Origin of the sequence: Paenarthrobacter sp. R1 (assembly GCF_030264015.1) — a bacterium.
Taxonomy (GTDB): domain Bacteria; phylum Actinomycetota; class Actinomycetes; order Actinomycetales; family Micrococcaceae; genus Arthrobacter; species Arthrobacter ureafaciens.
The window spans coordinates 742,593-973,278 of sequence record NZ_CP127115.1 but is presented as its reverse complement, the minus strand read 5'-3'; the positions used below and the strand labels follow the sequence as shown (position 1 = coordinate 973,278).

At 63.3% G+C, this 230,686-nt stretch carries 221 protein-coding genes, 1 tRNA gene, 1 pseudogene and 1 riboswitch (2 of these 224 only partly in view); of the genes and pseudogenes, 160 read left to right on the top strand and 63 right to left on the bottom strand.

What is annotated here, in order from left to right; all coding sequences use genetic code 11:
* The 7 genes from QN084_RS04675 to QN084_RS04645 all read left to right on the top strand — a co-directional run.
* A protein-coding gene (locus QN084_RS04675; RefSeq protein ID WP_021472398.1) for a DNA-directed RNA polymerase subunit beta' crosses the window boundary here: on the top strand, positions 1–3,810 show its 3' portion. It extends 90 nt beyond the left edge of the window; 3,810 of the gene's 3,900 nt are visible here — the last part of the coding sequence; its start codon lies beyond the left edge, outside the window; the stop codon is at positions 3,808–3,810.
* A 417-nt stretch (positions 3,811–4,227) separates the two neighbouring features.
* The gene (gene rpsL, locus QN084_RS04670; RefSeq protein WP_009358312.1) at positions 4,228–4,602 is read left to right on the top strand and encodes a 30S ribosomal protein S12; all 375 of its coding nucleotides are present in this window, start codon (positions 4,228–4,230) and stop codon (positions 4,600–4,602) included.
* 1 nt (position 4,603) lies between these two features.
* Positions 4,604–5,074 (top strand): 30S ribosomal protein S7, encoded by a 471-nt coding sequence (gene rpsG, locus QN084_RS04665; RefSeq protein ID WP_021472399.1) that lies wholly within the window; start codon positions 4,604–4,606, stop codon positions 5,072–5,074.
* A 69-nt stretch (positions 5,075–5,143) separates the two neighbouring features.
* The gene (gene fusA / locus QN084_RS04660) at positions 5,144–7,258 is read left to right on the top strand and encodes an elongation factor G (RefSeq protein ID WP_021472400.1); all 2,115 of its coding nucleotides are present in this window, start codon (positions 5,144–5,146) and stop codon (positions 7,256–7,258) included.
* 233 nt (positions 7,259–7,491) lie between these two features.
* The gene (gene tuf, locus QN084_RS04655; protein ID WP_021472401.1) at positions 7,492–8,682 is read left to right on the top strand and encodes an elongation factor Tu; all 1,191 of its coding nucleotides are present in this window, start codon (positions 7,492–7,494) and stop codon (positions 8,680–8,682) included.
* 105 nt (positions 8,683–8,787) lie between these two features.
* The gene (locus tag QN084_RS04650) at positions 8,788–13,110 is read left to right on the top strand and encodes a hypothetical protein (RefSeq protein WP_139126843.1); all 4,323 of its coding nucleotides are present in this window, start codon (positions 8,788–8,790) and stop codon (positions 13,108–13,110) included.
* A 25-nt stretch (positions 13,111–13,135) separates the two neighbouring features.
* Entirely contained in the window at positions 13,136–13,261 is a 126-nt protein-coding gene (locus QN084_RS04645) for a hypothetical protein (RefSeq protein WP_021472403.1), read from the top strand.
* Between the two features lie 55 nt (positions 13,262–13,316).
* Here the strand turns inward: QN084_RS04645 and QN084_RS04640 are convergent, their stop codons facing one another.
* The gene (locus tag QN084_RS04640) at positions 13,317–14,756 is read right to left on the bottom strand and encodes a GH1 family beta-glucosidase (protein ID WP_021472404.1); all 1,440 of its coding nucleotides are present in this window, start codon (positions 14,754–14,756) and stop codon (positions 13,317–13,319) included.
* A gap of 384 nt (positions 14,757–15,140) precedes the next feature.
* On the opposite strand from QN084_RS04640, the gene rpsJ reads away from it, so the two are divergent.
* The 28 genes from rpsJ (at position 15,141) to map (ending at position 33,679) form a co-directional block, all read left to right on the top strand.
* Positions 15,141–15,449: a 30S ribosomal protein S10 gene (gene rpsJ / locus QN084_RS04635; protein WP_003803825.1), complete on the top strand. Its 309-nt coding sequence runs from the start codon at positions 15,141–15,143 to the stop codon at positions 15,447–15,449.
* Between the two features lie 17 nt (positions 15,450–15,466).
* Positions 15,467–16,117 (top strand): 50S ribosomal protein L3, encoded by a 651-nt coding sequence (rplC, locus tag QN084_RS04630; RefSeq protein ID WP_021472406.1) that lies wholly within the window; start codon positions 15,467–15,469, stop codon positions 16,115–16,117.
* Between the two features lie 4 nt (positions 16,118–16,121).
* Positions 16,122–16,739 carry a 50S ribosomal protein L4 gene (gene rplD, locus QN084_RS04625; RefSeq protein WP_021472407.1) on the top strand — a complete coding sequence of 206 codons (618 nt, stop codon included), beginning with the start codon at positions 16,122–16,124 and terminating at the stop codon, positions 16,737–16,739.
* Positions 16,736–17,041, top strand: a complete 306-nt coding sequence (gene rplW / locus QN084_RS04620; RefSeq protein ID WP_021472408.1) for a 50S ribosomal protein L23 — start codon at positions 16,736–16,738, stop codon at positions 17,039–17,041. Before rplD ends, rplW begins: the two co-directional genes overlap by 4 nt.
* Before the next feature lie 29 nt (positions 17,042–17,070).
* A complete protein-coding gene (gene rplB / locus QN084_RS04615) occupies positions 17,071–17,910 on the top strand; it encodes a 50S ribosomal protein L2 (protein ID WP_021472409.1) in 840 nt (279 codons plus the stop codon).
* Positions 17,911–17,922: 12 nt separating this feature from the next.
* The gene (gene rpsS, locus QN084_RS04610) at positions 17,923–18,204 is read left to right on the top strand and encodes a 30S ribosomal protein S19 (protein WP_003803803.1); all 282 of its coding nucleotides are present in this window, start codon (positions 17,923–17,925) and stop codon (positions 18,202–18,204) included.
* A 38-nt stretch (positions 18,205–18,242) separates the two neighbouring features.
* The gene (gene rplV, locus QN084_RS04605) at positions 18,243–18,608 is read left to right on the top strand and encodes a 50S ribosomal protein L22 (RefSeq protein ID WP_021472410.1); all 366 of its coding nucleotides are present in this window, start codon (positions 18,243–18,245) and stop codon (positions 18,606–18,608) included.
* The gene (gene rpsC, locus QN084_RS04600) at positions 18,609–19,430 is read left to right on the top strand and encodes a 30S ribosomal protein S3 (RefSeq protein WP_021472411.1); all 822 of its coding nucleotides are present in this window, start codon (positions 18,609–18,611) and stop codon (positions 19,428–19,430) included.
* Positions 19,431–19,847 carry a 50S ribosomal protein L16 gene (gene rplP, locus QN084_RS04595; RefSeq protein ID WP_021472412.1) on the top strand — a complete coding sequence of 139 codons (417 nt, stop codon included), beginning with the start codon at positions 19,431–19,433 and terminating at the stop codon, positions 19,845–19,847. It abuts the gene before it with no gap.
* Between the two features lie 2 nt (positions 19,848–19,849).
* Positions 19,850–20,170 carry a 50S ribosomal protein L29 gene (gene rpmC, locus QN084_RS04590; RefSeq protein WP_021472413.1) on the top strand — a complete coding sequence of 107 codons (321 nt, stop codon included), beginning with the start codon at positions 19,850–19,852 and terminating at the stop codon, positions 20,168–20,170.
* On the top strand, positions 20,167–20,466 hold the full coding sequence (gene rpsQ, locus QN084_RS04585; protein WP_021472414.1) for a 30S ribosomal protein S17: 300 nt from the start codon (positions 20,167–20,169) through the stop codon (positions 20,464–20,466). Before rpmC ends, rpsQ begins: the two co-directional genes overlap by 4 nt.
* 353 nt (positions 20,467–20,819) lie before the next feature.
* Positions 20,820–21,188 carry a 50S ribosomal protein L14 gene (gene rplN / locus QN084_RS04580; protein WP_003803789.1) on the top strand — a complete coding sequence of 123 codons (369 nt, stop codon included), beginning with the start codon at positions 20,820–20,822 and terminating at the stop codon, positions 21,186–21,188.
* Between the two features lie 3 nt (positions 21,189–21,191).
* Positions 21,192–21,551, top strand: coding sequence for a 50S ribosomal protein L24 (gene rplX, locus QN084_RS04575; RefSeq protein WP_021472415.1), 360 nt, complete (start codon positions 21,192–21,194; stop codon positions 21,549–21,551).
* A complete protein-coding gene (rplE, locus tag QN084_RS04570; RefSeq protein ID WP_021472416.1) occupies positions 21,551–22,126 on the top strand; it encodes a 50S ribosomal protein L5 in 576 nt (191 codons plus the stop codon). Before rplX ends, rplE begins: the two co-directional genes overlap by 1 nt.
* Positions 22,127–22,204: 78 nt before the next feature.
* Positions 22,205–22,603, top strand: a complete 399-nt coding sequence (rpsH, locus tag QN084_RS04565) for a 30S ribosomal protein S8 (RefSeq protein WP_062097496.1) — start codon at positions 22,205–22,207, stop codon at positions 22,601–22,603.
* An 18-nt stretch (positions 22,604–22,621) separates the two neighbouring features.
* Positions 22,622–23,158, top strand: a complete 537-nt coding sequence (gene rplF, locus QN084_RS04560) for a 50S ribosomal protein L6 (RefSeq protein WP_021472418.1) — start codon at positions 22,622–22,624, stop codon at positions 23,156–23,158.
* Positions 23,159–23,161: 3 nt separating this feature from the next.
* Positions 23,162–23,545: a 50S ribosomal protein L18 gene (rplR, locus tag QN084_RS04555; protein ID WP_021472419.1), complete on the top strand. Its 384-nt coding sequence runs from the start codon at positions 23,162–23,164 to the stop codon at positions 23,543–23,545.
* 29 nt (positions 23,546–23,574) lie between these two features.
* A complete protein-coding gene (rpsE, locus tag QN084_RS04550; protein ID WP_170828566.1) occupies positions 23,575–24,246 on the top strand; it encodes a 30S ribosomal protein S5 in 672 nt (223 codons plus the stop codon).
* 2 nt (positions 24,247–24,248) lie between these two features.
* On the top strand, positions 24,249–24,455 hold the full coding sequence (gene rpmD, locus QN084_RS04545; RefSeq protein WP_003803757.1) for a 50S ribosomal protein L30: 207 nt from the start codon (positions 24,249–24,251) through the stop codon (positions 24,453–24,455).
* On the top strand, positions 24,455–24,925 hold the full coding sequence (gene rplO / locus QN084_RS04540) for a 50S ribosomal protein L15 (RefSeq protein ID WP_021472421.1): 471 nt from the start codon (positions 24,455–24,457) through the stop codon (positions 24,923–24,925). Before rpmD ends, rplO begins: the two co-directional genes overlap by 1 nt.
* Positions 24,926–25,113: 188 nt before the next feature.
* On the top strand, positions 25,114–26,424 hold the full coding sequence (gene secY / locus QN084_RS04535) for a preprotein translocase subunit SecY (protein ID WP_031216558.1): 1,311 nt from the start codon (positions 25,114–25,116) through the stop codon (positions 26,422–26,424).
* A gap of 5 nt (positions 26,425–26,429) precedes the next feature.
* A complete protein-coding gene (locus QN084_RS04530) occupies positions 26,430–26,999 on the top strand; it encodes an adenylate kinase (RefSeq protein WP_021472423.1) in 570 nt (189 codons plus the stop codon).
* Between the two features lie 111 nt (positions 27,000–27,110).
* Positions 27,111–28,166 (top strand): 3-oxoacyl-ACP synthase III family protein, encoded by a 1,056-nt coding sequence (locus QN084_RS04525; protein ID WP_069695781.1) that lies wholly within the window; start codon positions 27,111–27,113, stop codon positions 28,164–28,166.
* Positions 28,163–28,966, top strand: a complete 804-nt coding sequence (locus QN084_RS04520; RefSeq protein WP_069695780.1) for a glycosyltransferase family 2 protein — start codon at positions 28,163–28,165, stop codon at positions 28,964–28,966. The genes QN084_RS04525 and QN084_RS04520 overlap by 4 nt, the downstream gene beginning before the upstream one ends.
* A 2-nt stretch (positions 28,967–28,968) precedes the next feature.
* Entirely contained in the window at positions 28,969–30,150 is a 1,182-nt protein-coding gene (locus tag QN084_RS04515; protein WP_069695779.1) for a cytochrome P450, read from the top strand.
* The gene (locus tag QN084_RS04510; RefSeq protein ID WP_083261946.1) at positions 30,140–31,912 is read left to right on the top strand and encodes a class I adenylate-forming enzyme family protein; all 1,773 of its coding nucleotides are present in this window, start codon (positions 30,140–30,142) and stop codon (positions 31,910–31,912) included. The genes QN084_RS04515 and QN084_RS04510 overlap by 11 nt, the downstream gene beginning before the upstream one ends.
* Complete coding sequence (locus tag QN084_RS04505; protein WP_069695778.1) at positions 31,909–32,820, top strand: NAD-dependent epimerase/dehydratase family protein; 912 nt, start codon at positions 31,909–31,911, stop codon at positions 32,818–32,820. The genes QN084_RS04510 and QN084_RS04505 overlap by 4 nt, the downstream gene beginning before the upstream one ends.
* A gap of 31 nt (positions 32,821–32,851) precedes the next feature.
* On the top strand, positions 32,852–33,679 hold the full coding sequence (gene map, locus QN084_RS04500) for a type I methionyl aminopeptidase (RefSeq protein WP_069695777.1): 828 nt from the start codon (positions 32,852–32,854) through the stop codon (positions 33,677–33,679).
* Positions 33,680–33,781: 102 nt separating this feature from the next.
* Here map and QN084_RS04495 read toward each other — a convergent pair whose 3' ends face one another.
* The 3 genes from QN084_RS04495 to QN084_RS04485 are packed head-to-tail and all read right to left on the bottom strand — an operon-like array spanning position 33,782 to position 37,010.
* Positions 33,782–35,128 carry an ABC transporter substrate-binding protein gene (locus QN084_RS04495; protein WP_069695776.1) on the bottom strand — a complete coding sequence of 449 codons (1,347 nt, stop codon included), beginning with the start codon at positions 35,126–35,128 and terminating at the stop codon, positions 33,782–33,784.
* 53 nt (positions 35,129–35,181) lie between these two features.
* Positions 35,182–36,111, bottom strand: a complete 930-nt coding sequence (locus QN084_RS04490) for a carbohydrate ABC transporter permease (RefSeq protein WP_069695775.1) — start codon at positions 36,109–36,111, stop codon at positions 35,182–35,184.
* On the bottom strand, positions 36,108–37,010 hold the full coding sequence (locus QN084_RS04485; protein WP_021472432.1) for a carbohydrate ABC transporter permease: 903 nt from the start codon (positions 37,008–37,010) through the stop codon (positions 36,108–36,110). Before QN084_RS04485 ends, QN084_RS04490 begins: the two co-directional genes overlap by 4 nt.
* A 224-nt stretch (positions 37,011–37,234) precedes the next feature.
* Between QN084_RS04485 and QN084_RS04480 the strand changes: the two genes are divergently transcribed.
* The 8 genes from QN084_RS04480 (at position 37,235) to QN084_RS04445 (ending at position 42,478) form a co-directional block, all read left to right on the top strand.
* The gene (locus QN084_RS04480; protein WP_285751125.1) at positions 37,235–38,167 is read left to right on the top strand and encodes a P1 family peptidase; all 933 of its coding nucleotides are present in this window, start codon (positions 37,235–37,237) and stop codon (positions 38,165–38,167) included.
* Positions 38,168–38,362: 195 nt separating this feature from the next.
* The gene (gene infA, locus QN084_RS04475) at positions 38,363–38,584 is read left to right on the top strand and encodes a translation initiation factor IF-1 (RefSeq protein ID WP_011775571.1); all 222 of its coding nucleotides are present in this window, start codon (positions 38,363–38,365) and stop codon (positions 38,582–38,584) included.
* 70 nt (positions 38,585–38,654) lie between these two features.
* Entirely contained in the window at positions 38,655–38,768 is a 114-nt protein-coding gene (gene rpmJ / locus QN084_RS04470) for a 50S ribosomal protein L36 (protein ID WP_011775570.1), read from the top strand.
* 193 nt (positions 38,769–38,961) lie between these two features.
* Positions 38,962–39,339, top strand: coding sequence for a 30S ribosomal protein S13 (rpsM, locus tag QN084_RS04465; RefSeq protein WP_021472434.1), 378 nt, complete (start codon positions 38,962–38,964; stop codon positions 39,337–39,339).
* Positions 39,340–39,390: 51 nt separating this feature from the next.
* Positions 39,391–39,792, top strand: coding sequence for a 30S ribosomal protein S11 (gene rpsK / locus QN084_RS04460; RefSeq protein ID WP_021472435.1), 402 nt, complete (start codon positions 39,391–39,393; stop codon positions 39,790–39,792).
* Between the two features lie 137 nt (positions 39,793–39,929).
* Positions 39,930–40,940 carry a DNA-directed RNA polymerase subunit alpha gene (locus QN084_RS04455; protein ID WP_021472436.1) on the top strand — a complete coding sequence of 337 codons (1,011 nt, stop codon included), beginning with the start codon at positions 39,930–39,932 and terminating at the stop codon, positions 40,938–40,940.
* Positions 40,941–41,006: 66 nt separating this feature from the next.
* Positions 41,007–41,567, top strand: a complete 561-nt coding sequence (gene rplQ, locus QN084_RS04450) for a 50S ribosomal protein L17 (RefSeq protein WP_031216566.1) — start codon at positions 41,007–41,009, stop codon at positions 41,565–41,567.
* Between the two features lie 20 nt (positions 41,568–41,587).
* On the top strand, positions 41,588–42,478 hold the full coding sequence (locus tag QN084_RS04445; protein ID WP_069695774.1) for a tRNA pseudouridine synthase A: 891 nt from the start codon (positions 41,588–41,590) through the stop codon (positions 42,476–42,478).
* Between the two features lie 134 nt (positions 42,479–42,612).
* Here QN084_RS04445 and QN084_RS04440 read toward each other — a convergent pair whose 3' ends face one another.
* The 9 genes from QN084_RS04440 to QN084_RS04400 all read right to left on the bottom strand — a co-directional run bounded on the left by QN084_RS04440 (position 42,613) and on the right by QN084_RS04400 (position 50,620).
* Complete coding sequence (locus tag QN084_RS04440; protein ID WP_069695773.1) at positions 42,613–43,491, bottom strand: type II secretion system F family protein; 879 nt, start codon at positions 43,489–43,491, stop codon at positions 42,613–42,615.
* Between the two features lie 9 nt (positions 43,492–43,500).
* Positions 43,501–44,442, bottom strand: a complete 942-nt coding sequence (locus QN084_RS04435) for a type II secretion system F family protein (RefSeq protein WP_083261945.1) — start codon at positions 44,440–44,442, stop codon at positions 43,501–43,503.
* A 2-nt stretch (positions 44,443–44,444) separates the two neighbouring features.
* Complete coding sequence (locus QN084_RS04430; RefSeq protein WP_083261964.1) at positions 44,445–45,785, bottom strand: TadA family conjugal transfer-associated ATPase; 1,341 nt, start codon at positions 45,783–45,785, stop codon at positions 44,445–44,447.
* Positions 45,786–45,892: 107 nt separating this feature from the next.
* Positions 45,893–47,092 (bottom strand): CpaE/TadZ family protein, encoded by a 1,200-nt coding sequence (locus tag QN084_RS04425; protein ID WP_069695771.1) that lies wholly within the window; start codon positions 47,090–47,092, stop codon positions 45,893–45,895.
* On the bottom strand, positions 47,089–47,859 hold the full coding sequence (gene cpaB / locus QN084_RS04420) for a Flp pilus assembly protein CpaB (protein ID WP_069695770.1): 771 nt from the start codon (positions 47,857–47,859) through the stop codon (positions 47,089–47,091). The genes QN084_RS04425 and cpaB overlap by 4 nt, the downstream gene beginning before the upstream one ends.
* Positions 47,860–47,902: 43 nt before the next feature.
* Entirely contained in the window at positions 47,903–48,850 is a 948-nt protein-coding gene (locus tag QN084_RS04415) for a pilus assembly protein TadG-related protein (RefSeq protein WP_264450018.1), read from the bottom strand.
* An 80-nt stretch (positions 48,851–48,930) separates the two neighbouring features.
* The gene (locus tag QN084_RS04410; RefSeq protein ID WP_069695768.1) at positions 48,931–49,338 is read right to left on the bottom strand and encodes a TadE/TadG family type IV pilus assembly protein; all 408 of its coding nucleotides are present in this window, start codon (positions 49,336–49,338) and stop codon (positions 48,931–48,933) included.
* A gap of 104 nt (positions 49,339–49,442) precedes the next feature.
* Positions 49,443–49,637, bottom strand: coding sequence for a Flp family type IVb pilin (locus tag QN084_RS04405; protein ID WP_069695767.1), 195 nt, complete (start codon positions 49,635–49,637; stop codon positions 49,443–49,445).
* Positions 49,638–49,975: 338 nt separating this feature from the next.
* The gene (locus QN084_RS04400) at positions 49,976–50,620 is read right to left on the bottom strand and encodes a prepilin peptidase (RefSeq protein ID WP_062097458.1); all 645 of its coding nucleotides are present in this window, start codon (positions 50,618–50,620) and stop codon (positions 49,976–49,978) included.
* A gap of 283 nt (positions 50,621–50,903) precedes the next feature.
* On the opposite strand from QN084_RS04400, the gene rplM reads away from it, so the two are divergent.
* From rplM to glmM, 3 genes are all read left to right on the top strand, one after another.
* Positions 50,904–51,347: a 50S ribosomal protein L13 gene (gene rplM / locus QN084_RS04395; protein ID WP_021472448.1), complete on the top strand. Its 444-nt coding sequence runs from the start codon at positions 50,904–50,906 to the stop codon at positions 51,345–51,347.
* A 37-nt stretch (positions 51,348–51,384) separates the two neighbouring features.
* Positions 51,385–51,891 (top strand): 30S ribosomal protein S9, encoded by a 507-nt coding sequence (gene rpsI / locus QN084_RS04390; RefSeq protein ID WP_021472449.1) that lies wholly within the window; start codon positions 51,385–51,387, stop codon positions 51,889–51,891.
* Between the two features lie 154 nt (positions 51,892–52,045).
* Positions 52,046–53,410 (top strand): phosphoglucosamine mutase, encoded by a 1,365-nt coding sequence (glmM, locus tag QN084_RS04385; protein WP_069695766.1) that lies wholly within the window; start codon positions 52,046–52,048, stop codon positions 53,408–53,410.
* 84 nt (positions 53,411–53,494) lie between these two features.
* Here glmM and QN084_RS04380 read toward each other — a convergent pair whose 3' ends face one another.
* Together QN084_RS04380 and coaA are read right to left on the bottom strand one after the other, a co-directional pair.
* Positions 53,495–54,355, bottom strand: a complete 861-nt coding sequence (locus tag QN084_RS04380) for a M15 family metallopeptidase (protein WP_062097455.1) — start codon at positions 54,353–54,355, stop codon at positions 53,495–53,497.
* Entirely contained in the window at positions 54,352–55,317 is a 966-nt protein-coding gene (coaA, locus tag QN084_RS04375; protein ID WP_021472452.1) for a type I pantothenate kinase, read from the bottom strand. Before coaA ends, QN084_RS04380 begins: the two co-directional genes overlap by 4 nt.
* 145 nt (positions 55,318–55,462) lie before the next feature.
* Here coaA and glmS point away from each other — a divergent pair, with 145 nt between their 5' ends.
* The 8 genes from glmS to QN084_RS04335 all read left to right on the top strand — a co-directional run bounded on the left by glmS (position 55,463) and on the right by QN084_RS04335 (position 68,299).
* Positions 55,463–57,343, top strand: a complete 1,881-nt coding sequence (gene glmS / locus QN084_RS04370; RefSeq protein WP_062097453.1) for a glutamine--fructose-6-phosphate transaminase (isomerizing) — start codon at positions 55,463–55,465, stop codon at positions 57,341–57,343.
* 4 nt (positions 57,344–57,347) lie between these two features.
* The gene (locus QN084_RS04365; RefSeq protein ID WP_011775548.1) at positions 57,348–57,695 is read left to right on the top strand and encodes a holo-ACP synthase; all 348 of its coding nucleotides are present in this window, start codon (positions 57,348–57,350) and stop codon (positions 57,693–57,695) included.
* 18 nt (positions 57,696–57,713) lie between these two features.
* Positions 57,714–59,285 (top strand): NAD(P)H-hydrate dehydratase, encoded by a 1,572-nt coding sequence (locus QN084_RS04360; RefSeq protein ID WP_170828565.1) that lies wholly within the window; start codon positions 57,714–57,716, stop codon positions 59,283–59,285.
* Between the two features lie 69 nt (positions 59,286–59,354).
* Positions 59,355–61,676, top strand: coding sequence for a glycogen debranching protein GlgX (gene glgX, locus QN084_RS04355; protein WP_021472455.1), 2,322 nt, complete (start codon positions 59,355–59,357; stop codon positions 61,674–61,676).
* A complete protein-coding gene (treY, locus tag QN084_RS04350; protein ID WP_069696869.1) occupies positions 61,673–63,985 on the top strand; it encodes a malto-oligosyltrehalose synthase in 2,313 nt (770 codons plus the stop codon). Before glgX ends, treY begins: the two co-directional genes overlap by 4 nt.
* Positions 63,986–64,081: 96 nt before the next feature.
* Positions 64,082–65,848 carry a malto-oligosyltrehalose trehalohydrolase gene (gene treZ / locus QN084_RS04345; protein WP_069695953.1) on the top strand — a complete coding sequence of 589 codons (1,767 nt, stop codon included), beginning with the start codon at positions 64,082–64,084 and terminating at the stop codon, positions 65,846–65,848.
* Between the two features lie 82 nt (positions 65,849–65,930).
* Positions 65,931–66,968 carry an L-glyceraldehyde 3-phosphate reductase gene (gene mgrA, locus QN084_RS04340; RefSeq protein WP_069695764.1) on the top strand — a complete coding sequence of 346 codons (1,038 nt, stop codon included), beginning with the start codon at positions 65,931–65,933 and terminating at the stop codon, positions 66,966–66,968.
* Positions 66,969–67,213: 245 nt separating this feature from the next.
* The gene (locus QN084_RS04335) at positions 67,214–68,299 is read left to right on the top strand and encodes an inositol-3-phosphate synthase (RefSeq protein ID WP_069695763.1); all 1,086 of its coding nucleotides are present in this window, start codon (positions 67,214–67,216) and stop codon (positions 68,297–68,299) included.
* 217 nt (positions 68,300–68,516) lie between these two features.
* Here QN084_RS04335 and QN084_RS04330 read toward each other — a convergent pair whose 3' ends face one another.
* Positions 68,517–70,205 (bottom strand): formate--tetrahydrofolate ligase, encoded by a 1,689-nt coding sequence (locus QN084_RS04330; protein WP_069695762.1) that lies wholly within the window; start codon positions 70,203–70,205, stop codon positions 68,517–68,519.
* A 78-nt stretch (positions 70,206–70,283) separates the two neighbouring features.
* Positions 70,284–71,540: a D-inositol-3-phosphate glycosyltransferase gene (gene mshA / locus QN084_RS04325; RefSeq protein ID WP_069695761.1), complete on the bottom strand. Its 1,257-nt coding sequence runs from the start codon at positions 71,538–71,540 to the stop codon at positions 70,284–70,286.
* A 92-nt stretch (positions 71,541–71,632) separates the two neighbouring features.
* On the opposite strand from mshA, the gene QN084_RS04320 reads away from it, so the two are divergent.
* Positions 71,633–72,148, top strand: coding sequence for a GNAT family N-acetyltransferase (locus tag QN084_RS04320; protein ID WP_031216576.1), 516 nt, complete (start codon positions 71,633–71,635; stop codon positions 72,146–72,148).
* Here the strand turns inward: QN084_RS04320 and QN084_RS04315 are convergent.
* Positions 72,145–73,542: a family 4 glycosyl hydrolase gene (locus tag QN084_RS04315; RefSeq protein ID WP_062097445.1), complete on the bottom strand. Its 1,398-nt coding sequence runs from the start codon at positions 73,540–73,542 to the stop codon at positions 72,145–72,147. The genes QN084_RS04320 and QN084_RS04315 overlap by 4 nt on opposite strands.
* Before the next feature lie 46 nt (positions 73,543–73,588).
* On the opposite strand from QN084_RS04315, the gene QN084_RS04310 reads away from it, so the two are divergent.
* The 6 genes from QN084_RS04310 (at position 73,589) to tsaD (ending at position 78,912) form a co-directional block, all read left to right on the top strand.
* Positions 73,589–74,683: a carbohydrate kinase family protein gene (locus tag QN084_RS04310; protein ID WP_043426680.1), complete on the top strand. Its 1,095-nt coding sequence runs from the start codon at positions 73,589–73,591 to the stop codon at positions 74,681–74,683.
* A gap of 63 nt (positions 74,684–74,746) precedes the next feature.
* Positions 74,747–76,024, top strand: coding sequence for an alanine racemase (alr, locus tag QN084_RS04305; RefSeq protein WP_069695759.1), 1,278 nt, complete (start codon positions 74,747–74,749; stop codon positions 76,022–76,024).
* On the top strand, positions 76,021–76,608 hold the full coding sequence (gene tsaE / locus QN084_RS04300; protein ID WP_069695758.1) for a tRNA (adenosine(37)-N6)-threonylcarbamoyltransferase complex ATPase subunit type 1 TsaE: 588 nt from the start codon (positions 76,021–76,023) through the stop codon (positions 76,606–76,608). Before alr ends, tsaE begins: the two co-directional genes overlap by 4 nt.
* Positions 76,608–77,279, top strand: coding sequence for a tRNA (adenosine(37)-N6)-threonylcarbamoyltransferase complex dimerization subunit type 1 TsaB (gene tsaB / locus QN084_RS04295; protein WP_021472467.1), 672 nt, complete (start codon positions 76,608–76,610; stop codon positions 77,277–77,279). Before tsaE ends, tsaB begins: the two co-directional genes overlap by 1 nt.
* Positions 77,279–77,782 (top strand): ribosomal protein S18-alanine N-acetyltransferase, encoded by a 504-nt coding sequence (gene rimI / locus QN084_RS04290; RefSeq protein WP_069695757.1) that lies wholly within the window; start codon positions 77,279–77,281, stop codon positions 77,780–77,782. The genes tsaB and rimI overlap by 1 nt, the downstream gene beginning before the upstream one ends.
* Positions 77,779–78,912: a tRNA (adenosine(37)-N6)-threonylcarbamoyltransferase complex transferase subunit TsaD gene (gene tsaD, locus QN084_RS04285; protein WP_021472469.1), complete on the top strand. Its 1,134-nt coding sequence runs from the start codon at positions 77,779–77,781 to the stop codon at positions 78,910–78,912. The genes rimI and tsaD overlap by 4 nt, the downstream gene beginning before the upstream one ends.
* Before the next feature lie 39 nt (positions 78,913–78,951).
* Here the strand turns inward: tsaD and QN084_RS04280 are convergent, their stop codons facing one another.
* Positions 78,952–80,103 carry a glutamate--cysteine ligase gene (locus QN084_RS04280; protein ID WP_031216583.1) on the bottom strand — a complete coding sequence of 384 codons (1,152 nt, stop codon included), beginning with the start codon at positions 80,101–80,103 and terminating at the stop codon, positions 78,952–78,954.
* Positions 80,104–80,264: 161 nt separating this feature from the next.
* On the opposite strand from QN084_RS04280, the gene QN084_RS04275 reads away from it, so the two are divergent.
* From QN084_RS04275 to QN084_RS04265, 3 genes are all read left to right on the top strand, one after another.
* Positions 80,265–81,395, top strand: a complete 1,131-nt coding sequence (locus tag QN084_RS04275; protein WP_021472471.1) for a GTP-binding protein — start codon at positions 80,265–80,267, stop codon at positions 81,393–81,395.
* Between the two features lie 25 nt (positions 81,396–81,420).
* Positions 81,421–81,543, top strand: a complete 123-nt coding sequence (gene ykgO, locus QN084_RS04270) for a type B 50S ribosomal protein L36 (protein WP_021472472.1) — start codon at positions 81,421–81,423, stop codon at positions 81,541–81,543.
* A 79-nt stretch (positions 81,544–81,622) separates the two neighbouring features.
* Entirely contained in the window at positions 81,623–82,441 is an 819-nt protein-coding gene (locus tag QN084_RS04265) for a shikimate 5-dehydrogenase (RefSeq protein ID WP_083261943.1), read from the top strand.
* Positions 82,442–82,483: 42 nt separating this feature from the next.
* On the opposite strand, the gene QN084_RS04260 is transcribed toward QN084_RS04265, so the two are convergent.
* Entirely contained in the window at positions 82,484–83,716 is a 1,233-nt protein-coding gene (locus QN084_RS04260) for a THUMP-like domain-containing protein (protein WP_021472474.1), read from the bottom strand.
* 68 nt (positions 83,717–83,784) lie between these two features.
* Here QN084_RS04260 and QN084_RS04255 point away from each other — a divergent pair, with 68 nt between their 5' ends.
* The 17 genes from QN084_RS04255 (at position 83,785) to QN084_RS04175 (ending at position 108,261) form a co-directional block, all read left to right on the top strand.
* The gene (locus QN084_RS04255) at positions 83,785–84,204 is read left to right on the top strand and encodes a hypothetical protein (RefSeq protein ID WP_021472475.1); all 420 of its coding nucleotides are present in this window, start codon (positions 83,785–83,787) and stop codon (positions 84,202–84,204) included.
* A gap of 198 nt (positions 84,205–84,402) precedes the next feature.
* A complete protein-coding gene (groES, locus tag QN084_RS04250; RefSeq protein ID WP_011775524.1) occupies positions 84,403–84,699 on the top strand; it encodes a co-chaperone GroES in 297 nt (98 codons plus the stop codon).
* Positions 84,700–84,785: 86 nt separating this feature from the next.
* A complete protein-coding gene (groL, locus tag QN084_RS04245; RefSeq protein ID WP_069695756.1) occupies positions 84,786–86,399 on the top strand; it encodes a chaperonin GroEL in 1,614 nt (537 codons plus the stop codon).
* A 443-nt stretch (positions 86,400–86,842) separates the two neighbouring features.
* Entirely contained in the window at positions 86,843–88,906 is a 2,064-nt protein-coding gene (locus tag QN084_RS04240) for an acyltransferase family protein (protein ID WP_069695755.1), read from the top strand.
* Positions 88,903–90,960: an acyltransferase family protein gene (locus QN084_RS04235; protein ID WP_069695754.1), complete on the top strand. Its 2,058-nt coding sequence runs from the start codon at positions 88,903–88,905 to the stop codon at positions 90,958–90,960. The genes QN084_RS04240 and QN084_RS04235 overlap by 4 nt, the downstream gene beginning before the upstream one ends.
* 210 nt (positions 90,961–91,170) lie before the next feature.
* Positions 91,171–92,679 carry an IMP dehydrogenase gene (gene guaB, locus QN084_RS04230; RefSeq protein ID WP_021472479.1) on the top strand — a complete coding sequence of 503 codons (1,509 nt, stop codon included), beginning with the start codon at positions 91,171–91,173 and terminating at the stop codon, positions 92,677–92,679.
* 178 nt (positions 92,680–92,857) lie between these two features.
* A complete protein-coding gene (locus QN084_RS04225; RefSeq protein WP_021472480.1) occupies positions 92,858–94,717 on the top strand; it encodes an ABC transporter ATP-binding protein in 1,860 nt (619 codons plus the stop codon).
* 69 nt (positions 94,718–94,786) lie between these two features.
* Entirely contained in the window at positions 94,787–95,923 is a 1,137-nt protein-coding gene (locus tag QN084_RS04220; protein WP_021472481.1) for a GuaB3 family IMP dehydrogenase-related protein, read from the top strand.
* Positions 95,924–96,135: 212 nt separating this feature from the next.
* Positions 96,136–96,945 carry a hypothetical protein gene (locus QN084_RS04215; RefSeq protein ID WP_241650861.1) on the top strand — a complete coding sequence of 270 codons (810 nt, stop codon included), beginning with the start codon at positions 96,136–96,138 and terminating at the stop codon, positions 96,943–96,945.
* A 48-nt stretch (positions 96,946–96,993) separates the two neighbouring features.
* Complete coding sequence (locus QN084_RS04210) at positions 96,994–97,626, top strand: hypothetical protein (protein WP_062097422.1); 633 nt, start codon at positions 96,994–96,996, stop codon at positions 97,624–97,626.
* Positions 97,623–98,270 carry a hypothetical protein gene (locus QN084_RS04205; protein WP_031216587.1) on the top strand — a complete coding sequence of 216 codons (648 nt, stop codon included), beginning with the start codon at positions 97,623–97,625 and terminating at the stop codon, positions 98,268–98,270. Before QN084_RS04210 ends, QN084_RS04205 begins: the two co-directional genes overlap by 4 nt.
* A 103-nt stretch (positions 98,271–98,373) precedes the next feature.
* Entirely contained in the window at positions 98,374–100,128 is a 1,755-nt protein-coding gene (locus tag QN084_RS04200) for a glycerol-3-phosphate dehydrogenase/oxidase (RefSeq protein ID WP_069695752.1), read from the top strand.
* A gap of 60 nt (positions 100,129–100,188) precedes the next feature.
* A complete protein-coding gene (locus QN084_RS04195; protein WP_021472486.1) occupies positions 100,189–100,677 on the top strand; it encodes a PTS sugar transporter subunit IIA in 489 nt (162 codons plus the stop codon).
* Positions 100,678–100,720: 43 nt separating this feature from the next.
* The gene (locus tag QN084_RS04190) at positions 100,721–101,620 is read left to right on the top strand and encodes an SURF1 family protein (protein ID WP_031216588.1); all 900 of its coding nucleotides are present in this window, start codon (positions 100,721–100,723) and stop codon (positions 101,618–101,620) included.
* Positions 101,617–102,117 carry a DUF3817 domain-containing protein gene (locus QN084_RS04185; RefSeq protein WP_021472488.1) on the top strand — a complete coding sequence of 167 codons (501 nt, stop codon included), beginning with the start codon at positions 101,617–101,619 and terminating at the stop codon, positions 102,115–102,117. The genes QN084_RS04190 and QN084_RS04185 overlap by 4 nt, the downstream gene beginning before the upstream one ends.
* 123 nt (positions 102,118–102,240) lie before the next feature.
* Positions 102,241–103,830 carry a glutamine-hydrolyzing GMP synthase gene (guaA, locus tag QN084_RS04180; protein ID WP_031216589.1) on the top strand — a complete coding sequence of 530 codons (1,590 nt, stop codon included), beginning with the start codon at positions 102,241–102,243 and terminating at the stop codon, positions 103,828–103,830.
* Positions 103,831–103,983: 153 nt separating this feature from the next.
* Complete coding sequence (locus tag QN084_RS04175) at positions 103,984–108,261, top strand: DUF4011 domain-containing protein (protein ID WP_069695751.1); 4,278 nt, start codon at positions 103,984–103,986, stop codon at positions 108,259–108,261.
* Between the two features lie 3 nt (positions 108,262–108,264).
* Here the strand turns inward: QN084_RS04175 and QN084_RS04170 are convergent, their stop codons facing one another.
* The 3 genes from QN084_RS04170 to QN084_RS04160 form a co-directional block, all read right to left on the bottom strand.
* Entirely contained in the window at positions 108,265–109,047 is a 783-nt protein-coding gene (locus tag QN084_RS04170; RefSeq protein ID WP_079941116.1) for an RcpC/CpaB family pilus assembly protein, read from the bottom strand.
* A 66-nt stretch (positions 109,048–109,113) separates the two neighbouring features.
* Complete coding sequence (locus QN084_RS04165) at positions 109,114–109,380, bottom strand: FmdB family zinc ribbon protein (protein ID WP_021472493.1); 267 nt, start codon at positions 109,378–109,380, stop codon at positions 109,114–109,116.
* Positions 109,381–109,533: 153 nt separating this feature from the next.
* Positions 109,534–110,136 carry a 5-formyltetrahydrofolate cyclo-ligase gene (locus QN084_RS04160; RefSeq protein WP_069695750.1) on the bottom strand — a complete coding sequence of 201 codons (603 nt, stop codon included), beginning with the start codon at positions 110,134–110,136 and terminating at the stop codon, positions 109,534–109,536.
* Between the two features lie 134 nt (positions 110,137–110,270).
* Between QN084_RS04160 and galU the strand changes: the two genes are divergently transcribed.
* From galU to QN084_RS04100, 12 genes are all read left to right on the top strand, one after another.
* Positions 110,271–111,176 (top strand): UTP--glucose-1-phosphate uridylyltransferase GalU, encoded by a 906-nt coding sequence (galU, locus tag QN084_RS04155; RefSeq protein ID WP_031216593.1) that lies wholly within the window; start codon positions 110,271–110,273, stop codon positions 111,174–111,176.
* A gap of 5 nt (positions 111,177–111,181) precedes the next feature.
* Positions 111,182–111,808, top strand: a complete 627-nt coding sequence (locus tag QN084_RS04150; RefSeq protein WP_021472497.1) for a GNAT family N-acetyltransferase — start codon at positions 111,182–111,184, stop codon at positions 111,806–111,808.
* 152 nt (positions 111,809–111,960) lie between these two features.
* Positions 111,961–112,830, top strand: coding sequence for a hypothetical protein (locus QN084_RS04145; protein ID WP_069695951.1), 870 nt, complete (start codon positions 111,961–111,963; stop codon positions 112,828–112,830).
* Positions 112,831–112,834: 4 nt separating this feature from the next.
* Positions 112,835–113,635 (top strand): SDR family oxidoreductase, encoded by an 801-nt coding sequence (locus QN084_RS04140; RefSeq protein WP_062097412.1) that lies wholly within the window; start codon positions 112,835–112,837, stop codon positions 113,633–113,635.
* A gap of 38 nt (positions 113,636–113,673) precedes the next feature.
* Positions 113,674–113,746 (top strand) — tRNA-Ala (locus QN084_RS04135).
* A 109-nt stretch (positions 113,747–113,855) separates the two neighbouring features.
* On the top strand, positions 113,856–114,302 hold the full coding sequence (locus tag QN084_RS04130) for a VOC family protein (RefSeq protein WP_021472500.1): 447 nt from the start codon (positions 113,856–113,858) through the stop codon (positions 114,300–114,302).
* Between the two features lie 80 nt (positions 114,303–114,382).
* Positions 114,383–114,922, top strand: coding sequence for a PadR family transcriptional regulator (locus QN084_RS04125; RefSeq protein WP_021472501.1), 540 nt, complete (start codon positions 114,383–114,385; stop codon positions 114,920–114,922).
* 4 nt (positions 114,923–114,926) lie between these two features.
* Complete coding sequence (locus QN084_RS04120; RefSeq protein ID WP_069695749.1) at positions 114,927–116,633, top strand: ABC1 kinase family protein; 1,707 nt, start codon at positions 114,927–114,929, stop codon at positions 116,631–116,633.
* Positions 116,634–116,667: 34 nt separating this feature from the next.
* Positions 116,668–117,198 carry a universal stress protein gene (locus QN084_RS04115; protein WP_031216598.1) on the top strand — a complete coding sequence of 177 codons (531 nt, stop codon included), beginning with the start codon at positions 116,668–116,670 and terminating at the stop codon, positions 117,196–117,198.
* A 38-nt stretch (positions 117,199–117,236) separates the two neighbouring features.
* Positions 117,237–117,647 (top strand): fluoride efflux transporter FluC, encoded by a 411-nt coding sequence (locus tag QN084_RS04110; protein WP_139126856.1) that lies wholly within the window; start codon positions 117,237–117,239, stop codon positions 117,645–117,647.
* Complete coding sequence (crcB, locus tag QN084_RS04105) at positions 117,644–118,015, top strand: fluoride efflux transporter CrcB (protein ID WP_069695747.1); 372 nt, start codon at positions 117,644–117,646, stop codon at positions 118,013–118,015. The genes QN084_RS04110 and crcB overlap by 4 nt, the downstream gene beginning before the upstream one ends.
* A 32-nt stretch (positions 118,016–118,047) precedes the next feature.
* On the top strand, positions 118,048–118,578 hold the full coding sequence (locus tag QN084_RS04100) for a ferritin (RefSeq protein WP_031216600.1): 531 nt from the start codon (positions 118,048–118,050) through the stop codon (positions 118,576–118,578).
* 11 nt (positions 118,579–118,589) lie between these two features.
* Here QN084_RS04100 and corA read toward each other — a convergent pair whose 3' ends face one another.
* Genes corA through QN084_RS04085 form a run of 3 tightly spaced genes read right to left on the bottom strand, consistent with a single transcriptional unit; the run spans position 118,590 to position 120,526 of the window.
* Complete coding sequence (corA, locus tag QN084_RS04095) at positions 118,590–119,585, bottom strand: magnesium/cobalt transporter CorA (RefSeq protein WP_021472507.1); 996 nt, start codon at positions 119,583–119,585, stop codon at positions 118,590–118,592.
* A gap of 10 nt (positions 119,586–119,595) precedes the next feature.
* A complete protein-coding gene (locus tag QN084_RS04090) occupies positions 119,596–120,021 on the bottom strand; it encodes a DUF1761 domain-containing protein (RefSeq protein WP_021472508.1) in 426 nt (141 codons plus the stop codon).
* A gap of 10 nt (positions 120,022–120,031) precedes the next feature.
* Positions 120,032–120,526 carry an Lrp/AsnC family transcriptional regulator gene (locus QN084_RS04085; protein ID WP_052474281.1) on the bottom strand — a complete coding sequence of 165 codons (495 nt, stop codon included), beginning with the start codon at positions 120,524–120,526 and terminating at the stop codon, positions 120,032–120,034.
* 191 nt (positions 120,527–120,717) lie between these two features.
* Here QN084_RS04085 and QN084_RS04080 point away from each other — a divergent pair, with 191 nt between their 5' ends.
* Positions 120,718–121,953: an MFS transporter gene (locus tag QN084_RS04080; RefSeq protein ID WP_021472510.1), complete on the top strand. Its 1,236-nt coding sequence runs from the start codon at positions 120,718–120,720 to the stop codon at positions 121,951–121,953.
* A gap of 41 nt (positions 121,954–121,994) precedes the next feature.
* Here QN084_RS04080 and QN084_RS04075 read toward each other — a convergent pair whose 3' ends face one another.
* Genes QN084_RS04075 through QN084_RS04060 form a run of 4 tightly spaced genes read right to left on the bottom strand, consistent with a single transcriptional unit; the run spans position 121,995 to position 125,504 of the window.
* A complete protein-coding gene (locus QN084_RS04075) occupies positions 121,995–122,501 on the bottom strand; it encodes an Lrp/AsnC family transcriptional regulator (RefSeq protein ID WP_021472511.1) in 507 nt (168 codons plus the stop codon).
* Positions 122,502–122,552: 51 nt separating this feature from the next.
* On the bottom strand, positions 122,553–123,191 hold the full coding sequence (locus tag QN084_RS04070) for a TMEM175 family protein (RefSeq protein WP_069695746.1): 639 nt from the start codon (positions 123,189–123,191) through the stop codon (positions 122,553–122,555).
* Positions 123,192–123,233: 42 nt separating this feature from the next.
* The gene (locus tag QN084_RS04065) at positions 123,234–124,463 is read right to left on the bottom strand and encodes an MFS transporter (protein WP_069695745.1); all 1,230 of its coding nucleotides are present in this window, start codon (positions 124,461–124,463) and stop codon (positions 123,234–123,236) included.
* Positions 124,464–124,472: 9 nt separating this feature from the next.
* Positions 124,473–125,504 carry a nitronate monooxygenase gene (locus QN084_RS04060; protein WP_069695744.1) on the bottom strand — a complete coding sequence of 344 codons (1,032 nt, stop codon included), beginning with the start codon at positions 125,502–125,504 and terminating at the stop codon, positions 124,473–124,475.
* A gap of 40 nt (positions 125,505–125,544) precedes the next feature.
* On the opposite strand from QN084_RS04060, the gene QN084_RS04055 reads away from it, so the two are divergent.
* The gene (locus tag QN084_RS04055) at positions 125,545–126,492 is read left to right on the top strand and encodes an N-acetylglucosamine kinase (RefSeq protein WP_069695743.1); all 948 of its coding nucleotides are present in this window, start codon (positions 125,545–125,547) and stop codon (positions 126,490–126,492) included.
* Between the two features lie 23 nt (positions 126,493–126,515).
* Here QN084_RS04055 and QN084_RS04050 read toward each other — a convergent pair whose 3' ends face one another.
* On the bottom strand, positions 126,516–127,532 hold the full coding sequence (locus QN084_RS04050) for a pirin family protein (RefSeq protein ID WP_069695742.1): 1,017 nt from the start codon (positions 127,530–127,532) through the stop codon (positions 126,516–126,518).
* Positions 127,533–127,579: 47 nt separating this feature from the next.
* Between QN084_RS04050 and QN084_RS04045 the strand changes: the two genes are divergently transcribed.
* The 8 genes from QN084_RS04045 to QN084_RS04010 all read left to right on the top strand — a co-directional run bounded on the left by QN084_RS04045 (position 127,580) and on the right by QN084_RS04010 (position 136,776).
* On the top strand, positions 127,580–129,376 hold the full coding sequence (locus QN084_RS04045) for a glycoside hydrolase family 35 protein (protein ID WP_069695741.1): 1,797 nt from the start codon (positions 127,580–127,582) through the stop codon (positions 129,374–129,376).
* A gap of 281 nt (positions 129,377–129,657) precedes the next feature.
* Entirely contained in the window at positions 129,658–130,848 is a 1,191-nt protein-coding gene (rsgA, locus tag QN084_RS04040; protein ID WP_069695740.1) for a ribosome small subunit-dependent GTPase A, read from the top strand.
* Between the two features lie 161 nt (positions 130,849–131,009).
* Positions 131,010–132,104 (top strand): ABC transporter ATP-binding protein, encoded by a 1,095-nt coding sequence (locus QN084_RS04035; RefSeq protein WP_021472520.1) that lies wholly within the window; start codon positions 131,010–131,012, stop codon positions 132,102–132,104.
* Positions 132,104–132,832: an ABC transporter permease gene (locus tag QN084_RS04030; protein ID WP_069695739.1), complete on the top strand. Its 729-nt coding sequence runs from the start codon at positions 132,104–132,106 to the stop codon at positions 132,830–132,832. The genes QN084_RS04035 and QN084_RS04030 overlap by 1 nt, the downstream gene beginning before the upstream one ends.
* Positions 132,829–133,575, top strand: coding sequence for an ABC transporter permease (locus QN084_RS04025; protein WP_069695738.1), 747 nt, complete (start codon positions 132,829–132,831; stop codon positions 133,573–133,575). The genes QN084_RS04030 and QN084_RS04025 overlap by 4 nt, the downstream gene beginning before the upstream one ends.
* Positions 133,572–134,534 (top strand): ABC transporter substrate-binding protein, encoded by a 963-nt coding sequence (locus QN084_RS04020; protein WP_021472523.1) that lies wholly within the window; start codon positions 133,572–133,574, stop codon positions 134,532–134,534. The genes QN084_RS04025 and QN084_RS04020 overlap by 4 nt, the downstream gene beginning before the upstream one ends.
* A 120-nt stretch (positions 134,535–134,654) precedes the next feature.
* Positions 134,655–135,875, top strand: a complete 1,221-nt coding sequence (locus QN084_RS04015) for a pyridoxal phosphate-dependent aminotransferase (RefSeq protein WP_021472524.1) — start codon at positions 134,655–134,657, stop codon at positions 135,873–135,875.
* 49 nt (positions 135,876–135,924) lie between these two features.
* The gene (locus QN084_RS04010; protein ID WP_069695737.1) at positions 135,925–136,776 is read left to right on the top strand and encodes a polyphosphate kinase 2 family protein; all 852 of its coding nucleotides are present in this window, start codon (positions 135,925–135,927) and stop codon (positions 136,774–136,776) included.
* Positions 136,777–136,786: 10 nt separating this feature from the next.
* On the opposite strand, the gene QN084_RS04005 is transcribed toward QN084_RS04010, so the two are convergent.
* A complete protein-coding gene (locus QN084_RS04005; protein ID WP_021472526.1) occupies positions 136,787–137,020 on the bottom strand; it encodes an exodeoxyribonuclease VII small subunit in 234 nt (77 codons plus the stop codon).
* A 98-nt stretch (positions 137,021–137,118) separates the two neighbouring features.
* Positions 137,119–138,396, bottom strand: coding sequence for an exodeoxyribonuclease VII large subunit (xseA, locus tag QN084_RS04000; protein ID WP_069695736.1), 1,278 nt, complete (start codon positions 138,394–138,396; stop codon positions 137,119–137,121).
* A gap of 160 nt (positions 138,397–138,556) precedes the next feature.
* Here xseA and QN084_RS03995 point away from each other — a divergent pair, with 160 nt between their 5' ends.
* Both QN084_RS03995 and QN084_RS03990 read left to right on the top strand, forming a co-directional pair.
* Positions 138,557–139,432 (top strand): hypothetical protein, encoded by an 876-nt coding sequence (locus QN084_RS03995; RefSeq protein WP_069695735.1) that lies wholly within the window; start codon positions 138,557–138,559, stop codon positions 139,430–139,432.
* Positions 139,433–139,441: 9 nt separating this feature from the next.
* Positions 139,442–140,527 (top strand): 4-hydroxy-3-methylbut-2-enyl diphosphate reductase, encoded by a 1,086-nt coding sequence (locus QN084_RS03990; RefSeq protein WP_062097379.1) that lies wholly within the window; start codon positions 139,442–139,444, stop codon positions 140,525–140,527.
* A gap of 47 nt (positions 140,528–140,574) precedes the next feature.
* On the opposite strand, the gene QN084_RS03985 is transcribed toward QN084_RS03990, so the two are convergent.
* Positions 140,575–141,834 (bottom strand): DNA recombination protein RmuC, encoded by a 1,260-nt coding sequence (locus QN084_RS03985; protein WP_021472530.1) that lies wholly within the window; start codon positions 141,832–141,834, stop codon positions 140,575–140,577.
* A 114-nt stretch (positions 141,835–141,948) separates the two neighbouring features.
* Between QN084_RS03985 and ychF the strand changes: the two genes are divergently transcribed.
* The 4 genes from ychF (at position 141,949) to QN084_RS03965 (ending at position 147,138) form a co-directional block, all read left to right on the top strand.
* On the top strand, positions 141,949–143,058 hold the full coding sequence (ychF, locus tag QN084_RS03980) for a redox-regulated ATPase YchF (RefSeq protein WP_031216602.1): 1,110 nt from the start codon (positions 141,949–141,951) through the stop codon (positions 143,056–143,058).
* 56 nt (positions 143,059–143,114) lie between these two features.
* Positions 143,115–144,410 carry an ATP-dependent nuclease gene (locus QN084_RS03975; RefSeq protein WP_168529449.1) on the top strand — a complete coding sequence of 432 codons (1,296 nt, stop codon included), beginning with the start codon at positions 143,115–143,117 and terminating at the stop codon, positions 144,408–144,410.
* A gap of 497 nt (positions 144,411–144,907) precedes the next feature.
* Positions 144,908–146,770, top strand: a complete 1,863-nt coding sequence (locus QN084_RS03970; RefSeq protein WP_069695733.1) for an HsdM family class I SAM-dependent methyltransferase — start codon at positions 144,908–144,910, stop codon at positions 146,768–146,770.
* Positions 146,767–147,138 (top strand): restriction endonuclease subunit S, encoded by a 372-nt coding sequence (locus tag QN084_RS03965; RefSeq protein WP_175430149.1) that lies wholly within the window; start codon positions 146,767–146,769, stop codon positions 147,136–147,138. Before QN084_RS03970 ends, QN084_RS03965 begins: the two co-directional genes overlap by 4 nt.
* 660 nt (positions 147,139–147,798) lie before the next feature.
* Here the strand turns inward: QN084_RS03965 and QN084_RS03960 are convergent.
* On the bottom strand, positions 147,799–148,002 hold the full coding sequence (locus tag QN084_RS03960; protein WP_139126840.1) for a hypothetical protein: 204 nt from the start codon (positions 148,000–148,002) through the stop codon (positions 147,799–147,801).
* A 25-nt stretch (positions 148,003–148,027) separates the two neighbouring features.
* Between QN084_RS03960 and QN084_RS03955 the strand changes: the two genes are divergently transcribed.
* The 6 genes and pseudogenes from QN084_RS03955 to QN084_RS23985 all read left to right on the top strand — a co-directional run bounded on the left by QN084_RS03955 (position 148,028) and on the right by QN084_RS23985 (position 153,886).
* On the top strand, positions 148,028–148,315 hold the full coding sequence (locus QN084_RS03955; protein ID WP_139126839.1) for a hypothetical protein: 288 nt from the start codon (positions 148,028–148,030) through the stop codon (positions 148,313–148,315).
* A 139-nt stretch (positions 148,316–148,454) separates the two neighbouring features.
* Positions 148,455–149,069, top strand: a complete 615-nt coding sequence (locus QN084_RS03950; RefSeq protein WP_139126838.1) for a hypothetical protein — start codon at positions 148,455–148,457, stop codon at positions 149,067–149,069.
* The gene (locus QN084_RS03945) at positions 149,066–149,740 is read left to right on the top strand and encodes a chymotrypsin family serine protease (protein WP_069695730.1); all 675 of its coding nucleotides are present in this window, start codon (positions 149,066–149,068) and stop codon (positions 149,738–149,740) included. The genes QN084_RS03950 and QN084_RS03945 overlap by 4 nt, the downstream gene beginning before the upstream one ends.
* Before the next feature lie 322 nt (positions 149,741–150,062).
* Complete coding sequence (locus QN084_RS03940; RefSeq protein ID WP_139126837.1) at positions 150,063–151,832, top strand: hypothetical protein; 1,770 nt, start codon at positions 150,063–150,065, stop codon at positions 151,830–151,832.
* Positions 151,833–152,318: 486 nt separating this feature from the next.
* Positions 152,319–153,294, top strand: a pseudogene (locus QN084_RS03935) (IS481 family transposase).
* Between the two features lie 13 nt (positions 153,295–153,307).
* Complete coding sequence (locus QN084_RS23985) at positions 153,308–153,886, top strand: GIY-YIG nuclease family protein (RefSeq protein ID WP_352231315.1); 579 nt, start codon at positions 153,308–153,310, stop codon at positions 153,884–153,886.
* Between the two features lie 40 nt (positions 153,887–153,926).
* On the opposite strand, the gene QN084_RS03930 is transcribed toward QN084_RS23985, so the two are convergent.
* Positions 153,927–154,625: a hypothetical protein gene (locus QN084_RS03930; RefSeq protein WP_069695204.1), complete on the bottom strand. Its 699-nt coding sequence runs from the start codon at positions 154,623–154,625 to the stop codon at positions 153,927–153,929.
* A gap of 385 nt (positions 154,626–155,010) precedes the next feature.
* On the opposite strand from QN084_RS03930, the gene uvrA reads away from it, so the two are divergent.
* The 8 genes from uvrA (at position 155,011) to QN084_RS03890 (ending at position 164,824) form a co-directional block, all read left to right on the top strand.
* Positions 155,011–157,611: an excinuclease ABC subunit UvrA gene (uvrA, locus tag QN084_RS03925; protein ID WP_069695203.1), complete on the top strand. Its 2,601-nt coding sequence runs from the start codon at positions 155,011–155,013 to the stop codon at positions 157,609–157,611.
* A gap of 91 nt (positions 157,612–157,702) precedes the next feature.
* On the top strand, positions 157,703–158,215 hold the full coding sequence (locus QN084_RS03920; RefSeq protein ID WP_021471754.1) for a DUF1877 family protein: 513 nt from the start codon (positions 157,703–157,705) through the stop codon (positions 158,213–158,215).
* Positions 158,216–158,296: 81 nt separating this feature from the next.
* A complete protein-coding gene (locus QN084_RS03915; protein WP_310649508.1) occupies positions 158,297–158,749 on the top strand; it encodes a helix-turn-helix domain-containing protein in 453 nt (150 codons plus the stop codon).
* A complete protein-coding gene (locus QN084_RS03910) occupies positions 158,746–159,081 on the top strand; it encodes a HepT-like ribonuclease domain-containing protein (protein ID WP_069695202.1) in 336 nt (111 codons plus the stop codon). The genes QN084_RS03915 and QN084_RS03910 overlap by 4 nt, the downstream gene beginning before the upstream one ends.
* Before the next feature lie 351 nt (positions 159,082–159,432).
* Entirely contained in the window at positions 159,433–161,115 is a 1,683-nt protein-coding gene (locus QN084_RS03905; RefSeq protein WP_021471757.1) for a peptide ABC transporter substrate-binding protein, read from the top strand.
* 125 nt (positions 161,116–161,240) lie between these two features.
* A complete protein-coding gene (locus tag QN084_RS03900; RefSeq protein ID WP_021471758.1) occupies positions 161,241–162,167 on the top strand; it encodes an ABC transporter permease in 927 nt (308 codons plus the stop codon).
* Positions 162,160–163,104, top strand: coding sequence for an ABC transporter permease (locus QN084_RS03895; protein WP_021471759.1), 945 nt, complete (start codon positions 162,160–162,162; stop codon positions 163,102–163,104). The genes QN084_RS03900 and QN084_RS03895 overlap by 8 nt, the downstream gene beginning before the upstream one ends.
* Positions 163,105–163,114: 10 nt before the next feature.
* Entirely contained in the window at positions 163,115–164,824 is a 1,710-nt protein-coding gene (locus QN084_RS03890) for an ABC transporter ATP-binding protein (RefSeq protein WP_069695201.1), read from the top strand.
* Positions 164,825–164,911: 87 nt separating this feature from the next.
* Here the strand turns inward: QN084_RS03890 and QN084_RS03885 are convergent, their stop codons facing one another.
* Positions 164,912–165,763, bottom strand: a complete 852-nt coding sequence (locus tag QN084_RS03885) for an SGNH/GDSL hydrolase family protein (RefSeq protein WP_083261893.1) — start codon at positions 165,761–165,763, stop codon at positions 164,912–164,914.
* Between the two features lie 284 nt (positions 165,764–166,047).
* Here QN084_RS03885 and typA point away from each other — a divergent pair, with 284 nt between their 5' ends.
* Positions 166,048–167,964, top strand: coding sequence for a translational GTPase TypA (gene typA, locus QN084_RS03880; protein WP_021471763.1), 1,917 nt, complete (start codon positions 166,048–166,050; stop codon positions 167,962–167,964).
* Positions 167,965–167,989: 25 nt separating this feature from the next.
* Positions 167,990–168,403, top strand: coding sequence for a hypothetical protein (locus QN084_RS03875; protein WP_021471764.1), 414 nt, complete (start codon positions 167,990–167,992; stop codon positions 168,401–168,403).
* Between the two features lie 5 nt (positions 168,404–168,408).
* Here the strand turns inward: QN084_RS03875 and QN084_RS03870 are convergent, their stop codons facing one another.
* Positions 168,409–168,648: a putative acetyltransferase gene (locus QN084_RS03870; protein WP_021471765.1), complete on the bottom strand. Its 240-nt coding sequence runs from the start codon at positions 168,646–168,648 to the stop codon at positions 168,409–168,411.
* Positions 168,649–168,782: 134 nt separating this feature from the next.
* On the opposite strand from QN084_RS03870, the gene fdxA reads away from it, so the two are divergent.
* The 3 genes from fdxA (at position 168,783) to QN084_RS03855 (ending at position 171,788) form a co-directional block, all read left to right on the top strand.
* A complete protein-coding gene (gene fdxA, locus QN084_RS03865; RefSeq protein WP_018776555.1) occupies positions 168,783–169,109 on the top strand; it encodes a ferredoxin in 327 nt (108 codons plus the stop codon).
* A 14-nt stretch (positions 169,110–169,123) separates the two neighbouring features.
* Positions 169,124–170,272 carry a succinyldiaminopimelate transaminase gene (gene dapC / locus QN084_RS03860; protein WP_062099268.1) on the top strand — a complete coding sequence of 383 codons (1,149 nt, stop codon included), beginning with the start codon at positions 169,124–169,126 and terminating at the stop codon, positions 170,270–170,272.
* Between the two features lie 232 nt (positions 170,273–170,504).
* Positions 170,505–171,788, top strand: a complete 1,284-nt coding sequence (locus tag QN084_RS03855) for a citrate synthase (protein WP_021471767.1) — start codon at positions 170,505–170,507, stop codon at positions 171,786–171,788.
* 87 nt (positions 171,789–171,875) lie between these two features.
* Here QN084_RS03855 and galE read toward each other — a convergent pair whose 3' ends face one another.
* Positions 171,876–172,913: a UDP-glucose 4-epimerase GalE gene (galE, locus tag QN084_RS03850; RefSeq protein ID WP_021471768.1), complete on the bottom strand. Its 1,038-nt coding sequence runs from the start codon at positions 172,911–172,913 to the stop codon at positions 171,876–171,878.
* Positions 172,914–172,993: 80 nt separating this feature from the next.
* Here galE and QN084_RS03845 point away from each other — a divergent pair, with 80 nt between their 5' ends.
* Together QN084_RS03845 and QN084_RS03840 are read left to right on the top strand one after the other, a co-directional pair.
* Positions 172,994–173,614, top strand: a complete 621-nt coding sequence (locus QN084_RS03845; RefSeq protein ID WP_021471769.1) for a TetR/AcrR family transcriptional regulator — start codon at positions 172,994–172,996, stop codon at positions 173,612–173,614.
* A 92-nt stretch (positions 173,615–173,706) separates the two neighbouring features.
* Positions 173,707–174,318, top strand: a complete 612-nt coding sequence (locus QN084_RS03840; protein ID WP_031216320.1) for a hypothetical protein — start codon at positions 173,707–173,709, stop codon at positions 174,316–174,318.
* Positions 174,319–174,340: 22 nt separating this feature from the next.
* Here the strand turns inward: QN084_RS03840 and QN084_RS03835 are convergent, their stop codons facing one another.
* Together QN084_RS03835 and dapD are read right to left on the bottom strand one after the other, a co-directional pair.
* Positions 174,341–175,156, bottom strand: coding sequence for a transglycosylase SLT domain-containing protein (locus QN084_RS03835; RefSeq protein ID WP_210730901.1), 816 nt, complete (start codon positions 175,154–175,156; stop codon positions 174,341–174,343).
* A gap of 40 nt (positions 175,157–175,196) precedes the next feature.
* Positions 175,197–176,222: a 2,3,4,5-tetrahydropyridine-2,6-dicarboxylate N-succinyltransferase gene (gene dapD, locus QN084_RS03830; RefSeq protein ID WP_069695200.1), complete on the bottom strand. Its 1,026-nt coding sequence runs from the start codon at positions 176,220–176,222 to the stop codon at positions 175,197–175,199.
* Positions 176,223–176,328: 106 nt separating this feature from the next.
* Between dapD and dapE the strand changes: the two genes are divergently transcribed.
* Positions 176,329–177,453, top strand: coding sequence for a succinyl-diaminopimelate desuccinylase (gene dapE, locus QN084_RS03825; RefSeq protein WP_069695199.1), 1,125 nt, complete (start codon positions 176,329–176,331; stop codon positions 177,451–177,453).
* A 66-nt stretch (positions 177,454–177,519) separates the two neighbouring features.
* Here dapE and QN084_RS03820 read toward each other — a convergent pair whose 3' ends face one another.
* From QN084_RS03820 to QN084_RS03805, 4 genes are all read right to left on the bottom strand, one after another.
* The gene (locus QN084_RS03820; protein ID WP_021471774.1) at positions 177,520–178,413 is read right to left on the bottom strand and encodes an amino acid ABC transporter permease; all 894 of its coding nucleotides are present in this window, start codon (positions 178,411–178,413) and stop codon (positions 177,520–177,522) included.
* Entirely contained in the window at positions 178,410–179,060 is a 651-nt protein-coding gene (locus QN084_RS03815; RefSeq protein ID WP_021471775.1) for an amino acid ABC transporter permease, read from the bottom strand. The genes QN084_RS03820 and QN084_RS03815 overlap by 4 nt, the downstream gene beginning before the upstream one ends.
* Before the next feature lie 96 nt (positions 179,061–179,156).
* On the bottom strand, positions 179,157–180,035 hold the full coding sequence (locus tag QN084_RS03810) for a glutamate ABC transporter substrate-binding protein (protein WP_069695198.1): 879 nt from the start codon (positions 180,033–180,035) through the stop codon (positions 179,157–179,159).
* A 76-nt stretch (positions 180,036–180,111) separates the two neighbouring features.
* The gene (locus tag QN084_RS03805) at positions 180,112–180,867 is read right to left on the bottom strand and encodes an amino acid ABC transporter ATP-binding protein (protein WP_031216321.1); all 756 of its coding nucleotides are present in this window, start codon (positions 180,865–180,867) and stop codon (positions 180,112–180,114) included.
* Between the two features lie 163 nt (positions 180,868–181,030).
* Between QN084_RS03805 and QN084_RS03800 the strand changes: the two genes are divergently transcribed.
* From QN084_RS03800 to QN084_RS03785, 4 genes are all read left to right on the top strand, one after another.
* Entirely contained in the window at positions 181,031–181,864 is an 834-nt protein-coding gene (locus tag QN084_RS03800; protein WP_021471778.1) for an LOG family protein, read from the top strand.
* A gap of 26 nt (positions 181,865–181,890) precedes the next feature.
* Entirely contained in the window at positions 181,891–182,223 is a 333-nt protein-coding gene (locus QN084_RS03795) for a DivIVA domain-containing protein (protein ID WP_069695197.1), read from the top strand.
* 95 nt (positions 182,224–182,318) lie between these two features.
* A complete protein-coding gene (locus QN084_RS03790; protein ID WP_069695245.1) occupies positions 182,319–183,497 on the top strand; it encodes a hypothetical protein in 1,179 nt (392 codons plus the stop codon).
* Between the two features lie 182 nt (positions 183,498–183,679).
* Positions 183,680–183,847, top strand: a complete 168-nt coding sequence (locus QN084_RS03785; protein WP_069695244.1) for a DUF3117 domain-containing protein — start codon at positions 183,680–183,682, stop codon at positions 183,845–183,847.
* Between the two features lie 100 nt (positions 183,848–183,947).
* On the opposite strand, the gene QN084_RS03780 is transcribed toward QN084_RS03785, so the two are convergent.
* Entirely contained in the window at positions 183,948–184,580 is a 633-nt protein-coding gene (locus QN084_RS03780) for an O-methyltransferase (protein WP_062097349.1), read from the bottom strand.
* A gap of 245 nt (positions 184,581–184,825) precedes the next feature.
* Here QN084_RS03780 and sigE point away from each other — a divergent pair, with 245 nt between their 5' ends.
* The 3 genes from sigE to QN084_RS03765 are packed head-to-tail and all read left to right on the top strand — an operon-like array spanning position 184,826 to position 186,807.
* On the top strand, positions 184,826–185,449 hold the full coding sequence (gene sigE, locus QN084_RS03775) for an RNA polymerase sigma factor SigE (protein ID WP_031216324.1): 624 nt from the start codon (positions 184,826–184,828) through the stop codon (positions 185,447–185,449).
* A 7-nt stretch (positions 185,450–185,456) separates the two neighbouring features.
* Complete coding sequence (locus QN084_RS03770; RefSeq protein WP_069695196.1) at positions 185,457–186,365, top strand: anti-sigma factor; 909 nt, start codon at positions 185,457–185,459, stop codon at positions 186,363–186,365.
* A 31-nt stretch (positions 186,366–186,396) separates the two neighbouring features.
* A complete protein-coding gene (locus QN084_RS03765) occupies positions 186,397–186,807 on the top strand; it encodes a twin-arginine translocase TatA/TatE family subunit (protein ID WP_062097345.1) in 411 nt (136 codons plus the stop codon).
* A 19-nt stretch (positions 186,808–186,826) separates the two neighbouring features.
* On the opposite strand, the gene QN084_RS03760 is transcribed toward QN084_RS03765, so the two are convergent.
* The 3 genes from QN084_RS03760 to QN084_RS03750 are packed head-to-tail and all read right to left on the bottom strand — an operon-like array spanning position 186,827 to position 189,951.
* Positions 186,827–187,954, bottom strand: coding sequence for an Mrp/NBP35 family ATP-binding protein (locus QN084_RS03760; RefSeq protein WP_069695195.1), 1,128 nt, complete (start codon positions 187,952–187,954; stop codon positions 186,827–186,829).
* 4 nt (positions 187,955–187,958) lie between these two features.
* Positions 187,959–188,687, bottom strand: coding sequence for a DUF1003 domain-containing protein (locus QN084_RS03755; protein ID WP_069695194.1), 729 nt, complete (start codon positions 188,685–188,687; stop codon positions 187,959–187,961).
* Positions 188,668–189,951, bottom strand: a complete 1,284-nt coding sequence (locus QN084_RS03750; protein WP_021471789.1) for a magnesium transporter MgtE N-terminal domain-containing protein — start codon at positions 189,949–189,951, stop codon at positions 188,668–188,670. The genes QN084_RS03755 and QN084_RS03750 overlap by 20 nt, the downstream gene beginning before the upstream one ends.
* A 76-nt stretch (positions 189,952–190,027) precedes the next feature.
* On the opposite strand from QN084_RS03750, the gene QN084_RS03745 reads away from it, so the two are divergent.
* Positions 190,028–190,915 (top strand): YflT domain-containing protein, encoded by an 888-nt coding sequence (locus QN084_RS03745; RefSeq protein WP_242703232.1) that lies wholly within the window; start codon positions 190,028–190,030, stop codon positions 190,913–190,915.
* Positions 190,916–191,010: 95 nt separating this feature from the next.
* On the opposite strand, the gene QN084_RS03740 is transcribed toward QN084_RS03745, so the two are convergent.
* Positions 191,011–192,561 (bottom strand): aminopeptidase P family protein, encoded by a 1,551-nt coding sequence (locus QN084_RS03740; RefSeq protein ID WP_256869797.1) that lies wholly within the window; start codon positions 192,559–192,561, stop codon positions 191,011–191,013.
* Positions 192,562–192,737: 176 nt separating this feature from the next.
* Here QN084_RS03740 and QN084_RS03735 point away from each other — a divergent pair, with 176 nt between their 5' ends.
* Both QN084_RS03735 and QN084_RS03730 read left to right on the top strand, forming a co-directional pair.
* Complete coding sequence (locus tag QN084_RS03735) at positions 192,738–193,583, top strand: PHP domain-containing protein (protein ID WP_069695193.1); 846 nt, start codon at positions 192,738–192,740, stop codon at positions 193,581–193,583.
* Entirely contained in the window at positions 193,583–194,191 is a 609-nt protein-coding gene (locus QN084_RS03730) for a MarC family protein (protein ID WP_021471793.1), read from the top strand. The genes QN084_RS03735 and QN084_RS03730 overlap by 1 nt, the downstream gene beginning before the upstream one ends.
* On the opposite strand, the gene QN084_RS03725 is transcribed toward QN084_RS03730, so the two are convergent.
* The 3 genes from QN084_RS03725 to QN084_RS03715 all read right to left on the bottom strand — a co-directional run bounded on the left by QN084_RS03725 (position 194,129) and on the right by QN084_RS03715 (position 198,553).
* The gene (locus tag QN084_RS03725) at positions 194,129–195,091 is read right to left on the bottom strand and encodes a DNA-methyltransferase (RefSeq protein ID WP_021471794.1); all 963 of its coding nucleotides are present in this window, start codon (positions 195,089–195,091) and stop codon (positions 194,129–194,131) included. The genes QN084_RS03730 and QN084_RS03725 overlap by 63 nt on opposite strands.
* A 10-nt stretch (positions 195,092–195,101) precedes the next feature.
* Positions 195,102–196,781: a DEAD/DEAH box helicase gene (locus QN084_RS03720; RefSeq protein ID WP_069695192.1), complete on the bottom strand. Its 1,680-nt coding sequence runs from the start codon at positions 196,779–196,781 to the stop codon at positions 195,102–195,104.
* Positions 196,782–197,095: 314 nt separating this feature from the next.
* Complete coding sequence (locus QN084_RS03715) at positions 197,096–198,553, bottom strand: RNB domain-containing ribonuclease (RefSeq protein ID WP_069695191.1); 1,458 nt, start codon at positions 198,551–198,553, stop codon at positions 197,096–197,098.
* Positions 198,554–198,594: 41 nt separating this feature from the next.
* On the opposite strand from QN084_RS03715, the gene QN084_RS03710 reads away from it, so the two are divergent.
* Complete coding sequence (locus tag QN084_RS03710) at positions 198,595–199,260, top strand: ferritin-like fold-containing protein (RefSeq protein ID WP_069695190.1); 666 nt, start codon at positions 198,595–198,597, stop codon at positions 199,258–199,260.
* Here the strand turns inward: QN084_RS03710 and thiE are convergent.
* On the bottom strand, positions 199,257–199,919 hold the full coding sequence (gene thiE / locus QN084_RS03705; RefSeq protein ID WP_069695189.1) for a thiamine phosphate synthase: 663 nt from the start codon (positions 199,917–199,919) through the stop codon (positions 199,257–199,259). The two genes, QN084_RS03710 and thiE, sit on opposite strands and share 4 nt — an antisense overlap.
* Positions 199,920–199,946: 27 nt before the next feature.
* Positions 199,947–200,064, top strand: a riboswitch (TPP riboswitch).
* On the opposite strand from thiE, the gene thiO reads away from it, so the two are divergent.
* The 3 genes from thiO to QN084_RS03690 all read left to right on the top strand — a co-directional run bounded on the left by thiO (position 200,057) and on the right by QN084_RS03690 (position 202,349).
* On the top strand, positions 200,057–201,316 hold the full coding sequence (gene thiO / locus QN084_RS03700; protein ID WP_069695188.1) for a glycine oxidase ThiO: 1,260 nt from the start codon (positions 200,057–200,059) through the stop codon (positions 201,314–201,316). It overlaps the preceding riboswitch by 8 nt.
* Positions 201,313–201,549 carry a sulfur carrier protein ThiS gene (thiS, locus tag QN084_RS03695; protein WP_021471800.1) on the top strand — a complete coding sequence of 79 codons (237 nt, stop codon included), beginning with the start codon at positions 201,313–201,315 and terminating at the stop codon, positions 201,547–201,549. The genes thiO and thiS overlap by 4 nt, the downstream gene beginning before the upstream one ends.
* A gap of 2 nt (positions 201,550–201,551) precedes the next feature.
* Positions 201,552–202,349, top strand: coding sequence for a thiazole synthase (locus tag QN084_RS03690; RefSeq protein ID WP_021471801.1), 798 nt, complete (start codon positions 201,552–201,554; stop codon positions 202,347–202,349).
* Between the two features lie 103 nt (positions 202,350–202,452).
* Here QN084_RS03690 and QN084_RS03685 read toward each other — a convergent pair whose 3' ends face one another.
* From QN084_RS03685 to QN084_RS03675, 3 genes are read right to left on the bottom strand one after another with little or no spacing between them, the layout of a single operon-like run.
* The gene (locus QN084_RS03685; protein WP_069695187.1) at positions 202,453–202,755 is read right to left on the bottom strand and encodes a hypothetical protein; all 303 of its coding nucleotides are present in this window, start codon (positions 202,753–202,755) and stop codon (positions 202,453–202,455) included.
* 31 nt (positions 202,756–202,786) lie between these two features.
* A complete protein-coding gene (locus QN084_RS03680) occupies positions 202,787–203,011 on the bottom strand; it encodes a DUF3107 domain-containing protein (RefSeq protein ID WP_021471803.1) in 225 nt (74 codons plus the stop codon).
* 51 nt (positions 203,012–203,062) lie between these two features.
* A complete protein-coding gene (locus QN084_RS03675) occupies positions 203,063–203,794 on the bottom strand; it encodes a TetR/AcrR family transcriptional regulator (protein WP_031216330.1) in 732 nt (243 codons plus the stop codon).
* 6 nt (positions 203,795–203,800) lie between these two features.
* On the opposite strand from QN084_RS03675, the gene moeB reads away from it, so the two are divergent.
* Positions 203,801–205,000, top strand: a complete 1,200-nt coding sequence (moeB, locus tag QN084_RS03670) for a molybdopterin-synthase adenylyltransferase MoeB (RefSeq protein ID WP_062097326.1) — start codon at positions 203,801–203,803, stop codon at positions 204,998–205,000.
* Positions 205,001–205,068: 68 nt separating this feature from the next.
* Here the strand turns inward: moeB and QN084_RS03665 are convergent, their stop codons facing one another.
* On the bottom strand, positions 205,069–206,388 hold the full coding sequence (locus QN084_RS03665) for a glutamyl-tRNA reductase (RefSeq protein WP_062097324.1): 1,320 nt from the start codon (positions 206,386–206,388) through the stop codon (positions 205,069–205,071).
* Between the two features lie 159 nt (positions 206,389–206,547).
* On the opposite strand from QN084_RS03665, the gene hemE reads away from it, so the two are divergent.
* From hemE to QN084_RS03615, 10 genes are all read left to right on the top strand, one after another.
* On the top strand, positions 206,548–207,663 hold the full coding sequence (hemE, locus tag QN084_RS03660; RefSeq protein WP_031216331.1) for a uroporphyrinogen decarboxylase: 1,116 nt from the start codon (positions 206,548–206,550) through the stop codon (positions 207,661–207,663).
* 95 nt (positions 207,664–207,758) lie between these two features.
* Complete coding sequence (gene hemG / locus QN084_RS03655) at positions 207,759–209,132, top strand: protoporphyrinogen oxidase (protein WP_264398839.1); 1,374 nt, start codon at positions 207,759–207,761, stop codon at positions 209,130–209,132.
* Between the two features lie 72 nt (positions 209,133–209,204).
* The gene (gene hemQ / locus QN084_RS03650; RefSeq protein WP_069695185.1) at positions 209,205–209,906 is read left to right on the top strand and encodes a hydrogen peroxide-dependent heme synthase; all 702 of its coding nucleotides are present in this window, start codon (positions 209,205–209,207) and stop codon (positions 209,904–209,906) included.
* Positions 209,903–211,126, top strand: coding sequence for a ferrochelatase (locus tag QN084_RS03645; protein ID WP_021471810.1), 1,224 nt, complete (start codon positions 209,903–209,905; stop codon positions 211,124–211,126). The genes hemQ and QN084_RS03645 overlap by 4 nt, the downstream gene beginning before the upstream one ends.
* The gene (hemC, locus tag QN084_RS03640; RefSeq protein WP_069695184.1) at positions 211,123–212,118 is read left to right on the top strand and encodes a hydroxymethylbilane synthase; all 996 of its coding nucleotides are present in this window, start codon (positions 211,123–211,125) and stop codon (positions 212,116–212,118) included. Before QN084_RS03645 ends, hemC begins: the two co-directional genes overlap by 4 nt.
* Positions 212,105–212,983 carry a uroporphyrinogen-III synthase gene (locus QN084_RS03635; protein WP_069695183.1) on the top strand — a complete coding sequence of 293 codons (879 nt, stop codon included), beginning with the start codon at positions 212,105–212,107 and terminating at the stop codon, positions 212,981–212,983. Before hemC ends, QN084_RS03635 begins: the two co-directional genes overlap by 14 nt.
* Positions 212,980–213,960 carry a porphobilinogen synthase gene (gene hemB / locus QN084_RS03630; protein WP_069695182.1) on the top strand — a complete coding sequence of 327 codons (981 nt, stop codon included), beginning with the start codon at positions 212,980–212,982 and terminating at the stop codon, positions 213,958–213,960. The genes QN084_RS03635 and hemB overlap by 4 nt, the downstream gene beginning before the upstream one ends.
* Positions 213,960–215,039: an LLM class flavin-dependent oxidoreductase gene (locus QN084_RS03625; protein ID WP_062097317.1), complete on the top strand. Its 1,080-nt coding sequence runs from the start codon at positions 213,960–213,962 to the stop codon at positions 215,037–215,039. The genes hemB and QN084_RS03625 overlap by 1 nt, the downstream gene beginning before the upstream one ends.
* A 44-nt stretch (positions 215,040–215,083) precedes the next feature.
* The gene (gene hemL / locus QN084_RS03620; protein WP_021471815.1) at positions 215,084–216,403 is read left to right on the top strand and encodes a glutamate-1-semialdehyde 2,1-aminomutase; all 1,320 of its coding nucleotides are present in this window, start codon (positions 215,084–215,086) and stop codon (positions 216,401–216,403) included.
* A gap of 114 nt (positions 216,404–216,517) precedes the next feature.
* Complete coding sequence (locus QN084_RS03615; protein ID WP_139126772.1) at positions 216,518–217,828, top strand: glycoside hydrolase family 3 N-terminal domain-containing protein; 1,311 nt, start codon at positions 216,518–216,520, stop codon at positions 217,826–217,828.
* Between the two features lie 164 nt (positions 217,829–217,992).
* Here the strand turns inward: QN084_RS03615 and QN084_RS03610 are convergent, their stop codons facing one another.
* The 4 genes from QN084_RS03610 to QN084_RS03595 form a co-directional block, all read right to left on the bottom strand.
* Entirely contained in the window at positions 217,993–218,730 is a 738-nt protein-coding gene (locus QN084_RS03610) for an amino acid ABC transporter ATP-binding protein (RefSeq protein WP_021471818.1), read from the bottom strand.
* Entirely contained in the window at positions 218,727–219,491 is a 765-nt protein-coding gene (locus QN084_RS03605; protein ID WP_021471819.1) for an amino acid ABC transporter permease, read from the bottom strand. Before QN084_RS03605 ends, QN084_RS03610 begins: the two co-directional genes overlap by 4 nt.
* Before the next feature lie 12 nt (positions 219,492–219,503).
* Positions 219,504–220,454 carry an ABC transporter substrate-binding protein gene (locus QN084_RS03600; protein WP_021471820.1) on the bottom strand — a complete coding sequence of 317 codons (951 nt, stop codon included), beginning with the start codon at positions 220,452–220,454 and terminating at the stop codon, positions 219,504–219,506.
* Positions 220,455–220,778: 324 nt separating this feature from the next.
* On the bottom strand, positions 220,779–221,489 hold the full coding sequence (locus tag QN084_RS03595; RefSeq protein WP_021471821.1) for a 3'-5' exonuclease: 711 nt from the start codon (positions 221,487–221,489) through the stop codon (positions 220,779–220,781).
* 64 nt (positions 221,490–221,553) lie between these two features.
* Between QN084_RS03595 and QN084_RS03590 the strand changes: the two genes are divergently transcribed.
* Genes QN084_RS03590 through QN084_RS03580 form a run of 3 tightly spaced genes read left to right on the top strand, consistent with a single transcriptional unit; the run spans position 221,554 to position 228,847 of the window.
* Positions 221,554–221,970, top strand: a complete 417-nt coding sequence (locus QN084_RS03590; protein ID WP_031216334.1) for an MGMT family protein — start codon at positions 221,554–221,556, stop codon at positions 221,968–221,970.
* On the top strand, positions 221,967–225,347 hold the full coding sequence (locus tag QN084_RS03585; RefSeq protein WP_021471823.1) for an ATP-dependent helicase: 3,381 nt from the start codon (positions 221,967–221,969) through the stop codon (positions 225,345–225,347). Before QN084_RS03590 ends, QN084_RS03585 begins: the two co-directional genes overlap by 4 nt.
* A complete protein-coding gene (locus QN084_RS03580; RefSeq protein WP_021471824.1) occupies positions 225,344–228,847 on the top strand; it encodes an ATP-dependent helicase in 3,504 nt (1,167 codons plus the stop codon). The genes QN084_RS03585 and QN084_RS03580 overlap by 4 nt, the downstream gene beginning before the upstream one ends.
* Before the next feature lie 15 nt (positions 228,848–228,862).
* Here QN084_RS03580 and QN084_RS03575 read toward each other — a convergent pair whose 3' ends face one another.
* Positions 228,863–230,107: a macrolide 2'-phosphotransferase gene (locus tag QN084_RS03575; protein ID WP_259362634.1), complete on the bottom strand. Its 1,245-nt coding sequence runs from the start codon at positions 230,105–230,107 to the stop codon at positions 228,863–228,865.
* A 171-nt stretch (positions 230,108–230,278) separates the two neighbouring features.
* Between QN084_RS03575 and nudC the strand changes: the two genes are divergently transcribed.
* Positions 230,279–230,686: the 5' portion of an NAD(+) diphosphatase gene (gene nudC / locus QN084_RS03570; protein WP_031216337.1), read on the top strand. 579 nt of this gene lie beyond the right edge of the window; the window shows 408 of its 987 coding nt (coding positions 1–408); its start codon is at positions 230,279–230,281; the stop codon falls past the right edge of the window.

Below are 230,686 nucleotides of genomic sequence, written 5' to 3'. Positions count from 1 at the left end.
CCGGAAACCATCAACTACCGCACTCTCAAGCCTGAGAAGGACGGTCTTTTCTGCGAGAAGATCTTCGGACCTTCCCGTGACTGGGAATGCTACTGCGGCAAGTACAAGCGCGTCCGCTTCAAGGGCATCATCTGTGAGCGTTGTGGCGTTGAAGTCACCCGCGCCAAGGTGCGCCGTGAGCGCATGGGCCACATCGAGCTCGCCGCTCCCGTCACCCACATCTGGTACTTCAAGGGCGTTCCGTCGCGCCTTGGCTACCTTCTGGACCTGGCTCCGAAGGACCTCGAGAAGGTCATCTACTTCGCTGCCTACATGATCACCAGCGTTGACGAGGAAAACCGCCACGCTGAACTGCCGAACCTCCAGGTCGAGCACGACCTCGAGAAGAAGCAGCTGATCGACAACCGCGACAGCGACATCGCCCAGATCGCCCGCGACCTTGAAGACGAGCTTGCCCGTCTTGAGGGCGAGGGTGCCAAGGGTGCGGACAAGAAGAAGGCCCGCGACTCCGCGGACCGCCAGATGGCGAACGTCCGCAAGCGCGCCGACGCCGACATCGAGCGCCTTGAGCAGGTCTGGGACCGCTTCAAGAACCTCAAGGTCGCCGACCTCGAAGGTGACGAGGGCCTGTACCGCGAACTGCGTGACCGTTACGGCATGTACTTCGAGGGCTCCATGGGTGCCGAAGCCATCAAGAAGCGTCTTGAGACCTTCGACATGCAGGCTGAGGCTGAGTCCTTGCGCGATATCATCCAGAACGGCAAGGGCCAGCGCAAGACCCGCGCCCTGAAGCGCCTCAAGGTTGTCAACGCGTTCCTCACCACGAACAACAGCCCGCTCGGCATGGTTCTCGACGCCGTCCCGGTGATCCCGCCGGAACTGCGCCCGATGGTCCAGCTGGACGGTGGCCGCTTCGCGACCTCCGACCTCAACGACCTCTACCGCCGTGTGATCAACCGAAACAACCGCCTCAAGCGCCTGCTTGACCTCGGTGCTCCGGAGATCATCGTCAACAACGAGAAGCGCATGCTTCAGGAAGCTGTTGACAGCCTCTTCGACAACGGCCGTCGTGGCCGTCCCGTCACTGGCCCGGGCAACCGTCCGCTGAAGTCCCTGAGCGACATGCTCAAGGGCAAGCAGGGCCGTTTCCGCCAGAACCTGCTCGGTAAGCGTGTTGACTACTCCGGCCGTTCGGTCATCGTCGTCGGCCCGCAGCTGAAGCTGCACCAGTGCGGCCTGCCGAAGCAGATGGCCCTGGAGCTCTTCAAGCCGTTCGTGATGAAGCGCCTGGTTGACCTCAACCACGCACAGAACATCAAGTCGGCAAAGCGCATGGTTGAGCGTTACCGTCCGCAGGTCTGGGACGTGCTGGAAGAGATCATCACCGAACACCCGGTGCTGCTCAACCGTGCACCTACCCTGCACCGCCTTGGTATCCAGGCCTTCGAACCGCAGCTTGTTGAAGGTAAGGCAATCCAGCTTCACCCGCTGGTTTGTGGCGCCTTCAACGCTGACTTCGACGGCGACCAGATGGCAGTCCACCTGCCGCTGAGCCCGGAAGCCCAGGCCGAAGCCCGCATCCTGATGCTGTCCTCGAATAACATCCTGAAGCCGTCCGATGGCCGCCCGGTCACCCTGCCTTCGCAGGATATGATTATCGGCCTGTACCACCTGACCACCAAGCGCGTCGGCTCTGCCGGCGAGGGCCGCGTGTTCTCCTCGGTGTCGGAAGCCATCATGGCCTACGATGCCCGTGAACTGCACCTGAACTCCCAGGTGAAGATCCGTCTGGAGAACTTCGTTCCCTACGCAGGTTGGGAAGCTCCGGAAGGTTGGGAGCCCGGTCAGCCGGCTCTCGTTGAAACCTCCCTCGGCCAGGTCATCTTCAACCAGACCCTGCCTGAGGACTACCCCTGGGTTGAGGCTGTTGCGGACAAGGGCGAACTGTCCCGGATCGTCAACGACCTCGCAGAGCGCTACCCGAAGGTTGTTACTGCGGCAACGCTGGACAACCTGAAGGACGCCGGTTTCTACTGGGCTACCCGCTCGGGCGTCACCGTGGCCATCTCCGACATCGAAGTTCCGGACACCAAGCCGGGCATCCTTGCCGGTTACGAGAACATGGCTGCCAAGATCCAGGGCCAGTACGACAAGGGCCTGATCGACGACGACGAGCGTCGCCAGGAACTGATCGAGATCTGGAACAAGGCAACCAACGAGATCGCCCAGGCGATGCGTGACAGCCTGTCCCCGATGAACACCATCAACCGCATGGTGTCCTCCGGTGCACGTGGTAACTGGATGCAGGTCCGCCAGATCGCGGGTATCCGTGGTCTTGTGGCCAACCCGAAGGGTGAAATCATCCCGCGTCCGATCAAGTCCTCCTACCGTGAGGGCCTGTCGGTGCTGGAATACTTCATCGCCACGCACGGTGCCCGTAAGGGTCTGGCCGATACCGCTCTCCGTACCGCCAACTCGGGTTACCTGACCCGTCGTCTGGTGGACGTCTCGCAGGACGTCATCGTCCGCGAAGAGGACTGTGGAACCGAGCGCGGCCTGGTCACGCCGATCGCAGTTCCGGACTCCAACGGCGAGTTGGTCCTGGACGAGAACGTCGAGAACAGCGCCTACGCACGGACGCTGGCTGTCGACGTCGTCGATGCCCAGGGCAACGTCCTGGCACCGGCCGGCACCGACTGCGGCGACGTCGTGATCGGCCAGCTGCTCGCAGCCGGCATCACCGAGGTCAAGGTCCGTTCCGTTCTCACCTGTGAGTCCAAGGTCGGCACTTGTGCCCTGTGCTACGGCCGTTCGCTGGCAACCGGCAAGACCGTGGACATCGGAGAGGCCGTCGGCATCATCGCCGCACAGTCGATTGGTGAGCCCGGTACCCAGCTGACCATGCGTACGTTCCACACCGGTGGTGCTGTATCCGCAGGTGGTGGCGACGACATCACCCAGGGTCTGCCCCGTATCCAGGAACTGTTCGAAGCCCGTACTCCGAAGGGTGTGGCACCGATTGCGGAAGCAGCCGGACGCATCACCATCGAAGAGTCCGAGCGCCAGATGCGCCTGGTGATCACTCCGGACGACGGTTCCGAAGAGATCGCCTACCCGGTACTGCGCCGGTCCCGCCTCCTCATCGAAGACGGCGACCACGTCAGTGTCGGCCAGAAGCTGATCAACGGTCCGGTGGACCCGAAGCAGGTTCTGCGCATCATGGGTCCGCGTGCAGCACAGAAGTTCCTTGTGGACGAAGTGCAGGGCGTTTACCGCAGCCAGGGTATTGGTATCCACGACAAGCACGTCGAGGTTATCGTCCGCCAGATGCTGCGCCGCGTTACGGTCATCGAGTCCGGCGACTCCGACCTCCTGCCGGGTGAACTGGCAGAGCGCACGCGCTTCGAGGAAGAGAACCGCCGCGTCGTGTCCGAGGGCAAGGCACCGGCTTCCGGCCGTCCGGAGCTCATGGGTATCACCAAGGCTTCCTTGGCCACCGAGTCCTGGCTGTCCGCAGCTTCCTTCCAGGAGACCACCCGCGTCCTGACGCAGGCGGCCATGGAAGGCAAGAGCGATCCGCTGCTCGGCCTCAAGGAAAACGTCATCATCGGTAAGCTCATCCCGGCTGGTACGGGTCTGCCGCGCTACACGCAGGTCACTGTGGAGCCGACGGAAGAAGCAAAGGCAAGCCTGTTCACGGGCCCCAGCGCTTTCACCGACTTCTCCTATGACGCCCTGGGTGGGGACGGTGCCCCCGAGTTCCACGCCATCCCGCTGGATGACTACGACCTCGGCAACGACTTCCGCTGATTGCAGCGTTAGTCATTGACTGAACGCCGGGCCCCGCATTCTTCGGAGTGCGGGGCCCGGCGCGTTAACGGCCACTCCGCCGCAGCCCGGGGGAGCGGAGGACGACGGCGGCACCCGGCTGCCGCCGTCGTCCTCCATACACCCGATTAAGGCGGGAGATCAAGCCGTGCTAGACTTTATGTAATTGTTCTGTGTGGCAGTGGATGAAGGCCGCCGCAGCATCATTTTGGTTTTGTTCTCATGGTGTTGGGTGTGGAGTCTGTTTCCGGGTTGCGGGCAACTTGCGCAACGAATGCCGCACTTTTGCACGCCTACCGGAAGTTCCGGCCGGCCGCATGAGCAACGCCAAAGTTCCCACATGTGCACCGGCTGGCGCCTGTGCGTGGGGGCAGAGATCAAACAACGGAGAACACGAAAGTGCCTACGATTAACCAGCTGGTCCGCAAGGGCCGCACGCCGAAGGTCTCCAAGACCAAGGCTCCCGCGCTGAAGGGCAGCCCGATGCGCCGCGGCGTTTGCACCCGCGTCTACACCACCACTCCGAAGAAGCCGAACTCGGCCCTTCGTAAGGTCGCACGTGTGCGCCTCAACGGTGGCGTGGAAGTTACCGCCTACATCCCCGGTGTTGGCCACAACCTGCAGGAGCACTCCATCGTGCTCGTCCGTGGTGGTCGTGTGAAGGACCTCCCGGGTGTCCGCTACAAGATCGTCCGCGGCGCCCTCGACACCCAGGGTGTCAAGAACCGCAAGCAGGCCCGCAGCCGCTACGGCGCAAAGATGGAGAAGAAGTAATATGCCTCGCAAGGGTCCGGCCCCGAAGCGGCCGCTCGTTTCAGATCCCGTCTACGGCTCCCCGTTGGTCACCCAGCTGATCAACAAGGTCCTGATTGACGGCAAGAAGTCCACCGCCGAGCGCATCGTTTACGGTGCACTCGAAGGTGCCCGCGCCAAGACGGGCGGCGACCCCGTCGCAGCCCTGAAGAAGGCCATGGACAACGTCAAGCCTTCCCTGGAAGTGCGTTCCCGCCGTGTTGGTGGCGCCACCTACCAGGTTCCGGTTGAGGTCAAGCCGGGTCGCTCCACCGCCCTCGCACTGCGTTGGCTCGTGGGCTACTCCAAGGCCCGCCGCGAAAAGACGATGACCGAGCGCCTCCAGAACGAAATCCTGGATGCCTCGAACGGTCTCGGTGCCGCTGTCAAGCGTCGCGAAGACACCCACAAGATGGCCGAGTCCAACAAGGCCTTCGCACACTACCGCTGGTAAAACTTCCCGGACGCCGCCGGCTCCACCGAGCCGGCGGCGGACGTGCAGTCCATCCGAAAGGGAGACCCCGTGGCACAGGACGTGCTTACCGACCTTAACAAGGTCCGCAATATCGGCATCATGGCCCACATCGATGCCGGCAAGACCACCACTACCGAGCGCATCCTGTTCTACACGGGTGTGAACCACAAGATCGGCGAAACGCACGACGGCGCTTCGACGACCGACTGGATGGAACAGGAAAAGGAACGCGGCATCACCATCACGTCCGCGGCCGTGACCTGTTTCTGGAACAAGAACCAGATCAACATCATCGACACCCCGGGCCACGTGGACTTCACGGTTGAGGTTGAGCGCTCCCTGCGCGTCCTCGACGGTGCAGTTGCAGTGTTCGACGGCAAGGAAGGCGTGGAGCCGCAGTCCGAGACTGTTTGGCGCCAGGCTGACAAGTACAACGTTCCGCGTATCTGCTTCGTCAACAAGATGGACAAGCTGGGCGCTGACTTCTACTTCACCGTAGACACCATCATCTCCCGCCTCGGTGCCAAGCCGCTGGTCATGCAGCTGCCGATCGGCTCCGAGAACGACTTCGTTGGCGTCGTCGACCTCCTTGAAATGCGCGCACTGGTTTGGCCGGGCGACGCCAAGGGCGACGTGACCATGGGTGCTTCCTACGAGGTCCAGGAAATTCCTGCGGACCTCAAGGAAAAGGCCGAGGAATACCGCGCACAGCTCGTTGAGACTGTTGCCGAGGCTTCCGAGGAACTCATGGAGAAGTACCTCGAAGGTGAAGAACTCACCCTCGAAGAGCTCAAGGCCGGCATCCGCAAGATGACCATCAACTCCGAGCTCTACCCGGTCTTCTGTGGTTCTGCCTTCAAGAACCGCGGTGTCCAGCCGATGCTCGACGCCGTCGTGGACTTCCTGCCGAACCCGCTCGACGTTCCTGCGATGATCGGTCACGATCCCCGTGACGAAGAGAAGGAACTGACCCGTAAGCCTTCCGCTGACGAGCCGTTCTCCGCTCTTGCGTTCAAGATTGCTGCCCACCCGTTCTTCGGCCAGCTCACCTTCATCCGCGTGTACTCCGGTCACGTTGATTCCGGTGCGCAGGTGGTCAACTCCACCAAGGGCAAGAAGGAACGTATCGGCAAGCTCTTCCAGATGCACGCCAACAAGGAAATGCCTGTTGAGGGCGCTACCGCCGGCCACATCTACGCTGCGATCGGCCTGAAGGACACCACCACCGGTGACACCCTCTGCGATCCCGCAAACCAGATCGTCCTCGAGTCCATGAGCTTCCCGGAGCCCGTGATCTCTGTTGCGATCGAGCCGAACACCAAGGGTGACCAGGAGAAGCTCTCCACGGCTATCCAGAAGCTCTCCGCTGAGGACCCGACCTTCCAGGTCTCCCTCAACGAAGAAACCGGCCAGACTGTTATCGCGGGTATGGGTGAACTCCACCTCGACATCCTCGTTGACCGTATGCGCCGCGAATTCAAGGTTGAGGCCAACGTCGGCAAGCCGCAGGTTGCTTACCGCGAAACCATCAAGCGCGCTGTGGAGAAGGTTGACTTCACCCACAAGAAGCAGACTGGTGGTTCGGGTCAGTTCGCAAAGGTCCAGGTCTCCTTCGAGCCCCTGGAAACCACGGACGGTACCTTCTACGAGTTCGAAAACAAGGTCACCGGTGGCCGTATTCCGCGTGAATACATCCCCTCCGTTGACGCTGGTATCCAGGACGCCATGCAGTTCGGTATCCTGGCCGGCTACCCGATGGTGGGCGTCAAGGCGATCCTGCTCGACGGTGCTTACCACGATGTCGACTCCTCTGAAATGGCGTTCAAGATCGCCGGCTCCCAGGTGTTCAAGGAGGGTGCCCGCAAGGCCAACCCTGTCTTGCTCGAACCCCTGATGGCCGTCGAGGTCCGTACCCCTGAGGAATACATGGGTGACGTGATCGGCGACCTCAACTCCCGCCGTGGCATGATCCAGTCCATGGAAGATGCTGCAGGCGTGAAGGTTGTTCGTGCGAACGTTCCGCTGTCCGAAATGTTCGGCTACATCGGCGACCTGCGGTCCAAGACCCAGGGCCGTGCTGTGTACTCGATGACGTTCGACAGCTACGCGGAGGTCCCGAAGGCAGTAGCCGACGAGATCATCCAGAAGACCCGCGGCGAGTAATCACCCGGTAGCGGATGCAATTCCGGTAACCGGGAAGGCATCTCAGCGCGAGTGGCGGGGCCACGGCGAAGGTCGTGGCCCGGCCCCCTGCGCGAACAGACTCCAGGAACTAGTATTGGTTCCTGAATCTGAAATTTCACCAAAACCAAGCCCCCAAGTAGACTTGCTAGAGTTTCTGCCGCGAAAAGCGCGGCCGAGGAGCACGTCACTTGAAATCGTTCTAGGAGGAACCTGTGGCAAAGGCAAAGTTCGAGCGGACTAAGCCGCACGTCAACATCGGCACCATTGGTCACGTTGACCACGGTAAGACGACGCTGACTGCCGCCATTTCCAAGGTGCTGTACGACCAGTACCCGGATCTCAACGAGCAGCGCGACTTCGCGTCCATCGACTCTGCTCCGGAAGAGCGCCAGCGCGGTATTACCATCAACATCTCCCACGTGGAGTACCAGACCGAGAAGCGTCACTACGCACACGTTGACGCCCCGGGTCACGCTGACTACATCAAGAACATGATCACCGGTGCTGCCCAGATGGACGGCGCAATCCTCGTGGTTGCTGCAACCGATGGTCCGATGGCTCAGACCCGTGAGCACGTTCTGCTCGCCCGCCAGGTTGGTGTTCCCTACCTGCTGGTCGCACTGAACAAGTCCGACATGGTCGAGGACGAGGAACTCCTCGACCTCGTTGAAATGGAAGTTCGTGAGCTCCTGAGCTCGCAGGGCTTCGACGGTGACGACGCTCCTGTCGTTCGCGTTTCCGGTCTGAAGGCTCTGGAAGGCGACCCGGTTTGGGTCAAGTCCGTCCAGGACCTGATGGCAGCTGTCGACGAGTCCGTTCCGGACCCCGTACGTGACCGCGACAAGCCGTTCCTGATGCCGATTGAGGACGTCTTCACCATCACCGGCCGTGGCACCGTTGTTACGGGCCGCGCCGAGCGTGGCACCCTCGCCATCAACTCCGAGGTCGAGATCGTTGGCATCCGCCCGATCCAGAAGACCACGGTTACCGGTATCGAGATGTTCCACAAGCAGCTCGACGAAGCATGGGCCGGCGAGAACTGTGGCCTGCTGCTCCGTGGCCTCAAGCGCGACGATGTCGAGCGTGGCCAGGTTGTCGTCAAGCCGGGTTCCATCACCCCGCACACCGACTTCGAGGCAAACGTCTACATCCTTTCCAAGGACGAAGGCGGACGTCACAACCCGTTCTACTCGAACTACCGCCCGCAGTTCTACTTCCGTACGACGGACGTTACCGGCGTTATCACCCTGCCTGAGGGCACGGAAATGGTTATGCCCGGCGACAACACTGAGATGACCGTTGAGCTCATCCAGCCGATCGCTATGGAAGAGGGCCTCGGCTTCGCTATCCGTGAAGGCGGCCGCACCGTTGGTTCGGGACGTGTTACCAAGATCATCAAGTAGTTTCTGCTTGTCGATCGGGCGAGTCTCCGGCTGACGGAGGTTACCCACAGAAGAACCCCATCGCTTCGGCGGTGGGGTTCTTCTTTGTTATGATTTCTCTATCGAATGGATAAACCGGGCGGTCTGCCCGGACTCACCTTTGGAGTTGCCGTGCTGGGGTTCCTGACCGTCGTCGTCTTGCTGTTCCTTGCCGGCCTTAGCGCCGGGGCCTACGCCCTCGGTGTGGCTCGGGGCCGCTGTGTTGCAGGCTCACGGAGCGGTGCGGCGAGGGACGACGATGATGCTTACCGTGCGGCATACCTCGCGGGGCATCTGGCTGGCTGGCAAGACGCCGTAGCCAAGACGGCGCAAGCGAAGCAGGGCGAGGCAGCCCTTCCGCAGACTGTCCAGCCGACAGCGGCTGCTGCGCCATCGGTCGTGACGCAAGCTGCCCCTGTGCGTCCGGCCCCCGAGCGTCCTGCCCCTGAGCGTCCTGCGGCACCGCGCCCGGTTCACGGATCCCCGGTGCAGGGCTACTCGGTCTACGAGCCGCTGCGTCCGGCTGCAGGGTTCGCTCCGCCCCAGGGTGCCGCGCCGCAACGCGTAGTTCTTCCAGCCCCCATACCCAAAGCTCCCGGAGGTCCCGGGCAGATGCAGCCGCCACCGCAAGCTGCGCCGCCCTGGCAGGGTGAGACTCCCCAAGAGGCTGCTCAGCGCAAAGAGAAGCGCGACCGGCAAAACATCAACATCACCCTCTATGTGGCGAGCCTCCTCTTGGTCGCGGCCGGGGCACTTTTTGTGGGTACGAGCCTGCCTGAGTCCCTTCGTTTTGTTGCCATTTGGCTTATCACGGTGCTCTTCTATGCCGCAGGACTCGTGCTTCACCCACGCGTTCCGCGTCTCCGCCCCGCGGCAATGGCCTTCACCGGAACAGGCTTGGCACTGGTCCCTGTTACCGGCCTGGCCATGTACAGCTTCGCTTTGCACAACGGGCCCCTCGCGTGGCTGGTGACGTCTGTCCTCGGCACGATTGCCTACGTCTATGCGGCGATCCGCTTGGATAACAAGGTCCTGGCAGCCCTCTCGCTCAGCTTTGTGGTTTCCACGGCGTGGTCAGGTGTTTCGGTGCTGGGTGGGGCCCTCGTGTGGTACTTCACGGCCCTGATTGGCGTCGCCGTTTTGTTGACCCTGGCAGCCATCTTGCGCCCGCGGTGGATTCCGCCGCTCTACATACGTCCACTGATGGCGCTGCATCCGTTTGTGGTTCCTGCGGTGGGTGTAGCCGCCACGTTGACTCCCAACCTCATGGCCAAGGGGGAGTACTCCCTTGTGATGGCGATGTGCGGCGCCTATTTCGCTGTCATGCTGTGGGTTCCTGACCTGAAGTTCCGAACGTTGTACTTCTACGCCGCCAGGGCAGCGTTCTCCCTCGCCATCATCGCCGTGGTGTGGGATGTCACGGGAGAGGTCAGCCAGGCTTTGCTGGCAGCGGTCCTATGCCTCGGGATTCAGGCTCTCATTCTGGCTTTCGCCGGGCAGCGGATATCTCCAAAGACGTGGTGGACGGACGCTGTCTCATGCCTGGGCCTGCAGCTCGTGGTGGCCCTTGTCCTCGCGATCGTGCTCGCATTCAGTACCTCGGAACTACCCGCGTACACGGCCTTCTACGTCGTCTTGGCAACCTCAATGCCCCTGGGGTGGAAGCTACGCGGGGGAGTGGCTTTTGCCCCGGCAGCCGTCGTTGCCGCCGCCTCGGCCCTGGCCCCCATGCTGGGCGCGTGGCCACTCTTCGCGATGTTCGCTTCCTCGGGCCTGTTTTGGTTCGGCCTGGCGCTGCGAGCCCAGGGTGTGTACCGCAAGACGCTTGTGCTTTCCGGGCGGATTGCCCTTAGCCTCGCAGTTCCCTTCCTCATCACCGCGCTTTACCCGGAACGTCCGGACGCTGCCGCCCTAACAACTCTTGCATTGGTTGTAGTGTGCGCGGCCCAGCAAGTACTTGGCGCTGCGTTCGAGCGCTGGGGGGTTGGTCTGCTGGCCCCGCAAATCAGCGCCTTGGCGTTTGGCGGCGTGGGCATCACCGCTCTGGTGGTCCTTACCGTCCTGGACAAAGCGCCCGGCCATCCGGTCGTGGCGGCAGGAGTGCTCGCGGTCCTGGCGGGCGGTCTTATGGCCGGCATGCTCGCGTTTCCCCCTGTATCTCCGGCGGGCAGGGCGAGCCGGGCGGGCAGCGGGGCGCCGGAGTCATGGCGCCCGAACGGGATGGAGTTCCTGGCACCTGCCGCTGGCATGGTCTCCGCGGTAGTTGGTGCTGCGGTGGTTTCCCGGGGGATCGGGAACTTTGCGCTGCTGGCCCTTGCTATGTACTTCGTTGTCACTGCCTTGCGCCTTCCCGGATCCATGCATCGCCAGTGCTACTGGTGGCTCGCGCGGGCTACCGCCACAGTGCTGGCTGCTTCGGCCTACGTGGATCTCTCCAGTGCGGGCTACGCACTTTCCGTGGGCGGCGAGGAGGCAACGCCCGCAACGGTCATCGTCTGGGTGCTCGGCGCGCAATTGGTGGCGGTATTGGCGGTAGGCCGCAAGGCGATGTCCTTGAGCCTGCTGATGGTTGATGCGGGCGTGTTGTTGGCCTTGATGTCGATCGCCACCGCCGCCCTGAGGTTCCCCGTGGTGCTGCATTCTTCACCGCACGACGGGTGGCAGCCCGGAGCCGCAGCCATCATCACCGCAGCGGGGGCTCTCGTCGCCGCCGTCATGCTGCGCAAGCACCGTGTGGCATGGCTATTGGCTCCTGCCGCCATGCACCTTTTGGTTGTTCGCGGGCACAATGTCCGCGATGTTGAAATCCTGCTGGGGCTCTTTACCGCCTACGCAGGCTTCATGGTTGGGCTGACGCGCGAAGCACGATTGCGCGGAGCCTATCTCCTGGCAGGCCGGGTGCTTTTCACGGCCTTCGCGACGATTGTGGTCGCTGACGCCGCCGAATCCGCAGCAGCTGCTTCATTGGCACTGGCCGGTCTCGTCTTCATCCAGATCGCACTGCATCCCATCGTCCGGCGGCGTTTCGACGGCTCGCCGCTGCTGAAGGAAGCCTTGTGGGCGGGGCTCGTTGTCCAGCTGCTGCTTCCGTGCTGGTACCTTTGGGCCTGGGATTTCGACGGCGGTGGACGCTGGGTGGTTCTGTGCGAACTGACCCTGGCCATCGTTGCAGCAGCACTCGTATGGCGGGACCAGCGCCATGCAGCGGCGTTGTATGCCGGAGTGGTTGCCGTGGCCGGGGTGGTTGTAGGCGCCGGTCCCGCGTTGACCTTTCCCTCGGGTACTTGGCTGCACCAGGCCGTCCTCAGTGAACTCCACGTGCCGGCCGTACTCTTGGGCCTGGCTGCTGGCCTCACTGCGCTAAGGGTCTTCCTCGGCCGCTTGAGTACAAGCCCCGCCCGCCCGCAGCTGAAGTGGTCCTGGTTCGCCAGCGCGTTGTTCTTCGCATCGGTGGCCGGCATCTTCTCGGTCGATGCCAGCCGCATCCTTACGGGTCTGGCCGTCCTGACCGTGGCCCTCGTCTTCTATGCAGGTTCGCATCTGGAGGACCGTCCCCGTTTCTACGCCGCGGCCGCGTCCACAACACTGGTGGGGGCGGTAACGGGCGTCGAGGGTTGGCTGAACGAATCCGGAGCTACTACGGCATTTACCGGCGCGTGGCCTGACCTCTTGCCTTGGCTCGTCGGAGGAGTTGGGACGGGCTTGATCCTCTACGTATGGCGGCTGCTGGGAGGGCCGGCCATCACGGCCGAGCCGTGGAGGCGCTACTCGCTCTCAGCGACAACCGGGGCCGGGCTTCTGGCCACGGCCATCCTTGGGCTGGTGCATGACGAAACCGCCTTCACCGGTGCATTCCTGACGGCGGCGGCCGCTGTCCTCCTGGTGGTGGAAATTCCCGTTGGGAAGCACCTGGCCGCCGAGGTGGGAACCGTGGTGGTTGTTGTGGCCTTCCAGCGGGCGGTGATCTTTGTGGACAGCACCAGGCCGGATTGGTTCTGGGCTGCCCAGTGGTTCGTTGTGGCCGGCGCAGTTTTAGCAGGCCTGCGCTACAACCAGAAGCAGCGCGCGGCCGGGCGGTCGAGGTTGGGGATGGCTTCCGGTGTCCTGTCCCTCAGTTCTTTGGCAACCATCTTCGCTGGGACACCGTCGCAACAGATCTACGTTCTGGCGGTGCACGCGGTCCTCCTCGGGGCCGGGCTGTTGCTGTCCGAGCGGCTATTCGTCGGCTGGGGTGCCGTGGGCGTGGCAGCGAGCGTGATGTGGGCCCTGCGTTCGTATGCTTTTGCGATGCTGGCACTTGTTGCCATAGTGCTGATCGTCCTGGCTGTCTGGCGTCTGAACAGTCGGCCCCAAGAGCCGGGCGTGGTTGGCCCGAAGGGCGGGGAGCACACGCACGACCGAGTCGGATAGTGTTGCTCCCAAAGAGAGGATCACCATGGAATTCCTGATTTTTCTGGTCGTTATCGCAGCCATCGCCGGCTCTGTTGTGTGGGGCCGGAAGTACTTCCGGCACGAAATCGACCGGGCGAAGCGGATCAACCGGGCCAACAAAAACAAATAGCACTCGGGCGGCAAAGCGTTTTACGCTCACGGGCAGAGGTTTTAACCCGCTTGGACTACAGCTGTTGTTCGCGGCGGCGCGCCCGTTCCAAGGACCGCAGCCAGTAGAACGACTCTTTGGGCGTTCGTTCCAAGGTGTCGAAGTCCACGTGAACCAAGCCGAAACGCTGCGAATAACCCGCGGCCCACTCAAAGTTGTCCATCAACGTCCACACGTAGTAGCCGCGGAGGTCGATTCCCTCCGCGTCCCCGCCCGGGCCTGTTGCCGTTAGCGCATGGCCCAGGTGCTCAGCCAGGTACGTAATCCTGTTGGTGTCCTGGAGCGGGCTGGTCACGTGGTCGGGCTCGGGGAAGCTTGCACCGCCTTCCGTGATGTAAATGGGTGGAAGTGCCTCCCCGTACCTCTGCTGCATTTCCTGCAAAAGGGTGGTCAACTGATCCGGCGCCTCGGGCCATCCGAATCCGGTGGTCTCATATTCGTCGTATACCGCAAGATGGAACGGCACGTTCACCATCTCTTGTGCAGCTCCAGTCGGGATTTCGGCAGGACCGGAGCCGGACGCAACCTTGAGCGGGTAGTAGTAGTTGAGGCCGTAGAAGTCCAACGGCTGGCTAATGGTCTTCAAGTCGTCATCCTGCACCGGGCCCAAGGAACGGAACAGTGGCGAAAGGGCCAGCGGCGGCTTCGGGTATTCGCCCAGGAGGATGGCGTCGGCATAGATGCGGTTGAGGATCATGTCGAGGGCATCGGACATGAGCCGATCGGAAAGTTTGTTGCTGGCCGGCCGAACGGGCGAATGCATGTTGGAAATGCCGATCTGTCCGGAAACGCCGGCAGCCCGCAGTGCCTGAACCGCGAGCCCGTGGCCAAGCAACTGGTGATGGGCTGCCGGGAGGCAATCGAACAGAAGCTGGTTGCCGGGGGAGTGGGCGCCCAGTGCGTACCCCTGCAAGGTCACCGAGACAGGCTCATTCACGGTTACCCAAGAATCCACCCGGTCGCCGTACCGCTCGGCAACGATCGCGCTGTACTCGGCAAAGCGATGGGCGGTCTCACGGTTCAGCCAGCCGCCGGCATGTTCCAAGGGAAGCGGCGTGTCCCAGTGGTACACGGTCACCATGGGAGAGATCCCGGCGGCCAGCAGCTTGTCGATCAGCCGGTCGTAGAACTCAAGGCCACGGGGATTGACGGCGCCCTTCCCCTCCGGCTGGATCCTCGGCCACGACAAGGAGAACCGGTAGGAATCGACGCCGAGCTCCTGCATCAGGGCGATGTCTTCGTCTGCACGGTTGTAATGGTCGCAAGCGATCGCGGGAGAGCCGCCGTCGACGATTGTTCCCGGCTTCTCCGCGAAGGCGTCCCATCCTGCAGGGCCCCGGCCATCCGCAGTCAAGCTGCCTTCGATCTGGAAGGCTGCGGTCGCGACGCCCAAGGTGAAACCGGGGCGGAGGCGTGCCGCCAAATCCTCTACGGAACCCGTATCCTGGACAGTCATGCATTTATCATCCATAGCTGCTGCCGCCACTGGCAATGGGCCGCGAGCCCTCGATTAGCCTTTGGTCCATATTTCCGGCATACTGGATGAGTTGTTCAAGCGCTTCTTCGTGTCCCGATTCGGATAATGCCGGATGTCAGGGTCCAAGCTGAAGCCCAAACATAACCCTGAACCCCATGGAATGCGGTCGAGTTTGCGTGAAAATCGCGACACGCCCGACCGCGGGGGTCGGTGCGCCGGCAGGTTGAGGAACCCGGAGTTTCCGGATTCAGCTTGTGCGGCGTGTGGTGGTACAACCTCAAACGCTTCGGCGGCCACATCAACAGGTAAGTAAACAGAGCAGCCCTAACTAGAGCAGCACTAGCTGAAAGAGAGTCAGGCGACATGGCGGGACAAAAAATCCGCATCCGGCTGAAGTCATATGACCACGAGGTCATTGATGTTTCAGCGCGGAAGATCGTTGAGACGGTCACGCGCGCAGGCGCAACGGTAGTCGGCCCGGTGCCGCTGCCGACGGAGAAGAACGTTTACTGCGTTATTCGCTCTCCGCACAAGTACAAGGACAGCCGTGAGCACTTCGAAATGCGTACTCACAAGCGTCTGATCGACATCATCGACCCCACGCCGAAGGCCGTTGACTCGCTTATGCGTCTCGACCTGCCTGCAGACGTGAACATCGAAATCAAGCTCTAGGGAGGTGCTGAGAGACTATGACCGCAACCCGTAACGTGAAGGGCCTGCTGGGCACGAAGCTCGGCATGACCCAGGTCTGGGACGAGAACAACAAGCTCATCCCGGTAACTGTTGTCCAGGCTGACTCCAACGTCATCACCCAGCTGCGCAACGCAGAGGCCGATGGCTACGTCGCCGTACAGATCGGCTACGGCCAGATCGACCCCCGCAAGGTCACCAAGCCGCTGGCTGGTCACTTTGAGAAGGCCGGCGTAACTCCTCGCCGCCACGTCGTCGAACTGCGTACCGCAGACGCCGCATCCTACGAGCTGGGCCAGGAGCTCTCTGTTGAGATCTTCGAAGCCGGCCAGAAGATCGACGTCGTCGGCACCTCCAAGGGTAAGGGCTTTGCCGGTGTTATGAAGCGTCACGGCTTCTCCGGTGTCGGCGCTTCCCACGGTGCCCACAAGAACCACCGTAAGCCTGGCTCCATCGGTGGCGCATCCACCCCGAGCCGCGTCTTCAAGGGTCTGAAAATGGCCGGCCGCATGGGCGCCGTACGTCACACCACCCTGAACCTCACCGTTCACGCTGTTGACGTCGAGAAGTCGCTGCTCCTTATCAAGGGTGCCGTCCCCGGTGCCCGCGGCCAGGTCGTACTCGTACGTTCCGCCGTGAAGGGAGCCTAGTTAAATGACTAGCACTGTCAAGGTAGACCTGCCTGCAGAGATCTTCGACGTCCAGACCAACGTGCCCCTGCTGCACCAGGTCGTCGTCGCACAGCTCGCTGCTGCGCGCCAGGGTACCCACAAGACCAAGACCCGCGCCGAGGTTTCCGGTGCAGGTCGCAAGCCGTTCAAGCAGAAGGGCACCGGTCGCGCCCGTCAGGGTTCCATCCGTGCTCCCCACATGACCGGCGGTGGCATCGTCCACGGTCCGACCCCGCGCGACTACAGCCAGCGCACCCCCAAGAAGATGAAGGCTGCTGCTCTCCGTGGCGCCCTCTCTGACCGCGCCCGCAACGGCCGCATCCACGTTATTGAAGCCCTGGTTGCCGGCACCAAGCCGTCCGCCAAGGAAGCACTGGCGTCGCTGCGTGCAGTCTCCGAGCGCAAGAACCTGCTCGTCGTAATCGAGCGCGCCGAAGACGTTGCTGCACTGTCCGTGCGCAACCTCGCAGATGTTCACGTTCTGTACGCAGACCAGCTGAACACCTACGACGTGCTCATCTCCGACGACGTGGTCTTCACCAAGGCTGCTTTCGACGCGTTCGTCGCTGACAAGGCAAAGAACGAGGAGGCCTCCAAGTGAGCGTAACCACCATCAAGGACCCGCGCGACGTCGTGCTTGCACCCGTCGTTTCGGAAAAGAGCTACGGTCTGATCGACGAAGGCAAGTACACCTTCCTGGTGGACCCCCGCTCGAACAAGACCGAGATCAAGCTGGCCGTGGAGAAGATCTTCTCCGTCAAGGTCGAATCGATCAACACCATCAACCGTGCCGGTAAGCGCAAGCGCACCAAATTCGGCTGGGGACAGCGCAAGAGCACCAAGCGTGCCATTGTCACCCTCAAAGAAGGCACAATCGACATCTTCGGCGGTCCGCTCGCGTAGCGGAGACCACTTTAACGAGGAATTAAATTATGGGAATCCGTAAATACAAGCCGACTACCCCGGGCCGTCGTGGCTCGAGCGTAGCCGACTTTGCTGAAATCACGCGGTCGACTCCGGAAAAGTCGTTGCTGCGTCCGCTGCACAAGACCGGCGGCCGTAACAACACCGGTAAGATCACCACCCGTCACAAGGGTGGCGGACACAAGCGCCAGTACCGTCTGATCGACTTCCGTCGTCACGACAAGGACGGCATCAACGCCCGCGTTGCCGAAATCGAGTACGATCCGAACCGCACGGCTCGCATCGCCCTCCTGCACTATGTTGATGGCACCAAGCGTTACATCATCGCTCCGAACAAGCTGTCCCAGGGTGACTTCGTCGAGGCTGGCCCCGACGCTGACATCAAGCCGGGCAACAACCTGCCGCTGCGCAACATCCCCGTCGGTACCGTGATCCACGCAGTTGAACTGCGTCCGGGTGGCGGCGCCAAGATGGCCCGCTCCGCAGGTGCTTCGGTCCAGCTCGTCGCCAAGGAAGGCCGTTTCGCCCAGCTGCGTCTGCCCTCCGGTGAAATCCGCAACGTTGACGTGCGCTGCCGCGCAACCGTCGGCGAGGTCGGCAACGCCGAGCAGTCGAACATCAACTGGGGCAAGGCCGGCCGTATGCGCTGGAAGGGCGTTCGCCCGACCGTCCGTGGTGTAGCCATGAACCCGGTTGACCACCCGCACGGTGGTGGTGAAGGTAAGACTTCCGGTGGTCGCCACCCGGTCAACCCGAACGGCAAGCCCGAGGGCCGTACCCGCCGCCCGAACAAAGAGAGCGACAAGCTTATTGTTCGTCGCCGCCGTACTGGCAAGAACAAGCGATAGGAGCCTGGACACATGCCACGCAGCCTGAAAAAAGGTCCTTTCGTTGACCAGCACCTCTTTGTGAAGGTCGCACGGGAAAACGAAAAGGGCACCAAGAACGTCATCAAGACCTGGTCCCGTCGTTCGATGATCATCCCCGACATGCTCGGGCACACGATCGCCGTACACGACGGCCGCAAGCACATCCCGGTGTTTGTCACTGAGTCGATGGTCGGGCACAAGCTCGGCGAATTCGCTCCTACGCGGACTTTCCGCGGCCATGTTAAGGACGACCGTAAGGGCAAGCGCCGCTAGGCGCCTGACCTTACGTCTTAGACGAGAGAAGGAAAGCAATGGAAGCCAAGGCAATTGCGCGTCACATCCGCGTAACGCCTATGAAGGCCCGGCGCGTCGTCAACCTTGTTCGTGGCAAGCAAGCGAATGAGGCTCTGGCAATTCTGAAGTTTGCCCCCCAGGCAGCTTCGGAGCCGGTATTCAAGGTACTTCAGTCGGCAATGGCCAACGCCCGCGTTCTCGCGGACCGCGATGGCGTTGCATTCGACGACAGCGACCTCTTCATCAGCGAAGCATTCGTTGATGAGGGCCCGACCATGAAGCGGTTCCAGCCGCGTGCCCAGGGCCGCGCCTACCGCATCAAGAAGCGGACCAGCCACATCACCGTGGTCGTCGCAACCCCGGAGAAAGAGGAGGCTCGCTAAGTGGGACAGAAAGTAAACCCGCACGGGTTCCGACTCGGCATCACCACCGACCACGTTTCGCACTGGTTTGCTGACAGCAACAAGCCGGGACAGCGCTACAAGGACTTCGTCCGCGAGGACATCAAGATCCGTCAGCTCATGTCCACCGGCATGGAGCGCGCCGGCATCGCCAAGGTCGAGATCGAGCGCACCCGTGACCGCGTCCGCGTGGACATCCACACGGCACGTCCGGGCATCGTCATCGGCCGCCGCGGCGCTGAAGCAGACCGCATCCGCGGCGAGCTCGAGAAGCTCACCGGCAAGCAGGTCCAGCTGAACATCCTCGAGGTCAAGAACCCCGAGATCGAAGCACAGCTTGTTGCCCAGGGCATCGCTGAGCAGCTGACTTCCCGCGTGGCATTCCGCCGTGCAATGAAGAAGGCCATGCAGTCCGCACAGCGCGCAGGTGCCAAGGGCATCCGTGTTGCTTGCTCGGGCCGTCTGGGCGGCGCAGAAATGTCCCGCTCGGAGTTCTACCGCGAAGGCCGTGTGCCCCTGCACACCCTCCGCGCGAACATCGACTACGGCTTCTACGAAGCCAAGACCACCTTCGGCCGCATTGGCGTGAAGGTTTGGATCTACAAGGGTGACGTCACCGCCAAGGAACTGGCTCAGCAGGCAGCTGCTGCTCCGTCCCGCGGCCGTGGAGGAGACCGTCCGGGCCGCCCGGGTGGCGACCGCCGTCGTCGTAACGACCGTCCGGCAGCCGAGGCAGCACCTGCTGCCGTTGAAGCACCGGCCGCTGAAGCTGCTGCTCCTGCAGCAGAAGGAGGACAGGCTTAAATGCTTATCCCACGTCGAGTCAAGCACCGTAAGCAGCACCACCCGGGTCGTTCCGGCGCTGCTACGGGCGGCACCAAGGTCACTTTCGGTGAGTACGGCATCCAGGCCCTGAGCCCGGCATACGTCACCAACCGTCAGATCGAGTCCGCTCGTATCGCAATGACCCGCCACATCAAGCGTGGCGGCAAGGTCTGGATCAACATCTACCCGGACCGTCCGCTGACGAAGAAGCCTGCTGAAACCCGTATGGGTTCCGGTAAGGGTTCTCCGGAATGGTGGGTCGCAAACGTCAAGCCGGGCCGGGTTCTGTTCGAACTCTCCGGTGTCAATGAAGAGGTAGCTCGCGAGGCCCTGCGCCTGGCAATCCACAAGCTGCCGTTGAAGGCACGCATTGTGCGTCGCGAAGGTGGTGAATAGAAATGGCAGTAGGGTCGAAGGATCTCGCACCCGCACAGCTGGACGGTTTCGACAACGAGCGTCTCGTTGAAGAACTCCGCAAGTCCAAGGAAGAGCTGTTCAACCTGCGTTTCCAGTCCGCCACCGGCCAGCTGGAGAACCACGGTCGTCTGCGCGCGGTAAAGAAGGACATCGCACGCATCTACACCGTTCTTCGTGAGCGCGAGCTGGGCATTCGTGCCGAGGTTGCCGCACCGGTTGTGGAAGCCAAGGAAGAAAAGAAGTCCAAGAAGGCTGCCAAGGCTGAAACGGCCGAGGTTGAAGCTGGAGAGGATGCCAAGTGAGCGAGAAGGAAAACGTGACGGAAGCAGCAGCCAGCGCTGAGCAGCAGCGCGGTTACCGTAAGACGCGTCGCGGCTACGTAGTCTCCGACAAGATGGAAAAGACCATCGTTGTTGAGGTTGAAGACCGCGTGAAGCACGCTCTTTACGGCAAGGTTATTCGCCGCACCTCGAAGATCAAGGCTCACGACGAGCAGAACACCGCCGGCATCGGCGACCTCGTTCTGATCGCCGAGACCCGCCCGCTGTCCGCTACCAAGCGGTTCCGCCTGGTGGAGATCCTCGAGAAGGCCAAGTAAATCCGACGCCGGACAACGTCCGGTTGGGCTTACTGGAAGGGCCCGCGTTCCGTTTGGAGCGCGGGCCCTTCCGCTGTTCCGGCCAGTTATGGTATGGCTGCTGAACGTGCTAAGATTTTGAGTTTGTATGGCGCCATTTGCGCGTCATCAACCACCTCGTAAACAATCGTGCCGCTGCATACTGCCCCGCGCAGAGTTTTCTGCAAGGGAAGCTGATGCTCGTGGCACGGGCGTTTAGGCCTGTTCTGGCAAAATCCAGGCAGGTCCAGAGACACCCCGATCAACCGTTCCGCAAGGCTCATTCCGTATGCATGTTTTCGGTCTGAGAACCGGCGCGACGCAAGGAGTAAAAATTGATTCAGCAGGAGTCGCGACTGAAGGTCGCCGACAACACGGGTGCTAAGGAAATCCTTACCATTCGCGTTCTCGGTGGATCCGGCCGTCGCTACGCAGGCATCGGCGACGTCATCGTCGCAACCGTCAAGGACGCTATCCCTGGCGGCAACGTAAAGAAGGGTGACGTCGTCAAGGCTGTCATCGTTCGTACCAAGAAGGAACGCCGCCGTGCGGATGGTTCCTACATCAAGTTTGATGAGAACGCAGCTGTGATCCTGAAGAACGACGGTGACCCCCGCGGCACCCGTATCTTCGGCCCGGTTGGTCGTGAACTTCGCGACAAGAAGTTCATGAAGATCGTTTCGCTGGCCCCGGAGGTGCTCTAGTCCATGGCTAAGATCAAGAAGGGTGACCTCGTTCAGGTCATCACCGGCGCGAAGCAGGAACGCGGCGGCGACCGCGGCAAGCAGGGCAAGGTCCTGCGCGTATTCCCTGACACCAACCGCGTGCTGGTAGAAGGAATCAACCGCGTCACCAAGCACACCAAGGTCGGACAGTCGCAGCGCGGCACCAAGACCGGTGGCATCGAGGTTGTTGAAGCCCCGATCCACATTTCAAACGTCGCTCTGGTAGACCCGACCACCAAGAAGCCGACCCGCGTTGGTTTCCGTCTCGACACCGTTGAGAAGGACGGCCGTACCAAGACCGTTCGTATCCGCGTGTCCAAGGCCACCGGGAAGGACATCTAATGAGCGAGACCACTGTCGCAACCAAGATCGTTCCTCGTCTGAAGACGAAGTACGCAGAGACCATCAAGAAGTCCCTGCAGGACGAGTTCAACTACGCGAACGTCAACCAGGTTCCCCGTCTGGTGAAGGTCGTTGTGAACATGGGTGTTGGAGATGCCGCCAAGGACTCCAAGCTGATCGACGGCGCTGTCCGCGACCTCACCCTCATCACCGGCCAGAAGCCGCAGGTAACCAAGGCCCGCAAGTCGATCGCACAGTTCAAGCTGCGCGAAGGCATGCCGATCGGTGCACACGCAACCCTGCGTGGCGACCGCATGTGGGAATTCGTGGACCGTCTGGTATCGCTGGCCCTGCCGCGTATCCGTGACTTCCGCGGCCTCAACGGCAAGCAGTTCGATGGCAACGGCAACTACACCTTCGGTCTGACCGAGCAGGTTATGTTCCACGAAATCGACCAGGACTCCATTGACCGCGTTCGCGGTATGGACATCACGGTCGTCACCACCGCCAAGACCGACGACGAAGGCCGCGCGCTGCTCAAGGCGCTTGGTTTCCCGTTCAAGACTGAAAACTAACTACGTATCAGGTCCGGCCGCGCCGACCCGCAAGGGCAGCGCAGCGGAAACCGTTACGAGGAAGGGCTATAGCCCACAATGACTATGACAGATCCTGTCGCAGACATGCTTACGCGTCTGCGCAATGCAAACTCGGCATACCACGACACCGTGTCCATGCCGTACAGCAAGCTGAAGGCACGCGTTGCCGACATCCTGAAGGCAGAAGGCTTCATCGCTGACTGGAAGGAAGAGGACGCAGAGGTTGGCAAGAAGCTGACCATCAGCCTGAAGTTCGGACCGAACCGCGAGCGTTCGATCGCCGGTGTCCGCCGCATCTCCAAGCCGGGTCTCCGCGTTTACGCGAAGTCCACCAACCTGCCTCACGTGCTGGGTGGCCTGGGTATCGCAATCCTGTCCACCTCTTCCGGCCTCCTGACTGACAAGCAGGCCGGCAAGAAGGGCGTGGGCGGCGAAGTCCTCGCGTACGTCTGGTAACGGGAAAGGAAGAGAATAATGTCACGTATTGGACGTCTCCCCATCACCGTTCCTGCCGGCGTTGAGGTCAAGCTCGATGGCTCCGTCATCAGCGTCAAGGGTGCCAAGGGCGAGCTGAGCCACACTGTTGCCAGCCCGATCGAGGTTTCCCTCGAAGAGAACACTCTCACGGTCACCCGCCCGAACGACGAGCGCAACTCGCGTTCGCTGCACGGCCTGACCCGCACCCTGATCGCCAACATGATCCAGGGCGTTACCGAGGGCTACGAGAAGAAGCTTGAAATCGTTGGTACCGGTTACCGCGTTCAGGCCAAGGGTTCTGACCTGGAGTTCGCTCTCGGCTACAGCCACCCTGTCAACGTCTCGGCACCTGAGGGCATCACCTTCGCTGTGGAGGGCCCCACCAAGCTCTCTGTTTCGGGTATCAACAAGCAGCAGGTGGGCGAGGTTGCTGCCAACATTCGCAAGCTGCGCAAGCCTGACCCCTACAAGGGCAAGGGTGTCCGTTACGCCGGCGAAGTCATCCGCCGCAAGGTCGGAAAGGCTGGTAAGTAAACCATGGCCATCGCAATTAACAAGAAGCGTTCGAACAAGAGCAAGTCTGCTGCACGCAGCCGTCGCCAGCTTCGTATCCGCAAGCGCATCGCCGGTACGGCCGTACGTCCTCGTCTGGTCGTCAACCGTTCGGCACGTCACGTATTCGTTCAGGTTGTCGATGACAGCAAGGGCGTAACCGTGGCTTCGGCTTCCACCCTGGAAGCTGACCTGCGTGCACTCGAAGGCGACAAGACTGCCAAGGCCAAGCGCGTTGGCGAGCTCGTTGCAGAGCGCGCAAAGGCTGCAGGCATCGAAGCTGTTGTCTTCGACCGTGGCGGTAACAAGTACCACGGCCGCATCGCCGCCGTCGCTGACGGTGCTCGCGAAGGTGGGCTGGCACTGTGACCGCTGAAAACAACGAAAAGGACATTCAGGTGACTGAAGCTGTAGCTGCTGAAGCAACTGAGACCGCACCCGCTACCGACGACCGCCGCGGCGGACGTCGTGGTGAGCGCGGCGAGCGTGGCCAGGGCCGCGGCGACCGTGGTGGCCGTGGTGGCCGCGACGGCGGTCGCGACGCTGAGAAGAGCCAGTTCGTAGAGCGTGTTGTAACCATCAACCGCGTTGCCAAGGTCGTCAAGGGTGGTCGTCGCTTCAGCTTCACCGCTCTCGTCGTCGTCGGTGACGGTAACGGCATGGTTGGCGTCGGCTACGGCAAGGCCAAGGAAGTTCCCGCTGCTATCGCCAAGGGCGTTGAAGAGGCCAAGAAGTCCTTCTTCCGCGTTCCCCGCGTTGGCAACACCATCCCGCACCGCGTGCAGGGTGAGGCTGCTGCAGGCGTTGTCCTGCTGCGTCCGGCTTCCGCCGGTACCGGTGTTATCGCCGGTGGTCCGGTCCGTGCGGTACTGGAGTGCGTGGGTATCCACGACATCCTCTCCAAGTCGCTCGGTTCCTCCAACGCGATCAACATCGTTCACGCGACCGTTGACGCCCTGAAGCAGCTCGAAGAGCCCGCTTCCGTGGCTGCCCGCCGTGGCCTGCCGCTGGACGAGGTTGCTCCGGTTGCCCTGGTGCGTGCGCTCCAGAACCAGAAGGCAGGTGTCTAGTCATGGCTAAGAACCTGACTCCTTCCGACGCCAAGTTGGAAATCACCCAGATCAAGGGCGTCATTGGCGCCAAGCAGAACCAGCGCGACACCCTTCGGTCCCTCGGCCTCAAGCGCATCGGACACACCGTTGTCCGTACCGCTGACGCCGTGACCGTTGGCATGCTCAACACGGTTCCGCACCTCGTGAATGTAGAGGAGGCGAAGTAATGGCCGAGAACGAGACCGCTGAAAAGCAGAACGCTCTGAAGGTCCACCACCTGCGTCCTGCCCCCGGTGCCAAGACTTCCAAGACCCGTGTTGGTCGTGGTGAAGGCTCCAAGGGTAAGACTGCCGGTCGCGGTACCAAGGGTACGAAGGCCCGCTACCAGGTCAAGGCTGGCTTTGCCGGCGGCCAGTTGCCGCTGCACATGCGCCTGCCGAAGCTGCGCGGCTTCAAGAACCCGTTCCGGGTTGAGTTCCAGGTTGTCAACCTGGAGAAGCTCAACGAGCTGTTCCCGGAAGGTGGCGCTGTCACCGTTGAGTCCCTGGTTGAGAAGGGTGCCGTTCGTAAGAACCAGCCCGTGAAGGTGCTGGGCACCGGCGACATCACCGTCAAGGTTGACGTCACCGCCCACGCTTTCTCTTCCAGCGCTGCTGACAAGATCGCTGCAGCAGGCGGAAGCACCACGGTTCTCTAAGACCCCGTGGGGCTCTTGCCCGCAGTAAGAAAAAATCCCGGTACGCGGGGCCTGAGGCCCTGTGTACCGGGATTTTTTTGTTGGTTGTGGACTCTCGATTATTCTGACGGCGTCCGTAGCAGCTAGACTCGATTGTTGGGTTTCCTTAACCCCATCTACATCCTTGTACCTTTACCTCAGGAGGACGCTTGCTAAGCGCATTCGGCCGGGCGTTTCGGACGCCCGATTTGCGACGCAAGTTGTTGTTCACGCTGGGAATCATCACAATCTTCCGCTTGGGAGCTTTCATCCCCTCGCCTGGTGTGAACTACCAGAATGTCCAGCAATGCTTAGACACCGGTGACACCTCGCAGGGCATCTACCAGCTGGTGAACCTGTTCAGCGGCGGTGCCTTGCTGCAGGTTTCCATCTTTGCGCTCGGTATTATGCCGTACATTACGGCGAGCATCATCGTTCAGCTGCTTCGGGTGGTCATTCCCCGGTTCCAGCAGTTGTACGAGGAAGGTTCCTCCGGCCAATCGAAACTGACGCAGTACACCCGGTATCTCACCATCGCGCTGGGTCTGCTCAATGCCACCACCCTGGTATCCCTGGCCCGTTCCGGCCAGTTGCTGCCCGGCTGCAACCTGCCGATCATCCCTGATGAGAGCATCATCACCACGATCCTCATCATCATCACGTTGACCGCAGGCACCGGACTCATCATGTGGATGGGCGAGCTCGTGACGGAGAAGGGCGTGGGCAACGGCATGTCGCTGCTCATCTTCACCTCGATCGCTGCAGGCTTCCCGCAGTCGCTGGGTGCCATCTGGACCGCGCAGGGCCCCGGAACCTTCTTCATCGTCCTTGCCATCGGCCTGGTCACGGTGGCGCTGGTGGTGTTCGTCGAACAGTCCCAGAGGCGCGTCCCGGTGCAATACGCCAAGCGCATGATTGGCCGCCGCACTGTCGGCGGGACCAGCACCTACATTCCCATCAAGGTGAACATGGCCGGCGTCGTGCCCGTCATCTTCGCGTCCTCCATGCTGTACCTGCCTGGTCTGATTGCACAGTTCAACCAGCCGCAGGCGGGAGAGCAGATGGCCCCCTGGGTTGAGTGGATCAACAACAACCTCACCAAGGGCGACCACCCCATCTACATGGCTCTCTACTTCGCCATGATCGTTTTTTTCACCTACTTCTACGTGGCCATCACCTTCAACCCTGAAGAAGTGTCGGACAACATGAAGAAGTACGGGGGATTCATTCCGGGCATCCGGGCGGGTAAACCGACCGCGGATTATCTGCAGTACGTGCTTTCCAGGATTACTTTGCCGGGAGCTCTTTACCTGGGCTTCGTGGCACTCATTCCGCTGGTTGCACTCGTCCTGATCAACGCCAACCAGAACTTCCCGTTCGGTGGCACCTCAATCCTGATCATGGTGGGTGTGGGCTTGGAAACCGTGAAGCAGATTGATGCGCAGCTACAACAACGTCACTATGAAGGGCTTTTGCGATGACGAGAATGCTGATCATTGGACCTCCGGGTTCGGGCAAGGGTACGCAGGCTGAACGGATTTCCGCGCGGCTCGGCGTAGTCGCCATCTCCACTGGCGACATTTTCCGTGCCAACGTCAAGGGAGAGACCCCCCTTGGCCTGGAGGCCAAGAAGTACATGGACGCCGGTGACTTCGTACCGGACAGCGTCACCAACAAGATGGTTCGGGACCGTCTGAGCGAGAGCGACGTCGAGAACGGCTTCCTCCTGGACGGCTACCCCCGCACCACGGCACAGGTGGACTACCTGGACAACATCCTCGCCGAGACCCAGCAGGAGCTCGACGTCGTGCTCCAGCTGACTGCCGACGACGAGGAACTGGTCAGCCGCCTCCTCGGCCGTGCCAAGGAGACCGGCCGGTCTGACGACAATGAAGCCGTCATCCGCCACCGCCTCGACCTCTACCACGAGCAGACTGAGGCCGTCGTGGCCAAGTACGCCGAGCGCGGCATCCTGACCCAGGTTGACGGCATTGGTGGAATCGACGAGGTCACTGACCGCGTCCTGACCGCCATTGAAGCTGCCAAGGCTGTCTAGCACTTTCTCCACATAGCCGGTGTTCCGGCTCATGTGCCAAAGGGTGTGTCCCGTACGATGAGTGCGGGACACACCCTTTTTCCTTTTCATGGCCGTCTTTGGGGGAAGCGCATGCACACAGTCATGTCCGGCAGGAGCCGGATTGCGGGTCTGGAAGTCTATGTGCCTCCTGCACGTCTTGACACGAATGCCGTCGAGCAGCGCATTGTCGAGTCGAGCCCGGGCTTCCGGATTCCCAAGGGTTTGATTTCCCGCGTCACAGGCATACGGTCCCGTAGTGTGATGGCCGAGTCGGAGCAGGCATCAGATCTTGCCGTCAACGCAGCAGCCAAGGTCCTGGCCAGTTGCGGGCTCCAGGCCCCGGATGTTGACCTTCTGGTGTTTGCCTCCGCGAGCCAGGACATGGTGGAGCCCGCAACAGCCCATATTGCCGCCGCAAAGCTTGGGCTCAGCTGCCCGGTGATGGACGTCAAGAACGCCTGCAACAGTTTCCTGAACGGACTGGAAGTGGCTGATTCCCTGATTGCCTCCCGCCGTTACGGTCGGGTTCTGGTGGTGACGGGGGAGTCGCCCTCGCGGGCGGTCCGGTGGTCGGTTCCTGATTTCGCGACTTTCGCGTCCAGCTTCCCCGGTTACACCATGAGCGACGGCGGCGCGGCCGTCCTGCTCGAAGCTTCCGAAGGCGCTATTGCTGACAGTGAGGCTTCAAGCCCGGCAGCCGAGGGCATTCTTGGCATGGCCTTCACTGCAAAGAGCATCCACTGGCCGGTCGGGACCTTGGCCGCCGGTGGATCTGCGTTTCCCCGGGACCCCGAAGCCAGCTATTTCACCATGGACGGGGAGAAGCTGAAGGACGCCTTCCTGGACTTGGGCTCCGATGTCCTGGGAGAGACCTTGGAGGCCCTCAAGCTGAACTGGCAAGACTTCGCGGTGGTCTGTGTCCACCAAGTCAGCGCGCCCTACCGGGAGATCTTTGCAGAGCGTGCGGGAGTGCCGCGCGACCTGTTGGTCCCGGCAGTGGAAGAGTTCGGCAACTTGGCCTCCGTTAGTCTTCCGTTGCAGTTGAAGCTCGCCTTGGATGGTGGACGATGTGGTCCGGGAGACCTGGTTGCCCTGGTAGGCCTGGCCGGCGGCGTCAGCCTGGGCATCGCGGTGGTGCGGCTATGAACCGCTCGTCAGCAGGAGCCGGAACAGGGTTGCACAGCGATTCCGCTACCAGGCCGCTGTGCATCGCAGTGCCGATGCTCAACGAAGAGAAGCTTGTCCGCCAGGCCTTGGATTCGCTCGCTGCGCAGGTCTATCAGGACTTCACGGTGGTTGTGGTTGATAACGGATCCACCGACGCCAGCTGCGCCATCGTGGAAGCCTTCGCCGGTGAGCACCCTGTCATGGACATCAGGCTGATCCATGAAACGGAGAAGGGCACAGGCGCAGCTGCCGATACGGGCATGCGGTTCGGAGTCGAACACGGTGCCACATGGTTGGCCCGCACGGACGCGGATTGCCTTGCTGCCAAGGATTGGACGGCCCGGATCATGGCGGCCTTCCACGATGGCTTGGAACTGATTGCCGGGCAGCTGATTCCCCGGCAGGACGAAGGCATCACTGCGCGGGATCGTCGTTTGATGCTGGTGGCCGTCGAGGTTGCGTCTTTCTTCGGAAAGATCAGGCCCGGCAACAAGGGAGAGGGCTATTTGGGCCCCTACCAAATGCTTCCGGGCTGCAACATGGCGATCACCGCGGATATGTATCACCGCTCCGGGGGATTCCCGCGGACCAGGATCGAGGACCTCCACGAGGACAGGGCACTGTCCAACCGCGTCCGGAAGTTGACACGCAATTACGGGCTGCGGAGGGACGTCGTGGTCTACGGGTCCTCCCGGCGGGTCAAAGCGTGGGGCTTGAAGAACACGCTGGCTTGGTACGCGGACCACCGTTACCGTCCCGAGCACGTGGACATTCGGTAGCCATGTCAGTTGCAACCGCTGAACGCTGGGAACGGCGCGTCCACCTCGGAGCGCATCCCTTGCTGTACCCGACCATCCGATCGCTGGGCGCCGTGAAACCGGTGATGAGGATCCCGGGGCTGGGTGTCCTGGTCAGCGAAGCACGGTTGGTGCGCGATGTGCTGTTGGACGGTGAGCGCTTCGTCAAGAACGGGCCCTCTGCCTCCGGAGGTCTTTGGACACCGGTCGTCGGCCCGAAGGCACTGGTCAACATGGACGGTGCAGAGCATCGCGAGCTAAGGCGGAAGCTCGCTGACTTGTTCACTCCGGCCTCGGTGGCGGAAATCGTCCAGCCGGCATCCGTTGCGTTGAAGGCCCGCGTTGAGCATGACCTGGACGGGCCGGGACGGGTGGACCTGGTGGACTGCGTCAAGGAACTGGCGGGCGGCGTCATCTCACGGTTGCTGGGCGTTCCGGAACATACTCCGGGCAGACTGCCGAACAAGGAACTCTTCGATTTAGGGTCCTCCATCTCATCCTTGGTTCGTTTAGGTCGCCCAACCCTGACGCCGGAGCAGGCTGCCAAGGGGAGGGCCGCCGTCGAGGTTCTCGCAGGACCTGCCCGAAGCGCCTACCGCGACGGAGACCCTGCAACCTTCCCGGGTCGGCTCCGCGGGCTGGGCATGAGCGAAGACGAAGCGATGGGCATCATCAGTGCCTTCGTGATGGTGGGAACGGAAACGCTCGTGTCATTCGTGCCCCGGCTGGTGGCGTTGCTTGCCGATACCGGACGCATTGAGGAACTGGTTGCGGACAGGTCGGGGATGGGGGCAGCCGTGAACGAGTCGTTGAGGTTCACGGTGCCGTCGCCCATGATGCTGCGAAACGCCGTTGCCCCCGGGAACATCGGAGGAACGGTTGTGCGCAGCGGGGACCGGATCCTGTTGTCCACCATCCATGCTGCCAAGAGCCTGGGTGGTTTCAACCCGGGGGAACCCATCCCGGCGCAAGCGCGCCAGTTGTGGTTCGGGGCAGGACCACATTTCTGTATCGGCATGCCGCTGGCCATGGCTGAGATCACTGCAACGTTGGAGGTTCTCCTGGACAGATTTGCGCAGAGGCCGTGGGTCATCGCCTCCCGGGTCGTCAGCACGCGTGTGCTGATTCCGGGCTACCGGAAGCTGGAGCTCGCCAATGCCCTCTGAAATCACCGGCGGGCAGGACAGCCCTGACCTCATTGCCGCCGTCTACGCGGCGGCTGAACGTGTCCCGGACAATCCCGCCATCACAGCTCCGGGCAGGACCAGGCGTCGGCCCGGCGGCAAGGTGTCAGTGAGGCCCGGTCCAACCATCACCTACAGGCAGCTGATGGAAGGCATCGAAGCTACGTCGGTGCGCCTGCAGGCCGACGGCTTTGGCAAGGGTGAAAGGATGCTCTTCTCGGTAAGGCCGAGTCCGGCCGCGTTCATCCTCGCGTTGGGTGCCGTCCGGGCCGGTGGGTCGGTGGTGTTCATTGACCCCGGCATCGGTCCTTCGTTGTTCCGGGACAGGGCGGAGCTGGCCGCGCCGGGTTGGGCGGCTGCCGAATCGCTTCTCTACGCAGTGAGTACCAGGAGTCCCCTCCGCCCCCTGGCGCGTCGGCGTGGCCTGCTCCTGCCGGATTACGGCGCGATGGACGTCCGCCACTACTATTCGGGACCTTGGATGCCGGGGGTGCCCCGGGGAGCTACCCCGGTGAAGACGCTGAGACGACCCCTGACTACTGGCACCACCCAGGGACAGCCCGGGCACCATCCCGCCCAGGAAGCGGTGATCATCTTCACCTCCGGAACCACGGGAGCACCGAAGGGTGTTGTCCATACGCGCGGTTCCTTGGCTGCCGGTTTTCAGCAGTTGAGCACCAAGTGCACCTTCAGCGACGGGGACCGTATCCATTCGGAGCAGCTCATGATGGGCCTGCCGGCCCTGATCGCCGGGGCTCACTGGACCATGCCCTCGTACGGCTTTTCGGCGCACATCGACCCCCTTCGGTTGGCCGGCGAACTTGGGCCGGTCGCCGGGAAAAGGTCAACGTACGACGGCGCCACTCACCTTTTCCTGGTGCCGTCGCAGCTGGCGCCCATCCTCGACGGGATTGAGCGTGGGGAGGTCACGCTTCCGAAGACCTTGGGAACTGTGATGTTGGGAGCGGCCCCCGTTCTGGCACCTTTCCTGGAGCGGGCCATGCGGGTCTTGCCCGATGTGGACTTCAAGCTCATTTACGGAATGACCGAGCTTCTGCCCATAGCCATAGCGGACGGCAGGGAGAAGCTTGCCTTCGCCTCGGGAGCTGACGCCGGGCACCTCACCCAGGATGGTCGTGGTGAGGGCGACTTCCTCGGGGAACCGCTGCCCGCCGTCGAAATCCGCCTCGGTGAGGACCACGAACTGTTCGCCCGCGGGCCCAACATGTGCCACGGCTATTTGGGCCAGGACCCAATGATCGAACACGCGACGGGAGACTTGGTGAGGCTCGACTACGGGGCGGGGGCACGGGGCGCGCCCATCAGCTCGGGGGCACGGGGTGCGTCCACCAGCTCCGGGGCGCGGCCACGGCTGGTGATGATCGGACGCAAGAAGGACATGATCATCCGGGGCAAGACCAACATCTACCCCGCTCTGTATGAACCCGTCATCGCCGGCGTGGCGGGTGTCGCTGAAGCGGCGATGGTAGGAGTTCCGGACGGCATCGGTGACGAGTCGGTGTGGCTGGCGGTTGTGCCGCGGGCCGGTCAGTCGGCGGCGGCCCTGAAGGCCCGGCTCGGGCAGGAGCTACCGCGACTCATCGACGAATCGGCACTCCCGGACCGCATCGAAGTCCTGGACAATATGCCGGTCAGCGGGCGGCACCGGAAGCCGGATCGTGAAGCGCTCAGGCAGCAGTTCGGAGCGGTTACAGACGCAGCGGCCCTGGTGGGCCCGGCATGAAGATCGCCGTCACGGGTGCCACGGGTTTCGTCGGAAGAGCGATCGCCCGGGCCGCTGAAGACAAGGGATGGGACGTTGTAAGGTTCGCGCGTCGCCGGGACCCGGGCTACGCATACTGGGACCTCGCGGACCGTCCGCCAGCGCGCCTGCCGGAGGTTGACGCCGTCGTGCATGCTGGTGCCCACGTCGCGGACTGGGGCGACCCCCGGATCTTTCACCGGGTCAATGTCCTGGGGACGCGGGCCCTCAGCGAGGCCTATGCGCGGACGCGCCTGGTCCATATCTCAAGTTCCAGCGTCTACCCGTGGTGCGAGTCCTGCGTGAACCGCGTTGAGGAAGAGGTCGCGTCCAAGCACCTGAACGCCTACGGGCGCAGCAAGGCGCTGGCCGACATCGAAGCACGCAAGCACGGCAACGCCTTGTCCCTCCGGCCACACGGAGTCTACGGCCAAGGCGACCGGACGCTGTTGCCACGGCTCATCGGCAACATCCGGCGCGGACGGCTCCTCAGCGTCGGCGGTCCCACCGTGAGGCATCAACTGACGCATATCGACAACCTGACCACCGCCGCGCTCGCAGCCTGCGGGTCCGAACTCCGCGGTGCCGTAAATGTGGCCGATGCGGAGCCTGTGGAGCTCGGTTCAATACTGCGTGAGGTCCTTGACGTGACGGGCCACCCGCACACGGGCATCCGATATATTCCGGGGGCCGTGGCGATGGCCGTGGCCGGCTTTTCCGAAGCTGCTGCCATGGCAACGGGGACTCCGCCGCGGCTGACCCGCTATGCCGTGAGCCAACTCGGGCGGGAGCGGACCTATTGCTTGGACAGGCTTCGCGAGGGGCTTGGGGTCGAACCAATTTCGACCACGCTCTCGGATGCGCGAAAATGGTTGGAGCACGGGGCCTGATCGGCGCTCGTGGGAACATCCAGAGGAGAACATGGCGTTCGGTCAGCCCCGCATTGAATACAAGTCCAACCAGCAGATGCGCAAGATGCACGAGGCAGGACTGGTCCTCAGCCGCGCCCTTGACGCAGCGGTTGCAGCAGCCAAGGCAGGTGTCACCACCAAGGACCTCGACGACGTCTTTGCTGCCGTCCTGAACGATGCCGGCGCCAAGTCCAACTTCCTCGGATACCACGGCTTCCCGGCAACCATCTGCACCTCGGTCAACGAGGAAGTCGTCCACGGAATCCCCGGCAACAGGGTCCTGGAAGACGGGGACATCATCTCGATCGACGGCGGCTGCATCGTGGACGGATGGCACTCGGACTCGGCCCGCACCGTAATCGTTGGAACCGCTGACCCCGAGGACCAGCGGCTTTCCGATGTCACCGAGGCCGCCATGTGGCACGGCATCGCCGGTCTGGCCAAGGGCAAGTTCGTGGGCGACATCGGCAATGCGATCGATGACTACGTGTCCTCAGTGCCGGGCAAGCCCCTCGGGATCCTTGAGGATTACGTCGGCCACGGGATTGGTTCCGAGATGCACATGGCCCCGGATGTCCTGAACTACCGCACCAGCCACCGTGGCCCTAAGATCCGGCCCGGCCTGTGCCTGGCCATCGAACCGATGCTGGTGCGCGGAGGCATTGAAACGGCGACCCTGGATGACGACTGGACCGTAGTCACCACCGACGGCAAGCGCTCGTGCCAGTGGGAGCACTCCGTTGCCGTCCATGAAAAGGGCATTTGGGTCCTGTCCTCACCGGACGGCGGGGCAGCCAACCTTGCGCCGCTCGGCGTCGTGCCGGTACCCATCCCCTGACCTTCCCTGCTGGTGTCAACCGGCCTGGCGTTGCCATAACAAAGAGTCAAAAGGAAGTGCGGGGCTGCCCATGCAGCCCCGCACTTCCTTTTCCCAAGGGTTTCAGCCCTTCAGCTTGGGCTTGACGTCCTTTGTGTAGATGCCCTCGAGCGTCTTCTTCAACTCGGTCATCGTTGCTTTGACGTCACCCTGCTGGGTGAGGATCTTGGCTGCCGCCTTGGCCATTTCCTGGTCGGCGCCGGGAAGGAACACCCGGGCGTTGTCCTGGACACGGGTAACGGCGAGCTGGTCCATGGCCGTTTTGATCTGCGGCGTGGCGGCCAGGACAGCTGACATGTCGGCGGACAGGCGCGTGGGCATGTAACCCGTTGCCGCCGAGAAGGCGGCCGTGTTTTCCGGCTCCGTCATGAACTTGAGGAACGTCGCGGCGGCGAGCTGCTCCTCTTTGCTGATACCGCTCGGGATGCCCAGCCCGGCGCCACCGGTAGGGCAGACTCCGGTGGTTGCCTCGGGACCGCCCGGCAGGAAGCCGACTCCCACGTTGAACTTCGCTGCTTTCAGGACGCCCAGCAGGGAGCCCGTGGAGGAAATGGTTGCCGAGGTGATGCCGGCGGCGAAGTCGTCCGCGGCCTCCTTGGAGGAAACGCCTGCCCAACCGTCCTTGTAGATCGAGTCCTGGGCCCACTGCAGAGCGGCAACCGACTTGTCTGAATCGCACGTGATCTCCCAGTCCTTGGACCAGTTGCCGCCCCAGCCCCAGAGGTTGTTCTGCAAGGTCCAGCCCGCGTAGCCGGCCAGCGCGGGATAAATGTAGGCGTACTGCGCGCCGGAGGAGGCTTTCAGTTTGGGAGCCCACTCGGCGAATTCCTGCCACGTCGCCGGAGCCCGGTCGGGAAGGCCTGCGGCCTTGAAGTGGTCTTTGTTGTAGTAGAAAAGCGGGGTGGAGCGGCCGTATGGCAGGGCCCACTGCTGGTTGTCGTACTTGTAGTCGTCAACCAGGGACTTCTGGAAGTCGTCGAGCTGGATGTCCAGGTGCTTCACCAGATTGTCGATCGGGATGATGCTGCCGTTGGAGAAGTAGCGGAACCACCACACATCGGAGAGGACAACCAAGCCGGGAAGTCCGGTCTTGGCGGCTTGGGACGTCTGGAACTTCTGCGCAATTTCCTCATAGTTGGCGCCTGCGGTCACCAGGTTCACCTTGATGTCGGGGAACTTTGCCTGGAACTTGCTGATGATGGCCTTTTCTACGTCCTGGGACTTGCCCGGGTGGTTGGTCCAGAAATCGAACGAGGCGGCCGGCTTGACGTTGGTGAAGTCGACGGCAGCAGATTCGACGGCGGTCCCCGGACCCGCGGTGGATGGCCCGCCGCAGGCAGTTAATGCCGCGGCCCCGGCACCCAGGCCTGCGAGGCCAAGGAAATGCCGACGGTCAAGGTTGGTGCGCATGGTGCTTCCTCTCACTTACTTTCTACGATGCGAATTGGTGTGGCTGGAGAATGTCAGCCTGTGACGCTGCCTTGGGTGAGGCCAGCGACGATGTAGCGCTGCAGTGCGGCGAAAACCAGCAGGATGGGGACGATCACCAGAACGGCGCCCGCCATGAGGATTCCCCAGCCGGCGCCGTTTCCTTCGGAGTTTTGGAGCAGGGTGAGGCCTACCGGCAGCGTCATGGTTTCCGGTCGATCGGTGATGATGAGTGGCCAGATGTAGTCATTCCATTCACTGACCACGGTCACCAGGGCAACGGTGGCCACAGAGGGCAGGGATACCGGAACGATGATTTGCCACAGCCGCCGCCAATGCCCGGCGCCGTCGATTTCTGCGGCTTCAAGGATGGACGGCGGAAGGGTCAGGAAGTGCTGGCGGAGAAGGAACGTTCCGAACGCCGTTCCCAGGCCCGGAAGGATGATGCCCCACAGGGTGTTCTTTCCGCCCATGCCTGCGACCAGGATGTAGTTGGGCAGGATGGACACTTGGGCCGGGACCATTAGGGCCACCAGGATCAGCACGAAGATCACGTTCTTGAACGGGAACCGGACGAACACCAGGGCGTAGGCAGTCAGGATGGCAAGGACCACCTTGATGGTGGAGCCGACGGTGGTAACGACCAGGCTGTTGGCGAAGAACTGCGCAAAGGGGACCGTGGTCATTGCCGTGGCGTAGTTCTCCAGGTTCAACGAGTCCGGAAGGATCTTCAGGTCGGTTGTGACGATCTCGCCGGGTTGCTTGAAGGAGCTGAGCACCATCCACAACAGGGGCAGGAACACCACCAACGTGGTGAGGACCAGCGGGACGTAGCCGGCGGCGAGCGTTTGGATTAGGTTCGTCCTGGACAACGGCCGGGGCACGGGCTGCGGCTGGTCGGGCTGCGGATCGTGGCACTGCGGTTCGTTGGAAGGCACGACGACGGCGGGAGACTGGGCGCTCATGAGTAGTGGACCTTTCGCTCAACGAAGCGCAGTTGGAGGACCGTAATGACCAGGAGGACGGCGAAGAGCACCACGGAGATTGCTGCCGAGTAGCCGGCCCGGTTGTAGGCACCGAACGCCTGGAGGTAGGCCTCGTAAATCAAAGTGCTGGTCCCGTTTCCGAGTGGCGTCATGATGCGGATCAGGTCGAAGGCCTGCAGGGAACTGAGCATGGTGGTGATCAGCAGGAAGAACGTGGTGGGGGACAGCAGGGGAACTGAGATGTTGAAGAACCGGCGCACGTTGTTGGCGCCGTCCAGGGCAGCGGCTTCCATGACGTCCCGTGGCAGGGACTGCAGCCCGGCGAGGTAGACCACGGCGCAGTAGCCCAGGTTCTTCCACACGTAGACGATCATGACCATCACCAATGACAACTGCGGATCGTTCATCCACTGCGGGCTCTGTTGCCCCAGGCCGCGGAGGATCCACGCCAGGACGCCATAGCCGGGGTCGAAGATGAAAAGCCATACCAATCCGACGCCGACGCCGGAGAGCACGTACGGTGCGAAGACCACCGACCGGGCAAACGTGGTGCCCCTGACTTTGGAATTCAGCGCCAGAGCGACAAGCAGCCCCAGGACCATGGAGCCACCCACTGTGACGACCGTGAAGACCGCCGTGGTGCCCAGGACCTTCGGCGCGTCCTCGCCGGTGAAAAACGTGACGTAGTTCTGCAGGCCCACCACTGTGGCCGAGGCCGAACCGAGCGTCCAGTCCAGCGTGGAGTAGTAGATGTTGTTGATGAGCGGCCAGTAGGTGAAGGTGGCGATCAGGGCCAGGTTCGGCAATGCCATGGCAAGGAATACGACGAAATCCTTGCGGCTGCGGCCGGACCAGTTGGTTACGAGTCGGGTAGTCATGGATCACTTACGTTGTGAGGCGAATTTTTAGTGCCGGGCCCGGACCGGGGCGGCGGAGACAGCCCTAGCTCACCACAGCGAATAGCCCGCAGTGAGCCAAACGGGGACATTCAAGCGATAGTTGGCTAACTTTTACGGGCCTGTTTACGGATAGTTCCCTCAGTGTTCTTACGTGAGGTCGGGCTACCAGTTGGAGCGCGGCGGTGCGGGTGGAGAATGGAGCCATGGGTCAGATAACCGACGTTCCCGGCATCCGCGTAGGGCAGGTACAAAAGATCGGCGACGGGTGGCTGACCGGCGTGACTGTGGTTCTTCCGCCTCCGGGAACCGTGGGTTCGGTGGACGTGCGTGGTGATGGACCCGGCACGCACGAGACTGACGCCTTGGATCCCACCACACTCGTGCCCACAGTGGATGCCGTAGTCCTCACCGGTGGGAGCGCGTTCGGGCTGGTGTCGGCGCATGGGGCGCAGCGTTGGTGCGAGGAACAAGGGAGGGGATTCTCCGTCCCGGGCACCGTGGTGCCAATCGTTCCCGCCGCGGCGATCTTCGACCTCGGGCGCGGCGGTGACGTCCATGCCCGGCCCGACGCGGACATGGGCTACCAGGCAGCTGCCGCAGCTTTCGCCTCGGGCGACCATGCCGGCGTCGGGCGTGGAAATGTTGGCGCCGGCACCGGAGCCGTAGTTGCCCGCGGACAGTACAAAGGCGGCGTGGGGACGGCGTCGATCACGCTGGATGGGGGAGTCGTGGTTGGTGCCTTGGCGGTGGTCAATGCTTTGGGCGCGCCGGTGGGGGCAGGCCCGGTTGTGCAGGGCCACCAGGGCGGGCTGAACACCACGCTCGTCGTCATTGCGACGAATGCGGTCCTGGACGTCGCCGAGTGCAAGCGGACAGCCAACAGCGGACATGCCGGGCTCGCGCGCGCCGTGGACCCCTCCCACACCCTCGCCGACGGCGACACTGTGTTCGCGCTGGCGACCGGCGCCGTCGGGCTTGACCGCAGTACCGAACAGGCGCGGCAGGTTTCGCTGATCACGCTGCAAAGCGCAGCGGCGGAAGCTGTCCGGCTGGCAGTCCTTGATGGCATCCTTGCGGCCGAAGGCATCACGACGGCGGCCGGCACCTTCCCCGCGTACCGCGCCGCCGGGGAGTGACGCGCCGGAGTTGTTGCGCTACCATGGCGGATTTAACTTTCCCGCCTTTGTGGCGTAAAGTTGTCTGTTGGTTGTCTGTACAGCCACGCCCTTTTTGGTGTGGTGGTTCGAAGAAGACCAAAGCAAACAAAAAACGTCCGCTGGATCGCCGGTGCCTAACCGGAGGACTGCGGCAAACAACAGTTAGCGGAGGATATGGCCAAGAAGGACGGGGTCATTGAGATCGAGGGCGTTGTGACTGAGGCGCTGCCCAACGCGATGTTTCGTGTTGAGCTCACCAACAAGCACGTCGTTCTCGCACACATCTCTGGGAAGATGCGTCAGCACTACATTCGAATCCTCCCCGAGGACCGCGTAGTGGTGGAGCTGAGCCCATACGACCTCACACGTGGTCGTATCGTCTACCGCTACAAGTAAATTGCTGGGCGACTGAGGCTATGCCTGGGCCGCTCCAGCAGATCAACTGCAAAACACGCAAAGGAACGCCATGAAGGTCAAGCCGAGCGTCAAGCAGATCTGCGACAAGTGCAAAGTGATCCGCCGTAACGGCCGGGTCATGGTGATCTGCGAGAACCCGCGCCACAAGCAGCGCCAGGGCTAATTCCCCCAAGGGAATCAGCGCCCGCGAGGGCAAACCTGGGTTGCTACCCACGCAAGTAAATAAAGGCAGCACAAGCTGAGCCGGGACGCTTTACAGAGCCCGGACAGCGTACCCCCGGTCGGAGGCTGGGGCCGCACTGACAGTGCGGGTGTACTGCCTACGACCTCCGGTTTATTCAAGGAGTACCGCCACTATGGCTCGTCTCGCTGGCGTAGACATTCCCCGCGAAAAGCGGTTGGAAATTGCGCTTACTTACATCTACGGCGTGGGCAAGACCCGTGCACACGAAACCCTGGCTGCCACCGGCATCAGCCCTGACGTCCGCGTCAAGGACCTGACCGACGCCGAGCTGGTCCAGCTGCGTGACTACATTGAAGGCAACTACAAGGTTGAGGGTGACCTTCGCCGCGAGGTAGCCGCTGACATCCGCCGCAAGGTTGAGATCGGCAGCTACGAAGGCCTGCGCCACCGCAAGGGCCTGCCCGTACGCGGTCAGCGTACGAAGACCAACGCTCGTACCCGCAAGGGACCGAAGCGCACCGTCGCCGGCAAGAAGAAGGCCGGACGTTAATCCCTCGGGATTGACCTGGTTTTCCCCCGATAACTTTCTGTAGGAGAAATAATGCCCCCGAAGACTCGTGGAGCGGTTCGTAAGCCGCGTCGCAAGGATAAGAAGAATATTGCGCTTGGACAGGCGCACATCAAGAGCACCTTCAACAACACCATCGTGTCCATCACGGACCCGACCGGTGCTGTGATCTCCTGGGCTTCCGCCGGTGAGGTTGGATTCAAGGGCTCCCGTAAGTCCACCCCGTTCGCCGCCCAGATGGCTGCTGAAGCTGCTGCAAAGCGCGCTCAGGAGCACGGTCTGCGCAAGGTTGACGTTTTCGTCAAGGGCCCGGGTTCGGGACGCGAAACCGCAATCCGTTCGCTTCAGGCTGCTGGCCTCGAGGTTGGCTCCATCCAGGACGTCACCCCCAGCGCCCACAACGGTTGCCGCCCGCCGAAGCGCCGCCGCGTCTAATTAGGTTGCACCTGCCTGACGGCCGGGCCTGCTTGTGAATCCACAAGCATGGTCCGGCTGGTCAGGCTGGAAACCGAAGCCGATTTCCACCACCTGTGTTGCGTCATATAGCGGATGCTCGCCGAAAGGAAACCTAAGTGCTCATTGCACAGCGCCCCACCCTGTCCGAAGAAGTTGTAGCCGAGAACCGCTCCCGTTTCATTATTGAACCGCTGGAGCCGGGCTTCGGTTACACCCTCGGAAACTCCCTCCGCCGTACCCTGCTCTCCTCCATCCCCGGTGCTGCTGTAACCAGCATCCGGATCGATGGCGTGCTGCACGAGTTCACCACGGTTCCGGGTGTCAAGGAAGATGTCACCGAGATCATCCTGAACATCAAGAACCTTTCGGTTTCCTCCGAGCACGATGAGCCGGTTGTTGCGTACCTGCGCAAGCAGGGCCCCGGAGTCGTCACCGCCGCGGACATCGCTCCGCCGGCCGGCGTCGAATTCCACAACCCGGATCTGCACATTGCCACTCTGAACTCGAAGGGCAAGTTCGAACTCGAACTGACCATCGAGCGCGGCCGTGGCTACGTTTCGGCAGCTCAGAACAAGTCCGGCGATTCCGAGATCGGCCGTATCCCGGTCGATTCGATCTACTCGCCTGTCTTGAAGGTAACTTTCCGCGTGGAAGCTACCCGTGTTGAGCAGCGCACCGACTTCGACAAGCTCATTGTCGACGTCGAGACCAAGCAGGCTATCGCTCCGCGTGACGCTGTTGCTTCTGCAGGCACCACCCTGGTGGAACTGTTCGGTCTGGCCCGTGAGCTGAACACCGCAGCTGAAGGTATCGAGATTGGCCCGTCGCCGACTGACGCTGCCCTGGCAGCTGACATGGCTCTGCCGATCGAGGATCTGGACCTCACGGTCCGTTCCTACAACTGCCTCAAGCGTGAGGGCATCCACACCGTGGGTGAACTCGTTGCCCGCTCCGAGGCTGACCTGATGGACATCCGTAACTTCGGTGCGAAGTCCATTGACGAGGTCAAGGCAAAGCTCGTCGAACTGGGTCTGTCCCTCAAGGATTCCCCTCCCGGTTTCGATCTCGCAGCCCGCGCCGCAGCCATCGAAGAGGACGACGCCGCGTTCAGCGACGACGAGCTCTAAAAAGCAGATCTTGGTCGACGGGTCCAGTGATGGACCCGGCCGGCTTACACAACAGGAGAAATAACTATGCCTACCCCCACTAAGGGTCCGCGCCTCGGAGGCGGCCCGGCTCACGAGCGCCTGATGCTCGCGAACCTGGCAGCAGCGCTCTTCGAGCACAAGCGCATCACCACCACGGTTACCAAGGCCAAGCGCCTCAAGCCGTACGCAGAGCGTCTGGTCACCTTCGCCAAGCGTGGCGACCTCGCTTCCCGCCGCCGTGTCCTCGGCCTGATCAGCGACAAGGGCATCGTCCACGAGCTGTTCACTGACATCGCCGGCGCTGTTGCCAACCGTGACGGTGGCTACACCCGTATCACCAAGATCGGCAACCGCAAGGGCGACAACGCTCCCATGGCTGTCATCGAACTGGTTCTCGAGCCCGTTTCCCCCAAGCAGGCTGTAGTTGCTGAAGCAACCGCTGCCGCTGCCAAGGCCGCTCCGGCTGCCGAAGCTCCTGCTGAGGAAGAGGTTGTTGAGACCGAAGCTGCTGAGGCCCCCGAGGCTGAAGAGGCTCCGGCCGCTGAAGCTGCCGAGACTGAAGAAGCTCAGACCGAAGAGGCTCCGGCCGATGAGGACAAGAAGTAAATTTCAGTAGACTTGAGTCTATGAACGAACAAAAACCCGCTGCCCCCGTTTCGGAGGGCGGCGGGTTTTTGCGTATCCGGATGGACCTGTCCTACGACGGTGGACCGTTTAGCGGATGGGCGGTCCAGCCCGGGCTGCTGACAGTCCAGGGCGCGCTGGAGGAGGCACTGGCCCTCCTGGTGCGCAGGCCCGTGCGGGTCACGGTGGCCGGGCGCACGGACGCAGGTGTCCACGCCCGCGGACAAGTAGTTCACATCGACTTCACATCCGCCGAGTGGTTGGGTTTGACCCGCGGTCACGACGTCGATCCCGCGGTTTCGCTGCGGCGCCGCCTTCGCGGTGCGTTGAGCCGCGTGCTCGGGGATCTCACAGGTGCGATTGAAGTGCACGACGCCGGTCTGGCGCCTTCCGGCTTCGATGCCCGTTTTTCTGCCTTGTGGCGCCGTTATAGTTACCGGGTTGCTGACGGAACCCAACGTTGGGATCCGGTGCTGAGAGGGATCACGTTGTGGCACAAGGCTCCGCTGGATGTTGACCTCATGAATTCCGGTGCGTCGCTGTTGCTGGGGTTGCAGGACTTTCGCTCCTACTGCAAGCCGCGCGAGGGAGCTACTACCATCCGCGAGCTGCAACAGTTCTCCTTCTCACGGGGTGCGGACGGCGTCATCGTTGCCACGGTGCGGGCCGATGCTTTCTGCCACAACATGGTGCGGTCCCTTGTGGGATCCACGTTGCGCGTGGGGGAGGGACTTGAGCCTCCGGCATGGCTGCACGAACGCCTTTTGGAGCGGGCGCGTGATCCGAAGTCCTTGCTCGCTGCGCCGCACCCGTTGGTTCTCGAAGAAGTCGCCTACCCCTCGGATGACGAGCTGCTTGCGCGGGCTGAGCTGACACGGGCCAGGCGGGAGTAGTTCCTTCGTTGCCGTTTCCTGGGCCTGGGCGTTGGAGGACCCCCTCCCGGCTCTGGGTACCGGAAGGGGGCCATGGTGACCGCCCGTGGTCTGGGATCCGCGGACGGCCGGTCTATGGGAGGTGCCTCACAACCTCACATGAAGACTTGGACGATCTTGAGGACGGCGGGCCCCAGAAGAATGATGAAAAGTACCGGGAAGATGCAGAACAGCAGGGGAAAAAGCACTTTCACTGGCAGCTTCATGGCACGCTCTTCTGCGTTCTGTCGGCGCTTCACGCGTGCCTGCTTTGCTTGGGCACGCAGGACATTCGCGATGCCGATACCGTACTTATCTGCTTGTACGACAGCGAGGACGAAACTGCGGACGTCCGGGACCGTACAGCGCTCAGCCAGCGCGGCGTAGGCTTCGGGGCGCGGACGGCCAACTTGAATGTCTTGGAGTGTCCTCATGAGTTCATGTGCCAGAGGCCCGGCACCTTCGGTCGAGGCCCTTTCAATAGCTCCTTCAAAACCTAGACCTGCTTCTACAGAAATCAGCATCTGGTCCAAGGTGTTAGGGAACTCCAGTTGGATGGCCTCTTGCCTCTTGATCCCGGTGTTGTAAATCAGCAGATCCGGGATGAAATACAAGAACGCAGTGAGGAAGATTGTGAAGCAGATGCTGAGTGGCCCAGGTCCAGCGAAAATGAGGAGCAGGCCAAAAACAGCGCCACACACGGCCAAAACTGGTTTGAGGGCAATCAGTTTTGTCAGCGGCATGGACTTCGGGCGGCCGGCGAGGGCCAGCCATCGGTCCAGCTTGGCCTCGTAACTGCCTGGGGTCAGTTTCCGCGCCACACCGAGCAGCAGCGGTGGCCGCTGGATAGTAACGCCGGCACCTTGGGCAAAACCTGAACCCAGGTTGGTGTGTATGGCGACGATGCCTTTGCGGTCAATGGTGGCAAGGCTCCACATAAAATAGCTGAGCGGTAACACAATGACGGCGATGATCAGCCACGCAATGAATGACATGTCATTCTCCTAGAACTTGATCTTCACGGTGCGGCTCATCCAGAAGCCGCCAAGAACGAACAGGATGGCGCTGGCGACCAGCATCGCAATGCCCCAAACATTGGTCACAAAAATGGCCATGTACTTCGCATTCATGACGGTCAGAAGGAGGCCTACACCCACCGGTAGAGCCATGAGGATGTAGGCTGACATCTTGCCTTCGGCGCTGAGAGCCTTGACGTGCGCTTTGATCTCGCCGCGTTCGCGGATAGTCCCGGCGACTTGCTCAAGGACCTCCGCGAGGTCGCCACCGACCTCGCGGTTGATCTGGATGGCCTGGCCGATCCACCGGAAATCCTCGCTCTTCATACGCGCAGCGCAGTCCTCGATGGCTTGGCGCGGATCCTTGCCAACACGGACCTCATTGACAATCCGACTGAGTTCCTCCGAAGTGGGAGCTTGGGCTTCCTGTGCCGCCGCCTCCAAGGACCGCATGATGCTATGGCCGACCCGAAGGCCGCCGATCAACATCTGGATGGTGTCTGTTAGCTGGGCATCAAATCTTGTCCTGCGCCTGTCAGTCTTTAAGACGAGGACCAGCTTTGCCGCGAAGGGGGTGCAAAGGGCCAGCAGCAAGCCTAGGACCAGGTTGCCCAAGAAGGTGCCGAGAGCCCCCGACAGAACAGTGGCAATGACCACCAGCACGGTGAAGTCGGCGGGAGCCTGCTTCACTCCGGCCTTGTAGAGGACATCCCGGTTGAAGGGTCCACCAGAGCGGCCGATGGCAGTGTCGACGAGCTGCACGGCGGACTGGGACACCCTGCCTACCGCCGACTCGTCCTGCAGTGCCCCATTGCGCCGACGCGAAAGAGGAATTCTTCCATTGCGCGGCTTGAGGACCACCACGACCACCACAAACAGGGCGGCGACGCACATTCCCAGCGCGGCGTAAAACACGATGGGGGAGTCCACGGCTATCGCCTCCCCACGGGAGCGGCGGCGATTCCGAACACGGACGGCGAGACGTGGATGCCAAGTTCAGTAAAGCGGTCCAGGAATCGTGGCCTGATACCAGTTGGCAGAGCCCTGCCCAGGAACCGTCCTTGGGCGTCAAGCCCCGCCGAGTAGTCGAAGAGGAAGGCATCCTGGAGTGTGACCACGTCGCCTTCCATCCCCTGAACCTCGGTGACATGGGTGACCCGGCGTGTGCCGTCCCGCAAGCGCGTCACCTGCACAATCAGGTCTACGGCGGATGACACTTGTTCCCGGATGGCACGGAGGGGGAGGTCCATACCTGCCATGAGGACCAGCGTCTCGAGCCTTGCGATCGCGTCCCGGGGAGAATTGGCGTGGACTGTGGATAGCGAGCCATCATGGCCGGTGTTCATAGCCTGGAGCATGTCCAGGGATTCGCCGCCGCGGACCTCGCCGACGATGATGCGGTCAGGTCGCATACGCAGCGAATTCCGCACCAGGTCCCGGATAGTTACTGCACCCTTGCCTTCGATGTTGGGCGGACGGCTTTCCAAGCGCACCACGTGCTGTTGCTGGAGCTGGAGCTCCACCGCATCCTCGATGGTGACGATCCGGTCCGACTCCGGAATGAAGGAGGACAGGACGTTGAGAAGCGTCGTCTTGCCGGTACCGGTACCGCCGGACACGATAACGTTCAACCTTGCCAGCACGCAGGCACTGAGCAGTTCCGCCATCTCGTGGCTCATGGAGCCCCATTCGATCAGGTTTCTCACTGTAAGCGGCACCTGGCTGAACTTCCTGATGGTCAACGAAGGGCCATTGACTGCAAGGGGTGGGATGATCGCGTTAACACGCGAACCATCTTCCAAGCGGGCGTCCACGAGTGGCGAGGACTCGTCGATTCGTCGTCCCACTTTGGAAACGATTCGCTCGATGACCTTGCGTAGGTGGTCGTCGGAACTGAACTGCAGGTCAGTGAGAGCCAAGTGACCATGGCGTTCAACGTAGATCTGGTCAAACCGGTTAACCATGACTTCAGTTACTGACGGATCTTCCAGAAGCCGCTGGAGTGGCCCGTATCCCATGACCTCGTCCGAAATTTCGCGGATCAATCGCCGGCGTTCTTCCGGTGAAAGCGGTACCTGCTCGTCATCGATGAACGTGGAGAGTTCATCTACGGCGAAGGACCGGAGGTCTTCTTCCGAGGCCGAAGCGTCGCTGATCCGGGTGCCCATCCGTTCGAACAGTGCCGACGCTGCCCTTTGCTTCAACCCGGCCAAGGCGTCCACGACAGGGGCCGCGGGTGCCCCGCCCAGCATAGGCGCCGCAGGAGCCGGCATGACCAGGGCCGGAGCAGTTGGCTGTTCGCCTGCCGAAACGTTGTCGCGTTCGACAGAAGCCTGCACCGCTGCCAGCGGATTATTGTTTGACAACCTCTCTGACAACTTCACGAGACCACCACCCTTCTATGCAGTTTGTTCTGGGGCGCGGCGGCCAAACGTGGATCGAACCGCTCCACCAGTTTTTTGAGACCCTTGAATGCTGCGTCCCGCGTATTTCCTTGCAGGACGGGAACTCCCCGGTTGGTTGAGAAGGGAAGGTTCCGGGAGCGTGGGATAACTGTGTCGATCGGAACGCCGATGGTAGCCTCGACGTCCTGAACAGACAGCCCGCTCTTCCTGTCGGCGAAATTGAGAACCGTATGCCTGCCCTGCGGCAGAAGTTGCAGTTCCTTGAGGACACTGAAGGACTTGCGCAATCCGCGAATGCTGGGCACATCCATGCCGCACACCCACACCCCATCGGTAGCCAACTCCAACGTGGCAAGGCAATGTTCACCGAGCCCCGGAGCAGTGTCGACCACCACGTACTTAAACTCCGTTGCCAACTGGTTGATCAGCCTAGTGACATGTTCTGCGGTGATGTAGTCCGACTCTGAGGGCTTCCGTGGTGCGCATAGGGCGTAGATTCCGGCCGGATGGACGGTGAGGAACGCTTTGAGGACCATGGAGTCCTGCGCAGCGGGACCATGCACGGCTTCCGTGATGGAATGTTCGGGCTCCAGCAACAATCCGGAAGCCACGTCACCGAATTGCAGGTCAAGGTCAACGATGACGACTCCCATCGGCGCCACTGCGCCGAGCCCGACAGCCAGATTGGTAGCTACTGTCGTTTTCCCCACCCCGCCTTTGGGCGACATGACAGCGATGACCCTACCCCGGTCTTGACCGGATTCCGCCGCGGGTTGCATTCCGCGGCGTCTGCTGGCCGCTGCCAGGCAGGCACGCTCCAACAGCACTCGCAGCTCGTTGACCTCGATTTCAGGAGACACGATGTCGCGGATGCCGGCATGCATGGCCCGGAGAACGATATCCGGGTCAGTTACAGAGACAAGCAACAGGCTGATCTCCGGGTACTGGAGGTCAAAGACGGTGGCCAGTTTGAGGGCATCGTCCGGATTGACTCCTGGACCCAGGATCATCACTTCCGGCGGCGCACCTGTCAGCTGCTTGAAGACATCGTCGGTGCTCCCCTGCAAAACCTCGGGGGAGAGGGTTTGCAGGTCACCGTGCAAAGCTCCTGAGATGGCCTGGCGAACCCGCCCTTCGAAGTCACGGACAGCCGTGACGGCTACGAACCGGGTCATTTCAACACGCCTCCCAAGGTGGTGACGGGGGGTTCGCTCGTTGCCGTCTTATCAGTTTGCTTGGACAGGTAGAGTGTTCCGAACTCTGCTCCGAAGACCATCTTGGCCGCATTGGCGTCACTGAGGGCCACGGTGACGTAGGCCGAACCATTGGGCAATGCAACGCTGCCGTCGCTATTGGCGGACTTCTTTTCGGTATCTGGTGCGGCCTGTTGGACGGCAGTCACCAGTACATCGTGGTAGAGCAACTTGGTGTACTGCTTCCAGCTCTTAACATCCGCTGGAAGGTCAACGCCAGCCGGCACCTCCCCGTCGAGTTTGAAAGATGCGAAGACTGTGATCTTGTCGCCCGCTTCCAGGCGTCCGCCCAGGATACGTTCCGGTGCCAGAATGAAGGTTTGCTCCTGCAAACCGTCAGGTACCGGAACCGTGCCGGGAGCCAAATCCTTGGGGCTGACCAGCTTGACACCCAGCAATTGTTCGCCAGGTTGGAGGTCAACGGAGGTGACTTTCCCGTTCTGGTCGCCCAAGGCATTGATGGTGCCCGGAGCGACGGCAGTCTGAGGAAGTGTTTCGGTCTTGACTTTGGAACCTAGGTCCTCGGCCTTGGTACCGGCCGGGATGCGTTCCTTGGCTACGAGAACGGTGACGGGATCGAGCCCTTGCTGCGCCCGCTTGTCGGCTCCCTGAACGTAGGTGACCAACAAGACGGTGCCTATGACTGCTAATAGCAGTGCCGCAATGCCTCCCAGTAGGCGTGCTTTCACTTTTTACTCCTTTGAATTTGTGTTGCGAAATTGAGTAGCGTTGCTACTCCGTGAGATAGACGACAGAGGCACCGTAATTTGTAGTACCGCCTGTCGGCTGCATACCCTCGTCGAGACTTACGAATCGGGTGAAGTACCCCTGAAGCCCACGGCAGTTTCCATTGCAACTGGGAGCAAGAGGGTCCACAACGGCCCCAGAGCCGCTGAACTTATAACCGGTCACCTGGAATGCAGCGAAGCCGATCAGGGTGTATTTCGCATTGCTTCCGTTTCCGGTAGCTGAGTTGAATAGTGGTATCAGAGCAGGCTCGCTCATGATGTTTGCCAGTGCTGCGTTGCAACCTGCTGCATTAGGAAAGTGGTTTCCTGGCTGTCCGTTGACAGTCGCGTTTAGGGAGATTTCCGTGGAACAGCCTGCGTCGGTGACCAGCCATCCGAACCCTCCTGGCTGATAACCGTTTTGGGCTGCGCATCCGGGCACTGTAGGCGTGTTTTCGTCATAGCGCAGAAGAAGGTGTGTGGGTATCGGATCACCCGTGAAATTACCGGTGGAGTTCAGCGATGCCAATTGCGTCGGCGACAGGTACTTCTTGAAGACGCACTCGCTGACAGTCCACGGAAGAGTGCTCGCTTTGGAAGGAGCCCCCCACTGTGCCTCCGCGACGGCGTTCACTGGAGTCGTGTCAAAGCCGAGGATTCGGGCAAAGTAAAGGGAGAAGCTGTCCTGGCCGGCTGTATCCCTAGCGTTCGTAGCTACGCGGACTGTGGAGCTTGCCGGGAAAGTAACGCTTGCCCCCGACGCGTTGTCGTTGGCATTGCTGTTGGCAAACTGGTTGCCCGTGGCTGAACTATCGCCGCAACTGCCGTTGGCGCAGTCTGTGGCGATCGCAAGAGCTGCCGCGTCTGCCCCGTTCTGCAGTTGGGCCTTCTCGGCATACAGCGCGCCAACGTCAACAGCCAGGGCTGCGAAGCCAAGAAGCACCACCATCATTCCGGCCACCAGGATGGCGGCGGCGCCACGTTCGTTGGGTTCATCTGCAGGGCGGCGAAGGCGCCGCGTTAGTAGCCTCTTTAGCCGCCGCATCGCATGACTCCTACGCCTTGCATGTTGAGTGGGAAGATGCCCCGAGCCCCAAAAAAGCCAGCGTCGAGGAACCCGGACATTGAAGGCAGAGAGACGTTGGTTGTCACGGTCACATTGGAGCCGGGAGCACAACCGGCGGCATTATCAGTGACGGTGACCCCCAGCCCGCTGAGCGAGGGAGCTGCCGCCAGAGCTTTGCCGGAGACGTTCAGGCCACCTTCTTGGTAATGGACGGCCGCGTAGCGGGCACCCTCTCGGGCTGCCTCCGTCAGCGACACCTGGACGTTCAGTGCACGCCCAAATTCAATAACGCCTATCAAGATCAGCAGTAGTACAGGCAAGAGGAGTGCCATTTCCACGGCTACTGCGCCGCGCTCGTTCTTTTTCGGTTTCATGACCGTCTCCCAGACCCAGAATGACGAGAAGGTTTGTGCTTTAAAGAAAACGGTTGGCTGCGGCGGCGACGGGTGTCGCCATCGCAGCCAACCGCTCCTTCGACCTAAAGCGCGGCCGCGACGTCGAGGAAGAGCTGGTTGATGGCGGGACCAAGGATCAGGAGGCCGGCGACCACCACAATGGCAATCAGGGAGACCATGAGGCCGTACTCAACCATCGTGGCGCCCTTCTCTTCCTTGGTGAGGCGGGTCTTGACGCCGGCGATGAACGAGGTGACGGAGAGCATAAGAGCAGACATTGGAAAATCCTTCCCAGATAATGATTTGTGAAATGATGGGTTTCAGTTATAGGTCCGCAAATTATGTGAATTTGCTACGTCCTCCGAACTACCCCCGTATTTCCTTTAGCGGTCCGGAATTCGATGTCTCAAGAATTCCCCAGGGGCATGGCAAGGAACAATGCGTAGTCGTACTCGATTTATTGGCGCGCCAATATCCGCTCACACGTAGGGTCCCGGGGGAGTACTCAGTTTTGGCACGGAAACAGCCATGGGACTACTTGGAAAGCTCAGGAGACTTAGGTTTTTCCGGGCGGAACCGGCCGCTGCCCAACGGGAAGAGAAGAGCTAAGGACGTACTACTGGAGCACCAGCACGACGCCCAGGGCAGCTGCAACCATAGCGGGGCCGTGGGCCGTTTCGGCCGGTTTTTCCGCGGATCTCAGCCGTAACATCAGCACCGTGAGCACCCCGCCCACCACGAACCCCAGTAGTCCGCCGAAGAGTACTTGCTTCCAACCCAAGTACCCCAAGTACAGTCCAAGCGGAGCTGCGAGCTTCACATCGCCCATTCCGAGGCTGCGCGGCGAAATAATTCCCAAAATCAGGTAGCCGGCGAACAAAACCAGCCCTCCGAGGAGGGCTCTGAGCAGCTCCGGCCACCCCGGTGAGAGCGCGGAAGAGACCCCCAGGAGTACCAAGCCGCCCCCCAGAAGACTCAGAACAAGGCCGTTCGGCAGTAAATGGAGGGCAAAATCAATTCGGGAAAGCTGCACTCCAAGAAGGGCCAATAAAAGAAAGGCCGGCAGCTCCGGGGAAATACCAAAACGCCACCCCAGCAAGCCGAACAGCAGCGCGGTGACTGCCGCCGTCGTGATCCGTACCCTTAGAGAGGGAAGCCCGCCGAGCCGGGGGAGCGACCGGGCGATGAGCAGCTCACTCAAGGGACTCAACAGCAGGCCGCCCAGGGCGAGCAGGAGCGGCAGGGTAAGTCCGTCGGTCATGAGCCCTCCTTAAAGGCAGCCGGCCCCAAGGCGCGGTCACCCCATTTTGACCCGGACATACCGTTGAAGGTATTGTTTATAGTCGTTGTGCGTGTCCTATCTCGATGACACATGCCCACTTGGGGATCCAGTTGCAGGGTCAGTAACCCGGGTGGCATTTCGAGACTTTGGGATGACTGGTCTATAGAGCCCTCACCTCTGCTCCGGTAACGCATACAGAGTAGGTGCACGTCTTATTGCGTGTCCCAAAACATGAACGCCAGAACAAGAACGAGGCAAAACCGTGCGTACGTACACCCCGAAGCCCGGCGATATCAACCGCCAGTGGCACGTCATTGACGCCACCGATGTTGTCCTTGGTCGTCTTGCCAGCCAGACCGCAACACTGCTGCGCGGAAAGCACAAGCCGACCTTTGCGTCCCACATGGACATGGGCGACTTCGTCATCATCATCAACGCTGAAAAGGTCGCCCTCACCGGCGCCAAGCTGGAGCAGAAGCGCGCATACCGCCACTCCGGTTACCCGGGCGGCCTGACCTCCGTCAACTACGCAGAACTGCTGGAGAAGAACCCGGTTCGCGCTGTTGAGAAGGCCATCAAGGGCATGCTCCCCAAGAACTCCCTTGCAGCCCAGCAGCTGGGCAAGCTCAAGGTCTACGCAGGCCCGGAGCACCCGCACGCTGCACAGCAGCCGAAGACTTTCGAAATCACCCAGGTCGCCCAGTAGTCCTGGCCACCAAACAACTTTTTATTCAAGGAGAACCGTGGCTCAGAACGAAGAACTGACCGCCGAAGCCGTCGAGGCTGAGGAAAACCTCACCAGCTACACCTCTGAAAGCGCACCCGCCGAGGACGCGCCCAAGAAGGAGCGCCCCGCACTGACCGTTGCCGGTGCAGCTGTTGGCCGTCGCAAGGAAGCCGTTGCACGCGTTCGCGTTGTTCCGGGTTCCGGCAAGTGGACCATCAACGGCCGCGAGCTGGCCAACTACTTCCCGAACAAGCTGCACCAGCAGGATGTCAACGAACCGTTCCGCGTTCTTGACCTCGAAGGTGCTTACGACGTCATCGCCCGTATCCACGGCGGTGGCCCCTCCGGCCAGGCTGGCGCACTGCGTCTCGGCATTGCTCGTTCCTTGAACGAGATCGACGTCGAGAACAACCGCCCCACCCTCAAGAAGGCTGGCTTCCTCACTCGTGACGCCCGCGTCATCGAGCGTAAGAAGGCCGGTCTCAAGAAGGCACGTAAGGCTCAGCAGTACTCCAAGCGCTAAATTGCGTTTCGCCCCCTCGCGGGGCACGGAAGCCCGTTTCCACTATTTGGTGGGGCGGGCTTCCGTCGTTTAACGTGCGGAAACCGCGGCGGGCGTGACGCTCCCGTACGCGCCGTGAACGGGTGCCGGGCCGCCGTCGTCTAAACTTGACCCGATGTCTAGATTATTTGGAACAGATGGCGTGCGCGGTCTCGCGAACGGATTGCTTACCGCGGAGCTGGCTATGCAGCTCGCCCAGGCCGCCACCGTCGTACTCGGCCATGACCGCACAACCGACGGTAAGCGGCCGCGCGCCGTCGTCGCCAGGGACCCCCGGGCCAGCGGTGAATTCCTCGCCGCGGCCGTCGAAGCCGGGCTTTCGAGCTCCGGCGTGGACGTCTACGACGCCGGTGTGCTGCCCACTCCCGCCGCCGCTTACTTGGTGGCAGACCTCGACGCCGACTTCGGCGTGATGCTGTCGGCCTCCCACAACCCGGCGCCGGACAACGGCATTAAGTTCTTTGCCCGGGGCGGACAGAAGCTCCCCGACGAGGTGGAAGATGCCATCGAGGCGCAGCTCGGCAAGGAGCCGCAGCGCCCCGTGGGTGGCGACGTTGGCCGCATCCAGCGTTTCTCCGACGCCGAAGACCGCTACATCGTCCATCTCCTCCGCACTCTGCCCAAGCGTTTGGACGGCCTCAAAGTAGTCCTGGACTGCGCGCACGGTGCGGCCAGCGGTTGCTCGCCGCAGGTATTCAAGGACGCAGGTGCCGATGTGGTTGTCATCGGCGCCGAGCCTGACGGCCTCAACATCAACGACGGCGTCGGCTCCACGCACCTTGGCCCGCTCAAGGAAGCGGTGGTTCAGCACGGTGCGGACCTCGGAATCGCCCACGACGGCGACGCCGACCGTTGCCTTGCCGTGGACCACGCCGGTAACGAGGTGGATGGCGACCAGATCATGGCCATCCTGGCGTTGGCCCTGAACAAGGCCGGCAAGCTCAAGGACAACATCCTGGTTGCCACCGTGATGAGCAACCTTGGACTGAAGATCGCCCTTCGCGACGCCGGCATCACCATCCGTGAAACCGCCGTTGGAGACCGCTACGTCCTCGAGGAGATGCGCGACGGCGGCTACAACCTGGGCGGCGAACAGTCCGGCCACGTGATCTTCTCCGACTACGCCACCACGGGCGACGGTGTCCTGACCGGTCTCCAGCTGGCTGCCCAAGTGGCGCTCACCGGACGCAGCCTGCAGGAACTCGCTACCGCGATGACCAAGCTTCCGCAGCTCATGATCAACGTCAAGGGCGTGGACAAGGCCCGCGCCGGAACCGATGAGGGCGTGGCAGCTGCCGTTGCCGCCGCTACTGAGGAACTCGGCGAGACTGGCCGTGTATTGCTCCGTCCTTCCGGCACGGAAGCGCTGGTGCGCGTCATGGTTGAAGCTGCGGACATGGAAACCGCTGAGCGCATCTGCACCGGCCTGGCTGCCGTGGTCAAGGAACGTTTGGCAGTGTCTACCGAGCTGGCTGTCTGAGGCTCTGACTTTACGAAAGCGGCCCGCCCTCGGAAAGGGGAGCGGGCCGCGTTCGTTAAAGCGGGGGCAGCCCGCCGCTGGATCTCACAGGTAGTCCGGCGCGGCCTCCAGGCCAAAGTACTCCTCCAAGGTGGCAATGCCGCCCGTGGCCATGGCCGTGGCTGCCTCCACGCCGATGTACCTCAGGTGCCATGACTCGTAGAAGTAGCCGGTGATCTCGTGGAACATCCACGGATAGCGGACCACGAAGCCGAACTTGTATGCGTTCGCTTTGGCCCATACTGCGGCAGGCTGTTCCGCGAAACATGGCTGGAAGCTGCATGCTCCACCGCCGTCGGAGATGTCGAAGGACCAGCCGGTTTGGTGTTCGGAGAAGCCCGGCCTGGCCGACGCACGGTCCGCAGCTGCCTGGCCGCTGCCGGCGACGTAGCCGTTGTAGGTGGCCACTTGGGTGGAATAGGACCGGTAGCCGGAGGCCAAGGCCATGATGACGCCCTCCGCTGCCGCCGCGCCGAACATCTTTTCTGCGGCAGCCGCTGTCGTAGTGTTCAGCAGGCTCGCTTCGCCGCTGACGGCGAGCCGCACGGCGGGCTGCACCAGATCGGCGGGCACGTAGTTTTGCGGGTTCAGGGGACGGTGCTTGTTGACCACCACCCAGGGGCTGGCGGGGTCGGTGAGTGAGTACTGCGTAGCGGCAGCGCCCGACGGCGACGGACTGGATGCAGCTGACGTTGGAGTGCTGGTGGCCGCTGCCGCAGGAGTCACTTCCGGAGCGGGGGTAGTGGCGGCTGCTGAGGGAGTGCCGGTTGGCGCGTCAGCCGCAGCGGGGGAGGGCGTGGACGTCTCAGGGGTGCAGGCGGAGAGGGCGATGAGACCGGCGCCGGCGGTCAACAGCCCCGTGAATGCCCGCCTGCTGGGCTGCCCTGTGCTTCCCACGGGCGTCATACCTTCCGCAGAAGCATGCGCCGGATGGAGTGGTCCGCATCCTTGGTGAGCACCAGCTGGGCGCGCCCCCGGGTGGGGAGGACGTTCTCTTCGAGGTTGGGTTCGTTGATCCGCTTCCAGATGCCACGGGCGGTTGACTCGGCGTCCTCGTCAGACAGGGTGGCGTAGCGGTGGAAGTAGGACTCCGGCTGGGCGAAGGCCGTGGTGCGGAGCTTGCGGAACCGGTCTACGTACCATTCCTCGATGTAGGAGGTCTTGGCGTCGACGTAGATGGAGAAATCGAAGAAGTCGCTCAGGGCCAGGCCCTGCTTCCCGTCGATGCGGGGGCGTGCGGGCGCCAACACGTTGAGGCCTTCCACAATCAGGACGTCGGGCCGGCGGACCACCACTTCCTTGCCCGGCACGATGTCGTAGGTGACGTGCGAGTACCAAGGCGCCCGCACTTCCTCGGCGCCGCCCTTGACGGCGGACACGAAGCGTAACAGCGCACGCCGGTCATAGGACTCGGGGAACCCTTTCCGCTCGAGCAGATGGCGCCGCTTCAGCTCGGCCAAGGGATAGAGGAATCCATCGGTGGTGATGAGTTCCACATTCGGGGTCCCGGGCCAGCGGCGGAGCATCTCGCGGAGCACACGGGCGATGGTGGACTTGCCCACCGCGACGGATCCGGCCACGCCGATCACGAAGGGCGTGCGCAGTGTTTGTTCGCCAAGGAAGGTAGTGGTGGCTGCGTGCAGCTGGTGCGAGGCCTCCACGTAGAGGTGCAGGAGGCGGGAAAGCGGGAGATACACCTCCCGTACTTCCTTCATATCAAGGGGGTCGCCGAGGCCGCGGAGGCGGAAGATGTCCTCTTCGTTGAGGGGCTGCTCCATCTGGGCCGCAAGCCGGGACCAGGTCTGCCGGTCCAGCTCAACAAAGGGAGAAGCGCCGTCGCCATTTGCTTCGGTGCGTTGCAAAGTCACGCTCTCGATTCTGCCCTCCGCAGGGCTGATCAGGAAATGCGCGACGGGCAGCGATGGCCGGAGTCGTGATCCGTGTCTCACCAGTCAGGCGAGGAGAGGGGATGTCCCACGTCAGTTGTTTGACTGAGCCGGTAGGCTTGACCTCATGTGTGGAATCGTAGGCTATGTTGGCAATTCGTCTCGTAAGGCAGCTGAGCACAGCGCCCTTGACGTCGTTGTGGAGGGGCTGCGTCGTCTTGAGTACCGCGGCTACGACTCCGCTGGCGTCGCAGTAGTGGCTGACGGGACCATCTCGTCCCGGAAAAAGTCCGGAAAGCTGAGCAACCTGGTCAGCGAACTTGAAGCAAACCCGGTCCCGGAATCCCTGACCGGCATTGGCCACACCCGTTGGGCCACCCACGGCGGACCCACCGACCGTAACGCCCACCCCCATCTCTCCGACGGTGGCCGCCTGGCGTTGATCCACAACGGCATCATCGAAAACTTCGCCGAACTCAAGCAGGAACTCCTCGCCAAGGGCGTCACCTTCGAATCCGAAACGGACACCGAAGTTGCTGCCGCCCTGCTGGGCGATATCTTCCGTTCCGCGAATGGCGACGGCGGTGACCTCACCGCTGCGATGCGCCTGGCATGCCAGCGCCTCGAAGGAGCCTTCACGCTTCTGGCCGTTCACGCCGACCAGCCCGACGTCGTCGTTGCTGCCCGCCGTAACTCCCCGCTCGTGGTGGGCCTCGGCGACGGTGAGAACTTCCTCGGTTCGGATGTCTCCGGCTTCATCGACTACACCCGCCGTGCAGTCGAACTCGGCCAGGACCAGATCGTCACCATCACCGCCGACTCCGTGGAGATCACCGACTTCTTCGGCGCTCCGGCCGAGGGCAAGGAATACCACGTTGACTGGGATCCTGCTTCCGCGGAAAAGGGCGGCTTCAACTCCTTCATGGAGAAGGAAATCCACGATCAGCCCGACGCCGTAGGCCAGACCCTGCTGGGCCGTTCGGACCTGAACGGCAAGCTGACCCTGGATGAACTCCGTATCGATCCCGAGCTGCTCAAGCAGGTCAACAAGATCATCGTCCTCGCCTGCGGTACTGCTGCATACGCCGGCCTCGTGGCCAAGTACGCAATCGAGAACTGGTGCCGGATCCCCACCGAGGTTGAGCTCGCCCACGAGTTCCGTTACCGCGATCCGATCGTGGACGCCAACACCCTGGTGGTCTCCATCAGCCAGTCCGGTGAGACCATGGACACCCTCATGGCCGTCCGCTACGCCCGCGAACAGGGCGCCAAGACGATCTCCATCTGCAACACCAACGGATCAACCATCCCGCGTGAATCCGACGCCGTGCTGTACACGCACGCCGGCCCGGAAATCGCCGTGGCTTCCACCAAGGCGTTCCTGGCTCAGATCACCGCCGCCTACCTCCTTGGCCTCTACCTGGCGCAGTTGCGTGGCAACATCTTCAGCGGCCAGATCAAGGATGTCCTGGCGGACCTCGGCAAGATTCCTGCCAAGATCCAGCAGATCCTGGACGGCTCCGGCCCGTTGCGCGAACTTGCCCGCAGCATGAAGGACGAGAAGTCCGTGCTGTTCCTCGGCCGTCACGTCGGCTACCCGGTGGCATTGGAAGGCGCCTTGAAGCTCAAGGAAATCGCCTACATCCACGCCGAAGGCTTTGCCGCCGGTGAACTCAAGCACGGTCCGATCGCCCTGATCGACGACGGCCAGCCCGTCTTCGTCGTGGTGCCGTCCCCGCGTGGCCGCGATTCCCTGCACTCCAAGGTGGTCAGCAACATCCAGGAAGTCCGTGCACGTGGTGCCCGCACCCTGGTTATTGCCGAGGAAGGCGACGAGTCGGTCAAGGACTACGCAGAGCACGTGTTCTACGTACCGGAGACCCCCACGCTGCTCATGCCGCTGCTCACCACGGTTCCGCTGCAGATCTTCGCAGCAGAGCTTGCAGGAGCGAAGGGCTACGACGTCGACCAGCCGCGTAACCTCGCCAAGAGCGTGACCGTAGAATAACCGCATGATTGTTGGCATTGGCGTAGACGTCGTAGACATCGAGCGGTTCGGACGGCAGCTGGAGCGGACACCGGGACTAAGGGACCGTTTGTTCGTGCCCGCGGAGAGGGAACTCAACACGCGTTCCCTGGCTGCCCGGTTTGCCGCGAAGGAAGCGGTGGCAAAGGTCCTGGGCGCTCCTGCAGGTATGAACTGGCAGGACTGCTGGATCGGCCTTGATGAGAACGGCCCCACCGTGCAGGTGAAGGGAACGGTTCTGGCCGTTGCCGAAGCCAAGGGCGTCAAGCGTTGGCACCTGTCCATGAGCCACGACGGCGGCATCGCCACGGCCACGGTCCTGGCCGAGGGCTAGGGCAGGCACAACAGAACAATGATCAGCGCCTTCACCGGACAACAGATCAGGAACGCGGAACAACCGCTCCTGGACTCCGGTGAGGGCGCTGTTCTCATGCAGCGGGCAGCCTATGGCCTGGCGCAGGAAGTTGTCCGCGAAGTCCGGAAAAGGCGCAAGCTCACCGGTGCCAGCGTTACCGTGCTGGCCGGCAAGGGAAACAACGGTGGCGACGGCCTGTTCGCTGCCTCCATGCTGGCGCGCCGGGGAATGCGAACGACGGCGGTACTCGCCGCGGACGCGGCCCATCCGGAAGGGCTGGCTGCGTTTGAAGCTGCGGGTGGCCGGGTGCTCCACCTGGAATCCGGCGACCCCGAAGAGCTGGCCGTCGTGGCTGCCGGAAGCGACGTCGTCATCGATGCCCTGCTCGGGACAGGTGCCCGGGGTGGGCTGCGCGGTGCCGCTGCGGAGTTGGTTGCCTGCCTGCAGGAGCTCGGTCCCGCGTGCGTGGTGGCCTGTGATGTTCCCAGCGGCGTTGACGCCAACTCGGGCGAAGTGCACTGGCCGGTCCTGGAGGCCGATGTCACGGTCACATTCGGTGGTATCAAGGCCGGACTGCTGGCCGATCCCGGCGAAGGCTGTGCGGGCCGCGTGGTGCTGGTGGACATCGGCATCGAGCACCTGTTGGCCGCACCGGAACTGCGCCGGCTGACCGCCAAGGACGCAGCGCTCTTGCTGCCCCGGCCTACCCGCCGCTCCCAGAAGTACTCCAGGGGAGTGCTGGGTGTGGTGGCCGGTTCGGAGCGATACGTGGGGGCGGCCGAATTGTGCGTGCATGCGGCCGCCGTCTCCGGTGTGGGCATGGTCCGTTACCAAGGGCCGGAGGCTGCTGCCCGCCAAGTCCTGGCCCGTACCCCGGAATCGCTGTGGGAAAGCGATGAACCCGGCCGCGTGCAAGCGTGGCTGATCGGACCCGGCGTGGACGGGAATGAGCAACAGGACCGCGCCCGCAAGGCGTTTCGGTCCGCCTTGGACGCCGGGCTGCCGGTGGTGGTCGACGCCGGCGCCCTGAGCCTCCTCCCGGAGCGTTGTCCTGCGAACTGGATTCTTACCCCGCATGCCGGTGAGCTCGCTACCCTGCTTGGCTCCTTGCATGCGGCCGGGGAGGTGGCTGTGACCCGTGAGGACGTCGAGTCCAGGCCGCTCCATTTTGTCCGCCTGGCTGCCCAACAAACCGGGGTCACAGTGCTCCTGAAGGGTGCCTCCACACTGGTGGCGTCGCCGTCGGGCGTTGTTTTCAGCCAGTCCGAGGGGACGCCTTGGATGGCCACCGCGGGAAGCGGGGACGTCCTGGCGGGGGTGCTGGGATCGTTGATGGCCCAGTCCGCTGAGGCACTGACGGACGACGATGGCGCTTACGCAGCCTTGGGGCTGGCAGTGGAGGACCGCTGGGCTGCTGTGGCGGCAGTTGCGGCTACCGTTCATGGCCGTGCCGGCACCGCAGCGTCGCGGGTTTTTGACGGGGGGCCCCTTACTGCCTCGGCGATCATGGGGGCTGTACCCCACGTTCTGGGTTCGCTCAGCGCGGAATGCGACTCGAGAAAACGGTAAGGTTACTGTCTTGTCGTAGGTCATGAGTAGGCTTGCAGCAGTTGTTCGCATCATCCAAGAGGAGAACGCATGGAAGTCTGGCCTGGATCGGCTTATCCGCTCGGCGCCACGTTTGACGGCACGGGCACCAACTTTGCTTTGTTCAGCGAAAGGGCTGAGCGGGTGGAACTATGCCTCTTCGATGACGACGGCGTGGAAGAGCGCGTCGAAGTCACGGAAGTGGACGGCTATGTGTGGCACTGCTACCTTCCGCAGGCACAGCCAGGGCAGAAGTACGGCTACCGGGTGCACGGTCCTTATGATCCCGATGCAGGATTGCGGTTCAACCCGAACAAGCTCCTGCTGGACCCGTATGCCAAGGCAGTCCACCGGCAGATTGACTGGGACCCGGCGTTGTTCTCCTACAACCTTGGAGACCCTGATTCCCGCAATGACGACGATTCCGCTCCCCACATGATGCTGGGCGTGGTCATTAACCCGTTCTTCGACTGGGACGGAGACAAGCTTCCGCGCATCCCGTACCACAAGTCGGTCATCTACGAAGCCCACGTCAAGGGCCTCACCCAGCTGCATCCCGAGGTACCCGAAGAGCAGCGCGGTACCTATGCCGGCGTCGCCCATCCGGCAGTCATTTCCCACCTGCAGAAGCTCGGGATCACAGCCATCGAGCTGATGCCGGTGCACCAGTTCGTGAATGACGGCATCCTGCAGGACAAGGGCCTGAACAACTACTGGGGCTACAACACCATTGGCTTCTTCGCCCCGCACAACAGCTACAGCTCCAAGGGCGATACCGGCCAGCAGGTCCAGGACTTCAAAGCGATGGTCCGTGCCCTGCACACCGCAGGCATTGAGGTCATCCTCGACGTCGTGTACAACCACACGGCCGAAGGCAACCACCTGGGGCCCACGCTGTCCTTCAAGGGCATCGACAACTCGGCCTACTACCGCCTGGTGGAGGACGACCAGAAGTACTACATGGACTACACCGGTACAGGGAACTCCCTGAATGTCCGGCACCCGCACTCGCTCCAGCTGCTCATGGACTCCCTGCGCTACTGGGTCACGGAGATGCACGTCGACGGTTTCCGTTTTGACCTCGCCTCCACGCTTGCCCGCGAGTTCTATGACGTGGACAAGCTCTCCACGTTCTTCGAACTCATTCAGCAGGACCCGGTAGTGTCCCAGGTCAAGCTCATCGCGGAGCCGTGGGACGTTGGCCCGGGTGGCTACCAGGTGGGCAACTTCCCGCCACAGTGGACGGAATGGAACGGCAAGTACCGGGACACCGTCCGCGACTTCTGGCGGGGCGAGCCGTCCACCCTGGGTGAATTTGCCTCGCGCCTCACAGGCTCGGCCGACCTGTACGAGCACTCCGGCCGCCGGCCCTATGCCTCCATCAACTTTGTCACCGCCCATGACGGCTTCACCTTGATGGACCTCGTTTCCTACAACGAGAAGCACAATGACGCCAATGGTGAGGACAACAACGACGGCGAATCCCACAACCGCTCCTGGAACTGTGGCGTCGAAGGACCCACGGATGATCCCACGGTGCTCGGCTTGCGTGCCCGCCAGCAACGGAACTTCATTGCTTCCCTGTTCCTGTCCCAGGGTGTCCCCATGCTCCTGCACGGCGACGAACTTGGCCGCACCCAGCAGGGCAACAACAACGGTTACTGCCAGGACTCCGAGCTCACGTGGATCGACTGGGAAAACGTCGACCAACCGCTGATCGAGTTCACCGCTGCAGTCAGCGCCCTCCGCGCCAAGCACCCGAGCCTCCGGCGGAGCCGCTTCTTTGACGGACGCCCGGCGATCCGTGGCGAGGGCGAACGCCTTCCGGACATCGTGTGGCTGGATAAGGACGGCGGCACCATGGCTCCCGAAGACTGGGACGCCGCCTTGGGCCGGTCCGTGGGAGTCTTCCTGAACGGCGACGGCATCCGCGGCCAGGACAACCAGGGCCGACGGATCACCGACGTCAACTTCCTGCTGTACTTCAACGCGGACGTGGATGAGGTGGGCTTCAGGATCCCGTCCGAAGAATACGCCCCCGCCTGGGACGTCATGATCGACACCGGCGCTGAAGGCGCCGTGGCCGACGTCGTCAAGCCGGAGCAGATCCTCATGGTCGCCGGAAAGTCGCTCGTGGTCCTCCGCGCCCACACCGCGCCCGAGGTCGAGCCGGACCACTCCGTGGCTGCTTCGCTGGCGGCACTGACCCAGACCAGCACGCCTGAGACCGCTTCGATCACGGCGCCGGCGGTGTCGTCCTTGGCTCTGGATTACAAGGATGACGACGCCGGCAGCGAGGCTACCGACGCCGAAGCTACCGAAGCTACCGAAGCTCCGGAGGCGGAAGAGGACGCAGAAGGGGACAAGGCATGAGGACGCCGGTCTCCACGTACAGGCTCCAGATCCGCCCAAGCTTCACGCTTCAGGACGCGGCCAAGCTGACCGGCTACCTGCACAACCTTGGTATCGACTGGGTGTACGTCTCGCCGATCCTCACGGCGGAGGAGGGCTCGGACCACGGTTATGACGTGACCGATCCCTCCACCGTGGATCCCTCACGTGGGGGACCGGAGGGTTTGGCTGCCTTGTCCAAGGCCGCCCGTGAGCAGGGGCTCGGTGTCCTGGCGGACATCGTGCCCAACCACATGGGTGTCGCAACACCGGGACAGAACCCCTGGTGGTGGGACCTGCTCAAGGAAGGCCGTAAGTCCAAGTACGCCGAGGCTTTCGACGTCGACTGGGACTTCGGCGGCGGCAAGATCCGTATCCCGGTGCTGGGCAGCGATGACGATGTTGACCAGCTCAAACTGGCCGACGGTGAACTCCATTATTACGATCACCGCTTCCCGCTCGCCGAGGGCAGCTTCAACGACGGCGATACCCCGCAGGAAGTCCATTCCCGCCAGCACTATGAACTGGTGGGCTGGCGTCGTGCGGATGCCGAACTGAACTACCGTCGCTTCTTCGCCGTCAACTCCCTGGCCGGCGTTCGAGTGGAGGTCCCCTGGGTCTTTGACGAGTCCCATGAGGAAATTGTGCGGTGGTTCCGCGAGGGCCTGGTGGACGGTCTGCGGATCGACCACCCCGACGGCTTGGCGGATCCCGAGGGCTACCTGGTCCGGCTTCGCGAAGCTACCGGTGGGGCCTACTTGCTGATCGAGAAGATCCTGGAACCAGGGGAGAAGCTCCCGGAGACGTTCCAATGCGAGGGAACTACGGGCTACGACGCCTTGGCGGACGTGGACCGCCTGTTCGTGGATCCGGCTGCGGAGGAGTACTTGAACTCCCTGGATGCCCGCCTGCGCGATGAAGCCGAACCCGCGGATTACCACGTGATGATCCACGGCACCAAGAGGCGGATCGCGGACGGCATCCTGCGTTCGGAGATCCTTCGCTTGTCCCGGTTGGTTCCCGAATCCAGCGCCTTGCCCCGCTTGGACGTCGCTGACGCCCTGGCTGAGATCATTTGCTGGTTCCCCATCTACCGCTCCTACCTTCCGTACGGGCGGGAGGTCCTTGAGGAAGCCATCGCCAACGCGGCCTCCCACCGCCCCGAGTTGAGGTCGGTCCTTGAGGGACTCCAGCCCCTTCTGCTGGATACCTCGGGAGAACTGGCGCGCCGCTTCCAGCAGACATCCGGCATGGTGATGGCCAAGGGAGTGGAGGACACTGCGTTCTTCCGCTACACCCGTCTGGGCACCCTGACGGAGGTCGGAGCGGACCCGACGGAGTTCGCCATTGCTCCGGAGGAGTTCCACGAACGCATGGTGCGCCGCCAAGCCGAGCTTCCTTTGTCCATGACCACCCTCAGCACCCACGACACCAAGCGCAGCGAGGATGCAAGGGCCCGAATCACGGTTATCGCGGAATCGGTCCCGGAGTGGGAGCTGTTCCTGGGCACCGTGCAGGAACTGGCTCCCATTCCGGACGGCCCCCTCGCCGCGCTCATCTGGCAGGCCATCGCCGGAGCATGGCCTGCGGACCGCGGAAGGCTGCAGTCCTACGCGCTGAAAGCCGCCCGGGAGGCCGGCAATTCCACTAACTGGACCGATCCGGACCAGGAGTTTGAGCGGCACTTGGCTGCCGCCGTCGACGCCGTCTTTGACGTCCCTGAGGTGGAAGCTGCGCTGGAGAACTTCGTCGCCGAGCTGGAACCGTACGGTACTTCGAACTCGTTGTCGGCCAAGATTGTCCAGCTGACGATGCCGGGTGTGCCGGACGCTTACCAGGGCACGGAATTCCGGGACGGATCACTCACCGACCCGGACAACCGGCGCCCGGTGGACTTCGACGCCCGGATCAGTGCGCTCGCCGAGCTCGACGCAGGCGCCCAACCTGAGTACACGGAGGAAGCCGCAAAGCTGTTGGTGGTCTCCCGGGCGCTGAGGCTGCGCCGGGACCGTCCGGAACTGTTCGGCGGTTACCGTCCGGTGCCTGTCCAAGGTTCGGCTGCTGCCCACGCAGTGGCGTTCGACCGTGGAGACGCGAAGCCCGGCGCCCTCACGGTTGCCACGCGCTTGCCCAAGCGCCTGGCCCGCGACGGTGGTTGGCGGGGCACGTCCATCGACCTGCCTGGCAGCTACAAGGACGAGCTCACCGGCTCTACCTACCAGGCAGGCTCCGTTGAGTTGGGCACACTGCTGGACCAGTACCCCGTGGCGCTGCTGGTACCGGTCGACTGAGTCTGCAACGCTCCGCTGTCCACGCCTGGGCGCTGCTCACGCGTGGACAGCGTGTTTGAACTGAACCAAGTGTTTGAACGAATGACAGGGGGCATGATGCTGGAACACGCAGCCGGGAAAGACCTTTTTGATGTTTGGGCGCCGAACGCAGATTCGGTGAAGCTGCTCGCGGACGGCCGCGAGTACGCCATGGAGCAAAACCACGACGGCGGTGCGCGCGGTTGGTGGCGTGCCCCCGCGGGCGTCCCCACGGCTGACAACACCGCCTACGGTTACCTGGTGGACGGCGAGGGCCCTTTTCCGGACCCGCGCTCCAGGAGGCAGCCGGACGGCGTCCATGGGCTGTCGGCGACCTTTGATGCCTCCGGCCACCAGTGGAAGGACCAGGACTGGAAAGGGCGGAAACTCCAGGGGGCTGTGATCTACGAACTGCACCTTGGGACATTCACGCCCGAAGGGACGCTGGAAGCTGCTGCCGGAAAGTTGGACTACCTGGTGGACCTGGGTGTCGACTTCATCGAGCTGTTGCCCGTCAACGCGTTCAACGGTGTCCATAACTGGGGCTACGACGGCGTCCTCTGGTACGCCGTCCACGAGGCATACGGTGGACCTGCCGCTTACCAGCAGTTCGTAGACGCAGCCCATCAGGCCGGGCTCGGAGTCATCCAGGACGTGGTCTACAACCACCTCGGCCCCAGCGGCAACTACCTGCCCAAGTTCGGGCCGTACCTGAAGTCCGGTGAGGGGAACACCTGGGGTGACTCAGTCAACCTCGACGGTCCCGGCTCGGACGATGTCCGCCGGTACATCCTGGAGAACGCCGCCATGTGGCTGCGTGACTATCACGTGGATGGACTGAGGCTGGACGCCGTTCACGCCCTGAAGGATGAACGGGCCGTGCACATCCTTGAAGAGTTCGGGGCGCTGGGTGACAAGGTCGAATCCGAAACAGGGATTCCCCGGACCATGATCGCTGAATCGGACCTCAACAATCCGCGCCTCATCTATCCGCGCAGCGTCAACGGGTACGGCTTGGAAGGCCAGTGGAGCGACGACTTCCACCACGCCCTCCACGTCAACCTCAGCGGGGAAACCACCGGCTACTATTCGGACTTCGATTCCCTCGCCGTCCTTGCGAAGGTACTGGAACACGGATTCCTGCACGACGGCAGCTACTCCAGCTTCCGGGAACGCCACCATGGGCGGCCCATCCGGCAGGACCTGGCCCACCCTTCAGCCCTGGTGGTCTGCTTGCAGAACCACGACCAAATCGGGAACCGCGCCACGGGGGACCGCCTCACATCGTCCCTCTCCGACGGGAAGCTGGCGATCGGAGCGGTGGTCACCATGACCTCACCCTTCACCCCGATGCTTTTCATGGGCGAAGAGTTTGCCGCATCCACGCCATGGCAGTTCTTCACCTCCCACCCCGAACCGGATCTCGGCAAGGCGACGGCCGAAGGAAGGATCAAGGAATTCGAACGGATGGGTTGGGACCCGGACGTGGTACCCGATCCCCAGGACCCGGAAACCTTCCAACGTTCCAAACTGAAATGGGAGGAAGCCGGCCAGGGCAACCATGCGCGGCTCCTGCAGCTCTACCGGGATTTGGCACGGCTGCGCCGTGAAACTCCGGAACTGACCGACGGAGGTTTTGCCGAGACCACCGTGGAATACGACGACGACGAGCACTGGCTGCAGTTCTCCCGCGGCAAGGTACGCGTCGTCTGCAACTTCGGCAGCGAAGCTCTGGAGACTGCGCTCGAAGGTACCCTGCTCTTGGCAACCGAACCCGAAGCGGTGATCGCCGACGGTTCGTTGACCCTCCCGGGTGAGAGCGCCGCCGTCGTACGCGTCAACTAAGCCGAGTGGCCCAGGCAGGTGACGGCGCCCACATTCCGGACGGCGCCGTCACTGTCCGGCCTCCGGTGGCAGGATGGTACGTATGACTTATTCGGCTGCGGAGAACCGTTACGAAACCATGCCCTACCGCCGCGTTGGACGGAGTGGATTGAAGCTTCCGGCCATCTCGCTGGGCTTGTGGCACAACTTCGGTGACGACACACGTTTTGACGAGCAGCGCGCCATCCTGCGCCGCGCCTTCGACCTGGGCGTTAACCACTTCGACCTCGCCAACAACTACGGACCGCCGGACGGTTCCGCGGAGACCAACTTCGGTCGGCACCTCAAAGAGGACTTCAAACCGTACCGGGACGAACTGGTCATCTCCACCAAGGCCGGTTACTACATGTGGCCCGGGCCCTATGGTGAATGGGGATCCCGGAAGTACCTGATCTCCAGCCTGGACCAATCCCTGCAGCGCATGGGCTTGGAATACGTGGACATCTTCTACAGCCACCGCCCGGACCCGGAGACGCCCCTTGAAGAAACCATGGGCGCCCTGGATTACGCCGTTCGCTCCGGCAAGGCGCTGTACGCAGGCATCTCCTCCTACACGCCGGAGCAGACCCTTGAGGCGGCCCGCATCCTGAAGGAACTTGGCACACCCTTGCTGATTCACCAGCCCAGCTATTCCATGCTGAACCGCTGGACCGAGGACGGCTCGCCGAACCTCTACGAAGCACTGGACCAGGTGGGCGCCGGTTCCATCGCCTTCTCACCCTTGGCGCAAGGCATGCTGACCAACCGCTACCTCAACGGAGTGCCTGCAGATTCCCGGGCGGCGAAGGAGCGCTTCCTTTCCGAGTCGTCGCTGACCGAGGAACGGCTGGACAGGGTGCGGGGCCTGAACGCCATCGCCGAAGGCCGCGATCAGACGCTTGCCCAGATGGCCATTGCCTGGATCCTCCGCGATCAGCCGAAGGGTTCACCGGTGACCTCCGCACTTGTCGGTGCGTCCAGCGTTGCGCAACTCGAGGACACCCTGAGCGCCATCAACAACCTTGGGTTCACTGACGACGAGCTCACCGCAATCGACGAGTTCGCCGTCGAATCGGACATCAACCGCTGGGCGCAAAAGTAACCTGCCGCCCGCTTTGCTCTCTCACATCCCGTCGCGTTTGGCGCGTTGCTCTGCCACATCCCGTCGCGTTTGGGGGACGACGTTCGTCGCTGACATATTGCGAGGGGGGGCTGCCGGGAACAAAAAGGGCTCCTCGGGTGTTGGTTACAATGCAAAGTGGGCGCCGAGCGGCGCCGTGCCTGTAAGCCGCCCTCCGGGCTCAGTCGGATGGTGCTTGGCACCTGAGGTTTCCCCAAAGGAGTTCCGTGTCTTCACATCCGATTCGTGTTGCCATTGTCGGCGTAGGTAACTGCGCCGCATCGCTGGTCCAGGGTGTCCAGTACTACCGCGACGCCGACCCCAAAGCAACGATTCCGGGTCTGATGCACGTTGAGTTCGGTCCGTACCACGTCAACGATGTCCAGTTCGTCGCCGCTTTCGACGTCGACAGCAAGAAGGTCGGGCTGGACCTCGCCGATGCCATCGGTGCGAGCGAAAACAACACCATCAAGATCGCCGATGTCCCGGCTACGGGCGTCGAGGTCCAGCGCGGCCACACGCTCGACGGCCTTGGCCGCTACTACCGCGAAACCATCGTGGAGGCACCCGAAGAAGCTGTCGACGTCGTCGCTGCCCTTCGCGAAGCCAAAGCGGATGTCATGGTCTGCTACCTGCCCGTCGGTTCGGACCAGGCCGCCAAGTTCTACGCCCAGTGCGCCATCGACGCCGGTGTTGCCTTCGTGAACGCCCTGCCCGTCTTCATTGCCGGTACCAAGGAGTGGGCTGACAAGTTCACCGAGGCCGGTATTCCGATTGTTGGCGACGACATCAAGAGCCAGATCGGTGCCACTATCACGCACCGCGTCATGGCCAAGCTGTTCGAAGACCGTGGCGTTACCCTGGACCGCACGTACCAGCTGAACGTCGGCGGCAACATGGACTTCAAGAACATGCTCGAGCGTGACCGCCTTGAATCCAAGAAGATCTCCAAGACGCAGGCCGTCACCTCGAACGTTGAAGCTGAGCTGCATGCGGACGACGTCCACATCGGCCCGTCGGACTACGTCGCGTGGCTTGATGACCGCAAATGGGCTTTTGTCCGCCTTGAGGGCCGCAACTTCGGTGACGCGCCCGTTTCCCTTGAATACAAGCTCGAGGTGTGGGATTCCCCGAACTCCGCAGGCGTCATCATCGACGCCATTCGTGCCGCCAAGATCGGTTTGGACCGCGGCATCGGCGGCCCGCTGCTCTCCGCGTCGAGCTACTTCATGAAGTCCCCGCCGGAGCAGTTCAACGACGACGTCGCACGCGAGAAGGTGGAAGCCTTCATCCGCGGCGACATCGAACGCTAAACAGCAAAACCCCGGTTCTTCTGACGCCCCCGCACTGTGTGCGGGGGCGTCATTTGTTTCCGCGTGTTCGCGTGGGATGTGGAAGAGGACCGCGGGAAAGGCGATGGGATGTGGAAGAGGAACGCGGGAAAGGGCCCGGGATGTGGAAGAGGAACGCGGGAAAGGGGGTGGGATGTGGAAGAGGAACGCCGGAAAGGGGGTGGGATGTGGAAGGGGATCAGAAAAGGCCTGTGGGGTTGCCGTCCTCGTCCACGTTCATCCGAATCGCCGCCGGTTCCTTGGGCAGGCCTGGCATAGTCATGACTGCACCGGTCAGCGCCACGATGAAGCCCGCACCGGTCTTGGGAATGAGCTCCCGCACATGCACCCGGAATCCCTTCGGCGCTCCGAGCTGGGACGCGTCGTCCGTAAACGAGTACTGGGTCTTGGCCATGCAGACGGGCAGGCCGCCCCAGCCGTTCTTCTCGATCTCCGCCAGCCGCCGCAGCGCCGGGACCGAGAATTCGACGCCGTCCGCACCGTAAATTTCCTGCACAATGGTCCGGATCTTGTCCTCGACCGGCATTTCGAGCGGGTACAGGTGGTGGAAGTTCGACGGCGCGTCCACCGCGGCTGCCACCTTCGCCGCCAGTTCGTCCCCGCCGTCGCCTCCGCCGCCCCGGCCCCACACATCGGCGACGGCGGCCTGCACGCCTTCCGCAGCGCACCAGGCCAGGAGCCAGTCAAGCTCCTCGGGAGTGTCGGTGCCGAACTTGTTGATGGCCACCACGGGCGAAATACCAAACTTGGCGACGTTTCCAACGTGCCGTTTCAGGTTGCCGACGCCGGCGGCCACCGCCTCCACGTTCGGCACGCCTAATTCCTCCTTGGGGACACCGCCCTGCATCTTCAGGGCGCGGATGGTGGCCACAATCACGACGGCGGACGGGGCCACGTCCGCGATCCGGGACTTGATATCCATGTACTTCTCCGCACCAAGGTCCGCACCGAACCCAGCTTCCGTCACCACGACGTCTGCCAGTTGCTGGGCGGTACGCGTGGCGATGAGTGAGTTGCAGCCGTGCGCGATGTTGGCGAAGGGACCGCCGTGGACCAGGGCCGGCGTGCCCGCGATTGTTTGGACGAGGTTTGGCTTGATGGCGTCTTTGAGGAGCAGGGTCAGGGCACCTTCAACGCCGAGGTCGGCCACGGTGACGGGCTTGCGCTCATAGGTGTAGCCGAACGTGATCCTGCCCAGCCTGGTACGGAGGTCGTCGAGGTCCGAGGAGAGGCAGAAGACGGCCATGATCTCGGACGCCACGGTGATGTCGAAACCATCCTGCCGGGGTACGCCTTGGGCCGGGCCGCCGAGGCCGATGACGATTTCCCGCAGTGAGCGGTCGTTCATGTCCAGGACGCGTTTGAACGTCATCCGGCGAGGGTCGATGCCCAATTGGTTGCCCTGGTAGATGTGGTTGTCCACGAGCGCCATGAGGGCGTTGTTGGCCGAGGTGATGGCGTGGAAGTCCCCGGTGAAATGGAGGTTGATGTCGTCCATGGGGAGGACCTGGGAGTAACCGCCGCCGGTGGCGCCGCCCTTCATCCCCAGGATGGGTCCAAGGGAGGGTTCCCGGAGCGCAATCATCACCTTGTGCCCGGCACGTGCCAGGGAATCGGCCAGTCCCACGGTGGTGGTGGATTTCCCCTCCCCGGCAGGCGTGGGGGACATGGCGGAAACCAGGACGACTTTGCCCGCGGGCTTGCCGCCCGGCAGGCGCAAGTGGGCGGGATTTATTTTGGCTTTGTACGGGCCGTAAAGCTCCAGGGCGTCAGCGTTGATCCCGGCACGTTCGGCAATTTCCGTAATGGGCTTGATGCCGGCCCGGCGGGCAATCTCAAGATCCGACAAGACTTTGTTTTCAGACATCGTTGTCCTTCGACTGGGTGCTTACGCTGTGCCCGTCAATCTATCAGCACACCCACGCGGACCCTCGGAAGGAGCCACTCAGGCCAGGCTCCCGGTAGCCGGAACCAGCAGCCCGGCCACGGACTCCCGGTAGCTTTCCAATGTGATGGCCGCCGTCCGCTGCCAGCCAAAGGACTCGGCATATGTCGCCGCGGCCCGGCCCATATCTTCACGGGTCCGGACGTCGTCGTAGAGGTCCTCCAAGGCATCTGCCCAGTCGGAAGGGTCATGGCCGTCCACCAGGATCCCCGTGCGGCCATCCGACACAGCCCGTGTCAGCCCGCCGACGTTGGTGGCGATGACCGGAGTACCGCACGCCTGTGCTTCCAAGGCCACCAGGCCGAAGGACTCGCTGAAGGAAGGCATTACCACGACGTCGGCGGACCGGAACCAGCCTGCGAGTTCGGGCGCCACTACGGGCGGCCTGTGGGTGACCACATCGCTGAGCCCGGCTTCTTCGATGATCTTGGTCAGGTCGAAGTCCTTGGCCCCGCTCAACGATCCGAGGATGGTCAGTTCAAGGTTGATGTCCGGGCGGCGCTGACGAAGGAGGCCGGCGGCCTTCACGAACACCTGGGGTCCCTTAAGCCGCTGGATCCGCCCGGCGAACACAAGGTGGAAGGTGTCCGGGCCGACGTCGTGTTCCCTGCGGGCCTTGCGCCGGAAGGAGGGCGTGAAAACCCGCAGATCCACTCCGGGCGGTGCCACGTCGATGCGGTCGATGTCAGCGCCGTAGTGTGCCACCAGCTCCTGCGCCTCAGCCGGGGTGTTGGCAATCAGCCGGGTGGCGCCGTCGACGATCCTCTGCTCACCTTCCTCCCGGCGGCGGGGTTCGCGGCGCTCGCCGGACTCAAGGACGAGGTTTTTGACCTTGGCCATGGTGTGCATGGTGTGGACCAGGGGCAGCCGCCAGCGTTCGGACAACTCAAGGCCCGCAACCCCGGAAACCCAATAGTGCGAATGGATGACGTCGTAACGGCCGTGGGGTTGCTGGTGACGGATGCGGTCGATCTCATCCACCATCTGGTGCAACAGGGCGGGAAGCTCTTCCTTGGGCAGTTTGCGGCGCGGGCCGGCCATCACGTTGTGGACGCAGACTCCCGGCCCGGGATGTTCGACGGCGGGCTGCCCGGCAGTGGTGGCACGGGTGAAGATCTCCACCTCAACGCCCATCTCGGCCAGCGCCATGGCCAGGGCCCGCACATAGACGTTCATGCCACCGGCATCACCTGCGCCCGGCTGTTCCATGGGGGAGGTGTGCAGCGACAGGAACGCGACGCGGCGGATCATTGGCACCGCTCACCTCCTGCCCTGATGAATTGAGGGAATTCCCTGCAGAAAACACTACTCCTGCGGCGATCCTGCCGGAGGCACGCCAAACTGCTAGCCTGTCCGCTGTGAGCCACGACGATTCTTTTGAAATCCGCCCCGCAACCCCTGATGACTGGCCCGGCATTTGGTCGGTCATGGAACCGGTCATCCGTGAGGGCGAAACGTTCACGTGGGACCGGGACACCGATGAAGAAGCAGCCAAAGCCAAGTGGATGAAGGCAGCCCCGGGCCAGACGTTCGTGGCGGTCCGGGAAGACGGTACGGTCCTGGGGACCGGTGAATTCCATCCCAACCAGGCCGGCGGCGGCAGCCATGTGGCTAACGCGGGGTACATGGTGGGCGCCAAGCATTCCGGCCAAGGGGTGGCACGCGCCCTGTGCTCCTACTCCCTGAAGGAAGCGAAGGCCGCCGGTTTCCGCTCCATGCAGTTCAACGCGGTGGTGGAAAGCAACGTCAGGGCTGTGTGGCTCTGGCAGTCCATGGGTTTCCGCATCCTGGCCACCGTCCCCGATGCCTTCGAGCACCCGGAGATCGGCTACGTCGGCCTGCACGTGATGTACCAGGAGCTTTAGCGCCCCCGCCAGAGCCCCGCGAGTTCAGGGAAGCCCGCCTCATACCCGTCAAGGAGGCGGCGGCCCAGCTCCTCGGAACCCACCAAGGGATGCGCGGCGAACGCCTGCACGGCGGCTTCCCGGTCACCCTCCACCACGGCGGTGATCGTGAGCCTTTCCACTTCCTTGATGTGGCGCATCAAGGTGAGGAAAGGCCCTCCGGGACGGTCCTGCGGGAGCGGCAGGGCGCCGTCGGACGTCACCTCGCAGGGAACCTCGACGACGGCGTCCGCAGGCAAACCGGGCACCGCCACCTCGGCCGGGGGAGCCCACGGGACAGCTGCCACGGGCGAGTTGGGAACGTTGAGGATCAACTGGGTGGTCATGGAAGCTGCAGAACCGGGGAAGAGGGCGCGCATGAGAGACAACGCAACGCGTTCGTAGCCGCCCCCGGCCAGGTCCTGCTCGTCCCTTTGCTCGCCCTTGGTCCGTGATTCCGCGAGGTAGCCTTCCTCCCTGGACCGGCGGGCTTCTTCCCACGACGCGTAGGCGTTGGCCGGGCCTGCCAGCGCTGTGTAGAGGGCCTGCTGCTGGTCATGGATCGATGCTCCGCGGGTGCTCGCTTGGCGGCGGATCCCGTCGATGGCCTGCTGGGTGTCGTAATAGTAGTAGAGGTATTCGTTCGGAAGGCAGCCGAGCAATTCCAGGGTGTGCTGCCCGAAGAGCCGGCCTTCCTCAATTGACGCCAACGCTGCGGGGTCGGCAAGGAGGCCGGGGAGCAGGTCCCGTCCTTCCGGTGCCAGGCGGTAAAGCCAACCCAGGTGGTTGAGCCCGTAGTAGCCCACGCCGTCGAGCCTTCCGTCCGGCAACGCATGGCCTGCGGCCGCCGCCGCGCGCTTGACCAATCCACCGGCGGAATCGCAGATTCCGATCACTTTCCGTCCGAGCACCGGCACCAACGCCTCGGTCACCATCCCGGCAGGATTGGTGAAGTTGATCAGCCACGCGTCCGGGCTGTTCAGGCGCATGGCGCGGGCAAGTTCGAGCATCCTCGGGATGGTCCTGAGGGCGTAGGAAATCCCGCCTGCGCCCGTGGTCTCCTGCCCCAGGAGGCCGAGGTCCAGCGGGACACGTTCATCGATGATCCGGCCGGCCGTACCGCCTGGGCGGATGGCGGCGAAAACCACGTCGGTGCCCGTCAATGCAGCGCCAAGGTCTGTGGAAACCACGACGGCGGGCGGCGCGCCGTCCGCAACCGGCATGTCCCGGAGGACGGCTTCAACAGCCGCCAGGCGGGACGGATCGACGTCGTAGAGCACCAACTCGTCCACCACATCCGCGAAAGGACCCAAGCACAAGGCGCGGTAGATGAGGGGAACCCGGAATCCGCCGCCGCCGGCGATCATGAGCCGCATGATTCGAGTCTATGCAGCCCGGAGGGTGCAGCGTAGTGTGCCGTGCATGGATGCAATGCCACAGCGTCGCTTCGATCCCCTTGCCGCTGTAAGGCCCGACGGCGACCACCAGTGCGATCTACTTCTTACCGGGACTGTTTTCCAGGACATAATTTTCACCGGCCTTCCGCATTCCCCGGAACCGGGCACTGAAGTGTGGAGCGAAGGGATGGGCAGTTGTCCCGGGGGAGTGGCCAACCAGGCGATTGCCGCGGCAAGGCTGGGTTTGCGGACCAGCCTCGCGGCCACTTTCGGTGACGACGGCTACGGGGATTACAACTGGCAGATCCTCGAATCCCAGGAACACGTGGACCTTTCGCTCTCACGCAGGATCCCGGGCTGGCACTCTCCGGTGACGGTGTCCATGTGCGTCAACCAGGACAGGTCCATGGTCACCCACGGCCATCCCGCCCCCGTCAATGCCTCGGAGATGATCGGCAAACCGCCCAAGGCGCTCGCGGCCGTCGCGGATCTCGGCGAGGAGCTGGAACCGTGGATGCTCACAGCGAAGGAAAGCGGCACCAAACTTTTCGGGGTTGTCGGCTGGGACCCCAGCGGTGAATGGTCCCACCGCAGGCTGGAGCAACTGGAACACTTCCACGCGTTCCTCCCCAACGCGCCCGAGGCCATGGCCTTCACCGGCAAAGCCGATCCCTGGGCTGCCCTGTATTCCCTGGCGGACCGCGTTCCCGTGGCCGTGGTGACTCTTGGAGCGCAAGGGGCCATGGCGGTGGACTCCGAAACGGGCGAGGAAGAATGGGTGCCTTCCCTGCCGGTGCCGGCGTCCGACCCCACCGGAGCAGGTGATTGCTTCGATGCGGCCTTCATCGTAGGAAGCCTTGCCGGGTGGAAGCTCGGGGACCGCTTGCGGTTCGCCAACCTGTGCGCCTCGCTGGCAGTGCAGCAGGTGGGCGGGTCCCTCGCGGCGCCCGGATGGGGTGACATCGCCGACTGGTGGCAGCGCGCCAACGCACGGAAGGAACGCCAAACGAGCCAATGGCTCAGGCGGTTCGCCTTCCTGGAGCCGATTGTCAAGGACATCCCCGCCGAAGCGCAGCGCCGGGCCCGGGCGACCATTGCGCACCTGTCCGACGCGCAGTAGCGGCGGGCCCGCCAACCCTCCCGCAGTTAACGGCAGTTCACTGGCGCCACTAGAATCTCTAGGGTGACTTACGAAGCAGCTGCAGACATCGGAATCGGGTCGAAACCATCAATCGCCAAAACAGCGGTGCTTGAGCGCTCCGCCGTGATCGACCTCGAAGCCGTGCGGCACAACGTTCGTCAGTTCGCCGGAATCGCTTCCCCGGCCAACGTCATGGCCGTCGTGAAGGCCGATGCTTACGGGCACGGCGCGGTGCAGGTTGCCCGCGCAGCACTGGAAGCAGGCGCCACCTGGCTTGGGGTTGCCCATATTTCCGAGGCGTTGGCCCTGCGGGCAGCCGGCCTCGATGCCCCCATGCTGGCTTGGCTGCACACGCGGGAAAGCAACTTCCAAGCCGCGGTGGCCGCCGGCATCGACGTCGGGGTCTCCGGTTGGGAGCTGGACGCGGTGGTCGCGGCGGCCCGTGAGCAGGAACGTCCCGCCAGGGTCCACCTAAAGATCGATACCGGCCTTGGCCGCAACGGCTGCCCCATAGCCGACTGGGACCAGTTGGTGGGCCAGGCCATGGAGTACCAGGACGAAGGGCTCCTGCGCGTCGTGGGCATCTTCTCGCATCTGGCCGTAGCCGATGAACCGCAGCGGCCGGAGACGGACCAGCAACTGGCCGTCTTCCGGGAAGCAATCGCCATTGCCGAGGACGCCGGCGTGGATACGGAAGTCCGCCACATCGCCAATACTCCGGCCACCCTGTCACGTCCCGATTCACACTTCGACCTGGTCCGCGTCGGGCTGGGTATTTACGGACTCTCACCGTTCCAAGGTGCCACTTCCGCCGAGCTTGGCCTCCGCCCGGCCATGACGGTCCGCACCCTTGTTTCCAACTGCAAGACGGTCCCTGAGGGCCAAGGCGTGTCCTACGGACTGAACTACCACACCGCCGGCCGTACCACGCTGGGCCTCATCCCCCTGGGGTACGCGGACGGTGTTCCGCGGGTGGCCACCGGCGGGCCGATCCGCGTCAACGGCATCACGTACCCGGTGGTGGGCAGGATCGCCATGGACCAGATGGTGATCGACTTCGGGCCGCTGACGCCTGAGCAAGCAGCCGACCTCAAGGGCGCTGAGGCGGTCATGTTCGGTGAAGGCACCGACGACGGTCCCACCGCGGACGATTGGGGCCGCGCCGCAGGCACCATCAACTACGAGATCGTGACCCGCATCAGCCCCCGCGTTCCGCGCACCTACGTCAATGAGTCCGCTGGCGGGCCAGCGGCCGGGGCTGAATCAGCTGCCGGCTCGGTCCGGCCCAGTGAGGCGGCGGCAAAGGCAGCCTCGCTGTGAACCAACCGCAATGGGAACACCGCTTCAACGTCACGACGGCGGAGCAGACACACGCGCTCGCCGCAGCTCTGGGCGGGGTACTGGAAGCAGGAGATCTCCTGGTCCTCACCGGTGAACTGGGTGCGGGCAAGACAACGTTCACCCAGGGCCTCGGCGAGGGGCTGGGTGTCCGGGCGGGCATCATCTCGCCCACTTTCGTCCTGGTGCGCATCCATCCCAATCTTCCGGACGGCCCCCGGCCCGGCGGTCCGGACCTGGTCCACGTGGACGCCTACCGCCTTGAGTCTGCGGCCGAAATCGATGACATTGACCTCGAAAACACCATGGATACGTCCGTGACGGTGGTGGAGTGGGGCCGCGACCGGGTGGAGCATCTTGCCGAAAGCCGGCTGGACGTGGAACTGCACCGGGCCGTAGGCGGCGAATCCACGACGGAAACCGACACTCCCCGGCAGGACGACGTCCTTGACTTCGATACCGAGGAGGACGACGAGCCACGCACCATCGTTTTCCGCGGCTACGGTCCCCGCTGGGCGGAAGTACCGGACGTCCTGGAAACCGCGCTGACAGGGGGAAACAACTGATGCTGATCCTGGCCATAGACACTTCCGCCGTCGCCAGCGCCGCACTCATTTCCGATGAAGCCTTGGAAACCGTGGTGGATTCCTTCGTCACCGAGGATACCCGCAGCCATGCGGAAGTCCTGGCGCCCGGGATCGGGCAGCTCCTGGCACGCGCCGGCATCACGGGTGCGGACATCGATGCCATCGTCACCGGCGTCGGCCCCGGTCCTTTCACGGGCCTGCGCTCCGGCATCGCGACGGCCCGCACACTGTCTTTCGTCTGGAACAAGCCGCTGTACGGGCAGATGAGCCTGGACGCCATCGCCTTGGAGGTGGCCGGATCCACGTCCGCCGTGCCGGAATTCCTGGTGGCCACGGATGCCCGGCGCAAAGAGGTTTACTGGGCGCACTACACCCTGGCTGACGGCCAACTTCCCCACCTGGTGGATGGTCCCCATGTGGGCTTCGCGGCCCAACTGCCGGACCTTCCCGTGTTCGGCGCCGGAGCCGGCTTGTACTCTGAGGTCCTGGACGCCAACGAAGACTTCGCTGCGACGCAGCCGGACGCCGCTTCCTTGGGACAGTTCGCCTTGGCGAAGCTCGCCGCGGGGGAGACCCTGCTGGATTCGACACCCCTTTACCTGCGCGAGTCCGATGCCCAGGTGCCTGGACCCCGGAAGCGGGCCTTGTGATGAAGCTGTCTCCCAACCTCGAACGTGCCGGCATCTCCCTCCGGGACATGACAGACGCCGACGTGCCCGCAGTGGAGGTCCTGGAACGCAGGCTGTTTCCGATCGATGCCTGGCCGCTGCAGATGTTCTTCGATGAGCTGTCCCAGCCCGAAACACGCCGTTATGTGGTGGCAGAGTCCGCGGGTGAAATCATCGCCTACGCGGGTTTGATGTGCATTGAGCCCATCGCGGACATCCAGACGATCGCCGTCGTGCCTGAATGCGAAGGCAAGGGCATCGGCTCAGCGATCCTCACCGAACTCATCGACGAAGCGCGGCGCCGCCAAGCCGCTGATGTATTGCTGGAGGTCCGTGCAGACAACCCGCGCGCGCAACAGCTGTACCGCCGCTTCGGTTTCGAACAGATCCATATCCGCCCGCGCTACTACCGGGATGGCACCGATGCCTTGATCATGCGGCTGCCACTGAATGTTGCCGGGTCCACAGAAGGAGCAGAGGCGTGAGCGCCGTACTTCCCAACGCCGCATCCCCCAAGGAACCACTGGTCCTGGGCATCGAGTCCTCCTGCGACGAGACCGGCGTCGGCATTGTGCGGGGGACGACGCTGCTGACCAATACGGTCTCCTCTTCCATGGACGAACATGTCCGCTTCGGCGGAGTCATTCCGGAAATCGCCTCGCGGGCGCACCTGGACGCCTTCGTCCCGACGCTGCAGGAATCGCTGCAGGAAGCGGGAGTGACCCTGGAGGACATCGACGCGATTGCCGTCACGTCCGGGCCCGGCCTGGCCGGAGCCCTCATGGTGGGCGTCTGCGCGGCCAAGGCGCTCGCAGTAGCCACCGGCAAGCCGCTTTACGCGATCAACCACTTGGTGGCGCATGTGGGCGTCGGCCTTCTGGATGCAAAGCACGACGCCGGTGCTGCCGCAGGCCTGGGTGCCGGGCAACTGCCGGAGAACCTCGGTGCCCTCCTGGTCTCCGGAGGACACACGGAGATCCTCCGGATCCGGAGCATCACCGATGACGTTGAACTCCTGGGTTCCACGATCGATGACGCCGCAGGGGAGGCTTACGACAAGGTTGCCCGCATTCTTGGCCTGGGCTATCCGGGTGGTCCGGCCATCGACAAGCTGGCACGCCAAGGGAACCCGAAAGCCATCCGCTTCCCGCGCGGCCTGACCCAGCCCAAGTACATGGGCACCGCCGAGGAAAAAGGTCCGCACCGCTATGACTGGTCGTTCAGCGGCCTCAAAACGGCTGTGGCGCGCTGCGTGGAGCAGTTCGAAGCCCGCGGTGAAGAGGTTCCAGTGGCGGACATCGCGGCGGCTTTCCAAGAGGCTGTTGTGGACGTTATTACGTCCAAAGCCGTCCTGGCCTGCAAGGAGCATGGCATCACCGACCTCTTGCTGGGAGGCGGCGTCGCCGCCAACTCCCGGCTCCGCGAACTGACCGGACAGCGGTGTGCTTCGGCCGGGATCAAGCTGCACGTCCCGCCGCTGAACCTGTGCACGGACAACGGTGCCATGGTTGCTGCCCTCGGGGCTCAGCTCATCATGGGAGGGATAGCCCCCAGCGGGGTGGCGTTTGCGCCCGATTCCTCCATGCCCGTCACCACGGTGTCGGTCCCGGCCTGAGCCCGAGCTAACCGGTGCCCCGACCTGCCCGGTGCGGGATCAGGCGTCGGGGCCCTTGCGCATCTGTTGGACGAGGTCCATCACCACGGCCTGCAGATCGCCATTGTGTTCGGCGGCCACACGGCGCTGGCGCTGGTAGCTGGCACCCCGCTCAATGATTTTGGCAACGTCGGCGAGTTCCTCCGAGCAGCCCAGCTCGGCGGCAATCGGCTCAAGCCGTGCCAGGGTTTCGGTGAGGTGCTCGGTGACGGGTTTCTCGTTGCCTTCGGCGTCCAGGATGATGATGGCTTCCATGCCGTACCGGGCTGCACGCCACTTGTTCTCCTGCACGTGCCACGGCGGCATGGTGGGAATAGTGCCCCCTGCGTCCAGGATTCCGGAAAACTCGTGGACCAGGCACTGCGTCAGGGCGGCGATGGCGCCGACTTCCTCCAGCGTTGCCAGGCCATCGCAAATGCGCATCTCGATAGTTCCGAGCGCCGCCACAGGCCTGATGTCCCAGCGGATCTCCGAAATGGCGTCGATGACACCAGTGGTGAACATGTCCTGCACATAGGACTCGTAGGCCTCCCAGGACTGGAACTGGAAGGGCAGCCCGGCGGTGGGCAACTGCTGGAACATCAGGGCCCGCTGGGACGCGTACCCTGTTTCTTCGCCGGACCAGTAGGGGCTGGAGGCCGAAAGAGCCTGGAAGTGCGGGAAGTAGTTGACCAGTCCATCTAGAATCGGAAGGACCTTGTCCCGGCGGTCGATGCCGACGTGGACATGGACGCCGTAGATCACCATCTGGCGCCCCCACCACTGGGTACGCTCGATCAACTTGGCGTAGCGCTCCTTGTCCGTCACCGGTTGGAGGAGGGGAGGGCTGAAGGGGTGGCTTCCGGCGCAGAAAACCTCAACGCCCATGGAATCCGTGACCTCGCGGACCGCTGCCAGCGAACGGCTGAGGTCTTCTTTGGCTTCTTTGACCGTGTTGCAGACGCCGGTGACCAGTTCGACTGTGTTGAGGAGCAGTTCCCGCTTGATATGGGGGTGCTCGTCGTCCTCGTTGAGGTCCGGATGATTGGCGGCAACGCCCCTGAGGACGTCGTTCGCGACCGAGACGAGTTCTCCTGTGCGTGCGCTGACGAGCCCCAGCTCCCATTCCACACCCAGCGTCGATTGCCTGGATGGCGCAAACTCTATATGCACGTAGTCCCCTCGTTGTTTTGTCATTTCGGCCGGACGCCGCCCCGCTGCGGGGCCGCCAGCGGTCGGATCAAGTCTAGTGCAGCCCAAGGCGCCGGACGGGCGAAGGGTAATGACTTTCCGCTTCTTGCTATTGAGAACAATTCTCAATTACGCTGGCTTTCATGCACATCACAGTCCTTAGCTCACTAGACACCCATTGCCGCGACTCTGCTGCTGCCCGGCTCGGCCGCACCCACGGCAACTCGGCGGTAGTCCTCCACGACCTCCTGGACGGGTCGCTCGTGCTGCGGAGGGTTTACCGGGGCGGCCAACTCTTTGAGCGGGAAACCACGGTTCTTGAGCACGGCTGCCTCAGCTGCACCGTCCGACTGGATGTGGTTCCGACCGCGGAGCGGCTCGCTTCCTGCGGGTTCGACCAAGTAGTCCTGGGACTCCCGCCGGGAGTCGCTGCAGCCATGGCGGCAGCCGAACTGAAGCAGGCCCTGGATGGTCGCATGGTCATCGACAACGCGGTGCTGGCAGTCGACCCCGCGGAGCTCGAGGACCACATGTGGGACCGGCACACCCTGTATGAATCCGGCTTCACCGCAATGCCCGAAGACGACCGGACCAGCGGTGAGTTCCTCATCGGAGAATTGGGCCACGTGGACTCCGTCATGCTGTTTCCGGGCCTCAGTGCCGGGCTGAGCGGTGAAACGCGGATTGACAGCGCGCATTGGCGGGCCGGCACCGAACTCGTTGGGCAGCTGGCGCCGCATGCTGCCGTCATTGGCTCCGCTGATAAGTTCACGCCGGGATGCTACGACCATGTCGAGGCAATCGCCCGGACCAGGCCCGGCGTGGTTCGCCGTCCACCGGACGATGCCACGGGGACGTTCAGCACCGTCCTCCACGCTCTGTCCAAGCCACTCCATCCGGGCCGTTTTCGTGAAGCCCTGCCGCAGCTGGCCGCCGGCACCCACTGGATGCGGGGCCGCCTTTGGATTGCCTCGGCCGCCAACATCCGGATCACAGTTCAGGGGATAGGCCCTCGCGTTTGGCTGGAAAGCACAGGGCCCTGGTCAGTCGAGGCGGCCGCACAGGCAAAGCCGCACACCGGCGTCGACATGGTCCTTGACGGTCACGCCCACCACGGCGACCGCGGAACCGTGCTGGCCCTAACCGGACGGTCGGAAGACGTGAACGCACAGGAAATCAGGCAGCTGTTGGATGGCTGCCAGCTGACCGAGGCGGAGATGGAGGCCCAACCCGCGGCGTGGGATGACCCGTTTGAGCTCAGCAAAGCCCTCTAGCCCTACAACACAAAGGAGAACATCAATGAAAGTCCGCAACTCGCTCCGTGCCTTGAAGAAGATTCCCGGAGCCCAGATCGTGCGGCGGCGCGGACGCACCTTCGTGATCAACAAGCAGAACCCGCGTATGAAGGCCCGGCAAGGCTAGCCGGGGCCACGGGGCGGGCCGGCGTTCATAAATATGACTTAGTGGTCCGCCCGCCCTGTCCGGGCTGTTTAATGGATGCATGCCCATCCTCAACAAAGACATGTCCCTGTGCATCTCGTTGGCTGCGCGACCCAGCAACATCGGGACCAGGTTCCATAACTATCTCTATGACCAGTTGGGCCTGAACTTCGTTTACAAAGCCTTTGCCCCCGCCGACATCACCATGGCGGTCGCGGGCATCCGCGGACTTCCCATCCGTGGAGCCGCAGTCTCCATGCCCTACAAGGAGCAGGTCATTGACCTGGTGGACGTCATGGACCCCTCAGCGAAGGCCATCGACTCCGTCAACACGATCGTGAACAATGACGGCGTCCTCACCGCCTACAACACCGACTACATTGCCATCGCGCGGCTCCTGAAGGACCACGAGGTGCCGACCAGCCACTCAGTATTGCTCCGGGGCGCGGGCGGGATGGCCAAAGCTGTGGCCGCCGCCCTCCGTGACGCCGGGTTCACCGACGTGACCATCGTGGCGCGCAACGAAACCACGGGCAGGGCGCTCGCAGCGCTGTATGGCTTTACGTGGCAGGACGACGTGAACGAATCCACAGCGGACCTCATTATCAACGTCACGCCGCTGGGCATGGCCGGTGCGGACGAGACTGCCCAGTCCTTCGACGACTCCACCATTGCAGCGGCGAAGATGGTGTTCGACGTCGTCGCCTTACCGTCTGAGACTCCGCTGATCGCTGCGGCGCGCCAGGCCGGCAAGCCCGTCATCACGGGAGCGGAAGTGATTGCCATCCAGGCGGAAGAACAGTTCGTTCTGTACACGGGCGTCCGTCCCACTCCCGAACAGGTCCGCGAAGCGTCGGTGTTTTCGCGGCGCCAAGCCTAAGGTCGGGCCCCGGGGCCCTCCCGCCAGCGCCCCGGGCCTGTGTCAGGCGCTGACCGGCTCCACGACGACGGCCACCCTCTCCTCCCCGATCCGGGTGAGGACCAGGGTGGCTGTCTTGGGTTTTCCGGCTTTCCCGGCAGGTTTGCCAGGCAGGAGTTGCTTGCGGAGCTCTTCCGGCGTGACCGCTGTTCCGCGCTTCTTGATGTCCAGTACGCCGATTCCGTTCGCTTTTACCCAGGCCTTGAGGGCTTTGACGTTGTATGGCATGACGTCCAGCACCCGGTAGGCGCGGGCGAAGGGCGTGTCGCGCAGCTCCGGCGCGCAGATGTAGGCAATGTGCTCGTCCACCAAGTGGCCGTTCAGCATTCCTGCCACATCCGCGACGAGGCCCGCCCGGATCACTGCGCCGTCCGGCTCGTACAGGAATCCCTCCACGGGCCCGACGGCGGCTGCCGGGCCGCCGTCGAAATCCTCACCGCTGGTGATCTCCGCAGCGCCCTGGGGGCCGATCACCAGGGCCGCCCGACGGACACCGGGCCGCGCCACTGCGTTGAACCACAGCGTTACCTCGGTGACGTCGCCACCTACGGACACCCACTGCGCTTCGCAGCCTGCGGGAACTGATTCGTGGGGCATGCCCGGACCCATCTTGACGCCGACGGCGCGTCCCGTGGCGGCAAGGCCTTCCACGAACGACAACGGCGGAGAGAAGGCTTCCGGGTCCCAGATCCGCTTGGTTCCGGAGGTGGACGTGGTGCGCCGTGCCGGATCAAGCCACACCCCGTCCACGCCGTCCAGGTCAACGGAGGTGGCATCGGAATGAAGGACCTTGGCGTGGGGGAACGGCATGAGGTTGATAGTGGCGCACGCGGCTGTGGTCTCGTCCATTTCAACGGCGGTGACGTTGATGTCCATGGAGGCCATTGCCATGGAATCGGCGCCCAATCCACAACCCAGGTCAGCTACGTGCAAAATCCCGGCCTTGGCGAAACGTTCGGCGTGACGTGCCGCAACGTTGAGCCTGGTGGCTTGTTCCAGGCCGGCCTGGGTGAAGAGCATCTGCCGGGCGAACTCTCCGAACTTTGCCTCCGCGCGGGTCCTGAGGCGGGATTGGGTAAGGACCGCGGCGACCAGCTCTGCCGGGTGCCCGGCCTTGCGCAGTTCCTGGTTCACTGCCATGGCGTCGGCCTCTTTGTAGGGCCCTAACGAGGCGAGAAGCTCCCATCCTTCGGTAGTCAGCAACGGCGCGAGGTGGTCCTGGGGAGCGTGGGGCATGCCATCCAGCCTAACGTTTATGACCTGCGGGCCGGGACCGGCCAGATCATCCGGATAGGGTTGTTTTCATGGAAGACACCGCAACCCCGCAGCCCTCCGACACCAACAATCCGGACGACCACAGTTCCGCCCGTTCCGGAGCCGAAGAGCATAGCCCCGGCCGGTCGCTTTCTACTTACGCCCGCCCGGCGTTGATCGCCGGCGTCGTCATCGCCGTCGTCTGCGTGGCGCTGTTGATCGTTATTTTCGCCTTGGATGCCTTCAACGCAGCTGCCTATTCCGTCTCCGGAAAAAACATTGGCGACGCGACGGACGAGGCCCGCGATATCCGCGAACTCCACAGCGGCGCCCGTGCAGGGGGAATCATCGGTTTGGTGATCTCCGGCGTCGTAGCTGTCGGCGCCGGCGTCGTGCTCTACCTGAACCGCGGAACAGCGGGCGGCAACGACGACGATGACTACGATCTCGAGGACCTCCGGGAGCAGTAATCCGGGTTCACCCATGACGAAATGCTGGCACTCACCTTGACCGAGTGCTAACGCCTTACATAGAGTCTTGTTAGCACTCTCCCCGTGAGGGTGCTAACCACTACCGCCAGGTACGCTGCCGGCACCGCGACGACGGTTGCACGCCTCGGCACCCTTGTTCTTAGTCCATGAATCAGCTCATGAAAAGGAGAGATCCGAGTGTCGGTCTCGATTAAGCCTCTTGAGGATCGTATTGTTGTTCGCCCGCTCGAAGCAGAGCAGACCACGGCTTCCGGCCTGGTCATTCCGGACTCCGCACAGGAGAAGCCGCAGGAAGGCGAAGTTGTTGCAATCGGCCCCGGCCGCTTCGATGACAACGGCAACCGCGTGCCGGTTGACGTAGCTGTTGGCGACGTCGTTATCTACTCCAAGTACGGTGGAACCGAAGTCAAGACCGGTGGCAACGAGTACCTCGTTCTGTCCGCCCGCGACGTCCTCGCGATCGTCGTAAAGTAACTTCCTGGAATCCCGCGCTGCAGGCCCGCTTGGAATATCTTCCAGCCGCCTGCGGTGCGGGTTTTCCGTTCTGAAAGGACACAACCATGGCAAAGCAGCTTGCGTTTAACGACGCTGCCCGCCGGTCCCTCGAGGCCGGTATCGACAAGCTCGCCAACACCGTCAAGGTGACGCTTGGTCCCCGCGGCCGCAACGTCGTCCTGGACAAGAAGTGGGGCGCCCCCACGATCACCAACGACGGCGTGACGATCGCCCGCGAAGTTGAGCTGGACGACCCCTACGAGAACCTTGGCGCACAGCTTGCCAAGGAAGTCGCCACCAAGACCAACGATGTTGCCGGTGACGGTACCACCACCGCCACCGTGCTTGCACAGGCCCTGGTCAAGGAAGGCCTGCGCAACGTTGCAGCCGGCGCCGCACCGGGCGAAATCAAGCGCGGCATCGAGGTTTCCGTCGAGGCCGTTGCCGCCCGCCTGCTGGAGAACGCCCGCGAAGTCGAAGGCACCCAGGTTGCCAACGTCGCTGCCATCTCCGCGCAGAGCGAAGAGGTTGGCGAACTGCTGGCGGAGGCCTTCGGCAAGGTGGGCAAGGATGGTGTCATCACCATCGAAGAGTCTTCCACCACCCAGACCGAACTCGTCCTCACCGAAGGCATGCAGTTCGACAAGGGCTACCTTTCCCCGTACTTCGTCACCGACGCAGAACGCCAGGAAGCCGTCCTCGAAGACGCCCTGATCCTGATCAACCAGGGCAAGATCTCCTCGCTGCAGGAATTCCTGCCGCTGCTGGAGAAGGCGCTGCAGGCCTCCAAGCCGCTCTTCATCATCGCCGAGGACATCGAGGGCGAAGCCCTGTCCACGCTGATCGTCAACCGCATCCGCGGCACGCTCAACGTTGTTGCCGTCAAGGCTCCCGGCTTCGGCGACCGCCGCAAGGCCATGCTGCAGGACATCGCCACCCTCACCGGTGCGCAGGTTGTTTCCCCGGACCTGGGCCTGAGCCTGGACACCGTTGGCCTGGAGGTGCTGGGTACGGCCCGCCGTATCACCGTCACCAAGGACCACACCACCATCGTTGACGGCGCCGGAACCGAGCAGGACGTTGCGGACCGCGTTGCCCAGCTCCGTGCTGAGCTCGCCCGCACCGACTCCGACTGGGACCGCGAGAAGCTGCAGGAACGCCTGGCCAAGCTGGCCGGCGGCATCGGCGTCATCAAGGTTGGCGCTGCTACCGAAGTCGAGCTCAAGGAAAAGAAGCACCGCATCGAGGACGCTGTTTCCTCTACGCGTGCCGCCCTTGAAGAAGGCATCGTTTCCGGCGGTGGCTCGGCCCTCATCCACGCCCTCAAGGCCGTGGACGAGGACCCGGCCGTCAAGGCACTCGAAGGCGACGCCGCCGCTGCGGTTGGCATCGTCCGCCGTGCACTGACCCAGCCGCTGCGCTGGATTGCCCAGAACGCAGGCTTTGACGGCTACGTTGTGGTTGCCAAGGTTTCCGAGCTCGAGGCGAACCACGGCTTCAACGCCAAGTCCGGCGAGTACGAGGACCTGACGGCTGCCGGCATCATCGACCCCGTCAAGGTCACCCGCTCTGCCCTCCGCAACGCCGCTTCGATCGCTGCCCTGGTTCTCACCACCGAGACCCTGGTTGCCGAGAAGCCGGCCGAGGAAGAAGACGCACACGCAGGCCACCAGCACTAGGCTGCCTGCCCCAAAGAGCCCCGGTCACGCCCAGTGGCCGGGGCTTTTTGCTGCCTCGCCGCGGCTGCAAACCGTCCCTCTATCACCTCCCGCCCGCTTTCGGGCGTCCCCCTATCACCTCCCGCCCGCTTTCGGGCGTCCCCCTATCACCTCCCGGTCCCGGCCGACGTCATTGGTGCGGAAGCCCGGCAACCGGCTGATTCTTTGCGTGGAATGCGTCACATTGCGGTCGGTAATCTTGACTAAGTATCCTTATTATCGTTTTGCCTCGTCACAGCAGTGTTGGTCCTCCGGGCGCAGCCCCGGCACGGTCCCGATCCTTAGTGCAAGGTGCGCTGATTGGCGTTCCCCGGCGCCTCCGGGCAAGCCACTTGACTGGGTCGCATGCTCCAAACCGCATATGATGGAACCTTTGCAAAATAGCCCCTGAGGAATCGCCTAACGTGTCTGCATCAACGATCCAACAGCCCGCCCGTCCCGACAGGCGGGCTCATGGACCCGTTGCCAAGTCAAAGTTCCGCCCGGAAATACAGGGTCTCCGTTCGCTCGCGGTCCTCATGGTGGTCAGCTACCACATCTGGATCGGCCGCGTCTCCGGCGGTGTGGATGTTTTCCTGCTGATCTCGGCGTTCCTCATGACGCTCCAGTTCACCGGGCGCTACAAGCAGCGCCGTCCCATGGACTTGGTCAGGCACTGGCTGCACCTGTTCCGGCGCCTGCTGCCGGCCGTCGTCGTCGTTCTGCTTGGCACCTTGGCCGCCACCTTTGTGTTCCTGCCGCCCACGCGGTGGGTGGAAGTGGTGAACCAAGGCTGGGCGTCGTTGTTCTATTTTGAGAACTGGCTGCTCCAGACGCTGGCGGTCAATTACTACGCAACAGACCACAGCCTCGCCAGTCCGCTCCAGCACTTCTGGTCGCTGTCCATCCAAGGGCAGGTTTTCATCCTGTGGCCGGCCATTTTCGCCGCTGTGGCAGTGGTGTGCCGGAAGTTCCAGCTCCGTTACCGGGCGTCGTTGGCCTACGTGTTCGCGCTGATCTTCATCGCTTCGCTGACGTACTCCATCATCTTCACCGCGAACAACCAGGCAGTGGCCTACTTCGATACGTTCGCCCGGCTATGGGAATTTGCCTTGGGAACCTTGGTTGCCTTGATCCTGCCTGCCCTGGACTTCTCCAAACCCGTCCGTGTGGTGATGGGTTGGGTGGGGGTCGCCGCCATGCTCAGTTGCGGCATCCTCCTGCAGGTGCAGACGGCATTCCCGGGCTTCGTCGCACTGTGGCCAACCCTTGCCGCCGTTGCCGTCATCGCGGCAGGCCAAACGGGCAGCCGCCTCGGCGTGGACCGCATCCTGAGCTCAAAGTTCCTCGTCCGCCTGGGGGACAATTCCTACGGGCTGTATCTGTGGCATTGGCCCATCCTGGTGATCTACCTGGCGTGGAGCGGCAAGGACCACGCCGGTTGGTTGTCCGGCTCGGCGATCATTGCCCTTGCTTTGGGCCTGGCATTCCTTACCACCAAGTACGTGGAGAAGCCGTTCCGCGAATGGAAGTGGCCGGAGGTGAGGCGGCGCCGCGCTGCCATCTCCATCGCTGTGTGCCTGGCAGTTGCCAGCGCTCCGATGGTGGGCTTCCAGTACAAGCAGTACCTTGACCAAAAAGCCGCTGAAACCCAGGCCTTCAATGACAATCCCGGCGCTCACGCGTTGCTTCCGGATTACGTCGATCTGGTGAGCGACGGAGCCAGGACCCTGCCCACGGCCGAGCAGTTGCCGGAGGATTGGGCCCGCCTGAACGGCACGTGCGAGGGCGCCGACAAACCCGAGGACAAGCTCCTCGCGGAGAACTGCCAGCAAAACGATGTTGGCGATGACGCCGTGAAGAACATTGTGGTGCTGGGGGATTCCCATTCGCAGCAATGGCTTGCGGCGCTTGGCCCCATGGCTGAAGCGCATCGCTGGAAGGTGACGGCACTCCTCCTGGGCGGCTGCCATTTCATGCCGGAAAACCCGGACGCGGAGGACCAGTGCAACGAGTTCAACTCTGCGGCATTCCGCTACGTGGCGTCCCAGACTCCGGACGCGGTGTTCATGGTGGGCACCATGGCGTCCCCGTCGTCCCCGGATGAAAAGCTTGTTTATGGTTTCGACCAGACCGTCACCAACCTCAACGACCTCGGCATCCAGGTGGTGGCCGTCCGCGACAACCCCCGGTACGACTACAACGTGACCGAGTGCGCCCTCGCCAAGGGCGTGGACAGCGCCGAGTGCAAGTCGGACCAGCCCGATGTCCTTGCACCAACCAGTCCGTTCGCCCAAGTACAGGGGACCTTCGGTAACGCCGCGTTCCTGGACATGACCGATTTCCTGTGTGACGGCACCACATGCCCCAGCGTCATCGGCAACGTGTTCGTCTACCTTGACGACAACCACTTGTCCCGGACTTACGTCAAGAGCATGGGCGATATGTTCTCCGAGAGGTGGTTTGCCGCGACTGGATGGGCGCAATGACGGAACAGACAATAAGCACGACGGCGGAGTGCACCTTCCGCCCGGAGGTCCAGGGCCTGCGGGCCCTGGCCGTGTTGATGGTCGCCACGTACCACATCTGGCTCGGCCGGGTGTCGGGCGGGGTGGACGTATTCCTGCTCATCTCGGCATTCCTGCTGACGCTGTCCTTCACCAGGAAACTTGAAGGTGGCAGGCCCCTGCGCCTGCTGCAGCACTGGCTGCACGTGTTCAAGCGCTTGCTGCCCGCCGTCGTCGTTGTGCTGCTGGGAGTCCTCACTGCCACGTGGGCGTTTGTTCCGCAGAGCCGCTGGCCGGACGTTCTGGCGGAGGCCTGGGCCTCTTTGCTGTACCGGCAGAACTGGCAACTGGCTGATTCCGCGGTGGACTACTATGCGCAGAACCATTCAGGCGCCAGCCCCCTCCAGCATTTCTGGTCTTTGTCCATCCAAGGGCAGGTCTTCATCCTGTGGCCGTTGATCTTCGCCGCCGTGGCCCTGCTGCAGCCCTTCCTTGCCAAGGTTTTGCCCGGCAGGAAGGCAGTGGGCCACCGGTCTCTGCTCCTGATGGCGTTCGGGGCCGTCTTCGTGGCGTCGCTGGTGTACTCCATCGACCAGACGGCCAACAACCAAAGCTACGCCTACTTCGACACCCGCACCCGGCTGTGGGAATTCGCGCTGGGATCCTTGCTCGCTCTGGCGTTGCCGTACCTGAAACCGGGTCGCAAGCTCCGCGTGGTCCTCGGCTGGGGCGGCCTGGCTGCCATGCTCTCCTGCGGACTGGTGCTCACGGTTGACCGTTCGTTCCCCGGCTTTGTTGCCCTGTGGCCCACCCTGGCCGCGGCCGCAGTGATCGTGGCAGGGCAAAGCGGAAGCAGGATCGGAGCCGACCGCTTCCTTGCCTCCCGCCCGCTGGTCATGGTGGGGGACAACTCCTACGCCTTGTACCTGTGGCACTGGCCGGTCCTGGTGTTCTTCCTCCTGGTGACGGAAACCGCCACGCCCAACCTGCTGCAAGGACTGGCCATCATGGCCGTTTCCATGATCCTGGCGGTGGCCACCACCCGGTTCGTGGAACGTCCCATGCGCCGCTGGGAGTGGCCCAACGTGCGTTCCTGGCGTGCCGCCGTCGTGATTGCTTCCTGCGGTGCCCTGCTCGCGCTTCCTGTCACCGCCTGGCAGGGTGCCATCTCGGCTGAGGGGGCGGCGATCGCCGACCAGCCCATGGAGCTGACCCCGGGTGCCGCTGCGCTGGCACCGGACAAAGCCGGGCAGCCGACTCCCGAAGCGAAGATCATCCCGGCGCCGGCCGCCATGAAGGATGAGTGGGCGGACATCGACGGCCTCTGCACCGGCGATAACGTCCCGTCGGATCCTCTGCTGGAGGGCTGCCTCCAGAACGATCCGCCGGAAGTCACCACCAAAAAGATCGTGGTCCTGGGTGACTCGCACGCGCAGCAGTACATGGCGGCACTGGGCCCGATCGCCAAAGCGCATGGCTGGGAAGTCGTGACGCTCCTGAAAGGCAATTGCCGGTTCGGCGCGGAATCCACAGAACGGCCGGACGACTGCAATGCGTTCAACAAAGCCAGCGCGGACTACGTCCTGGAACACAAGCCTGATGCCGTGTTCACGGTGGCATCCCTGACCCACGTCACTGAACCGTTTGAAACAGAGGTCCCGGGCTACCTGGAAGGCATCAAGCCCTTTACCGATGCCGGAATCGACGTCGTGGGTGTTCGGGACAATCCGCGCTTCAGCATCAACATGCCGGAGTGTGTCCAGAAGAAGGGGCCGGATTCCCCCGACTGCAACGCGCCATTGGAGCACTCGTTGGCGGCGTCCTCGCCATTGGACGACTACGCGGGCAAGGTGGACGGGCTGTACCTGGTGGACATGAGCGATTTCATTTGCGCGCAGGGTACGTGTCCGGCCGTGGTGGGCAATGTGTACGTCTACAAGGACGACAACCACCTCACCAAAACCTATGTGCAGAGCATGATTCCCATGTTCGAAGAAAGGCTGCTGGCCGCGACGGGTTGGGCTACTTCCCGGTAGCCATGGGTGCCCTCCGCGGTTGAAATGCACGACGGCGGCCTGCCGCCAGTGCCGTTGCTCACACTCAGCTGCCGCGGAATATGGCGATCGCCGCGGAGGTTCTAGTATTTATCCAACACTTCTGCACAGGCCAGTCCCGTAATGACGGGCTGGTCATCAGTTGCAACCCCTACCACTTCCAGTCCCCAAACCCAGGTAAGAGGCGCACTCATGACCCAGCCCGAACACGATCCCTTTGGCTTCGTAGGCCTCACCTACGACGACGTCCTGCTGCTGCCCGGCCACACGAACGTCATCCCGTCCGAGGCCGACACGTCCTCGCGCATCTCCAAGCGCATCACGGTCCAGACGCCCTTGCTCTCGGCAGCCATGGACACCGTGACCGAGTCCCGCATGGCCATCGCCATGGCGCGCCAGGGCGGCCTCGGTGTTGTCCACCGCAACCTGTCCATCGATGACCAGGCAGAGCATGTGGACCGCGTGAAGCGCAGCGAATCCGGCATGATCACCAACCCCGTGACCATCGGCCCCGAGGCAACGCTGCTGGAACTTGATGAGCTGTGCGCCCGTTACCGCGTCTCCGGCCTTCCCGTGGTGGACACCGACGGCCGTCTCCTGGGCATCGTGACCAACCGCGACACCCGCTTCGTTCCCGAATCGGATTTCCCGCTGCGCAGCGTCAGCGACGTCATGACCAAGATGCCGCTGGTCACCGGCCACGTCGGGATCAGCCGCGAGGAAGCTTCGCACAAGCTGGCCACCAACAAGATTGAAAAGCTGCCGCTCGTGGATGACCAGGGCCGGTTGAAGGGCCTCATCACCACCAAGGACTTCACCAAGGCCGAGCAGTACCCGCTGGCCACCAAGGACGATGAGGGCCGCCTGCGTGTCGGTGCGGCCATCGGCTTCTTCGGTGACGGCTGGGAGCGCGCCATGAAGCTCATCGACGCCGGCGTGGATGCGTTGTTCGTGGACACCGCGAACGGCCACTCCCAGGGCGTGCTGGACATGATTGCCCGGCTCAAGTCCGATCCCGTTGCCGCGCACGTTGACATCATTGGCGGCCAGGCAGCCACCCGTGAGGGAGCCCAGGCTCTGATCGACGCCGGTGCCGACGGCATCAAGGTGGGTGTCGGTCCCGGTTCCATCTGCACCACCCGCGTGGTGGCCGGTGTTGGCGTTCCGCAGATCTCTGCCATCTACGAATCCGCGAAGGCCGCGATTCCGGCTGGCGTTCCGCTGATCGCCGACGGCGGCCTCCAGTACTCCGGCGACATCGGCAAGGCGCTGGTTGCCGGCGCCGACACCGTGATGCTCGGTTCCCTGCTGGCCGGTTGTGAAGAGTCTCCTGGCGATCTCATTTTCGTCAACGGCAAGCAGTTCAAAAGCTACCGCGGCATGGGCTCCCTGGGGGCCATGCAGTCCCGCGGCAAGAACACGTCCTACTCCAAGGACCGTTACTTCCAGGCCGACGTTTCCGGTGACGACAAGCTCATCCCGGAAGGCATCGAAGGCCGCGTTGCCTACCGTGGGCCCCTGGCTTCGGTGGCGTACCAGTTGGTCGGCGGCCTGCGCCAGACCATGTTCTACACGGGCGCACCCACCATCCCGGAGCTGAAGGCGCGCGGCAAGTTTGTCCGCATCACCGCTGCAGGCCTGAAGGAATCGCACCCGCACGACATCCAGATGACGGTGGAAGCGCCGAACTACTCCCGCTGATTCCCTGCAGGATTGACGCGATCGAAGACTCCCCGTGGTGTTCCACGGGGAGTCTTTGCGTCCGGGCATGTTCCGCGGGCAACCGCGGTCCCTTCGCGGCTGGTGCCTTGGTGTCAGAGGGGAGGAATAGGCTGGGCGTATGTCAGAAAACCCAGGTGGCCCGGGCCGCGACCGGCCTATGCATCCGGAGTCCGTCCGGGTGACCAAGGCGCCGCCCCGGAAGCTGGCACTCCGGCCGTATGCACGCGCCGTCGGGCAGGTCCTGAAGGTCAGCTTCAAGGCCTCGCCCGCCGCCGTCATCATGAAGGTGGCCGGCTCGCTGATTTCAGCCACGCTGCCGCTGGTGACAACATACTTCGCTGCGTTGACCACAACGGCGCTGGCGGCCGGCTACGCAGGAGACCCCGACGCCGGTCCGCGCGCCATCCTGTACGTCGTCATCACGGCGGCGTTGGGACTGTTCTGGGGCGGCTTCAGCAGCGTTGACCGCTACATCCAGCAGCTCATGAGTTTCCGGGTAGGCGCAATCGTCGGCGACATGATGTATGAGCGCTTCCTTGCCTTGGAATTCTGGCGTTACGACGACAAGGAAACGGTAGACCTCTACGATCGTGCCAAGCGGTTCTCCGACTCCTATGCCCGCGTCCTTGACCGCATTGCCGCGATCTTCACGCAATTGGTTTCCGTTATCCTCGCCGTCGGAGCCTTGTTCCTGGTGAGCTGGTGGATTGCGGTGATCGTCCTGGTGGCGATCGTGCCCAGTGTCTATCTGCAGTTCAAACTTTCGCGTGAACAGATCGCCCACTGGAACACGCAGGTCGACTCCCGGCGGCAGCGCCGCATGATCGAACAGAACCTCCTGAGGCCGCAACACATTGCCGAGATGCGCCTCTACGGGATCGTGGGGTACCTTATGGGCCTCCGGTCGAGGTTGCGAGACGCGGACGAGCGCCGGCGCCTCGATTTCCAGAAGCGCTACATCCCCAAGCAATTGGCGGCCGACGCACTCCAGTACGGCGCCGAGGTGGTCTCGCTCATCTGGGTGGTCGGGCAGATCATTGCCAGGGCGCAGCCCGTGGGCCAGTTCCTCTACGTTCAGCAGATCGTGAGCCGGGCCCTGTCCACGGCCAACAACCTGGTGTCCTCGCTCAGCTCCATCGACGAAGACCTCGCCAACCTCAAGGACTACGAGCTCTTCATGACGCTGCCGGTGCCCACCGGCCACGAACCGCCGCTCCTGAAATCCCCGCAAACCGTGGAAATGAAGGACATCCGCTTCAGCTACACCGGCAGCGATATTGAAGTCATCAAGGGCATCTCGCTCACCATCAAAGCCGGGCAACACATCGCGATCGTGGGGGAGAACGGTGCTGGAAAGTCCACGCTGATCCGGATCCTGGCCGGGCTGTACCGGCCGGACTCAGGCCAGGTACTGCTCGACGGCGTCGACCTCGCCACCGTTGACGTGACCAGTTGGCACCGCCATCTGGCCGTGTTGAGCCAGGAGTTCCTCAAATACGAGTTCGCCACGGCCGCTGACAACATCTACCTGGGGGACGTCCAGCAACCCCGGGACGATCAGCGGATCAGGCGCGCGGCATCTGATGCTGAGGCCATGGACTTCATCAACAAGCTTCCCAACGGCTTGGACAACCACGTCAGCAACTGGATGGAGGATCCGCGCGGACGCAAGGGGAGCGGGCTGTCGGGTGGCCAATGGCAGCGCCTCGCCATGGCACGCAACTTCTACCGCGACGCATCCTTCATGGTGATGGACGAGCCCACCTCGGCCATCGATGCCCTGGCCGAGCACCGCATCTTCTCGCGGCTTTTCGCCGACCGCAGCAGTACCATCATCGCCATCAGCCACCGCCTGGCCACCATCGAGAAGGCTGACGTCGTCTACATGCTCGAGGACGGCCGGATCGCGGAGCAGGGAACGCATAAGGAACTTGTTGCGCTGCGTGGCCGGTACTTCCGGATGTTCGAGTCCCAGCTGTCAGTGGATGAGACCAGTCGGGCGGCTCCAGAGGCTTAGAGCGGTGGAAAACCGCGCGGCGTGCCGGGCGGTGCCTGGTTGCCGGAGGGGTCCAGTAGAGTTGTAGCCGTGACTTATGAGATTGAGATTGGCCGTGGCAAGCGTGGGCGTCGAGCCTACTCCCTGGATGACATCGCGATCGTTCCGAACCGACGGACGCGTGACCCGAAGGACGTCTCGGTCTCCTGGCAGATTGACGCCTACAAGTTCGACATGCCGGTGATTGCCGCTCCCATGGACTCCGTCATGTCCCCTGAAACGGCCATTGCCCTTGGCCGGCTGGGTGGCCTTGGCGTCCTTGACCTTGAAGGCTTGTGGACCCGTTACGAGGACCCGCAAAAGGTCCTCGACGAAATTGCCGGCTTGGCCGACGAAACCAGCAGCCCCGCTGTCACGCGGCGCATGCAGGACCTCTACCAGGCTCCCGTGCAGCCCGAACTCATCAGCTCCAGGCTCGCCGAGATCCGCGCAGCGGGAGTAACGGTTGCTGGTTCACTCACGCCGCAGCGCACCCAGGAGCACTACAAGACCGTGGTGGCTGCCGGCGTCGACATCTTCGTCATCCGCGGCACCACAGTCTCGGCTGAGCATGTCTCCAAGAACCACGAGCCCCTGAACCTCAAGCAGTTCATTTACGAGCTCGACGTTCCCGTGATCGTGGGCGGCGCGGCCGGCTACACCCCGGCGCTGCACCTTATGCGCACGGGCGCTGCCGGCGTCCTGGTCGGTTTTGGCGGCGGTGCGACGACCACCACCCGGCGTGCGCTTGGTATCCACTCGCCCATGGCCTCAGCCATCTCCGATGTTGCTGCCGCCCGGCGGGACTACATGGACGAATCCGGCGGACGGTACGTCCACGTCATCGCCGACGGCGGCATGGGCAGCTCCGGGGACATCGTCAAGGCGATCGCCATGGGCGCCGACGCCGTGATGCTCGGCAGCGCGCTGGCACGTGCCGAAGAGGCCCCCGGCCGCGGCTGGCACTGGGGTCCGGAAGCACACCACCTTGAATCACCGCGTGGGGATCGCGTCAACGTGGGAACCGTCGGTCCGCTGGAGGAAGTCCTGTTCGGACCGGGTCACCACACCAACGGCACGTCCAACCTCATCGGAGCACTCCGCCGGTCCATGGCCACCACGGGCTACTCGGACTTGAAGGAGTTCCAGCGCGTGGATGTTGTGGTTTCGCCCTACGAAGGCAACTGATTTCCTGACGTGAAACGCCCCTGCTGGTCCCGGTCTTTACGGGGACCTGCAGGGGCTTTTTTCGTTGCCCGGGGAAGTTCTCCCCATCGCGTTGTGTTGCCCCCGCACGTAGTCTGGCAGCCGAAGAACTATTGCTGTCATGAATCGGGGGAAGTATGGCGCCGGGAATCTACGGGGCAGACATTACACAACTGAGGTCTCTGTCAAAGGTGATGGGAACATCGGGGAACACGCTGGCCAACCTCGAGCTCAACATCAACGGGATTGTGGCTTCGGCCGCCTGGAAGGGCGCGGACGGCGATCGGTTCCGGGCTGACTGGTCAAGCAAGATGCGGCCCATGCTGCACAAGGCCAGCGAGTCCCTGCGAATCCAGGCAAAGGCCCTCCTGGTCCAGGCGGATGAACAGGAGCAGGCCAGCCAGACAGGCTCCGGAACGTCGCCCGGCCAGGGCCCGACGCCGGCTCAGCCTTCCACGCCCTTCACCCCCGTGGTGGATGCCAACGGCAACACTGTCTACCAGTCCTTGAACTTTGCGGCTTCCGGCAGCGGCTTCATTGCTGATGTCCTCCTGAACAGGATGGCCCAAGGCGGCCTCCTGTCCCGGATGCCGTGGAGCGTCCTCGGTGCACAGTACGGGCAGATGCCGGGCGTGGGCTATGTGAGGGGCACCCAGCTGCTCAATGGCCTGTCCATGGTGGGCCGCGCCGCCGGTGTCCTGAGCGTTGTAGGCGGCGTTGCCCAGTTCGCCGACGGGTACATGCGCGGCGATGGATATGCCATGGCCGATGGTGGCATCACCACGGTCCTGGCCGCCGGCAGCTTCGTGCCCGTGGTGGGTCCCTTCTTTGCCGGGGCAAGCCTGGCCTGGGCGGGAATGGGGTTCCTCGCCAAGGGGCTCGGCTATGGATCCACCTCGGAAATGGTGGTGGACGGGGCCAAAGCCGTGGCCGGCGCAGTAGAGGACGGAGCCCAAGCCATTGCGGACGGAGCCAAGAAGGTGTGGGGCTGGCTCGGTGGTTGACCGGCAGTCCTGGGATAGCGTTGTACAGACGAACAACATGAGGATGGCATGACACAGACAGCAAACGTGGACACACTGCGACTGACCGATCACGAACTCCTGGCGTTGCTTGCCATGAACCCCACGCCCGCCGCGGAAAGATCCCGGGAGCTGTTCCGCCTTGCAGGCGTGAACCACCAGGACGTGCTGGAGCAGGCGGGAATCACCACCCTCCTTGTGCGTGGCCTGGCGGAGGTTGCCGGCGAGGACATCGTTCCCGTGGACAAGGGAGCCATTGTGGCTGCCGTGGTCTCTACCGCAGACGAGTGGCTGGAGATGGCTTTGGTGACGCCCACCAGCGACCATGTGCTGTTCATTGCGGGTTCTGAGCAAGGCGCCGTCCTGCTGAACCTCAGCCGTTACGGGGTTCATGAGATCCAGCCGGTTGATTCGCGCTCAGGGATGCTGTCACTGGGTGTTGCGATCGCCAAGCAATACTTGGTGGACGGCCCTGACGGACTACCCGCAGCCGCGATGATCAAGCACCACCGGGCCGGGGGTGAGCCTTTGGTCGCCAACCTCAAGGCCGGTGAAGACGGCAGTTGGACACTTGCTGAGGGCGACGGCGACAATCCGCCTACCCGTCCGGTGCCCGCAACGGAGGCCCTCGCTTCCTTCGAGGCCGCGCTGACCTTCGCATGAGTCAACAGTTCCACTCTCCAGGGCACCATTCCAGGCAATACCCCCTGGATTACTGGCTGTCCCGTGATGTCGCCCGGGCCACCCCGGAAGGCACGCAGTCGGTATTGCGAAACATGGCCTGGAACCAAGGCCAGTGGCGTGGCCTCGCCGTCGCTTGTGGCGGAAGCGGGGCCGCGCTGCTGGCGGCAGCACTGCTCATCCTGATCCTCGGTGGCCCGGCCGTCGGGATAGTCCTGTTCGCTGTGGCCGGGCTCGGCCTCCTCGGCGGTGCCGTGCTTGCGTTGCAAAAGCTGCGCGGCGTGCCCCGTATCAAAGCCGTGATGCAGTCCAGGGCGCCCGGAAAATTTTCCTCCGGGCTCGGGCTGGCCGCCTTCCTGGCCGTGGTGTTTGGCATCGGGCTGTTCCCGGTTGTGGCCCCGTTGCTTCAAGGAGGACCACTCCAAGTCCTCGCGTTCGTGGCGGCCTACGCGTTGATGCTGGTGGTCGTTGTGAGCCTGTTCGCGGTCCCTGCCTTCTTCTCCGAACACGCACGCGAGCACTTCCGCAGGCGCATCGACGCCGATCTGCAACTGCGCCGATACCTGGAAGAAATGGCCCTCACGTGGCAGGACACCCAGGGCGGCAGGGCATTCGGCCCGCTGTAGGGACCGGCGCGCCCAAGGATCTCCGGGAAACCGGCACTGCCGCGGGCGGCGGCCAACCAGTAGGGTAGTGGACTACCAGCTGTTGCGTTTGAGGAGGAGTCCGATGAGCAATATCGCAGGCGGTTCGCAGGTGAATTCTGCGGGAGCCCTAAGCCCCGAGTCCCGTGCCGCATCCATTGAAGCGTTGAAGGCCACTGCTGAGGCAGGCAAGGAACTGGACATCCTGATTGTCGGCGGAGGCGTCGTGGGCGCCGGCGCCGCGCTTGATGCAGTGACCCGTGGCTTGACGGTGGGCATCGTCGAGGCGCGCGACTGGTCATCGGGCACGTCGTCGCGATCCTCCAAACTCATCCACGGCGGCTTGCGGTACCTTGAGATGCTGGATTTCGCCTTAGTGCAGGAAGCGCTCCAGGAACGCGGGCTCCTGATCCAGACCATTGCACCGCACTTGGTCCGCCCCGTGCCGTTCCTGTACCCGCTGACGCGGCGCTTCGTCGAGCGGCCCTACGTCGGCGCCGGCATCATGCTCTATGACACCCTGGGCCTCACCTCCGGCCACAGCCGTGGCGTGCCGATGCACCGGCACCTCACCAAGCGCGGCACTCTTCGTGCAGCTCCCAGCCTCAAGGACGACGCGTTCGTGGGATCCATCCGCTACTACGACGCGCAGGTGGATGACGCGCGATTGGTGGTCAACGTCGTCCGGACCGCCGCGCACTACGGAGCCCATGCTGCCAACCGGCTACGCGTGGTGGACTTCCTCCGCGAGGGTGAGCGCGTGGTCGGCGCCAAGCTTGAGAACCAGGAGGACGGCGAGGTTTTCGAAGTCCGGGCCAAGCAAGTGGTCAATGCCACGGGCGTCTGGACGGACGAGACCCAGGCCATGGTCACCGATCGCGGCCAGCTCAAGGTCCGGGCATCCAAGGGGATCCACCTGGTGGTTCCCCGCGACCGTTTCCAATCAACCGTGGGTCTCATCCTGCGCACGGAAAAGTCGGTCCTTTTCGTTATCCCCTGGGGTCGCCACTGGATCATCGGCACCACTGACACCGACTGGACGCTGGATAAAGCGCACCCCGCAGCTTCCAGCAAGGACATCGATTACGTCCTGGAGCACGTCAACCGTGTCCTGAAACGCCCGTTGACCCGTGAGGATGTGGAGGGCGTCTATGCCGGGCTCCGGCCGCTCCTCGCAGGGGACAACGACTCGACGGCAAAGTTGTCGCGGGAGCACGTCGTGGCGCATCCGGTTCCAGGGCTCGTGGTGGTTGCCGGCGGTAAGTACACCACGTACCGGGTCATGGCCAAGGACGCCGTGGACGAGGCCACCCGGGCCATGGACGAGCGCGTCCCGCCGAGTTGCACGGATACCATTCCGCTGCTCGGAGCCGAAGGCTTCAAGGCAGCGTGGAACCGGCGCGCACGTTCAGCGGAGGAAGCCGGAGTCCACGTGGCACGGGTGGAGCACCTGCTGAACCGTTACGGCTCCATGACAGCCGAGATACTGGATCTCATTGCGCGGCAACCGGAATTGGCGGAGCCGCTGCCCGGCGCGGACGATTACCTGGCAGCCGAAGTGGTCTACGCAACCACCCACGAAGGCGCCCGGCATGTACACGATGTCCTGACGCGCCGGACCCGGATATCCATCGAAGCCTGGGACCGGGGTGTGTCCGCCGTTCCGGTAGTCGCTAAGCTGATGGGAGAAATCCTCGGCTGGAGCGACACCCAGCGCGAAAGCGAAATCAAGCATTACTTGGCAAGGGTTGAAGCCGAAAGGCTCAGCCAGGAGCAGCCGGACGACGAGTCAGCGGATGCGGCCCGCATGGGAGTCGATGACATCATTCCCCTTCGCTGACATTCGCTTGGCTCCGCCGGGGGACTCCGGCCGGGAGGCCGCATCTGGAGGGAACAGGACTTGGCAGAACCACTTGACCGGTATGACGCGGAACTCACAACGCCGCAGACCGTCATTCTTGAACTCGTTGCCGAGGACAAGAATGACGCTGCGGCACAGTTGGCCGGAAAGCTTTACGAAGCAGGCAGGATTACGGACCTTGACGGGTTCCTGAAGCAGGTTCAGTCGCGTGAACACCAGCTGGCCACCGGCCTTCCCGGCGGGATCGGACTTCCGCATGCGCGCAGCGAGTTCGTGGACCGGATCTCCATCGCCGTTGGCGTCACCAAGTTCGGGCACGCCCTGGACTTCGGTGCCACCGACGGTCCCGCCACCGTCATCCTCCTGATCGCCACCCCTGCAAGTTCCTTCTCCGACCATTTGGAAGTCCTTGCCACGTTGGCGAGGTCACTGTCCAAGGAGTCATTCCGGGAATCCTTGCGCCGGGCCCACGACACCGAAGTCATCGCAGAGCTCATCAACTCCTCCCTGGTGTTCTTCGACCACTGACCCCGTTTCGTTGTTCTACAGCCGGACGAAGTACGGTTAAGGGGTGTTGAAAACTGCGTTGAAACCCCGCTGGATCGCAGGATTGGTCTTTGCGCTCCTGCTCTCCGGGGTTTTTGTGCTGCTCAGCCAGTGGCAGCTCAGCCGTTCAGCACAGCACGAACCGGCCACACCGTCCTCCATCGAGGAAGTCAAACCCCTGGTGGACGTCCTGAAGCCGGGGCAGTTCTTCCCCGGTTCGGTGGAAGACCAGATGGTCACAGCCAGCGGCAGCTATGATCCGGGCAAGCAGGTGCTCGTCGAAGGCAGGCTGTACGACAACCGCAAGGGCTACTGGATCGTTACGGCCTTCGCCGTGGATAACGCTCCCAAGCTCAGCGGAGCAGCGGCCTCACCCCAAACCTGGATACCTGTCGCACGCGGTTGGGTGGCCGAACCCGACCAAGCCGGACCGCCGCCGTCGGGCCCCCTGACGTTGACCGGCCGCCTGCTGGCCTCTGAAGCACCACTGCCCAATGTCGACGCCGGTCCAGGCCGGGCATCGGCGGTTTCCGTCGCGGAGCTCATCAACAAATGGGACGTTTCCAGCTACCCCGGATTCGTCGCAGCCACCGCTGAATCGACGCCTACGGGCCCGGTTCCGGCGAACGAGGCCGTGAAGGCCCTGAACATCCCGGCCCAGCCGCCTGCCACGCAGATCAACTGGTTGAACTTGTTCTACTCGGTTGAGTGGGTGGTGTTCGCAGGCTTCGCCCTGTACATCTGGTGGCGCATGGTCGCCGATGACTACCGTCGGGACCTCGAGGGCGACGAGTTCGACGGTGGCGACTTTGACGACGACTTCGACGACGGCGGCCCTCACCACAGCGGCGAAGCGCACCACAGCGACGAACCGGCCGTCCAGGAATCCCAGCACTCTGAACCAGAACATAAGGTACAGCCATGATTGAACCCAAACCGGCCATCCAGCCCGAACAGTCCGGACCCAAGCCCAAGAAGCGGCGGTTCGGCGGAACCGAAGCGCAGATCCGTTCGGCCCTGAAGTTCTACAAAGTGATGGCTTACCTCACCGGTGCCATGCTTCTCCTGCTGTGCGCAGAGCTGGTGGCCCGCTACGCCTTCGGTGTCTCGCTGTTCGCCGGCGGGACAAACGCCGTGACCGGCCAGCCGTTCGGTTTCGGATTCGCCCAGTCTGAACCGAAGGGCGTCATCGGCGGATTCAACATTTCCACCACGGTGCTGATCGTCCACGGCTGGATGTACGTGGTGTACCTGGTTTCCAACTTCCGGCTGTGGTCGCTCATGCGATGGCCGTTCTCCAAGCTGATCCTGTTGGCGCTGGGCGGCGTGGTCCCGCTCCTGTCCTTCATTGTGGAGAAGAAGTTCCACGCGCAGGTCGAGGCGGAACTTGCGGCCAACCCGAAAGCGTCAAAGCGGTACTGAAAACGTCGTCCGTCCGCCGGGTGGTGTGAGATCGCTTACGGTGGGCCCGTTTTAGGCTCTATTTGACCGTCGGGGGCGTTCCCCGGCGTGCGCCGGGGCGGCCGGGCAAAGTAGTCTTGTTTGGTGACTACTCCCACCGCCCCCCAGACTTCCCAGAAGCCGGTGCTGGTTGTTGACTACGGTGCCCAGTACGCGCAGCTGATTGCCCGCCGCGTCCGCGAAGCAAATGTGTATTCGGAAATTGTTCCGCACACCTTCACCACCGAGCAGCTTCTGGCCAAGAACCCGGCAGCCATCATCCTCTCCGGCGGACCGTCCAGCGTGTACGCGGATGGTGCCCCCAAGGTTGACGCTGACCTCTTCGACGCCGGCGTTCCGGTTTTTGGCATCTGCTACGGCTTCCAGGCCATGGCGAACGCACTGGGCGGAAAGGTAGCCCGCACGGGCCTGCGGGAGTACGGCGCAACCGAAGCGCTGCTGGTGGGCGATGCCCGCTCCATCCTTGACGGCGTTCCCGCCACCCAGAACACCTGGATGAGCCACGGTGACTCCGTCCACGAGGCCCCGGAAGGCTTCGAGGTCCTCGCAACCACTGAGGGCGCCCCCGTTGCAGCGTTTGCCAATGACCAGAAGCGCCTTTACGGCGTGCAGTGGCACCCCGAGGTCAAGCACTCCGTCCTGGGGCAGCACGTCCTGGAGAACTTCCTCTTCAAGGGTGCGGGCCTGACGCCCAACTGGACCACCGGCAACATCCTCGAAGAGCAGGTGGAACGCATCCGCCAGCAGATCGGGGACTCGAAGGTCATTTGCGGCCTTTCCGGCGGCGTCGATTCCGCTGTGGCCGCAGCCTTGGTCCAGCGTGCCGTGGGGGACCAGCTGACCTGTGTCTTCGTTGACCACGGTCTGCTGCGTGAAGGTGAAGCCGAGCAGGTGGAGCGCGACTTCGTTGCAGCCACGGGCGTCAACCTCTACGTTGCCAACGAACAAGAGCGTTTCCTCAACGCACTGGCCGGGGTCAGTGATCCGGAGACCAAGCGCAAGATCATCGGCCGTGAGTTCATCCGGGCCTTCGAAGAAGCGGAACGGGCCATCATTGCCCAGGCCGCGGCCGAGGGTGAGAAGATCAAGTTCCTCGTGCAGGGCACCCTGTACCCGGACGTCGTCGAATCCGGCGGTGGTGAGGGCGCAGCCAACATCAAGAGCCACCACAACGTTGGCGGGCTCCCGGAGGACCTGCAGTTCGAGCTCGTTGAGCCGCTGCGCGCCCTCTTCAAGGACGAGGTACGCGCCGTTGGCGCACAGCTCGGCCTGCCCCAGGAAATCGTTGGCCGCCAGCCGTTCCCCGGCCCCGGCCTGGGGATCCGGATCGTCGGCGAAGTCAACAAGGAACGGCTTGACCTCCTCCGCAAGGCCGACGCCATTGCCCGCGCCGAGCTGACCGCTGCCGGCCTGGACAACGACGTTTGGCAGATGCCGGTGGTGCTGCTCGCAGACGTCCGCAGCGTTGGCGTGCAGGGCGACGGCCGGACCTACGGCCACCCCATTGTCCTGCGCCCGGTGTCCTCCGAGGACGCCATGACGGCAGACTGGTCGCGCTTGCCGTATGACCTTCTGGCACGTATCTCCAACCGCATCACCAACGAGGTGGATGGCGTCAACCGCGTAGTGCTGGACGTGACCAGCAAGCCGCCGGGAACCATCGAGTGGGAATAGCATCGTAAATGGCCGGTCTCCTTTTCGGAGGCCGGCCATTGCGTTATCCAGGGGCCGGCCCGAATGTGGCGGCACCCACGAATTGTGGTCGATTTTTTCCCCGGCCAGTGTCGTGAAGCGGGCTTGCAGGGTATTCCCGCTACCCTCGAAAGTATGCCGGTATGGTCCAAGGCGTCTAAAGCTAGTACAGAAAAGAAGGCAGAAGTTGTGTCAGTAAGTCAAGGCCACGAGGACGGCTCCGAAGAGCTCCGGAAATGGCTGTCCGGACTTAAGCCCGTTACTGGTGCGGACACGATGCTGCGTTTCGTCAAGACGCCCGAAGGCGCCATTGATCTCAGCAACGCCCATCCATCCGGACTGGCGCAGTTGTTGGCGGGGCGCAGAACGCGCCTGTCCACGCTGATCCGGGACAGGCAGCAATACATTGTTGCAGCCCGTGCCGCCCGGAACATCCGCTCAAAGATCTTCGAGCTGGGCAACGACCGCGGCATTGAGGCAGGCTATCTGTCGGCCGGCACTGTGGTGTGGACATCGGCCGTCGGTGGGAAGCCGCAGCGCGTTTCGGCTCCCGTGATGCTGACGTCCATTGCACTCACTGTTCGTCCGGGCGAGGACGACTTCGAACTGCAGTTGACCGAACAGGCCCGCATCAATCCGGCCCTGGTGCGCCATCTCAAGAATGTTCACGGCATCGTCTTCGACGTCAACGCTGTGGCACGCATGGCCTACAACACCGCGCGGCTGGATCCCCAACCGGTCCTCGACCGCCTTGCCACGCTCGTACAGCCCATCCACGGCGCCGAGGTGGAGTTCAACCTCTTGGTCACCACATTGGCCGACCTTTCGGGCAATCTCGATGATCCGTGGATCAACATGAACAACCCCATCGTCGCCGCGCTGGCAGCGGTCGCCAATGGTGCCGATATTGAACCGGAGCCCATCAAGGCCGGGCGTTTCCCCAGCTTGGATGATCGCGATCCCGCCGATGAGCTTCTGCTGTTGGATGCCGATACCGACCAGCAGTACGTCGTGGATGCGGTCCGGGCCGGTGACTCCCTGGTGGTCAGCACGCCTCCCGGCAGCGGCCAAACCCAGACCGCCATCAACGCGATCGGCGCCCTGGTCAGCGAAGGCAAGTCCGTGCTGGTGGTTGGCGAACGTCAATCCAGTGTTGCGGGCCTGTCTGCACATTTGGAGTCCCTCGGTCTGGATTCCATGCTTTTCCGGCCCGGCAACGGCACCACGCCGCAGCAATTGAAGGGCCAGTTGGTCCGTGCAATCATGCGGAACGAGAAAGCCCTGGAGCCGCAGCTCGGCAACCTGCATGCCACGTTGACCGGCCACCGGCATGCCCTGGTGGACCATGTTGCCTCGCTGCACAACGTCCGTGAACGGTGGGGGTGCTCCCCATACCAGGCCATGCAGTCGCTGGCCGAGCTGACGTCCATCCACCCGGCACCGTCCACCACCGTTCGACTCAAGCGCAGCGTGCTGGACAACATTAAGGACCGCGAGGAGCTGGCTGGCCGTTTGCGCCGCGCCGCGGAACTTGGCAGCTTCAGCCGGGCATCGACGTCGAGCCCCTGGTACGGGGCCCGGCTCCTCACCCGCAAGGAAACCGAAGAGGCCCGGCAGCTGGCCCAAGTGGCGGAAGAGAAGCTTCCTGTTCTCCGGGAGCGCATGAAGCAACTGGCGGACCACGCAGAGATCCGCCTGGGCGATACCTTCGCTGAGTGGGGCACGCAGCTGGAACTGCTGATCGCGGTGCGCGAGAGCCTGGACAAGTTCACCCCGGATATTTTCGACCGTCCGGTCCATGACCTGATCTCGGCCACGGCCACCTCGGCCTGGCGGCGGGAACGCAACATCGAGATGCCCTCCATGCAACGTTCCAGGCTGCGCCGTGTGGCCAAGGAATACGTTCGTCCCGGCGTCCACATAGCTGATCTGCACAGCTCGCTGGTCCTCGTTCAGGAGCAGCGTGCGCTGTGGGCTGGCTACGCCACAACGCAGAGGCATCCCGCTGTACCGTCGGGTCTTGCGGATCTGGGCGCGCTTTACCGTGAATTGGAAGGCGAACTGCAGCGTTTGGGGGAGGCGTTGAAGTACACCTCCGATGGCGGCTCCCTGCACAAGACGCCCTATGAAGAGCTGATGGAGCGGTTGGAGCGTTTGGTGGCAGATACCGCCACCTTGGAGACACTGCCCGAACGTACCCTCCTCATCGAACAGATGCGCGAGCACGGCCTGGGTGAGCTCCTGGCAGACCTCGCTGCGCGCGAGGTGCCCGCCGAATCCGTGGCCGCTGAGCTGGATCTGGCCTGGTGGCAGTCCGCTCTGGAAGCCATGATCAGCGGGGACGATTACCTGGCTATGTCCGACGGCGACTCCTTGCGCAAGCTGGAAGCCGAGTTCCGCCTCGCCGACCAGGCGCACATTGCCAGCGGGGCCGCCCGATTGCGGTGGCAGCTCGCGTCCAAGTGGCGCCAGGGGATCGTGGAACATCGTCGCCAAGCCGAACTTCTTCGTGATTTGCTCAAGGACGGCAGGGTTACCTTGCCTGCCCTGAGCGCGCAGGCGCCGGACCTGGTTCCGCGCTTGGTCCCGGTCTGGTCGGTCAGCCCCTACCTTCTCACCGGGGTTCTTCCGGCCGAGCAGAAGTTCGATGCCGTCGTGATCATCGACGCCGAATCGACGTCCCTCCAAGCGGTGCTCCCGGCTATTGCCCGGGCCCGTCAGGTGGTGGCTTTCGGTGACGCGAAGATCGCCAATGCGCGCACGTTCAGTGTGGCCGTGGAACCTCCGGTTGCGGGGGTAGCCAGCCACGAAGCCGTGGACAGCGCCTTCAAGGCACTGGCACGGATTCTGCCAACGTGGCAATTGAACTGGGTCTACCGTGCGGTGGACGAGGACCTGGTCCTGCAGCTGAGCAAGAACTATTACGACGGCGGACTTCGGCGGCTCCCGGACGGCAGCTCCGTAACGGGCCTGGACCGCTCCATTGTGGTGGAGTACATTCCTGACGGCACCGGCCTGCCGGGAGCCGACCATGAGGGTGTTGAATCCGTCGCAGCCGAGGTGAACCGGGTAGTTGACCTGGTCTTCGAACACGCCCGCCTGCGGCCCCGCACCTCGTTGGCTGTTGTGACGGCCAGCCTTCGCCACGCGGCCCGGATCGGTGAGGCCATCAGGTTGCAGTTGCCCAACCACCCGCTGCTTCAGACCTTCTTCGGGGCCGGTCCGGAGTCCTTCCGGGTGGTTGACCTGGAGCGGGCGCAGGGCCTTGTGCGGGATCACGTGATCTTCTCGCTCGGCTATGGCCGCACGCCGCACGGCCGGGCACTGCACTCCTTCGGTCCGTTGTCCACTGAGGGTGGGCGGAACCGCTTCGCGTTGGCCATGACCCGGGCCAGGCGCTCGATGCACGTCCTGAGCTGCTTCCGCCCGGAGGACCTGGACCTGGACCGGCTTTCGCATGGTGCGGTTGATTTCTACGAACTGCTGGACCGCGAGCTTTCGGGTAACAGCAATCTGGGTACACCCGCTTCCCGCGCGGTGGCCAGCGAACAGGCCCTGGGTGAAGATCCGCTGGTTGCCGACCTGGGTGAGAGATTGCGGGCGAGGGGAGCCCGGGTTTGGCATCTCTACGATGGCGTCCTGGATATTGCCGCAGCCGCCGATCCCGTGCACACCATCGGCAGGGAAGGCGCGGAGATTCCTACCCCCGTGGCCATTGAGTCGGATGGTACGGAACGGTACCGCCGGATGAGCGTCCGTGAGCGCAGCAGGCTCCGCCCGCAGTTGCTTGAGCGGATGGGATGGCGCTACATGTCCTTGTGGACCATCGAGGTTTTCACCGATCCCTCCTCCTGTGCCGATCGGATCGGCTCCTACTTGGGGCTCGAAAACCACGTTCCTCAGCCGGCGACTGCGCCCCACCATGGTTTCCTGGACATGGATGTAGAACAATTGGACTTGCGTGATTTCCAGCCCTCCTACGTTCGCTCATCACCGGCAGCTCCGGTGGGCGTTGCGTCAGGGGCAGGAACCGGTGACGGGAAAGAAGCGACCGTGAACCCGGCTGAACCCGGCGCTAAGAGCCAGGATGTGGCCAAAGCCAAGGGCAGCGACGAATCCGGAAGCGGCGAGTCCGGAAGCAAGGGGAGTACCGACGGGATGGCCCAGGCAACGGACGATGATGAAGGCAACGCAGACGCTGCCGGCATGACGGAAAGCACGGAAAAGGAAGAACCGGAAGTGGATAGTGAGGCACCCGAGGACGCCAAGGGAAAGCGTGCTGCGGCTAAGCCCGCTGCTGAAGGCGTCCTGCCGAATAAGGCGGCCGAAGATGATCCGCGCCGATGGGGTGACGAACCCGGCTATGACCATGACCAGTGGCTGAAGGAGCAGAAGCCCCCGCACTGGGGCTGACGCTCATTCTGCAGTGTCCGGTGGGCCGGATTGGGGTCCATGCACCAACATAAAGAAAAGCTTGCCGTGCGTTGAAGCGCCGGCAAGCTTTTCTGCTTGCTGGGGGTCTGCGGCTACCACTACCAACCCGTCCGCTTCGGATGTGCCCGGCCATTGGCCGGGGGCATCGCCTTGGGCTGAGGTCCACAGCACAGGAACGGCCCCTGCCAGCACGTCATGGCGTGGGGAAGATGCGGATGCCTCGCTGGCCGAGAGGATGACCGAGATGAGCTGCCCGGGCGAGAGTAAGCGAATTGATGCCGGGTCGGCCATTCGGAGCGGGACGGCGGCCGACCCCGGCGGTGCACCGGTGAGCAATCCCGGACCCAGGAAGCTGGTCTCGGTGGGGATTTGGCCTTTGGCCAGTGGTGCAGCGAGTTGGCGGCCTTGAAGACGTGCAGGGTCCTCGATGGCTCCGGGGAAGGAAGCGCTTCGGGGTATGCCGGCGGTGATGAAGTCTGCTTCAGAGACGCTGGCGCCGACCGGGAGGTCCCTGGCCGAAACCACTATGCTGACCTGTTGCTCGGGAACTGGAGTAAGTTGCTGGACGGCGATTCCGGTGGCCAGGCAGAGCAGCAGGGCCACTGTCAGGCGCCGATGCCTGGCTCCGAAGGAAGCGGCGGTGGCTGTCCAGTGCTGCCCGTGACCGCTTGGGTCTGTTGTACGGGTGGTGCCCTGATGGCGCCGGGTCCCGAAGGGCGTTTGCCTGGTGCGGAAGCGCGGTGCGGAGGGTGGCTTGAGTGGCATATGGCCACGCTAGCCAAGGGGTCCGGCCGCAGGGGAGCGGCCGGAAGCCCTATGTGGATAAAGCGATCAGCTGGCGGCGGCAGCAGGCGCAGGAGTCGCAGCGGGTGCCGGGGTCGCGGGAGCCGAAGGAGCGGCCGAAACCGTGCTTCCCTTGGAATCGCGGGAATCCGTGCGGTAGAACCCTGAGCCCTTGAAAACGACGCCGACGCTGTTGAACTTCTTGCGAAGCGCACCCTTGCACTCCGGGCACTCCGTCAGGGAACTGTCCGAAAAAGACTGCACTATGTCAAAGGCATGGTTGCAGTCTTTGCAGGCGTATGCGTAAGTGGGCACTGAATTCCTCCTTCAGAACAAAGTTCAGGTCCGGCGGCGGCGAGGGGAGGACTACCTCCCTTAGCAGTCGCAGGGCCTGAGTGCCAATTCTATCATCCCGTGGATTCCGCCGGTCGACCGGTCGTTATCTGTGCGGGATACCACGGCATATAACTACCGGCCGAGCCGGACAATTCCCGAGGGCGTCAGAACTTCCGTAACCGGCTGGTCAAAAGCCTCGGCGGGAATCGCACCGGACGGCAACACGTCGTCGTCGTACGTCACCGCTATGGTGCGCGGCCGCTGCGCCGAATCCTTGAGGCCCTGGAGGAAGCGGTCATAGTATCCGCCGCCCTGGCCGATCCTGTTGCCATCGCCGTCAACGGCAGTCGCGGGCATGAAGATGCCTGCCGCATCCGCTCCTGCCACCGCACTGGTAAGCCTCTCGCCCTCGGGCTCATCGATGGGGGCGTAGGAGGACCTCACGAAGGTGGTTTCCGGCGTCCATTCCACCCAGCTCATCGTGCGCCCGGGCTCGCAGACGGGCAACAGGATCCTGTGCCCCTCTTGATGGAGGGCCTCAATCAATGGCAGGGTGGGCGGCTCGAAGGCCACGCCCAAGTAGACGGTAAAGGTGGCCGGGGACCCGCCTGAGACGTCCTTTGCCCAACTCACCCCGTGCCGTGCCAGCGCCTCTCCGGCCGCGGCAATTTGTTCCGGCGTGCGGTTTCGCCGCTGCAGCCGTCGGGCGCTGCGGATTTCTTCCTTGGATTCCATGTCCGTCCGTTTCGTCGAAGTGGTCCGGCGGGCCGGGCAGCGCTGCCCTTGCCGGACGTGAACGTCAACAGATTGTGCACACCCGCACGGCGGGGGTTTACCTTTTGACGTGATCCTTCCGTTAGATTAGTCCGGTGACTCACCATAACAATGCTGTCCGTAAGGCCGTCATCCCCGCAGCGGGTCTCGGTACCAGGTTCCTTCCTGCCACGAAGGCAATGCCGAAGGAAATGCTGCCCGTAGTTGACAAGCCCGCCATCCAGTATGTGGTCGAAGAAGCAGTCAAGGTCGGCTTGCACGACGTCCTCATGATCACCGGCCGCAGCAAGCGTGCCCTGGAGGATCACTTCGACCGTGTGCCGGCGCTTGAAGCCACGCTTGCGGAGAAGGGGGACACCACCAAGCTGGAGGCGATCCAGTCCGCCACCAACCTCGGGGACATCCACTACGTCCGCCAAGGCGATCCCAACGGTTTGGGCCATGCTGTGCTCCGTGCAAAGCAGCATGTGGGGCACGAGCCCTTTGCCGTGCTCCTCGGTGACGACCTCATCGATCCCAAGGACGACCTCCTGAGCGAAATGATCGCCGTGCAGCAGAAGACCGGCGGCTCTGTAGTTGCCCTGATCGAGGTGGAGCCCTCCAAGATCAGCGCCTACGGTTGTGCCGACGTCGAGGAAAACGACGAAGACGGCTACGTACGCATCAAGCAGCTCGTTGAGAAGCCGTCCCCGGAAGAAGCACCCTCCAACCTGGCCGTCATTGGCCGGTACGTCCTGCACCCGGCAGTGTTCGATGTCCTGGAAAACACCGCTCCCGGTCGCGGCGGCGAGATCCAGTTGACCGACGCCCTTGAGGTCCTGGCCCGTGGAGAAGGCGAAGGATCCGGCGTCTATGGCGTGGTCTTCCGCGGCCGCCGTTATGACACCGGGGACAAGCTGAGCTACCTCAAAGCCTGCATCGAGCTTGCTTGCGAGCGTGAAGACCTCGGTCCCGAGCTTCGCGAGTGGCTGCCGGACTTCACGGCTTCCCTGCCCAAGTAACTGCGGTGTACGGCTCTGCCATCTGGCCGGTAACGCTGGAAAGCGGAGACCTCGTACTTCGGCCAATCCGGTACCGCGACAAGCGGGAGTGGTCCGAGGTCCGCTCGCGGAACAGTGAATGGCTCGCGCCGTGGGAGGCATCCAATCCGGCTCCGGGCGGACGGCTCCCAAGCTACCGCCAGATGGTGGCGTCACTTAATGACCAGGCGAGGCAGGCTACCGCACTGCCTTTCCTGATCACCGAAAGGACTCCCGGTTTCCGCGAGCCGCGCATCGTGGGACAGCTGACCGTCTCCTCGATCGTTTGGGGATCGGCGATGATGGCCACGCTGGGGTACTGGGTGGACAAGGACCGCGCCGGGCGCGGGATTGCCCCAACGGCGGTGGCTATGGCTACGGATCATTGTTTCCGCGCGCTCGGATTGCACCGGATGGAGATCAACATCCGTCCAGAGAACGGGCCCAGCCTGCGCGTGGTGGAAAAGCTCGGATTCCGGGACGAGGGCTACCGGCAGAGGTACTTGCACATCAATGGTGAATGGGCGGACCACCGGTCCTTCGCGCTGACGTCCGAGGAAGTGCCGCAGGGACTTCTGCGAGGTTGGCTGGAACGAAGAACGGGCAGGTCATAGGCCGTTTTTCCCGTTCGCGGCCATCATTTGGGGACTCGCAAGCGACACACCGCAGGCAATGCCGCAGCACCTGACGATTTGCTTCTACGGTTTTGAATGTGGACTTCCCTCTCAGCAGCTCAGTGATACTCGTTGTCACTGTTGCGCTGTGGATGGTGTGGGTGGCGCCCTATGTTCTTCGGAGCAAACGGACGCAGGTCCAAACGGCCACCGTGCCGGGTGAGGTATTCGAGGACAAGCCAGACGAAACGCAGGCAGGGGTGGTCTTTACCGTGGCACCTCAGCAGGAGAAACCGATGGAGACCATGCACAGCAAAGCACAGGCGTCGCCCCAGGAATCCCGTGTGGCTAAGTCGTCTCCCCGGGCTACGCCCAACACGCCGTTTACCATCCGCTACGCAAGGTTGACCCTTGCCCTGGCCGGTTTGATATTGCTGGTCACTGCCGCCGTCTCGGGGGTGTTCACCCTCTTCGGCCAAGGCTCCTTCTGGTTGCCTTTGGTGTCGTTCATCGGTGCCGTCCTGGCCGTGGTCGTCTTGCGGAAGCTGGCCCTGCGTGATCTCCGTGAACGGCGCGCCCGCCGCGCGGCACAGGCCACGCGGATTCCCACGCCGGCCAGGTACCTGCCCAAGGAGCCCATTAGCGAGGCCAAGGAAACTCCCGTTTTTGATGCGGAAGCGGACAAACCGGAAACGCCACGGCTTTCTGCCTTGGAACTCCGGCAAGCGGCACTTGCAGTTGCCGTGGCAGCAGGTGATAAGTCGGCAGAAACGTCCGCCGGGAACGAGGGAACTCCCTGGGAACCGGTTGAGATCCCCAAACCCACGTACGTGGGCGCGGCCAAGGCGAACCGTCCCGCCCCTGAGCCCTTGGACCTGCCTGAGGCCCCCAAGCCGGTGGGCAAGCCTGTGCTCAAGCAGGGTGCCGTCCAGCAGGAGGCTGCAGGGCCGGCCCGTACCGCCGTCAAGGGACAGAGCGCCCTGAGCAACCTCGACGACGTCCTTCAACGCCGGCGCGCCTAGGCCGATGGCGGTTCTTTGCGTTGCGGGCGGAACCGGTCAGGTTGGTCGCGAAGTCGTTCGGCTCGCCTTGGCAGCAGGCCACACCGTCAGGGTGTTGAGCCGCCACGTGCCGTCCCCTGGATCGTCCACGCATCACGACGGCGCCACCTACTTCGCGGGTGACGTCACCACCGGTGTTGGCTTGGATGCCGCAGTGGCGGGTGCCGACGTCGTGATCGACTGCTTGGAGGGGCAATTCGGCAAGGCCCGGAAGCAGTTCGCCGACGGCGGTGCCCGGCTTGCTCAGGCAGCGCGCGATGCCGGGGCGGGCAGGGCCGTGGTGTTGTCGATCATTAATTGCGATCGCAGCACGTATCCCTACTACGTATCCAAAGCTTCAAAGGAGCGGGCCTACGCCGACTCCGGGCTGGAGAGCGTAGTGGTGCGGGCCACCCAGTTCCACAGCCTGGTGGCCATGGTCTTTGGAGCCGGTTCCCGTTTGGGACTGATCCCTGTCTTCAAGGGCGCGAGGTTCCAGACCATCTCCCCGGCGGATGCGGCCAAGGCAGCGCTGGAAGCAGCGGAGGGGCCGGGGCAGGGGGCGGGTCATCACGTGCGGACTGTCGGCGGGCCGGAAGTGCTCAGCATGCAGGAGTTGGCGGTATCTTGGAAGGCAGCCACTGGCTCGCGGGGCAAGCTCATCCACGTACCGCTGCCCGGAGCGATGGGCCGTTACTTGCGGGCGGGCTTGAACCTGGTGCCGGAGCAGAAGTACGGCCGGGAGACGTTCGTGTCGTGGTTGGAAAACGGTCGGAAAACTTTATAGCCTAGGGACACTGGCCGCGCCGCAAGGGCGCAGGTTCGGGGGCTATAGCTCAGTTGGTAGAGCGCTTCGTTCGCATCGAAGAGGTCAGGAGTTCGAATCTCCTTAGCTCCACACATTTTCTCCATCCCGTGGCGATCAAGCCCGGATTCTTCGTCTTATGGCTCCAGCGGTTCTCAGGCTGCCTTAACGAACGCTCCCGGCCTGGGCTAGCCTTGGCCGCATGTCCTTCGTAAAACACTTCGACCACGTCGGCATCACCGTTGCTGACCTCGATGGAGCCATAGCCTTCTTTGAAAGCCTGGGCCTTGGACTTGAGGGCCGCATGCACATGGAGGGTGAATTCGTTGACACCGTGATCGGCATCCCCGGATCCCGCAGCGAGATTGCCACTCTGCGGGCTCCTGACGGCGGAACGGGTGTGGAACTGTCCTCGTTTACCCACCCCGGGCACGAACCCGGTTCGCCCGCGGCCATGTCCAACCATCTGGGGTTGCGAAACGTCGCATTCGAGGTGAACCACCTTGATGCCGCCATTGAACGCGTGGGTTCGGCTGGCTATGGACTCATCGGCGGCGTTGGCCGGTATGAGGACATGTGGCGCATGGCCTACATACGGGGTCCTGAAGGAGTCATCGTGGCGCTGGCGGAAAGAATCGATCAGGGCTGATGAGCCATTGTCCCTCTAATGCCCCGGGTATAGCGTTAGCTATCGTTCAGTATCGTTCGCGATCTTCCGAGGTGGGCATCATGCGTGATTCATTCCCCGCAAGCGGGTTCATGGGAAACAATTTCGACGGCGTATGGCAAGCGGTGGAGGACTTCAAGTCCCGCTTTGAAAAGCGGGCAGGAAGCCGGGCGGGCCGCGGCGAACTGCGGACGGCCATCCTCGCGCTTCTGGCCGAGCGGCCCATGCATGGCTATCAAATCATCCGGGAAATCGAGGAGCGCAGCGGCGGTAACTGGAAGCCCAGCGCGGGCTCCGTGTATCCGACACTGCAGTTGCTGGCTGATGAGGGTTTCGTCAGTGCCGAGGAATCCAACGGCCGCAAGATTTATTCACTGACCGAGGCCGGCCGGGAGGACGTCGACAACGCTGAAACTTCGTCGCTGTGGGGCAGCGGGGCGGAGGGCGGGCCCGGGTTCGGGGCGTTGCCCAAGGCCGGCATGGAATTGGCCCAGGCTGCGGCCCAGGTTGGTCGTTCCGGCACTCCCAAGCAGGTTCAGGAAGCTATTGCCGTCCTGGAAGACGCCAGACGCCGGATCTACACCATCCTCGCCCGGGACTGAGGGGGTGGCATCGGTTAGGGGAAGCCGGTCTGTCCAGTCGCCCGGTTTCGGGAACACGCGTGCCCGGTATCGCCGTATCCTGCGTTTCGCGGCGTGGCACCTCGCTGTTACGTGGTGGTTCGAGCTTGCGTTGCCCCGGCTTGGCTTGCGGAGGATTCCGGAACGCAACCGGGCGCGGAGAATGCAGCAGTTCGCCCGGCGGTTCCATGTGCTGGCTGTGGAACTTGGTGGCCTGATGATCAAGGTGGGGCAGTTTATGTCTTCCAGGCTGGATGTCCTTCCGCCCGAGATCACAAAGGAACTCGAAGGGCTGCAGGACGAGGTGCCGGCTGTTCCGTTCGATGAGATCAAGGCACTGGCGGAGGCTGAGCTGGGGACGCCACTGGAGGCGGTCTTTGCCTCCATTGACGAGGTCCCCCTTGCTGCGGCTTCGCTGGGGCAGGCCCACCGTGCTGAACTTCGTGCCGCCGATCGGGAGGACACCGGGCTGGGCAGCGTCGTCTTCAAGGTCCAGCGGCCCGGTATCGACAAGATCGTGGACGTGGACCTCGCCGCATTGCGGAAGGTGGGTGGCTGGCTAAGCCGGATCCGCCTGGTAGCCAGCCGTGCCGACGTTCCCGCGATCATCAAGGAATTCGCCCAAACCAGCCTTGAGGAAATCGACTACCTGAATGAGGCAGCCAACCTCGAGCATTTTGCCGCGGATTTCGCAGGCGATGGCCGGGTGGCTGTCCCGGGCGTGGTGTGGGAGCGGACGTCGCGCCGGGTACTCACGCTGGAGGATGTCACAGCCATCAAGATCACCGACGCGAACGGGCTCCGTTCCGCCGGAATCGACCCTGCGGAAGTCGCACCCGTATTTGCATCGGTCATGTTCGACCAGCTGTTCACCAACGGCTTCTTTCACGCAGATCCGCATCCGGGCAACATCTTCGTTACCCCTGCCGGCGATACGGCGGCAGAACACCCTTGGAAACTGACCTTCATCGACTTCGGAATGATGGGGCAGGTGCCTCCGAAGACACGCGGCGGCCTGCGGAAGCTGCTGATTGCGGCGGCCGCGAGGGACGGGAAAGGACTGGTGGCCGCCATTAGCGATATTGGTGTACTGGTTCCATCCGCAGATACCCGTGCTCTGGAACGGGCCATGACGCAGCTGTTCGCACGCTTTGGCGGTATGGGGTTTGCCGAGCTGCGTGAGGTGGATCCACGGGAATTCCGCGAGTTTGCCGTGGAGTTTGGAGACGTTGTTCGTTCCTTGCCCTTCCAGCTGCCGGAGAATTTCCTCCTTGTCATCCGCGCCATGTCCCTGACCTCCGGGGTTTGCAGCTCCCTTGATCCGAGGTTCAACCTCTGGGATTCCGTGGAACCCTACGCCGCCGGCTTGCTGCGTGAGGAGCGCGGCAACTTCGCCCGGGACGCGGCCTCGCAGGCGCTTGAGATCGCAACGGTGGCCGTCGGCCTCCCCAAGCGTCTGGATGCCGTCCTCACCCGTCTGAATGAAGGTGCCGTGGAGGTGGCCGATCCGCGGGTGGAGCGGCAGTTGGCGAGGCTTGTCCGTCTTGGCCAACGCGGTGTTGCTGCTCTGGTTTTCAGTGCCCTGCTGCTCGCCGGAGCCCTGGTGCGGGCAGCGGACAGCGGGCTTGGCAACGTCCTGATGATCCTTTCTGTCCTGCCTTTGCTCTTCGTCCTGAAGCCGCCGCGTCCCTGACAGCGGGTCCTGCAAAGCGCCGTAGACTTTCCCTGTGACCGAGACCCCTGCAGCGCGTAACGAGCCAAGGCTTGGGATGTCAGGCCCGGTTGTGGTGGGCGTCGTTCCCGGGCAGAGCGCGCAGGTTCTCGATGCCGCCGCGGACCTTGCTGCTGCGGCGGGCCTTGACCTAAGTTGCGTTTTTGTCGATGTCACGGCCTACCGCGTGGACGGTCCGGCGGGGCGGCGGCTGGCTCCCATAGACCCCGACGGCGTTGATGACACCGCAGGCCTGCTGCCGGAGTCCTTGGAGAAGATTCTTGCTGCTGTGCTCAGGGGCAAGGGTGTCACGTGGTCCATGGAATGGTTGTCCGGCGAACCGGCCCACGCGCTGGCACAACACGCCAAGGCGATCGGTGCCTCCCTGATCGTCGTCGGCGCGAGGGAGCGGAAACCAGGTTCGGCCATCAAGGAGTTCGCAGGTGGGTCCGTCGCGCGGCACCTGGTGCACCTGCAGGATCGGCCGGTCGTGGTGGTGCCCGTGCCCCCGGACAACATGGACCGACTGACGGGACCGGGGGAGTGACCCGGCCGGTCCACCTCAATTGGAGGTTTGTGGGTCTCGTGGCTGCCGGAGGAGTGCTGGGCGCCCTGAGCCGTTACGGGCTGGGGCTGGTCATCCCCTCACCCGACAGGTGGCCGCTGCCTACGCTGATCATCAACATTACGGGGGCTTTGGCACTGGGCGCCCTGTTGGAGGGACTGTCCAGGAGAGGGCCCGACGCCGGTCGTCGCCGTGTCCTGCGCCTCGCCTTGGGCACGGGTTTCCTTGGTGCTTACACCACGTACAGCACCTTGGCGCTGGATACAGTGCATCTGATGACCTCCGCTGACCTGGCCGGAGCTGTGTGGTACGCGGGGGCCACCGTTGTTGGCGGCGCCGCGGCGACTATCGCGGGCATCTGGTTCGCCGCCAGGCAGCATCGCAGGTCCCTGGCCCGTGGACGCCCAGGGGATGGCACGGTGGAGCCATGACGGTGGTTTTCCTTGCGCTCGCCGGCGGCGTGGGCGCGGCGGTGAGGTTCATTGTGGACGGCCTGATCCGGAGCAGGCTGCGCACGGCGCTGCCGTGGGCCACCATCCTGATCAACGTTTCCGGGTCCTTGGTCCTGGGGTTCGTGGGCGGGCTGGTGGTGCGCGGCCACGCTCCGGATTCGCTGCAGCTGGTTCTTGGTACCGGTTTCCTGGGTGGTTACACCACGTTCAGCACGGCCAGCGTTGAGACGATCAGGCTGGTGCAGAGCGGGCGCACGGGGTTGGCCTTGACCAATGCCGTGGGATCTTTGGTGGCGAGCGTAGGGGCGGCCGCTGTGGGCTTATGGATTGCGTTCGCCTTGCCCTGAAAAGTGTGGCGACGCGGTTGTAGGATCAGGCCATGGCTAAGAATAGATTCACTGAGTTGTTGTCCGCCCAGGTCGCCAATGAGTTCGCGGCCTCGCAGCAGTACATCGCCGTGGCCGTGTACTTCGATGGAGAGGACCTGCCGCAATTGGCGCGCCATTTCTACCGCCAGGCTTTGGAAGAACGCAATCACGCCATGATGATGGTCCAGTACATGCTGGACAGGAACCTGCGCGTGGAGATCCCGGGCGTAGCACCGGTGCGCAACAATTTCGCCAATGCTAGGGAACCGATCGAGTTGGCCCTGCAGCAAGAAAAGGAAGTGACCCGGAACATCGAGGAAATGTTCCGGGCGGCCCGTGCAGAGGGTGACGCCCTCGGTGAGCAGTTCATGCTGTGGTTCCTGAAAGAGCAGGTCGAAGAAGTGGCATCGATGACGACGCTGCTGAACATCACCGAGCGTGCCGAGAACCTGTTCGACATTGAGAACTACGTGGCTCGCGAGGCCGTGGGCGACGGCGGGCACGACTCCGGAGCGCCATCAGCGGCAGGCGGTGCCCTCTAGCCGAGGGTACGTCAGAGCCACCCCTTGCGCTTGAAGATCACGTACATCAGCAGCGCCGAGCCAACCATGAACGCCAACGCCATGGGGTAACCGAAATCCCAATGCAGTTCCGGCATGACGTCGAAGTTCATGCCGTAGACGCCGGCCACAAACGACGGGGCGAAGAAGATCGCAGCCCAGGATGAGATCTTCTTGACCTGCTCGTTTTGGGCGGCGCTGGCTTCGTTCTGACGGTTCGCCGTGAGAGTGCCATCCAGCGTGAGGGCGTTCTGCAGGATGTCCCGGAAAGAGTTGGCCCGGGAAATAAGGTGCTGGGCATGGTCTTCGACGTCGCGCAGGGAGCGCTGAAGTTCAATGTCCACGCCGTACTTTTCGAACCCCTTTTCCAGGAGCGTCATCATTTCGGGCAGTGGGTGGATGGCACGCTGGAACTGGATGACTTCACGGGCAAGTTCATAGATGCGGCGCGAGACCTTGGTGTCGCCGCTGAAGAGTTGGTCCTCGATTTCGTCGATGTCGTTCTCGAGGCCGGCGACTACCGGGCCATAGTCATCCACCACCTGGTCCACGAGGGCGTACAGCACTGCTTCCGGCCCGTGCCTGAGGAGGTCGGGCCTGCCCTCCAAGCGTTTGCGGACCTGCGCGACGCCCGCCGTTTCGGCGTGCCGGATGGTCACCACGAAGTTCGGTCCGGTGAAGACGTGCAACTCCCCGAACTCCACGGTTTCGGTGTGGTCCACATACCTCGCAGGACGAAGCACGGTGAAGAGGTTGTGGTCGTACCTCTCCAGTTTGGGGCGCTGGTGCGCGGACACAGCGTCCTCCACGGCCAACTCATGGAGCCCGAATTCCGCGGCGACGCCCGCCATCTCCTCTTGCGTTGGACGGTAGAGCCCAATCCAGGCCATGCCGCCGTGCCGGGCAAGTGTTTCGAAGGTCTGCTCCAGGCTCGCGGGGGTGGCGGTGCGGACACCGTCCACATAGACGGCGTTATCGATGATGGTCACTGGTGGAACGCTACTGGATGGCTCCGATGATGGCACCCGCGATGGCCAGGGCCAGCACGTCATGACCGGAGTCGATCAAGGTCACAGCGGACGGCCGACCGGCAAAACCGTTGTGGATCACGTGGCCGCCTGCCCGGAAGATCAGGCCGATGATGATGCCGAGGAAGGCTCCACCCCAGAAGGTGTTCGCGTCCAAGGCGCTGATGAACACTGCCAGGAGAATGCTCGTGATGGCCGAAGCCAACATCATGGGGAGCCAGATGCCCGCTCCGCCTTCGATGTTCTTCAGGTCGTCTTCGGTCTTGCCGATGGCTTCCATCCACTTGCGTCCCAAAACCGCCGGCATGTACCAGACGAACCCAACCACCATGCTGGAAATGAAGGCCAGAAGCACGGCGAGCCAGTTGATGTCGGAAATGTGTGAAAGCCAGTCCATACCCAAAATCTTAGGTCCCGGAACCGTTCTGTACGTGGTCCTGCCGGCCGCGTGTTGGGGCTGCCATCCGGCTGATCAAGGGTTCAGTGCGGTAGGGGATATGGGTGTGCAGGGCAAGGACAGTCTCCGTGCGGATGACGCCCTTGGTGCGGAGCACGGATCGAAGCGCCGACTGGAGGTTGTGGGTGTCTGTTGCCACTACCCGGCACCAAAGGTCGCCTCGTCCGGAGATCTCGTGAACCTCCAAGACCTGGGGGATGAGGCGCAAGGCTCCGATCACGCCGTCGAGTTCTCGGTGTGTCACTTCGATGGTCACGAAGGCAACCACGTCATAGCCGACCTTCTCGAGGTCCACTTCACGGCCTGCGGCCTGCAGCACGCCGGAACGCAACAGCCTCTTGACCCTGCTCTGCGCCGTGTTCCTGGCGATGCCGAGGGTGTCGCTGAGCTCTGCTATCTGGATGCGGGGGTCCTTGATGAGCTCCAGCAGGATCCGCAGATCCATGGGGTCCAGGCTGTTCAAATGATCACTCCGGCTCACTTGGGTCCTAATACTTTGATGTTTTCGCTCAATCTTCTCACCCAAGCACTTCTTTACGCTCAGTGATGCGACATCCTGTTGCCACCCATGAACACACTTGGCCGCAGGCCCTCCCACAAGGAGGCGGTGGGGCCACGAAGCGATGAAGGCATGTAATGACTGTCTTGAGCGAGCTCCGCATGCGTCCGGCCACAGCCGTCCGCTGGAGCTGGAATGCCGGAACCACGGCACGGCTGGTCCTGTCCGGAGTGGTGATCTTCACCTTGCTGGTGGGCGCCAACCTGGCCACTCCGCTGTATCCGTTGTTGCAGGCACAGATGGGATTGTCTTCCCTCGACGTGACGGTCGCTTTTTCAAGCTACGTGCTGGCGCTGATCCTCGTCCTCATGGTTGCCGGCCACTGGTCGGATCACATCGGACGCCGCGCTGCCCTGGTGCTGGCTGTCCTGGTGGGGCTTCTTGGCGGCATCATCTTCGCCAACGCGGACGGCCTTCCCGCACTCTCGGTGGGCCGCGCGCTCCAAGGCGTGGCGGTTGGGCTGGCAACCGGCGCCAGTTCGGCGGCGCTGCGGGAGTTGTTGCCGCACCGGCCTGATTGGGCGTCCCGGTTCACCCTGCTCTCCTCGGCCGGAGGAGTGGCGGCAGGCCCGTTCATCGGCGGTCTGCTCTCCCTCCTGCCCGACCCCACCCGCACGCCCTATTACATCCACACCGCAGTCCTGCTTGCTGCGCTTTTGCCGCTGTGGCTGCTCAAGGCACGGCCCGCCATTGCACCCGCCCCGGGCAAGCCGGCTTTCAAGGTCCTTGCTCCCAGGCGTCCTGCCGTTTCCCGGGCTGCCCGGGGTGCCTTCTGGATGGCTTCCTCGGTGGGCTTCCTGAGCTTCGCGGTCTTCGGATTTTGCCTTTCCCTGGCGCCCGGCTACTTTGCGGGCATTGTGCAAGCGGACTCGCGGCCGCTCATCGGCTTGCTCGCCGGCCTCACTCTGGGCGTCTCGGCGATGAGCCAGTTGGTGGGCGTCCGGGGAAGGTACCTGGTTCCCGTGGCTCTGGCCCTGTTAGGTGTGTCGGTTGGGCTGCTGGGGGCCGCTGCGGCCTGGTCCAGCCCGGTTCTGTTGGTGCTGGTCAGCATCACGGCGGGAGCCAGCCAGGGCGTTGCGTTCCGGCAGGTGTTCAACGACGTCGCAGGCAAGGTGGAAAGCGCCCGCCACGCGCAGGTCATCAGTACCGTCTACGTCATCACCTATATGGGCAGCGCCGTCCCGGTGATTGGGCTGGGACTCGCCGTCACGGCCGTAGGCCTCCAGGCCGCCGTCGTGGGTTTCACGGTCCTGTGCGGGGTGGCGGCGCTGCTGCTCGCCGCCGTTTCGCTGCGGGTTGCCCGGAAGGGCTAACGACGCCGGTCGCGCACGTGGGCGGCCCGGTCCAGCCGTGCTTACCCGGGGAGCGGACCCCGATTGCCCGGGATGTGCTGGAAAACCATGGTTGTTTCCGTATGGCCCACTACGGGGTCGGTGGCCAGATTGTCCAGAAGCCAGTTGCGGAGATCGTCCGTATTGGCGACGGCGATGTGCAGCAGGTAGTCGACGGAACCCGTGGTGTGGAACGTGGAAATCACTGCCGGCAGCTTGGGCACACGGGCGGTAAAGCGGTCGATCTGATCGCGGTCGTGGGCGCGGAGGCGCACGGCGATGAGTGCTTGGACCGAACGGCCGATTGCGGGCAGGCTCAGCACGGCCTCGAACCCTTCGATGATGCCGCGCTCTGACAAAGCCCGGGTCCGCATCAGCGCCGTGGAAGGGGCTATGCCCACCAGTTCGGCCAGTTGTTTGTTGGAGATGCGGGCGTCCTCCACCAGGGCGGCAAGGATTCGCTCGTCGATAGCGTCCAGCGGCTCCGCGTTACCCGGGCTGGATCGAACATTCTTCGCGGCGCTGCTCACTTGTCCTCCTGAAATTGCCGTTTGTTCATCATAACGGTGAATTCCCTGCAACTAAGCGGTTGCCGCTCTCTCGAGGCGCCTGGTGGAGAGCCGCTGCAGCGGTTCGCTGGCCACCATGAGGATCAACGGCAGATTGCCGAGGCCGGGAGCGATGAGGGCAACGATCAGCGCCAGGAAGAAGAGGCCTGCCACAATGGCCCCGGAACGGATTCCGGCCGCGGACTCCACGCGGTCCATGGTGTGGAGGTCCGGGTGGCGGCGCAAGTGCAGGCGGGCGGTCAGGAGCATGACACTGGTGGCCAGCAAGGTGCCGATGTAGACCAGTGGTTGGGCCCAGTCCGGATGCATCTGTGTTGACAGGGCAGTGGCCACCGGCATCCAGACGATGGTAAACATCCACCCCACGGTCAGCCAGAGCAAACCGGAATCCACGCGGCGCACTACCCGGAAGAGACGGTGGTGGTGAACCCAGAAAACTGCGATCAGAAGGAAGCTCAGAGCGAAGCCCAGCAACGCAAACCGCTCACGGTCGAACCATTCGGCGGTAGTTCCTTCCTCATCGGCGAGGTCGCCCACGCTCTCCATGAGCGGGAGGATCAGCAACGTCAGGGCAATCGCCACAACAGCGTCGGTAAATGCCTGAAGCCGCTCCGGCGAGGACAGTTCCCGGGGCCTGGTGACCTGTGCCATGAGACTGATTGTAGGGGGTTCCGCGCCGAAACCAGCCTGTCATTAGCCCTGGGGAACCGTTCGGTGAACCACCGCGGTGACAACCGCCGTCGTGACGGCCAGGGCGGTCACGGCCAACGCCAAAGCCGTCCAGCCATAGGCCTGGAAGGCGAGCCCGCCCGCCCATCCGATGATGCTCGAGCCCATGTAGTAGGAGAGGTTATACAGCGAAGCAGCCTGTGCCCGGCCTTTCGTGGCGATCGCCCCTGTCCATCCTGACCCAACGCTGTGCGCGGCAAAGAAGCCACCGGTAAAGACCACGAGTCCGGCCAAGGTGGCCACGAGGTTATCGAAAAGAGTCAGGGCAAGCCCGGCGCACATCACGCCGATGCCGGCCAGGAGCACGTTGCGGCGACCAAACCGCGTCGTCAGTCCCGCTCCCCACCGTGACGTCACCGTGCCTGAGAGATAGGCCAGGAAAATGAGGCTGACCAGCGTCGCTGGAAGATTGAACGGTTCGGCATGCAGGCGGAAGCCCAGGTAGTTGTAGACCGCCACAAAACCGCCCATGAGCAGGAAGGCCTGAAGGTAGAGGGCGAAGAGCTTGGGGTTGGTTGCGTGCACGCTCAAGGTGCGCCACGCGCCCCGAAGGCCTTGGACAGGAGCCGGTGTGAAGCGCCGCTGTTTGGGGACCAAGAGCAGGAAGAGGACTGCTGACAACGTGGCCAGCACGGCCACCGCGAGCGCAGCCGCCCGCCACCCCCACAGCTCGCCCACGGGCCCGGCCACCAGCCGTCCGGCCAATCCGCCCAGGGTTGTTCCGGCCACGTAGCTGCCGGCGGCGAGGGCCGTGTGGATTTTGGTGACTTCCTCGTTCAAGTAGGCGATGGCAATTGCGGGAATTCCTCCCAATGCCATGCCCTCCAGCGCCCGCAGGCCCAGAAGGACCGGAACGGTGGGTGCGAGTGGAACCAGCAGTCCAAGGATGGTGGCGGCGCCGATTCCGATTGCCATGGCGCGGACCCGGCCGATGCGGTCGGCGAGGAAAGACCAAGGGAGGACGGTGACGGCCAGGCCCACGGTGGCCAGGGAGATGCTGAGTGCCGCGTCGGCAGCGGAGATGCGGAGGTCAGCGGCCATAAGGGGCAGGACTGCTTGGGTGGAATACAGCTGGGCGAACGTGGCTACACCTGCCATTGCCAGGGCCGCCAGGATCCGGCGGTAGCCACTGGAGCCTTTGGGGTGGCCGTCCCAGGTATCGGTTGCGGCAGTGGTGTCAGGTGCTTTTGTCACCGTTTCAGGTTATGCCCCGCCGAGGAAGTCCTTGACGACGTCGGTTGCTGAGCCGGTCCGGGCGGTCCGCCAACCGGTTCCGGCCCACAGATTGAGGCGGTGCGGGTCGCCGGCGGCCGACGCGGAGGCACGCACGGGTGCTGTCAGGTGGTGGATGGCCGGATACCCAACAGGTGCGTTGGCGTGATCGCGGACGAAGTCGTTCACCAAGGAACGCGCCAGGCGGCCGGTGAACGCACGCGTCATGGCAGTCTCCCTGAATTGCGCATCGCCCAAGGCGTCTTTGTGGGTTTGCCGGGCACCGCTTTCCTCGGTCCGGACCAGGGCGGTGCCAACCTGAACTGCCGAAGCGCCTGCAGCGAGAGCTTCCCTGAGGGCCTCGCCGTCGGTGATGGCGCCTGCGGCTATCAAGGGAAGCTCGACGGCGGATCGCACCTGGGTGAGGAGCGCCGCCGTCGTTCCTGGTGCGGTGGCGCTCCCGGCACCGCGCGGGAGGAAGGCGGTGGTGTGGCCTCCTGCCGAACTGTGCTGGACGGCCAGCGCGTCCGGGCCTTCTTCAGCGGCCGCCCGGGCCTCTTCGACGGTGGTCACGCTGGTGATCACGACGCTCCCTGCCTTCTGCAAGGCTTTGACCACGGAGGTGCCGGGGAGCCCGAAGGCGAAGCTGACGTATTCAACCGGATCTGCCAGAAGAGCGTCGATCTTTTCCTGCCATGCGTCGTCGTCATCCAGGCGCAGCGGGGGCAAGGTCACTGAGTAGCGCTCGGCGTCAGGTTGCAGTTCCGCCCGGTAGGCCTCCAGCTGTGCCAGGACTGCGGGGCCGGGGTGGAGTTGGCCGGGGTCGGGCACAAAGACGTTCATGCCGAAGCGGAGGCCTTCGGACCGGGCGGCGGCAATCTCCGCCACCATGGCCTGGGGACTCTTGTAACCGGCCGCCAGGAAGCCCAGGCCGCCTCCTTCCTGGACAGCGCGGACCAGTGCCGTGGTGGATGTTCCGCCGGCCATGGGTGCCGCGATGAAGGGAGTGTCGAACAAGGGCATGGCGGTTTCTCCTAGGGGCGCTCCAAGCTAGTCTTTCACGGTGAACAATCTTGACTCCGCAAGCCATTCCCCTTCCAACTCCTCCTCTGGCCTGGCCGCCCCGGCCCGCACGGTGATCGGGCTGGACATTGGCGGCACCAAGACACGCGGCGTCAGGTTCCAGGACGGCGTTCCCGTCCGGGATGAGAGTGCAGGGAGCTCCAACGTCCAGAACGTCACCCGGGAACAGGCGAAGGCCAACCTGGCCGAATTGTTCGCGAAGATCGGCGGGGGCGCCGTGGAGGAGGTCTACGCAGGATCCGGCGGGATTGACACTGATGAAGACGCCAAGGCGCTCGCGGATCTCATAGCGCCCCATGTGCCGGGTGCCCGGATCACGGTGGTGCACGATTCGCGGCTCCTGCTGGCAGCCGGTGGAGCGAGTACGGGCGTGGCTGTCATTGCGGGCACCGGTTCGGCTGCCTGGGGCCGGAACCAGGCCGGCGAGGAAGCCCGTGCCGGTGGGTGGGGCTATTTGTTGGGGGACGAGGGCAGCGGTTACTGGTTGGGCAGGGAAGCCGTACGCCACAGCCTGAGGCGCATGAACCAGGGCCTGGAGCCTGACGCGTTGAGCCAGGCGTTGTTGGACTCCTGCGGCGTTGATGATCCGGGAAAGCTGATCGCCCTTTTCCACTCCCCGGACACTGGTCGCCGGTATTGGGCGCAGCAGGCCCGGCTTGTTGTGGAGGCGGCCGCCGCAGGCGATGAAACCAGCCAACGGTTGCTCGTCCAAGCGGGCAACGACCTCGCGGACCTTGCCGCCCAAGCCGTGCGTCAACTGGGCCTGGACGGACCGGTGATCCTCGGCAGCGGCTTGGGGATGAACGTGGTGCCAATCCAGGAGGCGTTCAAGGCCCGTTTGGCTGAACGCGGCATCACGGACGTCCGGATCCTGGATCAAGACCCCGTGTTCGGCGTGCCACGGCTCGTGGCCGAACAGCGCGGCTGACGGTCAGCGCCAGCGGGCGTCGGTCATTCCTGCGGGCCCCTGGTGCGCGGCTTCAGCCTGACTCCCGGCAAGGGCGGAGCGGGAATCCGGCCCGCTTCGGGCCCGGCATCCGGTCCGTGGCCGCGGACCAGCCCGAAGCGCGCGGTGGCGGCAGCGTTGTCGTCGAGCAATCCCTGCGCCTCCCATTCTTCGCGGGCTTTTTCCACTTCGTCGTGGGTTCTGCCCACAAAGTTCCACCACATCAGCAGATCCTCGCCGAAGGGCTCGCCGCCCAGCAGCATGAAGCGGGTGTCCGGTTCGGCCTCCACCCGCAGTTCGTTCCGTCCGGCGCCCAGGTAGGCCAGTGGCCCGGCGGTGACGTTCACGCCGTCGATCACCAGCTGCCCGTCAAGGACCAGGACCGCGTGCTCAAATTCAGGCCGCAGCGGCAATGCCAGCGCGCCCGAGCCCGTGATGTCAGCACCAACAATGGGGCTGAACATGGTGGCAGGGGAGAGCACTCCGCCGAATTCGCCCACCATTACGGTGGCGGTGAAACCCTCGCCGTTGACCACGGGCAAATCCCGGTGCTGCTCAAAGGACGGTTCGCGGTGCCGGTGTGCGTCGGGGAGGGCTACCCACAGCTGCAGTCCTCGGGACATCGGAATTTCTTCCTGCGTTGCAGGAAGGACCGAGAACTCCGAATGCGAGATGCCGTTTCCCGCGGTCATGATGTTCAATTCGCCCGGCTTGACCACCACGTCGCTGCCAACGCTGTCGCGGTGCCGCACTGCTCCCTCCAAGGGCCACGTGACCGTCTGGAGCCCACAGTGGGGGTGGGGGAGGACGCTCATGGCGACGCGGTCCGGCCCGAAGCTGTCAAGGAAGCACCAGGCACCCACCGTGGGCAGTCCCCGTTGCGGCAGCGTGCGGTAGACGTTCATCGCCCGCACGCCGCCGAGCGGCACTTCACGTTCCGGCCACAGCTGCACACACGGGCCCTGTCCTTCGACTGCGGCGGGACATACCTGCTCTGTGGGGGCCGGTTCCAGGTTGGTCATCTCATCACCTGTGCATAAATGTTGGAATTTGAGCTAATCTGTTCAGCGTGAGCAAAGCCCTCCTGAGCTACCACGACGCCGTGCTCTACCGTTCGGGTGAACCGTATCGCATCCTCGCTGGAGCCATCCACTACTTCCGTGTCCATCCCGAGCTGTGGCGGGACCGGCTCCGCCGCCTCAAAGCCATGGGAGCCAACACGGTTGACACCTACGTCGCGTGGAACTTCCATCAGCCAAAGAAGGACCAGGCCCCGGATTTCACGGGCTGGCGGGATTTGGGACGCTTCATCGATACCGCCGCCCGGGAAGGCCTGGACGTCATTGTCCGGCCCGGCCCCTACATTTGCGCCGAATGGGACAACGGCGGCTTCCCGGCGTGGCTGACCGGCATGCCCGGGATCGGGCTGCGGTGCATGGACCCGGACTTCACGGAGGCTGTGGAGGAGTGGTTTGACCATCTGCTACCCATTGTTGCCTCCCGGCAGGCATCGCAGGGAGGGCCTGTGGTTGCGGTGCAGATCGAGAACGAATACGGCAGTTACGGGGACGACCACGACTACCTGCGGTGGAACCGCCAAGCGCTCCAGGCGCGCGGCATCACTGAGCTGCTCTTTACGGCAGACGGAGGCACGGACTACTTCCTCGACGGCGGCTCGATCGAGGGTACGTGGGCCGCGGCTACGTTGGGGAGCCGCGGTGATGAAGCCATCGAAACGTGGAAGCGGCGGCGGCCGGGAGAACCTTTCTTCACGGTGGAATTTTGGGGTGGATGGTTTGACCATTGGGGCGAGCACCATCACCGGCGGGACCCCGAAGAAGCGGCCGCCGAGGCTCGCCGCATCCTCGAGCCTGGTGGTTCCCTCTGCGTTTACATGGCCCACGGAGGAACAAACTTCGGCCTGGGCTCCGGCAGCAACCATGACGGCCGCCTGCTCCAACCCACGGTCACAAGTTACGACTCCGACGCTCCGATCGCCGAGGACGGCAGCCTCACACCGAAGTTCCATGCCTTCCGGCGGGAGTTCCACCGGGCGCAGGGAATCCAGGACCTCCCCGAGCTGCCTGCCGATCTTCTGACCCCGCCTCCGGTTCTCCCCGCCCGCACGCTGACGCTCTCGGAAGGCCAGGACCTGTGGGAGTCGGCCCGCGGTTCCGGCAAACCGGTCACCAGCGTCAGGCCGCTCAGCTTCGAGGAGCTGGGGCTCGACGGCGGCATGGTGCTTTACGAGGCAACGGCGATCCTCCCGGGCCGACCGGGCGCTCCTGCGGAAAGCCGCATCAGGATTTCCGGGCTGAACGATCGCGCGTACCTCCGGGTCGATGGCCGTTACGTGGGGGTCCTGGATGACGTCACGGGCACTGAAGGAATTGCCGTCACCGGAGAGGGTGCCCCGGCCAAACTGGAAATCCTCGTCGAGAACCTGGGCCGCATCAACTACGGTCCTTTGACGGGGCACGGCAAGGGCATCCTGGGCGGCGTCCTGATCAACCAGCGCTATACATTCCATTGGACGCAGACCCCTGTTGCGTTGGCCGATTGGACGCAGGAGAACCTTCAGGGTCTTGCCGAAGCCTCCTTTGAAGTATCCGAGCCGGCGGATACCCATATTGCCCTTCCGCAGTCCACCAAGGGATTCATCTGGCTCAACGGTTTCCTCCTTGGCCGTTTCTGGAACAAAGGCCCGCAAGCAGCGCTGTATGCACCGGCCCCTTTGCTGAGGGCTGGCCTCAACAGCATCAGGGTCCTCGAATTGGAGAAGGCGGGGAACGTCGTCGAACTCCGGGAAAAACCGGACCTGGGGCCGGCCGAGGCAGGTCCCATAGCCGCGGCCGAGCTGGACTGATGCTGAACATCCCGGCTCGACCCAAAGCTGGAAAGCCCGCGCCAATCGGGTCCTGAGGTCTCGTCAGGACCTCCGAAGCTGGCTATCCTGAACCCTGTTGCCAATTGTTTGGACACTGACGGCTGCTAAGAGGCCGGTCCTGATGCCGAGGAGGTGGATTTGATGACTGCCATAGTACTGCGCGCCCCGCTCACAGTCGCGGCGCATCATCACACCACCACCCACGTCCCGGCATCCACCTGCCAGAGCTAGGTCTGCCGGGCCTCACAAGAGGCACTGAATTGCATACTTACGCTTCATCAAGCGACCGCTCCATTACTGAAAACAGCGCGGCTGTAAACAGCGCAGCTCCGCCGGATCATGGCCCCATCGAATACGGTTTCACTCCCGCCACGTCCGGGCATTTCCGGGACAACCCCGTTCCGGAGAAGGGAGGTTGCACGCCCGGCCGGATCGTGAGGCTGGACAGGAACCGAGTCCTTGTCGCATCCAGCGAGGGCCTGCTGCGCCTGCCGTACCCCTCCCACGGGCCTGCCCCTGCCACGGGCGACTGGGTCTGGCTGGGCCGTAACACGGCAGGTGAGCCCGCCGTCGTCGCGATCCTCCCGCGCCTGTCGGCACTCAGCCGCAAACGCGCCTTCGAGTCCTCCTCCGAGGAGCAGGTCCTCGGGGCAAACATCGACATCGTGGCGGTAGTGGTCCCCATGGACCGTCCACTGACCCACAACCGGCTCGAACGAACCCTCGTAGCCGCTTGGGATTCAGGGGCAACGCCGCTGGTGGTCATCACCAAGGCGGACCTTGCCAACATCGCAGACGACGTCGTGGGGGAAGTGCTGCTGCAGGCAGCCGGCGTGGACGTTGTCACCACCTCGGCGGAACAGGGCGACGGCATCGACGAGCTCCTGAGGCACATCCCGGCGGGGGCGACCCTCGTGATGTTGGGACCCTCCGGTGCCGGTAAATCCACGCTCATCAACGCGCTCACGGGGAGCCGGCAGCAGGCCACGGGTGCAGTACGCGCCGGCGACGGCAAGGGCAGGCACACCACGACGTCCCGTGAACTGGTTCCCCTCCCCGGCGGAGCCGTGCTGATGGACACGCCCGGAGTCCGCGGCTTCGGCCTCTTTGATGCTGACGACGGCATGGAAGAGATGTTCGGCGATCTGGAAGAGCTCTTTGAACAATGCAGGTTCTCTGATTGCTCCCACCAGGCAGAGCCTGGCTGTGCTGTGCTGGAGGCCCTGGCCGTCGGTTCCCTGGACCAGCGGAGGTGGGACAGCTACCTGAAACTGCAACGAGAATTGGCCGCACTCAACCGGAAGCACGACGCTGCCGCGCGTCGTGCCTACCAGCGGGAATGGCACCAGAAAGTGGTGTCGGCCGAACGAGGGCAACGCGCCGCCGAAAGGTACCGCCATGATCGGGCTGAGGAGAGGTCGGCCAGGAAGGGAAAGCGCCGGAAGCGGTGACGATTATTGCCGATTCATTACGGAATACGTGGCGCCGCTGACATCGCAAGGCCCGCTGGCTACTCTGGGGGAAGATCGGCTTTACAGCCAAAGTCAGTGTGCTTATGATCATTTGGCTCTACCGTCCGAGGATGTCGACTTACAGATAGGTAAGCCCAGGTATGGCTGAAGCCATGATTGAGTTCCAGAGCGTGACCAAGCGGTACCAGGGGGGACAGCCGGCGGTTGACGATCTGACCATGTCCATCGACAAAGGCGCCATCACAGTCTTCGTCGGTCCCTCGGGCTGCGGCAAGACCACCTCGCTCCGGATGATCAACCGCATGGTGGAGCCCACTTCAGGCTCCATCACGGTGGACGGCAAAGACGTTTCCCAGGTTCCGGCGGCGCAACTCCGCCGCTCCATGGGCTACGTCATGCAGTCAGCAGGCCTGCTTCCCCACCGATCCGTCCTGGACAACATCGCCACGGTTCCCCGGCTCAACGGCGTGCCCAAGGCAGCGGCGCGGAAACGCGCCGCTGAACTGCTCGACGTCGTCGGGCTGGCTTCCAGCCTCGGCAAACGGTACCCGTCACAGTTGTCCGGCGGGCAGCAGCAGCGCGTTGGCGTAGCCCGTGCGCTCGCCGCCGATCCACCGGTCCTCCTCATGGACGAACCTTTCAGCGCCGTGGATCCGGTGGTCCGCGACGAGCTCCAGCAGGAACTGCTGAGACTGCAGCGGGAGTTGGCCAAGACCATCGTGTTCGTCACCCACGACATCGATGAGGCGACCGTCCTGGGGGACAAGGTGGCGGTCTTTGCCGTGGGCGGAAAGCTGGCCCAGTACTCGGCACCTGAAGAGATCCTCCGGGCACCTGCCAACGACTTCGTTGCCTCCTTCGTGGGCAGGGACCGGGGCTTCCGGCACCTCGCCTTCAACGCTGCCGACTCCGTGCAACTGCACCCCGTCACTATGGTGAGTGTCTCCGACGGGCACCACGCCGGCCGCGAATCGGGGGAGTGGGCGCTGGTGGTGGATCAGGATTCCCGGCCTCTGGGTTGGTCATCGCCCCGCGACGGCGCCGGCATCATTCCCGGGGGTTCGCTGTTCCGCAAGGGGGACACGCTGCGCCGGGCTTTGGATGCGGCACTGTCCTCGCCGTCGGGGTTGGGCGTCGCAGTGGACGACGACGGCAGGGTTGCCGGAGTCCTCAAGGCGCCGGAAGTCCTTGCCCTCATCGAGGAAGTCCGCCGCCACCGCGAGGACGCCACCTGATGGAGTGGTTCATCGCGAACAGCGCAATGGTGTTCGGCCTCGCGGGACAGCACCTGGTCCTGGCGGTCGTTCCCATGGTCCTTGGACTGTTGATCTCCATCCCACTGGCCCAATTGGCCTGCCGCAACCGTACGCTGCGGTCCGTGGTGGCCACAGCCACGTCCCTGCTTTACACCATTCCGTCCTTGGCGCTGTTCATCATCCTGCCAACCATCCTCGGCACCCGGATCCTCGATCCCCTCAACGTCGTTGTGGCGTTGACTATCTATGCCGTGGCACTCCTGGTCAGGGCAGCCATGGATGCCTTCGATTCCGTGGACGACGACCTCCGGAACGCGGCCGTCGCCATGGGTTTCAAGCCTTTGGCCCGTTTCTTCCAGGTGGACCTTCCGTTGTCCCTGCCGGTCCTGTTCGCCGGCCTTCGCGTCGTTTCGGTCAGCAACATTTCGCTGGTGAGCGTAGCCGCCCTGCTGGGAGTGGGGAACCTGGGAATCCTGTTCACGGACGGCCTCCAGCGCACCTTCGTGACTGAGGTTGTTGTTGGCATCATCGCCATCCTGGTGCTGGCCTTGGTGATGGACGGAATCCTGGTGGTCCTGGAACGCGTCCTGACGCCGTGGACCCGGGCATCGGGAACGGGCGGCCGCCCGGCCACCCAGGCGTCAGTCACCGAACCAAAGGCAGGGACCGCCGTCGTCAGCCGTCCGGAACCGGGGGCGTCGGCATGAGCAACGTCTTCACCGACACCGTGGCCTGGTTGGCCGATCCACTCCATTGGAGCGGCAGCGGCGGTATCCCCGTCCGCCTGGCCGAGCATCTGCAGTACAGCGGGCTGGTCTTGCTGATTGCAGCTGCCATCTCCATTCCGGTGGGACTCTTCATCGGCCACACCGGACGCGGGCGCGTCGTAGCCGTAGCCGTGGCAGGCGCCTTGCGGGCCTTGCCCACCCTGGGTCTGCTGGTGCTGTTCGCACTGCTGGCCGGCAGCGGACTGATGCCTCCCGTGTGGGCCCTGGTGATCCTCACCGTTCCGCCGTTGCTCGCCGGTACGTACGCAGGCATTTCCAGCGTTGACCGTTCAGTAGTGGACGGGGCGCGTGCCATGGGCATGACCGAACTCCAGATCCTGTTCAAGGTGGAGGTGCCCAACGGGCTGCAGGTGATGTTCGGCGGTATCCGAACAGCTGTGTTGCAGGTGATCGCCACAGTGTCGGTGGTCGCCTACCTGCCCCTGGGCGGCCTTGGCCGCTACTTGTTCGACGGGCTGGTCCTGCAGGACTTCCCGCGCATGCTTGCCGGTTCCTTCCTCATCGCGGCCCTCGCGATCGCCGTGGACCTCATCCTCGCCGCCGTTCAACGCCTGGCCCTGTCACCGGGGCTCACCCTCGATTCACGCGGAAGCCACAAGGCAACCGCCGATTCCACAGCCACAGCTCCCGCAGGGGCTGCCGTTCAAGGAGGTACACCATGAAACACACCAACCCCACGTCCCTTACACGCCGGGGCCTCGGCGGCCTGGCAGCCGGCCTCGGTGTGGCACTTGCGCTGAGCGCATGCGGTGGCGGCACCCCCTTGGATTCGCCCTCCACCTCGGCAGGTACCGGGTCTGCGGACTCCGGGGCTCCGCTGGTGGTAGGCTCGGCCGACTTCCCTGAAAGCCAGGTCATCGGTGAGATCTACGCCGGCGCGCTCAACGCAGCCGGCGTCACAGCCAGCACCAAGCCCAACATCGGCTCGCGGGAGATCTACTTCAAGGCCGTCCAGGACGGCTCGGTGGACATTGTTCCGGACTATTCCGGCAACCTCCTGTCCTACGTGGACACCGAGGCCACCGAAGTTTCGGCCGAAGACGTCTACAAGGCCCTTCCGGGGAAGCTGCCCGAGGGGCTGGCCGTCCTTGAACCGGCGAAGGCCGAGTCCAAGGACGCAATGGTGGTCACCAAGGCTACGGCAGAAAAGTACCAGTTGAAGTCCATCGAGGACCTCGCCAAGGTGTGCAAGGACTTCACCATGGCAGCGCCGGCCACTTTCGAGACACGCGCTTACGGCTTCCCCGGTTTGAAGAAGAACTACAACTGCGAACTGAAGGGCCTGCAGCCCTTCAACGACGGCGGCGGCAACCTGACGCTCCAGGCACTCCTGGAAGACAAGGTGCAGGTGGCCGACATCTACACCACCACCCCGTCCATCGCCGACAACGACCTCGTGGTCCTCGAAGATCCGAAGAACAACTTCAAGGCCCAGCAGGTCCTCCCGCTCTACAACAAGTCCAAGATGACGGACAAGGCGAAGGAAGCGCTCAACAACGTTTCCAAGATCCTCACCACCGAGGACCTGATCAACCTGAACCGCTCCGTCAGTGGCGACCAGAAGCAGAGCGCCAAGGATGCTGCCGCCGCATGGCTGAAGGACAAGGGCATCGTCAAGTAGCACTTGGGTGAAACCGCGTACGACGGCGGTGACGGACCCGCGGGGGTCTGTCACCGCCGTCGGTCTATCTGTGAGTGATGTCTCAACGGAAGCGCATGACCCCTGTGGCATATTTGAGGGATGGCGAATTTCAAGCAGTCCACCAAGCTTCATAATGTCCTCTACGACATCCGTGGACCGATTCTTCAGGCCGCCCAGCAAATGGAGGCGGAGGGTCACAGGATCCTCAAACTGAACATCGGAAACCCGGCACCCTTTGGGTTTGAAGCGCCTGACGCCATCTTGGTGGACATGATCCGCCACCTTCCCAATGCCCAGGGCTACAGTGACTCCCGCGGTATCTTCTCCGCCCGTACGGCGGTGTCGCAGTACTACCAGACGCGCGGCATCCAGAACATCCATGTGGATGATATCTACCTGGGCAACGGGGTCAGCGAACTCATCACCATGTCCCTCATGGCGTTGCTCGAGGACGGCGACGAAGTCCTCATCCCCACCCCGGACTACCCCTTGTGGACGGCGTCCGTCTCTTTGGCAGGCGGCCGTCCCGTCCACTACCTGACCGACGAAGAATCGGGATGGCAGCCGGATCTTGATGACATGGAATCGAAGATCACGCCACGCACCAAGGGCATCGTCGTCATCAATCCCAACAACCCCACGGGAGCGGTCTACCCCGAAGAGACCCTGAAGAAGATTGTCGCCCTGGCCGAAAAGCACGGGCTGGTGATTTTCGCCGACGAGATCTACGAGAAGATCCTGTACGAAGACGCCGTCCACGTGAACCTGGCGGGCCTGACCGGCGATGACGTGCTGTGCCTGACGTTCAGCGGACTGTCCAAGGCGTACCGCGTCTGTGGCTACCGGGCCGGCTGGATGGCTATCTCCGGCCCCAAGAAGGACGCCGCGGACTACCTTGAAGGCATCAACCTCCTGGCGAACATGCGCCTGTGCGCGAACGTTCCGGCCCAGCACGCCATCCAAACGGCGCTCGGTGGCTACCAGAGCATCAACGACCTCATCCTCCCCGGCGGCAGGCTCCTTGAGCAGCGCAACAAAGCCCACGACCTCTTGAACGCCATTCCGGGTGTGAGCACGCAGCAAGCCAGGGGAGCCCTCTACCTGTTCCCCAAGCTGGACCCGGAAGTTTACCACATCAGGGACGACGAGAAGTTTGTCCTGGACCTCTTGAGGGAACAGAAGATCCTTGTCTCGCACGGCAGGGCGTTCAACTGGGTGCGCCCTGACCACTTCCGCATGGTGACGCTGCCCAACGTCAAGGACATCGAGGAAGCAATCGGCCGCATGGCGGACTTCCTGTCGAGGTATCCGGGCAACTAGCCTGAATCCCAGGGCGCCACGGGGGCGTCGTCCGGCAGAAAGGCTAGCCATGGTTGCAGTTGAGTTCGCCAAGAGTCCCGCAGAAACGCTGAAGGTCGATTCGGGGTTTACGCTCGCTAGCGTGGATCCCGAATCGACGCCCGGCTACACAGGCAACAAGGTTGACGGGAAGGCTTTGCTGGGTGCGCAGGACGACAGGCTGGCTGAGCTTCAGGAACAGCTGTTTGCCGAAGGTAAGTTCGGCAGCGACAAACGCCTGCTGTTGATCCTTCAAGCCATGGATACCGCAGGTAAGGGCGGGATCGTCAGCCACGTCGTCGGCGCCATGGATCCCCAAGGCGTCCACCTCACGGCGTTCAAAGCGCCCACGGATGAGGAAAAAGCCCACGATTTCCTGTGGCGGATCGAGAAGCAGGTTCCGGCCGCGGGCATGGTGGGCGTCTTCGACCGCTCCCAGTATGAGGACGTCCTCATCCACCGCGTCCATGCTTGGGCCGACGCCAAGGAGCTGGAGCGGCGGTACGCAGCCATCAACGATTTCGAAGCCAGGCTTACCGAACAAGGCACCACGATCGTCAAGGTCATGCTCAACATCAGTAAGGACGAACAGAAGGAGCGTTTGATCGCCCGGCTCGACGATCCCAGCAAGCACTGGAAGTACAGCCGTGGCGACCTCACCGAGCGGGCCCATTGGGATGACTACATGAAGGCGTACGAGGCTGCCTTTGCGGAAACCTCTACGGACACAGCTCCGTGGCACGTAGTTCCTGCCAACAAGAAGTGGTACGCACGGATCGCTGTCCAGGAGTTGCTGTTGGAGGCACTGCGGGGGATGTCGTTGGATTGGCCCAAGGCAGAATTCGACGTTGCCGCAGAGCGAGCGCTCGTGGCGGAATCCTAAGCTTTGCGGGTTACTCCGGGGCGTTGCCCGGTTCACGGGCAGCCGCCAAGCGCTTCCGTGCTCCTTCGAGCCACTCCTCGCAGCGCTTGGCCAGGGCCTCTCCGCGCTCCCACAACGCCAGGGACTCCTCGAGGCTTGCTCCGCCTGCCTCGAGCCGCCCAACGACGGCCACCAGTTGTTCCCGTGCCTCTTCGTAGCTCAGCCCGTCCAAGGCATCAGGTGTTTGGCTGCTGTTCTCGGTCATTGAAATCCTCTTGTTTAGTGCTGCTGCCAGCGGGTGAGTGGGCGTGCCCGGCGGCTTTTTCGTGTGCCTGATGCGCCCGGCGTTCGGCTATCGTTCGGCTATCGTTCGGCAATTTCGGCATGGCCGGCGGACGTGGCACGGAACCTGCCGTCTGCTACCCGGATCGAGAGGGGCGTGTCCTCGGGTACCTGTTCCGGGCTGGTGACCACGGTGTGCCCTGCCTGATCCTCACCGATGATCTGCACTACGGCATAACCCCGGTCAAGGGTCTTTTGCGGAGACAGTGCACGCACCTGGGCGCGCAGGTGGTGCACCTGGTCAAGGGCACGCACTACCGCCGAGTTCACGGCAGTGTGGGACCTCTGCCTAAGTCGCGCAACCTCGTCGGCGCGGACATCCACCAGCGTATCCGGGGCTGCCAGGACCGGACGCGACCTTAGCGCGTGCAGCCTGTCGGTTTCCCGATCCACCATCCTTCCGATGCTGCGCCTCAGGTGGTCGCGTGCCTGCCGCACGGCCGCGAGTTCCTCTGAAACGTCCGGCACAATCCGCTTTGCCGCGTCGGTTGGCGTCGACGCCCGGAGGTCGGCAACGTCATCAAGGATCGGACGGTCGGCCTCGTGGCCAATGGCGCTTACCACCGGCGTGGTTGCTGCGGCCACGGCCCGGATGAGGTCCTCGTTGCTGAATGGCAGGAGGTCTTCAAGTGCTCCGCCGCCCCTGGCCATGACGATGACATCGACGTGCGGGTCCGCATCCAGTTTCCGGAGCGCCCCGATGATCTGCGATACGGCGGTGTTGCCTTGGACCGCGACTTCGCGGACATCGAACTCCACGGCGGGCCAGCGAAGCGCAGCGTTCCGCAGGACGTCTTTCTTGGCGTCCGAATCCCGGCCTGTGATGAGGCCGATCCGGTGGGGGAGGAGCGGTAGCTTGCGTTTCCGGGATTCAGCGAAGAGGCCCTCGGCAGCCAGCGCCTGGCGTAGCCGTTCGATCCTGGCGAGAAGATCGCCCAGGCCCACCGGCCGGATGTCCTTGACGGACATGTTGAGCCGTCCGGTCTTGACCCAGAAGTCTGCCTTCACCAAGGCCACCACGCGGGAGCCCCGTTCCAAGGGAGTCCGCTGGCGGTCCAGGACTGTGGACCACACGGAGGCGGGCAGGGAGATTTCGTCGTCGATGTCCCGCAAGGTGAGGAAGGCGTTGCCTCCGCGGCGGTTCATTTCAATAACCTGGCCCTCGATCCAGGCTGCAGGTGCGCGCTCAATGTGGGCTTTGAGCTTGCGGGACAACAGTTGGAGCGGCCACGGATTGTCCGGGCTGGTCTCCGCAGCAGTACCGGGCAGGGTCGATTCGGGTCTGGCTTCAGCTGACATCAGTGATCCGTGCGTTGTCCTGCATGTGTTTGTCCTCGCTAGCGCTGCTGTTGCCGTTGCCGGCGCCTTCCAACTCTATCCATAGCCTCAACCCCGGGTCCGACATTTTTCCCCGTATGTGGACAGCCTAGGATGGTGGCACTGCCCCCGAACCTCAAGGATGACTGTGCGTACCTTTGTTTCTGCAGTCGGAGTGATCCTTGCGTTGTTGCTGACAGCAGTGGCTGTACCGGCAGCGTGGGTGGACACCAACGTGGTCAAGGAAGATGGCTTCGTACGGATGGCTGCGGCGCTGGGGAACGATCCCGGCTTCCAGGAACGGCTCGCCGCTGCCGCAGCCGGCACCTTTGAATCGTCTGTCTCGCTTCCGGAACCCGTCCGAAACCTTGCTGCCGGAGCCATCAAGGATGCCGCGTCCGGCATGCAATCCTGGAGCGACTACCCGCAGGCCTGGGAGGAGACCGCGAGGAACAGCCACCGCCTGAACTTCGGCACCATCAAGGCGGAGGAGGCGCAGTCACCAACGGCGCTGCAGTTGGATATTGCTCCGCTGGTGCGGCTGATCCGGGATCACTTTGCCTCCTCCACGGGCATCCGGTTGGACGTGCCCGAACAGAGCGTCGTAACTCTCGGCCAACCCGCGCAGCGGCAGGTCATTGAGCGTGTTTCTGCGTTTGTCCCGCTGTGGTGGATGGCCGCCGTCGGTGCCGTACTTTCCGCCTTGCTTGCCCTCGCCGCAGCGCGGCGACGCGCGGTGGTCCTGATCTTCCTGGGGCTGGGCGGGCTGGCATTGGCTGCAGTGTGGACGACGACGACGGACATCGCCGTCCGTGCTGCGGAAAACCTCTCCAGCGGCAACAGTGTGGCGGAACTCTTCAAGGAGGAGTTTCTCGCCTCGGCCAGATCCGGCTTCGGGGAATGGATTGCGGCGAGCATATGGGCCTCTGGCGGAATGCTGGCGTTGAGTGTCATTGCGTGGCTTCTCACAGGGAGAGGACGGTCACGTTCTGCGGACCGGTCCGGCACTGGCCGGTAACATTGAAGGATGACCAGCACAGCAGTTTCTATTCCGATGCCCACGGTGCCCCGCAGACGTCGATCTCCTGAAGAGGTGCTGGCTGCCGCCCCGGTTACGGGAACCAAGAAAGTCCTGCTGGCAGCTCCCCGCGGTTACTGTGCCGGCGTGGACCGGGCCGTCATCGCGGTGGAGAAAGCGCTGGAGCACTACGGTCCGCCCGTCTATGTACGGAAGCAGATCGTGCACAACGTGCATGTTGTTACCTCCCTCGAAGAAAAGGGCGCCATCTTCGTTGACGAGACGGACGAGGTACCCGAGGGTGCCCTGGTCATTTTCTCGGCGCATGGCGTGTCTCCGGCCGTTGTTCAATCCGCAGAGGACCGCGGCCTGCGGACCATCGATGCCACGTGCCCGCTGGTTACCAAGGTCCACCGTGAAGCAGTTCGCTTCGCGAAGGAGGACTACGACATCCTGCTGATCGGCCACGACGGCCACGAGGAAGTCGAAGGAACCGCCGGCGAAGCCCCGGAACACATCCAGATCATCAACGGCCCGCACGAGGTCGGCAAGGTGACTGTCCGCGACCCCGAAAAGACCATCTGGCTCTCCCAGACAACCTTGAGTGTTGACGAGACCATGGAGACCGTGCGGATGCTCAAAGAGCGGTTCCCCACCCTCCAGGATCCGCCCAGTGACGATATTTGCTACGCCACCACCAACCGCCAGGTAGCCATCAAGAAGATCGCTCCCCAGGCTGACTTGGTGATCGTGGTTGGTTCGGCCAACTCCTCCAACTCCGTCCGCCTCGTCGAGGTAGCCCTTGAATACGGGGCCAAAGCGTCCTACCGGGTGGACTTCGCCAATGAGGTGGACGAAAGCTGGTTCGAAGGCGTGGCCACGGTGGGCGTGACTTCAGGGGCATCCGTTCCCGAGGTCCTGGTCCAGGACGTGCTCCGGCTTTTGGCCGACTATGGCTACGGCGAGGTTCAGGAAGTTGTCACGGCAGAGGAAGACCTCCTTTTCTCGCTGCCCAAGGAACTTCGCGCAACGCTCAAGCAAGCCGGCGACGTCAGCCGTGCCTTGGGCGGACGGGGCAACCGCCCCACGTCCTAACGTTTCGTGATCGTCAACGGCCCGGTTGCTTATGCCCTGTCAGGTCCTCAGGCGGCAGACTCCCTGCTTGCATCTGCGTCGATGCCCCTGTCGCTCGGCTCTACAGCGAGGAGTTCGGGTGCTGCGAGGGAGCGCGGGACCACTTCCACCGAAGCAGGTGAGGTGAGGCCGGCGTCATCCATGGTGTTGAGCTTGCGCGCGGTCGGAAGAACCCGGGCTTCAAGCGTGCCAACCATCGCGTTGTAGCGGTCCACGGACGTCTTCAGTGAGCTGCCCAGCTTGCCGACATTTTCCCCCAAGGTGCCCATGCGCTCGTAAAGCTGCTTGGCCAGCTCGAAGAGCTCGTGCGCGCTGTCCGTGAGGACGTCCTGGCGCCAGGTGAACGCCACCGACTTGAGGACTGCCAAGAGCGTTCCGGGCGATGCCAGGACGACGTTCTTGGAGAGCGCATGCTCCAGGAGCCCGGCGTCCGCTTCCAGAGCCGAGGCGAGGATCGACTCCGCCGGCAGGAAACAGATCACTAACTCGGGGGAGTTGCCCGGGATGTCCCAGTACTTCTTTGCCGCCAAGGCGTCAATGTGGGCCTTGAGGGCCTTCGCATGCTGGGCCAGAAGACTCTTGGAATCCTGACGGGCCTGGTCCGTGACTGATTCTCCCAGGGCACCCTCTCCGTGGATCTGTTCCTGCGCCGCGAGGTACGACCCAAGAGGTACCTTGGCGTCCACCACCAGTTGCTTGCTGCCCGGCAACTGGACCACGAGGTCGGGCCGCAGCGTGTTCTCACTCCGCCCGGAATGGACTTGCTCGTAGAAGTCGACGTGGCGCATCATTCCGGAGGCCTCAACCACGCGGCGGAGCTGGACTTCGCCCCACTGGCCACGGGCACTGTTGGAACGGAGAGCCGAGGCCAGCGCATGCGTCGACCTCAGGAGTTGCTCGTCGGAAAGGCGGGCATCCTGCAACTGCTGGGCGAGTTGGCCGTACTGCTCCACGCGGTCGCGCTCCAGCAGTGAGACCTGCTGCTGGACGGCTGTCAGCTTCTCCGCAACCGGGGCCAGGGCGCGCAGCACGCTGCCGTCCGAGTTCCTGGATTCGCTGAGCTCGCGGTTCTGTGCGAACAGAAGGCGACGTTCGGCGTCGGCGGCTGCGTACTGGGCGGTCACCTCCGAGAGGCGCGCCGAAACGGCGTCGAAATCCGCTTCCAATCCCGCACCCCGGCGACGGAAGACAACGTACGCGATACCAAGTCCCAGTGCTGCTCCGATCAGCAGCATCAACAAGGCCAGAACCAATCCAAATCCATCCATGCAGTAACCCTGTCACAGGGGTACGACAGTTTTAGTGCAGGGCCCTGCCGGGGTGTCCCAACCCGGAGGGAGCTGAATCGGAACGGTGTGCGCTAGCGGGTAGAATCAATGCTCGTGGCTCTTACTATTGGCATCGTCGGACTGCCCAACGTCGGCAAATCAACCCTCTTCAACGCACTGACCCGGAACCAGGTTCTTGCAGCGAACTACCCGTTCGCAACCATCGAACCAAACGTCGGCGTCGTGAACCTGCCGGACCCGCGTCTGCAAAAGCTGGCTGAAATCTTCGGTTCCCAGCGGCAGCTGCCGGCAACCGTGTCCTTCGTCGACATCGCGGGCATCGTCAAGGGCGCCTCCGAGGGCGAAGGCCTGGGCAACCAGTTCCTGGCGAACATCCGCGAAGCCGAGGCCATCGCCCAGGTCATCCGGGTGTTCGACGATCCCGACGTTGTCCACGTTGACGGCAAGGTTGATCCGCGTTCGGATATGGAAACCATCAACACCGAACTGATCCTGGCCGATCTGCAGACGATCGAAAAAGCCATCCCGCGCATCGAAAAAGAAATCAAGATCAAGAAGCGCGAGGCTGCCGAGCTCAACGCCATCAAGGCCGCCCAGGCGGTGCTGGAGCGTGGGGACACCATTTTCTCCTCGATCAAGAGCGACAAGCTGGAGCTGGAGTACCTGAAGGAGCTCAGCCTCCTCACAGCCAAACCGTTCATCTACGTCTTCAACGCAGATGAAGGCATCCTGGGCAGCGCGGAGAAGCAGGTAGAACTACGCGCCATGGTTGCTCCCGCCGACTGCATCTTCCTTGACGCCAAGCTGGAGGCGGACCTCGTTGAACTTGACGAGGAAGAAGCCCGCGAGATGCTGGAAATGAATGGCCAGACCGAGTCCGGCCTTGACCAGCTCGCCCGCGTTGGCTTCCACACTCTTGGCCTGCAGACGTACCTCACCGCAGGACCCAAGGAAACGCGTGCCTGGACCATCCGCCAAGGTGACACCGCCCCGCAGGCTGCCGGCGTCATCCACACCGATTTCCAGCGCGGCTTCATCAAGGCCGAAGTCGTCTCCTTTGACGACCTCGTCGATGCCGGCTCCATGGCCGAGGCCAAGTCCCGCGGCAAGGTCCGGATCGAAGGCAAGGACTATGTCATGTCCGACGGCGACGTGGTGGAGTTCCGTCACGGAATCACCTCTGCCAACCAGGGCAAAAAATGAACCCATCTCCAAGTGCGGATGGGGGCGAGCGTGACCTTGGAGTAGCCGATCTTGAAATGATCCTCGAAGAGATCGAAGCTGCAAACGCTTCTGGCGAACCGTCGAAGCCAACGTCTTCGCGACTTCGAATTGATGCTGTCCGGATTCGAAACTTCAAAAAAATTGAAGACACCCGTATCGAGCTTGGCCCTATCACCTATCTTGTGGGCGGAAACAACTCCGGCAAGAGCAGCGTTCTTCAAGCAATTCACACCGCTGTTAGCTGTGCACAGGCTTCGGTGGAACTCGGCCAGCGAGTAGTGGCTGAAGCGAGTCTTCGCTACTCTCCAGTAGCGGAGTTTTCTCTGCTTGGGCATGGAGCCCCCTACGGAAACCGAAGCCTGGGCCAACGCGGCGTGGTCGACTTCGAAGGAGTTGCCGCTGACAGCTCTGTGGGCTCCGAGTATCGAATTGAGATGTACAAGGCTCGAAACCACAATAACGTGGGCGTCGATCGGTCGGGAACATCGGCCGGGTTCGGTCAGGTCGTCAGCGATCCCAAGAAGCTTTTTAGCGTCTACGTTCCGGGGTTGGCCGGGGTGCCGCATCGCGAGGAAATGAGCGGCTATGCGGCGGTGTTCCGGAAGGCCGCCAGTGGTGACGCCAACTTGGTGTTCCGCAACACCATTCGGCTGCTGGCTGAGCGCTCGTTGCTAGAGGAGCTTCAGCGCCTTCTTGAATCGGTGTTGAAGGCCCCCGTGTCATTTCGAGTAGAGTTTGACCCCGACCGTGACCTCTATGTCGACGTTCGCCTTGCGACCGGGGAGGTGGCTCCGAAGGACCATTTGCCTGTGGATCTCTGGGGCACCGGTATTTTGCAGGTCACGCAAATCTTTGCCTACGTTCTTCTCTTCAAGCCGGCTCTCCTCCTCGTCGACGAGCCTGATAGCCATCTGCATCCATCCCGTCAGAAGGCGCTGGGTGCTGCCCTCGAGCGCGTGGCCAAAGAGTTTGAATGCAAAGTCATAGTCAGCACGCATAGCCGTCACCTGATCACCGGTGCGTCGGATAGCGTGAAGGTCGTGTGGATGAAGGACGGGAAGGTCGAGTCGGATAGCCAGAAGGAACTGACGGCGTTGCTTATGGACCTCGGTGCGCTCGATCAGCTGGACTTATCAAGTCGAGTTATCCTTTGCACTGAAGATGAGGATCCATGGGCGTTGCAACTCGCACTGAAGCAAGCCGGTTGTACGGATAGTGACGTGAAAGTTGCGTCTTTCAACAATGTCTTTGCTGCAGAAGCTTTTCGTGAGATGGCGGAACTGATGGTGGAGACCCCCGGGTCATCATTCATCGAGATCGCGACTTTCTGACCGACTCTGAGCTGGCCGAGTGGTCCAAGGTGTTCACTGACCGGGACATCGAAGTATTCTGTCCAACCCTGTGCGATACGGAGGCTTACCACGCAACTGTGGAGCACATTGCCTCCGTGACAGGGCTCGCGGAGCCGGATGCAGCGACCATCCGCAATGAGGTGATCGGGGCATGGCTTCCTGAACTGCGCAAGAAGCACCGTGATAAGCGCCGGACAGTGAATAGGACTTATCTCGATGGGGGTGCCCCTCGGACCGACGAGATTTGGCCAGATGGCGCTGACCCGAACGAAGAAGTGCTGTACGGAAAGTTGTTGCTTACGCAGACTGAAAAGCGTTTGCGCGAGAAAAGGCACCTTCCGGGCAACGAGTCGTTGTCAAACCACGCAAGTGCTCGACTAGTGGGCGAGTTGCGGGCGCACCTGGATGGGGAACAGTGAGCGGGGGAGTTCCGTCACGGCGTGACTTCCTCCCGGCAGAAAAAGAAGTGAAGCACTGTGGCTAACGAGCGCATAACGGAAGACTTGGTCGAGGCACACCTCCGCGACCTGGGCTACTACGATGACCCAGACGAGACGGTAGTCGAGAAGCAGCAATCGGTCGTTCAGGACATCCGAAAGGGCCTCTCGAGAGCGTCGAAGACCGGCAAGGGCAAGGCCGCCGGCTATCCCGAGTTCATCGTCACTGCCCCCGGCACGCCGGACATGGTGGTGTTGATCGAGTGCAAGGCCGATGTCAAGCAGCACGAATCCGCGAATCGCGATCTGCCGAGGGACTTCGCCGTCGACGGCGTCCTCCACTACGCCAGGTATCTGTCGCCCGCCTACACGGTCATCTCGATCGCTGTGTCCGGCACGCCTCAGGCGAACGAGTGGTCGTTCTTCGTCACGCCGAAGGGTTCGTCTCAGGAACAGGACCTCGTCTCGCGTACCGGTGCGCCGGTCACCGCCATGATCGGCCTGAGCGACCTGATCGCCGGCGCGTCGTTCGACCCGCGTGTCCAGCGCCAGCGCGAGCGCGACCTCATCGCCTTCTCCATGGAGATGCACGAGTTCATGCGCGACGAGGCTGAGCTCGAGGAGAAAGAGAAGCCGCTTGCGGTCGCCGGGACGCTGATCGCGCTCAAGGACCAGATCTTCGCGAAGACATACGACTCGTACCCCGCGAGCGAGCTCCCGGAGTTCTGGATCCAGTCGATCAAGCGGGTCATTCGCGAGGCGAAGCTGCCGGTCGCGAAGCTCGAGAACATGACTCAGCCGTTCACCGGCATCCAAGTGCATCCCGAGCTGCGCAAGCCGACCAAGGGCTACCCCAAGGGCCTGCTGAATGAGATCGTAACGATGCTCGCCGAGAAGGTGATGCCGTTCCTGACGATCTACCACGACTTCGACGTCGTCGGCGCGTTCTACGGCGAGTTCCTGAAGTACACCGGCGGCGACGGCAAGGGCCTCGGCATTGTCCTGACGCCTCGTCACATCACCGAGCTGTTCGGCCTGATCGCCAACGTCAGCAAGGACGACAAGGTCCTCGACATCTGCGCCGGCACTGGCGGCTTCCTGATCTCGTCGATGGTCCAGATGATCAAGACGGCCACGACCGAGGCCGAGGTCACCGACATCAAGCAGAATCGCCTGATCGGCATCGAGCAGAACCCGAGCATGTACGCCCTCGGCGCGTCAAACATGATCCTGCGCGGTGACGGCAAGGCGAACCTGTACCAGGGCTCGTGCTTCGACACCGCGATCACCAAGGGCGCGAAGGCGCATAAGGCCAACATCGGCATGGTCAACCCGCCCTACGCGAAGTCGAAGGAGGACCTGCACGAGCTGCGATTCGTCGAGCAGATGCTCGATAGCCTGGAAAAAGGCGGGACCGGCATCGCGATCGTGCCCGTCTCATGCGCTACAGCGTCGAGCACCCACAAGAAGAACCTGCTGAAGAAGCACACGCTTGAGGCGGTCATGTCGATGCCGCCGGAGGTGTTCTACCCGGTTGGCGTCATCACCTGCATCATGGTGTTCACTGCTGGCGTTCCTCACGGGAAGTCGGACCGGAAGACCTGGTTCGGCTACTGGCGCGACGACACCTTCATCAAGGTCAAGAACCTCGGTCGAGTGGACCGGAACCACACCTGGCCGGACGTGCGCGACCGTTGGATCGAGATGTACCGCAACCGCGAGGTCCACCCCGGCCAGGCTGTGATGCAGAAGGTCGGTTCCGACGCCGAGTGGGTTGCCGAAGCGTACATGGAAACTGACTACTCGCGCCTCGAGCGCTCGCACTTGGAGAAGGTTTTGCTCGACCACGCCCTCTTCGTGCTTCGGGGCGAAGTCGACCCTGGCGAGAGTGACGACGAGTGAAGCGTCTCGAAGAGGTCTTCGATCTTCGGTACGGGCACTCGCTCGAGCTGAACGCGTTGCAGAGGGTCGCGGCCCCTGACGGCGTGAACTTCGCTTCTCGGGCCATGGGCAACAACGGAATCACGGCGCGAGTCCTGACCACGGCGACTCCCGGAGCCCCTGGGGAGATCACCGTGGCGCTTGGGGGCAATGGGGTGCTGTCGTCCTTCGTGCAGCCAGAGCCGTTCGTGTGCGGCCGGGATGTCATGATCCTGACGGCCAAGGACCCGACCATGACCACGGTCGAGAAGCTCTGGTGGTGCAGGTGCATTTGGGAGAACCGCCACAAGTTCTCCTACGGACGCGGTGCCGGCGGCCAATACCGGTAGCGATGGCCAGCTGTGAGCTGATTTCAATTGCTGAGTCGCGGGACAGTTTACGGATCTCAGTAGCCTGGGTCGCCTTGTTGGTCCGCTTGAACGTGTTGTGGGTGGCAAACAAAGTTACGCCACCACCAATGAGGGCGCCGAAGAGTGGCGAGAGCATCTTGAAGATTTCGTCGGCATTCAAACTGGGTTCCTTGTCTGGAGAGGGTCTACGTTCTGCAGACGCAAGGACGCTACCCGGTCATTGGGGTTGCCCGAGCAGCGTCAATCAAGTTTACAGCTCGCCAGTCGCCCAAGGGTCTCCTTGAGGCACGGTTATCCGCAGCCCCCTACGGACGCCTCACAAAACTATCGAGGCGATCCCACGCATGGGTCTAGTTGTTCAGAGCGACCATGCGAAATGCACCGTTCCTGAAGCAGATTTACTGACCTGGAAACAGTAGAGCGCTGATTCGCGTCGAGCAATTCTCGGGAGCTATCAGCGTAAAGTGATGATCATCAGCATCCTTTGAATTTCAGTAAAAGAATCTCATCGAGAAATGCTTGCGTAGTTTTTAGAATGACCTTATGCTCCGAGAACGGTACAAGCCTAACCTTTGGAGGGCTTGAGGAGGCTTGTGGTCCCGCGTTTACCCAATGGACATTAGCTTCCACTCGAATCATTTAGCTTGGGGGATTTATGAGGAAGCTGCGATCGCTCGTGAGCATTGCTGTCGTCGCGCTGGCAGCAATGACTGTGTCGTCGTGCGGTACGGGAGGAACGCCGGCCGCAGGTTCCGAGCCGTCCTTGTCGGCGTCGCCCTCAAGCGAGTGCGCGAAATTTTTGCCCGATGCACCTTGCGGGAAGTTCAAAAGTGCAGCTGGCACGGCTGCTGGCCAACCCATTTCATGGGTGAGCGGCGGGCAAGTGACGGTGGAGTTGGATCGAGTTGGCCAGGAAACCTACCTGACGGCTGTTCTTCCGTGTGGACCCGTGAACACGGCCGTCACTATTGACGGCTCAAACATGACACTCTCCGGGAAGCTCGCAGTCGGCGCATCCGGATGCGTTGACCCTGCAAAAGGTGAACAGCAGACCTGGGCCCTCAACTTCCTTCAGGATGGCGTTCAACTCAACTACACGAACGGTGCGTTGACGTGGACGAGAGGCCAGGATTCCTTGGCTTTCGGCGCGGTCTGAACCGTTCCTGGCTCTGGAATTAGAGCGCACTACGCGGCTCGCGCATAATCTCGCGGCCGGACCCATTCACTTTGTCGTAGAACGATTCATCAAACATGGGCCGATACTGCATCGGCCCACTATCATGACGGGGGATTCATTGAAGAAAGCACTACGTATTGCAGCAGGTACGTTCCTCTTGATGCTCGGTATTGTCAGCCCCGCGGTGGCTGCGTCGGATGCCCCGGTCACACCTCCGGGCGAAGACGCCATCGAGGAATACTCCAAGAACGTCGGAGTCGACTTTTTGGAAAAGCAGAAAAAGCTCTCTGAATTCAAATACTGGATCACGCAGGTCCCTGGGATCTACGACGCTGGTTACGTTGAACAGGTCAACGACGCAGAAAGCCTTTCCGTCAAAGCCTTGTGGAAGGGCCTATCTCCGCTTCGCGAAACCGTCGCCAACGAAGGGCGGAAGCGAGGCATCATGGTGACGTTCTCCGAGCGTCCCTACTCGGTCCCTGAGATCGATGCAGCGGCTGAAGCCCTCATCAAGAATGACAAGGCCTTTGAACCGCTGGGATTCAAGATAGCTTCCATAGGAGGCGTTGGCGATGATGCCGGTGAAATAGCAATCGCGGATACGCCCTCAAGAATGAAAACGGCCTGCTGGCGTCACCTGAGCGGGTTGCTGTGGAGAACCTGGCACGCGACATTACCAAGTTGCCTATCCAAGTCATTGATGGAGTCCAGTCCCGTCCCGCCACTCGCATGAATGACTACAATCCCTTCAACGCAGGTGCCTACATACTCAACAGCAACCAAACAGCTTGCACAACCGGTTTTGCGCTGAAAGCCAGGACGGGACCGGGCGTGTGGACCAATACGGCCCGCCACTGTGAAGGAAGTGGCTGGTGGACTGCCCGCGACAATACCGGATCCTCAGCCGGAATGCAGTGGTGGGATACTCCCGACGGCCAGGCCGCCATGCTGTCCGAGGGCGGAAGCAAATGGATGTTTGACGGCGCGTGGAACAACTCGGCAGGCTATTCCAAACCCGTTGCCGGCTTCCACGATCTCTCATTGGGCGACTGGGTCTGCACAAGCGGCGGAAACTCTGGCGTGCATTGCAATATCAGTGTCTTGTACACGAATTTTCGATGGAATGATGGGTACGGCTACGCCTCTCAAATCGAGGGCTACCAGACAGTGGACGGTCAGCGCGCGGCAATCCAGGGGGATAGCGGTGGGCCCGTACTTGTACCGTACGGCAATGGCAGCGTCGGCGCTGCCGGCATGATCCAGGCCGTCGCCGGCCCCCTCTATAACTACGGCAATTGCGGCAGCGTTAGGGACGGTGGGGCGAACTACTGCAGTCGGTACGTTTGGTTCACGTCAACGCGCACGATTGCCAACAGCGCGGGCATGGACCTGGTGACCTGGTAGTTCACGCTCCGCGCCTCAAGCTGATGGCTACTTTTGTAACTGATGGATGCGGCATGCGAGGTAGAGCTTGATGCAGCGGCGTATTTTCTTTTCTCACAGCGCCATGGGCCCCCGTCGGAACCGAATTGCACAGCAATTGTTTGGTACTTGTGGATTGCTTCGGGTGTTATTGTCACGGAGTCGTCCTCTTCTGTTTCAGCGTGAGGGTAATTTGGGCAGAGGAACCACTGGGTAGTAGCCGGTGGGCAACTAAGCGCGGTGGATCCCAGGCTCTCAAGGAGAAGGTTTCCGTCTGTTCATATTGCCGGGAAGAGGAGAGACAGTGGAATTGACAATTGGTCGACGGGCTTTGATGGCCGGCGGTGGGCTCGCGCTGGCAGCAGGCGCAGCTTTTGCGGGCACTACGCCAGCGGCAGCGGCGACAGCTGTGACGAAGAATGCCAAGCGGGTCTACTACGCGTCGGATTATGGAATCTTCCCCCGGGCGACCATGCCGTTGGTGAACTTGCCTGTAAGTCCCACCGATCCTACGATCCGAAGGTACAGCGCGGGCAAGGAAGGTAAGCCGAACGTCCAGGCGATCGGCGCGCCCGACACCGAGGCAGTTGACCAGTCTGACGAGATCAATGCGTTTCTCCAGCAGATAGCGACTCTGGGTGGGGGTATTGCCATTTTCGAGGGCGATACAAATCAACTTGTGGGCTACGGCGTGAAGAAGCCCATCGTCATGTTGACCGAAGTTGCCATATGGGGATTGGGGTGGAACAAGACGACCTTCATGCTGATCGACGGCGCGAATTGTTCTGTCTTCGTGAATAAGCCGAAAACCAACTATCACGATGTTCGGGACTTGAGAATCAACGGCAATCGTTGGGGCCAGACTTTCCCGGACGCGCTGAAGTTTTCGGGACCAGGAGTCGATCTTTCGAGTGACCGCCACCCGGCAAACCCTGACAACTGGCAGTACAACTCCCACGGCATACTGCTCGTCCCCGACTACACGGCGCCCAATGCAGGCCCTTATGGCGATACGTACTCCAACTTCGAGAACATCTTCGTGGTGAACCCTTATGGCAGTGCGGCCATGACGAACAAGGTCGGCGGCGAGATTCGTTTTCGCAACGCCGTCTCCATGAATGCCGGCGGGAACGGTTTCACCGCAGGTTACGACACCTATCTCAGTGAAGTGACCGTTGCCAATTCCGAGTACGACGGATTTCTGCAGCAGAGCGGTTCGACCCGATTCACCAACACCAAAGCCTTTTGGTGCGGCCAGGTACTTGATCGGTGGCAGGTCGGCGGCGGTGCGGTAAAGATGCGTCGAGCGTCGATTGGTTACAAGATCGTCAATGGCTGCTGCGAATTCTCGTCGGCTGAAGCTCAGAACTGTGGTGGTGAAGGCTTTTGGCTCCAGGACGCAGAGAGTGTCAACGGGCAGCTCTCTTCGATCGCGAACAATATGATCGCGGACACGGCCGCGATCTCCAATCCTGATGGATGGGGCCCGGTTCCCAACAATTATGCAAACGACGCTGCGTGGAATAGTGGTCCTTCTTCACCCAAACCTGCGCCGGGAGACCATCCCGGAGTGAGGTTGAAGGGTAAGTCCAAGTACAACAATCTCTCCATCACATCGCGGACTGCGGGTCCACAGGCCGGAGTGGGCCTGGGGCAGCAGGCGTATGCGCTGGGTATTGACTACTTTGGTGGTGCAAAGGAGAACAACATCTCCGTGACGCACTCCGATGGGTACAATGGGCAGCGCGCCAAAGGGATATTGACACCTGAAACGCCCCATAGTGCAATTCCGCACAACTGGATCCTGGCCAATGGCAAACCGTTGAGCGACGCAGTCCGCAAGGCGCCCCCGACCATCGACGAGATTGATGCCGCGGGCACGTACATCATGATGGGTTCGGGTTACACCTACAACCCTTTCCCGGGCGGAATAGTCAGAATTACATGTGTGGAACTCGACAATCACTTCGCGCTCGAAGCAGTTCGACTCGATGCATCTGGTGCCCCGTTCACGAACATCAAATACAACGACGGGCTTGGTTGGCGGGGTTGGGTCCAGCAAAGCCGGGCGTAGGCATCTCTCGTCAGAATCGTTGTTCATTGACTATAGGTGAGAAGTGCAGTCGTTCATTGGCGCTTTGCGGTGCAGCCGTCTAGGCTCATGAATGATGCCCGGCCTTGTCCCACTTGCGAAGCTATTACGGAACCACACAGCTATGAGCCACGAATGCGGTCCTACGGTGCTGGGGGCGAACAAGGGCAGCTGCCGGCGGAACAGCCTTCGCATGCTAGCCAGTTCGGGCTATACCTCTGCTCGGCCGGGCATGAGTTTCGAGTAGAGATACCAAAGACGTAGGCAGGACCTGCGAAGCACCAGTCTCCTGACGTTAGGCCCGGTGCTCTCGACAACGGCAGATCCAGCGATCCGGTTCCATGACCAAGACGTTCCACTAGGTGTAGTTCCCATGGAGGTTGTGAACAGCGTGGCGTGATGTAAAAGGCGAAAGCCTCCGGTATCGATTTGGGTTACCACACTCATCTCGACGCCAGGAGGCTCTCGTTGTCCTACGTTACCCATGCCAACGCCGATCTGACACCTAAGGCCAGGGCGAAGCTGGCCCGTTTGGTCGTTGAGGAGGGCTGGACGTTGCGCCGGGCCGCGGAACGTTTTCAATGCTCACCAGCGACGGCCAAGAAGTGGGTGGACCGCTACAGGGTCCGTGGTGAGGACGGCATGGCTGACGCGTCCTCCCGCCCGCGGCGGAGCCCGAAACGCACCCCCGTACGCACCGAACGCCGCATTGTGGGGTTGAGGTTCAATCGGCGGTGGGGACCGCACCGGATAGCGGCCCACCTGGGCTTGGCCCGCTCCACCGTCGGCAAGGTCCTGACCCGGTACCGGATGCCCCGGCTGGCCTGCCTGGATCAGGGCACCGGTCTGCCCGTTCGCACACCTGCACCGCAGCGCTACGAGCACGAGAACCCCGGAGACCTGATCCACGTGGACATCAAGAAGCTTGGGCGCATCCCCGACGGCGGCGGACACCGCGCCCTCGGACGCGCCAAGGGGCAGCGGAACCGCCGTGCCGGGACCGGTTATGCCTACCTGCATCATGCCGTCGATGACCACACCCGGCTCGCGTACTCCGAAATCCTCAACGACGAAAAGAAGGACGGCCGCCGCCTTCTGGCTGCGAGCCGCCGCATTCTTCGCCGCCCACGGCATCACCGTCAAAGCGGTGCTCACGGACAACGGGTCCTGCTACCGCTCCCGGACCTTCGCAGCAGCCCTGGGACCGCACCTCAAACACCGGCGCACCCGCCCCTACCGACCCCAAACCAACGGCAAGGTGGAACGCTTCAACCGCACCCTCGCCACCGAATGGGCCTACGCCCGCCCCTACACCTCAGAAACCGAGCGCGCCGCCACCTACCCGGCATGGCTCCACCATTACAATCATCACCGAACCCATACCGGCATCGGAGGCAAAACCCCCATCAGCCGCGTTCACAACCTCAGTGGGAATTACAACTAGGTACCATGGCGCCATGTACGACTTCTCGCCCACCGCGGACCGGATTTTGCATCCCCAGTCAATCCACTGCCCAACGGACATGAATAAGGCGCGTCGGGAGAAGGGCATCTACGGTTGGCTGTTTACACCTGGGAGCCTGCCGGTACCGGACGCGCCATATGCACATACCGACGGTTTTGAGCTCATGTATGTCGGCATTGCCCCAAAAAGGCCCAGCACCAACGGGAAAGAAAGTGCTAGTCGGCTTCGCTCCCGCCTAAGGACTCATTCAAGAGGAGAGGCTTCTCGGTCTACGTTGCGGCTGACCCTCGGCGTCCTACTAGCCGAGGAACTAGGCCTCTCTCTTGGCCTACACAAAGGGCGCTTGAACTGGGGGGAGGATGGCGAAGCCCGATTGACCCGGTGGATCAACACCAACGCTCGACTCACCTGGGTGGAGAACCCGACGCCGTGGGTTTTCGAGGACGAGCTGCTCGCGCACGCGCCATTGGCCCTCAATATCGATGGAAGGACGGACGCGTTCTCACAGGAGTTGAAGGACCGTAGAACCATGGCGCGTAGCACTGCCCGTATTGCCCACGGAAGCGTATGAGTCTTCGATGCCAAACTGGCCCGTGGATTCTGGATCCGAGCTAGTGCTCATTGTAGAAGGCCAGTGTGGCAGCGCTGGCCAACCCGCTCGGGACCCCCTCGTCAGCGAGAATACATCCGGCGGAAAACACAATGGCCATGGTGGCGAGACGATGCGCCTCCAAGTCGCGGTCGATATGAGGAGGCTTGCCCACGCCCATCGTGACATCGCCCTCAGCCGGCGCATAGCGACCCGCCAAGAACGCCGTAGCGTGTGCCCAAGTCGAGTCCTCACGCCACAGGCGGTAAATCACCCCGAGGTTTTGTTCCGTGGCCATGACGGCTTCAGTTAGATTCTTCACCTGTTCTCGCATGGCCTTCTCATTTGAGGCGTCCAGGACGAATTCCTCCATCGCGGCGATGTCGATATCAGAGGTGATGCCCATCGATTGCATATGGGTGTGTGTCGTCTTTTCCGTCGAACGCCCATGGGCCAGCATCGCGTCTGCGGCCTTCTCACGTTCTGATCGAGCTATGCCCGCGAACCAGAGCAACCGCACAGCCAGTTCCCAGAACGCGCGCCGGTTGGGAGCGGTGGCGTGCCCCATCTCCCCTTTCGTAAGCATGGCGATGACCCGGCTCTGTTCGAAGGCTGCACGCATCCAGCCGACCGCAAACTGATTGACACGGGACAGGGGCACTTCACTGAGATCAACCGCGAGAACAGCATCCGCCGAACGAAGGGCGAAGTCGGCGTTCACCAGGTACGCGGGACGCGCATGCTGTGCCCGTCGGCGTTTCTTCGATCTTCTCCCGCGCATGTCATCACTGTATCTGCGGCGCGGCGCACCGCTGACCGGCGTCACTGGGACGACGAGCTGCCACCACTAATGTGAGGTGCTGCGGCAGGCACTCACCCATCGAGAGTGTCTTCTCGCTAAGCTCTTGAACCATAGGCAGGTCGGCCGTTTCCGCTGAGGTGATCGTGAAAACGACAGCCAATATGCGAGAGGTTATTTGACATCGGAACGTGGTGGAGTTCCGCTTCAACGTCTAAGCCCCTGCCTGCTCACTGCCATCGAGGATGCCGACCCGGCTGACCAGCCGGGTCGGCATTGACTCACGGCCACCGATAGAGTCGGATCGATGACTAGTGAACAGTATGCTTCCGATCTGCCTGCGCTGACCTTGTCCACACTGGATCCCGACCACTCCGGAGATGGCTTTGTCCAGGTTCGTGGCGCCCGGGAAAACAACCTGCGCAACGTGGACGTTGACGTGCCTCGCGACGCCATCGTGGCGTTTACCGGCGTGTCAGGCTCAGGGAAGTCGTCGTTGGCCTTCGGTACCATCTATGCCGAAGCCCAGCGCCGGTACTTCGAATCTGTCGCGCCGTACGCACGCCGGCTCATCCAGCAGGGGCACAACCCAAAGGTGGAGCAGATCACGGGCCTGCCGCCCGCCGTCGCGCTTCAGCAGCGCCGCGGTACAGCTACGGCCCGGTCCACGGTTGGCACTGTCACTACGCTGTCCAACTCGCTGCGCATGCTTTTCTCGCGCGCCGGCAGCTACCCGGAAGGTTCCGGTCAGCTGGACTCGGATGCCTTCTCCCCGAACACCGCGGCAGGTGCCTGCCCGGAATGCCATGGCTTGGGCGTCGCGCACACCGTCAGTGAAAACTCCCTTGTCCCTGACCCTTCCCTCAGCATTCGCGAGGGCGCCATTGCCGCCTGGCCCGGCGCATGGCAGGGCAAGAACCTGCGCGATATCCTGGCCCACCTCGGCTACGACATCGAAACCCCGTGGCGGAAGCTACCCAAGAAGGACCGTGACTGGATCCTTTTCACGGAAGAGCAGCCGGTGGTGGAGGTGACGCCGCAACGCGACCGTGTCGCCAAGCCGTACAAGGGCCGGTTCTGGAGCGCCCGGAGCTACGTGCTGCACACTTTGGCAGACTCCAAAAGCTCCGCCATGCGCGACCGCGTGCTGCGCTTCATGCAGACGGGACCGTGCCCGCGCTGTGCCGGCAGCGGGCTCAGGGCGGAAGCCTTGGCTGTTAATTTTGCCGGAAAGACCATCGCCGAGCTGAACGCCTTGTCCATGACCGAGCTGGCGGAGGTAATCCGGCCCACCACGGAACTGACGGCAGCCGGTACCGCTTCCCGCAAGCAGTCTTCAGGCGAAGGCAGTGAGGTGGCTGTCGCCATCACCCGGGACCTGTTGATGCGGATCACTGTGCTGTTGGATTTGGGGCTGGGTTACCTTGCCTTGGGCCGTTCCACGCCCACGCTCTCCCCGGGAGAGATGCAGCGCCTCAGGATTGCCACCCAGCTCCGCTCCGGGTTATTCGGTGTGATCTACGTGCTTGACGAGCCCTCCGCCGGTCTCCACCCCGCCGACGCCGAACCCTTGCTCGCGGTCCTGGACCGACTCAAGTCATCAGGCAATTCCGTGTTCGTGGTGGAGCACAACATGGATCTGGTAAGCCGCGCGGACTGGTTGGTGGATGTGGGTCCGCGCGCCGGTGAAGGAGGAGGCGAGGTGCTCTACAGCGGCCCGGTAGCCGGCCTCGACGAGGTCCCCGAATCCGTGACGAGGCCCTTCTTGTTCCCGAATGGTTCCGATGGAACGGTCGACGGCGGTTCGGTCGCAGATTTTGCCCGCAGCAGAGGTACCCGCCGGGAACCGGTTGGTTGGCTGGAACTCCGGGACATCAGCCGGCATAACCTGCGCAAACTCGACGCCGACTTTCCGCTGGGGGTGCTGACCGCGGTGACCGGCGTGTCCGGCTCAGGCAAGTCGACCCTGGTCAGCCAGGTTCTGGCCGGGATGGTGGGTGCTCAATTGCGTCCGGACGCCGATGCTCTTGGGGAACCGGCGTCGGAGGAGCACGGCACTGAGGCCGGGAACCCCGCCGAAGCGCTGACAGGAAAATGCGTCTCGGGGCTGGGGCAGTTGGACCGGCTTGTAAAGGTGGACCAGAAACCGATCGGCCGTACTCCGCGCTCCAACCTCGCGACGTATACGGGACTCTTCGACGCCGTTCGGAAGGAATTCGCCGCCACGGACGAAGCCCGCGCCCGCGGCTTCGACGCCGGACGGTTTTCCTTCAACGTGGCCGGAGGCCGCTGTGAGACCTGTCAGGGCGAAGGGTTCGTGGCCGTTGAACTGCTGTTCCTGCCCGGAAGCTACGGGCCCTGCCCGGAGTGCCACGGCACGCGGTACAAGCCGGAAACGCTGGAAGTCAGTTACCGCGGCAAAAACATCGCCGAGGTCCTCGCCATGACGGTGGACGCCGCCGCAAAGTTCCTTGCAGACGTGCCTGCCGCCGCGCGCAGCCTCCAGACCCTGCGCGAGGTAGGTTTGGGCTACCTGAGATTGGGCCAGCCCGCCACCGAACTCTCCGGTGGAGAGGCCCAGCGCATCAAGCTCGCTACCGAACTGCAGCGGGCCCAGCGTGGCCACACCCTCTATGTGCTGGATGAGCCCACCACAGGATTGCACCCCTCAGATGTCCAGCTTCTGATGGCGCAGCTGCACCGGCTGGTCGATGCCGGCAACACAGTGATCGTGGTCGAACACGACATGGATGTGGTGGCCGGCGCTGACTGGGTGATCGACCTGGGCCCCGCGGGAGGCGACGCCGGCGGCCGGATCATCGCCACCGGAACGCCGGTTGAGGTGGCGCGCTCCGCTGAGAGCCGGACGGCGCCGTATTTGGCAGCGGCACTGCGGGGCCAACCCTGAAAAGACATACAAGTGAGGCATGGTATCCGCGTTATTCACATACGGCAGCTTGGCCGCCCTGAGAGCCCAAAACTGTCGTGATACTTGCTGAATGGGAATCAGATACTACGCGTACGCATTCGACAGCGAGAACACGGAACAGGTGCTAATGGACCCCTTGGGCTTCGTTTCGAGAGATCCGTTGGCCGACGCTTGGGGTATGGAACCGGGTGCCACCATAGGCTATCCGACCTTCAAGCAATCAACGCCTGAACGGGACATGCTTTACCTGGACAAGGCCTGGCGGCAGTTGCAGTGGCTGACGGGGCCCTCAGCAGAGGGTAGGGACGCCCGACCCGCTTTCCGGATGTTCGAAGGTGAAGTGACTATGCACCACGACGGGTGGGAGTCATGGATCCGAGCCCTGACCCCAGCCGAAATGGTAGCCATTGCAGAAGACCTGGAAACCATCTCGGAGGACACGATGAGGGTGCAGGGCACCACCACTTCCTGCGCCCTTTCGGACTCCGACGCTGAGTATGCCATTCCCTATCTTCGACGGGCCCGGACTTTCGTGCGGGCCCTCGCTGACGAAGGACGAGGCATGGTGTACCTGATCGGGTAAGAACACCGCCCGGGCAATGTTGGTTGCGGGGATTACCGTGGCGCCGGGTCACCGGAGACACTGGGCATATCAAGCGATATTATGAAGGACATGGGCAACGTGGTGCGTGAGCTTCGGGAAGCAGCAGGGCTTAGCCAAGCTGAGCTCGCTCTACGCTCCGGTGTAGCTCAACCCAACATAGCTGCATATGAAACGGGCCGACGCAGGGCTTCGGCTTCCATGCTGCAAAGGTTGCGGGCGGCTGCTCAGCCCCTGCCGCATGATGCACTTGCGAATCATCGCCATGAATTGGCCGATTTGGCATCTCGATACGGGCTAAGCAACGTCCGTGTCTTTGGCTCAGCAGCCCGTGGCACTGACCGCCCCGGCAGTGATCTCGATGTCCTCGTCACACGGTCGCCTGGGGTAGGGCTCTTGACCATAGCTGCCTTTGCTGCAGCTGCAAGTGAGTTATTGGGCGTTGGGGTGGACGTTGTCACCGACGGGGGACTGCGCCCGGACCATGAGATTCTGACCACGGCAATCGCGGTATGACTGAACGGGACGTCGCTGCCTTGAGGGAGATCGTTAGGCTCTGCGGGATTGGTGCCGATCTGGTAAACCGTGGCCACGATTGGTATGTCGGAGATCCCGACAATGTTCCGGGGCTGGCAGCAGAGTCGCTGGTTATCAAAATAGGGGAGAACGTCGCCCGGCTAAGCTCCGCTACTACGAGCGAACATCCAGATGTGCCCTGGTACTTGATCAAAAGGATGAGAGACCGGCTGGCACACCATTATGAAGGCACCGACTACGAGGCGGTATGGGACACCTTGGCTTCAGATCTTCCTGTGATAGTCAGATACATCGAATCAATCGAATACTGACGTTCCTGAATCCCTGACGTCCTAGCGACGCTGCGGGGGGAGTGGGCAGAGCAAGCCCCGGTCCGGTTGATTCGTTAGCTGGACCGGGGCTTCTTTATGTCCAAAATCACCCCTGTCCTGCTGTCAGACAGCGAATGTTACCACCGGGTAGTCTTTGACTTGAAATCCTTGGCAAATTAGGCAAGTAGAGGTTGCGGAAAGGTTACAGTTTGGTTGGTTTGTTCCAACATCTGGACGCAATGTGGGTAGGCTTACACTCACATGTAGGCAACGTCACAGTAGGAATCTGTGCCCGCGCCTGGGGAGAACCTGGTTTCTCCCTGCCCAACTCCACGACTCATAGGAGGCGGAATGCGTTTCTCGCGCACTTCCAAAGCTCTAGGCATTGCGGCGATCGTCGCTCTCGCCGTAACCGGTTGCGGCGGCGGCTCCGGCAGCAACACGGACAGCTCTGCCGCGAGTGATCCCAACAAGGTCATCACCGCATACAGCAACGAACCGCAGAACCCGCTGCTCCCCGCAAACACCAATGAGGTGTACGGTGGCCGCGTCGTCGAGCTCCTCTTTGAGGGCCTGCGCGCGTACGACCCCAGCGGCAAGCCGGTCAACGCACTGGCAGAATCCATTGAAACCACGGATTCCCAGAACTGGACCATCAAGGTCAAGTCCGGCGCCAAATTCACCAACGGGGAAGCCATCACGGCCAAGACCTTCGTTGACTCCTGGAACTTTGCTGCGCTGAGCACCAACCTCCAGAACAACGGCTTCTTCTTCGAATCCATCGAGGGCTACGCCGATGTCAGCGCGGTCAACGAGACCACCGGCGCTGACGGCAAGAAGACCTCCACCCCGGCTCCGACCGCACAGACCATGTCCGGCCTCGCTGCCAAGGATGACCAGACCATCACGGTCAAGCTCTCCCAGCCGGAAGCTGACTGGTCCCTCCGCTTGGGTTACTCCGCCTTCTACCCGCTTCCCTCCGAAGCCCTGAAGGACCCGAAGAAGTTCGGCGAGAACCCGGTCGGCAACGGCCCGTACAAGTTCGAGAAGGAAGGTGCCTGGGTACACGACCAGTCCATCTCCCTGGTCAAGAACCCTGACTACACCGGTCCGCGTGCTGCCAAGAACGGTGGCGTGACCTTCAAGTTCTACACGGATCCGGGCCCGGCATACACGGACCTGCAGGCTGACAACCTCGACGTCACCGACGTCCTGCCGTCCAACGCCCTGAAGACCTACACCACGGACTTCCAGGACCGTAACTCCACCAAGCCGGTGGCCAACAACTCCACGCTGAACATCCCGGGTTACAACAAGAACTTCCAGGGCGAAGCCGGCAAGCTGCGCCGCCAGGCGCTGTCCCACGCGATCAACCGCGACGAGATCACCAAGGTGATCTTCAACGGCACCCGCACCCCGGCAACCGAGTACACCGCTCCGGTGCTTGACGGATATTCCGATTCCATCAAGGGCAACGATGTCCTGAAGTTCGATGTCCAGAAGGCCAAGGATCTGTGGGCAGAGGCTGAGAAGATCCAGCCGTACGATTCCTCCAAGCCGCTCCAGATCGCTTCCAACACCGATGGTGGCAACAAGGAATGGATCGACGCCGTAGCCAACGGTTTCAAGAACAACCTCGGCATCGAAGCTGAAATCCAGCCCTTCGCGAAGTTCGCTGAAGTCCTGGACCTGCGCAAGTCCCAGTCCCTGCCGGGTCTGACCCGCGCCGGCTGGCAGGGCGACTACCCGTCGCTCTACAACTTCCTCGGCCCGGTCTGGGCAACCAACGCTTCCTCCAACTACGAGAAGTACTCGAACCCCGAGTTCGACAAGCTCCTCAAGGAGGGCCTGGGTGCCAAGACTCCTGAAGAAGCAAACGCCAAGTTCAACCAGGCACAGGAGATCCTGTTCCAGGACCTCCCCGGCCTGCCGCTGTGGTACCTGAACCGTCCGATCGTGTGGAGCAACAACGTCGTATCAGCTGAGACTGGCTGGAACGGCGGCATCCTCTACTACAACATCGAGGCCAAGTAATCCTCAGGATCTGAACTTGCCGTGAGGCATTGGGGCCCGGCCATGGCGCCGGGCCCCAATTGCTTGCCTCGGCAGGAAGGCAAACATGACACACCAACACCCGTCCAGAGAAAGGGGGGTGAACCGTGGTCCGCTACATTCTGCGTAGGCTCCTCCAGGTGATTCCCGTCTTCCTGGGAACCACGCTCCTTGTCTACTACATGGTGTTCGCGCTGCCCGGTGATCCCATCGCGGCCCTCTTCGGCGAACGCCAGCCGCCGCAGAGCGTCATCGACGCACTCCGCGCGCAGTACAACCTGGACCAGCCGTTCTGGGTCCAGTACGGAATCTTCCTGAAGAACCTCTTCACCTTCAACCTCGGCGTTGACTTCACGCAGCAGCCCATCGCGGCAGCATTGGGCCGGGCTTTCCCGGTCACTGCCATGCTGGCCATTGAAGCCCTGATCATCCAGGCCGTCTTCGGCATCGCCTTCGGTGTCTTCGCCGGTCTCCGCAAAGGCAAGCTGTTCGACTCCACCGTCCTGGTGGCATCCCTCATCGTGATCGCTGTCCCGACGTTCGTGCTCGGCTTCGTCTTCCAGTTGGTTTTTGGTGTCCAGCTGGGATGGGCGAAACCAACGGTCGGCGCCAACGCGGACTGGGGCAACCTGATCCTGCCTGCAGTCGTACTGGGGCTCGTCTCCTTTGCCTACGTGCTGCGCCTCACCCGGGCATCCGTCAGTGAGAACATGAACGCCGACTACGTCCGCACTGCCACTGCCAAGGGCCTCTCGCGTCCGCGCGTGGTCATGGCGCACATCCTGCGGAACTCCCTGATCCCCGTGGTGACCTACCTGGGTGCGAACCTCGGCGGCCTCATGGGCGGCGCGATCGTCACCGAAGGCATTTTCAACGTCCCCGGCGTGGGCAACAAGCTGTTCCAAGCAATCCAGCGCAGCGAAGGTCCCACCATTGTGGCCATCGTCAGCGTCCTGGTCCTTGTGTTTGTGGTGACCAACCTCCTGGTTGACCTCCTGTACGCCTGGCTCGATCCGAGGATCCGTTATGAGTAGTAATACCGAACACTTCGTAGCCCCGGTGGAGGAAACTCCGCTGCTGGCCACCGACACCGTCAAGACGGAACAGGCACCCCTCAGCCTGTGGGCCGATGCGTGGCGCAAGCTGCGCAGGCGTCCGATGTTCATCATCTCGGCGTTGCTCATCCTGCTGTTGGTGGTCGTGGCGCTCTTCCCGGGCCTGTTCACCAACGTTGAACCGAACAACGACTGCCAGCTGGCCAACTCCGAGGGCGGCCCGACGGCGGGACATCCCTTGGGCTTCACGCTGCAAGGTTGCGACGTCTACTCACGCGTGATCCACGGAACGCAGGCTTCCTTGTCCGTGGGCATCCTGTCCGTGCTTTGCGTCATCATCATCGGCGTTACGCTGGGCGCCCTTGCCGGCTACTACGGTGGCTGGTTGGATGCCGTGCTGGCCCGCCTCGGCGATATTTTCTTCGCACTGCCGATCATCCTTGGTGCGCTGGTCATCACCCAGCTGCCGCTGTTCCGCGAGAACCGGAGTGTGTGGACGGTGGTCCTCACGATATCCCTGCTGGCCTGGCCGCAGATGGCCCGCATCACCCGCGGTGCCGTCATCGAGGTACGCAATGCGGACTTCGTGACTGCTGCCCGGTCTTTGGGTGTTTCCAAGTTCGGCGCGCTGGTCAAGCACGCACTTCCCAACGCCCTGGCGCCGGTGATCGTCCTGGCCACCCTTGAGCTCGGCGTCTTCATCGTCCTTGAAGCCACGTTGTCCTTCCTGGGTGTCGGTCTTCCCACGAGTGTCATGTCGTGGGGTAACGACATCTCGGCAGCCAACGCCTCCATCCGCACCAACCCGGGCATCCTGTTGTACCCGGCTGCGGCCTTGTCCATCACCGTCCTGAGCTTCATTATGCTTGGCGACGCCGTCCGCGATGCTCTTGATCCCAAGAGCCGACAGCGCTAAGGAGGCCATCATGACTTCTGCCAACATCAGCATTGATGAAGCAACGGCCCCGGCACAGCCGCTCCTTGAGATCAAGGATCTTGCCATCACGTTCAAGACCGGGTCCGGTGAGGTGAAGGCGGTCAAGAACGCCCACCTGACCATCATGCCGGGCGAGACAGTCGCCATTGTGGGGGAGTCCGGTTCAGGCAAATCGACGACGGCGCTTGCCGCCATTGGCCTGTTGCCGAACAACGGCCGCGTCTCCGGTGGGCAGATCCTCCTGGAGGGGGAGGACATTGCCCACGCGTCGGAAAAGCGGATGATCGAGTTGCGTGGCAGCCACATCGGCATGGTTCCGCAGGATCCGATGTCCAACCTGAACCCCGTCTGGAAGATCGGGTACCAGGTCCGCGAGACGCTCAAAGCGAACGGACGTCCGGATGGTCCGGATGACGTTGCACGGGCGTTGGCCGAAGCCGGCCTGCCGGACGCTGCCCGCCGTGCAAAGCAGTACCCGCACGAGTTCTCCGGCGGTATGCGCCAGCGTGCGCTGATCGCCATCGGCTTGAGCTGCCAGCCCAAGCTCCTGATCGCCGACGAGCCCACGTCCGCGTTGGACGTAACGGTCCAGCGCAAGATTCTGGACCACCTGGAAACCATGACGGCGGAGCTTGGCACGTCTGTGCTGCTCATTACGCACGACCTTGGCCTGGCTGCCGAGCGCGCGGACAAAGTAGTGGTCATGTACCAGGGCAACGTGGTGGAAGCGGGTCCTTCGCTGGAACTGCTCCGGAACCCGCAGCACCCCTACACGCGCCGCCTTGTTGAGTCGGCGCCGTCCCTGGCCTCCCGCCGCATTCAGGTTGCCAAGGAGCAGGGGGTCGAGGCCGAGGATCTGCTGGCGCCGACGGATGCTGCCAAGGAAAAGGCTGCGGACGACGTCCTGCAGATCAAGGACCTCCGCAAGGTCTACAAGCTGCGCCAAGGGTTGGGCAAGGCGTCGGACTTCGCAGCCGTGGACGGAGTGAGCTTCAACGTCAAGCGCGGCACCACCACGGCGATCGTGGGCGAGTCCGGTTCGGGCAAGTCCACTGTGGCCAAGATGGTCCTGCAGTTGGAGAGCCCCACGGACGGGCAGATTCTCTTCGATGGTGTTGATACAGCGGGGTTGAAGGGCAAGGAGCTGTTCAAGTTCCGGCGCCGCGTGCAGCCGATCTTCCAGGACCCCTACGGTTCGCTGGATCCGATGTACAACATCTACCGGACCATCGAGGAGCCGCTGCGCGTCCACAAGATCGGCAATGCGGCAAGCCGCGAGAAGAAGGTCCGGGAGCTGCTGGACCAGGTCGCCTTGCCGCAGACCACCATGCAGCGTTACCCGAACGAGCTCTCCGGCGGCCAGCGCCAGCGTATTGCGATCGCGCGTGCCCTGGCCTTGGATCCCGAGGTCATCATCTGTGACGAGGCTGTTTCCGCACTGGACGTCCTGGTCCAGGCGCAGGTGCTCAATCTCCTCGCTGAACTTCAGGACAACCTCGGCCTGACGTACCTGTTCATCACGCACGACCTCGCGGTGGTCCGCCAGATCGCCGATCACGTCTGCGTCATGGAAAAGGGCAAGCTGGTAGAGACGGGAAGGACCGACGACGTCTTCGACAACCCGCAGCAGGCCTACACGCAGGCCCTGCTGGATGCGATCCCGGGCGGCTCGCTGCTGCTGCCCCCGGCGGTGGCATAACCGGCGTCGTACTTCCGGTCAGTAGAGCAACGCAAAAGCCGGTGGTCCCCGAAAGGGAACCACCGGCTTTGCCGTTTAAGGGACAAATTACGACGTCGGTTGCGGCGCGGCATCGCTGTCCGGCCGCGGAGCCAGCCCGAGGGCAGCAAGCTGGCCCGCCAAGACCTTGCCCAGCTTCTCGTGGCCGGACGGTTTGATGTGGACGCTGTCCTGCAGGTCCTTCGCCGCGTCGTAGCGCGTGAGCCAGTCGCCGGTGCTGACGAACGGAATGTTGTTCTTAGCAGCAACCCTGCCGAGGAGGGCATCCACTTCCGTCCGCCGTCCGCCGCCGTTGGCAGCCCCTTTGGCCAGGGTGCCGATCATGGCCATCCTCGAGCCGGGGTACCGCTTCTTCAGCACCGCCAGGAGCCGTTCGGCGTTGGAAGCGATCTGCGCGTCCGTAGCTTTCTGGGCGGCGTCATTGCCGCCGCCTTGGATGACGATCAGCGGCGGGCTCCCGTAGGGGAGCACCCAGTCACCACGCTGGAGGGCGTCAATGTAGTTACCGGTCTTGTCGTTGGCGGCCACGAAGCCGGTGCCGCCCATCCCTGCCACGTACAGCTTGTAGCCGAGGGCAGCGATGCCGCGTTGTGGCCACGAGTCCTTGGGCTGGGACTGGGAGTCGCCAATGAGGACAGCCGTGTGGCGGACGTCGGCCAGGACGATTTCGTTCCGGTTGTTCGCTGGGTTCCTGTAGAGGGAGCCTGCGGGCAGGTTCGGAGCGGGGGATTCCGGAGTTACGTTCCGGGGTTTTTCCGCGGCGGCCGTCGCTGCCGCTGCGGGCGCGGCTGAGCGTGAGGTGGCGGCAGGGGATGGCTGGCTTGTTCCGCAGCCGGCCGCCAGAACGCCTACGGCGATCAACGGTGCGAGCATGCGGAACACGGCCGAAGCTTTTCGCATCGATTTTCTCCGAAGGGCACTGGTTCCTGCAGACATCATGGGGCACGGCGCGAAGAAAATCCAGCATCTTGATTGAACATTTAGCAAACGCTGCGGCGGCGTGAGCAGGGGCACATCCGGGCCCCTGAAGTATTGCTTTTTAGGCCCTCTAATGCGTGTGCGTTTAGAATAGCCATAGGTGCCCTGTGTCCCGGGGTCTTTTCGTTGTGTATTCCGGTCAGGAAGATCAGGTTTGCGCGCGGATTACAACAGCTGACTTCACCACTGAAACGAGTCATAAACGCATGTCTGAAACTACCGTTAATACTGCGTCGCGGAGCGATCTGCGCAACGTCGCGATCGTTGCACACGTTGACCACGGCAAGACCACCCTGGTCGATGCCATGCTCAAGCAGACCAACTCCTTCGCCTCCCACGGCGAGGTTGAGGACCGCGTCATGGATTCCGGTGACCTGGAGCGCGAAAAGGGCATCACCATCCTCGCCAAGAACACCACGGTTGCCTACAACGGCCCGTCCTCCAATGGCGAGACCATCACCATCAACGTCATCGACACCCCCGGCCACGCCGACTTCGGTGGCGAAGTTGAGCGCGGGCTCTCGATGGTTGACGGCGTCGTGCTGCTGGTCGACTCTTCCGAAGGTCCCCTTCCGCAGACCCGCTTCGTCCTCCGCAAGGCACTGGCTGCCCACCTGCCGGTGATCCTCCTGGTCAACAAGACCGACCGCCCCGACGCCCGTATCGACGAGGTTGTGCACGAGTCCATGGACCTCCTCCTGGGCCTGGCCTCCGATCTCGCCGACGAAGTTCCGGACCTGGACCTGGACAAGGTCCTGGAAGTTCCGGTCGTTTACGCAGCAGCCAAGGTCGGCCGCGCATCCCTCGAACAGCCGGCCAATGGCTCGGCTCCGGAGAACGAGGACCTTGAGCCCCTGTTCAAGACGATCATCGAGCACATTCCGGCCCCGACGTACAACCCGGAAGGCGTGCTGCAGGCACACGTGACCAACCTGGACGCCTCCCCGTTCCTTGGTCGCCTCGCCCTGCTCCGCATCTACAACGGCACCCTCCGCAAGGGCCAGCAGGTTGCGTGGGCCCGCCAGAACGGCGAGCTGAAGACCGTCAAGATCACCGAGCTCCTGGCCACCAAGGCACTGGAGCGCGTACCGGCTGAATCCGCAGGACCCGGCGAGATCGTTGCCGTCGCGGGCATTGAAGACATCACCATCGGTGAGACGCTCACCGACCTGGAAAACCCGCAGCCGCTGCCCCTGATCAAGGTGGACGATCCCGCGATCTCCATGACGATCGGTATCAACACCTCGCCGTTGGCCGGCAAGGTCAAGGGTGCCAAGGTCACCGCGCGCCAGGTGAAGGACCGCCTGGACAAGGAACTGATCGGTAACGTCTCCATCAAGGTGCTCCCCACCGAGCGTCCCGACGCCTGGGAAGTCCAGGGCCGTGGCGAGCTCGCGCTGGCCATCCTCGTTGAGCAGATGCGTCGTGAAGGCTTCGAACTCACCGTCGGCAAGCCGCAGGTAGTCACCAAGACCATCGACGGCAAGCTGCACGAGCCGATGGAACACATGACCATCGACGTGCCTGAAGAGTACCTGGGTGCCGTAACGCAGCTCATGGCTGCCCGCAAGGGTCGCATGACCAACATGGCCAACCACGGCACCGGCTGGTGCCGCATGGAATTCATCGTTCCCGCCCGTGGCCTTATCGGCTTCCGTACCCGGTTCCTCACGGACACCCGTGGTGCCGGTATCGCGGCTTCCATTTCCGAGGGCTACGAGCCGTGGGCCGGCCCGATCGAATACCGTACCAACGGTTCGATGATCGCCGACCGCGCCGGTGTTGTGACTCCGTTCGCCATGATCAACCTCCAAGAGCGCGGTTCCTTCTTCGTGAAGCCCACCTCCGAGGTCTACGAAGGCATGATCGTCGGCGAGAACTCCCGCGCCGACGACATGGATGTGAACATCACCAAGGAAAAGAAGCTCACCAACATGCGTGCGGCTTCTTCGGATTCCTTCGAGAACCTGACCCCGCCGCGTGAGCTCACCCTGGAAGAGTCGCTCGAGTTCGCCCGCGAGGACGAGTGCGTTGAGGTCACCCCGGAGGACATCCGCATCCGCAAGGTGATCCTGGACTCGAACGAGCGCGCGAAGGCCAACCGCGCCCGCGCCCGCGCATAGTCGCCGCAGGGAACCGAATCTCTGCATGAAGAGGGGAGCCGCCAGTACAGCCCGCAGCATTGCTGCAGCCGTACTGGCGGCTCTTTTCGTGTCCCTTGCGGGCACGGCCCTGCACCGGCAGACGGTATCCGTGGCCGGCGTCGAACTTCCCTGGGGCATTTGTGCCGCGCTGCTGTTGCTGGCTTCCGTACAGCTGTGGCTGGCGGCATGGCGCCGTTCGGTTGTCCCGACGGCGGTGGCCGGCATTGTGACCTACGCTGCGGTGGGGGTGCTGTCCTCGGGCGGTCCCGCCAAGCAATTGGTCCTGGCGGACGTCGCGGGAAACGTCTGGGTCTACGGCATCGCCGGCGTGACGTTCATCATGCTCTTGGTCGCCAGCCGTCTTCGCGCCCGGTGGAATGCCGCCGTCGACGTTGCGTCAACGGCAAGGGAAGACTGAACCTCTCAGCGCACGGTCGGCTGACGCCGCGGCGGAGGGGGCGGTACCTGCTTGGCTGCGATCACCAATTCCAAGGGAATTTCGACATCGGACGTCCGGGTCCGCACGGTGCAGCTGGTTTCGCCGGCCTCCAGCAAGTAGCCCAGTGCATCCGTGAGGCCGTCGGCAATCCTGTAGCGCACCACTACCCGTGTACCGGGCTCGGCTGTCTGGAGGAATTGAACGGGCGGCAGCGTTTGGGTCACCGATTCATACTATGACGCGGGCTAGGTTGGCGTCGCGGCACTGATGGATAATAGGTTGGAAGTTCAGTGCCCGGCATATTGTCGGGAGTATTACCCGGCCTGTTGCCGGGACAAACCGTTGAGAGGTCTGGGACGTGACGTACGTAATCGCGCAGCCGTGTGTGGATGTCAAGGACAAGGCGTGCATCGAAGAATGCCCTGTTGACTGCATTTACGAAGGTGAGCGTTCCCTCTACATTCACCCCGACGAATGCGTCGACTGTGGTGCCTGCGAGCCCGTGTGCCCGGTGGAAGCCATCTACTACGAGGATGACACCCCGGAAGAGTGGGCCGACTACTACAAGGCCAACGTCGAATTCTTTGACGACCTTGGCTCTCCGGGCGGTGCTGCGAAGATCGGGAACACCGGCAAGGACCACCCGTTCATTGCCGCCCTGCCGCCGCAGAACCAAGACCACTAGAGGTGGCTGCGCCCTTGATTTCCGCGGCGCCCGCGTTCGGCCTTAACCTTCCCGATTACCCGTGGGAGGCCATGGCGCCGTATGTTGCGACCGCTTCGAAGCACCCTGACGGAGTAGTCAACCTCTCCATCGGAACTCCCGTGGATCCCACGCCGGGCCTCATCCGTGAGGCCTTGGCGTCGGCATCGGATGCCCACGGTTATCCCACTGTCCACGGCACTGCACCGCTGCGCCAGGCTGTGGTGGATTGGTTCGCCAGCCGTCGTGGCGTCCCCGGCCTGCACCCCCGCGACGTGATGCCTACTGTGGGTTCCAAGGAACTGGTCGCCTGGCTTCCCTTCCTCCTGGGTCTGGGAAGCGGCGATGTGGTGGTGCGCCCCACGGTGGCTTACCCGACCTACGACATCGGTGCCACGCTTGCCGGAGCCACGGCCGTTGCCGCGGATGACCTTGACGAACTTGATGCCGCCACCCGCGCCAAGGTGCGGTTGGTCTGGATCAACTCGCCGGGCAACCCGACGGGCAGCGTCAGGGACGTCGAATCCATGCGGCGAATCGTCGCCCAGGCCCGGGAAAACGGCGCTGTGGTGGCATCGGACGAATGCTATGCGGAACTGGGCTGGGGTGCTTGGGACGCCCAACGCGGGGGAGAACCGGTACCCAGTGTGCTGGACCCGCGCGTTACTGGTGGTTCCACTGACGGGCTGCTGAGTGTGTACTCCCTGAGCAAGCAATCCAACCTGGCCGGCTACCGGGCCGCGTTCGTGGCCGGCGACGCCGCCATCATGGCGAACCTGGTTAACAGCCGTAAGCATGCCGGAATGATTGTGCCCTACCCGGTGCAGGAAGCCATGCGGGTGGCATTGGGCGACGCCGACCATGTCCTGGCGCAGAAGGACCTCTACAGGAGCCGCCGCGAGAGGCTGGTTCCGGCGCTGGAGAAGTTTGGACTGACCATTCACGACTCCGACGCGGGACTCTACTTGTGGTCGACGGCCGGAGAAGCCACGTGGGATACCGTGGCACGGTTCGCCGGGCTGGGCATCGTGGTGGGACCAGGCGTGTTCTATGGCGAGGCGGGCAGCGGCTTCGTTCGCGTGGCGTTGACTGGCACGGACGAACGAATCGACGCGGCTGTGAAGAGGTTGAACTCGGTCGCATAACGAAGCTGTGACTTGCGGCACAATTAGCGTGTTTCCGCCAGTAATCGTTGGGCTTGGATTAGTTCCCGACGGTTACTGGCGGTAGCTTTTTAATTGACTATCAATGGTGGCCTTCAATAAGAAAGCACTCCGGCCGTTGGAGTCCTGCAACAGCAGGGCAGAACACGGCGTCACCAGAAGTTGATTGGACAAGCGTTCTATAGAGGCCCAGAGGCCTCGTGAAGGGGACTCCATGACTGAGACCACCAGCGCGACACTGCGCCATGCCGGCGGCGAACTTGAACTGCCGCGCATCAAGGTTGTAGAAGGAAACGAAGGCTATGACGTTTCCAAGCTGCTGAAGCAGACGGGCGCCGTTGCCTATGACCCCGGCTTCATGAACACCGCAGCTACCACATCGGCCATCACGTACATTGACGGTGACGCAGGCATCCTGCGCTACCGCGGGTACCCCATTGAGCAGCTCGCACAGCACTCGAACTTCCTGGAAGTTTCCTACCTGCTGATCTACGGCAACCTGCCGACCCCCACCGAACTGGAAGAGTTCGATCAGCGCATCCGTCGCCACACCCTGCTGCACGAGGAGCTGAAGGGCTTCTTCGGCGGCTTCCCGCGCGACGCCCACCCGATGCCGGTGCTGTCCTCGGCTGTTTCCGCGCTGTCCACCTTCTACCAGGACTCGCTGGATCCGTTCAACGCCGAACACGTGGAAGTTTCCACCATCCGGCTCATGGCCAAGCTTCCGGTGATCGCTGCCTACGCCCACAAGAAGTCCATCGGCCAGCCCATGCTGTACCCGGACAACTCCATGAACCTCGTGGAGAACTTCCTGCGCCTGAGCTTCGGCCTCCCGGCTGAGCAGTACGAGCTCGACCCCGTTGTGGTCAAGGCTTTGGATCTCCTGCTCATCCTGCACGCCGACCACGAGCAGAACTGCTCCACGTCCACGGTGCGCCTGGTGGGTTCGTCCAACGCAAACCTCTTCGCCTCCGTTTCGGCAGGCATCAACGCACTCTTCGGCCCTGCCCACGGCGGTGCCAACGAGGCCGTGCTGAAGATGCTCCGCCAGATCCAGGCCGAGGGCATCAAGCCTGAGGACTACATGGAGAAGGTCAAGAACAAGGAAGACGGCGTCCGCCTCATGGGCTTCGGGCACCGTGTCTACAAGAACTACGACCCCCGTGCGAAGATCATCAAGGCCACGGCCCACGAGGTCCTCAGCAAGCTCGGCGGTAACGACGAACTGCTGGACATCGCCATGCGCCTGGAAGAAAAGGCCCTCGCGGACGACTACTTTATCCAGCGCAAGCTGTACCCGAACGTCGACTTCTACACCGGCCTCATCTACAAGGCCATGGGCTTCCCGGAGAAGATGTTCACCGTTCTCTTCGCCATCGGACGCCTCCCGGGCTGGATTGCCCAGTGGCGTGAGATGATCAACGATCCCCAGACCAAGATCGGCCGTCCGCGACAGCTCTACACGGGGGAGCCGGAGCGCAACTACCCGGCCAACTGATAGTGCAGCAGAGCCAATAACGACGGCGGCCGCCCACCTCGCGCGAGGTGGGCGGCCGCCGTCGTTGGTCACCGAAGAGGTGCCCGCCTAGGCTTGGGCCGCGGCAGGCTCGGTGGCGTTGTATCCGTACGGGTTGTTCTTCTGCCAGCGCCAGTGGTCTTCGCACATCTGGTCCACGGTCTTGGTAGTGGACCAGCCAAGGTCTGCCAAAGCGGAGGAAGCGTCGGCCCAGAAGGCAGGTAGGTCTCCTGCGCGGCGTCCCGTGATCTCGTAGGGGATGGGCCGGCCCACGGCTTTCTCGAACGAGCGGAGGACTTCCAGCACCGAGGATCCTTTGCCCGAACCGAGGTTCCAGCGGCGGACGCCCTGGCGGGACGCGATGTAGTTCAATGCGGCCACGTGCCCCTCCGCGAGGTCAACCACGTGGATGTAGTCACGCTGGGCGGTGCCGTCAGGGGTGTCGTAGTCGCCGCCGAAGACCATGAGCTTCTCGCGGCGGCCTACGGCAACCTGGGCAATGAACGGAACGAGGTTATTCGGGATGCCCTGCGGGTCTTCGCCGATCCGGCCCGAGGGATGGGCGCCCACCGGGTTGAAATAGCGCAGCAGTGCTATATGCCAGCGGTCATCGGCGTTGCCAAGATCGGAGAGGATGTCCTCGATCTGTTCCTTGGTGCGGCCGTACGGATTGTTGGCGCCGATCTCCATCTTCTCGATGTAGGGGATCGGGTTGTGTTCGCCATAGACAGTTGCCGAGGAGCTGAAAACGATCGATCGGACGTTGTGCTTGTCCATGACGCGGAGAAGGTTCAGCGTGCCCACGATGTTGTTGTAGTAGTAGGCCAAGGGCTCCTGGACTGATTCGCCCACTGCCTTCAGGCCCGCGAAGTGGATGACCGCGTCGATGTCGTGCTGGCCGAAGACCGCCTCGACGGCCGGCTCGTCCACCAGGTCCACCTCGTGGAAGGCGGCGGTTTTGCCTGTCAGTTCAGACACCCGCCGCAGCGACTCTTCGCTGGAGTTCACGAGGTTGTCGAGAACGACGACGTCGTGGCCGGCTTCCTGGAGGGACAAAACGGTGTGCGAACCGATATAGCCGGTGCCGCCCGTGACAAGAATTTTCATGGTGTCTACGCTATCGGAAATCGGAGCCACGCCGCTCAGTGTTGAGCGTGGTGGAAGCACATTCGTGCTAGAAAATACTGGTGCCCAAAATTGTTGATGCCGAAGTCCGGCGCCAGGAAGTTGTCCAAGCCGTATTTCGCATCATTGCCAGCGACGGCTTGCATAGGGCATCACTCCGCGAGGTGGCCGATGAAGCGGGGCTCGCCGTCGGATCGGTCCGCCACTATTTCGCCAGCAGCGATGAACTCCTGGTGTACTCCTTCGCCTCCGTTGTGGACCGGATTGTTGCCCGCCTGGAAGCGGCTCTGGCGCTGGTAGAAGATAGTGAGGGCGCTGAACACCACAATGCCGTTCTGAACCTCCTGGGTCAGCTCCTGCCCTTGGATGAGGAATCGGCCGTGGACGCCTGCGTATGGATGGCTTTCCGGCAGGCAGCGCGGATCACCCCGGTGTTGGCCCCCGAAGCCGAACGCAGCCACCGTTCGGTCGCCGCCGTCATCGGCCGGTTGATGGTGCTGTTGCGTCCACAGGACGTCGACAACCCGCAGGCGCTGGTGACGGAAGCGGAACGCCTCCTGGCCACTGTGGACGGATTATGCATGCATACGCTGTTGCAGCCTGAATGGATGACCGCGGCCATGTGCAGCGACGTCCTGGAAGCACACCTCCAAACCCTTCAGGCGGCTTCGGCCCGGGCCTAACCCCGGAAGCCGTGCCCCCGGGCCGTTACCCCCGGGGCCCTTCAGGAATAGACTGGGACATGTCGGGAACCCTGTCCAAGGGAGGAATTCGGATGCATGAGTCAGGCGGCCCGGGATGGCGCATCACCATGGACACGTCAGGGCCGATGCTCATCGCCTTGTACTTGCGGGACGTAGCCGGACTCGACGGCGTCGGAAAGCCGATGCTGGCCCACGCCGCTCCCAAGATCCGCCAAGCCGACCATAGCCACCTCACCTCGGACGTGGGAGGTATCAGCGCGCTGAAAACCGAATGGGAAGCGTGGTGGGAGAAGCTCGTCAAGTCCTATCCCGAACCGGCCCAGGAGCTTACTCCACCCAGTTTCAAGGCCTTCGGCAACTCACCGGCCCTACAAAGGGTGTTGCAGGCGCACTTTGGAGCTGCACTGGCCTGGGCCACGGACAGGATCGACGAATACGCGGATCTCGAAGCGGCCCGCGAAGCCAACGGAGTCACCAACGTCCTCAACGAGCTGGTGGAGGACCGGCTCCTGGAAGTGGGGCGGAGCTCGCGCGACTTCGACCTCACCATCATCGAGCTTCCGCTGACTGAGCCACGGGCCTGGTACCTGGAGCCGAGCACGATCTTCATGAGCCATAGGCTCCTGTCCCAGCCGGATGTGTTCCGCAGCTACGTCCAGCCGGTGGTGGAGCTTCTTGCCTAGGCCTGCTGCCTGAACCTGTCGCCTAGGTGGTGGGGGCTGACACCGTGATGGTCACACCGTCCGATGCCGCCGCAGAGTCGGTCCAGCCTTTGCGCTGTTCCCTGTTCCAGGTCCGGCCGGCCGCATCAACCTGGGTAATCGACAGTGCCTTGGCATTGGCCACGGCCCAATGGGCCACAGCCCACGCCTGCGGGCCCGTCACCTCAAGGCGCACCGACCGTCCCTCGACGCCGGCCACTTGGGTGCCGAACGCCGTCGTGAGTTCATCCACGACGGCGGCAGGGTCACCGGCCGCTTCCGGCATCCTCAACTCGCAGTCCAACGCTGCTTCGGAATGACCCGTCAGGGCAGAAGCGAAGGCACGTCCCATGGGTTCATGCTGGGCATACGCGCGCGGGAAGGCCGACCTCTGGACTGCCTGCGCCGCCTGCGTGATTTCCATGCTTTCGTAGTCGGGAATCTTCACCAGCCCGTCATAGAAAGCATTCGCGGCGTAGGTGGGATCCATGACCTGGGCTTCGGTTCCCCAGCCTTGGGATGGCCTCTGTTGGAACAGTCCGCGGGAATCCGGGCCGGCCTCATCCCCATAGTTGATATTCCGCAGGCGTGACTCCTGCATCGCCGTTGCCAGGGCAATGCTGGCCGCGCGCGGAGGCAGACCACGGCGGACGGCCACAGCCGTAATGAGCGCCGTGTTCGCGGTTTGGTCTGTGGCGAGTTCGAAGCTGGCTGAGCCCACCACAGCGACGCAGCGCTCCGAGACCAGTGTCTCGGAGCGCTGCAGCACGGCGACTATGGCGTAAACGGCGCCGGCCACCAAGGCCAAGGCCAGCACCATGACGATGATGCGGCGCAAACGGCGCACAGTTGGTCTCCTGCTAGTTGGCGTGCAAAGCCTCGTTCAATTCCACGGTCTGGCCCTTGCGGGGCAGGACCTCGACGCCACCGGTGGTGGAGTTGCGGCGGAACAGGAGGTTGGGGACACCGGAAAGCTCCACGGCCTTAATGATCTGGCTGGTGTCCTCGCCGTTCTCGTCCTTGGGGCCCGGCACGCGGACCCGCGTGCCGGCGGTCACGTAGAGGCCCGCCTCCACCACGGAGTCGTCACCGATGCTGATGCCTACACCCGAGTTGGCGCCCAACAGGACCCTCTCGCCCAGGGCGATCTTCTCCTTGCCGCCACCGGACAGCGTGCCCATGATGGACGCGCCGCCACCGACGTCGGTGCCGTCGCCGGCCACTACGCCTGCGGAGATACGGCCTTCGACCATGGACGTGCCCAGGGTGCCGGCGTTGAAGTTGACGAAGCCTTCGTGCATCACAGTGGTGCCTTCGGCAAGGTGGGCACCCAGGCGGACACGGTCGGCGTCGGCGATGCGAACGCCGGTGGGGACGACGTAGTCCACCATGCGGGGGAACTTGTCCACGCCGTAGACCACCACGTTGCCGCGCTTGCGCAGGCGTGCGCGCGTCAGCTCGAAGCCTTCCACGGCGGCCGGACCGAAGTTGGTCCACACAACGTTGGGGAGCTTGCCGAAGATACCGTCCAGGTTGATGCTGTTCGGCTTGACCAAGCGGTGTGAAAGCAGGTGCAGACGGAGGTAGGCGTCAGCCGTGTCGGCCGGGGCAGCGTCCAAGTCGATCTGGGCGAACACCACCTTCTGCTCGGTGCCGCGATCGGCGTCCTTGCCGTCCTCGGCGAGGGCAGTCAGTGCAGGGTCGGCGTTGTCGACGTCCCTCAGGGTGTCGGCTGCTACGCCCAACGCGGGGGAGGGGTACCAGACATCCAGTACGGTTGCTTCCCCGGAGGCCGAGGTAGCGATCGTGGCAAGGCCGAATCCGTAAGCTGATCGGTCGCTAACGGACGCGGTTACGGGCACAGCGGAAGAAGCAGTTTCAGTCATGGCCCCAAGTTTAGCTACCGGGCGCGGTGCGGCTGAAACCCGTTCCAAGGACTGGAGTCGTATTCGCTGTCCCTGCTGCGCGGTGCCGAGCAGTTAAGGTGGAGGGGTGACCCTGAACTCCGCACCTGCCCTCCTCGACCTGCGCCAGGACGTCGCTTTACTGACTTCGGCCATTATTGATATCAACAGCGTCTCCGGCAACGAGACCGAACTGGCCGATGCGGTCGAAGCCGCCCTGCGCGCCCTGCCCCAGTACACAGTGGTGCGCGACGGCGACGCCATCATTGCCCGAACGGAGCTGGGCCGCCCGGAGCGCGTCATCCTCGCAGGCCACTTGGACACCGTCCCGCTTCCCACGGTCCCCGGTTCGCTGGGAACCGTGCCTGCAACCTGGGAGTCGGGGGTCCCCGGCGAAGGCATACTCTTCGGCCGCGGCACCACGGATATGAAGGGCGGGGTTGCCGTGCAGCTCGCCTTGGCGGCAACACTGTTCGACGGCGGCCGGGAACCTGACCGGGACGTCACGTTTGTTTTCTACGACCACGAGGAAGTGGAGGCCGTCAAGAGCGGCCTTGGCCGGTTGGTACGGAACCACGGCGACCTGCTGGACGGCGACTTCGCCATCCTCCTGGAACCCACCCACGGCACGGTGGAAGGTGGCTGCAACGGCACCAGCCGCTTCGAAGCAACCACGCTGGGAGAAACGGCGCATTCGGCCCGCGCGTGGATGGGCAGCAACGCCATCCATGCTGCAGCTCCCATCCTTGCCCGGCTGGCTGCCTATGAACCGCGCACCATCAACGTGGACGGTCTCGACTATAGGGAAAGCCTCAACGCCGTGAAGATCAACGGCGGAACGGCCGGAAACGTCATCCCGGACCGCTGCGTGGTGGAGATCAACTACCGTTTTGCGCCGGACAAGACTCCGGATGAAGCCGAAGCCCACGTGCGGGAACTGCTTGAAGGCTTCGAGGTCGTCCGTACCGACGCCGCAGCTGGTGCGCGTCCCGGCCTGAACCACCCCGCCGCAGCGTCCTTCGTGGCCGCAGTGGGAGCCGAGCCGAAGCCCAAATACGGCTGGACCGACGTCGCGCGCTTCAGTGAGTTGGGCATCCCGGCGGTGAACTTCGGACCCGGAGACCCGCTGCTGGCGCACAAGGACAATGAACACGTCGACGCCGATGCCATCCGTGAGTGCCTGCGTGCCCTGAGGACGTGGCTGGGTCAGTAGCCCCGACGCAAAAGAAGAGGTCCGCAGCCCCAGGGCTGCGGACCTCTTCTTGTTCTCTGGTGCCCTTTACTTCTTGCCCGGCCCCTCGACGGAATCGTCGGCGACGGGATCGTTGCCGCCCACGATGAGGCCTGTCCGGAGGCTGGGTGCTGCCACACCGCCCGCGGCCTTCTTGGAGCCGCGGCGTTCGATCCAGATCGCGATCCGGGAGACCGTGAGGTTGATCAGGATGTAAATCGCAGCGCCCACGAAGAACGCGGGGAACAGGAAGTCCGGACCCAGGAAGTCAGCCATGATCTGGATCTTCCGGAGCAGTTCCTCGTAGCCCACGATGTAGCCGAGCGACGTGTCCTTCAGGAGCACGACGAGCTGCGCCACCAAGGACGGCAACATGCGGCGTACAGCCTGCGGGAATTCGATAATCATGCGCGACTGGAAGCTGCGCAGGCCGATGGCCAGGCCGGCTTCACGTTGGCCCTTGGGCAGCGACTGGATGCCTGCACGCAGGATCTCGGCGAAGATGGCGGCGTTGTAGAGCACCAGGCCCACAACCACCGCTTGGAACTGTCCGGTGGCGAACACCAGCAGGACGAACAACATCATGAGGACGACCGGCATGCCGCGGAGGAACTCGAGGACCACCTGCGTCGGAATCCGAACCCACGGGATCAATGAGATTCTCAGGAGGCAGAGCGCAATTCCCAGCGGAAAGGCAATGATCGCTGCCACGGCCGCCGCGGTCAGCGTGGAGATGATGCCCTGGCCGATCAGGTTCCAGACATCCGGCGCCATGGGACCGTAGAAGATTTCCCAGCGGTCGGCGTCGAAAATGCCCTGCTGCGCAAGCGTGATGACGGCGATGGCCAGCACGCCAAGGATCAGGACGATCCCGGCCGCCGAACCGATGAGCGAGTAGAGGCGGGCCTTGGGCCCCGGGACGTCGTAAAGGACCGAGGTCATCGGGCAATCGCCACCTTTCGTTCAACAAAGTGCGCCAGGAGGCCCAAAGGAACCGTGATGAGGAGGTAGAAGAACGCCACCCCGAGCAGGATCCAAAGGACCTGGTTGCCGTAGTCATTGGAGAGCTGGCGGCCGTAGCCGAACAACTCGAGGACGAAGAAGGCGCCGGCAACCGAAGAGTTCTTGACCAAGGCGATCAGGATGTTGATCAAGGGCGGAACCACGGTGCGGACAGCCTGGGGCAGGACGATGAAGCCCAAAACCTGGGTGAAGGTCATGCCGACGCTTCGGGCTGCTTCTGCCTGTCCCACCGGAACACTGTTAACGCCGGAACGGACGGCTTCGGCGATGAAGGCGGCCGTGTAGCTGCTCAGTGCGATGATTGCGGCGACTTCGAATTGGTCGAACTTCACTCCCAGCCTGGGGAGGACGATTGCGGAGAAGAAGAAGATGATCGTCAGTGGCGTGTTCCGGGCGACTTCCACGTAGAACATGCTGAAGCCGCGGAGCGCAGCAACGGGCGAGACCCTCATGGCCGCGAGGATGGTTCCTACGACGAGGGCGATGATTCCTGAGATGACGGAGAGGTAGAGGGTGCGGAGAAATCCGTCCCAGTATTGGGGGAGGCTTGCTATGACGGCGTCCATGGCTTCCTTTTGCTGCAGCTGATCACGGAACAGGGTCCTGGTTCAGGAACTGCCGCCGTCCCATGGGAGGGACGGCGGCAGCTGCTGGACTGACTGCTAGTAGCGGTCGACGGCCGGAAGCTCAGGTGCGGTCTTGATGACCTTGCCTGCCGTAGCTTCCCAAGCCTTCTTGTAGTCGCCGTCCTTCTGGATGGCTTCAAGCTGGTCGTTGATCCAGTTGCGGAAAACCGTGTCGTCCTTCTTCAGGCCGATGCCGTAAGGCTCCTTGGTGAAGGTTTCATCCGAGGCGAGCTTGAAGGCATCCGGTTCCTTGTCCACGTAACCGGCCAGGATGACGTTGTCGGTGGTCACGGCGACAACCTGCTTGTTGCGCAGCGGCTCGAGGCAAGCGGTGTAGGTAGCGGCCGGAACAACTTCAGCACCGTACTTTTCGGCGATGGTCTTGGCAGGGGTGGAACCAGTGACGGAGCAGACCTTCTTGCCCTTGACGTCCTCCGGCTTGGTGATGGAGTTGTCGTCCTTGTTGACCAGCAGTGCCTGGCCGGCTTCGTAGTACGGGCCAGCGAAGGAGACCTTTTCCTTGCGGGCGTCGTTGATGGTGTACGTGGCGATGACCAGGTCAACGCGGCCCTGCTCGATGAACGATTCGCGGTTCTGCGAAACGGTCTCGACCCATTCGATCTTGTCTGCCGGGATGCCCAGCTTGGCGGCGATTGCCTTGCCGATTTCAACGTCGAAACCGACCGGCTTGCCGTCAAGGCCCTTCTGGCCGAAGAGCGGCTGGTCGAACTTGGTACCGATGGTGATCTTCTGTGCCTTGTTGAGCTTCTCCATGGTGGTGCCTGCTTCGAAGCTCGCAGACGCTACGGGGGGAGTCGTCGAGCTCCCGCCGCCACCGCAGGCGCTCAGCGAGAGGGCAAGCGCAGCCGATGCGGCAACCAGGAGTGACTTCCTCCGGGTAATCAGAGACTTCATGACGTTCCTTTCAGTGGATGGCCGGTGTACGGCCGGGGGTGCGATTCCTGGTGGCCAGGGTGAAGGCCGTCAGGAGCTAGTGGGTCAGGAGTTTGGACAGGAAGTCCTTGGCCCGGTTGCTCTGCGGGTTCGTGAAGAATTCCTCAGGCTTGGCGTCTTCGACGATCTGTCCGTCCGCCATGAACACAACGCGGTCGGCTGCCTTGCGCGCGAAGCCCATCTCGTGGGTGACCACGATCATCGTCATGCCTTCCTTGGCCAACTGGATCATGACATCGAGGACCTCGTTGATCATTTCCGGATCGAGCGCGGAGGTGGGCTCATCGAAGAGCATCACCTTGGGCTTCATCGCCAGGGCCCGGGCGATGGCCACACGCTGCTGCTGGCCGCCGGAGAGCTGCGCAGGAAGCTTCGGTGCCTGATGCCCGACGCCGACGCGCTCCAGGAGGGCCATGGCTTCGCGTTCGGCCGTACCCTTCGCGACGCCCTTGACTTTGATGGGACCCAGCGTGACGTTCTCGAGGATCGTCTTGTGGGCGAAGAGGTTGAAGGACTGGAAGACCATGCCGACGTCGGCACGGAGGTGGGCCAGTTCCTTGCCCTCTTCGGGGAGCTTCTTTCCGTCGATCGAGATCTCGCCGTCGTCGATCGTTTCCAAACGGTTGATGGCACGGCACAACGTGGACTTACCGGAGCCGGAGGGTCCGATGACCACTACAACTTCACCCTTCTTGACCTGAAGGTTGATGTCTTTGAGGACGTGCAATTGACCGTAATGCTTGTTGACGCTGTTCAGGGAGACGAGCGCATCGCCGGGCACTTGAGTAGTCATAGCTTGAATCTAGCGAACTACGCAGCAATTATGACCACGATCACGGCAACTTCTTTGAGATCGTGACTGAACAGAAACCTGTTTTTCAGCCGGATATGAGACTGCAATGCGAGCTTGTGCGCCAAGTGCGGATACTCGCATTCTTAGGCGTTAGCCTTGGGCAATGAGTATCAGCCAGCATCCAGTTCCCAACCCCGACGCCAACGGCCGAGGGGGGAGCAACGCGGCGCTTCCTTCCGCGGCAGCGCCGGCCAAGCATAAAGGCCCCCTGGAACTGCGGCGTAAACAGGCAGATACCGGAATGTCGGACCAGCACCTGCTGGATACAAGCGGCGCCGGACAGTTCATCCATACCGACCCCTGGCGGGTACTGCGCATCCAAAGCGAGTTCGTAGAGGGCTTTGGGGCTTTGGCCGACATCGGGCCCGCTGTCAGTGTCTTTGGTTCCGCCCGCACCAAGCCGGGCACAGAGTTCTACGAGATGGCAGTGGACGTGGGACGCAAGCTGGCCGAAGCCGGCGTAGCCGTCATCACGGGCGGTGGCCCGGGTTCCATGGAAGCTGCCAACAAAGGAGCCGTGGAGGGCAACGGCGTTTCCGTCGGTTTGGGGATCGAGCTGCCGTTCGAACAGGGGCTGAATCCTTGGGTGGACCTCGGCATCAACTTCAGGTATTTCTTCGCCCGGAAGACGATGTTCGTCAAGTACGCCCAAGGCTTCGTAGTGCTTCCGGGCGGCCTGGGAACCCTCGATGAGCTGTTCGAGGCCATGGTGCTGGTCCAGACGCGCAAAGTGACCTCATTCCCGATCGTCCTTTTGGGTGTCCGGTTCTGGGGCCCGATGATCGAGTGGATCCGTGACACGCTGGTGGCCGAGGGCATGGTGTCGGAAAAGGACCTTGACCTGATCCAGTTGGTGGATGACCCCGCAGACGCGGTACACCGTGTGCTTCACGGCGAACCCCTGCCCACGCCGACGGGGGAGCAACGCCCGGAGTAGGCAACTGCTTCTGGCACGATGGTGCTGTGAGCTCTTTTCTGGTATTTTTCGCGATCGTCCTCGTCGGGGCAGCTCTGTATTTCGGAGCCGGAATCGTCCGGGGCCGCCCGATGGGAGCCGGCTTGGACGAACCAACCCCCAACCTGCCGCCCGTCCTCCTGCCGGAGCAAGCGGGCGCAGCCGACGTGGACAACGTTCGTTTTGGGCTCGGCCTTCGCGGATACCGGATGGACCAGGTAGACCAGGTCCTGGACCAACTAAGGGACCAGTTGCTGGAAAAGGACCGCGAAATTGGGCGACTGCGGGATCAGCTGAAGTCGCAGGCCGAGGGTGGCGAAAACCTGAGGGCCACGCAGTGAACAACCAGGTTCCCTCCCGGGCAGCCGGAACCCCGGCGGCCACGGAGGGAGCAACGAAGCACCTCGCAGGCGCAGTTGTCCGGGCAGGAGCCGCGATGGCGGCGTGGCCTTGGTGGCTCCGGGTTTCCTTGGTTTTCGTCGCCGCGCGGCTCGTCAGTGCCGCCATCTTCATGGCAGCAGCCATCCATCAGGGAACCAACCCATGGTTTCCCCCGGCCCCCGACTACTGGAACTTCATCACCATTTGGGACGGACGCTGGTACCAACGGGCGGCGGAGGATGGCTACCCGGCCACCTTGCCCGTCGACCAAAACGGCGTCGTCAAAGAAAACGCCTGGGCCTTTTACGCGCTCTTCCCCTTCCTGGGCAGGGGCCTGAGCGCAATAACCGGGCTCGGGACGCTCCAGTCCTTGACTGCGATCGCCATGGTGGCCGGGTTGGGTGCTGCCCTGGTGATCTTCAAGCTCTTCCGGGAAGTGACCGGTCGACGCACTGCGATGTGGGGCGTCGTCTTTGTTTCGACCTTCCCGGTCTCGCCCATCCTCCAGGTTCCGTACGCTGAGTCCCTCAATCTCCTGCTGCTGGCGTCATCGTTGCTCCTGGTGGTACGGCGTCACTACCTTGCCGCTGTTCCGGTGGTGCTGTTGATGTGTTTTTCCCGACCAACCGGCGTTCCGTTCGCTGCGATGGTGGGCCTCCTCCTGGTATGGCACCTCTGGCGGCGCTTCGGCCCCGCCCGTGAGGTGGGCGGCGCCGTCGCCACACCGAAGCTGTTGTCCTTGGCAGCGTTGGTGGTGACTACTGGCACCGGCGCATTGGCCTGGCCCATTATCGCGTGGGCTGTCACCGGGGACCCGACCGCCTACACGCGCACGGAGACGGCATGGCGAGGGGACGACCTGGTTCCTTTTAAGCCTTGGTTCGATGCCGGGCGAATGTTGTTCGGGCCGGTTCTCGGCGTCTTGGCCCCCTTCGTCTTCGCCGGACTGTTCGTCCTTGTGATGATTTCAAAGCCGGTCCGTGCCCTGGGGACCGAACTGAGGTTGTGGTGCGCGGCTTACATGGGCTACTTGCTGGTCTTCCTCCACCCGCAGACCAGTACATTCAGGATGCTCCTGCCGCTCTTTCCGCTGGCGCTTGGCGCTGCGCTGCTCTCCAGATCGAAGGCATACCGGGGCACGGTGGTGCTCATGTTCCTCCTCCTCCAAATCGTCTGGGTGGTGTGGCTGTGGGCATGGGCGCAATTGCCCGGTGGCGGCGACTATCCTCCGTAAGGCATTCCATTGATTCGCTACGGGCGGGTAAGTACGGGATAATGGAATACAAGCAAGGACAAAAGCACATATTGTGCCCGGCCAAGGCGGCCTCCCAAGCGTTGCCGCCGGCTGCAATTGCGACGCGGATCCAGCCCGGCCGGGTTGGGCGTGACTTGGGACAAATGGAGGGGATTTTCCTAATGGCGGCTATGAAACCACGTACTGGCGACGGCCCTATGGAAGTGACCAAAGAGGGCCGCAGCTTGATTATGCGCGTGCCGCTTGAAGGTGGCGGGCGGTTGGTGGTGGAGCTGAATGCCGCAGAGGCCCAAAACCTCAAGGAGTGCCTGGTAGGCGTCACCGAATAGAAACGTTTAGGAGCAGCGCCCGGCCGACACCGGGCGCTGCTTTTGGGTTTAAGGCCCGGACCGGATCCGAGGTCTTTTATTCATTGCCTAAAAGAAATTCCTATTTTTTGACCGCTACCAGCAGGCCGTCTCCGGTGGGCAGCATTGCCGAAACCAGGCGGTCGTCCTCGCGAATACTTTTACCTACCTGCCGGAGAACCGTGGTGGTGGCATCGCGGGCTGCGGGATTGGAGACCCGGTCCTTATCCAAGGCATCATTGACTACAAGCGTTCCCTTGGATTTGAGCAACCGTATTCCTTGCTCGACGTATTTAGGGAAGTTTGCTTTGTCTGCGTCAATAAAAACCAGGTCATAGGCATTGTCCGTCAGGCGGGGCAATACGTCTGCCGCCCGCCCGGAGATGGTGCGGATCCGGTTCGCCGGGGAGCCTGACTCCAGATACGCCTGCCGCGCCGCCTTGAGGTGTTCGACATCCAGGTCGATGGTGGTCAGTACGGCTTGGCGTCCCAAGCCGCGCAACAGGCAGACGCCGGAAACGCCGGCTCCTGCACCGACTTCCACCACGGTCTGGGCTTTGGAAGCAGCAGCCAGAACGGTCAGAACCGCGCCCACGCCTTGGCTGACGGGGGTTACACCGAGTTCGAAGGACCGCTCGCGGGCGCGCAACAAGACCTCGTCCTCAGCAGGCAGGTTCTCTGCGTAGGACCAGCTGGTTGACTTGTCGGCGCTCATGAAGGGTTCGCTTTCCGCGTGTAGGGGATTTACCTCCAGACTACTGTGTTCGCGCACGCTACTCCGGCGTTCGGCCCCGTGCCTGCGTGTGTTCTCTACGGCACCGGCGGAACCGGTGTTATGCCGTCCGGGAAAAAGCTGCTGCAGTCAGGAAATTCCCAGAAATTCTTGGGATGATAGTGGTCCGGTCATCCACGCGGCGGCCGGCACCGGAAAGGTGAACCACAGTTTGAGGGGAGTGGACGATGCCGGCATCGAATGCTGCGCCAGTCCAAATATCGGAGAGCCACGAGGCTGCGACTGACTGGGTCATGCCCAGCTGGGAGGAAGTGGTTGCCAACCACTCCGCCAAGGTTTATCGCCTCGCGTACCGCCTGACAGGCAACAAGTTCGACGCCGAGGACCTCACCCAAGAGGTCTTCGTCCGCGTCTTCCGTTCGCTGGAGAACTTCAAGCCCGGAACCCTCGATGGCTGGTTGCACCGCATCACCACCAACCTCTTCCTGGACCAGGCCCGGCGTAAGAGCCGTATCCGCTTCGACGCCTTGGCCGAGGACGCCGAGTCCCGCCTTCCCGGCCGTGAACCTGGCCCCGAGCAGAGCTACGAGCACAACAATCTTGACCTCGACGTCCAGCGCGCCCTGGAGGAACTGCCGCCGGACTTCCGGGCCGCCGTCGTTCTTTGTGATCTTGAGGGCCTTTCGTATGACGAGGTCGCAGAAGCTCTTGGCGTGAAACTGGGCACTGTCCGCTCCCGCATCCACCGGGGCCGCACCATGCTTCGCGAGAAGCTCGCACACCGCGACCCCCGCTCGGCAGCCGCGCGCAAGCCACGTCTGAAAATGCCCCGGATCGCCGGCATTCTCTAGGAAGTCAATGCCTCGTCGGAAATTCCTGCCGGGTCCGCCGCCCCGGTCCAAAGCGGGCGGCCTGCGCCACACGCGTCATCCGGAGCACGTTGAGCTGTGTCCTGAGTGCCGGTCCGCAGTGCACCGTGAGCGGCAGTATCTGGAGCGCCTTCGCGGTGCGGCGGTCCCCGAAGCCAGCCCTGACCTGACCCGGCGGCTGCTCCAGCAGACCCAGTTGCTTGCGGACCAAACCGCCACCGCCGACCCGCTCGTAAGGCGCACTTCATGGCGCAGCATCAGGACCGCCGGAATAGCTGCCGGGACTCTTGCCGTGAGCGCCGGCGCCTTGGCCTTGGCCGCCTACACCGTGGCTGGAGACGCGGTTTACGATGCCGGAGCGGTCCGTAACGCCGGCGCGTCGTCGATGGCAGCGATGCTCGGAGGCCCTACGGAACGTGCCGCGTCCGGTCCCGTCCCGGAGTCGGGCCGCGTCCTCGGTCCGTCCGAGCTGGACTCGTTGCGTTCCCAAGGCTGGGCATGCCCCGAACTGTCAGGGATGGGGTTTCAGGTGGTTTCAGCCGAGGTGACCCGGCACAACGGCCATCCTGCCGTGGAGATCCGTCTGGAAAACGGGACCCATCACGCGACGGTCATGGAAGAGCACTTGCCGGTCCCGAACGCGTCGGCTGCTGCAGGCGCCACTTCCGCGCAATTGTCACTCAGCCAGGGCAACCCGTGGAAAGCCGTGTACCGCACGTCGGCCGCCGTGCTGAGCTACTCGTCCGACTTGCCTGCGGAGAAAGCAGACGACGCCGTTCCTGAACTGGTCCGCGCCGCCGACTCGATGGCTCACCAAGCAGCCAGTGGAACCTCCGAAACCTGGTTGGAACGGCTGCTCCGGGGGTTGCGCACCCTCATTCATCCCGCTGGTTTATGAGCGGGTTCACAGACAGGGTAATCTTCGTAACGTGTTTGGAATCAACGGCCCGGAGTTCATAGTCCTCTTGATCATCGGCGTACTCATCATCGGACCGAGCCGTTTGCCCGAATACACGCAGAAGCTCGCCAACCTGGTCAAGGAAGTACGCCGGATGGCGTCCGGTGCCCGGGAACAGATCAAGGAAGAAGTCGGCATCGACATCGATGACGTCGACTGGAAGAAATACGATCCCCGCCAGTACGATCCCCGGCGCATCATCAAGGATGCCCTCTTTGAAGACGACACTAAACCGGTCAGCGCCGGAGCCCCCGCGGCCGGAGCTGCCGCAGCTGCTGCGACCGTTGCTTCGGCAGCACCCGCGAGGGCCCAGGCTCCGTCACGCGTGATCGAACGCCTCGCTCCCGGCGAACCTGCTCCGTTCGACACCGAGGCTACCTAGGAACAGGAAGCTCCCGCTGCTACCGGGGCTGGATCCCCAGCGGCATCCCCGCCAATCCCCGTGGCCGGGTGGCAAGCTTTGCGGCGATCGCCTTCATGGCCTGGCCCGCAGCGGTCTCCCGCGTGGACAAGACCACGGGCTTGCCGGCATCCCCGCCCTCACGCAGTTCGATGTCCAAAGGTATCTGTCCCAGCAGGGGAACTTCCGCCCCCACAGCGCTGCTGAGCCGCTCGGCGAGGACCTCCCCGCCGCCGCTTCCGAACAATTCCATCCGGCCGCCGTCGGGCATTTCCAGGAAGGACATGTTCTCGATGACGCCGGCCACTTTTTGTCCGGTCTGGGTGGCGATGGTCCCGGCACGTTCGGCCACATCCGCGGCGGCAGACTGGGGCGTGGTGACCACCAGGATCTCGGCGTTGGGCAAGAGTTGCGCCACGGAAATGGCAATGTCTCCGGTGCCCGGCGGCAGATCCAGGAAGAGCGCATCCAAGTCCCCAAAATAGACGTCCGTGAGGAACTGCTCCAAAGCGCGGTGCAGCATGGGACCCCGCCAGGCAACGGGCTGGTTGCCGGCGACGAACATCCCAATGGAGATGACTTTCACGCCGTAGGCCACCGGGGGAAGAATCATGTCGTCCACTTGGGTGGGTTTCTGCGTGATGCCCATGAGCGCCGGGACGGAGAACCCATGGACGTCCGCGTCCACGATGCCCACGCGCAAGCCTTGGGCCGCCAAGGCACTGGCAAGGTTCACGGTGACAGAGGACTTGCCAACGCCGCCCTTTCCGCTGGCCACGGCGTAGACCTTCGTCAGCGATTCGGGCTTGGTGAAGGGGATACCGCGCTGGCCGCCGGGACCCCGGAGCTGTTCCTTGAGGGCGTCGCGCTGTTCCGGCGTCATGACCTTCAGCTCCACGTCCACGGCCTTAACCCCGGGAACCTGTGACAACGCCGCCGTGGCATCTGCCGTGATTGTCTCGCGGAGCGGGCATCCCGCAATGGTCAAGAGGACAACAAGCTGAACGGTTCCGTCATCACCGGCTGCTACCGACTCCACCATGCCCAGTTCCGTGATGGGGCGCCGCAGTTCAGGGTCGATGACGGTCGCCAGGGCAGCTTGCAGCGCCTCAGTGGCGGGGGTGCTCATGGGGTCAGGCTCGGCTTTCGGGATCGGACGTCGATGGTTTGGGGCTGGACTGCGATGGAGCATTCCGCCGGGGCCGGACCTTCGGCAGCTGCTGCGTGCGCGGACCACGGGACTTGTCCCGCTTTTCCTTCAGCTTTTCCTTCACCCGTTCACTTGCCGACTCGCCCTCCTCCGACGCTGCTTCGCCGTCCCGGAGTTCCTCCTGGGCATCGATGATGTCCTCCAAGAGGCTGCGCAGCTCCGCGCGGACGTAATCGCGGGTAGCCACTTCACGCAGGGCGATGCGCAGAGAGGCCAGTTCCCGGGTGAGGTACTCGGTGTCGGAGAGGTTCCGTTCGGCCCGCTGGCGGTCCTGCTGGAGGGATACGCGGTCCCGGTCATCCTGCCGGTTCTGGGCAAGGAGCAGGAGCGGAGCGGCGTAGGAAGCCTGGAGGGACAGCATGAGCGTCAGGAGCGTGAAGCCCAGTTCCACCCGGTCGAACTGCCATTCAGTGGGCGCGAAGGTGTTCCACGCCAGCCAGAAGACACAGAAGATGGTCATGTAAAGAAGGAACTGCGGTGTGCCCATGAAGCGGGCAAAGCCCTCCGTCGCGATCCCGAAAGCGTCCGGGTTGGGGGAGAACTTGGGGAGGATGCGTTTCCTGCCGCTGAGCGGAGTGTCGAGGCTGCTTGCCATCCGGTCCGAGGACTTGGTTGAACGTGTGGCGGTGTTATCAGCCAATGCGGCCTCCAAGTTTCCTTATAGGGGCGTCGTCCTCGTGGGCGCGCCAATCATCCGGCAACAGGTGATCCAGCACGTCATCAACAGTCACCGCCCCCACAAGGCGGCCATCGTCGTCGACGACGGGAAGGGAGTTCAGGTTGTACGTGGCCAACGTCCGGGCTACTTCACTGATGTGGGCCTGGTCCGAAAGGGGTTCCAGGTTCTTGTCCACGAGGTTCCCCAGTGGCTCCGGAGGCGGGAAGCGCAGCAGCTGCTGGATGTGGACCACACCAAGGAACCGGCCGGTGGGAGTCTCCAGCGGCGGACGCGTGATGAAGATGGACGAGGCCAGCGCAGGCGAAAGTTCTTCGCGCCTGACGTGCGCGAGGGCCTCGGCGACCGTGGCTTCGGGCGGCAGGATGACGGGAACGGGGGTCATCAGACCGCCGGCAGTGTCTTCGTCATATTCCAGCAGGCGGCGGACGTCTTCTGCTTCCTGGGGTTCCATCAGCTGCAGGAGTTCCTCTGCCTGGGCCGTGGGGAGTTCCGCCAAAAGGTCGGCGGCGTCGTCCGGATCCATTTCCTCGAGGACGTCGGCAGCGCGTTCCAGGTCCAGTGCGGAAAGGATCTCCACCTGGTCGTCTTCCGGGAGCTCCTGGAGGACATCGGCGAGCCGTTCGTCCTGCAGCTCGCTGGCCACCTCGAAGCGGCGTTTGTCGCTCATCTCCTGGAGCGCTTCTGCGAAGTCGGCCGGTTTGAGGTCTTCGTGCGTTGCCACGAACTGCGTTGCCGCCTGCGGTTCGGTGCGGGCACCGGTGACGGCGTCTGCCCAGTCGATGATCAGCGTTTCGTTTCGCCGCAGCCGGCTCAGGGGAGACAACGAGTGGCCGCGGCGTACAAACAGCTTGCTCACGAACCAGTCCTTGGACCGGTGCTGGTCCATGGCGATGTCCTCGATGGTGGCGTCCCCGCTGCCGTCGGCCAAGGTGACCCTTCGATCGAACATTTCGGCCACCACCAGGGTTTCCGCCCCGCGTTGTTCGAAGCGACGCAGGTTCACCAGGCCGGTGCAAATGATCTGCGTCTGGTCGATGGACGTGATCCGGGTCATCGGAACGAACACGCGCTTTTTGCCGGGAACTTCAACAACAATGCCCACAACATGCGGAGCTCCGCGGGTGCCCCGGGAGAGCACAACGACGTCCCGCAAGCGGCCAAGACGATCGCCCATGGGGTCGAAGACGTCCAAGCCGAGCAGGCGCGCAACAAAGACGCGTGAGGGATGTGTGCTCATATTTACAGGCTACCGAGTCTGCTCTCTTTTAGCTGAATTCCAGCTCCTGCACATCTCCATGCGACACAATGGGGCTATGTCTAACATTTTTGGTGGTCCAAAAGCCGTCGAAGAAGCCCGGAGCGTCCCGCAAGGTGACACCGTAGGCTCCTACACTTCCTATTTGGATGCCCAGAAGGCGGTGGACTACCTCGCAGACCAGCAGTTCCCCGTGCAGCTGGTATCCATCGTTGGCAACGACCTCAAAATGGTGGAGCGCGTCACGGGCAGGCTCAGCTACCCGCGGGTTGCCCTGTCAGGTGCCCTGAGCGGCATGTGGTTCGGCCTCTTCGTTGGCGTCATGCTGTCCTTCTTCACGCCGGGCGGCGGTCCGTTCTCCATCATCACCTCGGTGCTCATGGGCGCGGCCTTCTTCATGTTGTTCGGCATTGTCACCTATGCCACCCAGCGGGGTAAGCGTGACTTCACGTCCACCAGCCAGGTGGTGGCCACCAACTATGACGTCATTGTGGCTTTCGAGGCTGCCAACGAGGCCCGGCGCCTGCTCCAGCAGTTGCCCATGAATCCGGCGCAGGCCGCAGGACAGGGACAGGGCTACGCTTCGCGCCAGGAACCGTCCCAGCCGTTCCAGCAGCCGGGCCAGGCCCCGGAACGCCCATCCACCTGGAACGACCCCTATGGCCAGCGCGCCCCGCAGCCCGGGGAACCTGAACCGCGTCCTGCGCAGCCCGCCCCGGCGCCTGCACCGTCATCAGCACGGTACCCGGACCTGCCGGACGGACGTCCCCAGTACGGCATCAGGGTTCCCGAAGGGCAACCGCAGCAGGGCCAACAGCCCCAGCAGAGCCAGCAGTCCCGGCACAGCCACCAGGGCAGCGCCGACAATGGCAGGCCGCAGCCAGACCAGAACCAAGCCGGCCAAGAGTCACCTGAAGCCTCCGAGCACGACGCCGGCAGGCAGTAAGCAGGCAGGCAGGCAGTAGCAGGCGGGCAATATTAAAGCGAAGGGGCCACCGGGATTATCCCGGTGGCCCCTTCGGCTTTCTTCCACGCCGGGAACTAGCCCTCCTGGTAGATTCCCGCCATCCAGGCCTCGACGTCGTCGGCCTTTCGGGGGAGGGCGGCGCTCAGGTTCACCGGGCCATCCGCCGTCATGAGGATGTCGTCCTCGATCCGTACACCGATGCCGCGGTATTCAGCCGGGATGGCGAGGTCCTCGGCCTTGAAGTACAGGCCGGGTTCGATCGTGAAGACCATGCCCTCGGCGAGCTCACCATCCAGGTAAAGTTCCCGCTTGGCCTGGGCGCAGTCATGGACGTCCAAGCCCAGGTGGTGGCTGGTACCGTGCGGCATCCAGCGGCGGTGCTGCTGGCCTTCGGGACTGATGGCTTCCTCCACGGAAACCGGCAGCAGGCCCCACTCGGCCAGGCGCTCGGCGAGCACCGTGGTGGCTGCCGTATGGATCTCGCGGAACTTCACTCCCGGACGGGCAGCGGCGAAACCGGCGTCGGCGGCGTCGAGCACTGCTTCGTAGATCTTCCGCTGGATGTCGGTGAACTTGCCGTTCGCCGGCAGGGTGCGGGTGACATCGGCGGTGTAGAGGGAGTCAGCTTCCACGCCCGCGTCGAGCAGGAGCAGATCGCCGGCGTCGACCGTTCCCGTGTTGCGGTTCCAGTGCAGCACTGTGGCGTTGTTCCCTGAAGCTGCGATGGTGTCGTAGCCCAGTTCGTTGCCTTCTTCGCGCGCCTTGGCAAAGAACGCGCCTTCCACGACGCGTTCGCCGCGTTTGTGGGTCAGGGCGCGGGGAAGTGCACGGACGACGTCGGCGAAACCTTCCACGGTGGCCGCGACGGCGATCCGCATCTGCTCCACCTCCCATTCGTCCTTGATGAGGCGGAGTTCTGAAAGGGCTTCGCTGAGCTTCTCGTCCAAGGCATCGAGCTCGCCCAGGTCAAGGTTCTCGGGGTCCTTGGCCGTGTTGTAGCGGGCCGTGTCCACCAGGGCGTCGATGTTCTCGTCCACCTTGCGCACCAGGCGGATGGAAATGCCGCCGATCTCCGGTGCGCCGACGTTCTTGGTGATGGCCACTTCAAGTTCGGAAATGTGGGCTGTGGGCAGCCCCAAGCGGGCCTCGAACTCGGCGAGCGTCGGCCGGGGGCCGATCCAGAACTCACCGGCACGGGAATCAGCGTAGAACTGTTCGGTGTCCCTGCCCGCCAGCGGACGGAAGTAGAGCGTCGCGGTGTGGTGGCCGCCGTCGTCGCCCTTGCCCTCTGCCACCGGCTCAAGGATGAGGACGGCATCCGGCTCGTGGTCCAGGCCAAGGCCGGTGAGGTGGGCGAAGCCCGAATGCGGGCGGAAGCGGTAGTCGCAGTCGTTGGAGCGGACCTTCAACGGACCGGCCGGGATAACAAGCCGTTCGCCTTTGAACTTCTCGGAAATGGCACGACGGCGGCGGGCGGCGTGGTCCGCGACGGCGTCACGCGCAGGGGTCACCTGGGGGGCCGGCGCCCAATTGCTGGCCATGAACGCCTTGAAGGCATCGGACGTGGGCCGCTGCGAGCGGTTGTTGACGCGCTCTTGCAGTGGCTGGGACTCAGCGGAGTCCATGTGCTGGGAGTTTTTGGCATCATTCACCGTTACATCGTCCCACCAGTTCCAAGAGGAGGCCAACGGCTGCGCCATGGCGCGGCCAACGCCTGTTCCGTGATGCGGCCACCGCCTGTTCCGTGGGGAGGCCCACGGCGCAACACGCTGAACAAGCCGGCATCCCATAGGCTGGGAAAGTGAGGATTGACCTGCATACGCACTCGAATGTTTCCGACGGTACCGAAACCCCGGCCGAGGTGATCCGGTCAGCTGCCAAGGCCGGATTGGACGCCGTGGCACTGACGGATCACGACTCCACCGACGGTTGGGACCAGGCGGCGGAAGCGGCAATCCACCATGGCCTCGCGTTCGTCCCCGGCATGGAAATCTCGTGCCGCACGGACAAAGGCATCAGCGTTCACCTGCTCAGCTATCTCCACGACCCCACCCACCCCGGCCTGCTGGAGGAAATCAACAAGTCCAGGGACGCCAGGCTCACCCGTGCCGAGCGCATGGTCACCCTCCTCTCCGAGGATTACCCGTTGACCTGGGACGACGTCATCCACCATGTAGCTCCGGGCGCTACGGTGGGTCGGCCGCATATAGCCGATGCCCTGGTGGCCGCCGGGGTGGTTGCCGACCGGTCTGAGGCCTTCAACAGCATCCTCACCTCGCATTCGCGCTATTTCATCCAGCACTACGCACCTGACCCGGCACTCGCCGTCGGGCTTGTCAGGGCCGCGGGCGGCGTGCCCGTGTTCGCCCATCCCGTTGCGTCTTCGCGTGGCCGCATCGTGGGGGACAAGACGTACCGGGAGATGATCGACGCCGGGCTGTTGGGCCTGGAAATCGATCACCGCGACAATCCGGAAGAAGGACGGAAGTTCCTCCGCGACCTTGCAGCCGAACACGGCCTGCTGATCACCGGGTCCTCCGACTACCACGGCACCGGCAAACCCAACCTGCTGGGCGAGAACCTCACTGATCCGGCCGTCCTGGAAAGGATCGAGGAGCGGGGCACGGGAAGCACTGTGGTCCGCTGATGGACCTGCAGTTGCTGGCGTCCGTGATCGTCACCTTGTTCGTCATCATGGACCCGCCCGGAACCGTGCCGATCTTCATGTCCCTGACGGCACAGATGAGCGCCAAGGACAGGAACCGTTCAGCCCTGCAGGCGCTGCTGGTGGCCACCGGCGTCATCGTCGTGTTCGCGATCTTCGGCCAGTCCATCCTCAACTACATGCACATTTCCCTGGCTGCTTTGCAGGGAGCGGGAGGACTCCTGCTGGTGCTGATCGCCCTGCAGCTGCTGACCGGCAGCACCAGCGGGGAGGAGAACGCCGCCAAGTACAAGAACGTGGCGTTTGTGCCTTTGGGGACGCCGTTAATGGCTGGCCCCGGCGCCATCGTGGCAGTCATGGTGTTCGTGCAGCAGTCCACTGAGCTGTCCGAATACCTGGCTGTGGGCGCGGGGATTGCTGCCGTGCTCGTTTCGCTCTACCTCGCCATGCGCTTCGCCGGAGTCGTTCAACGCGTGCTGGGCGAGAACGGCGTGGAACTCGTGACGAGGATTGCCGGTCTGCTGCTGTCAGCTATTGCCGTGCAGATGATCGCCGACGCTGTGCAGGCTTTCGTTAAGGGCGCCGCCTGACCCGTCAAGGGAGCCGCCTGATCCGTCAGGGGAAGCAGGAGGGCCGTGGAAGACCGCTTTGGTCCCCAGCCGCTTGCGCATGACCTCGATCGCCTGTTCGTTCTGATCCACGCACACGAACTTCCTACCGAGTTTGCCGGCAACAGCGCCGAGCGTTCCGGAGCCGGCGAAGAAGTCCAGGCACCAGTCACCCTTGCGGCTTGAAGCTGTCACTACCCTGCGGATGAGCCCCTCGGGTTTCTGCGTGGGGTAGCCGGTTTTCTCGCGGCCCGTGGGGGAGACGATGGTGTGCCACCAGACGTCGGTCGGCAACTTGCCGCGCTCGCGTTTTGCGGGCGTCACCAGCCCCGGCGCCATGTACGGCTCCCGGTCCACTTCCTCGTTGTCGAAGTGGTACTTGGCCGGGTTCTTCACGTACACAAGTATGTTGTCGTGTTTGGTGGGCCAGCGGTTTTTGGCCCTCGCGCCGTAGTCGTAGGCCCATATGATCTCGTTGAGGAAGCACTCGCGGCCAAAAATGGCGTCGAGCATGACCTTGGCGTAGTGCACCTCGCGGTAGTCCAGGTGCAGGTACAGTGTGCCGTCATCGGCCAGGAGCCGCCACGCTTCCACCAGCTTTGGTTCCAAGAAGGACCAGTAGTCGCTGAAGGCGTCGTCGTAGCTGTGCAGGGCGCCCTTGATGGTGTCATAGGAACGGCCTTTGAAGCCCACCCGGTCACCGTCACCGTCCGCGTTGCGGACCATGCGCGTTTCCTGGCGCCGCTGGACCCGCCCGGTGTTGAACGGGGGATCCACGTAGATGAGTGTGAAGGCGCCGTCCGGCAGCGTGGGAAGGAACGATGCGTTGTCCGCATGTACCACCAGGTTGCTGCCGTCCGGCGCCCAAACAGTTTCAGCCATCGCCGTCCGGTTAGGCCTCGGTGGTGGCAGGCGTGGTGCCTGCGGCCTCGCCGGAAACTACCTCGCCGTTGCGACGACGGGTGCGGGTGCGGCGGGTACGCGCCGGCTTCTCCGATGCACCCTCGGCGGACTCGCGGGGAGCAGCGGTCGCGGTGCCCTCTGCATCGGAGGTACGACGGCGGCGCGTGCGGTTGCGTCCGCCCTCGCCCTTGGAGCCGGCGGAGTCTGCGGACTTTCCGTCACGGGTGCGGCCACCATCGCGACCGGATCCGCCCTGGCGGCCTCCGCTGCGCGAGCGGGAGTTCTTCTTGCCCGTCTCGCCCAGGTCCTCCAGGACCTCGGCGTCCACGCCTGCCAACATCCGCTTGTTGCGGGGCAACCGCCCCTTGGTGCCCTCGGGGATGTCGAGGTCGGTGTAGAGGTGCGGGGAGGAGGAATAGGTTTCAACCGGTTCGGGGACGTTGAGTCCCAGTGCCTTGTTGATCAGCGCCCAGCGGGGTACGTCGTCCCAGTCCACGAACGTCACGGCCGTACCCTTGTTTCCGGCACGGCCGGTGCGGCCTACGCGGTGCAGGTAGATTTTTTCGTCTTCGACGCACTGGTAGTTGATGACGTGGGTGACGTCCTCGACGTCGATGCCGCGGGCGGCAACGTCGGTTGCGACGAGCACGTCCACCTTGTTGTTGCGGAAGGCACGCAGCGCCTGTTCGCGGGCTCCCTGGCCCAGGTCACCGTGGATGGCCGCTGCTGCGAAGCCGCGGTCCACGAGTTCCTCGGACACCTTCGCGGCGGTGCGCTTGGTTTTGGTGAAGATGATGGTGCGGCCACGGTCCTTGGCCTGCAGGATCCGGGCAACGACTTCAGTCTTGTCCATGCTGTGGGCACGGTAGATGAGCTGGCGGATATCGCGCTTGGTCAGGCCCTCGTCATTGGGGTCCGCAGCGCGGATGTGCGTGGGCTGGGTCATGTACCGGCGGGCCATGGCGATGACCGGGCCGGGCATGGTGGCCGAGAAGAGCAGCGTCTGGCGGACCGGGGGAGTGCCGGCGATGAGGGTCTCGACGTCCGGCAGGAAGCCGAGGTCGAGCATCTCGTCGGCCTCATCGAGGACTACCATCTTGACGTTCTTGAGGCTTAGGTGGCGCTGCTTGTACAGGTCGATCAGGCGTCCGGGGGTGCCCACCACGATCTCCACGCCCTTCTGGAGGGCATCGATCTGCGGTTCGTAGGCACGTCCGCCGTAGATGGTGGCAATGCGGGCGTTGCGCTTGCGCGAAGCCGTCTGGAGGTCGTTGGCCACCTGGACTGCAAGCTCGCGGGTCGGGACGATGATCAGCGCCTGGGGTGCACCCTGGACGGCAAGTTTGGCGTATCCGGCGTCGTCGCGGCCTTCGATCCGCTGGAGTACCGGAATGCCGAAGCCCAGGGTCTTGCCCGTTCCGGTCTTCGCTTGGCCGATGATGTCATGGCCGCTCAGGGCCACGGGAAGCGTCATGGCCTGGATCGGGAACGGGTGCGTAATTCCGGCGTCGGCGAGGGACTCGACGATGTCCGCGCGGACGTCGAAGTCGGCGAAGGACTTCTCTTCGATCTCGTGGGGGGTCTCGTCCGAGGTGATCGTTTCCTCGGGTTCGATGGTCTCGGTTCCGGTGGAGTCCGTCAGGACTTCATGGGTGTGCAATTCACTCACAGGGAGTTTCCTTATTCATTTGGGCAGGCGCTGCATGCTCAACGGCGGCAAAGCTGTACCGGAGCACGAACTGGCGCAAGCATTTCCAGTGGAAGCCGATCGCGGGCTATCTAAGTACTGGCACTGGGGACCAGCGGGCACATCTCAAGATCGCGTAGGGGCGGGCTTGTTGAGTTCAAAAATTAACTGAATCAACGACCGGGCATCCATTACTACTGTCCCAGTCTATCCTGTGCCGGACAAAAACCCCGTTGCGCCGAAATCCCTGAGGCCCATAGCGGCCCGACACCGCGGATTCCCTGGCCCACTAGGTGTCATTCGGCCAGTTCGAACCTGATCACCCGGCCGGTGATGTCGGCCTTCACCAGGCGCACGCGCACCTGGGTTCCGGACACCAGCTCACCATCGCATCGGGCAGTGACGGCAGGTTCGGCGATCTGCACGGTGCCGTAGGGGCCATTGCCGTTGCCGTTCCCGTTGGACGGCTTGGACCCGGAAATCACCACGGCGTCGAATACCTGACCTACGTGGTTTGCCGCGAGCGCGGCTTCCACGGTGTCCAGGGCCATTCGCTCCAAGCGGCCTGCCAATGAGTCGGAAGCAGCCATGATCCCGGGCAGGTCAGGCAGCGCTTCCCGTGCCCAGGCGGGGATCTCCCGGCCGTTGCTGAGGGCTTCGCAGATCACCAGGACAAAGCGGTCAATGAGCCTGCGGAGTGGAGCAGTGGTGTGCGCGTACGGGGCCCCGATGGCGGACTGGACAACGTTCTCCGGTACCTCACCGTCGAACGGGGTGTACCCGGCGCCCCGGAACAGCATGCCGGCGGAGTGGAGGATGGCCAATTGCTTCGGATCCGAACCATCGAGGGTCCGGAGGTACTCGCCGTAGCTGATGTCGCCGTCCCACGGTTTTCCGAGGGCCTGGGTTTGGCGCTTGAAGTGCAGTAAGGAGCGCTCATCAGGGGCCGGCATGGTCCGCAGGATGCCCACCTTGCCGTCGAGCATCAATTGGGCCGCAGCCATTCCGGTCATCAGGGACATCTGGGCGTTCCAGTCCTCGATCGGCAGCGAGGGAGCAGCCACGATCCGGTAGTCGCCGTCGGTGACCTGGACGATCTCCTGTTCGGGCATGTTCAGGCTCGCCCCGCCGCGTTTGCGCTCGAGTTCGACCCGCTTCAGGCCCACTTCCTTCAGGAGCATGAGGGCCTCGGGGGCGGTTCCCGCATCGATCTGCTTCTGTGCACCCTTGTAGCTGAGCTTTGCACGGCTGCGAACGGTGGCCCGCTCCACGGACATGGAGACCACTTCCGCGTTGTGGTCGAGGTCGAAGTCCCACACGAAGGCGCTGCATTCCTGCTCTGCCAGGAGGCTCCCGGCTTGCTCGCTGATGACCTCCGGATGCAGCGGGACCCTTCCGTCCGGTGCGTAGAACGTTTGCCCGCGCCGCCGCGTTTCGGCGTCCAAGGCTCCGCCGGGGGCCACGAAGGACGGCACGTCGGCAATTGCGTACAGGACCTTGTAACCGGCATCGTTCCGCTGAATGAACAGCGCTTGGTCCAGGTCGGTGGAAGTCGCGGGGTCTATGGTCACGAACGGCACGTCCAGCAGGCTGCGGGGCGGCAATTGCAGGTTTTGAACCGCCTGGCGCGCTTCATGCTCGGCGTCGGCAGGGTAGTCGCCGGGTAGTTCCAGCTCGCTCCTCAAGGCAGCCAGGGAGGCAGCGAGCCGGTCGGAAGAATCGTCGACGTTGGGCGCTATCCGATGATGTGACACGAAAGTCAGACTAGCCCGAAAACGGCGGATAGTCTTGGACCATGGGCACGTCCACTCCTGGCGGAATTCCCGCGGACGTTCTCCCGGCAGAGCTGCTGGGAGCCATGGCCTATGGCGAATTGTCAGCGTTCGGGCGGTTGTCCGCGGACTCCCGCTTCGCCCCTACCCTCCGGGACCGGGCTACCTTTGCCAAGATCGCGGTCGGTGCATTCGGCAACTATGCGTTGATCAGCGGCCGGCTTACCGAGATGGGGCGGGACCCCGAAGACGCCATGCTTCGCTTCCAGCCGTCGTTCGATCACTTCCACGAACGCACCCCGCCAGGGGACTGGTACGAGTCTGTTCTGAAGGCGTACATCATCGACACGGTGTCCTCGGACTTCTACAGGACGGTGTCCGCCTTCCTGGATGCCGGGACACAGCAATTCGTCCGGAAAGTCGCTTCTGCGGACCAAGCCACCGAGGCGTTGCGCATCCTCCTCATGCGGGCCCTGAGGGACGATCCCAGGTTGGCTTCGCGCCTTGCCCTATGGGGCCGAAGGCTGGTGGGTGAGGCCCTCACCCAGGTGCAACGGGTGGCGTTGGAGCACCCGGACCTGCGTGCCGTACTTCATGACGGACAGGCCAAGGCGGAGGTACGCCGGTTGACGGCGGAACTCGCCGATCACCACGGCCGCCGGATGACGGGCCTCGGACTGGCTGCCTAGGCGTCCAGGGCTTCGAGCAGCGCCTTGGCCGCCGCCGTAGGGTCTTCTGCTTCGGTGATGGCGCGGACTACGACGATGCGGCTGGCTCCTGCCGCAACCACCTGCTCCACATTCGAAAGATCGATCCCGCCAATGGCAAACCAGGGAAGGGCGGATCCTGCGCGTTCCACAGCTTCGGTGGCATATGTGACCAAGCCCAGGCCCACTGGCGTCCGGCCCGGTTTGGTGGGTGTGGGCCAGAGGGGACCGACGCAGAAGTAGTCCAGTCCTTCGCTGCCCGACGAAGCCGCAATGGCCGCGTTCACCTGATCAGGCCCATGCGTGGAAAGACCTATGGCAGCGGTGTCCCCGAGCAGCTGCCGGGCCACGGGCAGCGGGAGGTCCTTTTGGCCCACGTGGAACACGGGAGTCCCGGAAACACGGGCGATATCAGCCCGGTCGTTGACCGCCCACAGCTTGGAATGCCGGGCGGCAGCTTTGTTCAGGACCTCGAGCAACTCCAGTTCCTCGGCGGCCTCAAGGGTCTTGTCTCGGAGCTGGATGATGTCCACGCCGCCTTCGAACGCGGCGTCCACAAAGTCTTCGAAATCGCCTTGCCGCCGGCGGGCATCGGTGCACAGGTAGAGGCGGGCGTCGGTGAGGAGATCAGGCTGGGTCATGGAAACCAGAGTAGTTCCTCTAAACTGGGCACGTACTGCGGGAGCCGTGACAGCGTCATATGACCGTCCGGCTGAGAGGGCTTCAGAGCCGACCGCTTGACCTGATCCGGCTAATACCGGCGTAGGGAAGGAAACCAATGGCAGAAGCCATCCAAGCAGACGTTGCCGTCATCGGCGCAGGCGTAGTCGGCCTGGGCATAGCCCACCGGATCCGGGCCACAGGCCGTTCCGTGGCCCTCATCGATCCGAACCCCGTCAGTGGAGCAACCTTTGCAGCGGCCGGGATGCTGGCCCCCGTGAGCGAACTCCACTACCAGGAAGAAGATCTCCTGGAACTGATGCTCGAATCGTCCAGGTTGTGGCCAACGTTCGTGTCCGGATTGTCCGGTACCGGCGTCACCACCGGCTACAGCACGACGTCGACGCTCGCGGTGGGTGCCGATGCCGCCGATCGACGGGCGCTCGCCGATCTGCGCTCCGTGCAACAGGCGGCGGGGCTCACAGTGGAGCCGTTGATGCTGCGGGACGCGCGGCAGCGCGAGCCGCTGCTCAGCCCCGGAATTTCATGCGCTTTCGATATCCCGGCCGACCACCAAGTGGACCCCCGCCGGCTGGCGGAGTGCATACTCGCCGGATTGGCCGCGCACACCCCGTGGGATGCCACATGGGTCCCGGGCGCGAGCAGCGGGTTCCAGCTGGCAGCGGAAGCCCGGCGGCTGCTGTGGGAGGGTAACCGCGTTGTGGGCGCTGAACTCTCCACCGGCCAAGTGGTAGCGGCAAGGGAAACGGTGCTGGCCAATGGCTTGGCGGCTGCGGCGACCGGCGGACTTCCTGAGGACCTGCACCTGCCGCTCAGGCCGGTTTACGGAGACATCCTCAGGCTCCGGGTACCGGAGGACCTGCGCCCGTTGCTGACCTCCACGGTCCGCGGAATGGTGCGGGGAGTGCCGGTGTACATCGTGCCCCGCGAGGACGGGACCGTGGTGATCGGGGCAACCCAACGCGAGGACGGGCTCTCGACGGGATCGAATGCGGTGTCTGCCGGCGGCGTGTACCAGCTGCTTCGGGACGCCCAGGTCCTGGTCCCCGCAGTCGGTGAGCTGGAGCTCATCGAAGTGACAGCCCGTGCACGGCCGGGCACCCCTGACAACGCTCCGCTCCTGGGGCGGGTGGGCGCGGCGGACGGCGCCGTCCGGGGCCTGATCATAGCCACGGGCTTCTTCCGCCACGGCGTACTCCTGACCCCCATGGCCGCACAGATCGTGGCCGGCTTGCTCGACGGTTCCGCGGATGACCGGTGGGTCCGGTTCCGTCCGGATCGTTTTTCTCCGCAAGGCGCCCTCGCCCGTCCCCGCATTCCAACACCATCCATCGCTTCCACCAAGGAAACAGCATGAACATCACACTCAATGGCGCCCGGCACACCGTGGCCGATGGCGCATCCGTCAGCACCCTGGTCACGTCCGTTACCGGCCGCGCCCTCGACCCGAGCGGACAGGCGGCCGACGGCGGCAAGCTGGGTGTCGCCGTCGCGCGCAATGCGGAGGTGGTCCCGCGTAGCCAGTGGGCAGCAACGAACCTCGCCGACGGCGATGAACTCGAACTCGTTACCGCAGTCCAGGGAGGCTGACCATGACCATCCTCAACACCGAAACCACTACTGACACGCTGGAAATCGACGGGGTCGCCTTCAGTTCGCGGCTCATCATGGGCACCGGTGGCGCGCCGAGCCTGGACGGTTTGGGGGCGGCCCTGGTGGCTTCCGGCACGGAGCTCACCACGGTGGCCATGCGCCGCTACTCGCCGGCCGAGACGGGCTCGCTGTTCCAACTGCTGGTGGACAACAACATCCGGGTGCTGCCCAACACGGCAGGTTGTTTCACTGCCAAGGACGCTGTGCTCACCGCGGAGCTGGCCCGCGAGGCGCTGGAGACCGATTGGGTGAAGCTGGAAGTCATCGCGGACGAACACACGCTGTTGCCGGACGCGGTTGAACTCGTCGACGCCACTGAACAACTGGTCAATCGGGGTTTCAAAGTCTTCGCATACACCAACGACGACCCCGTGTTGGCACTGCGACTGGAAAACCTCGGCGCCACTGCGGTCATGCCCCTCGGAGCACCGATCGGGACCGGTCTGGGCATCCTCAACCCGCACAACATTGAAGTCATTGTGTCCCGTGCCTCCGTGCCTGTTGTCCTGGACGCAGGCATCGGAACTGCTTCCGATGCGGCACTGGCCATGGAGCTCGGTTGCGACGCTGTCCTCCTGGCCACAGCGGTGACGCGTGCCCAGAACCCTGTCCAGATGGGTGAGGCATTCATGCACGCCGTCAAGGCAGGCAGGCTGGCCAGGCTGGCAGGCCGCATTCCACGGAGGGAACACGCGCTGGCATCATCGGCGATGGAGGGCCGGGCAGAGTTCCTCTGAGCCTGTACCAACCTGCGACGGCAGGTACTGCTGACAACTGTGGCCACCACCCCATGCGGGTGGTGGCCACAGTTCTTAGTCGCCCGGTTGAGCCGGGAAGGTGCTACAGACGGAGTGCTTTGGTGAGCGCTTCAGTGTCCCGCAGGGTCCGGGTCCTGCCAAGGAACACCGCGACGCCTGCCGCAGCTGCCGTGCCAAGGACGATCGGCAAGACCCATGGAATCCAGGTCAGCCCCGGCTGGTAGCCGAAGCCGGCCGCAATGAAGGCGATCCAGCTGAGGGCCCCGACTCCGAGGGATACTCCCGCGGGGACGGCAATGCCGTACTTGCCATGCCGTTTGTCGTTTGCCCACACCAGGAAGCCGGTGGCGACGGTTACGAACACCATCACGACGAGGGAAAGCATGGGGTCTCCTTAGCGTTGCGGGCGTTCTGGATTAGAGTGCGCCGAAGCCCACGCGACGAACTTCCTCAGCGCCGATCTCGACGTAGCCCAGGGCACCGCCCGGAACAATGACCTGACGGCCCTTATCATCGGTGAGGCGCAATTCCGAGCCCTTGGACAGGGCGTCTGAAACAAGCTTGCCTACGGCCTCGGCATCGAGCGAGGATTCGAGCACAATTTCGCGGCCAACGTTCTGAATGCCGATCTTTACTTCCACAACAAGGCCTCCAAGCCAATCAACGTTTTAGGTCAGTCCCTTATTTGTAGCCTAGGACTCTTTGGGGAATCGACTGATTCCGCGCCAAGCTAAACGATAGATCAGATCACTGGCCACATCGAGGTCAAGGTTTCCATCCGTTTCCAGCCAGTACCGGGCGCTGACCTGCGCCATTCCCGCGAGGCCGCGGCCCAGCAACTGAGCTTCAAGGGGCGGCAGCTTGGTGTCTTCGGCGATCACATGGGCTACTGCGTCCGCAAACGTCTTGTTGAACGTCTCCAGGCGTGAGCTGACGTCGGGATCGTTGATGAGGTCCGATTCGAAGACGAGGCGGTGGGCCTGGTCGTCATCGGCAATGAACTTGTAATAGGCGCGCATTACCGCCTTGACGCGTTCCTTGTTGTCCGTGGTGGAGTTCAGCGCGCTGAGCATCAGTTCCGTCAGTGCGGCCAGATGGCTGTCCAGCAACGCCATGTAGAGGTCCCGTTTGGAGGGAAAGTGCTGGTAGAGGACCGGTTTGCTGACGTGGGCGGTTTCGGCGATCTCATCCATGGCTGCTCCATGGAAGCCATTGGAAACGAAAACCTCCAATGCCGCGTTCAGTAATTGTGCCCGGCGCTCGTCCCGCGGCAACCTTGCTGAGCGGGTGGAACCGGACCGTTCCTGCTTTGCTGCCCCATCGTTTGCCCGTGCGCCGTCAGCCACAGTCTGCCGCCTTTCCTTTGCAGTTATGACCACTGTACCGGTGGGTAATATGACCGGGCGGCATCGGCAGGCATACATTGGGGTATGGCCTCAATTCTTGCTGCCCCCACTGCGCCCGCGGTCCTGCCGCCACTCGTTGAACCGGCCGACGGACTGACGCCGGCCGAGGTGGAACGGTACTCCCGGCATCTCATCATTCCCGAAATCGGCGCGGTGGGCCAACGCAGGCTTAAGAATGCGAAAGTCCTTGTCATAGGTGCCGGTGGCCTGGGATCTCCGGCGCTTTTGTACCTGGCCGCGGCCGGCGTCGGGACTCTGGGCATTGTGGACGATGACACCGTTGACTTGAGCAACCTCCAGCGCCAGGTGATCCACGGTGTTCACGATGTGGGCACACCCAAGATCGAGTCCGCGCGCAAGGCCATCGCCGAGCTCAATCCGCTGGTCACCATAGTGCTGCACAACCAGCGGCTGGATGCGTCCAACGCGCTGGAGCTTTTTGCGGGCTATGACCTCATCCTCGACGGTGCGGACAACTTCGCCACGCGCTACCTGGTCAACGATGCCGCAGCGATCCTCGGCAAGCCGTACGTCTGGGGCTCCATCTTCCGTTTTGACGGCCAGGTCAGCGTGTTCTGGGCAGAACACGGCCCCACCTACCGCGACCTGTACCCCGAAGCCCCCCCCGCCGGCTCGGTGCCCTCCTGCGGCGAGGGCGGTGTCTTCGGCATGCTGTGCGCCGCAGTGGGCTCGCTGATGGTGACCGAGGCAGTGAAGCTGATTACCGGCGTCGGGCGTTCCCTGCTGGGGCGGGTTGCCCTTTTCGACGCGTTGGGCGGCAGCTGGCGCGAAATCAAGGTGTCCAGGGATCCCGAAGCCCAACCCATCACGGAACTGACGGACTACGAGGCATTCTGCGGGGTTACGCCGCCGGCCCCTACCGACGGCGAACATACCGTCACAGCCAAGGAACTCGCCGCGATGCTGGCCGAACGTGCAGCGGGGCAGCGCGATTTTGACCTGGTGGACGTGAGGGAATCAGGCGAGTACAGCATCGTGAATATCGATGGCTCCGTGTTGATTCCGCAGGGAAGGATCCTGGCCGGTGAGGCTTGGGTTGACCTGCCGCAGAACCGGGACATCGTGTTCCACTGCAAGGCAGGGACGCGTTCGGCCGCAGTGCTGGAGGCCGCACGGAAGGCGGGGTACACGCGGGTCAGCCATCTCGACGGCGGTATCCTCGCCTGGGTGCGGGATGTGGAACCGGAGAAGCCCGTCTACTGACATGTAGGCAGAAACAGCCGCCTACCGGTTGCGGTGGGCGGCAGCAGGGTTCAACTGGCGAACTTGCGCTAGGCGCTTTCGGAGCGAAGCTGCTGGTGGTCTACCGGGCACTCCGCTGCGGGAGCTGCCTGGGGCTGCTCCACCTGGATACCGTAGAGCGCATCCAACGCTGCCACGTAGTCTTCCTGACGGCCGTCGGAGGCCAGTTCGCGGGCACGTACGGTGGGGATGTGCAGCAGCTGCTTCACCATCCGGCGAAGGGCGAATTCGACCTCCTCGGCCGCTGCAGTGCACCCGTGCCGGGCGCGGACTTTTTCCATTTCGGAGTCGAGGACGTTCATGGTGTGGCGTCGCAGGGCAACGATGGCCGAATCCACCGAGCGCGATTCGCGCTCTGATTCGAAAGCCGTGGCGGCGCCGCTGACGATCGCACTGGCCTGGGACAGCGACTCGGCCTGCTCCTGCGGCGCAGCCAGGCGGACTGATTCGAGGGTAAGGAGTTCCACGCCGTCGAGTTCGCCGACGGCGGGATCGAAGTCGTGGGTCAGTGCAAGGTCGATCGCAATCAACGGCTTTCCCGAATTGGTCCTGACGCGGGCGAGATCCTCTGCCTCAACCCGGTTGTCGGAGCCGCTGCAGCCGATCATCACGTCGGCGGCTGCCACGGCCCCGGGAAGCGAATCGGCGTCGAGGGCTGTTCCGCCGCGGGTGGCAACGAATGTTTCCGCGCGGCCGGAGGAGGAATAGACGGAGATGTCCGAGCAGCCCCGTTCGCGCAGCAGGGACATGGTGGCTCCCGCATAGGCGCCGGTACCGAAGATCACTACCTTCTTGGTGGACCAGTCCGGATTGTCCGAAAGATCGGTGGCCAGGTCCAGTGCCACGGAGACAATGGAAAGGCCACGGGAACCCAGTGCCGTCTGCGCGCCAACGTCCTTGGCGGTCTTGGAAGCCGCTTGGAAGAGCCGGACCAGCCCCGGACTTGCGGTGCCTTCCTGCTGTGCGGTGATCAGGGCGCGGCGGACCTGCCCCGCGATCTCACGTTCGCCCACGACGGCGGAATCCAACCCGGCGCTCACTGCGAAGAGGTGGCGTGTTACGTCCGGACCCGCGTGGGTGTTGAAGGAACGCGACACGAGTTGCTCATTGAGTCCACTGAGTTCGCTGATCTGGGAAACCAGGGCGGAGCGGGCGGCTTCGACGTCGGCGCCGTTTGCTGTTTCGCCATAGATCTCGTAGCGGTTGCACGTTGCCAGGACCACGGCTCCGGAGACGACCGGTGAGCCCGTCAGGGCGGTGGAGGCCAGCTCGGAGGAACCGTTGCTCAACTGAGCGACGGTTTCGAGGTCGATGTCGGCGTGTGTAGCCACCAATGAGAAAAGAACCACAGCAAACCAATCATAGCTTTTTCGTAGCGCGGTAGAACAACGTGCCGCCGTGGCAATGACCACCAGCTGGAGTGATCCCTGCCACATGGGTATGGCGGCGGGTGGAACGTGACAGCCTGTCGTTATCTTTTGCACCGGATTTTCGGCACAATCGAAGGCATGACTTCTAGCGCGGCACCCTCCAACAATACGGCCATCAATGCCCCGGCAGGCAAGCTTGGGCCGGGCCACCCCCTCAATGATGGCCGCACTGCGGACTCGCCGCTGATCACCGCCTACCGCGGCGGTACGCCTTCGCGCAGGCCCGTCTGGTTCATGCGTCAGGCCGGCCGTTCCCTGCCCGAGTACCTCAAGGTGCGTGAGGGCGTTGCCATGCTCGATTCATGCCTGCGTCCTGAACTCGCCGCAGAGATCACGCTGCAGCCTGTGCGTCGCCATGATGTAGACGCCGGTATCTTCTTCTCCGACATCGTCATTCCCCTCAAGCTCGCCGGCGTCGGGGTGGACATCGTTCCCGGTGTCGGGCCGGTGTTGGACAAGCCGGTACGGACTGCCGACGACGTAGCCGCGCTGCCCGAGTTGACCTGGGAAGCGCTGGAGCCCATCCGCGAAGCCGTCCGCCTCACGGTGGCAGAGCTTGGCAAGACCCCGCTCATCGGCTTTGCCGGCGCGCCCTTCACCCTGGCTGCCTACATGGTGGAAGGCCGTCCTTCCCGGGACCATCTGGGCCCCCGGACCATGATGCACGCAGACCCTGAAACCTGGACGGCGTTGGCCAACTGGGCTGCCGACGCCTCGGGCCTTTTCCTGCAGGCTCAGTTGGAAGCCGGCGCGTCGGCCGGCCAGCTCTTCGATTCCTGGGCGGGTTCCCTCGGCCTGGCTGATTACACCAGGTTCGTGGCGCCGGCATCCTCGCGGGCCCTCAGCCACGTTCGCGGACTGGGTGCGCCGTTGGTGCATTTCGGTACCGGCACCTCCGAGCTCCTGGTGGCCATGCGGGATGTCGGCGTGGATGTCGTCGGCGTCGACTACCGCCTGCCGCTGGACGAGGCCAACCGCCGGTTGGGCGGAAGCGTGCCGTTGCAGGGCAACATCGACCCCGCGCTCCTTTCTGCTCCCTGGGAGGTGTTGGAGGCCCATGTCCGGGAAGTCATCGCAGCCGGTTCCGCGGCACCCGGACATGTAGTGAACCTCGGCCATGGTGTTCCGCCCGAGACGGATCCCACCGTGTTGACCCGGGTTGTTGAACTCATCCACTCCATCCCCTCGGAGTAGTCGTCGTGCGCTCGCGAGGTGCCGCGCCCCAAAGCCCCACGGCGGTGGTTGTAGGCGGCGGCGTCTCAGGCCTGGTGGCCGCCCGCGAACTGGCGATGGCGGGCATCGCCGTGACGGTTCTCGAGGCTTCGGAGTCCTGGGGTGGCTGTGTGGGAAGCCACGTCGTGGCAGGTCTGTCCCTTGACAGTGGGGCTGAGTCATTCGCTACCCGCTCTTCCGCTGTTGCCGACCTGGTCCGGGAGCTGGGAATCGGCGGGCAGATCGTCGCACCGCGGCCCGGGGGAGCATGGGTGCAATTGCCCGAGGGCGCCAGGGAACTTCCGAAAACCGGAATCCTGGGCATCCCGGCCAACCCGTGGGACCCCGAGGTCCGGCGCTCGCTGGGCTTCCTTGGTGCCCTGCGCGCATCCATGGACCGGATCCTGCCGGCCGGGCTCGGCACCTCTGCCGAGCTGACGAGCGTTTCCCAATTGGTCCGGACGAGAATGGGCAAGCGGGTCCTTGAGCGCCTGGTGGAGCCCGTGGTGGGCGGCGTCCATTCGGCCGACCCGGCCCTGTTGGACGTTGACATGGTGGCGCCCGGGCTTCGCGATGGCGTCCTCGCCAACGGCTCGCTTGCCGCTGCCGTCGCAGCACAACGAAAGGCTGCGCGCGGTGCGGGGTCCGCGCCTGCCAAAGCCGGCTCCGCCGTCGCGGGGCTGAAGGGCGGCATGCACACCTTGATCGGAGCCCTGGTCAAGGACCTGCAGGACCGCGGGGTAGTGTTGCTGACCCACCAGCGGGTGGACGGCATACGCAAGGCCGGAACCGGTTGGCAGGTTTCGGCTGGTGATTCCACGTACGACGCCGGGCGGCTGGTGGTTGCGCTCGACGGCCCGGCCGCCGTCGGACTGCTTGCGGACTCGGTGCCGGCGCTGGCTGGACTCCGCCCGGAAGCAGGCCCTCTGGTCAGCCTGGTGACGCTGGTGGTGGATCTTCCCGAATTGGACAGCCGGCCGCGCGGTACCGGAATCCTCGTTGCCCCCCAAACTCCGGGAATCAGGGCCAAGGCCCTGACGCACGCCACTTCCAAGTGGGATTGGCTTGCCGGGGAAGCCGGTCCCGGCACCCACGTGGTCCGCCTTTCCTACGGACGGCTGGTCGGCGTGGATGGCTCTGACGGGCAGGCTGCATCGGTCATGGACGACCAGTCCCTGCTTTCGGCTGCAGTGGAAGACGCCTCGAACCTCCTCACGGTTCCCATCACCCGTGCGGACGTCGTGGACTGGGACGTCGTGCGATGGGAAGGTGCCCTGCCGTTTGCCGCCGTGGGTCACAAACAGCGCGTGGCCGAGGTTCGCCGGGTCTGCGGGGCCGTGGAGGGCCTGGCTGTCGTGGGGGGATGGCTGGGCGGGAACGGCCTTGCTGCCGTGGTTGCCGACACCCGGACCCAAGCGAAGAAGCTGGCCCACGACGCCGCCAGTATGTGATTTGCGTCACTTCTACGTCTTGTAGAACTGATCCGTTTCGACTTAGGGGCCAGCACGGGGCAAACTTGAACCATGAGCCACACTTCCGCCGAATCTGTCACTAAAACTGCCGAAAACGAAGAACAGTTTTTTACGCTGTGGACCGTTTTCAAGCGCTCTGCCGACGTCTTGCGCAGCGGCGAAGCTGCCCAGGAATTTGAAGCCCTGACCGGGAAACTGGCTGCCGACGGCGTGACGGTGCGGGGGTGCTATGACGTGTCCGCCATGCGTGCCGACGCTGACATCATGGTGTGGTTGCATGGCTCCAAGCCCGAAGACCTGCAGTCCGCTGTCCGCGCCATCCGCCGGAGCAAGCTCTTCGCAGGAACGGAAATAGTTTGGTCGGCCATGGGCGTCCACCGCGAAGCCGAGTTCGCCAAGAACCACGTGCCTGCCTATGCCCGTGGCGTCGAGCCCAGCACCTGGCTCTGCGTCTACCCGTTCGTCCGCTCCTACGAGTGGTACATCCTGCCGGCTGAAGAGCGCGGCAAGATGCTGCGGGACCACGGCCTCCTGGGCCGGGACTTCCCCCAGGTCATTTCCAACACCGTGTCATCCTTTGCCTTGGGTGACTGGGAGTGGATCCTCGGCCTCGAGGCACCTGAGCTCGTGGACCTCGTGGACCTGATGCGCCACCTGCGCGCCACCGAGGCCCGCAACCATGTTCGTGAAGAAATTCCGTTCTACACCGGGCGCCGGGTCACCGCCGCTGAGATTGCAAAGGTCCTTGCATGAGCACTTTCCCCATCTCCACTGAACCGAACCAGGTGACCGAGCGCGGCAGGCTGGAGCCGAAGAATTACGACGCCGTGCTGCTGGCCTCCTTCGGTGGTCCGGAAGGCCAGGAAGACGTCATCCCGTTCCTTCGGAATGTGACCAGGGGCCGGGGCATCCCTGACGAACGCCTTGAAGAGGTATCGCACCACTACCGCGCCTTTGGCGGTATCAGCCCCATTAACCAGCAGAACCGTGAGCTCAAAGCCGCCATTGAGGGTGAGCTCGCCCGCCGCGGCATCGAGTTGCCTGTGCTGTGGGGCAACCGTAACTGGGACCCGTACATCGCGCCGGTTTTGCAGGACGCCTACGACGCCGGCCACCGCCGCATCCTGATGCTCACCACCAGCATCTACTCCTGTTACTCCAGCTGCCGCCAATACCGCGAGGACATCGGCATCGCGCTGACGGAAACGGGTTTGGACGGCAAGCTGGAAGTGGACAAGATCCGCCAATACTTCGACCACCCCGGCGTAGTGCAGCCGTTCCTGGAAGGAACCGCGGCCGGACTGGAAGAGATCCGCGGGAAGCTCGTTGCCGCAGGCGAAACGGACCCGGACTCCAAGATCCGTGTCCTGTTCGCAACCCACTCCATCCCTACCCGGGACGCCGAGGCTGCAGGCCGGTCCGTGGACGAACCCCGCGAATTTGCCGAAGGTTCCGCCTACGCAGCCCAGCACCTCGCCAACGCCAAGGCCATCATGGACCAGGTGGCACCGGACGTTGCCTGGGACCTCGTGTACCAGTCGCGTTCCGGAGCGCCGCACATTCCGTGGTTGGAACCGGACATCAATGACCACCTTGAAGCGATCGCGCCCGAGGGCGTCCGCGGTGTGGTGATCGTGCCGCTTGGATTCGTGAGCGACCATATGGAGGTCGCCTGGGACCTCGACACCGAGGCGCTGGAGACGTGCGGAAACCTCGGAATCGAGGCTACCCGGGTCCCGACCCCCGGCACCCACGCGGCATTTGTCTCCGGCCTGGTGGACCTGATCTGCGAACGCACCGTGGAGAACAACATCTCCGAGCGGCCGCACGTGACGGACCTCGGCCCGTGGTACGACGTATGCCGCCCGAACTGCTGCGAGAACTTCAGGGGTGCCAAGCCCGTGATAGCCGAGAAAGGCGCCACTGTCGGTAGCGGACATGACCCCTACCCGGTGCCGGAGGGCAGCAAGTGAGCGTCCGCATCGGGACCAGGGCCAGCAAACTGGCCCTCACCCAGACCCAGCAGACGGCGGACCGGTTGGCCGCCGTCGGGGGCTTTCCCGTGGAACTGGTCCACATCAGGACCGAAGGTGATGTCCGGACGGGTTCGCTGTCCCAGATGGGCGGCACGGGCGTGTTCGTAGCAGCGCTCCGTGATTCCTTGCTGGCAGAAACCTGCGACGTCGCCGTGCACTCCTTGAAGGACCTGCCGACAGGCGCCGAACCCGGTCTGACCATCGCGGCAACGCCCAAGCGCGTGGACGTCCGGGATGTGTTGTGTGCCCGCAACGGCCTGACCCTTGCCGAACTGCCGGGCGGGGCGAAGATCGGCACGGGCTCCCCGCGCCGCGCGGCTCAATTGCGTGCCGCCCGTCCCGACATCGAGGTCCTGGATATCCGCGGAAACGTCGATACCCGCCTTGGCCGCGTCCCGGGGCTGCCCGGCAACGCTACGGACGACGTCGTGGAAGGCAAGTCCAACGACCTCGACGCCGTAGTCCTGGCCGCCGCCGGCCTTGAGCGCATGGGCCGGCTGGACACCGTCACCGAATACTTCGAAACGTCAGTGATGCTCCCCGCTCCCGGGCAAGGAGCGCTTGCCATCGAATGCCGGACATCCGATGCGCCGCAACGGGACCAGACCGGTGGGGGAGAAGGAGTGCTTGCCCAGGCCCTAAGCGCACTCAACGACGACGACACCCGGCTTGCGGTGACTGCAGAGCGTGCTGTGCTGGCCAGGCTCGAGGCAGGCTGCGCAGCCCCCGTGGGTGCCTACGCGTTCCGGAAAGGCAGCATGCTGCACCTTGAAGCAGTGGTGTGCGCCGTGGATGGGACCCGGACAGTCAGGGAAAAGAAGGCCACGGACGGGCTGACGGAAGTTGGAGCCACCCTGCTCGGCATCGAAGTGGCAGAGCAGTTGCTCGCCGCCGGCGCCGCGGAGATCGCGGACCTTGCCGCTTCCTGACCAGCCGGACTTCCACGCCCTGCAGGGCCGCCGCATCCTGATCACCAGGAGCGCGGACAGGGCCCGGCCCCTTGCTGCCATTCTGCACGGCAAGGGAGCGGAAGCCTTGGTGCTCCCGCTCATCGACTTTGAGCGGGTCGAGGACCAGGGGCCGATGGACGCCGCTTTGGATGAACTCCAGGGCGGCTCCTTCGATTGGCTGGTCATCAGCAGCGTCACAACCATCCGCGTACTGATTGAAAAGGCCGCCGAACGGGGAATCCAGCCCCGCCAATTGGTACCCGGGACTACCCGGGTTGCCGCTGTCGGTACTTCATCCCGGAGCGTCCTTGAGGCACTGGGAATCGCCGTGGACCTGGCCCCGGTAGGCCAGCAGTCCGCCGAAGGCCTGGTGTCTCTGTGGGCCGCTGGCGGGGACCGTGCGTTCCTGCCCCAGGCGGACATCGCCGCTCGCACCTTGGCCGAGGGGCTGCGGGCAAAAGGTGCGACCGTATCCGTTGTCATTGCCTATCACACGGTCGACTACCCGGCCCGGCCGGAACGGCGCCTTGCCGGTGAACTGCCGCCCGCCGTCGTGGCCTCCGGCCAGGAAGCCGGCCGTGAAGTGACCGTCCAGGATGTACGCGCCGCGCTCGACCACGGCACGCTCGACGCCGTTGTGGCCGCCTCACCCAGCGGCGCAAAGCGCATCGCCGGCAACCTCCTGCCGCTGGGAAAGTGCCGCCTTGTGGCCATTGGACGCCCCACCGCCGCGGAAGCAGCGCGGCTCGGCCTGACAGTTGCGGCCACAGCCCAGGAACCTACCCCGGACGGCATCGCGACCGCCTTGGAATCCGTATTCGCCAATGAAGGGAACACAAGATGAGCTTTCCGAACCACCGTCCACGCCGCCTGCGCACGACACCGGCCATGCGACGCCTCACCGCAGAGAACCGCCTGGCGCCCGCAGACCTGATCCTGCCCGCTTTCATTCGCGAGGGCCTGACGGAGCCAAGCCCCATCACTTCCATGCCCGGCGTCGTCCAGCACACCACGGACACGCTCAAGCGTGCGGCTGCGGAGGCTGTGGAACTGGGCGTTGGCGGCATCATGCTGTTCGGAGTTCCCGAGGTTCGCGATGCCCGGGGGACCGCGTCTTTGGACCCCGAGGGCGTCCTGAACAAGGCCATCCGCGATGTCAAAGCAGAAGTGGGTGATCACCTCGTGATCATGGGAGACGTCTGCCTCGACGAATTCACCGACCACGGGCACTGCGGAGTCCTGGACTCCAATGGTTACGTCGACAACGACGCCACCCTGGAAATCTACGGCCAGATGGCCGTGGCCCAAGCCGAGGCGGGTGCGCACGTGCTGGGGCCCTCGGGCATGATGGATGGCCAGATTGCCGTCATCCGCCAGGCCTTGGAGGAATCCGGGCACAAGAACACGGCCGTGCTGGCCTACGCCGCAAAATACGCTTCGGCTTTTTACGGCCCGTTCCGTGAAGCCGTGGATTCCCAGTTGCAGGGCGACCGCCGGACCTACCAGATGGACGCTGCCAACCGCCGCGAAGCGATCCTGGAAGTGGAACTGGACCTCGAAGAGGGGGCTGACATGGTCATGGTCAAGCCCGCCATGAGCTACCTCGACATCCTGGCCGACGTCGCGGCGATGAGTCCGGTCCCGGTCTCCGCCTACCAAATCTCGGGCGAATACGCCATGATCGAAGCGGCTGCCGCGAACGGTTGGATCGATCGTCGGGGTGCCATCACGGAGTCCGTCCTGGGTATCAAACGGGCAGGTGCCGATACCATCCTCACCTACTGGGCCTCCGAACTCGCAGGCTGGCTTAAGGAGTCCTGATGACCCCTGTATCGTCCGATCCCACGGCCCCTGTGGGTCCCGGGGAGATCCTGCTCGGCCTCAATACTTTCGGAGACGCGGGGCTGGATGCCGACGGGAACCCCAAGGAACACGCGCAAGTCCTGCGCGACTTGCTGGAAGAAGCAAAACTGGCGGACGCCGTCGGAATCCACGCCTTTGGTGTCGGGGAGCACCACCGCCGCGATTTTGCGGTATCCGCGCCCGAAGTGTTCCTCGGCGCCGCTGCCGCCGTGACCTCACGGATCCGGCTGGGAACTGCGGTGACGGTCCTGAGCTCCGATGACCCCATCAGGGTTTTCCAGCGCTTCGCTACCGTTGATGCGTTGTCCAACGGGCGTGCCGAGGTGATGCTGGGCAGGGGATCCTTTGTGGAATCCTTCCCCCTTTTCGGCCTGGACCTGGCTGACTACGAGGTGTTGTTCGAGGAGAAACTGGACCTGTTCCACAAGGTCCGGGCCCAGAAGCCCGTTCACTGGGAAGGCCGGACAAGGCCCAACGTCAACGGGCTGCAGGTTTACCCTCGGCTCCAGCACCACCTGTTGCCCGCCTGGATCGGCGTAGGCGGGACACCGGAATCCGTGCTGCGGTGTGCGGAGTACGGATACCCCATTATTTTCGCCATCATCGGGGGAGAGCCCCGACGATTCGCGCCCCTGGTCAATCTCTACCGGGAGGCGATGGGGAAGTACGGGCACCCCATGCGCCAGATCGCCACGCACTCACCGGGCTACATCGCCGAAACTGATGAAGCCGCGCGCGAAGAACTCTTTCCGCATTGGTTGGAGCAGCGCAACCGGATAGGATCCGAGCGCGGCTGGGGTCCGGGTAACCGCGGCGAGTTCGAGGCCATGTGCGGTCTGCAAGGTGCCCTCTACGTGGGCTCACCCGAGACAGTAGCCCGGAAGATAGCCCTCCTCAAACGGAACCTCGGGGTTGACCGCTTCGATCTCAAATACAGCAACGGAACGCTGCCGCACGGGTCCATGATGCGTTGCATCGAGCTCTACGGCACCGAGGTGGCCCCGCGCGTGGCGGAGCTCCTCGCCGAACAGGCCTAAGCAAGCGTCATAGCGGCGCTGGAATCACTGGAAGAATAGGAACCATGACCTCAAACACCCCTGTGTCCGACCAACTGTTCGATCGGGCCCAATCCCTGATGCCCGGTGGTGTCAATTCGCCTGTTCGTGCGTTCGGTTCAGTGGGCGGTACACCGAAGTTCATGGTCTCCGCCAAGGGTGCCTACCTCACCGATGCTGACGGCCGCGATTACGTGGACCTCGTCTGCTCCTGGGGCCCGGCCCTCCTGGGCCACGCCCACCCCGCCGTCCTCGAGGCTGTCCACGCGGCAGTTGACCGGGGCCTCTCTTTCGGCGCGTCCACTCCGGACGAAGCCAACCTTGCCGCACTGGTTAAAGAGCGCGTTTCCGCCGTGGAACGGATCCGGATGGTTTCCACGGGCACGGAAGCCACGATGACAGCAGTCCGGCTCGCCCGCGGCTTCACCGGCCGGAACCTCATCATCAAGTTCGCCGGCTGCTACCACGGCCACCTCGACGGTTTGCTTGCGTCCGCAGGTTCGGGCGTTGCCACCCTTGCACTTCCGGGCTCCGCCGGAGTGACGGCAGCGGCGGCCGCCGAAACCATGGTCTTGCCCTACAACGATCTGGCCGCCGTGGAAGAGGCTTTCGCCGCCCACGGCAAGGACATCGCTGCGGTCATCACGGAAGCAGCGCCGGCCAACATGGGCGTTGTCACCCCGGGAGAGGGCTTCAACGCAGGCCTCTCCCGGATCACCAAGGAACACGGCGCACTGCTCATCCTTGACGAGGTGCTGACCGGATTCCGTACGGGCTACGCCGGCTACTGGGGTTTGACCGGCCAGCAGGAAGGCTGGGCTCCGGACCTGCTGACTTTCGGAAAGGTGATTGGCGGTGGAATGCCGACGGCGGCCCTCGGCGGCCGTGCCGACGTCATGGACTACCTGGCCCCGGTGGGACCGGTGTACCAGGCGGGAACGCTGTCCGGGAATCCCGTTGCCATGGCCGCAGGTGTCGCCACCCTGACGCACGCCACGCAGGAGGTCTACGCGCACGTCGATGCCCGGTCCTTGGAACTCTCCGCTGCCCTGTCGTCCGCCTTGGACGCCGAGGGCGTGGACCACTCCATCCAGCGCGCCGGAAACCTGTTCTCGGTGGCCTTTGGCACGTCAGCCAACGGTGTGCACAACTATCAGGACGCCCAGGCCCAGGAAGCATTCCGGTACGCCCCGTTCTTCCACTCCATGCTGGACTCCGGCGTCTACCTTCCGCCGTCCGTCTACGAAGCATGGTTCCTCTCCGCAGCCCACGACGACGCTGCCTTGAACCGGATCTACGACGCACTGCCGGCAGCAGCCAAGGCCGCCGCCGGAGCAACCGCCTGAGGGCCGGCGCCAACCACCGGCGCCCCATCGGCTTCCATGATGCTGATGGGGCGCTGTTTGCTTAACGGGGGTAGTGTCGTAGGGAACCCAACCCCAACGAATCCACGGTTTACCATGCGCACCACCACGTCCTTTGCCTTCCCCAGCAAGTCCGTCACGGCTGTCAGCAAGACCGTCATGGCTCTTGGTCTCACCGCAGTTCTGGCAACCGGGTGCTCCAACAGCGGAGCTCCCGGGTCCGCCACCCCGACAGCCCCGCACTCAAGCCCCGCTCCGCCGTCGGCGTCCTCCCCGCCGGCCGCGACGCAAAGTCCTGGCACCGCCTCAGCCTCAAGGGACGCGGGGCCCAGCTTGAGCGCTGCGCCGCCTACTTCGGCCGCACCTGCTGATACTGCGTCCCAACAATTGTCCCGGCTCAGCCTGGATCAGCGGGTTGGCCAGTTGTTCATGGTCGCGGCCAAGGCAACGGGCGCGGATCCGGGCACCATGACGGCCCTGACTACCTACCACACAGGAAATGTCTATCTGAGCGGCCGCAGCAAAGCAGGCTCCGAGGCAACGGCCAAGGTCGTGGCCTCCCTGACCGGAACCGTCAGCCCGGGCACCACCGGGAACCTTCCGCTGTTCGTCGGGACGGACCAAGAGGGCGGCAACGTGCAGGTCCTTTCCGGTCCCGGATTCACAACCATTCCTGCGGCAACAGCACAGGCCGGGCTGGGCGGAACCCGGTTACGTTCCGAGGCAGCCGTGTGGGGTAAGGAACTGCGGAGCGCAGGTGTCAACGTGAACCTCGCGCCGGTTCTGGACACCGTTGCCAGCCCGGAGTTCGCACCGTCCAACGGCCCTATCGGACGGTTCCAGCGTCAGTACGGCTATTCACCCGGAACGGTGTCCGAACTGGGTAACGCCTTCGCCTTGGGCATGGCCGACGCAGGCGTGGCACCGGTGGTGAAGCATTTCCCGGGCTTGGGGAGGGTAGTGCCCAACACGGACGTCAGCAAGGACGTGCGGGATAAGGAAACAACCCGGACCGATCCCGCCTTGGCGCCTTTCCGTGCGGCTATCAGGAATGGAACCCGCTGGGTCATGCTCTCCAACGCGTACTACGACAAGATTGACCCCGCCACCATTGCTCCGTTCTCGCCCGTGATCACGTCAATGCTCCGCGAGGACCTGGCATTCGACGGGATCATTGTCTCAGATGACCTGTGCAGTGCCGCCCAACTGGAACCCTGGGGGAGTGCTGACCGGGCGCTGAACTTCTTCGGGGCCGGGGGAACCATGATGGTCTGCGCGGACCCTTCCCGGATCCCTGCCATGCACCAGGCCGTCGTCGACAAGGCGCAGTCGGATCCTGCCTTCATGCGGAAGATCGACGATGCAGTCCTGACGATTTTGCGGGTCAAAGCCGCGTCAGCCCTTTAGAGCGGGCGCGTCTTAAAGGCCCATCCCGGTCTTCGTGGAAGCCAGGGGATCCACGGAGACCAGGACCCAAGAGGAAAGCCCCGTTTTGCTCCGCTGGTTAGCGGAACAAAACGGGGCTTTTCACTCAGCGGCGGCCCGGGATGGCGGCCGTGAGGGAACGTGCCTTAGAGGACGTCCGAAAGGAATCCTTGCAGCCGTTCGGTGCGGGGGCTGGTGAACAGTTCCTCCGGAGGACCGGACTCCACCACCACACCGGCGTCCATGAAGGTCACCGTGTCCGAGACGTTCCTTGAGAAACCCATCTCGTGCGTGACCACAACCATGGTCATGCCGCCTTTGGCCAAGTCCGTCATCAGGGCCAGGACGCCCTTGACGAGCTCCGGGTCCAAAGCCGATGTTGCTTCGTCGAAGAACATGACTTCCGGCTTCATGGCCAGTGCGCGGGCAATAGCCACGCGCTGCTGCTGTCCACCGGAGAGATTGGCCGGCCGGACGTCCGCTTTGTGCTTCAGTCCCACCAGATCGAGTTGGGCAAGGGCCTCCTCGCGGGCCTGGTCCTTGGACATGCCGCGCAGCTTGCGCAGGGCCAGCGTCACGTTCTCCGCAACTGTCTTGTGCGGGAACAGGTTGAACTGCTGGAACACCATGCCGATGCGGCGCCGGAGCTCATCCGGGTTGTCCTTCAGTACCGACTTGCCGTCCAGGAGGATGTCCCCCTGGTCGGGTTCGATGAGCCGGTTCATGACTCTGAGGAGGGTGGACTTGCCGGAACCGGAAGGACCGATCACGGATGCCGTGGTGCCCTGCGGAACGTGCAGGTCGATGCCCCTCAGGACATGGTTGCTGCCGAAGGAAAGGTGAATGTTCTTGGCCGTCAATGACCCCGAAGTGAACTCGCTCATGCCTGGGCTCCCTTTCCGACGACTGCCGCGGCATCGTCCGGTTCTTTCTTCTCAGGGCGTCCTGAGCGCATCCTGGCGTCGATCCAGTTCACGAAGTGCGTCAGCGGAATGGTCAACGCGAGGTAGAACACGGCCGCAGCGACGTATGGCGACAGGTTTCCTGTGTTCGCCGCTGCGTCCTTGCCGATCTGGAAGATTTCGCGTTCCGAGGCCAGAAGACCCAAGAGGAACACCAGCGAGGATTCCTTGATCAGTGCAATGAACTGGTTCACCAGCGCCGGAAGCACGCGGCGGATACCTTGGGGTACCACCACGAGCCGCATGGAAGCGCCGTAGCCAAAGCCAAGGGCGCGGGAGGCTTCCAGCTGGCCCTTGTCAACGCTCTGGATGCCCGATCGGAAAATTTCACCGATGTAGGCGCCGGACATCAAGGACAACGCAGCGATTGCCATGGGGTACGGGCTGGTGGAGCCGGTCAGTTCCCGGATGATGGGTCCGAAGCCGAACCCGATCACCAGGATGGTCAGCACCGGGGGCAGGCCGCGGAGGATGTCCGTGTACACACGGGCAATCCACCGGGCCACAGGGTTCCGGGAAATCCCCATCAGTGCAAGGGCCATGCCCAGCACCGTCCCGATGATCCCCGAGATGATTGCCAAAACGAGGGTATTCGGCAGGCCTACGGCGAACATCTTGGGAATGACTTCGCCCATCGCCTCCCAGTCAAGGAAGGTGTCTGCGAGTTGCTTGAGGATATCCATGGAACCCCCGGGTTACTTGGCGGGAATCTGGACGGCCTTGCTGCCCGGCTTCCAGCCCTGCGGGGTCTGCTCGGCCGCCGTCGGACGGTCCTCGTACCATTCGGCAGTGAGCTTGGTCCACGTGCCGTCAGCGATGACAGCGTCCAGGCCGGCGTTCAGCGCGTCGATGAGGGGCTGGTTGTCCTTGTTCACGGCGTACGCGGTGAAGTTCTGGGTGTTGACAACCTTTTCGGCGATCTTGGTGTTGTCGCCTTCCTTTACCTGGCCGGTGGCCTGCTGCGAGGGGGCAACCCAAGCATCGATCTGGCCGTTCTTCACGTTGCCGTAGACAGTGTTGTAGTCAGGGAAACGGACGGGCTCAAGCTTGAGGGTGTTGGTGACGTAGTCATCCTGCACGGTGCCCTGGACGACGCCGATCCGGACGCCTTCCTTGAGGTCGGCGAACCCGGTGACCTTGGCGTCATTCTTGGTCACGACCGCCATGTAGCCGAAGTCGTAGCCATTGGTGAAGCCGACCGTCTTGCGGCGGGCGTCCGTGGTGGAGATCGAGGAGGATCCGACGTCGAACTGCTTGTTCGCTACCTGCGACAGGAGTGCGGAGAAGTCGGTGGAAGCGAACTCGACCTTCAGGCCCAGCTTGTCGCCGACCGCGCGCAGGAGCTCATTGTCATAGCCGGTGAATTTGCCGGAGCCATCGATGAAGATGTTCGGCGGAGCGTCGCTGAGCGTGCCGACGCGGAGGGTACCTTCGGTGATGAGGCCAAGCTTCGACTTATCGATCTGGTCGATCGGAGTGACATCCGCGGTGGTGTATTTGTCCAGCGTCTGCTGGTCGCTGCCCGCGAGTGCATCCGTCGCTGAGCTGCTCGACTCTGAGGTTCCTCCGCCGCAGGCCGCGAGGGAGATCACCAGGGCTGCTGCAACGGGAGCAGCAGCGAGCCACTTGGGCGCTTTGAATTTCATCAAGAAATCACTTTCATCGAAGGTCACGTCAGACGTTTGTGGTGGGCGGGGAACGTAACAGCACTAGGTTTCCGGCTGTCCTAGCAGACTTCGACCCGCCAAACTTAATTATGTCACCAACGCCCGGAGGCCTTTTGAATCGAACAGGTGACCGATGTGGCCTTCAAATGCCGAATTATCGGAGGGCGTGGGGCATACCCAGCCCTCTAGCGTTCCGTCGGTAGCAGGGCTTGGGAAATCAGTGGGCGCATCATGGCCCACAAAGGAGTTCCCTGAATTCCTGTGAGTTGCATCGCACTCCGTCGCAGGCCGGCAGGGTGGAGGTCAGAAACCTCCGCGGCTGGCATCCTCCGGAGGGAGCACCGGCCACTGGCCTTCGATGACTGCAGCAGGCTTGCTCCGGCGGAGGTATTCCTGGAAGTCGGCAGCCTGGGAAGCTGCCCAGTCCACCTGCAAATGATGCAACTGGGATGCAGGCATGTGCAACTTGGGAAACTTTCCCGCCATGGCGTCCAAGACGCGAAGGGTGGCCAGCGCATCCGCAGCAGAAGTGTGGGCGTTGTCCAGAAGGACACCGTACTCTTCGCAAAGGGCTGTCAGCGTCCGCTTTCCCTTGCGGTACCGGTCCACCTGCTTGTTCATAATGTAGGGGTCCAGGACAGGGAAACGGGTGAGCTGCGGCACGCCGTGCCTGGCCGACTCTGCCGCAAGCACCGTAAAGTCGTAACTGGCGTTGAAAGCGATGACGGGCGTGCCGTCATCGAAAAGACCCTGGAGGACGCCTGCGACCTCGCGCGTCACGTCAGCCGCCGGACGGCCTTCGGCCCGGGCCTTGGCTGTGGTGACGCCGTGGACCTCGCTTGCTTCCAGGGGAATCTCAACACCGGGGTCAGCGAGCCATTCATGTTCCTGGACCAACTCGCCGCGGGAGTCCACAACCGTGATTGACGCCGTGACTATCCGGGCGGAGCGGGAATTCTTTCCGGTGGTCTCGAGGTCGAAGGCAGCACGGGGAAGGGTATTCCAGGAACTCATGGTTTCAAGCTACCGGCCGGCACCGACACTATTGGGAGCGACACTCTGCAGCTACGCTGATCACATGCGGATGGAGTATGTAACTGCGGTGCTCGCCGTTGTTGACCTCATCCCGTCGGGCGCCGCGGTGTCCTATGGCGACGTTGCGGAGCTCCTTGGCTCCGGCGGACCGAGGCAGGTCGGCTCCGTGATGAGCCACTATGGCAGCGCTGTTCCTTGGTGGCGCGTCCTCCGTGCCAGCGGCGAAGCGCCGCCCGGGCATGAAGCCGAAGCATTGCGGCACTACCTCCAGGAAGAGACGCCGCTCCACGGTGCGTATGACGCTTTCCTGCGAACGGGGGAGGGGCGCTGGAGGGTGGACCTGGTGTCTGCCCGTTGGGCACCTTCGGACGAGGAATTTGACCAACTGGATGTGATCTCCGACCAGTTGGAGCGTCAGCTCCATATTTTGTCAGTGCCCGATGATGAAATGACTGTGTGACCGTAACTGCCGCCAAGAAACGCCAAGCCCCGGCCGCGCTGCGCCTGCTCCCTCCGAAGGAAACGCATTACGCGGCACCCGTGTTGTCGCCGGACCAGGAAGCAGTCGTGACCCTTGGGCAGGGCAGCGGCCCGGTTCTGATCCCTGGCGGGCCGGGCACGGGCAAGTCCACTGTCCTGGTTGAATCGGCCGTACGCCGCGTCACCGGGGGCGGAGTGGATCCGGAGAATATCCTTATCCTTGCTCCGGGCCGCCACGCCGCAGCTGCTTTGCGGGACACCTTCACAGGGCGGTTGGACAGGAGCTTGAGTACGACGCCGGCACGCACCTGGGCGTCGTACGCTTTCGATGTCATCCGGCGTGCCAAGGCAGAAGGCGTCCTGCCGCTGCCGCGGCCACCCAAACTGCTTTCCGGACCTGAGCAGGACCTCATCATCAAGGAACTGTTGGAGGGCCACACCGCGCCGGGCTTCGAGTTGCCGTGGCCTGAAGACCTGTCGGCGGCTCTGTCCACCCGGGGTTTCCGGCACGAGATCCGTCAATTGTTCGACCGTATTATCGAATCCGGACGCACGGCCGAGGACCTGGTGGCGCTGGCGTGGGAATGCGGGCGGCCGGACTGGATGGCTGCGGCCGAACTCTACCGTGAGTACAGGGACGTCCTGGACCTGCGTATGCCGGAGGCCTTCGATCCCGCCGGAATTCTTACCACGGCCCGCCAGATCTTCCAGGATTCGCCGGCCTTCCTGGCAGCCGAACGGGAACGGCTTCAATTGATCCTGGTTGATGATGCGCAGGAATCAAACCCGGCCATCTTTGAACTGTTGGCAGACATTGCCGAGGGCAAGGACGTCCTGGTCACATACTCGCCGGACACCGTAGTCCAGGGTTTCCGAGGCGCGCGCCCGGACTTGGTGGCGGACCTTCCATCCCTGCTGCGGGGCGGGCGGGAGGAAGATGTCCTCGTCCGCCCGTTGTCAGTCACGCATCGCCACGCCCCGCAGGTCGCCGAGGCGTGGACCAGGGTGGCGTCACGGATTTCGCAACGTGCGGGCGGACAGCTGGCCCGTGTTTTAGCGCAGCCGGAAGTACTAGCGCAGCCGGATGTTCCAGCGCAGCCGGAAACAGGCAAGCCGCGCAACGGCCATTCCGTCCCCGGCGTGCAGGGTACGGCTGAGGGCCACATACTGCCCTCTTCCGTCCACGAGATGCGCTACATAGCGCAGCGCATCCTCCTGGCGCAGCTACGGGAGGGCCGGGAACTCAGCGAGATCGCCGTCATCGTCCGCAACGGTGGCCAGATTTCCCAATTGGAGCGGTACCTGAGCGGCCAGGGAATTCCCGTCCGCGTTCCCGTTGCCGACTCCGCAGTCCGGGACGAGGTAGCAGTTCGGCCCCTGCTGGAGGCTTTCGCGGTCGTCCTCGATCCGGAGAAACTCACACCGGAAACCGCAGTCTCCCTCCTGACCTCGCGGATTGGTGGCGCATCGGCCATTGAACTGCGCAGGCTGCGGCAATCTCTGCGGCGCGAGGAGCTCCAGGGAGGCGGAGGCAGGTCCAGCGATGCCCTCCTGGTAGAAGCGCTCCTGCAGCCTGGTGCCCTTGCAACCCTGGGTATCGAGGGAAGCGCTGCACGGAGGCTTTCCCGAATGCTTGCGGCCGGCTCCGCAGCTGCGAATGAGCCCGGGGCCAATGCCGAGTCGGTCCTCTGGGCGCTGTGGAACGCCACCGGACTGGCGTCACGGTGGGCGGAAGCAGCCCTCGAAGGCGGCAATGCGGGTGCGCGGGCCGACCGCGACCTTGATGCGATGATGGCCCTGTTCCATACGGCCGAACGCTACGTGGACCAGCTGCCGGGCTCCGGGCCCGAGCAATTCCTGGAGTACCTGCTGAACCAGGAACTTCCCATGGACACCCTGGCGGCGCGGGCACAACTGGAAGAGTGCGTCGAACTGATGACGCCCGCCAGCGCGGCAGGCCGGGAGTGGCCCGTCGTCATAGTTGCCGGGCTCCAGGAAGGGGTCTGGCCCAACACCCGGCTTCGCGGTGAGTTGCTGGGAAGCACCCTGTTCGCCGATGCCGTAGAGCATGGCGTGGAATACGCGCTGGGGCGCGGACCACTGAGCCGCCTGAGGGACATCCGTTATGACGAGCTGCGTAGTTTTTCCACGGCGGTTTCGCGGGCCCGCGAGGTGCTGATCTGCACGGCGGTATCGTCCGAGGACGAACAGCCCTCCTCATTCCTGGACTATGCGGCACCTTTGCCGCAGGGGGAGTACCAGCGGGAGTACACCCCCGTGGACCGGCCCATGACGCTGCGTGCGTTGGTTGCCGAGCTCCGTCAGCATGCACAGTCCGGAGAGCCGGCAGCTCCGGGAGAACCCGATGTCGCGGCCGTTGCAGCGCGTGTGCTTGCCCGCCTCGCCATGGCCGAACCGCCCGTTCCAGGAGCCCACCCGGACTCCTGGTGGGGGTTGGCGCCCCTAAGTTCGGAGGCCGCCATCGTACCGCCCGGCGGAACGGTCAGCGTGTCGCCGTCCAAGGTGGAGACCGTTCACAAGTCGCCTCTTGATTGGTTTGTCCAGGCCGCCGGCGGAGAAGCAGCAACGGACTTTGCCCGAAGCCTGGGGACCCTGGTCCACGGCATTGCCCAGGAGTTGCCGGAGGCCTCGGGAGCCGAGTATGTTGCCGAACTCGTCAAGCGCTGGCCCACCTTGGGCATGAAGGACAACTGGGAAGGCAAGCTCGATTTCCAGCGTGCTGAACTGATGGTCCGCAAGCTGGCCCAGTACGTAGTGGAGATGCGCAGCGAAGGCCGAAGCCTGTTGGCAGTGGAACACGATTTCGAAGTCCGCCTCCCGGACCTCGAACACGGCGAGTCCGGAACCGACGACGGCGCCCGCCACGCAGTCCTGCGCGGACAGGTGGACCGCTTGGAAATTGATGCCGAAGGGAGATTGGTGATCGTGGACCTCAAAACCGGCAAGCGCCAGCCCGGCAAGGCGGACGTTGCCCGCCACCCGCAGCTCGGGGCTTACCAGGTCGCCGTCCTCGAAGGGGCATTTGAGGATGCCGGCGTGGTTGGACCGAATGTCGACGCCGGCTCCTCCACGGATGCTGCATCCGCCCGCGCCCCGGGGGGCGCCGCCCTCGCCCAGTTGGGAACCAAGACCAAAACGCCCGTCATTCAACAACAGGATGCGCTGGAGGAAGAGGACAATTGGGCTGGGCCCCTTGTCAACGAAGCCGCACGTTTGATGGCAGGAGCAACATTCGAAGCCCGGCACGATCCCGGCAAGAGCGGGTTCGGCGGACACGGCTGCCGCCTGCCCGATGTTTGCCCGTTGTGTGCCAGAGGAAAGCAGGTCACGGAATGACGATCGATCTTCTGGACGGGATGGGCACAACTGCTGCAACCGATCCCCGCTCCCATGAACCGCTCCCGGTCCGGTTTACGCCTTCTGAGCTTGCGGGCATCCTTGGCGAGAAGAACAGGCCAACTCCGGAACAAGCAAGCATCATTGAATCCCCGCTGACTCCCCGGCTGGTCATCGCCGGCGCGGGTTCCGGCAAGACCGCCACCATGGCGGACCGGGTGGTGTGGCTGGTCGCCAACGGCTGGGTGCGTCCTGAAGAGGTTCTGGGGGTTACGTTTACCCGCAAGGCTGCCGGTGAGTTGGCCAGCCGGATCCGGGCCAAGCTCGCTACGCTTCAACGCATTGCTGCCGAAGATGATGGCCGGCTTGGCTTTCCGGAGAGCCTGGCCAACGCCGACGACCTCGAGCCCAAGGTATCCACCTACCACTCGTATGCGAGCAGCATCGTGTCCGATTACGGATTGCGCCTGGGCATCGAACGGGACGTCGTCCTGCTGGGGAGCGCCCAGTCGTGGCAATTGGCCAGCCAGACCGTTGAGGCTTACGACGGTACCTTCGAGCATTTCACGGCCGCTAAGTCCACTCTTGTCAATGCCGTCATCCAGCTCGCGGGTGAATGTGCCGAGCATCTCCGGGAGCCGGACGCGGTGCGGGAATGGATCCTGGAAAAGGTCGGGGTCCTGACCCGGTTGCCTTACGTTGCCGGTTCCAAAAAGAATCCAACCCAAGGCGCCTTGGACATGGCAGCGATGCTGCGCACGCGGGCCAGCGTGGCTGATATGGTGGTCCGCTACCAGGAAGCCAAACGGCAAAGGGGCGTCCTGGACTTCGGGGACCTCGTAGCGCTGGCCGCGCGGATTGCCCGCGATATTCCGTTGGCAGCGGCCACTGAACGGGCACGGTACAAGGTGGTCCTCCTTGACGAGTTCCAGGACACCTCACACGCCCAATTGGTGCTCTTCTCCCGGCTTTTCGGGGACGGCCATGCCGTGACTGCCGTGGGCGATCCCAACCAGTCCATTTACGGGTTCCGGGGAGCTTCGGCCGGGCAGTTGTTCCATTTCGTGCACGAGTTCCCGGTCCGCCTCACAGCCCCGGCACGCGGAGAGCCTGGCTTGGCTCCGGCGCCCACCTCCTACCTCACTACTGCGTGGCGGAACGGCCGGAACATCCTCACGGCTGCCAACACCATTGCCGCACCGTTGAATCAGGAAGCCTCCAAAGACGGCCCGGCCGGTGACCGCACCAGATCCGGCGGAGTGCAGGTGCCGCCGTTGGTCCCCAGCCCGGCGGCGGTGGAGGGCGCTGTCGTCATGGGCCGTTTCCAGACGGACGAACAGGAGGCCGCAGCCCTGGCCAGGGATGTCCGCCGGTACCAGCGAACCATCTTTGAGGAGGAGAAAGACGGAACGCCGGTCAGGCCCACCATGGCCGTACTTTGCCGGCGTCGAGCCCAGATGGAGTGCCTGCGCCGGGAGTTCGAGGTCCAGGGCATCGATTACCAGATCGTGGGCCTCGGAGGCCTGCTTGATACGCCGGAGATCGTGGACCTGGTGGCTACGCTCCGCGTACTGGCCGATCCCGGACGCTCCGATGCATTGATGCGGTTGTTGGCGGGGGCACGCTGGCGGATCGGTCCGGCAGACCTCATGGCATTCAGTGACTGGTCACGCTACCTGGCGCGTCGCCGGTCAAGCCCCGGGGTGCAGACGGCCTTCCCTGATGACCATGAGGATCCGCAGGCCGTCGTGGTGGAAAGCGATCTCACGGACTCGGCCAGTCTCGTCGAGGCCCTGGACTACCTGCCTCAGGCCGGGTGGACCTCGGCGCAGGGAAGGACCATCAGCGGGGAGGCCCTGGGCCGCCTCGCAAAGCTGTCCGCGGAGTTGCGTGTGCTGCGCAGCTACATCGGTGACGACCTCACGACGCTTTTGGGTGAGGTGGAACGGGCCATGCTCCTGGACATCGAAGTAGCGGCCAAGCCGGGTGTCAGCATTCATCAGGCCCGGCGCAACCTGGACGCGTTCCAGGACGCCGCCGCAGGATTCCTGCAGACGTCGCAGCGGATCGATCTGCTGGCTTTCCTGTCGTGGTTGGAAGCCGCGGCCTCGGAGGAAGGCGGCTTGGATGCAGCTCCCGTAGAGGCGAACCGGGAAGCGATACAGCTGCTGACAGTCCATGCTTCCAAGGGCCTGGAGTGGGACGTGGTCTTCGTGCCGGGCCTGAATTCCGGGTCTTTCCCCAGCAACCGTGACTCGCGCTGGAGCAGTGGCTCGTCCGCCCTGCCGTGGCCGCTGCGGGGGGACCACGCGGACCTTCCACAGTGGGATCTTGACCAGCCTGACCAGAAGGGATGGCTCGACGCAGAGAAGGCCTTCAAAGCCGACGTTCAACACCATGGCGAGGCCGAGGAGCGGCGCCTCGCCTATGTTGCCTACACGCGGGCAAAGTTTGTGCTGTGGGTCTCAAGCGCCGCCTGGAACGGTTCCAGGGCGGGTATTGCAGAGATGTCGCCCTTCTTATCGGAATTGGCCCAACTCGCAGACCACGGCGCAGCGGGGATCCACCCGGAATCAGTGTCCGAGGAAGCACTGCCGCAGTCGAGTCCGCTGACAACCACAGTTGAGGTAGCGCTCTTTCCTTACGATCCCTTGGAAGGGCCGTCGGATCCCCGTAGTGGCAACCGCCTGCGGCTGGCCCCCGGTCGTCGTGCGGCAATGGACAGGGCAGCGGAACTGGTTCGCGGGTTCATCGGGGATCACGGGTCAGAGCCACCCTTGCCACAGGAAAACACGGCGGCGCACGGGCGGTTCCTGCGCTGGTCGGAAGAAGCTGCACTTCTGCTCGCGCGCCATGGCCGGCACTCTTCGGAGCAAGCCGTCCATCTGCCCAGCCATATCTCGGCCTCGCTGTTTGTCGACTTGGGAACCGATCCCGCGGCAGTTCTGGCACAGTTGCGCAGACCGGTGCCACGGGAACCGGGAATGTCCGCGCGGAAGGGAACTGCCTTCCACGCTTGGGTGGAAGAGTACTTCGGAACCACCGGAATGTTGGACCTCGACGAGGCCCCGGGAGCGGACGCCCACATCGACGACGCCTACGGGCTCAAGGAAATGGCTGAGGCGTTCAAACAGTCTGAGTGGGCACACAGGGCACCTGCCTTCGTGGAAGTACCCGTGGAGACGAAGATCGGGGACGTCGTGGTCCGCGGCAGGATCGATGCCGTCTTCCGCGACGCAGACGGCCGCTGGCATTTGATTGACTGGAAAACGGGTCGGCGCCCCTCAGGAAAGCAATTGGAGGCACGGGCGGTCCAGTTGGCTGTTTACCGCCTGGCCTGGGCGAGGCTCCAGCAGGTTCCGCTGGAGGATGTCAGCGCTGCCTTTTATTACGTCGCTGAGGACGCCGTTGTGCGTCCGCATGACCTCGGAACGGCTGAAGAGCTTGAAGGCATCATCGCCAAGGCCCTGCTCCACAACGGTGGCGGGAGAGGGCAATAATCGTGGCGGTGGGGCTCAGGCCCTGTCCGCTGCGTGCACCGGCGCCAGCTTGACGACGTTGATGGCCGTAGTGGAGGTGTCTTCCTTCTCCGAGGTCCCGGTGGCAGGCCCTGCTGCGACAACGGGGATTGTCCCCGTGGCATCGGGGTCCTGTTCGGACTCGACGTCCCCGGCACCGGATGAAGCGGCCTCTGCTTCGGCGTCAGGGATGGCCGCCACACTCACGGCGGGAAGCGCCGGTCCCTGCAGCTGAGCGGCCCCTGCACCTGTCCCGGCGTCCGCCGGAGCAGCGGCGTCCACGCGCTCGTCCGTGGTGCCTTCCTCGGCGCGGGCTGCTTCATCCTTCCGTGCTTGCTCTTCGATGTCATCGGCGAGCGACCGCAGCATGGATTCGGCTTCCGCCGTCATGTCCTGGTGCCCGACGGCCATCGCCTTGACCAAGTACTGCGCTAGCGCGAATTCGGCCAGGAGAGCTGCCCGCCGAAGCAGGTGGGGATCAGGATTCTCGCGGCGGACCTGCGTGTACCGGGCCAGAACCGCATCAATGAACGATGCCTCATTGGAAGCAACCAACCAGGCGAAGTCGTCGGCGGGGTCGCCGATGCGGAGGTCGGTCCACCCGGTGACAGCAGTGACGGCGTCGTGCTGCACCATGAGGTTGTCTTCGTGGAGATCGCCGTGCACCACCGAGGTATTGAACCGCCACAGTGCCACGTCTTCGAGCGCATGTTCCCAACGCCGCAGGAGGACGGCCGGAATCTTTCCCGTCGTCGCCGCCTGGTCCAGTTCGTTGAGTTTGCGTTGCCGGAACTCATTGGCCGAATAGCTGGGGAGGTCGGCATTGGTGACCAGCGCCAAGGGAAGATCGTGGATCGCCGCAAGTGCCGAACCGATCTCGCGTGCCAGGTCCGGACTGCCTTCGGAGAGTTCCTCGATGGAGAGGGTGGAACCCTGCAAATGGGCATAAACGAAGGTCGTGAGGTCGCCTTGGCGGACCGTCCCTGCCACGGTAGGCACATGGAACGGCAGCTCGGCCCGGATGGCAGGCGCGAAAGCGCGCAGGATCATGAACTCCGTCTCGAGCCGTGTGCTGGCCTCCGGGTGGCGCGGACACCTGACGCGCCAGCGCTTGCCCTCGCCATCCATCAGCAACACGGAGTCGAAGTCGGCGTCGTCAGGGGAGGGGGCTGTGGCCGTCGGCGCCAGCCCGGGCACCGCCGCGGTTGCAATGGCGGCCAATTCAAGCGGTGTTCTTCTCACGTCTTCAACGGTAGATTGAGTCGCGCCCATGGCCATGATGCACTGCGGCGAGTCTCCAGATCTTCCGGAAATCAAGGACGAATCGGGGCCGTACGGGGCCTCCGTCCGTCGGGCGTCCACATCGGGATGCTTGAAATGTTATTTGTCGGTGCGAGTCAGTACGGTAGATACATGAGCTATACGGAGTCTCCAGCCCTGGCCAACCACCTTATGGACACTGTTCTTCCGGTCCGCCCTGCCCTGGTGGATCGCGGCTCCGCAGCACGGCTCAAGCCGGGAATGGTGGAGGAGCTTATTGCCTCGGGGACGGCCAAGGCCATAGTGATTTCACAACGCCAAGCCTTGGTAAACGGCCAAGGCTTGTGGTTCGGCGATGCCCTCACTCTGTGGCAGGGGTTGAACCAGTCCGGGCCGGGGAACGTCCTCCCGATCTACCTGGGCACCACCTTGGGCCCGTCGTCGGTTCCGGAAGGCACCCCCGTTGTCCTCTTCTCCGTGCGTGAACAGTTGACCCTCGGTTCACTGGCTCCGGCGGATACGCAGTGGGCAGGTTTCCGGGATGTCGCGGGGCGGCTGGAT

Coding starts and splice junctions, on each gene's coding strand:
- rpsG (WP_021472399.1), top strand. CDS start 4,604: ATGCCTCGCAAGGGTCCGGCCCCGAAGCGGCCGCTCGTTTCAGATCCC.
- QN084_RS04650 (WP_139126843.1), top strand. CDS start 8,788: ATGGATAAACCGGGCGGTCTGCCCGGACTCACCTTTGGAGTTGCCGTG.
- QN084_RS04645 (WP_021472403.1), top strand. CDS start 13,136: ATGGAATTCCTGATTTTTCTGGTCGTTATCGCAGCCATCGCCGGCTCT.
- QN084_RS04640 (WP_021472404.1), bottom strand. CDS start 14,756: ATGACTGTCCAGGATACGGGTTCCGTAGAGGATTTGGCGGCACGCCTC.
- rpsJ (WP_003803825.1), top strand. CDS start 15,141: ATGGCGGGACAAAAAATCCGCATCCGGCTGAAGTCATATGACCACGAG.
- rplC (WP_021472406.1), top strand. CDS start 15,467: ATGACCGCAACCCGTAACGTGAAGGGCCTGCTGGGCACGAAGCTCGGC.
- rplD (WP_021472407.1), top strand. CDS start 16,122: ATGACTAGCACTGTCAAGGTAGACCTGCCTGCAGAGATCTTCGACGTC.
- rplB (WP_021472409.1), top strand. CDS start 17,071: ATGGGAATCCGTAAATACAAGCCGACTACCCCGGGCCGTCGTGGCTCG.
- rpsS (WP_003803803.1), top strand. CDS start 17,923: ATGCCACGCAGCCTGAAAAAAGGTCCTTTCGTTGACCAGCACCTCTTT.
- rplV (WP_021472410.1), top strand. CDS start 18,243: ATGGAAGCCAAGGCAATTGCGCGTCACATCCGCGTAACGCCTATGAAG.
- rplP (WP_021472412.1), top strand. CDS start 19,431: ATGCTTATCCCACGTCGAGTCAAGCACCGTAAGCAGCACCACCCGGGT.
- rpmC (WP_021472413.1), top strand. CDS start 19,850: ATGGCAGTAGGGTCGAAGGATCTCGCACCCGCACAGCTGGACGGTTTC.
- rplX (WP_021472415.1), top strand. CDS start 21,192: ATGGCTAAGATCAAGAAGGGTGACCTCGTTCAGGTCATCACCGGCGCG.
- rplE (WP_021472416.1), top strand. CDS start 21,551: ATGAGCGAGACCACTGTCGCAACCAAGATCGTTCCTCGTCTGAAGACG.
- rpsH (WP_062097496.1), top strand. CDS start 22,205: ATGACTATGACAGATCCTGTCGCAGACATGCTTACGCGTCTGCGCAAT.
- rplF (WP_021472418.1), top strand. CDS start 22,622: ATGTCACGTATTGGACGTCTCCCCATCACCGTTCCTGCCGGCGTTGAG.
- rplR (WP_021472419.1), top strand. CDS start 23,162: ATGGCCATCGCAATTAACAAGAAGCGTTCGAACAAGAGCAAGTCTGCT.
- rpmD (WP_003803757.1), top strand. CDS start 24,249: ATGGCTAAGAACCTGACTCCTTCCGACGCCAAGTTGGAAATCACCCAG.
- rplO (WP_021472421.1), top strand. CDS start 24,455: ATGGCCGAGAACGAGACCGCTGAAAAGCAGAACGCTCTGAAGGTCCAC.
- QN084_RS04530 (WP_021472423.1), top strand. CDS start 26,430: ATGCTGATCATTGGACCTCCGGGTTCGGGCAAGGGTACGCAGGCTGAA.
- QN084_RS04525 (WP_069695781.1), top strand. CDS start 27,111: ATGCACACAGTCATGTCCGGCAGGAGCCGGATTGCGGGTCTGGAAGTC.
- QN084_RS04520 (WP_069695780.1), top strand. CDS start 28,163: ATGAACCGCTCGTCAGCAGGAGCCGGAACAGGGTTGCACAGCGATTCC.
- QN084_RS04515 (WP_069695779.1), top strand. CDS start 28,969: ATGTCAGTTGCAACCGCTGAACGCTGGGAACGGCGCGTCCACCTCGGA.
- QN084_RS04510 (WP_083261946.1), top strand. CDS start 30,140: ATGCCCTCTGAAATCACCGGCGGGCAGGACAGCCCTGACCTCATTGCC.
- QN084_RS04505 (WP_069695778.1), top strand. CDS start 31,909: ATGAAGATCGCCGTCACGGGTGCCACGGGTTTCGTCGGAAGAGCGATC.
- map (WP_069695777.1), top strand. CDS start 32,852: ATGGCGTTCGGTCAGCCCCGCATTGAATACAAGTCCAACCAGCAGATG.
- QN084_RS04495 (WP_069695776.1), bottom strand. CDS start 35,128: ATGCGCACCAACCTTGACCGTCGGCATTTCCTTGGCCTCGCAGGCCTG.
- QN084_RS04490 (WP_069695775.1), bottom strand. CDS start 36,111: ATGAGCGCCCAGTCTCCCGCCGTCGTCGTGCCTTCCAACGAACCGCAG.
- QN084_RS04485 (WP_021472432.1), bottom strand. CDS start 37,010: ATGACTACCCGACTCGTAACCAACTGGTCCGGCCGCAGCCGCAAGGAT.
- QN084_RS04480 (WP_285751125.1), top strand. CDS start 37,235: ATGGGTCAGATAACCGACGTTCCCGGCATCCGCGTAGGGCAGGTACAA.
- infA (WP_011775571.1), top strand. CDS start 38,363: ATGGCCAAGAAGGACGGGGTCATTGAGATCGAGGGCGTTGTGACTGAG.
- rpmJ (WP_011775570.1), top strand. CDS start 38,655: ATGAAGGTCAAGCCGAGCGTCAAGCAGATCTGCGACAAGTGCAAAGTG.
- rpsM (WP_021472434.1), top strand. CDS start 38,962: ATGGCTCGTCTCGCTGGCGTAGACATTCCCCGCGAAAAGCGGTTGGAA.
- rpsK (WP_021472435.1), top strand. CDS start 39,391: ATGCCCCCGAAGACTCGTGGAGCGGTTCGTAAGCCGCGTCGCAAGGAT.
- rplQ (WP_031216566.1), top strand. CDS start 41,007: ATGCCTACCCCCACTAAGGGTCCGCGCCTCGGAGGCGGCCCGGCTCAC.
- QN084_RS04445 (WP_069695774.1), top strand. CDS start 41,588: ATGAACGAACAAAAACCCGCTGCCCCCGTTTCGGAGGGCGGCGGGTTT.
- QN084_RS04440 (WP_069695773.1), bottom strand. CDS start 43,491: ATGTCATTCATTGCGTGGCTGATCATCGCCGTCATTGTGTTACCGCTC.
- QN084_RS04430 (WP_083261964.1), bottom strand. CDS start 45,785: ATGCCGGCTCCTGCGGCGCCTATGCTGGGCGGGGCACCCGCGGCCCCT.
- QN084_RS04425 (WP_069695771.1), bottom strand. CDS start 47,092: ATGACCCGGTTCGTAGCCGTCACGGCTGTCCGTGACTTCGAAGGGCGG.
- QN084_RS04415 (WP_264450018.1), bottom strand. CDS start 48,850: ATGATGGTGGTGCTTCTTGGCTTCGCAGCCCTGGCTGTTGACGTTGGC.
- QN084_RS04410 (WP_069695768.1), bottom strand. CDS start 49,338: ATGAAACCGAAAAAGAACGAGCGCGGCGCAGTAGCCGTGGAAATGGCA.
- QN084_RS04405 (WP_069695767.1), bottom strand. CDS start 49,637: ATGTCTGCTCTTATGCTCTCCGTCACCTCGTTCATCGCCGGCGTCAAG.
- QN084_RS04400 (WP_062097458.1), bottom strand. CDS start 50,620: ATGACCGACGGACTTACCCTGCCGCTCCTGCTCGCCCTGGGCGGCCTG.
- glmM (WP_069695766.1), top strand. CDS start 52,046: ATGTCTAGATTATTTGGAACAGATGGCGTGCGCGGTCTCGCGAACGGA.
- QN084_RS04380 (WP_062097455.1), bottom strand. CDS start 54,355: ATGACGCCCGTGGGAAGCACAGGGCAGCCCAGCAGGCGGGCATTCACG.
- glmS (WP_062097453.1), top strand. CDS start 55,463: ATGTGTGGAATCGTAGGCTATGTTGGCAATTCGTCTCGTAAGGCAGCT.
- QN084_RS04365 (WP_011775548.1), top strand. CDS start 57,348: ATGATTGTTGGCATTGGCGTAGACGTCGTAGACATCGAGCGGTTCGGA.
- QN084_RS04360 (WP_170828565.1), top strand. CDS start 57,714: ATGATCAGCGCCTTCACCGGACAACAGATCAGGAACGCGGAACAACCG.
- glgX (WP_021472455.1), top strand. CDS start 59,355: ATGGAAGTCTGGCCTGGATCGGCTTATCCGCTCGGCGCCACGTTTGAC.
- treY (WP_069696869.1), top strand. CDS start 61,673: ATGAGGACGCCGGTCTCCACGTACAGGCTCCAGATCCGCCCAAGCTTC.
- treZ (WP_069695953.1), top strand. CDS start 64,082: ATGCTGGAACACGCAGCCGGGAAAGACCTTTTTGATGTTTGGGCGCCG.
- mgrA (WP_069695764.1), top strand. CDS start 65,931: ATGACTTATTCGGCTGCGGAGAACCGTTACGAAACCATGCCCTACCGC.
- QN084_RS04330 (WP_069695762.1), bottom strand. CDS start 70,205: ATGTCTGAAAACAAAGTCTTGTCGGATCTTGAGATTGCCCGCCGGGCC.
- QN084_RS04315 (WP_062097445.1), bottom strand. CDS start 73,542: ATGCGGCTCATGATCGCCGGCGGCGGCGGATTCCGGGTTCCCCTCATC.
- QN084_RS04310 (WP_043426680.1), top strand. CDS start 73,589: ATGGATGCAATGCCACAGCGTCGCTTCGATCCCCTTGCCGCTGTAAGG.
- tsaB (WP_021472467.1), top strand. CDS start 76,608: ATGCTGATCCTGGCCATAGACACTTCCGCCGTCGCCAGCGCCGCACTC.
- rimI (WP_069695757.1), top strand. CDS start 77,279: ATGAAGCTGTCTCCCAACCTCGAACGTGCCGGCATCTCCCTCCGGGAC.
- QN084_RS04275 (WP_021472471.1), top strand. CDS start 80,265: ATGCACATCACAGTCCTTAGCTCACTAGACACCCATTGCCGCGACTCT.
- ykgO (WP_021472472.1), top strand. CDS start 81,421: ATGAAAGTCCGCAACTCGCTCCGTGCCTTGAAGAAGATTCCCGGAGCC.
- QN084_RS04265 (WP_083261943.1), top strand. CDS start 81,623: ATGCCCATCCTCAACAAAGACATGTCCCTGTGCATCTCGTTGGCTGCG.
- QN084_RS04260 (WP_021472474.1), bottom strand. CDS start 83,716: ATGCCCCACGCTCCCCAGGACCACCTCGCGCCGTTGCTGACTACCGAA.
- QN084_RS04255 (WP_021472475.1), top strand. CDS start 83,785: ATGGAAGACACCGCAACCCCGCAGCCCTCCGACACCAACAATCCGGAC.
- groL (WP_069695756.1), top strand. CDS start 84,786: ATGGCAAAGCAGCTTGCGTTTAACGACGCTGCCCGCCGGTCCCTCGAG.
- QN084_RS04235 (WP_069695754.1), top strand. CDS start 88,903: ATGACGGAACAGACAATAAGCACGACGGCGGAGTGCACCTTCCGCCCG.
- guaB (WP_021472479.1), top strand. CDS start 91,171: ATGACCCAGCCCGAACACGATCCCTTTGGCTTCGTAGGCCTCACCTAC.
- QN084_RS04225 (WP_021472480.1), top strand. CDS start 92,858: ATGCATCCGGAGTCCGTCCGGGTGACCAAGGCGCCGCCCCGGAAGCTG.
- QN084_RS04215 (WP_241650861.1), top strand. CDS start 96,136: ATGGGAACATCGGGGAACACGCTGGCCAACCTCGAGCTCAACATCAAC.
- QN084_RS04210 (WP_062097422.1), top strand. CDS start 96,994: ATGACACAGACAGCAAACGTGGACACACTGCGACTGACCGATCACGAA.
- QN084_RS04205 (WP_031216587.1), top strand. CDS start 97,623: ATGAGTCAACAGTTCCACTCTCCAGGGCACCATTCCAGGCAATACCCC.
- QN084_RS04200 (WP_069695752.1), top strand. CDS start 98,374: ATGAGCAATATCGCAGGCGGTTCGCAGGTGAATTCTGCGGGAGCCCTA.
- QN084_RS04185 (WP_021472488.1), top strand. CDS start 101,617: ATGATTGAACCCAAACCGGCCATCCAGCCCGAACAGTCCGGACCCAAG.
- QN084_RS04175 (WP_069695751.1), top strand. CDS start 103,984: ATGCCGGTATGGTCCAAGGCGTCTAAAGCTAGTACAGAAAAGAAGGCA.
- QN084_RS04170 (WP_079941116.1), bottom strand. CDS start 109,047: ATGCCACTCAAGCCACCCTCCGCACCGCGCTTCCGCACCAGGCAAACG.
- QN084_RS04160 (WP_069695750.1), bottom strand. CDS start 110,136: ATGGAATCCAAGGAAGAAATCCGCAGCGCCCGACGGCTGCAGCGGCGA.
- QN084_RS04145 (WP_069695951.1), top strand. CDS start 111,961: ATGGTGTGGGTGGCGCCCTATGTTCTTCGGAGCAAACGGACGCAGGTC.
- QN084_RS04140 (WP_062097412.1), top strand. CDS start 112,835: ATGGCGGTTCTTTGCGTTGCGGGCGGAACCGGTCAGGTTGGTCGCGAA.
- QN084_RS04130 (WP_021472500.1), top strand. CDS start 113,856: ATGTCCTTCGTAAAACACTTCGACCACGTCGGCATCACCGTTGCTGAC.
- QN084_RS04125 (WP_021472501.1), top strand. CDS start 114,383: ATGCGTGATTCATTCCCCGCAAGCGGGTTCATGGGAAACAATTTCGAC.
- crcB (WP_069695747.1), top strand. CDS start 117,644: ATGACGGTGGTTTTCCTTGCGCTCGCCGGCGGCGTGGGCGCGGCGGTG.
- QN084_RS04100 (WP_031216600.1), top strand. CDS start 118,048: ATGGCTAAGAATAGATTCACTGAGTTGTTGTCCGCCCAGGTCGCCAAT.
- QN084_RS04090 (WP_021472508.1), bottom strand. CDS start 120,021: ATGGACTGGCTTTCACACATTTCCGACATCAACTGGCTCGCCGTGCTT.
- QN084_RS04085 (WP_052474281.1), bottom strand. CDS start 120,526: ATGGATCTGCGGATCCTGCTGGAGCTCATCAAGGACCCCCGCATCCAG.
- QN084_RS04080 (WP_021472510.1), top strand. CDS start 120,718: ATGACTGTCTTGAGCGAGCTCCGCATGCGTCCGGCCACAGCCGTCCGC.
- QN084_RS04070 (WP_069695746.1), bottom strand. CDS start 123,191: ATGGCACAGGTCACCAGGCCCCGGGAACTGTCCTCGCCGGAGCGGCTT.
- QN084_RS04060 (WP_069695744.1), bottom strand. CDS start 125,504: ATGCCCTTGTTCGACACTCCCTTCATCGCGGCACCCATGGCCGGCGGA.
- QN084_RS04050 (WP_069695742.1), bottom strand. CDS start 127,532: ATGACCAACCTGGAACCGGCCCCCACAGAGCAGGTATGTCCCGCCGCA.
- QN084_RS04035 (WP_021472520.1), top strand. CDS start 131,010: ATGGCTGAAGCCATGATTGAGTTCCAGAGCGTGACCAAGCGGTACCAG.
- QN084_RS04030 (WP_069695739.1), top strand. CDS start 132,104: ATGGAGTGGTTCATCGCGAACAGCGCAATGGTGTTCGGCCTCGCGGGA.
- QN084_RS04025 (WP_069695738.1), top strand. CDS start 132,829: ATGAGCAACGTCTTCACCGACACCGTGGCCTGGTTGGCCGATCCACTC.
- QN084_RS04020 (WP_021472523.1), top strand. CDS start 133,572: ATGAAACACACCAACCCCACGTCCCTTACACGCCGGGGCCTCGGCGGC.
- QN084_RS04015 (WP_021472524.1), top strand. CDS start 134,655: ATGGCGAATTTCAAGCAGTCCACCAAGCTTCATAATGTCCTCTACGAC.
- QN084_RS04010 (WP_069695737.1), top strand. CDS start 135,925: ATGGTTGCAGTTGAGTTCGCCAAGAGTCCCGCAGAAACGCTGAAGGTC.
- QN084_RS04005 (WP_021472526.1), bottom strand. CDS start 137,020: ATGACCGAGAACAGCAGCCAAACACCTGATGCCTTGGACGGGCTGAGC.
- xseA (WP_069695736.1), bottom strand. CDS start 138,396: ATGTCAGCTGAAGCCAGACCCGAATCGACCCTGCCCGGTACTGCTGCG.
- QN084_RS03995 (WP_069695735.1), top strand. CDS start 138,557: ATGACTGTGCGTACCTTTGTTTCTGCAGTCGGAGTGATCCTTGCGTTG.
- QN084_RS03990 (WP_062097379.1), top strand. CDS start 139,442: ATGACCAGCACAGCAGTTTCTATTCCGATGCCCACGGTGCCCCGCAGA.
- QN084_RS03985 (WP_021472530.1), bottom strand. CDS start 141,834: ATGGATGGATTTGGATTGGTTCTGGCCTTGTTGATGCTGCTGATCGGA.
- QN084_RS03975 (WP_168529449.1), top strand. CDS start 143,115: ATGATCCTCGAAGAGATCGAAGCTGCAAACGCTTCTGGCGAACCGTCG.
- QN084_RS03945 (WP_069695730.1), top strand. CDS start 149,066: ATGAATGACTACAATCCCTTCAACGCAGGTGCCTACATACTCAACAGC.
- QN084_RS23985 (WP_352231315.1), top strand. CDS start 153,308: ATGTACGACTTCTCGCCCACCGCGGACCGGATTTTGCATCCCCAGTCA.
- uvrA (WP_069695203.1), top strand. CDS start 155,011: ATGACTAGTGAACAGTATGCTTCCGATCTGCCTGCGCTGACCTTGTCC.
- QN084_RS03920 (WP_021471754.1), top strand. CDS start 157,703: ATGGGAATCAGATACTACGCGTACGCATTCGACAGCGAGAACACGGAA.
- QN084_RS03915 (WP_310649508.1), top strand. CDS start 158,297: ATGAAGGACATGGGCAACGTGGTGCGTGAGCTTCGGGAAGCAGCAGGG.
- QN084_RS03910 (WP_069695202.1), top strand. CDS start 158,746: ATGACTGAACGGGACGTCGCTGCCTTGAGGGAGATCGTTAGGCTCTGC.
- QN084_RS03905 (WP_021471757.1), top strand. CDS start 159,433: ATGCGTTTCTCGCGCACTTCCAAAGCTCTAGGCATTGCGGCGATCGTC.
- QN084_RS03895 (WP_021471759.1), top strand. CDS start 162,160: ATGAGTAGTAATACCGAACACTTCGTAGCCCCGGTGGAGGAAACTCCG.
- QN084_RS03890 (WP_069695201.1), top strand. CDS start 163,115: ATGACTTCTGCCAACATCAGCATTGATGAAGCAACGGCCCCGGCACAG.
- QN084_RS03885 (WP_083261893.1), bottom strand. CDS start 165,763: ATGCGAAAAGCTTCGGCCGTGTTCCGCATGCTCGCACCGTTGATCGCC.
- typA (WP_021471763.1), top strand. CDS start 166,048: ATGTCTGAAACTACCGTTAATACTGCGTCGCGGAGCGATCTGCGCAAC.
- QN084_RS03875 (WP_021471764.1), top strand. CDS start 167,990: ATGAAGAGGGGAGCCGCCAGTACAGCCCGCAGCATTGCTGCAGCCGTA.
- QN084_RS03855 (WP_021471767.1), top strand. CDS start 170,505: ATGACTGAGACCACCAGCGCGACACTGCGCCATGCCGGCGGCGAACTT.
- galE (WP_021471768.1), bottom strand. CDS start 172,913: ATGAAAATTCTTGTCACGGGCGGCACCGGCTATATCGGTTCGCACACC.
- QN084_RS03840 (WP_031216320.1), top strand. CDS start 173,707: ATGCATGAGTCAGGCGGCCCGGGATGGCGCATCACCATGGACACGTCA.
- QN084_RS03835 (WP_210730901.1), bottom strand. CDS start 175,156: ATGGTGCTGGCCTTGGCCTTGGTGGCCGGCGCCGTTTACGCCATAGTC.
- dapD (WP_069695200.1), bottom strand. CDS start 176,222: ATGACTGAAACTGCTTCTTCCGCTGTGCCCGTAACCGCGTCCGTTAGC.
- QN084_RS03820 (WP_021471774.1), bottom strand. CDS start 178,413: ATGACCTCGGTCCTTTACGACGTCCCGGGGCCCAAGGCCCGCCTCTAC.
- QN084_RS03815 (WP_021471775.1), bottom strand. CDS start 179,060: ATGGACGCCGTCATAGCAAGCCTCCCCCAATACTGGGACGGATTTCTC.
- QN084_RS03810 (WP_069695198.1), bottom strand. CDS start 180,035: ATGAAGTCTCTGATTACCCGGAGGAAGTCACTCCTGGTTGCCGCATCG.
- QN084_RS03805 (WP_031216321.1), bottom strand. CDS start 180,867: ATGACTACTCAAGTGCCCGGCGATGCGCTCGTCTCCCTGAACAGCGTC.
- QN084_RS03800 (WP_021471778.1), top strand. CDS start 181,031: ATGAGTATCAGCCAGCATCCAGTTCCCAACCCCGACGCCAACGGCCGA.
- QN084_RS03790 (WP_069695245.1), top strand. CDS start 182,319: ATGGCGGCGTGGCCTTGGTGGCTCCGGGTTTCCTTGGTTTTCGTCGCC.
- QN084_RS03785 (WP_069695244.1), top strand. CDS start 183,680: ATGGCGGCTATGAAACCACGTACTGGCGACGGCCCTATGGAAGTGACC.
- QN084_RS03780 (WP_062097349.1), bottom strand. CDS start 184,580: ATGAGCGCCGACAAGTCAACCAGCTGGTCCTACGCAGAGAACCTGCCT.
- sigE (WP_031216324.1), top strand. CDS start 184,826: ATGCCGGCATCGAATGCTGCGCCAGTCCAAATATCGGAGAGCCACGAG.
- QN084_RS03770 (WP_069695196.1), top strand. CDS start 185,457: ATGCCTCGTCGGAAATTCCTGCCGGGTCCGCCGCCCCGGTCCAAAGCG.
- QN084_RS03760 (WP_069695195.1), bottom strand. CDS start 187,954: ATGAGCACCCCCGCCACTGAGGCGCTGCAAGCTGCCCTGGCGACCGTC.
- QN084_RS03750 (WP_021471789.1), bottom strand. CDS start 189,951: ATGAGCACACATCCCTCACGCGTCTTTGTTGCGCGCCTGCTCGGCTTG.
- QN084_RS03745 (WP_242703232.1), top strand. CDS start 190,028: ATGTCTAACATTTTTGGTGGTCCAAAAGCCGTCGAAGAAGCCCGGAGC.
- QN084_RS03740 (WP_256869797.1), bottom strand. CDS start 192,561: ATGGACTCCGCTGAGTCCCAGCCACTGCAAGAGCGCGTCAACAACCGC.
- QN084_RS03730 (WP_021471793.1), top strand. CDS start 193,583: ATGGACCTGCAGTTGCTGGCGTCCGTGATCGTCACCTTGTTCGTCATC.
- QN084_RS03725 (WP_021471794.1), bottom strand. CDS start 195,091: ATGGCTGAAACTGTTTGGGCGCCGGACGGCAGCAACCTGGTGGTACAT.
- QN084_RS03710 (WP_069695190.1), top strand. CDS start 198,595: ATGGGCACGTCCACTCCTGGCGGAATTCCCGCGGACGTTCTCCCGGCA.
- thiE (WP_069695189.1), bottom strand. CDS start 199,919: ATGACCCAGCCTGATCTCCTCACCGACGCCCGCCTCTACCTGTGCACC.
- thiO (WP_069695188.1), top strand. CDS start 200,057: ATGGCAGAAGCCATCCAAGCAGACGTTGCCGTCATCGGCGCAGGCGTA.
- thiS (WP_021471800.1), top strand. CDS start 201,313: ATGAACATCACACTCAATGGCGCCCGGCACACCGTGGCCGATGGCGCA.
- QN084_RS03690 (WP_021471801.1), top strand. CDS start 201,552: ATGACCATCCTCAACACCGAAACCACTACTGACACGCTGGAAATCGAC.
- QN084_RS03685 (WP_069695187.1), bottom strand. CDS start 202,755: ATGCTTTCCCTCGTCGTGATGGTGTTCGTAACCGTCGCCACCGGCTTC.
- QN084_RS03675 (WP_031216330.1), bottom strand. CDS start 203,794: ATGTATGCCTGCCGATGCCGCCCGGTCATATTACCCACCGGTACAGTG.
- moeB (WP_062097326.1), top strand. CDS start 203,801: ATGGCCTCAATTCTTGCTGCCCCCACTGCGCCCGCGGTCCTGCCGCCA.
- hemE (WP_031216331.1), top strand. CDS start 206,548: ATGACTTCTAGCGCGGCACCCTCCAACAATACGGCCATCAATGCCCCG.
- hemG (WP_264398839.1), top strand. CDS start 207,759: ATGGCGGGCATCGCCGTGACGGTTCTCGAGGCTTCGGAGTCCTGGGGT.
- hemQ (WP_069695185.1), top strand. CDS start 209,205: ATGAGCCACACTTCCGCCGAATCTGTCACTAAAACTGCCGAAAACGAA.
- QN084_RS03645 (WP_021471810.1), top strand. CDS start 209,903: ATGAGCACTTTCCCCATCTCCACTGAACCGAACCAGGTGACCGAGCGC.
- hemB (WP_069695182.1), top strand. CDS start 212,980: ATGAGCTTTCCGAACCACCGTCCACGCCGCCTGCGCACGACACCGGCC.
- QN084_RS03625 (WP_062097317.1), top strand. CDS start 213,960: ATGACCCCTGTATCGTCCGATCCCACGGCCCCTGTGGGTCCCGGGGAG.
- hemL (WP_021471815.1), top strand. CDS start 215,084: ATGACCTCAAACACCCCTGTGTCCGACCAACTGTTCGATCGGGCCCAA.
- QN084_RS03615 (WP_139126772.1), top strand. CDS start 216,518: ATGCGCACCACCACGTCCTTTGCCTTCCCCAGCAAGTCCGTCACGGCT.
- QN084_RS03610 (WP_021471818.1), bottom strand. CDS start 218,730: ATGAGCGAGTTCACTTCGGGGTCATTGACGGCCAAGAACATTCACCTT.
- QN084_RS03605 (WP_021471819.1), bottom strand. CDS start 219,491: ATGGATATCCTCAAGCAACTCGCAGACACCTTCCTTGACTGGGAGGCG.
- QN084_RS03600 (WP_021471820.1), bottom strand. CDS start 220,454: ATGAAATTCAAAGCGCCCAAGTGGCTCGCTGCTGCTCCCGTTGCAGCA.
- QN084_RS03595 (WP_021471821.1), bottom strand. CDS start 221,489: ATGAGTTCCTGGAATACCCTTCCCCGTGCTGCCTTCGACCTCGAGACC.
- QN084_RS03590 (WP_031216334.1), top strand. CDS start 221,554: ATGCGGATGGAGTATGTAACTGCGGTGCTCGCCGTTGTTGACCTCATC.
- QN084_RS03580 (WP_021471824.1), top strand. CDS start 225,344: ATGACGATCGATCTTCTGGACGGGATGGGCACAACTGCTGCAACCGAT.